Here is a 230,686-nt window from a genome sequence, read left to right as displayed (position 1 = left end):
ATCATCGACTGTGATAAACGGGGCGGATAATAGTCCGGCATACAGGACGGCAGCTTCTTCTTCGTCGCAGATCACGATCGTCGGCAGTGAGTATTATTGTTTTTATTACATTTTTATCACTATTAGGTATTTATATATCCATTAGCTTCTGCATCATGGACTATAAATCTGCCTTAATTCAGCTGGACGAGCTTTGCGCGCTCCGATTTCCGTCTCCCGTAGACACAATGCGTTCCGCGGTCGTCCATCGGCCCCATATATGCCCATTTCTTGCATTTGCTCGACGTTAGAGCATTGCTTTTACTGGGTTTTCTGGAGTCCCCTGCCCTCTTGGCTCTGTCCTGGCGCCCGCGTATTCGCCGGTGTTTTCCTCTTTGTCGGCGTATATAACTGTTCTTTTGTTATAACTTGCTTCTCTGTATTTTTTGCAAATTTGGGCTACATTCACAAACATGACTGTATCATCCAAACCCGCCTTGATTGGCTACGCCCGCGTCTCGACTGAAGATCAGGCCAACGATGCCCAGCTTCTGGAACTCAAGGCTGCAGGCTGCGGCACCATTTTCGAGGAACACGGTTCGGGTGCGTCGCGCGCCCGCCCCGTCCTGGCCCGCCTCCTGCGTGAGATCAGGAGTGGTGATGTCCTGGTGGTTGTCCGCCTCGACCGGCTCGCGCGGTCCGTCAGCCATCTCCTGACTGTCATCGAGCAGTTGGAGGAAAAGGGTGCGCATTTCCGCTCGCTGCATGATCCCATCGACACCTCCACACCCCAAGGCATGTTCTCCCTGCAGGTTCTCGGCGCCGTGGCTCAGCTGGAGCGCGCCCTGATTTCCGAACGCACCAAGGCGGGGATCAATGCCGCCCGCGCGCGGGGCAAGCTTCCGGGCAATCCTGGCCTGCGCGAAAAGAACCCCGAGGCGTTGGCAAAGCTCTCCGAGGCCCGCAGGCGCGGCCACCTGGCGGATCTGACAGCCGCGATGTCCTCCTGGCTGCCCATCGTGCAGCGTATGCGTCCCGAGCACCCCTGGGACGAGGTGGCCCGCAGCCTGCGCCACCAGACCGGGCAAATCTGGAACGCCGACCGCCTGCGCCGTTCGGTGCGATTGCTGGTCAATGAGGGGCTTGCGGATGCGCAGCTGATAGCCCCCTCCCCTCGCCGGACCCCGGAGGACCGGCTCATGATGCTGATAACCGGCATTGCCAATGCCAATCCGGATTTGACCCTGCGCGAGATCGCCGGCCAGCTTGAGGCCATGCACGAACGGACGCCGCGCGGTGCCGCCCGTTGGGCTGCCTCATCGGTCAAAAACCTCATGGACAGAGCCCGCAGGCTCGGGCTTATCCGGGCTTGAACTCCAGACAGGCGGGATAAAGCTATCGCGATGGCGCAGATCGAATGCGCACAGCCGTGCCTGATAGAAAAACGGGCCGGAGACGATGGGTCCCAGCCCGTTATTCTGTTCTGCAATGATCCGTACGGGGTTTCCCCTACCCCACCACAACCGTGGCTTTGCCAGGGACGCGACTGTAGAGATCGATAATATCCTGATTGATGAGACGCACGCAGCCGGATGACATGGACTGCCCGATCGACCACCACTCCGGCGAGCCATGGATGCGATAGCCAGTATCGACACCATCCTTGTAGATGTAAAGCGCGCGTGCTCCCAGCGGGTTCTGCGGTCCAGGCTCCATGCCGTTTTCGAATTTCACCAATTCGGGCTTGCGCTGGATCATTTCGCGCGGCGGCGTCCAGCGCGGCCATTCCTTCTTGTACTGGATGTTGGCACGGCCGCTCCACAGGAAGCCCGCCTTGCCGATACCGACACCGTAGCGGATAGCATCACCGCCCGGCTGCACCAGATAGAGGAAACGCTCCTGCAACCGAACGACGATTGTTCCCGGCTGCTCGCCGGTGGGATCAACGACGATCTGTCGACGGAACTGGGCAGGAACTTTCTGATAGGGGATCGCCGGGAGCGAATAGGGGCCTTCCTGCACCGCCGCGTACATGACGTCGGGAACCGTGACAGATTTATCCACGCTGATCTGCGGGCGGATGCTGCCGGTCGACATGGTGTCAACGCTCATATCGGGAAGCTCGAATGTCTGCGAGCATCCGGACACGCCGAGAACAGCGAGGGAGCCTGCGCCCAGCAGGAGATGACGCCGGGAGATGGCGGGGGTGTGCAGACTATGGTCGACTGCCTGATTACGCTTGGACAACTTGGTACTCGCTTACAACTGTGGCAATTGCGTAAAACTCTATGGAAGTGTGGTTTACAAAGAGTGAACCCGCCGCGAGGTATTTTAACCATAAGGGGGCCTACGGGCGGATTCGATGGGTTGACAGCTGTCAACTGATTCCAGAATCACCTTACAGCCTGCATTGCCGAGGGCGCATCTACAGCCATGCGCCGCCCAAGCACGGACCTCCGAATCGGCAGGCAGTTGACAGCTGTCAACGCAAAAAAGAAAGCGCGGCAGCGCTGCCGCGCTTTATCAACAACAGATGTTCTCAGGCAGCCGAAGCCACAGCAGCCGGGTCGATCACGTCAATCGTTGTCGTGCTGTCATAGCGGTCCTGATCCAGAATTCCCTGCCGCTTGGCAACGATGGTTGGAATCAGCGCCTGCCCCGCAACATTCACCGCCGTGCGGCCCATATCCAAAATCGGATCGACCGCCAGCAAAAGCCCGACACCCTGCAATGGCAGGCCCAGCGTGGAAAGCGTCAATGTCAGCATGACAATCGCGCCGGTCAGCCCAGCCGTCGCCGCGGAACCGATGACCGACACAAAGGCAATCAGAAGATATTCCTGAACACCCAGAGGCACATTGTAGAACTGCGCGACGAAGATTGCGGCGATGGCCGGATAGATCGCGGCGCAGCCGTCCATCTTCGTGGTCGCACCCAGCGGGACGGCAAAGGCCGCATATTCCCGCGGCACTCCGAGATTGCCTTCCGTCACGGCTTCGGTGACTGGCAGGGTTCCAATGGACGAACGGGAAACAAAGCCAAGCTGGATCGCTGGCCAGGCTCCCGCGAAAAACCGGGCCGGATTGAGGCCGTTGGCCAGAAGTACGATCGGATAGACCACAAAGAGCACCAATCCAAGACCGATATAGACGGCGGCGGAAAACCAGCCCAATTGTGCCAGCGTTTCCCAGCCATACTGTGCCACCGCAGTGCCAAGGAGCCCGATCGTTCCGATTGGCGTCAAGCGGATCACCCACCAGAGAATCTTCCGCACAACGGCCAGGAGCGCGCGATTGAAATCCAGGAACGGCTCGGCCACGGATCCGACGCGCAGCGCCGCAATGCCAACCACGATGGAAATGATGACAATCTGCAGCACGTTGAAAGACAAAGCGGTGCTGGCTGAACCACCGGTGATTTTGGTCGACGCCTGCAAGCCCAGCATGTTCGAGGGAACGAGCCCTTTCAGGAAATCGAGCCATGAGCCCGTCGACGATGGAACGGAAGCGGCGGAGGCGAGCACACTGGAATTGATTCCGGGCTGAATGACAAGTCCGAGCCCAATGCCGATCACGACAGAGACTAGCGCCGTTATGGCGAACCACAGCAGCGTTTGCCAGACAAGAGCAGCTGCATTGTTCAGGGCGCGCAGATTGCTGATGCTTGCCACGATTGCGGTAAAAATCAGTGCTGGCACCAGTGCCCGCAACAGCTGCACAAAGATCGAACCCACGGTCTGCAGCGTCACGCTCAGCCAGTTCGGATTGCCCGCCGCATCCGGGCCAAGGTTGCGGGCGATGAGGCCGAGCAAAAGCCCGATGATCATCGCGACGATAACCTGAAAACCAAATGAACGGTAAAGGGGTTTTGGGCTGGCCGGTACGGGGCCAGAAGATGGCTTGCTCATGTCAACAATCTCGCTCAGGGAACACACGGGATTGAGCCGCCTCGGCGACTCCTGCAAATGTGGCCAACCTACCATCAATCGAAGAGCCCGCAGAACGATCAATTCCTGAATTCACCTGTTCTTCAACTGTTTCTTTCCAGAAACAGCGCGATTCCAGGCAAACAATTCCCTTGTACTAAAGTTGCATTTACGCGGCAGCGATCTCTGGCTAACAATACAACCTAAAATTACTAGTAAAATATATTCTATTTAAAATTGTATTTTCCGGCGCACTGATTTCAATCACCACTCTTTTTGCAAGGATTGAAGCAATGTTCGATACCATTCGCGATAGCAATCCTGACCGCATGTCTAGTCCTCCGCTACCACCGCCCGCAGCGCCAATACGCACTGGCGAACGGGCCGCCATTTTTCCACATCTGTCTCTCAACGAGATCTACCGTCTCAATGAGACCCAGGTCCTGAAGGGTTCGACGTCCCATCCGATGGACATCGTTTTGGACGGTAAGGCAGACCACGTCGTTTACATCTTTGTGCTCGATGGTGTCATCGAACGCCACAACACCAGATTGCACCTCGCATCGATCATCCCGGACGGCGGGGCCGGAGCTGTCATCAACGGCCCTGCCACCTTGCTCAAACTAAGCAAGGGGTGCCGCTGGCTCGCATTCCAGATTCCACTCTCCGTGCTGCGCAATCACTTCGGTCTGTGGTCCGGACAATTTTGCTTTCATGAGCCCCGGTTTGCGACGGTCGCCGATTTCCGCAGGCACGCCGTATCCAGTCTGTACCGCACGATCAATTTCCTGCTTCTCAGAAAAAGGGAAGGGGAGGGATCACCTTTGGCCAACAGCTACGAGCAGTTGCTGATCGCTCAACTCTACGCATCAGCGCCCCACAATCTCTGCCTTGGCGACCGTTCCGCGCGCCAACCGTGCCCGAAACAGCTACGCCGTGCCGAGGAATTCATCCGCAGCAATCTCTACGCATCCATCACCGTCGATCACATCGCCGGTGCTGCGGGGTGCAGCACGCGAACACTGCAGCGGATATTCCGGCATTTCCGCGATGCAACCCCAACCCAAATTCTGTCGCATTACCGGATCGCAGAAGCGCATGACCTCATCATCGCGGGCAGGGCCAGAACCGTTACTGATCTTGCAAGCAGCCTGCAGTTTTCAAATCCAGCGCGCTTTGCCGCCACCTATCGCGACATTTACGGGCAAAAACCATCCATCGATATACGCGCTCATCTGCGCACAGGAGCGCAAAGAGCCACAACCCTTTGATTTTTATCACCAATTCATTTTCAGAAGGAAACAGCAATATGGCCACAGCACCCGACAAAGGCCCGCCCCCCGAACTACGGGATCTAGGCGATGGCTACTATATCATCGTTGGCGACAACGTTGTTCTGGACAGCAAATCAATCGACCTCGGCGCACTCAACATTGCCAGAATCGACCTTTTCAATGGCGCCCATCTGACGGTGAACCCGGCTGGACTTGACATAGAAGCGCTTGGACACATCACCTATGGAATAGGAAAAGACTGTACGCTCTCACTCAGCGCGCCGGCGCTCGGCGTTAAACTTGCAAATCCAACGATCATCGATTTTGAGTCTTCAGAAGGCACAGGTACGTTCGAATATCAGCCTGGCAATCTCGACATCAAGCTTGCCAGCCCCATCAAGATCATCAACCTGCACGAAGGCGACAAGATCAAGGTCGATGGTGCAACCTCCGCGGACTTAACCCACGGCACACTTCATTTCAAAACGGGAAAAGCCACAGAGCCCCCGCCGCCGGAAAAGCACGGCCTTCTGCACGGTATCGAAAAGGCCCTCACGAAAACCGTCAATGTTGTCGCCGATACGGTCAAAGATGTGCTCGGTACGGGTGCAAAGTTCACGATCGATCCTGCGGCCACTTTCCAATTTGCCAGCGTGGGTAACGGTGGTCAGATCACCATCAGCACGCCCTGCTTTGTCGCGGGCACACTTATCTCCACACCGGCAGGGGAAATTCCCGTTGAGAACCTCAAAAGGGGCGACCCAGTCTACACCATGAAGGGGGACGTCGCGCCCATTCGCTGGATTGGCCGCCGCCGGATCGATCCAAGGACAGTCAGTCCGTTGCGCGAGCATGTACCGGTCCGCATTCGTCCCGGCGCCCTCGATCCAGGCAGCCCGAACCGCGATCTCTACGTGTCGCCCGATCACTGCCTGTTTCACAGCGGATCGTTGATCCCGGCAAAACTTCTCATCAACGGCAGATCGATAACGCAGGAACCAACGCTCGAGCCTTTCACCTACTATCACATTGAACTCGAAAGCCACGACGTGCTGATCGCGGAGGGCGCCTATGTCGAAAGCTATCTCGACCTTGGCAACCGGGCGATGTTCCTGGAGCCGGGAACACTTATGTTCTCTTCCCCAGCCGGTCCGAAACAGGTTGCCGCCTGTTACCCGCCCATATATTCCGGTCCCATCCTCGACGCGGTCAGAAAAACGCTCGAGCACCGCGCTATTGAACTTGGCTATAGGGGCGGCGAACGCACTGTGCCTGGAAAGAACACCGGCAATGTCTTTCCATTTAGTCAACAAAAACAATAAGATAATACACAATTCCCTGCCAGGGGGACGCGGGCCGCCCTAACGCGGCTTACCTGCCGCCTGCCTGCTAGCGGTAGGCAGCAGTCCGATCGAGAAAATCATGAAAATGGGCAATCACCGTATCCCGGTCGATGAACACGACGGCATAGACCGGCGGCTCAAGCGTCGTCATGATCCTGTCAGGCGAAAAATCCAGCGCCGTCTGATGGTTGGTGCCGCGTATGACGCTCACGGGAATACCGCGCCAGCTGCCGGCCACCGGCCTGTGCGCATGGCCGACAAAAATATGCCTGACATTGCCATGCTCGCGCAGCAAACCATGAAGCGCTTCCGCTTCCACAAGTCCAAGGCCGTCGAGGAGCGGCAGGAAAATAGGGAAGGGGGGATGATGCAGGAAGAGAAACACCGGCCGGCCGGCCGCCTCGTCCAAGCGCTGCTTCAGCCAGGCTTGCCGGGCTTCATCCAGACGCCCTTCGACAAAGCCCTCCGATAAGGTGTCGAGCAGTATCAGCCGCCCTTCCGCCGTATCCACCACGCTTTGGACGAAACCGTCCTCCGGCACCACCCGATTGAAAACCCGCAGAAACGCGCCGCGATTGTCGTGATTGCCGAGAAGCAGCCTATAGGGCGGAACGAGCTTTTCCAGCTCGCTTGCCAAAGCCCGATAGCTGTCTTCGTGGCCCGTATCGCTGAGATCGCCGGTGAAAATCACCAGTTCCGCGTCCGCATGGTTCGCGTTGATATCGGCAATGCAGGCGCGAAGGTTCTGCAGCGGATCACGCTCGCACAGAATATCGCCCGGCGTGACAAGATGCAGATCGGTAACCTGGATGATTTTCATGGAATGTCTCGGGTGTATCAGAGTTTGAACGAAGCCGGAATGCGGGCACTGCCACGCACAACAATGTGTGTGTTCAGCCGGTCATGCATGGGCGGCCGATCCGGCTCGGCCTGCCGCTGGTCCAGCAGGGCCACGGCATGGGCAGCCATGACAGCAGGATCCTGGCGGAAGGTCGTGAGATTGTAGGTTTCCCACGCCGCTTCCGGTATGTCGTCAAATCCGATGACGGACAGGTCCTCCGGAATCCTCAGACTTGTGTGCCGCCGCACATGATCGATAAGTCCAAAGGCAACCAGATCATTGACGCAGAATACGGCCTGCGGGTGATCGCTGCCGGCAAAAAGCTGGCGCGCCGCCTCCTGTCCGCCCGCATAGTCGGAATTGCCGCCGTGCCCCATGATGACGTTCGCGCCACGCGCAGCAGCTTCCTGGCAGAACCCGTTCTCGCGTTCGATGGTCGTCGGCGTGCGCGAAATGGTTCCGGCGAAGCCCAATGCCGTGAACCCATTGGCAAGGAAAACCCGGGCGGCCTCACGGCCAGCGCCTTCATTGTCGATATTGACATCATCGGCCCCGGTTTCGGATCGCCCGAGCACGATGAGCGGCTGGCCATTGCGCCGCGCCAGCTCGACGAAAGAGGAGGGGGGAGAACCAGACAGAATGATCGTCGCCTCGGCGCGGTAGCCGAACAGCGTTTTTTGCGCCGCGACAAGCTCCTCTTCCGTGCGCCCCGTATTGATGACGATGGGTACGCTGCCACGATGAATCAGCGCCTTGGTCAAAGCCGCGACGAGATGCGAGCGATAGCCCAGTTCCGGATTGGTAACGACAAGGCCGACCAACCGGCTTGTTCTTGCAAGGAGACCGCGCGCCAGATCGTTGACCTGATAGCCAAGCTCCTCGGCGGCAGCCATGATCTTTTCACGTTTCTTGGCCGAAACACTGGCACCGGGTGTGAACGCCCGCGAGACGGCAGAGCGGGACACGCCAGCCTTTCTTGCCACCTCGACGGCACTGACATAGTGCTGGGTCTTCTTCGGTAGATCGTCGCCGTTCGAATCCATGCTTTTTCCTCTAGTGTCCGACCTTGGACAGCACGTCGGCGCGCAAGAATCGCTCCACCACCAGCATAAAGCCGATAGATGGGATGAGTAGCAGCAGCGCGGTGATCGATGCAATCTGATAGTTGCCGCCGGACCCTGCCGTATAAAGCAATAGCGGCAGCGTGTTCACATCGGGCGCACCGACGAAATAGCTGCCGGTAAACTCGTCCAACGACTCCAGGAAGACGAAAATAGCACTGGCGAGAAGCCCGGGCGCCGCAAGAGGCAGGGTCACATCGCGAAAGGCGCGCAGGGGACCGGCACCGATGGAGCGTGCTGCTTCCTCCAGATCGATCTGTACGGCCGAGAATGCTGCCGTGGCAATCCACACCGCATAGACGAGACCGTGGGTGACGTGCACCAGCACCACGCCCATGATCGTGCCGTTCAAGCCAATCTGGTAGAAGAACCGCGCGATGTTCACATAGACAGGCAGATTGGGGAAAGCCTGCGGAATGAGGAAGGCGAGCAGGATCAGGCTGCGGAACGGCAGTTTCAGCCGCGACAGGGCATAACCGGCGGGAACCGCCAGGGCGAGGGCCACCACCACGGTCAGGCTGGCCACGACAATGCTTGTCACCAGCGATTCCATGGCATTGCCGCGCGGCGAGAACACCCGCTGCCAGAAGCTGAAACCATATTCGAGCGGCAGCATATGCGGAAAGTACCATTTCTCCGCAACGGTCCACAGCAGGAGGTTGGTCAGCGGGCCAAAAATCACGAAGGCAAGCAGGCCGAGGACGAGCGCGCGGGGAACCCACCAAAGATCGATACGGGTCATCACGAACGCTCCTTAACCGACTGGCGCAGATAGACCAGGGCGACGCCGGCCGTCAGCAGCAGCGATATCATGCCAAGCGCATTGGCAACGCCATAGTCGCCATGGGCATTGATGCGGAACGCAATATCGGCAGTCAGCATGGTGGGGGATTGTGCATTGATCATCAACGGGACCGAAAGCACCGACATCATCGTGACGAAGGAAAGGATAAGGCCGACCAGCAGGGTTCCCGCGATTTGCGGGACAATGATTTCGATGAGGATACGCAGCCGTGAGGCGCCCAGGTTGCGCGCCGCTTCGATGGTGCTGCGGTCGAGCGAGGCCATGGCGCCCGCGACCAGCAGCGTCACAAATGGTGTCTGTTTCCAGACGAAGGCAATGACGATGCCGCGCCAGTCAAGAAAGCCAACCGTTTGAAGCGGTGTCAGCACGCCCAGGCTGACAAGGATATTGTTCATCAGGCCGTTCTTGGCCAGGAATGTGCGCAGGATCTGACCCACGACGATAAACGGAATGAACATGGGCCAGCGGTAGAACCAGCGCAGCACGGCAACAGCGCGCGGATTCTCGCCCAGCGTGAGATAGCCCCCGATGGCAATCGAGAAAAAGCCGATCAGCAAAGTGGAAACGCCGACGATCAGCAGCGTGAAGATCATGTCGCTGGAATAAAGCTCGAAGGATTTGGAAAAATTCCCGATGCCGTAGCTATCCCCGACGACAAAGGCACCGACAATCGACGCGCCAAGCGGCACGATGAAAAACAGCACGATCATGACCAGTGCCGGGATCACGAGAAGAATGGCGAGAAGGCGTTTCTGCATCGGCATATTCCAGAAAAGGGGAGGGGACCACCGGCATGGGCCGGTGGTCCGAAGGGCACGCGCTCTTAGTTGGCTACATTGCGCTCATATGCTTCGAGAATTGCCGAATTATACTTGGCAATCGGGAAGGGCTTTGCCTTGGTGGCAAGATCGTCCGGGGAAATGTCAACAAAGAGCTTGTCCCAGCTGGCCTTGTCGAGTTCCGGCTGCACATATTTCGCATCGATGCCAGGGTACCAATTGAAGCGCTTGACGATGCCTTCAGCCTGAACCTTCGGGCTGGTGGCAAGGGCAACGAACTTCTCGGCCAGCGCCGTGTTCGGGCTCTTGGCAGGAATGACATAATGCATCGGCTGACCAGGCATGCCGGGAGCAGGCAGGAACAACTTCATTTCCGGCGGCAGCTTGCCGTCAGCCTTCCAGGAATAGAACATATCAACCCAGACCGGACCCATGGCGATTTCGCCGCGGCTCAGCATGTCGAGTGTTCCAGCATTGCCCGGCGTCAGGGTGGCATTGGTGGTGAAATCTTTCAGACCGGCAAATGCCTTGTCCCATTTCTTGGTTTCCGCTTCTTCGAACGGGCCATTCATCAGCTTCTTGGCATCGCCATCGCCGAAGGCATAAATCCAGCCCATGACGAAGCTGACGCCCGAGGCACCGCCCTTGATGCCGTTGTAACCGAACTGCTTCGGGTTCTTCTTGGCCCAGGCAACCAGCTCTTCATAGCTCTTCGGCGGATTGGGAATCAGCGCAGGGTTGTAGGCGATAGCCGTCTGGCTGGAATACATCGGCATGACATAGCCATCGACATTTGCACCGAGGGCAATTTTAGCCTTCTCCGTTGTGACCATTTTGTCAGATGGAATCTTGGAGCGATAGGACTCAAGATAACCCTCCTTAACCATCGGACCTGCGAACTTTTCATGGACAACAGCCACATCAACGTCCCACTTATCTGAATTGGCCTTAGACTGGGCATCGAACCGTTCAAGAATCTTCTGCGAACCGGCATCGCCGGGGCCCGTGCCGACAACACGCACCTTGGTGCCGGGATTTTCCTTTTCGAAGATCGGGGCGAGGTAATCATTGACGTAATCGACCATGTTCTGGTCGCCCGCCGTCAATACGGTAAGGTCACCGGCAGCAGCAGGTGTTGCCGCCAGTCCAAGGATAAGAGAAGCCTGTAGTAACGTTTTCATCGTGAACTCCCGTTGAGCATGGATGTTTTGTTTTGGCAGTCTATGGGGCAGAGACCGGCGGACCGGCATCTGTCCTCAATGGGCAGGCGCTGCCGCAGCAAGCTGCGGCGCGTTGAAAATGAAAAGCGAATGCGCGGGGATATGCACCTTGACGGTTTCTCCCTCGGCAAAGGCCGAATCCGCATCGACAAGGATTTCATCATTGCCCAGCCGCACGGCATGGCGCCAATGACCGCCGGGATAGCTGACGCTGGCAATCCGGCCGCGCAATTCGAGTGCACCCGGCTCGGCGGCAACCGCATCGCGGCTGCCGGCAAGGCGCGCGGCTTCCGCCCGAAAGCGCAGCTGCACCGGCCCGCTTGCCAGCGCGCGGCCCGACAATGCCGTGACCGTCGAGGGATTGAAGGCGCCTTCCGCCAACTCGATTTGCTCGCCACTGACGCGCGCCTGCATGGACAGAACATTTTCCGCACCCATGAACGCGGCAACGAACAGCGATGCGGGCTTGTTGTAGACGTCCTCCGGCGTTCCCTGCTGCTCGATGCGTCCGGCATTCATGATGACGATACGGTCGGCCATCACCATGGCTTCCTCGCGATCATGGGTGACATGAATGGCCGTGATGCCAAGCCGCTTTTGCAGCGAGCGGATTTCATGGCGTACTGTCAGGCGGATACGGGCGTCGAGATTGGAAAGCGGCTCGTCCAGCAGCAGGATTTCTGGATCGATGGCCAGCGCCCGGCCGAGCGCCACGCGCTGGCGCTGCCCGCCGGAAAGCTGAGCCGGCTTGCGCGCGCCGAGACCGCCAAGGCCCAGCAGGCTCTGCATCTCGTTGACGCGCGCCTCGATGACATCCTTGGAGCGCTTCTGCAGCTTCAGCCCATAGCCGATATTCTGCGCAACGGTCATGTGCGGCCACAGCGCATAGGACTGGAACACCAGCGCCATGCCGCGCTTATCCGGAGGCATCTGCGTCACATCACGGCTTGCAACCTGGATGGAGCCGCTGAATGGTTTGGAAAAACCGGCAATCGTCCGCAGAAGTGTGGTCTTGCCGCAACCGGACGAGCCGAGAAGCGCCACGAATTCACCCTTGTGAATGTCGAGGTCTAGATTGTCGAGTACTGTCGTCGGGCCATAGCCCACGCTCATTCTCTCGACTTTGAGGAAAGCAGGTTCAGTCATTTTCCATCCCATTGCGCAGCTGTGCAATTTTTTTCGTTGTACTGTCTGTTTATAACAGCGGGATGACAAGTAAAAAATTTTGACGGGTTTTTCCGGGCCAATTCGCCCGATGAAAACCTTACAACTTTTGTATAGATGTCATAGAACCGTTATCCGGCTTGTATAGGGGTGACCGATCATTATGAGCCTGCAAAAATCAAAGCGGGTTCGTCTCGTCCAGACAAAAAGGGGTTATCATGCGCCGCATTCTCATCGCTTCCGCTTTGCTTGCCGCCGGTCTTCAGCCGGTGTTTGCCGCAGACGGCAAACTTGTCCTTTATACCAGCCAGCCCAACACCGATGCACAGCAAACTGCCGACGCATTCATGGCGAAGAACCCTGGTATCAAGGTTGAATGGGTACGCGACGGAACGCCCAAGATCATGGCCAAGCTGCGCGCCGAAATCGAAGCCGGCCAGCCGCAGCCCGACGTGTTGCTGATTGCCGATGTGGTGACGATGGAAGGCTTGAAGAAGGAAGGCCGCCTGCTGCCCTTCAAGGACGCAAAGACTTCGGGTATCGACGCCGCGCTCGTTGACAAGGACGGCACCTATTTCTCCACCAAGCTGATCACGACAGGCATTGTCTACAACACCAAGGCACCCTTTGTGCCGGCAAGCTGGGCCGATCTCACCAAGCCGGAAGCAAAAGGTCTTGTCACCATGCCAAGCCCGCTGACATCGGGCGCAGCGCTCATCCACACCGTTACACTCACCGAAAATCTCAAGCAGGGTTGGGACTACTACGCGCAGCTCGCCAAGAATGGCGCGCAAGCTGCGGGCGGCAATGGCGATATCCTCAAAGCCGTCAGCGGCGGTGACAAGCTCTATGGCATGATCGTCGACTACATGCCGATTCGCGAGAAGGCCAAGGGCGCCCCGGTCGAATTCGTCTTCCCGAAGGAAGGCGTCTCGGCTGTCACCGAACCGGCCGGCATCCTGTCGACGGCGAAAAATCCGGAAGCGGCAAAAGCCTTCATCAACTTCCTCCTGTCGAAGGACGGTCAGGAACTCGCAGCCAAGATGGGCTATATTCCGGCGAGCGCCGATGTCGCTCTTCCCGCAGGTTACCCCGACCGCGCTTCGATCAAGGTCATGACGTTCGACGCTGCCGGAGCGCTCGCAAACGAGACCAAGAACAAGGAAAAATTCAGCGAAGTAATGGGGCAGTAAACGCCTTTGGCCGTTGTGCATTCCATAGACAACACCGGACCCGCATCCATGCATGCGGGTTCCCCGGCATATAGAGTGTGGCGTTATTTCCGGCGGGACGGCGGATTGTCCGCTGTGCTGGTTCTCGCCATCATCTTTGCCTTAAGCTTTTTGCCGATGCTGCGGCTGCTGGTGACAGCCGTCGCACCGGGTGGCGAGATCGATCTCACCGCCATGGCGGGGCGGCTTTCCAGCGCCTCGGTCATGCGGGCCACGCTCAACACGCTGGATACGGCCTTCTTCGGCGCGCTGCTCGCCCTCGTCATTGGCGCACCCTTCGCCATCGCTATCGCCATGACCGACCTGCCGGGGCGCAAGACACTCGGCTTCCTGCTGCTGCTGCCCTTGATGATTGCACCGCAGGTGATGGCTCTGTCGTGGCTGCATCTGTTCGGACCATCCAGCACCCTGCTTGGTGCTTTCGGCATGGCGCCTCCGCCAGGCACATCCAATCCGCTGCTCGGCCGCAACGGCATCATCCTGCTCTACGCCATCCAGCATGCGCCCATTGTTTTCATCACATTGCGGGCAGGGCTCACCCGCGTTCCCCGCGATCTGGTCGAGGCGGCGCGTTCTTCGGGGTCATCGCCGCTGCGCGTGCTCGCGACGATCATCCTGCCGATGGTACGGCCTTATCTCGTAGCGGCCACGGCGCTTGCCTTCGTGTCCGGCGTCGGCAATTTCGGCATTCCCGCCCTGCTTGGCATGCCGGTCAACTACCTCACCCTGACAACGATGATCTACCAGCGCATCGCCAGCTTTGGCCCGAGCGTGCTGCCGCAGGTTGCAGCGCTCTCCGTCCTCATTGCCGTGCTTGCCCTGCTCGGCGTCCTATTGCAGGCCTTGGCGCTCAAGAAGGTCAGCCACCGCTTCACGGCGGGAACACCCGCACGCTTTGCTCTTGGCCGCTATCGCTGGCTGTTCGCCGCCCTTGGCTGGGTCGCCATCCTGTTCATGCTGATCCTGCCGGTGCTTGCCCTGATCACCACGGCTTTGATCCCGTCTTTCGGCGTTCCGCTCAGCTGGACCACCCTGACATTCGCCAATTTCGAGGAGGTCCTGTTGCGGCAGGCTTCGACCAGCCGCGCTTTCTGGAACTCGGCGACCCTTGCTGGCGGCGCCGCACTCATTCTCGCCATCGGCTCCATTCCAGTCGCCGTGGGTCTGGAGCGCTTCTCGCGCCTGTCGCAACGCATCCTGCATGGCGCAATCGAACTGCCCTATGCCTTGCCGGGTATCGTGCTCGCCATCGCCTGCATCCTGTTGTTCCTGCGGCCGCTGCCATTGATCGGCAGCCTCTACGGCACGGCCTGGATCATCCTTGTTGCCTATCTCATGCGGTTTTTCGCCCTGGCCATGAAACCGGTCACAACGGCAATCGGGCAGCTGTCGCGCGATCTCAATGAAGCAGCCGCCGTGTCCGGTGCAGGTCCGCTGCGCCGTCTCATGACCATCACCGGTCCATTGACGGCACCCGCGGCGGTTGCAGGCGCTTTGCTTGTCTTCATGAGCGCATTCAACGAATTGACGGTCTCGGCACTGCTTTGGTCAAGCGGGCATGAAACACTCGGCGTCGTGCTGTTCAGTCTGGAAGAGGCCGGACTTGGCACGCATGCGGCAGCCATTGCCGTGACGACGATTGTCATCGTCGTCGTGCTTCTGGCCATTCTCGACCGTCTCGGCAGAAAGCTCCCGCCGGGCGTTCTGCCCTGGCGATAGATCAGCCGGGAATAATCCAGGCGTCGGCAACGGCGAGATGCACGGTTTCCCCAATGCGCAGCGCCAAAGGACTGTCGAGCGTCAGGCGCTCGCCGTTGGCCAATTCAAGCCGGGTCTCATAGACGGCGCCGCGATAGGTGCTTTCCTGTACTGTGGCAGCAAGCCCGTCATCGGCGAGACGGAGAGCTTCGGGGCGCAGCAGCAGTTTGATGGTATCGGAGCCGTTGACAACACCCCGCGCAGCCATGCGATAGCCTGCCACCTCAACCAGCGCCGATGATGCCTGCCTTTCGACAACCGTGCCGGAAACCGGTGTGCCGCGGCCGATAAACCCGGCCACGCGCTGATCTGCCGGGGAATGATACACCTCCGCCGGGGCAGCGATCTGCAGGATGTTCCCGGCATTCATCACCGCGATACGGTCGGAGAGCGCCAGCGCTTCCGACTGATCATGCGTGACATAAACGATCGTCGCGCGGGTGCGCCGGTGAATATCCCGAAAAGCCTCGATCATCGACGCACGCAAATGCATGTCGAGATTGGCAAGTGGTTCATCGAAAAGGATGATTTTCGCATCGGCAACCAGACAGCGGGCGAGGGCGACGCGCTGCCGTTGGCCGCCCGAAAGCTCCTCGATCCGCCGATCGGCGAAAGCGCCGAGGCTGACGCTTTCCAGCACCGCTTTGACACGCTGCACGATCTCGGCCTTGGCCACCTTCCTGGTCTTCAGCGGATAGGCGACATTCTCGGCCACATTCATATGCGGCCACAGGGCATAGGACTGGAAGACAACACCGACGCCGCGTTCTTCCGGCGTTTTCTGGCGGCGCGCATCGGCGATCCGCTCTTCGCCAAAATCGATGATGCCATCGTCGGGTGCCTCGAACCCGGCAATCAGACGCAGGAGAGTGGTCTTGCCGCAACCGGAGGGTCCCAGCAGCGAGGTAAATGACCCTGCGGGGAAATCGATGGAGATATCTCTGAGAGCAACCGCCTCGCCGAAGCGCTTCGTCAGATTCTGGATGTGAATGTCGGTCATGCGCCGCTTTTACAATGCTTTTCGATCTTTGGCACCGCCTATGCGCCAATCGCGTTACAATCATGTGACGGCCAGAGATGCCCAAGGTTGCCGCAGGCTCCTGCCATTGACACATGTATCGGGGCGGATTAAAGCAAAATGCCTGCCAATTATTGGCCGTAAGCGTTCAACGTTAACCAACGCACTCAACGATCCCTGTCGGTCGGAGTGCGTTTTTTGTTGCGCTCCGCCGATCGGGAAATGCCGGAGAATAGTATGGCTTCCCAATCGACACGCGATCCGCAGCAGGGCCGCTTATTGCTGCTGACCGCAATTCTTTTCATTTCCTATCTCTGCATTGGCATGTCTCTGCCAGTCATACCGATCTACATCTCCAAGGACCTGGGGCTGAGCAACGTATGGGCCGGGCTGGGCGTCGGCAGTGCATTTCTGGCCACGATCGTCACGCGCGGCCACGCCGGCAGCTTGTCCGATCGCCTGGGGGTAAAGTTCGCTGTGGCACGAGGGCTTATGTTCTACGTCGCGGGAGCGGTCACATCTCTCCTTGCTGGCTTGACATTCCATACGCCCTTCATCGCATTTCTCGTCCTGCTTGCAGGCCGTCTTCTCCTCGGGCTCGGCGAGAGCCTTGTCGCCGTCGGCGTGATTGGCTGGGGAATCGGTCTCGTCGGCCCCGCCCGTTCGGGCAAGGTGCTGGCCCTCGTCGGCGCGGCGATTTACGGGGCGCTGGCCATCGGTGGTCCGATCGGCCTGGCATTGCTGGATAATGTCGGCTTTACAGCCGTGATGGCAATCGGCGGGATTCTGCCCTGCCTCGGGCTGCTGGCAATCTGGCTCATTCCCGGGGTGGCGCCGCACCCCGATGCCGAGCGTCCGCCATTCCTGAGCGTGATGGGCCGCATCTGGTGGCACGGACTGATTGTCTGCCTGCAGGGGATCGGTTTTGCCGGGATAGGCGCATTCTTCACGCTCTACTTCCGTGACCTGAGCTGGAGCTATTCGGCGCTTGGCCTGACGGCTTTCGGCAGCGGATTCGTTCTTGTGCGCGTGCTGTTCTCGCACCTTCCGGACCGTGTCGGCGGGCTGACGGTCGCCGCTGGCTCGCTTGCTCTTGAAACAATCGGCCAGTTCCTGATCTGGGGCGCCGGGGATCCGCTCCTTGCGCTTGCCGGGGCCTTTCTGACAGGCCTCGGATGCTCGCTGATTTTTCCAGCCATGGGCCGCGAGGTCGTGCATCTTGTCGATCCGCATCTGCGCGGTACGGCTTTGGGCGGCTTCTCGGCATTTCAGGATCTGGCTTACGGCCTGACGGGACCTTTGGCAGGCCTCCTCGCGGACAGGGCCGGGTATGGCAGCGTCTTCCTGATCGGCGGCATCGCGGCCGGGGCCGGTTTCCTCATTGCGCTCTTGCTGCGGCGTGCAGAAAGAACCGCATTCCAATGACAGCAAACGGTTCTCCGCCCGGGCGGAGAACCGAGCCATCCATAGGCCGCATCATTCCATGCCTCAAAATTCCCATCAAAACCCGTCAAAAAGAGTTGCACACCTCATTTCTCCAATCTAGTATATCAGGTGGAGGAGATTTCTCGTGGTAAAGATGACGCTTGAAGACGTCGCCCGAGAAGCCGGTGTCAGTCTTGCAACGGTTGATCGAGTTGTGAACGGGCGGAATGGTGTGCATGCGCGCACCATCGAACGCGTCAATGCGGCTATCAAGCTGCTTGGATTTCACCCGGATCAGCATGCATCGCGGCTTGCACGCGGACGCGACTATGATTTCCGGATTATCCTGCCGACCGGCGAAAACGAATTCATGCAGGCGCTGGATGCGGAGTTTCGCGTAACCCGCGAACGTCAGCTGCAGGAACGCGTGCGCCTCTCCATTCAGTATGTCGATACTTTCGACGGCGAGGCCCTTGCGGCCGCGCTTGAACGGCTGCCCTCCAGCATCGACGGCGTCGCTGTCGTCGCGCTTGATCATCCTGCCGTGACGGAAGCCATCAACGCGCTGGCCGACAGGGGGGTGGTTGTCCTGACGCTGGTTTCCGATGTGCCGAATTCGCGCCGTGCCCATTTTGTCGGCATCGACAATTATGCCGCCGGGCGCACCGCCGCATCGCTGATTGGCCGGTTCGTCGGAGCGCGCAAGGGCAAGGTCGGTATGATTGCCGGCTCGCTGGCCCTGCGTGACCACGTGGAGCGGCAATTCGGTTTCGAACAGGTCATATCCCGCGAATACGCCAATCTTGAAGTACTGCCCGTGCGGGAAGCACGGGACGAGAATGCGCGGGTTGAGACGGTCGCCCGCTCGCTGCTGCGCGATCACCCCGATCTGGTCGCCATCTATAATGCCGGCGGCGGTCAGGCGGGCGTTGTCGCCGCGCTCGAAGCAACCGGCCGTGTATCCGACGTGATTTTCGTGGCGCATGAACTCACCGCTTCGACCCGCCGCCATCTGGTGCGCGGCACCGTGGACGCGCTCATCAACCAGGATGTCGGGCATATGGCGCGCAGCACCGCGCGCATTCTCACCGCCCTGCGCGAAGGCCGTCCCATTGTGCCGGGGCAGGAACATATCCGCATCGATATTTTTCTCAGGGACAACATGCCCTGAACAGAGACTGGACGGGGTGCCTGCCCGAGGCGCCCCGCATGAATTGGAGGAGACGAGACATGAAGACGATCAAGGGACCAGCCATTTTCCTCGCGCAGTTTGCGGGCGATGCAGCACCGTTCAACTCTTTCGACGCGATCTGCCAGTGGGCAGCATCCCTCGGCTACAAGGGCATCCAGATTCCCACCTGGGATGCACGCCTGTTCGATCTCAAGAAGGCCTCGGACTCAAAGACCTATTGCGATGAAGTGGCGGGCATTGCCCATGCGCACGGCCTCACCATTACGGAGCTTTCAACCCATCTGCAGGGCCAGCTCGTCGCGGTTCACCCGGTCTATGACGAATTGATGGACGGTTTTGCCGTGCCCGAGGTGCATGGCAATCCCAAGGCGCGGCAGGAATGGGCCGTGGATCAGGTCAAGCGCGCCGCGCGCGCCTCCAACCATCTTGGCCTGACAGTCATGCCGACATTCTCCGGCGCCTTGGCCTGGCCATTCCTCTATCCCTTTCCGCAGCGGCCTGCCGGTCTCGTCGAAGCGGCATTCGACGAACTGGCCAAGCGCTGGACGCCGATCCTCAACTACCTCGACGAACAGGGTGTCGATGCCGCCTATGAAATCCATCCGGGGGAAGACCTGCATGACGGCATCACTTACGAAATGTTCCTGGAGCGCGTGAACAATCACCCGCGCGCCAACCTGCTCTACGATCCCTCGCACTTCGTGCTGCAGCAGCTCGACTATCTCGACTACATCGACATCTATCACGAGCGCATCAAGGCTTTTCACGTCAAGGACGCCGAATTCAATCCGACCGGCCGTCAGGGCGTTTATGGCGGTTTCCAGTCCTGGGTGAACCGTGCCGGCCGCTTCCGCTCGCTCGGCGACGGGCAGGTGGATTTTGGCGCCGTCTTTTCAAAGCTGACGGCCTGTGATTTCGACGGCTGGGCCGTGCTGGAATGGGAATGCGCCCTCAAGCATCCGGAAGATGGTGCACGTGAAGGCGCGGAATTCATCAACGCACATCTGATCCGTGTGACCGAAAGGGCATTCGATGACTTCGCTGGCGCAGGAACCGACGACGCGGCCAATCGCCGTATCCTTGGTCTGGTATAGGAACGGAAGGAAGCGGCAATGGCTATTGAAGCAAGCAAACAAAAGGCGGCAACCCGGCGCATCCGCATCGGCATGGTCGGCGGCGGGCAGGGGGCCTTCATCGGTGCCGTTCATCGCATCGCCATGCGCATCGACGACCAGTACGAACTCGTCGCCGGAGCGCTCTCCTCCGATCCGGCACGCGCCAAGGCTTCGGCGAAGGAGCTCGGGATCGCGGAAGACCGTGCCTACGGCTCTTTCGAAGACATGGCGAAAGCAGAAGCCAAGCGTCCGGATGGGATTGAGGCGGTGGCTATTGTCACGCCAAACCATATGCATGCACCTGCCGCGAAGGCTTTTCTGAAAGCCGGTATCCATGTGATCTGCGACAAGCCGCTCACCACCACTGTCAAGGATGCCAAGGAACTCGTGGCACTGGTGAAGAAGACCGGTAAGATTTTTGCCGTGACTCACAATTACACCGGATACCCCATGATCCGGCAGGCGCGCGCCATGGTCGGAAAGGGCGTGCTCGGCACGATCCGGCTGGTGCAGGCCGAATACCCGCAGGACTGGCTGACTGAAAAAGCCGAGGACAGCGGGTCAAAGCAGGCGGAATGGCGCACCGATCCGGCGCGTTCCGGCGCGGGCGGTGCCATCGGCGATATCGGCACCCATGCCTATAACCTTGCCTGTTTTGTTTCCGGTCTGACCCTGAAGCAGCTCTGCGCCGAACTCACCAGCTTCGTCGAAGGCCGCAAGCTCGATGACGACGTGCAGATCCTGATGCGCTTCGATGGCGGCGCCAAGGGCATGCTCTGGGCAAGCCAGGTGGCGCCCGGACACGAGAACGGCCTGAAACTGCGCGTCTACGGCACCAAGGGCGGACTGGAATGGACCCAGGCCGATCCGAACTATCTCTGGTACACGCCGTTCGGCAAGCCCAAGCAATTGCTGACCCGCGGCGGGGCTGGCGCGTCGCCGGAAGCCGCCCGTGTCACCCGTATCCCTGGCGGTCATCCGGAAGGCTATCTCGAAGGCTTTGCCAATATCTATACCGAAGCCGCACAGGCGATCATCGCTGCGCGGACAGGCAAGAAGACACCAAAGGATGTGATTTATCCCACGGTCGAGGATGGTCTTGCCGGCATGGAGTTTATTGAGGCTGCGGTCAAATCATCCAAGGCTGGCGGTGTCTGGACGAAGGTGTGATGGAAAAGCGGATATCATCCCCCTCTGGCTTGCCAGCCATCTCCCCCACAAGGGGGGAGATCACATTGGCATTGATACCTCTATCCATGGGGCAACGCCGTAAAATGGTTGGCACGATAATGGAGGCTGATCTCCCCCCTTGTGGGGGAGATGCCCGGCAGGGCAGAGGTGGGTACCAGGAAAGATGAGTTCAGACCCCGCCACACAATCAACTCTGCTGCCCGTGCTTGAAGCCCGGGGCATCGCCAAGGCGTTCGGGCCGGTGGAAGTGCTGACCGATATCAGCCTCACCATCCAGCCCGGCGAGGTGCACGCGATCATCGGCGAGAACGGCGCGGGCAAGTCGACGCTGATGAAACTGCTGAGCGGCCATCTGCAACCGACCCGCGGCTCGGTTGCGATGGACGGGAAAGACGTGACCCTCGCCGGTCCCGTCGATGCGGAGCATCGCGGTCTTGTGCTTGTGCACCAGGAAATCCTGCTTGCGCCGCATTTGACGGTCGCTCAGAACATTTTCATGGGGCGCGAACTGAAACGCGGTCTCATGGTCAACGACCGGGAGATGAACCGGCTGGCTGCCGAAGCCGTGCGCAAGCTTGGTGCCGACATCGATCCGGCAACGCCCGTGTCGCGCCTTTCCATTGCCCGGCGCCAGCTCGTCCAGATTGCCCGCGCGCTGCAGGTACCGCACCGGGTGGTGATCTTTGATGAACCCACGGCATCCCTCACGCCCTATGAGACGGAAGCGCTGCTCAAGGTGATCCGCAACCTGCGCGATCAGAACGTGGCGGTTCTCTATATTTCCCATCGCCTGCCGGAGGTTGCCGCCATCGCCGACCGCATCACCGTGCTGCGCGACGGCAAGCTCATCGCGACCCGCAATGCCTCGGACTTGCAGCCTGTCGACATGGCCAAGCTGATGGTCGGGCGGGACATGTCGAAACTCTATCCCGAAAGGGAAGAGACCGCGACGCGCGAGACGATCCTTGATGTGAGCAATTTCGACGTTCCGGGCTATGCCCGCGGCGCGTCGTTCGTCCTGCGCAAGGGTGAAATTCTCGGCTTTGCCGGGCTGATCGGCGCGGGACGCACCGAGCTGTTTGAAGGCATTGTGGGGCTGCGTGCCGGGCACGGGCAGGTCAAGCTGAACGGCAAGCCGGTGCGGTTTCACAGCGTGCGCGACAGCATGGCCGCCGGGATCGTCTACCTCAGCGAAGACCGCAAGGGCAAGGGACTGCTTCTGGCGCAAAACCTGCGGACGAACCTCACGCTGGCCTCGCTGGAAAAATTCACCAGGGGACCGCTCATCGAGCGCAAACAGGAAGAACAGGGGCTGGACAAGGCAATTGCTGAATTCGACATCCGGGCCCGGCGGCGCGATCTGCTCGCGGGCCAGCTGTCCGGCGGCAATCAGCAAAAACTCCTGCTCGCCAAGATGATGCTGCTCGATCCAAGCATCGTCATCATTGATGAGCCGACCCGCGGCATTGATATCGGCACCAAGGAACAAATCTACAAATTCATCGCCGATCTCGCCAAGTCAGGAAAATCGGTCATCGTCATTTCCTCCGAGATGCAGGAACTGATCGGCATCTGTCACCGCATCCTTGTCATGCGCTCTTCGCGCATTGTCGGCGAGGTTTCGGGAGACGCGATGACGGAAGATGAGATCGTCGTCTACGCCACCGGCGTCAAAACAAACGAAGCAGAACTTTACGCAACGGGGTCCGCATGAGCGACACGCAAGCAAATACCGATACGCGCGGCCTGGGCCGCAAGCTGGCGGATATCGACAAGACGGCGGTTGCGCCGTTTCTGGCGCTTGCCGCGCTTTTCGTTCTGGGCGCCCTGGTCAATCCGAGCTTCATCGGCATCGACAATATATTGAACGTGCTGACCCGCTCCTCCTTCATTGCCATCATCGCCGTTGGTGCGACCTTCGTGATTTCGGCCGGCGGGCTTGATCTGTCGGTGGGATCGATGGCCGCGCTTGTCGCCGGCATCATGATCCTGTTCCTGAACTCGGCGGCCATCGATGGCAATTTCGCCATGCTGGCCGCCGGTGTCGTCATCGCCATCGGCGTCGGGGCAGGCGCAGGGCTGGTGAACGGCGCCGTTACGACGCTCGGACGGATCGAACCGTTTATCGTGACGCTTGGAACAATGGCCATCTACCGCTCCGTCACGGTCTGGCTGGCCAATGGCGGATCGATTGCGATGAAATCCAGCGAGATGCGCAATCTGTTCCGGCCGGTCTATACGGGCACGTTTCTCGGCTTGCCGATACCGGTCTGGATCATTCTTGCGGTCGGTCTGCTCGGTGCCTTCATCCTCTACAAGACCTCCTTCGGCCGTCACGTCATCGCGGTCGGCTCCAACGAAGACGTCGCGCGCTATTCCGGCATCCACGTCAACCGTGTCCGCGCCATGACCTATGTCATTCAGGGCATCTGTGTCGCCATTGCTGTTGTGGTTTACGTCCCGAGGCTGGGTGCGGCCACCACCACGACCGGCATGCTGTGGGAGTTGCAGGCCATTACGGCGGTTGTCATCGGCGGCACGGCACTCAAAGGCGGGGTCGGGCGCATCTGGGGCACGATCTGCGGTGCCTTCATGCTGGAGATCGTCGGCAACATCATGGTCCTGTCCAACTTCGTCAGTGAATATCTGATCGGTGCGGTTCAGGGCGTCATCATCATCATCGCCATGCTGGTGCAGCGGACACTGCAGCGGAAGGGATAAACGGCGATTGAAGTTTGGGAGGGGGAGAATGGGCCACCCGCCGACCTCGACACAAAGGCCCGTAGAATATTTGGGAGAGAGATATGCGTAAACTCATCGTGGGACTTGCCGGCGCGCTGCTCGCGTCAAGCATGGTCCTGGCTCACGCCGCGGACAAGAAAGTCAACATTGCCGTTTCCATTCCGGCTGCCGATCATGGCTGGACCGGCGGCGTCGTCTATCACGCCGAACGGGCAGCCAAGATTCTTGAGGCCAACCATCCCGGCCTCAAGATCACCATCAAGACATCACCCGATGGCGCGTCCCAGGCCAATGCACTGGAAGACCTAACGACGCAGGGGATCGATGCCCTCGTCACCCTGCCGCACAACTCCGACGAGCTGACCGACCCGATCCGTCAGGTCAAGGCAAAGGGCGTGTTCGTCACGGTTGTCGACCGTGCGCTGTCCGATCCGACGATCCAGGATCTCTATGTCGCGGGCAACAACCCGGAGCTCGGCCGTGTCGCCGGCAAATATCTGAAGGACAAGCTTGGCACCGGTGACGTCGTGGTCATTCGCGGCCTGCCGATCGTCATTGACGAAGAACGCCAGAAGGGTTTTGACGAAGCCATCGCCGGAAGCGGTATCAAGGTGCTCGACAAGCAGTTCGGCAACTGGTCACGCGATGACGCCTTCAAGGTCATGCAGGACTATCTGACCAAGTTCCCGAAGATCGATGCCGTCTGGTGCCAGGATGACGACATGGCAGTCGGCGTGCTCGAGGCGATCAGCCAGGCCAAGCGCACCGATATCAAGATGGTTATCGGCGGTGCCGGCATGAAGGACATGATCAAGCGCGTCAGCGATGGCGATGCCATGACACCGATCAACGTCCTTTATCCGCCATCCATGATCGCAACGGCGCTTGAACTGACGGTTGCCAATTTCTACGATCAGGTTCCGGTGCGCGGCAAATACATCCTGGATGCGACTTTGGTCACCAAGGACAATGCCAAGGAATTCTACTTCCCGGATTCGCCGTTCTAATTTGCGGACCCGAACACAATCAATCCGTCCATGGAAAAGGCCCGCAAGGGCCTTTTTCTTTGTCAGGGTTGGCGCCGGGGAGGACTCATGCCCCGACGCCCCCCTGTTGCCGCAGGCTTCATCGTGGCTGGAGCAGCGGTCATGCTCAAACCAGCTCCTGCAGCAAATTGCGCATCGCGCCCTGAAATTTCCGGCCGGTGCTTGCGGAGGGATAGCCGGAATTCCGGGATATTTTGCGGGCTAGCGGTCAGCTTGATTGCAATTTTGTGATGTTTTTCAAGCACCAACTAACTTGACTCGTTGACTCCTCTTTATGTTGAGTAATAAATATGATCATACGAGTCAAGTTTGAACTATCCGTTGCCGAAGCATTCCGGCAGCGACAGCACGAAAAGGCTGGCCGCAATGTCACGACGCCAAATCATCGATCTTCAAGTCCGGCTTCCGAGGCTGGCACCGCTCGCACGCGAAATCATGCCGGTCCGGCAAACGGATATGCGCGTCTATGGCAGCGAGATCCTGTTCGACGGTTCCAACGAAGTAGGGATCGAACATGCCGGCTCGCTCTACCGTCTCAAAATCACCCGACAGGGCAAACTCATTCTCAACAAGTAACGCATCGATAGGCACCCGAAGACAATGACTGATACGCACAAGCCAGCCCCCCAGGACATCCGGCAAGCTCGGGAAGACAATCCCAAAATGCGCGAGCGTGACCTCGCCCAGCAGCTTGGCATTACCGAGGCCGATCTGGTTGCAGCCTTTTGCGGCCTCAATGTTGTTCGCATTACACCGCGCATCGAAACCTTCCTGACCGAGATACAGACCCTCGGCGAGGTGATGGCGCTGACGCGCAACGAAAGCGCCGTGCACGAAAAGATCGGCGTCTACGACAAGCCCATCGTCGGCAAGCACGCCTCCATGCTGCTGGGCGAACAGATTGATCTGCGGCTGTTTCCCGACAGCTGGGCGCACGGCTTTGCGGTGGAAAAGCAGGACGGCGAATTCACCCGCCGCAGTCTCCAGTTCTTCGATGCCGCCGGTGAGGCAATCCACAAAATCCATCTGCGGCCCGCTTCGGATCTCGACGCCTACCATGCCCTTGTCACCAAGCTGCGTCTCGACGACCAGTCGCAAAGCATTGAATTGACCGCGCTGCCGAAGCCCGAGGAGAAGACCGCGGAAATTCATGAACTTGATGCGGACGGCCTGCGCGATCGCTGGACGCAGATGAAGGATGTGCATGAATTCTTCGGCATTCTGCGCTCGCTAAAGATGACGCGCCATCAGGCGGTGCAGGTGATCGGGCAGGATTATGCCTGGGCATTGGATCGTGACGCCTTGAGCGCCATGATGCAGCATGCGGTGCAGGAACAGATACCGATCATGTGCTTTGTCGGCAATCGCGGCTGCATCCAGATTCATTCGGGTCCGATTTCGAATATCAAGACGATGGGGCCATGGCTCAATATCCTTGATGAAACGTTTCATATGCATCTGCGTCTCGACCACATTGCCGAGTTGTGGGCCGTGCGCAAGCCGACCAAGGATGGGCATGTGACATCGCTCGAAGCCTACGGCGCCGACGGCGAGATGATCATCCAGTTCTTCGGCAAACGCCACGAGGGTTCGGGCGAACGGGGCGACTGGCGCCAGCTTGTTGAAAACCTGCCCCGCATCCTGCGTTCGGCCGCGTAAGGAAATGACCATGTTCGCTAAACGCCAGAGCAAGCCGGCAAGGCTGTATCTCGCCGTTTCACTCGCCGGGCTGATGGCATTGCTGACCCCGAACGGCATGGCATCCGCCGAAGAAGTCACCGGCCGTCTTCCCGATGCCAGCCGGGTGGTGTCCATCGGCGACTCCATCACGGAGATCATCTATGCGCTGGGAGAGGAGGGGCACCTTGTCGGCCGCGACCAGACGAGCACCTATCCGCAGGCGGCGCAAAAGCTGCCCGATGTCGGCTACATGCGTGCGCTGTCGCCGGAAGGTGTTCTTTCGATCAACCCGACAGCCATCATTGCCGTGGAAGGCAGCGGTCCGAAGGAGACGATTGATGTCCTGAAGAAGGCCAGCATCCCCTTTGTCTTCGTACCGGAGGACTATACGGGGAAAAGCATCCCGGCAAAAATACGGGCCGTGGGCACAGCCCTCGGTGTTGATGAAAAAGCCGAAAAGCTGGCATCGCAAATCGAGAAGGATTTGCAGGCGGCCGAGGACGCGACGAAAAACATCAAGAACCGCAAGCGCGTCCTATTCGTCCTCAGCGCTCAGGGCGGCAAGATCATGGCCTCCGGCACCAGGACAGCCGCCAATGGCATCATTGCGCTGGCCGGTGCCGACAATGCGATCACGGAATATCCCGGATACAAGCCATTGACGGACGAGGCGATCATCACGGCCAAACCCGACGTCATTCTGGTCATGGACCGCGGCGGTGACCATTCGTCCAACAATGCCGATCTTCTTGCCAATGCGGCGATCGCCGCAACGCCCGCAGGCAAGGACAAGAAGATCATCCGCATGGGCGGCCAGTATCTGCTGGGCTTCGGGCCGCGCGCGCCGAAGGCAATTCACGAACTGGCACAGGCCATGTACGGCAACGAACTCGGCAAATGAGTGAGACCGTCTTGAGAAAGCCTGCCGTCCTTGCTTCCGCACGGGGCGGCAGAAGGCTGCGCCCGGAGGGCGACCGGTCGGCATTGGCGCGCATGGTCATTGCCTGCCTGTGCTTGGTGCTTGCCGCCACCATCGTCTTCAGCCTTGCCTTTGGTGCATCCGATGCGTCGGTCCTCTCCGTCGTCAAGACATTGATTGCCGGAACCGATGCGGCGGACAATGGGCTTTCCGTCCGCGACCGCATCATCATCTACGATATCCGCCTGCCGCGCGTCATTCTCGGCGCGCTGATCGGCGCGTCCCTTGCCGTATCGGGTGCGGTCATGCAGGGATTGTTCCGCAATCCGCTGGCCGACCCCGGCATCGTCGGCGTCTCGGCGGGCGCCGGGCTTGGCGCTGTCAGCATCATCGTTCTCGGCGGAACCTTCCTCGCCCCGATGATCGCCCTGTTCAGTCTCTACGCCTTGCCGCTTGCCGCTTTTTTCGGCGCACTCATCTTCACGCTCGTCCTCTACCGGGTCGCAACCCGGCGCGGACAGACATCCATCGCCACCATGCTGCTTGCCGGCATAGCGCTTGGCGCCATGGCCGCCGCCTATATCGGGGTCCTGGTCTATATCGCCGACGACAAACAGTTGCGCGACCTGACATTCTGGGGACTGGGATCGCTGGCGGGAGCCAACTGGGTCAAGATCGCAGCGTCCGGCCCGCTCATTGCGCTGGCCCTTGTCATTTCGCCATTCCTCGCGCGCGGCCTCAACGGGCTCGCCCTCGGGGAAGCATCGGCCAGTCATCTCGGCATCCCGGTGCAGCGCTTCAAACGCATCGCCATTGTCACGGTTGCAGCAGCGACCGGCGCATCGGTTGCGGTCAGCGGCGGCATCGGCTTTGTCGGCGTGGTTGTTCCGCATCTTCTGCGCCTCGTGATCGGTCCCGATCACCGCTATCTCCTGCCGGCCGCCGCTCTCCTTGGCGCCAGCCTGCTGCTGATTGCCGATGCGGTCAGCCGGACCATCGTTGCGCCGTCCGAACTGCCCATCGGCATCGTCACGGCGGCCGTCGGCGCACCGTTCTTCCTGTGGATATTGCTGCGCCGCCGCGGCATTCTGGACCTCTGATCATGATCCGTGTTTCCAATGTCTCTGTCTCTCTCGGTCGAAGCAGGATTGTCGAGCATGTATCCTTCGATGCGGAGGCGGGCGCATTCTGCGTCATCGTCGGCCCCAACGGATCAGGCAAGACAACGCTGATGCGCGCACTCTCCGGCGACCTGCCGCATGAGGGTGTCATCAGCATCAACGGTGTGCCGATCAACCGGCTGAAGCTCTGGCAGATGGCAAGCATGCGGGCGATCCTGCCGCAATCCACCTCGCTGTCCTTTCCGTTTACCGTGCGCGAGATTGTCAAGCTGGGCATGACCAGCGGCCGCTCCGGCGCCGCGCGGCACAACGTGGAAACGTTGCCGGACGAAGCGCTCGAACGGGTCGACCTCGCGGGTTTTGGCGGGCGGTTCTATCAGGAACTTTCCGGCGGCGAGCAGCAGCGGGTGCAACTGGCGCGCGTCCTCTGCCAGGTCTGGCAGCCGGTGCTGGACGGCCAGCCCCGCTTTCTTTTTCTCGATGAGCCGGTGTCGAGCCTCGATATCAAGCATCAGTTGATCATCATGCAGATTGCCCGCGACTTCGCCGATCGCGGTGGCGGGGTTATCGCGATCCTGCACGATCTCAACCTGACCTCCATGTTTGCCGACCGCGTCGTGGTTATGCACAAGGGAAGGGCCGATTCTGTGGGTACGCCCATGGAGGTCTTGACGGATGACCGCATTCTGCGTGTTTATGAATGTGCGCTCAAGGTCGGCGGTCTGCCCGGAAAATCCGTGCCGTTCGTGTTGCCGCAATCCGCAACGTTCTGAGCAAGCGAAGATGTCGCTATCTACCTATTGACTGTAGATGGCAATTTGATACTAAATATAGATGTTATGGTTCTCCCCGAGTCGCAAGACCGGGAGCTAAGAGGGAAGCCGGTGAGATGTCCTGGACATTGATGCCGGCGCTGCCCCCGCAACTGTAAACAGCGAGTTGTTGTCGACAATGCCACTGGAGCCCCGCTTCGGGAAGGCCGACACCAGCGCCGACCTGTGAGCCAGGAGACCTGCCATGACATGATGAACGTCCACGGGCGGGGTGTCCCGGTGTGTCGCTTGCAATGGTCGGCCGCAAGCTGACCGGATTCTTGCACGCGTGCGCTCGACCTTTGCCCCCAACATTTGGGGTATAAGCACATGTCTCTTTCTCTTGAAACCACTCGCACCGATGGACTTGCACCCATTCGTCACGGCGAAACACAATCTACGTCCGCCGAGCCCGGCTATCGCGTCATTCGCCGCAATGGTTCGGTTACCCTCTTCGACCCGTTGAAAATCACCGTTGCCCTGACCAAAGCCTTCCTCGCCGTTGAAGGCAATGTCGCCGCCGGTTCACGCCGCGTGCATGATGTCGTCGAAGGCCTGACCACCGACATCGTGACAACGTTGAAGCGCCGCAGCAGCGAAGGGCGTCTGTTTCACATTGAAGACGTGCAGGACCAGGTTGAACTTGCCCTCATGCGCGGCGAAAACCACAAGGTTGCGCGCGCCTATGTTCTCTACCGGGAAGAACGCGCGCGAGAACGGGCGAAGCTGGTTGAACCGGTGGCTGAAACCGGCCCGTCGCTGAGCGTGACCCTGCCGGGTGGCACCAGGGCACCGCTCGATACGGTGCGTCTTGCCCGCATCATCGATGAAGCCTGCGAAGGACTTGAGGGGGTCAGCGCCGCGCCAATCCTCAGCGAAACCCAGCGCAATCTCTACGATGGCATTACCCTTGACGAGTTATCGCTTGCACCCATTCTGGCGGCGCGCACGCTGGTTGAAACCGAACCGAACTACGCCTTTGTCACCGCGCGGCTGCTTCTCGACAAGCTGCGCCGCGAAGCCTTGAGCTTTGTCTTCGGCCGCCCCGAACAGGCAACCCAGCATGAAATGGCGGAACGCTATGCCGATTACTTCCCGGCCTATGTGAAGGCTGGTATTGAAGCCGAACTGCTCGATCCGGAACTCGCCCGCTTCGACCTGCGTAAAATCGCAGCTGCCCTGAAGCCGGAACGCGACCTGCAGTTCCAGTATCTCGGCCTGCAGACGCTGTATGACCGCTATCTCCAGCAGACGCGCGGCATCCGCTTCGAGCTGCCGCAGGCTTTCCTGATGCGCGTCGCTATGGGCCTTGCCACCCGCGAGATCGACCGGGAAGCGCGCGCCATCGAATTCTACAACCTTCTGTCATCCTTTGATTTCATGGCATCCACCCCGACGCTGTTCAATTCCGGCACATTGCGGCCGCAGCTGTCGTCCTGCTTCCTGACCACCGTTGCCGACGATCTCGACGGCATCTTCAAGGCGGTGAAGGACAATGCGCTCCTGGCGAAATATTCCGGCGGCCTCGGCAATGACTGGACGCCGGTGCGCGGTCTTGGCGCCCATATCAAGGGAACCAACGGCGAAAGCCAGGGTGTCGTACCGTTTCTGAAAGTGGCCAATGATACGGCCATCGCGGTCAACCAGGGCGGCAAGCGCAAAGGCGCGGTCTGCGCCTATCTCGAGACCTGGCATGTCGACATCGAGGAATTCCTTGATCTGCGCAAGAATACCGGTGACGACCGCCGCCGCACCCATGACATGAACACGGCCAACTGGGTGCCCGATCTGTTCATGAGCCGCGTGGAAAAGGACGAGCCATGGACCCTGTTCTCACCCGACGAGACGCCGGATCTGCACGACCTCTATGGCGCAGCATTCAAATCCGCCTACGAGGCTTATGAAGCCAAGGCTGCGCGTGGTGAAATCCGCGTCTTCCGCACCGTTCGCGCCCTGGACCTCTGGCGCCGGATTCTCACCATGCTGTTCGAGACCGGCCATCCCTGGGTCACATTCAAGGACCCCTGCAATATCCGCTCGCCGCAGGGTCACGCCGGCGTCGTGCATTCCTCGAACCTGTGCACCGAGATTACCCTCAACACATCGAAGGATGAAGTTGCGGTGTGCAATCTTGGCTCGATCAATCTTGCCAATCACATTGCAGCCGAGGGCCTCGACCTTGAGCGTCTCGGCCGCACTGTGGCGACGGCCATGCGCATGCTCGACAATGTCATCGACATCAACTTCTACACCATCCCCGAAGCGCGCTCTTCCAACCTGCGTCACCGTCCGGTCGGCCTCGGGCTGATGGGGTTCCAGGATGCATTGCAGGCTCTGCGCATTCCCTACGCGTCCGATGAGGCCGTGGCTTTTGCCGATCTCAGCATGGAAGCCATTTCCTACCATGCCATTTCGGCATCGGTTGACCTCGCCAGCGAACGCGGCAGCTATCCAAGCTTCAACGGCTCGCTCTGGTCGAAGGGCATTCTCCCCATCGATTCCATCGAACTGCTCGATCAGGCCCGCACGGCGGCCGGCGCCAGTCTTTCGATGGACCGCAGCACCACCCTTGACTGGGAAGCCCTGCGCAAGCGGGTGACGATAACCGGAATGCGCAATTCCAACACCATGGCGATTGCCCCCACCGCAACGATTTCCAACATTTGCGGCGTCGCCCAGTCTATCGAGCCCGCCTATCAGAACCTCTTCGTCAAATCCAACATGTCGGGCGACTTCACCGTCGTGAATGCCGCGCTGGTGCATGACCTGAAGCAGCGCGGGCTGTGGGACGAAGTGATGATTTCGGACCTGAAATATTTCGATGGCTCGGTGGGTGAAATCGGCCGTATTCCCGCCGACCTCAAAGCCCTCTATGCCACGGCATTCGAAATCGACAGCGCATGGCTGATTGCAGCGGCTTCGCGCCGGCAGAAATGGATCGATCAGGCCCAGTCGCTCAATCTCTATATTGCCAACCCGAGCGGCAAGAAGCTCGATGAGCTCTATCGCCTCGCCTGGAACAGCGGCCTGAAGACGACCTATTACCTGCGCTCGCGCTCGGCCTCGCACGTGGAAAAGTCCACGCTGAAAGGCACGGACGGCAAGCTCAATGCCGTCGCCGCCAAGCCGGTTGCCGAACCGATCATCCTGTCGGAGCCGGCCGGCAATGCCTGCTCGATCAACGATCCGGACTGCGAAGCCTGCCAGTAAGCGCGCAACCACGCCTGCCCCCACGCTTTGCAATGAATTGAAGGAAAAGACCATGCTTGACTGGACCAACACCGAAGCTGCCGCCAATGCGGCGCGCGCCATCCATCCCGCCCTCGCACCGGATCAGGCACCCGCCGCCGATGCGACAGGCCTTGGCGATATCGTGCGCGGCGGCGGCCGTGTGCGCGTCGATGACAAGGCGATGATCAATTCACGTGCCGACGTCAATCAGTTGCTGCCGCTCAAATATCACTGGGCTTGGGAAAAATATCTCAATGGCTGCAACAATCACTGGATGCCGACAGAGGTGTCGATGCAGGCGGATATTGCCCTGTGGAAATCCAGGGACGGGCTGACCGACGACGAACGGCGCATGATCAAGCGCAATCTCGGTTTCTTCGCGGCATCCGAGTCACTGGTCGCCAACAACATCGTGCTCGCCATCTACCGGCACCTGACCAATCCGGAATGCCGCCAGTATCTCTTGCGTCAGGCCTTCGAGGAAGCCGTTCATACCCACACGTTCCAGTATATTGTCGAAAGCCTTGGGCTGGACGAGGGCGAACTCTTCAACATGTACCGCGAAGTGCCGTCGATCACCGACAAGGCGGCATGGGCACTCAAGCACACGCAAAATCTCGACAACCCCGATTTCAAGACCGGCACACCGGAGATGGACCAGGCTTTCCTGCGCGATCTCGTCGCCTTCTATGTCATTTTCGAGGGCATGTGGTTCTATACCGGCTTTGCCCAGATCCTGTCGCTCGGCCGCCGCAACAAGATGGTCGGCATTGCCGAGCAATATCAGTACATCCTGCGCGACGAGAGCATTCACATGAATTTCGGTATCGACGTGATCAACCAGATCCGTCACGAGAACCCGCATCTGTGGACGAAAGCCTTTACCGAAGAACTGCGCGGGATGATCAGGGATGCGGCGGAACTCGAGGCGTCCTATGGCCGCGATACGATGCCGCGCGGTTTCCTCGGATTGAACGCGGCCCTGTGCGAAAGCTATATGCACTTCATCGCCAACCGCCGCTGCGCCCAGCTCGGCCTTGCCCAGGTCTTCCCCGATACCGACAATCCGTTCCCGTGGATGTCGGAAGCGATGGACCTGAAGAAGGAAAAGAATTTTTTCGAAACCCGCGTCATCGAATATCAGAACGGCGGAGCGCTGGCATGGGATTGATCAACAGGATGCCTGCTCCCGAGGATGTATTCGTTGCCTGGCTGATGCGGCAACCCAGGAATGGCGATCTCGTCGCTGCGGCCAGTGCCGAAGTGGCACGGCTGCGCCGCTATGCAAGCCATCCGGGCGCCAAACGGCTGCATGATCTCTTCTGCGCCCTGATCAGCGAGAAGAGAGCAGCGATACGGCCGCAGAGTGTGCGGACGGCACAATGAAACGCAAGGTTCTCATCATCGGCATCGGGGCTGGAAACCCCGATTACGTCACCATTCAGGCGGTGAACGCGCTCAATCAGGTCGATGTCTTCTTCATCCCCGACAAGGGTGCCGAGAAGGAACAGCTTGCGCGCATCCGCCGCGAAATCTGCGAGCGCTTCATCACCGGCCACGACTACCGCATGGTCGATTTTGAAACGCCCGTCCGTCACAAGCCCTCTTCAACCTACCGCGCCAGTGTCGAGGAATGGCACGACAGGGTCGAAGCGGCCTATGAGCATCTGCTGCTCGAGGAGCTTGGTGACGACGAGTGCGGGGCGTTTCTCGTCTGGGGCGACCCCTCGCTTTATGACAGCACGCTGCGGATTCTCGATCGCCTTAATGCCAAGGGTGGCTTCGAGCTGGAATATGACGTGATACCGGGCATCACCGCCATTCAGGCGCTCACCGCGAAACACAAGGTGGTCCTCAATCGCATCGGCGAATCGATCACCATCACCACCGGCCGCAAGCTGGAGGAGGGGTTTCCCAACAATTCGGAAAGCATCGTCGTGATGCTTGACGGCGAGGGCGCATTCAAGACCGTCAAGGAAGATGTCGATATCTATTGGGGCGCCTATGTCGGCACGCAGGACGAAATTCTTCTGTCCGGGCGGCTGCGCGATGTTGTCGATGAGATCGAACGCCTGCGCATGGTCGCGCGGCAGCAAAAAGGCTGGATCATGGATACCTATCTTCTGAAACGAACGGGAGAAAAATAGCGTTTTGCGGCCGTCACGGCAGCGGCCGGACAGGACGCCGCAGCTGCGACAGAATTTGCCGTCAATGGAATTGATTTGTTGACATAAAGATATCTTTATGTGAGTTTACGTCTCCCATCCCAAGATGGCCAAGAGGCGTTTGAGTCATGAATATTGCAGTCGATAATCTGTTCGGTCCCCTGGGTGCTCCACGGGATGGCTCGGAGGTGTTTGAAGCGCTGACCAAGGCGGCGCGCGAACGCATCCTGATTCTCGACGGGGCCATGGGCACGCAGATTCAGGGTCTCAGCCTGAACGAGGACGATTTCCGCGGCGAACGCTTTGCCGACTGCTCCTGTCACCTGCAGGGCAACAACGATCTCCTGATTCTGACGCAGCCCCAGGCCATCGAGGATATCCACTACGCCTATGCCATGGCCGGCGCGGATATTCTTGAAACCAACACCTTTTCATCCACGACCATCGCCCAGGCTGACTACAGCATGGAAGAGGTTGTGTATGAGCTGAACCGCGATGGCGCGCGCCTTGCCCGCCGGGCGGCGATCAAGGCCGAACAGAAGGACGGCAAGCGCCGTTTCGTGGCCGGGGCGCTCGGACCGACGAACCGGACTGCGTCCATTTCCCCTGATGTGAACAATCCCGGCTATCGTGCTGTTACCTTTGACGATCTGCGCACCGCCTATGCGGATCAGGTGCGCGGCCTGATGGATGGCGGCGCCGATATTATTCTCATCGAGACGATCTTCGACACGCTGAACGCCAAGGCAGCGGTGTTCGCCACGCAGGAAGTCTTTGAGGAAAAGGGCATTACCCTGCCCATCATGATTTCAGGCACGATCACCGATCTGTCAGGCCGCACATTGTCCGGGCAGACGCCGACTGCATTCTGGCATTCCGTGCGTCATGCGGAGCCCTTCACCATCGGGCTGAACTGCGCGCTTGGCGCCAATGCGATGCGCGCCCATCTCGCTGAAATCTCCAGTGTTGCCGACACGTTTGTCTGTGCCTATCCCAATGCCGGTCTGCCCAACGAATTCGGCCAGTATGACGAAAGCCCCGAGGCGATGGCCGAGCAGCTGGAAGGCTTCGCCAAAGAAGGCCTGCTGAACATCGTCGGCGGCTGCTGTGGTTCGACGCCCGATCACATCCGGGCGATTGCCGAGGCGGTTGGCAAATATCCGCCGCGGCAGATTCCAGAGATTTCCACCCACATGCGCCTGTCCGGCCTTGAGCCGTTCACGCTGACCAAGGACATTCCTTTCGTCAATGTCGGCGAGCGCACCAACATCACCGGCTCGGCCAAGTTCCGCAAGCTGATCACCGCCGGTGACTTTGCAACGGCGCTCGACGTGGCGCGCGATCAGGTCGCCAATGGCGCGCAGATCATCGACATCAATATGGATGAAGGTCTGATCGACAGCGAGAAGGCGATGGTCGAGTTCCTGAACCTGATTGCCGCCGAGCCGGATATTGCCCGCGTGCCCGTCATGATCGACAGTTCCAAGTGGGATGTCATCGAGGCCGGTCTGAAATGCGTGCAGGGCAAGCCGCTCGTCAACTCCATCTCGATGAAGGAGGGGGAGGAGGCTTTCCTTCACCATGCCAAGCGCGTGCGTGCCTATGGTGCGGCTGTCGTCGTCATGGCCTTCGATACGGAAGGCCAGGCCGATACGCTGGAGCGCAAGGTGGAAATTTGCACCCGCGCCTATGAACTCCTGACCAGGGAAGCCGGGTTCCCGCCCGAAGACATTATCTTCGACCCGAACGTGTTTGCGGTTGCCACCGGCATCGAAGAGCACAATGGCTATGGCGTTGCCTTTATCGAAGCGACGCGCCAGATCGTCGAAACGCTGCCGCACGTCCACATCTCGGGCGGCATCTCAAACCTGTCCTTCTCCTTCCGCGGCAATGAGCCCGTGCGCGAGGCCATGCACGCCGTGTTCCTCTATCATGCGATCCAGGTCGGCATGGACATGGGCATCGTCAATGCCGGACAGCTGGCCGTCTATGAATCCATCGATCCGGAACTGCGCGAGGCCTGCGAGGATGTCGTGCTCAACCGCCGCGACGATGCGACGGAACGGCTGCTGGATCTGGCCGAGCGTTACAAGGGATCGGCCGGCAAGGAAGCGCGCGAGCGCGATCTCGCCTGGCGCGAATGGAGCGTGGCGGAGCGCATTTCCCATGCGCTCGTCAATGGCATTACCGAATTCATCGATGTCGACACGGAAGAGGCACGGCTTGCGGCCGAGCGGCCGCTGCATGTGATCGAGGGTCCGCTGATGGCGGGCATGAACGTTGTTGGCGATCTCTTCGGTGCAGGAAAAATGTTCCTGCCGCAGGTGGTGAAATCCGCCCGCGTGATGAAACAGGCCGTGGCCTTGCTGCTGCCGCACATGGAAGCGGAAAAACTCGCCAATGGCGGTACGGGCGAACGCGAAAGCGCCGGCAAGGTGCTGATGGCGACAGTCAAGGGCGACGTGCACGACATCGGCAAGAATATTGTCGGCGTTGTTCTCGCCTGCAACAATTACGAGATCATCGATCTCGGCGTCATGGTGCCTGCGACCAAGATACTGCAGACGGCGAAGGAGTTGAACGTCGATATCATCGGCCTCTCCGGCCTGATCACGCCGTCGCTCGATGAAATGGTGCATGTGGCGTCTGAAATGGAGCGGGAAGGGTTCAATATTCCGCTGCTGATCGGCGGCGCCACCACCAGCCGCGTGCACACGGCTGTCAAAATCAATCCGCGCTATCACAAGGGCCAGACCGTCTATGTGACCGACGCGAGCCGTGCGGTTGGCGTCGTCTCCCAACTTCTGTCGCCGGACACGAAGGCAAGCTTTGCCGATAATATCCGCAGCGAATATACGAAAGTTGCCGAGACCCATGCCCGCAACGAAGCGGACAAGCAGCGGCTGTCGCTTGAAAAGGCGCGCGCCAATGCCCACAAGGTCGACTGGTCAGGCTATACACCGCCAAAGCCGTCGTTCCTGGGAACGCGGGTGTTTGAAAACTATGATCTCGCCGAACTGTCGCGGTACATCGACTGGACGCCATTCTTCCAGACATGGGAGCTGAAGGGCCGCTATCCCGCCATTCTCGACGACGAACATCAGGGCGCAGCAGCCCGGCAATTGTTTGCCGACGCGCAGGCCATGCTGGCCAAGATCATCGATGAAAAGTGGTTCAATCCGAAAGCCGTCATCGGCTTCTGGCCGGCGGGAACTGCCGGCGATGATATCCGCCTGTTCACCGACGAGGGGCGCCAGAACGAGCTGGCCACACTCTATACGCTGCGCCAGCAACTGTCGAAGCGCGATGGCAGGCCGAATGTCGCCCTGTCGGATTTCGTCGCGCCGGTTACCAGCGGCAAGCAGGACTACATCGGCGGTTTCGTCGTTACGGCCGGGTTCGAGGAAATCGCCATTGCCGAACGGTTCGAGCGGGCGAATGACGACTATTCATCCATTCTCGTGAAGGCCCTTGCCGACCGGTTTGCCGAAGCCTTTGCCGAGTTGATGCACGAGAAGGTGCGCAAGGAATATTGGGGCTATGCTCCTGATGAGGCGTTGCAACCGGATGAGTTGATCGGCGAGCCCTATCGCGGCATCCGCCCGGCGCCCGGCTATCCCGCACAGCCCGATCACACGGAAAAGGACACGCTGTTCAGACTGCTCGATGCGGAAAGGCAGATCGGCGTGCGGCTGACCGAGAGCTATGCCATGTGGCCGGGCTCATCGGTTTCGGGCGTTTATCTCGCGCATCCTGAATCCTACTATTTCGGCGTCGCCAAGGTGGAGCGCGACCAGGTCGAGGATTATTCAGAACGCAAGGCCATGCCGGTCGAAGAGGTGGAACGCTGGCTCGGTCCGATCCTCAATTACGTTCCGGCACCGCGGGCTCAGGCGGCAGAGTAACTCTACGACGCCCTCTCACCACGATCATTGTGGTCTTATACGGCTGTTCGCCATCGTCCCCGAACGGCGTGTTCTACGACATTGGTATATGTTGCAAAATTACATTTCTGAGCTAGTTTTCCTGTGTTCTTGAAAATTAGCGACACCCATCGACCATTGCTATCGATTTCATGATTTCATTTTCGCGCGCCAAACGATCTTCACTCGAGCTTATTGCATCTGATCCAATTGAAGAACGGAAATATAATGAAAGACATTTCGCTTTGCGTGTTGCCACTTTTGCTTTGCGCAGGTTTATCCGGATGCAACAATGATTCACCGCAAGTGACATCGGACAGCACGTTTGCACCGGATGTGGCCCGACCGGAACCTGCGACTATAGAACCAGCAGTAGCGATAGATCCCGTGAAGACGCAGCCGGATATGCCTGTTGTGGAGAAATTCGGCGCAAGGCCACCGATGGGCTTTACAACGTGGTCCCGTTTTGAGTGCCACGCCCAGGATCCGTTCAAGAATTGGCCGAAACTGGAAACAATCAATGGCATCAATGCTCCGTTGAATGACGATGGCAGCAGAGATCAATATTCATTCCAGCACTTCACGCTGGATCAAGCACGCGCGATGAAGGATTCCGGCCTGCTGGATGCAGGGTATAATTATCTGAATGCCGATGATTGCTGGATGAATACAGCACGTGACAAAAATGGCGCCCTGCAAGGCGCGGAAAGCTGGAATTATGCTGCTAGCGGCCCCAACTCCCATAAAGGTTTCGACGCGGATCTAACAAACTATGTGAGCTATGTTCACGCCTTGGGCCTTAAAGCGGGCCTCTACAGCAGTTCCGGTTTACGGACTTGTCAATATTTCCCGGCTTCGGCAACTCGTGAAACGCAGGACGCGACCGCTTTTGCCAAGTGGGGTATTGATCTTCTCAAGTACGATAACTGTGATTACGAGTCTAAGGATAAACCAAAAGATTATGGCTATTGGCCGGAAAAGGAACGGCCCGCTACCGTAATCAGGTCGTCAAAAAAACAACTATTCGAGACGATGGCGGCGGCTTTGGCGACTGCTACAAAGGACAGCAAGCGAAAAATACTCTTTCTGGAATCTGCGCCAGCAGCAAACAGCAGTGACTCCAGCGACAAATATACAAAGATGGAATGGGTGCGTCCCCTTGGTCAGGCATGGCGGGTCGGGGGAGACATTAAGAATTACAAATATGACGCAGTCTCCAAGAAGCTCAGCAATCCTTGGTCATCCCGCGCTGGAGAGGATGACAACGACAAGGGTGTCTACTCCAGCTTCTATATTGCTGCTGCACTTTCCCGGTATGTCGCGCCGGGCAGCTGGAACGACCCAGATCAACTGCTTATTGGTGACAACGGCATGAACACGGATGAGGAAAAGAGCCAGTTTGCATTATGGTCGATCATGGGAGCTCCCCTACTCCTTAGTACCGATATACGGCGATTGACCGATTATTATCAGCAGAAAGGAAGGGATGACTCTGGCGTGACACTAGTGCACCTTCAGGATTCGTTAAAAATTTTGACAAACAAGGATATCATCGCTGTCGATCAGGACGAGCTCGGCATCGGCGGCTATATCGCATATCAAACGAATCCCGCAGCAGACAAGGGGATGGACGTTGTCGTGAAACCGCTCAGTCACGACCAGCTTGCTGTTGTCATTTTGAATAAAAGCAATACGGAACTTCAGCCGCAGAAGATAAATCTGCAATATATTGGCCTTTTCCTCTCTGGATCCAGTTGCACGGTTTCTGCAAAAGATCTCTGGGATAATAAACCGGAAGGCCCCCTTCCCAATAATGAGCTGTGGACGGCACCCATTCCTGCACACGGTAACGCCATGCTCCGGCTTGAGGCAAAATGCGATGGTAAAGCGGTCAAAGTCATACCCACCGGCCAGATCTATTCTGTGGCCGGTGGCGGCAAACCAGGATTGTGTCTAACGGCGTCTTCCATTGATATCACCACTGCCAAATTTACGGTCAGCGCATGCAATGGATCCGATCAGCAAATCTGGTCGCGTGATATTGCCACCCACCGCGTCAAACTAGCGGCACATCCGAATCTATGTTTATTCATGGCAGCTGATGAGAATCTTGGCCTTGCAGAATGTAAGCTTAGTGAAGAGGACAACATTTACTATCATACCGACATACAGGACTTCTCATACTATTTGAACGGTTCCATTGCCAACGAGGTGTTGGAGCCGTCTCGAGCACCTGTGCATAACCCAGATACTACAAAAAGATGTTTGGACATTCACGGCGGTGGGAAGGAGTTCGCCAACAATACTGCCGTCGCTACGTATGGGTGTGCGGGATCGGAAAATCGCGTCAACCAAATCTGGTCAGCGCCGGGCGCTCCAGGATAGTCTATTTCGCCTTAGTCGTTATTGGAAAAGTGAAGACCAAGAAATTCTGATCAGCACATCAGGCGGCAGAATGAAGATAATTGCGGGGCGGGGCGCCCAGCATGCGTTTGAACATGGTGGTAAAGGCGGGAACGCTGTTGTAGCCAAGATCAAGCGCAACGCTCGTCACCGCTTCGCCTTCCGTCAGCCGCGGCAGCGCGGATAGCAGGCATGCCTGCTGGCGCCAGGTCGACAGGCTCAAACCCGTCTCGCGCCGGAAGAACCGCGTAAACGTGCGGCGGCTCATGCCGAGGCGATCGGCCCAGTTATCGATATTGGTGCGCGGGGAGGGATCTTTCAGAAAGCCCCGGCAAAGCGTTGCCAGCCTGGTATCGTCGGGAAAGGGCAGACCGAGCGGACGCTCTTCCAGATTGGGAATCTCGTGCAGCAGCAGCCCCATCATGAATGTCGTGCGCGGGCTTGCCTGCTCGGCGGCAGGCGAAGCCACAACCTCCCGGATCAGCGTGTCCATCAGCGGCGTCAGCGCCACCACATGCAAATGGCTTTTCAATCCGGCAACCGCAGCGGGGCGCACATAGATGGAGTGCATCGCGACATCACCCAGCATGTCAACCGCATGCCCGATTCCGGCAGGAAGCCACAAGGCATGATGCGGCGGCACCATCCAACGGCCGAATTTGGTCGTGACCATGACAACACCCGTCATCGCATGCAGCAGTTGCGACAGGCTGTGACGATGCTCTGGAACATGGCATCCCGTGGGATAATGCGCCAATCCGGCAACCACATCGCCTTTCGACTGTTCAAGCCACTCCAGCCGCTGCAGGTGCACACGCCCCAGATCAGTGCCGTGAAAACTCATCTCGGGAAATTTCAAATACAGCATGGTTTGGCCCACTTGCGAAAGAAATAGACCAAACCACGAAGGCAGGTTTTGTGCAACAGGTATATCAGAGGGAAGAAGGGTGACGCGACACGCGCAATCAACGCCCTCATTCTCCGATGGAACGCCCGATATGACCGATACTTCCTTGCCTGCACAGCGCTCTTCCGCTGAAATGACCGCCTTCGGCATCATCTTTGCCGTGAGCTTCTGCCATCTGCTCAATGACATGATGCAGTCCATGCTCTCGGCTATCTATCCCATGCTCAAGACCAACTACGGCCTCGACTTCAAGCAGATCGGCCTGCTGACGCTCACCTTTCAGGTCACAGCGTCCCTGCTGCAGCCCGTGGTCGGCACCTATACCGACAAACGCCCGATGCCCTATTCCCTGCCTGTCGGCATGGGCTTTTCGCTCGTCGGCCTCGGCCTCTTGTCGATCGCCACACACTATTCGATGCTGCTGATCGGTGCTGCCTTCATCGGCATCGGCTCGTCCATCTTCCATCCGGAGTCGTCGCGCGTCGCGCGTCTGGCATCCGGCGGACGCCATGGCCTTGCCCAATCCCTGTTCCAGGTCGGCGGCAATTTCGGTACGGCGCTCGGGCCCCTGCTTGCAGCATTCATCATCCTGCCGCATGGCCAGCAGAGCATCGCCTGGTTCTCGGCAGCCGCACTGATCGGCATGATCGTGCTCTATCAGGTCGGCAACTGGTACCAGCGCTACCGCGCCGCCAATGCGAAAAAGCCGCCGGTCAGCCGCACGTTGAAGCTGCCCCGCCGCAAGGTGACGATGTCGCTGATCATTCTCACGCTGCTGGTGTTCAGCAAGAACATCTATCTCGCCAGCATCTCCAGCTACTACACCTTCTACGTGATCCACAAATTCGGCATCACGGTGCAGCAGTCGCAGCTGATGCTCTTCCTGTTCCTCGGCGCTGCCGCTGTCGGCATCATCGGCGGCGGACTGGTCGGCGACAAGATCGGCGTCAAGACCGTCATCTGGTTCTCGATCCTTGGCGTCCTGCCGTTCACCCTGCTGATGCCCTATGCGAACCTGTTCTGGACCGGCGTGCTGACCGTGTTCATCGGCCTCATCCTGTCCTCGGCATTCCCGGCCATCGTGGTGTTCGCGCAGGAGCTGGTGCCGGGACGGGTCGGAATGATCGCCGGCATCTTCTTCGGCTTCGCCTTCGGCATGGCCGGAATTGCAGCCGCGGTTCTGGGGGTCGTTGCTGATAACAAGGGGATCGACTTTGTCTATATGGTCTGTTCCTACCTGCCGTTCCTTGGCCTGTTGACCATCTTCCTGCCAAGCATGCGTGAGGTGAAGGGCGAGCCAGTGGCAGCCCCCGCATAACAGGCAACGCCAATGTTGCCATCCGGCGACAGTGGCTGAAATAACAGACCTCCGTCGCAACGGGTCCGGAACGCGCGCGTTCCGGACCCGGTTTCAATTGGCCCAACAATTCCAATAGTTAAAGATGATTTCTTTACTCATATTATATGCGCTGATCCAAAATCTTCTGGAAGCGTTCCAAATCATTGGTGTTGCCTGATATTCCCAATGGTTCTATGCGAATTGAATGACGTTTCAACCGCAGATGAATACCAAGATCAACGGCTTTTCCGTCGTCGGGGGCTTGCAGCAGCGCGCCTGGGACGGGGTGGTTGCCGATCTTTTCAGCGTGAATTGCGCTTCCGATGCCAGCGGACAATATGAGGCGAGGGATCCCCGGCTTTTCATCGTTCTCGACGGTCTGAACACCGGCACATTCAACGTGCGGCTGGATCCGCAGAGCAAGGATCTCGGCAGCGACGGCGTTGCCAATCCGATGTGCTATGTCCCGGCGGGAATGCCGCTTTGGTCCCGCCTGCGCGAGGTCAAACATATCCGCCACATCGATCTGCACTTCAATGTCAAAACATTGGTCAAACGCTTTGGCGGCGAGGTTGATCTTGGCGCGATCACACGGCCGCGGCTGATGTTTTCCGATCCGCGCATTCTGGCGCTGGCCAATCTCATGGCCGGGGAGTGCACCAATCCCGATCCATTGCATCCGCTTTACGGTGAGAGCCTGGCAATCTCGGTTTTCGCGCTGCTGTTTGATATCAAGGCGAAAACAGAGCGCAAGCGCAGCAAGCTCGCCCCCTGGCAGTTGCGCCGTGTCACCGGCTATCTCAATGACAACTGGATGCACGCGGTCCGCCTGCAGGAACTGGCTGATCTGACCGGATTGTCGCAATCGCATTTCAGCCATGCCTTCAAGGCTTCGACCGGCATGCCGCCGCACCAGTGGCAGATGAGCCTGCGCATCCGCCGCATCGAAGAGATGCTGCTGCGGACCGGTCACAGTCTCAACCATATCGCGGAACTTGCGGGATTTGCCGACCAGGCGCATTTCACCCGCGTGTTCCGCCAGCACACCGGCCTCACGCCGGCCGCTTGGCAACGCAGCCGCAAATAAGCCGGCAGCCCCGCCGGCGGCAATTTTGGCCCAAAAACATTCAAAGGCCGTGTTATCGGACAAGACCCGTGCTTATAGTTGAGTTAAATAGTCATAATATTTTAAGCACATGATGATACCGGCGCGGGTGCAGCGGCGTACGGTGTCATTATCCTTGGGGTCTTTTGGGGCGACACATGACAAGACATAACCGGACGCGCTGGGCAAGGCTTCTGCTTGCCGGGACAACCCTCAGCATTGCGCTTCTGCCAATCACAGCCACGGCGGAAGAATCCATCGTCCTGAAGGAAATCGTCATCGATGGCGGCAACGGCACGGCAACCGGACCTGTCAACGGCTACGTTGCCAAGAAGACAACCGCCGGGTCGAAATCCGCCCTGCCAATCACCGCCATTCCGCAGTCCGTTTCCGTGATCGGCCAGCAGGAATTGCAGGATCGCGGCGTCAGGAAAGTCGATGAGGCATTGCGGTATACCCCAGGCATTACCGCAGCGCCCTTCGGCGAAGATCCCGACACGGACTGGATTTTCATTCGCGGTTTCCAGGCCACCCAGACCGGTATTTTTCTCGATGGCCTGCCGCTCTTCGGCTATGGCTTTGGCGGGTTCCAGATCGATCCCTTCATGCTCGAGCGGGTAGAGGTCCTCAAGGGCCCCGCTTCGGTTCTCTATGGCGGCGCCAATCCCGGCGGCATCGTCAACATGGTGAGCAAACGGCCGGAAAAGGATCGTTTCGGCCGCATCGAGACCGGAATCAACCAGTACGGCAATGCCTATCTCGGCGTCGATGTCGGCGACAGGATCGACGAAAACGGCGTCTGGACCTACCGCTTTACCGGACGGGTTGCCGGCGGCGACCAGCAGACGGACTTTGCCGAGGACCTGCGCGGCATCATTGCGCCGCAGCTGACCTATGAACCGTCGGCGGATACCAAGATCACCCTGCATGGCTATTTCTCCGCCCTTGACCAGACCCATGCGGGCGGGGCGTTCCTTCCCTATGTGGGCACGGTGGTCGACGCGCCATTCGGCAAGATCAGCCGGGATGCGAATTTCACCGAGCCCGGCACCGACAATGGAAAATACAAGCAGGCAATGATCGGCTACAGCGTCGAGCACAGCTTCGACAGCGGCTGGAAGCTCAGTCAGAATGTCCGCTACGGCCACTTGACCAAGCAGGAAACCAACCCCTACCCCTATGGCTATGTCGATCCGGCCTATCCCTATGGCGGCGGCCCGAACCCGACAACGCCGGATAATCTCCTGTACCGCATCGGCTTCAACCACGATACGAAGGTCGATACGTTCCTGATGGACAACCGGGCCGAAAAACAATTCACCACCGGCGCGCTTGAGCACAATTTCCTGTTTGGCGTCGACTACAAATATTACAAGATCGATCAGGTGCAGGCATCCGGCGGCGCAACGCCGATCAGCGCCAGCAATCCGGTCTACGGCGTCCCGCAGGGTGCAACCAGCGTCTACCTCGATCAGGTTCTGAAGATGAACCAGATCGGTGTCTACACGCAGGATCAGGTGCGGTTCGGCGATGGCTGGCTGGTAACCCTCAACGGCCGCTATGACTACGTCAACATCAAATCGGAGTCTGCCAACGGCCCGTTCTTCCCGCTTGGTCCCACCTATGACGACAACAAGAGCGCCGTCAGCGGCCGCGTCGGGCTCGGCTATGAATTCTCCAACGGCGTGACGCCCTATGTCAGCGCGGCAACCTTCTTCAATCCGGTGATTGGCGTCACCCTTGGCGAACCGCTGAAGCCGGAAGAGGGCTATCAGATCGAGGCGGGTGTCAAATATGCGCCCGATTTCATCGACGGATTGCTGACTGCGTCCGTGTTCCAGATCACCAAGCAGAACGCGCTGTCGCGCATTCCAGGTACCTTCATCGACACGCAGCTGGGCGAGGTCAAATCGACCGGGCTGGAACTGGAAGGCAAAGTCAACATCGACCAGAACTGGAAGGCCCTGGCATCGCTGACCGTGCTCGATATGGAGATCACTAGGGATGAGGACCCGGCATTGATCGGCAACTGGCCGACAATCGTCCCGAAAGTGTCGGCATCGTTCTGGTTGGACTACACGGTCGGCCAGGGGCCGCTGCAAGGGGTCAATCTCGGGGCGGGGGTCCGCTATCAGGGCGAGTCCTATGCCAACAAGTCCAACACGCTGAAGGTTCCCGGCGCCACCCTGTTCGACGCGGCCATCCGCTACGAGAAGGATAGCTGGGGCGTTGCCCTCAATGTCACCAACCTTTTCGACAAGGCCTACGTCAAGGGCTGCGACGGCGAGGCGGTCTGCGGCTATGGCGATGGCCGGACAATCACGCTCTCGGCCCACACCAAGTGGTGACGGCGCGACGCGCATAAAATACCGCCAAACCGGACACCCGCCATGCCCCCGCATGGCGGGTGTTCGCTTTAAGAGGCCTCCTGACTTGTTTTGTCAGGAGGTGGTTTGAAAACCCGTTTGGATCACCATATAAGGAAAACCATTCTTCCAACGACGGTTCATGCCTCCTCATTTATTCTTTCGGAGGCGTCGCAACCGAAAATTCCGTCCGGATAGACCTCATGTCCTCAGCCATATCGGTTTCCAATCTACATAAAACCTATGATTCCGGGTTTGAAGCACTCAAGAACATCAATCTCGACATTCATCATGGCGAGATCTTTGCCCTGCTCGGCCCCAACGGTGCCGGCAAGACAACGCTGATCAGCACCATCTGCGGCATCGTCAATCCAACATCCGGGACGATCCTTGCCGATGGGCACGACATCCAGAAGGATTATCGTGCAGCGCGCACCAAGATCGGCCTCGTCCCGCAGGAATTGACGACGGATGCCTTCGAAACGGTGTGGAACACGGTGAGTTTCAGCCGCGGCCTGTTCGGCAAACCGTCCAAACCCAGCCACATCGAGAAGATTCTGAAAGATCTCTCGCTCTGGGATAAAAAAGACAACAGGATCATCACCTTGTCCGGCGGCATGAAACGCCGCGTCATGATTGCCAAGGCTCTGTCGCATGAACCTGAAATCCTGTTCCTCGACGAGCCGACAGCCGGTGTCGATGTCGAGCTGCGCCGGGACATGTGGAATGTGGTCCGCGCGCTGCGCGAGTCCGGCGTGACCATCATCCTGACAACCCATTACATCGAGGAAGCCGAACAGATGGCGGACCGCATCGGCGTCATCAGCAAGGGCGAGATCATTCTGGTCGAAGAAAAGCACGAACTGATGCGCTCGCTGGGCAAGAAACAGCTTCGCCTGCATTTGCAGGAGGAGCATTCAGCCGTACCGGACACTCTGGCCAAGTACGGGCTCGAACTGGCCGCCAGCGGCAGCGAGCTGATCTACAGCTACGATGCACATGAAGACAAGACCGGCATTGCCTCGCTGCTCAAGGATCTGGACAAGGCAGGCATCGGGTTCAACGACATTCAGACGAAGCAAAGTTCTCTCGAGGAAATCTTCGTCAATCTGGTGAGGGAACGCAAATGAACCTTTACGCGATCCGCGCGATCTATCTCTTTGAAATGCATCGCACTTGGCGCACGATCATGCAGAGCATCATCTCGCCGGTCATTTCCACCAGCCTGTACTTTGTCGTCTTCGGTTCGGCCATTGGCGGGCGTATTCCCGAAATCAACGGCGTCAGCTACGGGGCGTTCATCGTGCCGGGGCTGGTCATGCTGTCGCTGCTGACCCAGAGCATTTCCAACGCCTCCTTCGGCATTTATTTTCCGAAATTTACCGGGACGATCTACGAATTGCTGTCGGCGCCGGTGTCCTATTTTGAAATCGTCATCGCCTATGTCGGCGCGGCGGCGTCGAAATCGATCATTCTCGGCGTGATCATTCTGGCGACGGCGGCCCTGTTCGTGCCGATGCGGATCGAGCATCCCTTTGTCATGGTGCTGTTTCTCGTGCTCACCGCGGTAACCTTCAGCCTGTTCGGCTTCATCATCGGCATCTGGGCCGACGGTTTTGAAAAGCTGCAGCTGGTGCCGCTGATGATCGTCACGCCGCTGACGTTCCTGGGCGGCAGCTTCTATTCCATCGACATGCTGCCGCCGTTCTGGCGCACGGTCACCTTGTTCAATCCGGTCGTTTATCTCATCAGTGGCTTTCGCTGGAGTTTTTACGGCTTGTCCGACGTGCACATCGGAACCAGTCTTGCCATGACATCGGTGTTCCTCATCGTCTGCATCCTGATTGTGCGCTGGATGTTCAAGACGGGGTACAGGCTGAAAAGCTAGGCCTATTCTTCCCAGCGCTGGAAGGGATCGCGATCGTCAGTGGTATGATTGCGCTCCAAGGCACAGAGGAAGCCAGCCGGGATTTCCTCCGTTGTCAGCACGGCAAGGCCGGCCGGATCCGGCTCGACGAGAGGGGCCGGGCCACTTGCCGGCGCTGGCCGCTCGAACAACACTTTGACAGTCGGCCCCATACGCATTTCCCGTGTCCCGCACGCACAAGTTCTGGCGAAGGCCTGCATGATGCAGGAAAGACCGGCCGGGAGTCGAGTCCCATCAGTGGCCCCAGAATCCGTAGACAATGAGTGCCACGAACAGGGTGACGAAGGCGGCAAAGGCGATATGCAGTTTCACCAGGACGCTCTTGGTCCCCGATATTCTGGCGCGCAGCGGCCGGGTCTTTTCGGGACGGGACCGCAGCCGCATCCGCGCCAGCATATCGTCGAGGGCCTTGCACCCGTCAAGCTCATCCTCATGCGAGGCGATGAAACGAAACAGTGCGGCATCAAACAGGAGGTAGCCGGTCAGCGCGAGGGTAATCAGGCCGCCCATCATCATCAGGGGCCACAATCCGGCAAGCACCGCGCCGCCCTTGTCGGCGACGAGTGATGTTGCCACCATCAGGACGCAGGTCAGAACGCCATAGGTCACCGCGCGATGCCTCAGACGATGGGCAAATTCAGCAGCGTCTTCCTCCATGGCGGTCCCTTCCGTCAGCCCCGAATGCACCGCATTCTATGGCTATTCCCGACCGGCCACAATCGGCGCCTTGATCTCACAGCTGAAAGCGGCGGAAGACGTTCCGCAGGAAAAGCGCATTACCGATTGCAACCATCCCTGCAATCGCCACCGGCATAGCGGCGGCCTGCCATCCGCCCGCATCGACCAGGCTGCCCACAACCACCGGCCCGATCATCTGGCCAAGGTTGCTGCCCTGCATCACGAGACCAACGGACATGGCGCCAAGCTGCGGCTCCGGCACGGCCCGCGGTGCGGCCCCCATCATCGCCGAAGGCAGACAGCCGCCAACGCCGGAAAAGACAACGCAAAGACCAAAGAGCAGTCCCGCGGGCAGGGGCAGGAGGAACACGGCGATCCCGGTGACGGTCATGACCGCACTTGCCGCGGCAAGAAGCAGCCATCGCGGCATTCCGCGCCGCAAGGCGATGCCTGCGCCGATATTGCCGGCAATATTGGCGGCAACGGCAAGCGCCGTCATCACGCCAGCTGCCGTATGCGGCACCCCGATGCGTTCAACCAGCAGGACCGGCAGAAAGCTGAACAGGGCAAAGAACTGCAGGCCGTACATGGCGAACATCAGCGCGAGCAGCAGCGGGCCCGCCGACGTGATTGTCCGGCCCGCATTGTTCATGAGGGTTCCGGGGGACAGTCGTGCCCTGTCCGGTGCCTCGCCCGGAACCAAAAACTGCAGCAGAATGGCAAAGAGGCATGCCACCGCCGCATTGGCAAACCAGAACAGGCGCCAGCCGTCAACGGCAAGACCGAGCAGAATTGCCAAGGCGATCCCGGCAGGCATGTAGCAGCTCCAGAAAGCAAAGATCAGATCGCGGTCCTCTCGTGCGGCAACGCGATTGAGAATCGCCGATCCGGCAATCACCACGAAGAGAAGGCCCGTTCCCTCGAGGACCCGGGCCGCCAGCAGGACATGGAAAGTGTCCGTCGACGCTCCGGTCGCGCTTCCCGCCGCGATGGCGACGAGACCGGCAACAATGAGATTTCTGTCGCCAAAACGCGTGATGGCCGCCCCGACAGGAATGCCGCCGATCACCGCCAGCAGGGCAAAGATCGACATCACCCATCCCGCCTGCTCCAGATTGAGGTGAAAATCACTGCGCAGAGCAGGAATGGCAATGGCCGCCTTGCCCACCTGCAGCGCTGCCACCACGCCGCTGGCAATAACGAGACTGGCGGAGATATAATCGGTTCTGGTCACGGGCAAGGTATTGATTTCAGTCATCTCGGATATCCGGCGGGTTGGCAGGACCCCAGGATGACACGGCAGTGTCATCGATGATATTGACAAAATATGCCTCAACATGATCGATTGAGTAGATCATGTTGGATGCGCTGACCCTTGACCAGATGCGGATGTTTGTTGCCGTTACCGAAGCCGGCAGCTTTCGCGCCGCATCCGTGCAGCTGGCGCGGGTGCAATCGGCGGTCAGTCACTCCATCGGCAGCATGGAAGCGCAACTCGGTGTCACGCTGTTTGACCGCTCCGGCCATCGCCCGGTTCTGACCTCGGAAGGCCAGGCCCTTCTTGCCGATATCAGGGCCATCCTGTTGAAGGTCGACACGATGCGGGCCAGGGCACGCGGATTGGGTGAAGGGCTCGAACTCGGTATTTCAATTGCGCTTGACCCGCAATTTCCCATTGAAATCGCCGCGCAGGCGCTGAAAACAATGCAGGATGCCTATCCCTCGGTCGGTGTGCGGCTGACAATCGCGCCCATGGGAGCACCCATCGCGGCCTTGCGCGAACGCCGTTGCACCATGGCGATCATGGCCCTCGACATGCCCGACCCGATGATCGAACTGGAAGAACTCGCCTTTCTCTGGCGGGTCGCTGTCGTTGCACGGCATCATCCCCTGGCGAGCCGGGCTGTAGAGGGCCCGGCCGTGACAGCGGTGGAGCTTGCCGATCACGTCCAGATCGTCGGCGAAGACCCCTCGCGCCTGACCGAAGGGCGTGACTTCCATGTGCTTTCCCCCCGAACCTGGCGGGTCAGCGACAATGACACCAAGCGTGTGCTGATCTTGAGCGGAATCGGCTGGGGCAACCTGCCGATCTGGCTGGTTGAGCGGGATCTGCAGGAGGAGCGGCTGGTGCGTGTGCCTACGGCTGAATATGGCGAGCATGGTGAAACAGTGCTGCGCGCCTACATAGCGCATCGTTCCGACGAACCGCTCGGGCCAGCGTCAAGACTGTTCCGCCGCGCGCTGATCGATCAGGTCCAGCACGGCAAGATGGCGCGGCCCTAGCCTTTCGTGCATTCCATAGCTTCTGGAAAACATCGGCTGTGACAACCACTGCGGTTGTACGCGCCGTCTTTCTCCACTAGGTCCTACCCAGCGATACGATCAATTTTAAGGGAAATGACATTCTTCCCATGCTGGTGCCCAATTTTTACAGCACCACGGGACCCAACAAGGCCGACAGGCCTTATCGCTCAGGCTGCTCGCCTGAGCAGACTTTAAGAAGAAGAAAAGGAAAATTACAAAATGCTAGGATTCCGTTTTGCCATTGCGGCTGCGATGACCATGTTCATGGCCCTCTCGATCTCGGCCTGTTCGGACAACGAGGCCACCCAGCGCAAGGCATTCATCGACTTTCTGCAGACGCGCATTGTCGACAAGAAGGGCGTGAGCGTCCCGCAATTGACCACGGAAGAAACCAAGTCTCTTGGCAGCTATGCAGCACAGTACAAGATCATCACCGATTTTCACGCGGCGATGAACGAAAAGATCAGCAAACCCATGGAAGCCCTTGCCGCCAAAGGCGCAATCACCTCCATCGATGATGCCATGAACCGCAAGGATGACATCAAGGCCGCCTATGCCGGGCTCAGCACGCTGCGCACGACCATGGATGAAGAACAGGGCGTCGCCGACAAGGCTCATGCGGCGCTGAAGCAGCCGGAAGATCTCAAGCCCGTCTTTGACAAGGCCTATGAAAAGACCGTGAGTAATCTTGCCAACACCTACAAGGAAATCTTTCCCGCCACGAGCGAAACCTTCGACATCCTCCTGAAAGTTGTCGATTTCGTCGATCAGCACAAGGACAAGATCACCATCTCCGGCTCGATGTTCGAGGTGTCGGATCCTACGGTGCAGGCGCAATTGAACACCCTGCTCGAGCAGGTCAATGCCAAGGGACAGGCGATGTCCGACGCGCAGCGGAAAATGCGCACGGCCATCTACGGCAATTAACCGACCCGGCCACGCGCGGCGACGGGGGCAATATCGACAACCTCGTCGCCTGATATCAGCACCACGCTGTCGAACAGGTTGGAGACCACGCAGGCATGATTGGGAATGATGCGGACCCGGTCGCCGATCTGCGGCTTCAATGTGCAGGCCGACAGGTCGATCGTCCCGTGCTCCTCGCTGAGCGAGGTGATCACCGCATCGGGAAATTCGACAATCCGCCCGAACCCCTCCATGCCGAACGTATCGCTCGACAGCGATTTTGACCCGGCATCGATGACCGCACGATTGTCGGTGGGGCGGCTGACCACCGTTGCCAGAACGGTGAGGGCGCAATCATCCCACGTGCCCGCATTCTTTGCCACCTGAAACCGGTCCATGTAGATGTAGGTGCCCGGCCGGTGTTCGGTGGCCGCCGTCACCTCGTGAGCGCGCCACATATCGGGCGAACCGCCATTGGAGATGATGCGCGGATCAAGTCCCGCGTCGGCGGCTTTCTGCTTTGCCGCTGCCAGCCACGCCTGATTCTGCGGCACGCCACCCGCCTTCGGATAGGTCATGAAGCCCGCAAAGCGGAGATCTCCGGCGGCATCGATCACCTTTGCCAGCGCAACCGCCGCGTCGGGTGTCTGCACGCCGCAGCGGCCCATCCCCGTATCGCATTCCACCAGAACGTCAAGCGGCTTTGCCGAGCCGGCAAAAGCTGCGGCAAGACCGCTGACGGTTGCAGCGCTGTCCGCCGTCACCGCAATCTTGATACGGTTGTGCAGGGCAACGAGCCGGTCAAGCTTGGCTTTGCCGATAATATTGTAGGGAATGAAAATGTCGGTCAAACCGGCATCGGCCATGACTTCGGCCTCGCCCAGTTTCTGGCAGGTGATACCGACGGCGCCAAGTTCCACCTGCCGTTTGGCAAAGCGCGGCAGCTTGTGCGTCTTGATATGCGGTCGCACGCGCAGCCCATGCGCGTCGGCATAGGCCTGAAAGCGCTGCAGGTTGGCATCGGCCCGGTCCACATCGATAAGGACGGCAGGCGTATCAAGATCGGACAGTTTCAATTTTCAGTCTCCAAGCGGAAGGTTGGGTGCATCGCTCTTTTGCATGCCCTGAAGGTTCTTGATGCGGCGCATGCGCTCCACCGCCGGCGCACCGATTTTCTCCGCCACGCTCATGGCCAGCATGTCGGTGAGGGCAAGCAGGGCATAACGGGCGGGCGAGGGCCGGTAGACATTCGTGCCCTCCTCGATGTGAAAAGGCAAGACCAGTTGCGCGGCCGCCGCCAGGGAGGAATTGGCCGCCGTGAAGGCAATTGTTTTCGCGCCGTAGCGCCCGGCAATGGTCACGGCATCGATGACCGGCCTGACCTCGCCGGACAGGGAATAGGCGACGATGACCGTATCCTTGCTGCTGGTTGCCGCAGTCATCTGCTGCATTTCGCCATCAATATGCGAGGAGGCCGGAAGACCCAGCCGGAACAGCCGGTTTTCAAGCTCGGTCGCGGCCATTGACGAGGCGCCGCCTGATCCGTAGGCACGGACCATGCCGGCTGCCGCAACGATAGCGGCGGCGCGGTCAAGACTGGCCCGGTCGATGAGATTGGTCACCGTCTCAATCGCGCTGACAGCGCTGCTGGCTATGATGGAGGGAACACCATTGCTAGCCGAACCGTCGGCGGTGCTGACCGAAATGAACCGCCCGGCAATCGCCAGGGATTGGGCAAGCCCCACCTTGAAATCACGGGTGCCTTCGAAACCGAGCGTGCGGCAGAAACGGGTGATCGTCGGTTCGCTGACCCCGGCCTTTTCCGCCAGTTTTTCGATGGAAGCATGGGTGGCAAAATCCGCATCCGCCAGAACTGCAGCCGCCACCTTTTGATCGGAACGCTGGCCGTTCTCGGCGATGTCACGCAAGCGGGCAACGATGTCAAAAAGCGGTGAAGCCATGTCAGATCCGGTTTCCGGTTTTCCCGTCAAAGACGTGAACCTTGCCGGAATCGACCGTCAGCATCATCTGGCTGCCCGGTTCCGGCGCAATGCGATCACGGAAAACGGCATGCACATCCACGCCGGCAATCGTGCCGAAAAGATGCGTTTCCGAGCCCGTCGGCTCCACCACGGCCACCTTGTAGGGGAAACCCTGACCGCTTGCGGCCAGGCGGTAATGTTCCGGGCGAATGCCCACTTCAACCGGCTGACCGGAGGCGGCCGTCGTATCGCCAACCGGAATCGTAAAGCCATCCGATGTCCGCATGCGTACCACCCCGTCACCGCGCTCCAGCGTTCCTGGAATAAAGCTCATGGCGGGCGAGCCAAGGAAACCGGCAACGAATTTGTTGGCAGGCCGGTCATACAGTTCCAGCGGCGAGCCGATCTGTTCGATGCGCCCGCCATTCATCACCACGATCCGGTCCGCCATGGTCATGGCCTCGATCTGGTCATGGGTCACATAGACGATGGTTGTCTTCAGCTGCTGGTGCAGCGCCTTGATTTCCGTGCGCATCTGCACGCGCAGCTTGGCATCCAGATTGGACAGCGGCTCGTCGAACAGGAAAAGGTCGGGTTCCCGCACGATGGTCCGGCCCATGGCAACCCGCTGGCGCTGACCGCCAGAAAGCTGGCGCGGCAGGCGGTCGAGATAGTTATGCAGGTTGAGCGTTTCCGCTGCCTTGTTCACCTTGGCATCGATAACGCTTCCCGCCTCGCGCCGGATTTTCGGGCCAAAACCGATATTCTTGCGCGTCGTCATATGCGGGAACAGCGCATAGCTCTGGAAGACCATCGAAATATTGCGCTGCTGCGGCGCGAGGCCATTGGTCAGGCGATCGCCGATCCACAATTCTCCCGAGGAAATATCGTCGAGACCGGCAATCATGCGCAAAAGCGTGGACTTGCCGCAGCCGGAAGGACCGATGAGAACGAGGAACTCACCGTCCCGCACCTCAAGATCGATGCCATGCAGAACGCTCATGGCTCCATAGGATTTGACGAGCTGTTTGATCTGAAGTCCGGCCATGTCAGTCTTCTCCCGCAAGAACGTCGTTGATGAAGCGCAGATTGCCTGACGTCAACCCGGCATCCACGGCCAGTGCCGTGCCTGTTATTCCAGATGCTGCCGAGGACGCCAGAAACAGGGCAGCATGTGCCACTTCTTCCGGCGTCACCATGCGCCCGAGCGGATAATGCGGCAAGACTTTCGCCAGGAGTTCCGGCTGACTGGCCAGGCGATGATCCCATGCGGGCGTGCGCACCGAGCCGGGGCAGACGGCATTGGCGCGGATGCCATGCCGTCCGCGCTCGACGGCCAGCGCCTTCACATAGGAGATCAACCCGGCCTTGGCAGCCGAATAGGCCGGGTTGCCGAAATGCGAGAGGCCGTTGACCGAGGATATGAACACGATATTGCCGCTGCCGCGTTTTGCCATGGCATCGACGACCGGCGCCGTCACATGAAAGGCTCCATTCAGGTTGATCGCAATCTCGCGATCCCAGACATCGCCGTCCACCTGATTGAGTGTTTCGCCGCGGGTGAAGCCGGCATTGTTGACCAGTACGTCAGGCGCACCGTTTTCGCCGATGAAATCACCGACGGCCTTTGCGATGCCGGCGCGGTCCGTGAGTTCAAAAACAAGACGATGGGCGAGGGGCAGGTTTTCCAATGCCGCGTCCGTCCTGTCGGCACCCGAGACGACGGCCCCCGCGGCGGTGAAGGCTGCAATCAATGCCTGGCCGATGCCGCCTCCGGCACCGGTGATCAGCACCTGCCTGCCTTTTAGTCCATAGAAATCATGCAAATTGGGTGAGGTCATTGCGCGTTCATCTGTTCCCGTATCATTGGCCCGCTTCTGCGGACAATCTCCAGCGGATTCTGCCCGCCTTTCGCCCAGCTAATGGCGATGCGTGAAAAAAAGCAACATAAAAATACGCGAAACCGATGCAAAATTCGCTTGCATGAAATTAAATTACATTTGAAGATAGAGAGGCTGGTTGGAAGAAGCGGCTTGCGGGAGGCGAAGGAGCCTACCCGCCGAAGACGGTTCGCGGACACAAACAAACGCCGTGTGACTGCGGCGATAACAAGGGGAATGACAATGACGTTCAAACAGAAACTATGCCTTCTTGCCGGAGCAAGCATTGTTGCCTTCAGCAGCAGCGCCTTTGCCGCAAGCACGGTGCGCGTCACCATCGCCGAATACAGCAAGGGCACGGGCCCGTATTTCCAGGAAGCGGCCAAGGCGTTTGAAGCCGCCAATCCCGATGTCAAAATCCAGATCGAAGTCGTGCCATGGGACAGCCTGCAGCAGAAGCTGACCACCGATATTTCGGCCGGTGCCAATGCCGATCTTTCCATCATCGGCACCCGCTGGCTGCTCGACTATGTGTCGGAAGGCATCGTTGCACCACTCGATGAGCACATCAAACCGGAATTCAAGGCCCGCTTCATCGACACGTTCCTGACACCGTCGGTCATGAACGGCAAGGTCTACGGTCTGCCGGTCGCCGCTTCGGCCCGCGCGATGTACTACAACAAGGACATTTTCGCCAAGGCCGGCATCAGCGCGCCGCCAGCGACATGGGCTGACTTCAAGACCGATGCGGAGAAGATCAAGAAGCTCGGCGGAGAAACCTATGGTTTCGGCCTGCAGGGCAAGGAAATCGAGACAGACGTCTATTTCTACTACGGCATGTGGTCGAACGGCGGCGAGATCGTCAAGGACGGTAAATCCGGCCTGGATTCAAAAGCGGCCATCGATACCGCCAAGCTTTACAAGAGCTTCATCGACGAGGGCCTGACCCAGCCGGGCGTGACCTCCTATTCGCGTGAAGACGTGCAGAACCTGTTCAAGCAGGGCAAGGTGGCAACGGTCATCACCGCACCGTTCCTGTCCGGCCAGATCAAGACCGAAGCGCCGAAGCTCAATTATGGCGTGGCGCCCATTCCCGCCGGTCCGGGCGGCGACAAGGGCACCTATGGCGTGACCGATTCCATTGTTCTGTTCGAGAATTCCAAGAACAAGGAAGCGGCCTGGAAGTTCCTCGACTTCATCTTCACCACGGAACAGCGCACCAAGTTCGACAAAGTCGAACACTTCCTGCCGGTCAATGCGGAAGAAGCAAAGGATCCCTATTTTGCGGATGATGCCGATCTGAAGGTCTTCACCTCGCTGCTGCCAAACGCCCGATTTGCGCCGGTCATTCCGGGCTGGGAGGACATCGCCAAGACAACCTCCAATGCCGTGCAGAAGATCTATCTCGGCCAGGGCGAGGCCGAGGCGACACTGAAGGAAGCGGCCGCCAAGATCAACGCGACGCTGAAATAAGCCGGGCACGGGAGAGCAGCATCCGCCGCTCTCCCCACCCGTCCTTCAGACGCCATATTCTCCGGTCCCAAATTCTCCGGTCAAGGAACGCACGCTTATGCAACGGGCAACGGCCCCCTATTTCCTCATTCTGCCAAGCTTCATCCTGGCAGCCGCCATCATTCTCTGGCCGCTGAAGGAGATCGTTTCGCTGTCGCTGCATGACGTGAACCGCTTCGGCATGCTGCGCGAATTCGTCGGGCTTGAGCATTTCCGCGTGCTGTTCGCCGATCCGGATTTCATCGCCGCCACCTGGCGCACCCTGATCTGGACCGCCTGCGTCGTGCTCGGCACGCTGATCGTGTCGGTCCCCATCGCGCTGATCCTCAACGAGGATTTCTATGGCCGCGGCATTGCCCGCATCCTCATCATGCTGCCCTGGGCGATCTCGCTGACCATGACCGCCGTGGTCTGGCGCTGGGCGCTCAATGGTGAAAGCGGCATGCTGAACTCGGCGCTGCGTGACCTTGGCCTGATCGGCAGCAATATCCAGTGGCTGGCCGAGGCATCCACGGCCTTTCCGATGCAGATCCTGATTGGCATTCTCGTCTCGGTGCCGTTTACCGTCACCATTTTCCTCGGCGGCCTGTCGTCGGTTCCCGATGATCTCTATGAGGCGGCCGCAACGGAAGGGGCAGGGCGCTGGGATCAGTTCCGCCTGATCACGCTTCCCCTGTTACGGCCCTTCATCAACATCGCGTTCGTGCTCAACACGATCTACGTCTTCAACTCCTTCCCGATCATCTGGGTAACCACGCAGGGCGGGCCTGCCAATTCGACCCATATTCTCGTGACCTATCTCTACGAGCTCGGCTTCCGCCTGGGACGCCTCGGCGAGGCGGCGGCGATCTCGCTGATCATGTTCGCCATCCTTCTGGTCTTCACGCTCATCTATGTGCGGCTGGCCATGCGCGAGGAGAAGCCATGATGAACGCCAAGCTCAAGCGCTCGATCCTGTTCTGGCTGTTCCTGTCGCCCATCGTGGTGGTGATTCTCTTTCCCTATGTCGTCATGACGATCACGTCACTCAAATCGGCAACCGAAGTGCTCAACCCCACCTGGTGGCCGGAAGAGCTGCACTGGCAGAACTTTTCGGAGATGTGGCAGACCTCGGGCATTGCCTCGGCGCTTGCCAATTCGCTCTATGTGTCGACGCTGTCGACCCTGCTGACAATCATCGTCTCCATTCCTGCCGCCTATGCCCTCAGCCGCTACCAGTTTGCCGGCCGCAACGCCTACCGGCAGTTCCTCCTTGTCTCGCAGATGCTGTCGCCCATTGTGCTGGTCATCGGCCTGTTCCGGCTCGTCGCCAATGCCGGGATGATCGACAACTTGAACGTGCTTGTCATCATCTACACCGGCTTCAACATCGCCTTCTGCGTATGGATGCTGCAAAGCTATTTCTCCACCATCCCGCGCGATCTTGAAGAGGCCGCGTGGATGGAAGGGGCAAATCGCTGGCGCACGCTGCGCAGCGTCTTCCTGCCGCTTGCCGTCCCCGCAATGGTCGTCACCGCCATCTTCACCTTCATCAATGCCTGGAACGAGTTCGTCATCGCGCTCACCATGCTGCGCAAGGAGGAGAATTATACCCTGCCGATCCGCGTGCTGTCGCTTGTCGCCGGCCGTTACACGGTCGACTGGCACTACGTCATGGCTGCGGCATTTGTGGCATCCGTCCCGGTCGCCATTCTCTTTGCGTGGTTGCAGCGCTATCTCGTGCGCGGGCTTTCCATCGGCGCCGTCAAATAATCAAGCACAGGAATTGAACATCATGACAAAACAGCATTTCGGATCATCACATGTGCCGCTGTCACCGGCCGTCCGCGCCGGAGATTTCATCTACATTTCCGGCCAGGTCCCGGTCGGCGGCGATGGCACGGTCATCACAGGCGGCATCGAGGCGCAGACAAGGCAGGTGATGGAGAACATCAAGGCAGCGTTGGCACTGGCCGGCGCGGATCTGTCCGATGTGGTGAAGACCTTTGTCATTCTCGAAGATGCGCGCGAGTTCGCCGCCTTCAACAAGACCTACGCGGCCTATTTTCCGCAGAACCCGCCAGCACGCACAACGATTGAATCGCGTCTGATGATCGATATCAAGATCGAAATCGAAGCCATTGCCTACAAGCCCCTCTGATATATAAAGAACAGGCATTTTCATGCGCATCTTCACCGCATCCCTTGCGACGGAAACCAATACGTTTTCGCCTGTACCAACCGACCGTGCCAGTTTTGAAATGGCCTTCTATGCGGCCCCCGGCGAACATCCGGAAACACCGACGCTGTGCTCGGCCCCCATGGTGGTTCTGCGCCGCCGCGCGCGCGAAGAGGGTTTTGAACTCATCGAGGGCACCGCGACCTGGGCCGAACCCGGCGGGCTTTTGCAGCAGCGGGCTTACGAGGAACTGCGCGACGAAATTCTCGGCCAGCTGCAGGCGGCCATGCCTGTCGACGCCGTCATTCTTGGCCTGCACGGGGCGATGGTCGCCCAGGGCTATGATGATTGCGAAGGCGATCTGCTCGAGCGCATCCGCGCGATTGTCGGCCCTGACGTGCTCATTGCGTCGGAGCTTGATCCGCACAGCCATCTGACACGCAAACGCGTCGAAAATTCGAATATTCTCGCTGCCTTCCTTGAATTCCCGCATACGGATTTTTACGAGCGCGGCGAACACGTCGTCGATCTCGCGCTGCGCACGCTGCGGGGTGAAATCAAGCCGGTCATCTCTACCTTCGATTGCCGCATGATCGGGGTTTTCCCGACCAGCCGCGAACCGATGCGTTCCTTCGTCGACCGGATTCATTCCATGCAGGGCAAGAACAACATTCTCTCCATCTCGCTGATCCACGGTTTCATGGCGGGCGATGTGCCGGAACTCGGCACGCAGGTCATGGTCGTCACCGACAATGATGCAGCGCGCGGCGCGGCGCTGGCCGAATCCCTCGGCATGGAAATCTTTGGCATGCGCGGGCGCACCGCCATGCCGATGCTGGGGACCGAGACAGGCCTCGACAAGGCCGCCGCCCTCGCCGCAAAGAAGACGGGAAAGCCGGTGGTTGTCGCCGATGTCTGGGATAATCCGGGCGGCGGCGTTGCCGGTGACGGCACGCTGATCCTGCGCCGCATCATCGAGCGCGGCATCGATAATGTAGCCGTGGCAACGATCTGGGATCCGGTTGCCGTCACCTTCTGTCTCGCAGCCGGTGAGGGCGCACGAATCCAGCTGCGCTTCGGCGGCAAGGCAGGTCCCGATGGCGGCGCACCGATCGATGCCCGGGTGGACGTCGTGAGGGCCGTGCAGGAAGGCTGGCAGAGTTTCGGCAAGAGCCGGGTCACACTCGGACCGGCTGCGGTCATCCGCCTTGAAGGCACGGATATCGAGGTCATCCTCAATACAAACCGGACCCAGACGTTCGAGCCCGACATTTTTTCCAATCTCGGCATCGAACCCGCGTCCAAGAACATCCTGCTGGTCAAGTCGACCAACCATTTTCATGCAGGCTTCGAGCCGGTCGCGGCAGAGATCATCTATATCGATGCCGGCGCGCCCTATCCGTCCAACCCGAAGAAAACCGACTACCGGAAATTGTCGCGCGAAATCTGGCCACGGGTCGAAATGCCGTTCTGACCAGCACGCAACCTGCCGCTACCGGCCCTGCCGGTAGTAGGCTTCCAGCGCCGACAACCCCGCCTTCAGCTCTGCAGCGCCGCGTTCGCCGAGCCGGGCAAACAGTTCCGTCTCATAGCCATGCGCCATCGTCGCCAGATGCTGATACGCCTTGCGCCCGGCCGGTGTCAGTTCCAGATGTTCGGTCCGCCGGTCGGCTTCGTCGCGCTTGCGCTTGAGCCAATGGCGCTGCTCCAGTGAAAACACCGCCCGGCTGACCTTCGTCTTGTGCATGGATGAATGCGCGCCGATGGCCGTCGCCGACAGCGCACCGAACTGGCCAAGCGTTGCCAGCGTGCGCCATTCCGGCCGCGTCAGGCCATATTCATCGCGATATTGGCTGGCAAAGCGCTGACTGATCGCCTCCGCCGCCTTGTTCAGCCGGTAGGGAATGAAATCCTCCAGCACCAGCGGCGGCATTGCCGCCTCGCTCTGTTTCCCGGTCATTTGATCTCCTTTGCCGTTGATAGTTACAAAAAAGATCGTCACAAATGCAACTAAATAGATCGGCGGCGTTCTCCGCCGGTATGTTCGAATGATCGGGAGGATTGATCATGACCCTTCACTACATGCCGGGCTTCGGCAATGATTTCGAAACAGAATCGCTTCCCGGCGCGCTGCCGCAGGGTCAGAATTCGCCGCAGCGCTGCGCCTATGGGCTTTATGCGGAGCAACTGTCCGGCTCCCCCTTCACCGCACCGCGCGGGATCAACGAACGGTCCTGGCTTTACCGCATCCGGCCGTCGGTCAAACATTCCGGACGTTTCACGCCCGCGTCGCGCAAGGATTGGAAGACCGCGCCCAATCTCGACGATCATCAGCTCCCCATCGGTCAGCTGCGCTGGAACCCGACACCCATGCCGAAGGAACCGGTGAATTTCATCGACGGCATCCGCACCATGACCACGGCCGGCGATGTGCACGGCCAGGCCGGTATGGCCGCCCATGTCTATGCGTTCAACCGCGACATGGAGGACGACTATTTCTTCAACGCCGACGGTGAAATGCTGCTGGTGCCGGAAAAGGGCCGTCTGCGGGTATTCACCGAGATGGGCATCATCGAGATCGAGCCCTCGGAAATCTGCATCATCCCGCGCGGTATGGTGTTCAAGGTTGCAACGCTTGACGGTGAGGCCCGCGGCTATATCTGCGAAAATTATGGCGCGAAATTCGCGCTGCCGGATCGCGGACCAATCGGCGCCAATTGCCTCGCCAACCCGCGCGATTTCAAGACGCCGGTCGCCGCCTATGAGGACAAGGAAACCCCGTGCCGCCTGCATGTGAAATGGTGCGGCAAGTTCTATCGGACGGATCTCGGCCATTCCCCGCTTGATGTGGTGGCATGGCATGGCAATTACGCGCCGTATAAGTACGACCTGCGCACCTTTTCGCCGGTAGGCGCCATCCTCTTCGACCATCCCGATCCGTCGATCTTCACGGTACTGACCGCGCCATCGGGCGAGGAGGGCACCGCCAACGTCGATTTCGTCATCTTCCCGCCGCGCTGGCTCGTGGCCGAGCACAGTTTCCGCCCGCCCTGGTACCATCGCAACATCATGTCGGAATTCATGGGATTGGTTTATGGTCAGTACGACGCCAAGGAGGAGGGCTTTGTTCCAGGCGGCATGAGCCTGCACAACATGATGCTGCCGCACGGACCGGATACAATGGGCTTCAACAAGGCATCGACCGTGGAACTGAAACCGCACAAGCTGGAGAATACCCTGGCCTTCATGTTCGAAACCCGTTTCCCGCAGCATCTCACCCGGTTTGCAGCGGAACTCGACTCGCTGCAGGACAATTATGCCGATTGCTGGACGGACCTGAAGAAGCGGTTCAACGGCACACCCGAAGGAGACTGGTCCGAATGAAGCTTGCATCTTTGAACAACGGAACGCGGGACGGCAAGCTCGTCATCGTGTCCAGGGATTTGACCCGTTTCACCGATGCGTCGTTTCTCACGCCCACCCTGCAATCCGCGCTCGACAACTGGGCGCGCATTGCCCCGCATCTGGAAGCGCTGGCCGAAAGTCTCGACCATGGAGCTGTCCCCTCCGAGCGCTTTCACGAACATGAGGCGTTGTCGCCATTGCCGCGCGCCTTTCAGTGGGCCGATGGATCGGCCTACGTCAACCATGTCGAACTGGTGCGCAAGGCCCGCGGAGCGGAGATGCCGGAGAGCTTCTGGACCGATCCGCTGATGTATCAGGGCGGCTCCGACAGTTTTCTCAGCCCCCGCGCGCCGATCGTCATGGCGGACGAAGCCTATGGCATCGACATGGAAGGCGAAGTGGCCGTCGTCGTCGGCGATGTGCCCATGGGCGCAACAACCGATCAGGCACGCAGCGCCATCCGTCTCGTCATGCTGGTCAACGATGTCAGCCTGCGCGGTCTGATCCCGGCGGAACTCGCCAAGGGTTTCGGTTTCTTCCAGTCGAAACCGTCTTCGGCTTTCTCGCCGGTTGCAGTCACGCCGGATGAACTGGGCGAGGCCTGGGACGGCGGCAAGGTGCATCTGCCGCTGAGTGTCGACTATAACGGCAAGCCATTCGGCCGCGCCAATGCCGGCGTCGACATGACCTTTGATTTCCCCGTTCTCATCGCCCATGCCGCCAAAACCCGCCCGCTGTCGGCGGGAACGATCATTGGCTCCGGCACCGTCTCCAACAAACTGGATGGCGGACCGGGCAAACCTGTCGCGGAGGGAGGAGCGGGTTATTCCTGCATTGCGGAAATCCGCATGATCGAAACAATCAATCACGGCGCCCCAAAGACGGCATTCATGCAGTTTGGCGATACCGTGCGCATTGAAATGAAAGACAAGGACGGTCATTCCGTCTTCGGTGCGATCGAGCAGCAGGTGACGCGTTATCAAACGGACACTGCGTGATGAGCGGGCTCATCCTCTTCGATTATTGGCGCTCGTCGGCAAGCTACCGGGTGCGGATAGCGCTGCAAAGCCTCAAGCTGGAATACGCCACCGTTCCCGTCAATCTGCTGAAGGGCGAGCACAAACAGCCGGATAATCTGAGCCGCAACCCGCAAGGCCTCGTTCCGACATTGGCCATGGACGGCCGGATGATGACTCAATCCCTGGCCATTATCGAATATCTCGACGAGATTTACCCGGATGCGGGATTTCTGCCTCCTGATCCTGCAGGCAGGCAGCGTGTGCGGGCGCTGTCCTATGCCATCGCGATGGATATTCACCCGGTCTGCAACATGAATGTTGTTGCGCATGTCATGGATATCACCGGAGATGGCGATGCAGCGCGCAACACCTGGATGCAGAAGTTCATCGCAGAAGGACTGGGGGCCTTCGAACGGCTCCTCGACTCTCCCGATACCGGCAAGTTCTGCCATGGCGACAAGCCGGGCATGGCCGATTTCTGCCTGGTTCCGCAGGTTTACAATGCACACCGCTGGGGGGCCGATATCGCAGGGCTGAAACGGGTGAATGCCATCTCCAGGCGCTGCGAAAAACTCAAGGCTTTTGCAGCGGCCCATCCGGATAAGGCAAGGCCTGACGTATAGACATTGTTGACACATCGAACTGCACAAACTACTGTATCAACAATGATGATACATGGAGTTGATCATGCGTGTAACCGTGAAGAAATGGGGGAACAGCGCTTCGGTGCGTATCCCGGCCGCTGTCATGACCGCGGCCCGGCTGCAACTCGATACGGTGGTTGATGTGCGTGAGGAAGACGGCCTGATCATCATCGAGCCAGTCCGCCAAACCGAGTATGACCTGGATCAGCTGATCGAGGGCGTCACATCCGAAAACATGCACTCCGAGGCCGACTTTGGCGCTGCTGTCGGCAAGGAATCCTTCTGATGCCGGCCTATGTACCTGATGCCGGTGACATCGTGTGGCTGCACTTCAATCCTCAGGCCGGCCATCGTCCCGCCGTTGTACTCAGCCCCGCCAGTTATAATGGCAAGACCGGTCTGATGCTCTGCTGCCCCATGACCACACAGATCAAGGGGTATCCGTTCGAAGTGCTGATCGCAGGTGACCGGCCGGGCGCCGTTCTTGCCGATCAGGTCAAGAGCCTCGATTGGCGCGTTCGCCGCGCATCGCAAAAGGGCAAGGTTTCGGCAACAGAGCTTGCCGAAATCCGCAGCAAGGCCGCCGCGCTCATCGGCAAGCGCTGATTTTATTCCGCGGCAGCGACCTTGATCACGCCGCGGCGGATCTGATCTTCTTCGATCGACTCGAACAGGGCGCGGAAATTGCCTTCACCAAAGCCTTCATCGCCCTTGCGCTGGATGAACTCGAAGAAGATCGGGCCGATAACGGTCTTGGAGAAAATCTGCAGCAGGATTTTTGTCATGCCGCCGTCGATCACGCCTTCGCCATCGATGAGAATGCCGTGCTTCTTCATCCGCTCGATCGGCTCGTCATGACCATGCACGCGCTCATGCGACATGTCGTAATAGGTCTCGGGCGGGCCGGGCATGAATTTGAGGCCATTGTCCGCGAGTTTGTCCGTTGCGTCGTAAATGGCTTCCGTCCCAACGGCGATGTGCTGGATGCCTTCGCCCTTGTACTTGCGCAGATATTCCTCGATCTGGCTCTTGTTGTCCGTTGATTCATTCAGCGGAATGCGGATCTTTCCGCAAGGGGAGGTGATGGCGCGCGACACCAGGCCCGTCAGCTTGCCGGCAATGTCGAAGAAGTGAATCTGCTTGAAGCCGAAGAGTTCCCGGTAGAATGCCCACCACTTGTCCATATTGCCGCGATAGACATTATGGGTGAGGTGGTCGAGATAATAGAACCCGACACCTTCCGGCTTCGGGTCGCGTTCGCCCAACCACTCAAATTCGTCGTCGTAGACCGAGCCCTTCTCACCATATTTTTCGATGAAATACAGCATCGACCCACCGATACCGACGATGGCGGGAACATCGATTGTCTTGTCATCGCCGGTGTAGGGTGTCGCGCCCTTGGCAACCGCATGCTCGAAGGCATGCTTGGCATCGACTACGCGCCAGGCCATGGACGGCGCACACGGACCATGCTCGCCGACAAATTTCGTTGCATGGGAATTGGGTTCGGCGTTGAGGATGTAGTTGATGTCGCCCTGACGCCAAAGCGTCACATTCTTGGAGCGGTGCCGCGCAACGGGCATGTAGCCCATCCGGGTGAAGAGTTCTTCCAGCTTTTCCGGCTCCGGATGCGAGAACTCGACAAACTCAAAACCATCCGTTCCGGCAGGATTGTCCTTGCTGATCGTGGCGACCGGTGCGTCGTGCGGAAATGGGCCCATGGCATCCTCCTCTGGCTTTGCGCATTATCGCGCAAACACCATGCAAAGTGTTTGCATTTCAACGCTCCCCAGAGGCATAATATGCATGTTTCGTGCACATCATTATCAAGGAAAGCATGAATGGAGCAACTTGACGCGTTTGACCGCAAAATACTGTCTTCCCTGCAGGAGGACGGGCGACTCACGAACAATGAACTTTCCGAGCGGATCAATCTGTCCGCCTCGCAATGCTCGCGCCGCCGGTCGCGGCTGGAGGAGGAGGGATTCATTCGCGGCTACAGGGCGGAAATCGATCGCGAAAAGCTGGGGCTTGGCATCGTCAACATCATCTCGGTCACGCTTGCGACCCATAACAGGGACAATGCCCGCCGCTTTTCCGATCTCATTTCCAAGCTGCCGGAAGTGATGGAAGCCCATGCGCTGACCGGGGAGATGGATTATTTCATCAAGGTGGTCACACCCGATCTGCGGGCGCTCTCGGCTTTCGTCAACGACGTGCTGCTGCCGCATGAGTCCGTGCAGAACGTCAAGACCGCCATTGTGCTGGACACATTGAAGGAAGATGGCAGGCTGCCGATTTGAATGCAGAACTGACAGAATTGCTATTTGCTCAGGATGGAGGCAACCACACGCCTGACATCATTCAGTGTTTCCATTGCAACCTGTCCCAGCTTGTCCGCATGAGCCGCTTCTATGGTCGCAATCTTAAGCGGCCGGATGACGGAGGCAACGGGAAGACCACTTTCCGCATGATGGGGGATGAAAACATCTCCCACCCAGGATTTGTTTTCAGCACTGGTAATCATCAGCACCCAAAGAAGGTTGGCATCTTCACCGATGGCGCCATCCGAGATGACAAGCGCAGGCCGGTGCTGGCGCGTGTTGCGGTCCGTGTATGGAAACGGTACGCGGACGATATCGCCGGATTTAAAGGTCTGCATAGGCTTTTCTGTCCGCAGGGCTGTCCCACTCCACGAATGTTGCAAAGGGATCATCGCCTTGAGCACTGGCTTCCACTCGCATGAGAATGACCCGCCCCTCTTCAATCCGATAGGCAATTTCATCGCCTGGATTCAATTTCAGCGCCACACGTACCGCCTGCGGTATGGTCGTCTGAGCTTTGCTCGTCATTTTGCTGGTGATCATGGGTCACTCCTTTGCAGCTCATATGTAAGGAATTTCCTTACCAACTGCAAGAGCAGCCAGCGGATGCCTCAAGGATACAGCGTCTTGCGCAGCATGGGGTAAACCCTGGCGTGGCCCAGCATATAGGCCTTGAGGCTATTGCTGTCGAACAGGCCATGAAAGGCCCGGCCGAGGATATTGAGCCCGCCGGTATAGGCGCCGAAGGCCGGCATGATCATGCGGGTGTGGTCGGTGACGAAGCAGCGCCGCTGCACGGACTGGCCGCGCCGCACCACCTTGGCCGCCGGATGCAGATGCCCGGCGATTTCGCCCCGCGATGCGGTTTTTGACGGTTCGTGGCGGAACACCAGCGCGCCGAAAGCCAGTTCGGTATAGGTTTGGCCGGGAAGATCGGCCGGATGCTCCGGATCGTGATTGCCCGTGATCCAGATCCAGTCGCGGCCATGCATCAAGCTAGCCAGCTGTTCTGCATAGATGGCGGGCAGCCGGGCAGCGGCGTCACCATCGTGAAAACTGTCGCCGAGACTGATGACACAGGCAGGGTGATAGCGGGCGATGCTTGCCGCCAGCGCCTTCAACGTCGACGCGGTATCATAGGGCGGCAGCATCATGCCGCGCCGGGCGAAAGACGAGCCTTTTTCGAAATGCAGATCCGAGACGATCAGGATGCGATCGGCCTCCAGATAAAGCGCACCGGATGGATCGCATAGGACGGTGTGACCGGCGATATCGGTCTCGACCGCGCCGTGCAGCATTGTCCGTGTCATATGAACCGCCAGATTCATGTCCGTTCCATCATCTCGCGGGTCAGTTCGTCGGCGATCTCTTCGAGCAGCGTTTCATGAGCCTCTCCCGGAACACGCTCCTTGCCGATTTCCATCATCACGGGAACGGCGAGCGGCGATATCCGGTCAAGATCCCTGTGAATGATATGACCCTTGATTCGTGCCAGCATATCGGCAAGGCGGCGAATGTCGAGGAGCCCGGTGGCCGCATCGGCGCGTGTGGCCTGAATGAGAATGTGATCGGGCTCATGCATGCGCAGGACGTCATAGATGAGATCGGTCGAGACGGTCACCTGCCGCCCGGTTTTTTCCTGGCCCGGATGGCGTTTCTCGACAAGGCCGGAGATCAGGGCACAATTGCGGAACGTGCGCTTCAGCATCCAGCTTTCCGACAGCCACGCCTCAAGATCATCGCCCAGCATGTCCTCGTCGAAAAATTCGGAAAGCGGCAGCTCGCCGTTCCCAAACATGCGGCCCATGTCGCGCAGGCCCCAGATCGACAGTGCATAGTCCGTGGCGACGAAGCCGAGAGGCCGGGCCTTGGCCCGCTCCATCCGCCGGGTCAGCAGCATGCCGAGGGTCTGGTGCGCCAGCCGCCCCTCAAAGGGATAGATCACCATGTAATAGCGCTCACCCCGCGGGAAGGTCTCGACCAGCAGGCTGCCGGGATCGGGCAGCACGGATTTTTCCTTCTGGATTCTCAGCCAGTCGCTGACCTGATCGGGCAGGGCGCCCCAGCGATCCGGATCGGCCAGCATGGCGCGCACCTGATCGGCGAGATAGGTGGTCAGCGGGAATTTTCCGCCGGCATAGGCGGGGATTTTGGCGTCAAAACCTTCGGCGTTGGAAACAAGGCATTCGTTCTCGCGAATGCCTTCAAAACGCAGCACCCGCCCGGAGAAGAAGAACGTATCGCCCGGCGACAGGGCTTCGAGAAACGACTCTTCCACCTTGCCGAGCACCGGGCCGCCGCGCGCATTGCCACCCTTGCCGCGCTGGCGGGTGAGCCGCACATTCAGACTGGGCGCCTCGATAATGGTGCCGACATTCAGCCGGTATTGCTGGGCAATGCGCGGGTGCGTTACACGCCATGTCCCATCGGCGGTCTGGCGGATTTTGGCGAAGCGTTCATAGCTTTTCAGGGCATAACCGCCGGTGGCGACGAAATCGACAATCCGGTGAAACGTTTCACGCGGCAAGCCCGCATAGGGCAGGGCCGTGGTTATCTCCTCAAAAAGCGCATCCGCATGAAACGGTTCAGCGCAGGCCATGCCGAGAATATGCTGGGCCAGCACATCCAGCGAACCCTCGCCGAGCGGCGGCGTATCCTGGGCACCGAGATAATTGGCATCGAGCGCCGCCTGGCATTCCATCACCTCGAACCGGTTGGCCGGAACCAGGATGGCGCGCGAGGGTTCGTCCATCCGGTGGTTGGAACGGCCGATGCGCTGCGCCAGCCGGCTCGCCCCCTTCGGCGCGCCCACATGGATGACGAGATCGACATCCCCCCAGTCGATGCCCAGATCAAGCGTCGAGGTGGCGACGACTGCACGCAGCGCATTGCTGGCCATGGCCTGCTCGACCTTGCGCCGCTTGCTGACATCGAGCGAGCCGTGATGCAGCGCGATTGGCAGATTATCGTCATTGGCCATCCACAGATCGTGGAACAGGCGCTCCGCCTGGCTGCGGGTATTGACGAAAATGAGCGTGGTCTGGTGGCGTTTGATCGCCTCGTAAATGCCCGGCAGCGCATAAACGGCTGAATGGCCGGCCCACGGAATGCGGTCGGATGTTTCAAGAATGGTGATATGGGGTTTCGCACCGCCTTCGACCTTGACAAGGCTGGCCATGGGCCTGCCTTCCAATTGCGGCAACAGCCAGCGCCGCAGCGCGTCCGGGTCGGCAACGGTTGCGGAAAGCCCGATGGTCTGCACACCGGGCTGCAATTTGCGCAGCCGTGCCAGTCCCAGTGACAGGAGGTGCCCGCGTTTGGAGGTTACCAGCGAATGCAGTTCGTCAAAGATGACGTAACGCAAATCCGCGAAGAACCGCCCGGCATCCTTATTGGCAATCAAAAGGGCAAGCTGCTCCGGCGTGGTCAGGAGGATATCCGGCGGAACAAGCTTCTGTCGCTGCCGCTTATAGGCGGGGGTATCGCCGGTGCGGGTTTCGATGGTGATATCAAGGCCGATCTCCTCGATGGGCCGGGCCAGATTGCGCTCGATATCGACGGCCAGCGCCTTGAGCGGCGAGATGTAGAGCGTGTGAATGCCACGGCTGGCATTGTTGCTCTTGCCGCGTGTCGCCAGATCAACCAGCGCCGGCAGGAAACCCGCCAACGTCTTGCCTGCGCCCGTCGGTGCGATGAGCAGGGTCGAACGGCCGGCCTGCGCCTCCTCCAGCAATTCCAGCTGATGCGCGCGCGGCGACCATCCCTTGGCCTGAAACCAGTCCAGGAAAGGTTTTGGCAGGAGAGAACTGCCTTCGATAAAAAGGGGCTTTGTCTTGGTGCTCACAGGAGCGAATGTAATGGCGCGCAAGGAAAGCGCCAAGTTTTCTTTCGCGGTTTTCAGCATTTGCGTGGAGCCAAATGCTGCCTATCTTCGTTGGTGCAGAAAGGTGGAAAAGGAATGCTGACCCGTCCGGAAGAGCTTTTGCGATCAACGCCAACGGGTCTCTATTCCCCGGCGGGAGATTTCCATATCGATCCGGTCAGTCCCGTGGAGCGGGCGCTGATCACCCATGGCCATGCCGACCATGCACGGCCCGGCCACCGGCATGTCATGGCGACACGCCAGACACTCGACATCATGGGGATACGCTATGGCGACAATTTTGCCGGAACGACCCAGGCGGCAGAGCTTGGAACTGTCAGCGAGATCAATGGCGTAAAGGTCAGCTTTCATCCGGCCGGTCACGTTCTGGGGTCAGCACAGATCGCGGTCGAAAAGGATGGCATGCGCATCGTCTGCTCGGGTGACTACAAGCGGGCGGCGGATCCCACCTGCATCGGGTTCGAACCGGTGCCGTGCGACGTGTTCATAACCGAAGCGACCTTTGCCCTGCCGGTGTTCCGGCATCCCGATGCCAGGGACGAAATCGCCAAGCTGGTGAAATCCATCGCGCAATTTCCCGAGCGCTCGCACCTTGTCGGCGCCTATGCGCTCGGCAAGGCGCAGCGGGTCATCCGCATGCTGCGCGATGCAGGCTATGACAGGACGATCTATATCCATGGTGCCCTGACAAAGCTGTGCGAATATTACCAGTCGCAGGGCATCGATCTTGGACCCTTGTCCCCGGCGACACTGGAAACCGGTACACCGCAGGATTTTGCCGGCAGTGTCGTCGTCGGGCCGCCTTCCTCGTTTCAGGACCGCTGGGCCCGTCGCTTTCCCGATCCTGTCTCGTGCTTTGCCTCGGGCTGGATGCGTATCCGCCAGCGCGCGCGCCAGCAGGGGGTGGAACTGCCGATCATCCTGTCCGATCATTGCGACTGGGACGAACTGACCGGTACGATCAGGGAACTGGCGCCATCGCAGATCTGGGTGACCCACGGCCGCGAGGAGGCGCTCGTCCGATGGTGCGATCTCAATGGCTTTGCCGCACGGCCGCTGCATCTTGTCGGCTATGAAGACGAGGGGGACTGATGCGCGAATTCGCCGCCCTTCTCGACAGGCTGGTGCTCACACCGCAGCGCAACGGTAAGATCAGGCTGCTCGTCGACTATTTCAGGCAAACGCCGGACCCGGACCGCGGCCTGGCTCTTGCCGCCATCACGCGGGATCTCGACATCGCCAATGTCAAACCGGCCATGCTGCGCGCGCTCGTCGCCGAGCGCATGGACGAGCAGCTTTTTGCCTATTCTTATGACTATGTCGGCGATCTCGCTGAAACGATTTCCCTGGTCTGGTCAGCCAGGGAGCCATCGCGCGCCAACGCCATTCCCACCCTTGGCGACGTGGTTGCCTCGCTCGCGCGCGCCTCGCGCAGCGATGCCATCAAACTCGTGGAGAAATGGCTCGACCAGCTGGATGCATCGGCGCGCTATGCCCTGCTGAAACTGGTGACCGGCGGCCTGCGCATCGGCGTTTCGGCACGGCTGGCCAAACAGGCACTTGCGGATTTCGGCAGTGTCGACGTGAGTGAGATCGAAGAGCTCTGGCATGGGCTGAAGCCGCCCTATCAATCCCTGTTCGCCTGGCTGGAAGGCAAGGCGGAAAAGCCCGCGAGCCTCGCCGCGGCGCCGTTTCGGCCGGTCATGCTTTCGACACCACTGGAGGAGCCGGATTACACGAAGATTGTCGCGGAAGATTATGCTGCGGAGTGGAAGTGGGACGGCATCCGCGTGCAATTGACGGCTGAAACCGGTCAGCGGCGCATCTATTCGCGGACGGGTGATGATATCTCCCACGCCTTTCCCGACATTGCCGATGCCATGAATTTCGCGGGAACGCTGGACGGTGAACTGCTCGTTGCCCGCAGCACCGACGAAAGCGTCGAAATCGGCGCCTTCGGCGACCTGCAGCAGCGGCTTAACCGGAAAGCCGTCTCGGCCAGGCAGATGGAAAGCCATCCGGCATTCGTGCGGCTGTATGATCTCCTGATTGACGGAGATGAAGACATCCGGACTTTGTCTTTTGCTGAGAGGAGGCAAAGGCTGGAGCGCTTTGCGGCGGCGCTCGATCCATCCCGTTTCGATCTGTCGCCGCTTGTTGCCTACACCACGTTCGAAGACCTTGCCGCGTTGCGCAGGGACCCGCCCCATCCCGTCATTGAGGGATTGATGCTGAAGCGGTGGGATTCAACCTATGTGCCGGGACGCCCAAAAGGGCCTTGGTTCAAATGGAAGCGCGATCCCTTTACCATCGACGCGGTTCTGGTCTATGCGCAGCGCGGGCACGGCAAGCGGTCGAGCTTCTATTCGGATTATACATTTGCCGTCTGGACCGGCCCGGAAGACGATCCGCATCTGGTACCGGTGGGAAAGGCCTATTTCGGCTTTACCGATGAAGAGCTGAAACAGCTCGATGCCTATGTGCGCAACAACACCACCGAACGCTTCGGGCCGGTACGCTCGGTACGGGCGGAACCAGCCCATGGCCTCGTTCTGGAGGTGGCGTTTGAAGGATTGAACCGGTCAAAGCGGCACAAGTCAGGCGTTGCCATGCGCTTTCCCCGCATCGCCCGCCTGCGCTGGGACAAGCCGCCGATCGAGGCGGACAGGCTGGAAACACTGGAAGCGCTTCTGCGCGATTCCGATGCCACCGATTGACGCGATGGATATTAACGACACTTCAATAGGTTAATACCTATTTTCTTACCTTATTCTTTAGGAGGCTTGGGAAAGAAGATGCTCGTACGCCGTTGATAGTCTTGGAAAGCCTGTCCACGCGAGGCAAGCATATGTTCCTCCAGCGGCGGGACACCGGAGACATGGCGCAGCAGCACATACATCAGAACCGGGGCGGCGAGCGTAAGCCAGCCATGCACATAGTCGCCGTCGAAATCGGCAGCGATCAGCACATAGGACACCCAGCCCAGCCACTCGAAGAAGTAATTGGGGTGACGCGACCAGCGCCAGAACCCCGTATCGCAGATCTTGCCGCGATTGGCCGGGTTGCGGGAAAACCGTTTGAGCTGCCAGTCCGCAATCGCTTCACCGGCAAGGGCGACAAGCATCACGGTGAGCCCGAGATAATCGGGAAATTCCAGCTCGATATCCGGCCGGGCCGCAGCGATATAGACGCTGATGACCAGGAGAATGCCCGCAAATGCCTGGGTTTGCAGAAAGAAGAACATCTGCGAATGGGCGGACGCACCCCATTGCCGGCGCAACCGGGCGTAGCGCGGATCATCCTCGCCGTTGAGCGTGCGCAGCAGGATATGTCCGCCCAGCCGCAGCGACCATAGGGCAAGCAGGGCAATCACCAGCCATTTCCTTGCCGGCGATACCATATCGCTGGAGAACAGGATGGAGAGAATGCCGATGGCTCCGACACCGAAGGACCAGAAGGCATCAGCCCAGCCGCTGTTCCCGGTCCGGCGCTGCACAAGGAAAGCACAGGCCATCACGCCGCTGAGCGCGACAGCTGCGATAATAAGTATGACGAGAGCTGTCATGCACATTTACCTGTTGTTCACCGGGGGGATGTCGGACTGATGTTCAAAGGGCGGGGCACTGCAGCATACAGGATTTTTCCGATCAGCAAATCACTCCCGCTTAAGACTTATTTTTGTCCAGCTGTCCAAGGACAAAATTGGCGGTATCGCGCCGTGGGGAAAGGCAAGGGCGACAATCATCCGCATCGCTTGGCCGGTCACCGGGCAATGCGTGCCGATCTCACCGAAAAGTGCCGCAAACGCTTTGCTAACCAAATTTCCATTTCGGGGAAAATTATCGAAACTGACGCCGTGAAACGCGCCGGAGCGGCGATTTTGGATCAAAAAATGGCGAGAATCGGCCCGATGGTCCACATCGTGCACAATTTTTTTGACGTTTTCGTAAAATTCGCTTGCAGGGCAAATAGCCCGAAAATGCTGCTCTATCCTGAGTTTAACCCGATTTAAGCCGTTTCGTCGACTCGCATATTTCGCATAAATCGGAAAATCGACGGCTTGCGTTTGGCAAAATTTTGGCTTTTATTCATGCCTTCATAATTCTTCAAAGGGGAAGGACTAAAAAATGTCATTTATGAAACTCAATTTCCGTGCGGCGCTGCTGCTTGGATCGCTGATGATAGGCGCAAGCCCGGCACTGGCAGAAGCCGTGCTGCATCGCGGCAACAGCGGTGAACCGCAGACCCTTGACCAGTCGCAAACCTCCATCGATATCGAGGCATTCATCGTCAAGGACCTCTACGAAGGCCTGACGATCTATGACGCGAACGGCAAGATTGTTCCGGGTACCGCGGAAAGCTGGAAAGTTTCCGATGACGGCACCGTCTACACGTTCAAGCTGCGCGACAATGCCAACTGGTCCGATGGCACGCCAGTAACGGCGGAAGATTTTGTTTTCTCGATGCGCCGCGTCGAAGACCCGAAGACAGCGGCCGGCTACGCCAATATCCTTTATCCGATCAAAAATGCCGAAGCGGTCAACAAGAGCAAGGCCAAGATTGAGGAACTCGGCGTAAAGGCCATTGATGCCAAGACGCTGGAAATCACGCTCGAACGCCCGACCCCGTTCTTCATCGAGCTGCTGTCGCACCAGACTGCACTGCCGATCAACAAGGCCAGCTTCGAAAAGAACGGCGCTGATTTCGTCAAGCCGGGCAAGCTGGTGGGCAATGGCGCATTCAAGCTGCTTGAGCACGTGCCGAACGATCATCTGACCGTTGCCAAGAACGAGCATTACTGGGACGCCGCAAACGTCAAGCTCGACAAGGTCATCTTCTATCCGCTCGAAGACCAGGCGGCAGCCGTCCGGCGTTACGAAGCGGGTGAACTGGACCTCGTCTACAACTTCTCGTCTGACCAGATCGAGCGCATGCGCGCCGCCAATGCCAAGCAGGTCCACGTGACCCCGGCCATGGCAACCTACTACTACCCCTTCGACACGCGCACCGAACCCTTCAACGATGTACGCGTGCGCCGCGCCCTCTCGATGGCCGTCGACCGTGATTTCCTTGCCAAAGACATCTATAACGGCACCAAACTGCCGGTTTACTCTCTGGTGCCTGCGGGCATGGAAAACTACGGCGAACCGTCCAAGGCCGATTTTGCCGACAAATCCCAGCTGGATCGCGAAGATGAAGCGCTCAAGCTGATGAAGGAAGCGGGCTATGGCGAAGGCGGCAAACCGCTGAGCATTGAAATCCGCTACAACACCAACCCGAACCACGAGCGCGTGGCGACGGCTGTTGCCGATATGTGGAAAAAGACCTTCGGCGCCAAGGTCACGCTGATGAACCTCGATATTTCATCGCACTATGCCTATCTGCAGGAAGGCGGCAAATTCAACGTTGCCCGCGCTGGCTGGACGGCGGACTATGCCGATCCGGAAAACTTCCTCAACCTCAATGTCAGCAGCAACAAGACCTTCAACTACGGGCATTACTCAAATCCAGAATTTGATGCCCTGATGAAGAAGTCCTATGAAGAGCGCAATCCTGCGGAACGCGCCAAGATCCTGCATCAGGCAGAAGCATTGATCATGCGCGACCAGCCGATCGCGCCGCTGATGAATGACGCGAACCTCTGGCTCGTGGCCGACAAGGTCAAGGGCTGGGGCGACAACGCCAACAACGAGCATCTGAGCAAATATCTCAGCGTTGAATAGCTGAAGTCTGACGCGCAATCCGCACCCGCGGGTTGCGCGTCACTCTTTTGCCCGGCTCGTTATGTGCCACTTACCGACCGCAAATCGACAAACAGACATGACCCGGCACCGTCCTTTCGACAGGACCGTGAACGGGCCGGCATTGCCATTTCATGACGAACATTGACCCGTAAACGGCGAGGGAACAGCCAGATGACGTTTGCAAAACTGAACATAACTGCCGCCCTTCTTGCCGGTTCGCTGTTGCTGGCGGCAAGCCCGGCGCTTGCTGAAGCGGTTCTGCATCGCGGCAATAGCGGCGAACCGCAAACACTCGATCCCTCCCAGACCTCGCTTGAGATCGAGGCCTTCATCCTGAAGGACCTCTATGAGGGGCTGACCAGCTATGATCCTGCCGGCAAGATCGTGCCGGGCGCCGCAGAAAGCTGGACTGTCTCCGATGACGGCACGGTCTATACTTTCAAGATCCGCGCCAATGCCAACTGGTCTGACGGCTCGCCCGTCACCGCGGATGATTTCATCTTCTCCTTCAAGCGCGTTGAAGAGCCGAAGACGGCGGCCGGCTACGCCAACATGCTCTATCCCATCAAGAATGCTGAGAAGATCAACAAGGGCGAACTGCCCGTCGACCAGATCGGCATGAAGGCGATTGATGCCAAGACGCTCGAAATCACCCTGGAGCGCGCAACACCCTTCTTCGTGGAATTGCTGGCGCACCAGACCGCCCTGCCGGTCAACAGGGCAAGCCTGGAAAAGAACGGCGCCGACTTCATCAAGCCGGGCAAACTCATCTCCAACGGCGCCTTCGAGCTTGTCGAACACGTGCAGAACGATCATCTGACCGCCGCCAGGAACCCGGACTACTGGGGCGCCGCCGACGTGAAACTGGACAAGGTCATCTTCTACCCGACCGAGGATCAGGCGGCGGCCGTGCGCCGCTTCGAAGCCAGGGAAATGGACCTCGTCTACAATTTCTCCGCCGACCAGATCGAGCGCCTGCGCGCCTCCATGGGCGATCAGGTGCGCATCACCCCGGCGCTGTCGACCTATTTCTATTCCTTCGACACTCGCGTCGAACCGTTCAGCGACGTGCGCGTGCGCCGGGCGCTGTCCATGGCGATCGACCGCGACTTCCTGTCGAATGAAATCTACAAGGGCGCACAGCTGCCCGCCTATTCGCTGGTCCCCGAAGGCATTACCAATTACGGCACGCCGGCCAAACCCGATTTTGCCGACATGTCGCAGCTCGACCGTGACGACAAGGCGCTCGCCTTGATGAAGGAGGCGGGCTATGGCACCGGCGGCAAGCCGCTCAACATCGAGATCCGCTACAACACCAATCCCAATCACGAACGGGTCGCCATCGCCGTTGCCGATATGTGGAAAAAGGCCTTCGGCGCTAATGTCACCCTGCTGCAGAACGATATCAGCGCGCACTACGCCTACCTGAAAGAGGGCGGCAAATTCAACGTGGCGCGGGCGGGCTGGACGGCGGACTATGCCGATGCCGAGAACTTCATGGTCATCAACCTAAGCACCAACACCACCTTCAACTATGGCCGCTGGAACAATCCGGACTTCGATGCCCTGGTCAAGAAGTCCTATGACGAGAAAGATCCGGCCGCCCGCTCCAAGATCCTGCATGAAGCCGAAGCCCTGGTGCTGCAGGAGCAGCCCGTCGCGCCCATGATGAATTTCGGCCAGCTCTGGCTCGTCTCCAACCGCGTCAAGGGCTGGAAGGACAACGGCACCAACGACCACTTAAGCAAATATCTGAGCCTTGAACAGTAATCGCGTGCGCACCGCCGCCTGCGCGATGCGCCTGAATCAATGAGGGAAAGGACGGTAAATGATGTCTGTTAAGTTCAATCTGCGCACCGCAATCCTGCTTGGCACGCTGACGCTTGCCGCAAGTCCCGCCCTCGCCGAAGCGGTCCTGCACCGGGGCAATGCGGGCGAACCCAATACGCTCGACCAATCCCAGACATCCATCGATATCGAGGCCTTTGTCGTCAAGGACCTCTACGAAGGGTTGACCGTCTACGATGCCAAGGGCGCCATCATACCGGGTGCGGCGGAAAGCTGGACGGTATCGGATGACGGCACGGTCTATACATTCAAGCTTCGCGCCAATGCCAACTGGTCGGACGGCACGCCGGTCACAGCGGAAGACTTTGTCTTCTCCTATCGCCGCATCGAGGATCCGAAGACGGCGGCCAAATACGCCAACATTCTTTATCCCATCAAGAATGCGGAAAAGATCAACAAGGGTGAATTGCCGCTCGATCAGCTTGGCGTGAAGGCCGTTGATGCCAAGACCGTCGAAATTACGCTCGAGCGGGCGACGCCCTTCTTCATCCAGCTGATGGCGCACCAGACGGCGTTGCCCATCAACAAGGCCAGTTTTGAGAAGAATGGCCCGGATTTCGTCAAACCCGGCAAGATGGTGTCGAACGGCGCCTTCCAGCTTGTCGACCATGTGCTCAACGATCACCTGACCGTCGGCAAGAACCCCAATTACTGGGATGCGGCCAATGTCAAACTGGACAAGGTCATCTTCTATCCGCTGGAAGATGATGCAGCGGCGGTCCGGCGCTTTGAAGCCGGGGAACTCGACACGGTCTACAATTTCTCGGCGGACCAGATCGAGCGCCTGCGCAAATCCTGGGGCGATCAGGTGCATGTGACCCCGGCGCTGGCCACCTATTATTATGCCTTCGACACGCGTACCGAGCCCTTCAACGATGTGCGCGTGCGCAACGCACTGTCCATGTCGGTTGATCGCGACTTCCTCGCCAAGGAAATCTACAGCGGCGCGCAACTGCCGACCTATTCGCTCGTGCCGCCCGGTCTTGCCACCTATGGCGAACCGTCCAAGGCGGCCTTTGCCGACATGTCGCAGCTGGATCGCGACGACAAGGCTGTCGCGCTGATGAAAGAGGCGGGCTACGGTCCGGGCGGCAAACCGCTCAACATCGAGATCCGCTACAACACCAACGCCAACCATGAACGGGTGGCAACAGCTGTCGCCGACATGTGGAAGAAGGCGTTCGGCGCCAACGTGACCCTGATGAACCTCGATGTGTCGTCGCACTATGCCTACCTGCAGGAGGGCGGCAAGTTCAACGTTGCCCGCGCTGGCTGGACGGCGGACTATGCCGATGCGGAAAATTTCCTGGCCCTGAATGTCAGCAGCAACAAGACATTCAACTACGGGCACTACAACAACCCGGAATATGACGCGCTGATGAAGCAATCCTATGACGAGCGCGATCCCGCAGCCCGGTCGAAGATCCTGCATGCGGCGGAAGCCCTTCTGACGCGGGACGAGCCCATCGCATCGCTGATGAACAGCGCCAACATCTGGCTCATCTCCAAGCGGATCAAAGGCTGGGGCGACAATCCAACCAACGAACACCTGAGCAAATATCTGAGCCTTGCGGAATGATGTCTGTCCTGAACGCAACGGTCTAATTGAGTGAGTAGGTGCAGCTGCTGCGGAAGCTGCACAGAAGAGAGAGTATATCTCCATGTTTCATTTCGTTCTTCGCCGGCTGGCGAGTGCAGTGCCGACATTGTTCATTGTCGTCACCATTTCGTTCTTCCTGATGCGGTTTGCACCGGGCGGCCCCTTCAACCTTGAAAGACCGCTGCCGCCGGCGACGATGGAAAACCTGATGAAGGCCTACCATCTCGATCAGCCGCTCTGGAACCAGTATCTGCAATATCTCAAGAATGCAGTGACCGGCGATTTCGGCCCGAGTTATATCTACAAGGACAATACGATTGCCGAGCTGATCGGCAAGGGCCTGCCTTACTCGGTGGAACTCGGGTTCTATGCCTTGCTGCTTGCGCTTTTCGGCGGGGTGATTGTCGGAACGATCGCAGCTTTACGGCAGAACAGTTTTCTTGATTTCCTGATCATGTCGGTCGCGACAATCGGTGTGACTGTGCCCAATTTCGTCGTGGGCCCGGTGCTCACCCTGATTTTCGCGGTATTGCTGTCACTGCTTCCCGCGGGCGGCTGGGGCGACGGATCCTGGCGCTTCCTGATATTGCCGATGATTGCCCTGGCGCTGCCGCAGCTGGCCGTATTTGCCCGTCTTACGCGCGGCTCGATGATCGAAGGCCTGCATACGGACCATATCCGCACGGCGCGGGCCTACGGTTTGCCGCCGAGGACCGTCGTCATCACCCACGCCATGCGCGGGGCGCTTCTGCCGGTTGTCTCCTATCTCGCCCCCTGCGCCGCCGCTCTTCTGACCGGTTCCGCGGTGGTCGAAACCATCTTCACCATCCCCGGCGTCGGCCGCTACTTCGTGCTGGGTGCCATCAATCGCGATTACACGCTCGTGATGGGAACGGTCGTTCTCGTGGCGATTTTCGTTATCGTTTTCAATCTTGTGGTCGATATTCTGTACGGCCTTCTTGATCCGAGGGTTCGCCATGACTGATATATCCGCGACAAACATTCCAGAGAAGGAAACCCAGGGGCGAAGCCTGTTTCAGCTGGCGGCGCTGCGCTTCCGCCGCAACCGTGCGGCGATGGCAGGCTGCGTTGTGCTGTTCTTCATCACCCTGTTTTCCTTCTTCGGGCCCTATTTCCTCAGCCACACCTACGATCAGGTGTTCCCGTCCTACGTTACCATCCCGCCAAGCCTTGAAGCCTTGCCGAAGGCCAATACCCTTGGCGACGTGATGGCAGGCGTAGCCAGCCGGGCCCGCGTACAGCTGAAGGAATTTGCCGTCGACGGCAATACTTTCACTGCAACCATTCACTCCGATCAGCCGATCGATCCGCGTACGACCCGCTATTTCGACCGGGCGAACGAGTTTCAGGACACCAAGGTCGCGGCAACGGAAGACGACGGCAAAACCCTTAAACTGGCGGGCAATGTCAACCGCGAATACTTCTTCTTCGGCACCGATGCCAATGGCCGCGACATGCTGGCCCGCATCATGCTGGGCGGGCAGATTTCACTGGCGGTCGGTTTCCTTGCCAGCCTCGTCTCGCTGGCGGTCGGTGTGACCTACGGCGCAATCTCCGGTTATATTGGCGGGCGCGTCGACAATGTGATGATGCGACTGGTGGAAATTCTCTATTCGCTGCCTTTCGTGTTTCTGGTGGTGGTTCTCGTCGTTTTCTTCGGCCGGAGTTTCATCCTGATCTTCCTGGTGATCGGTGCCGTGGAATGGCTTGATATGGCACGCATTGTGCGCGGCCAGACCCTTGCCCTGAAACGCCGCGAATTCATCGGCGCAGCGCAGGCCCTGGGCTTGACCGACTGGCAGATCATCCGCCGTCACATCATCCCCAATACCATCGGCCCGGTCATCGTCTTCGTTACGGTCGTCGTTCCGAAAGTCATTCTTCTGGAAAGCTTCCTGTCCTTCCTCGGCCTCGGTGTTCAGGCGCCGCTGACCAGTTGGGGGGCGCTGATTTCCGAAGGCGCCAACAAAATGCAATCTGCACCCTGGCTGCTGATTTTCCCTGCCATTTTCTTCGTCGTCACCCTGTTCTCCCTGAACTTCATCGGTGATGGCCTGCGTGACGCACTCGACCCGAAGGACCGCTGAAATGACGGACAACAAAGATACCGTATTGTCCGTACGCGGACTGAAAGTCGACTTCACCACGCCGGACGGCGACGTCAAGGCCGTCAAGGGCATCGATCTCGATGTGCTTCCGGGCGAGACACTGGCTGTCGTCGGTGAATCCGGCTCCGGCAAGAGCCAGACCATGATGGGCATCATGGGACTGCTTGCCCAGAACGGGCGTGTCACCGGCTCGGCCAAGTATCGCGGCAAGGAGCTGGTCGGCCTGCCGACCAAGGCCCTCAACGAGGTGCGCGGTTCGAAGATCACCATGATTTTCCAGGAACCGATGACCTCGCTCGATCCGCTTTACACGATCGGCCGGCAGATTGCCGAACCCATCGTCCACCACAAGGGTATCAGCTTCAAACAGGCGAAGGTGCGCGTGCTCGAACTGTTGAAGCTTGTCGGTATTCCCGAGCCGGAACGGCGCATCAACAGCTATCCGCATGAGATGTCGGGCGGTCAGCGCCAGCGCGTCATGATCGCCATGGCATTGGCCAACGAACCGGATCTGCTGATTGCCGACGAGCCGACCACGGCGCTTGACGTGACGATCCAGGCCCAGATTCTCGATCTCCTGCGCGATCTGCAGAAGCGGTTCGGCATGGCCATAGTGCTGATCACCCATGATCTTGGCGTGGTCAAACATTTTGCCGAGCGCGTGGTCGTCATGCGGCGCGGCGAGGTCGTGGAAAAGGGCACGATCGAGGACATTTTTGAACGCCCCAAGGAAGACTACACCAAGATGCTTCTGGCGGCAGAGCCCAGCGGCAGCAAATCGGCACCGGACGACAAGGCGCCGATCATGCTGGAAGGACGCAATGTCACGGTCGATTTCGCCATTGGCGGCGGCTTCTTCTCCAGTGCGCACACGCGTTTTCGCGCCGTCGACGGCGTCACGGTCCGGCTCAAGCAGCAGCAAACCATCGGCATTGTCGGTGAATCCGGCTCCGGCAAGTCAACGCTCGGGCGGGCGCTCTTGCGCCTTTTGCCGAGCAGTGGGCAGTATCATTTTGAAAACAAAAACATTTCCAGCTTTGATCGCGCTGCCATGCGGCCGCTGCGCCGGGAATTGCAGCTGGTGTTCCAGGACCCCTACGGCTCGCTTTCGCCACGCCAGACAGTGGGCGAAATCATCACCGAGGGCCTGCTTATCCACGAGCCGCAGCTGTCGCGCACTGACCGCGACAAGCGGGCGATTGCAGCGCTCAAGGAAGTGGGGCTCGATCCCGGCGCACGCAACCGCTATCCGCACGAGTTTTCCGGGGGACAGCGGCAACGCATCGCCATCGCGCGCGCCATGATCCTCAAGCCGAAGGTCGTCATTCTCGATGAACCGACCTCGGCGCTCGACCGGTCGGTGCAGGGGCAGGTCATCGAACTGCTGCGCGACCTGCAGGCCAAACATGACCTGTCCTATATCTTCATCAGTCACGATCTCGCAGTCATCAAGGCGATGTCCGACTATGTGATCGTGATGAAGAGCGGCAAGATCGTCGAGGAAGGTCAGACCGATGATATTTTCGATGCGCCCCAGCACGATTATACCAAGACGCTGATCGGCGCTGCGTTCGATTTGGACTAAGGTCTCGCTTTTTTAATGAAACGCCATTCTGTAAACTGTCACAGAATGGCGTTCTGCAGAGCGCGAAACAATTACAGTTCAGACCGCCATGGCGGGTTGGCGCCAGCGCGCGATACGGTGACGGCGGAAGCCTTGACACCGAGCAGCAGCGCATTGCGAATTTGCTCTTCGTCAAGTGACGCCAGCGCAGCCTTGTCCAGAAGGCCGGCCTCCTGCAGCGAGGTCAGGACACCCGCCGTGAACGTATCGCCGGCGCCCACCGTGTCGACAACCGCAACCTTCTGTGCGGCCACGTGCACGGCCAGTTCGGATGTATAGCCGGTCACGCCATCCGCACCATGGGTGACGAGAATGAGTTTCGGACCATGCTGGGATGCCGGAACAATCCAGCGCCGCGCAATCTCTTCCATCGTGCCGCTTTCACCGAACCAGCGCATATCCTCATCGGAAATCTTGACGATATCGCTCATGGCGATCATGCGGCGCATGCGCGCCAGATGCTTCTCCTTGTCGGGGATAAAGCCCGGCCGGATATTGGGATCGAGAACGATGACCCGCGTTTCATGCTCGCGCGCCATCAGCGCTTCATAGGTCGAGCCGCAGGGTTCCGGAATAAGGCTGATCGCACCGAACTGCAGCGTCGTGACATTGTCATCCAGCGCGGGCAGGTCGCCGAGGGCGAGCGAACGCCCGGCGCTGTTCTCGTCGTAGAAGGTGTAGCTGGCCTGGCCGTCAGTCAGGCGCACAAACGCCAGCGTCGTGGGCTGGGGCGAAATGTGGGCATAGCGCGTGCCGACATGGTTGGCCGCCAGACTGTCGCGCAGCATCTGACCGAAGAAATCCGAGGAGACGCCGGAATAGAATTCGGTCGGCACGCCGAGACGGCCCAGGGCAATGGCCGTATTGAAAACCGCGCCGCCGACATAGGGGGCAAAGGCCGGTTCACCCGCCTCGCTCGTGCGCGGCAGCATATCGATCAGAGCTTCACCACAACATAGGATCATTTGTCAGTTTCTTTCGATGGATGGATGACGCCCTTGCGGACGATGATATTGCCGTACAGTCTGGGTTCGCTTGTCGCGATGATCGTATGGGCAGTTTTCACCCGTGTGTAAAACGCCTCGCCAACCAGCGGCAAGAGGGAAAATCCGGGGGCACGGCGGGCACAGACATCGGCCATCTCCGCATGCACCGGATCAAGGAGATCAGGATTTCCTTTCACCGTGGCGCGGAACAGCGCGTGCGGGACAAAATCATCAACCGGCATTACCTGCAGGATCGCGTCGAGAATGGGAATGAGCGGCAGGCCATCGGCCCGGATCAGCCGCCGGGCATGTTCAAGCGCCGGATAATTGCCGTCGACCAGCGCGATTTCGTCGCCATGTCCCATGGCGCGCAGCGTCGCCAGCAGCTCCGGGCCCAGAATGGGCGGAATACCAATCAGCACGTTCAATCAACCTTTCTGAATATTTTCTGTCCGATGAGGAACCGGTCGGACAGGGCAAGGCTGGCGGCCCCGAGAGCCCTGGCATGAATGCCGACCGAGCCTTCCATGATGACGGGCAGCTCGATCCCTTCCAGATCGAATGTACCGACATGGTCGCGCACGGCATCGACGATCCGCGCGCGCACATGCGCCGGCATCCAGCCATCGATGACAGCCGCCTCGAAATCGACGACCGACGCAGCGGCAATCACCGCCTGCGCAATAGCCTTGCCCGATCGGTCGATCCAGCCATCCAATTCCTCGCCCATCGCCCCCCAATCATCGGGGGAGGTCCATAGCGGGGAGGGGTCGCGGCCAAGGCCGGTGACGATGCGCTCCAGCGCGGTGATCGATGCAATATCGATCAGCTGTTGCGTGGTTCCATCGGGACCGGGCACCGGCATGGAACCGAGCGCACCGGCATTGCCGCTCCGTCCGGCATAGAGGCTGCCATTGATGACGATGCCGCCGCCGATGAACGAGCCGATGTAGAAATAGACGAAATCATTGAGGTCTTTTGTCTCGCCGAAGACCAGCTCCGCGCCGCAGGCCGCCGTGATGTCATTCTGCAGATAGACCGGAAAATCGCAGATGGCGGCAATGGACGCCTTGATATCGGACTGGCGCCACTGATCGAGAATTGCCTGCGGCGCGCCGACGGTATCGGCCCATTTCCACAATTCAAACGGCGCCGCAATGCCAAGACCGGCGACCTTCGAACGCTGCTTCGCGTCAAGGCCATCCAGCATTGTCGCGATGCCGTCCCTGGTGAAAGCGAGGACCGAATCCGGCGTCGGGTAAGCATAGGGCATATGCAGCATGGAGCGGGTGCGCCCGAGAAAATCGATCAGAACGAGGTCGGCGCTGCGCCGCCCGATCTTGAGGCCGAGGAAGAAGGCGCCCTCGGGATTGAGCGACATGGGAATGAGCGGCTGGCCGATGCGGCCGCGCAGCGGCTCTTCGCGCGAAAGCAGCTCGTCGGCTTCCAGCATGCGCATGATGATCGAGATCGTCTGCGCCGAAAGCCCGGTCATCCGCGCAATGGCTGTTTTGGCAAGGCTGCCATGCTGGCGCAACAGCGAAAGCACGACCCGCTCATTGTGGTCGCGCATACCGCTCTGGTTTGTTCCCTGATGGAGCGGCGGCCGTGTTCCTCCCGGACCGTGGCGCTCCGATAGTCTGATGCCCAAAAGGACGTCCTCCCTGATACCGGCGCGACAATGGAACCAACGAGCAAACCTGTCAATAATAAATAAGAGTGATTTATTAATGTTGACAGCTTGGCGAGGCTGGTATTTCCTAGGGGCAGCACTTGGCCGGGAGGATAACTGTCCGAGGTGTTCATGCGAAAGTAGGGCTGCCCACCGGCGGCACGTCGCGTTACGATCAAACTCTGGGAGGTAATGACATGCGCAAAAGCATTTATCTGAAATCAACCATTCTTGGTGCCGCCGTTGTGGCTATCGCCGCCTTTGCCGCTCCGGCACAGGCTGCAGGCGTTGGTGCCTGCCTCATCACCAAGACGGACACCAATCCGTTCTTCGTCAAGATGAAGGAGGGCGCCGTTGCCAAGGCAAAGGAACTCGGCGTCAACCTCAAGACCTATGCCGGCAAGATCGACGGCGACAGCGAAAGCCAGGTGGCCGCAATTGAAACCTGCATCGCCGATGGTGCCAAGGGCATTCTCATCACCGCGTCCGACACGGCCGGCATTGTTTCATCCGTCAAGCAGGCCCGCGATGCTGGCGTTCTCGTCATTGCACTCGACACAACGCTTGATCCGATCGACGCTGCAGATGCGACATTTGCCACGGACAACTTTCTGGCAGGCGAACTCGTCGGTAAGTGGGCTGCCGGAACCTTGGGTGACAAGGCCAAGGATGCAAAAATTGCCTTCCTTGATCTGACGCCTTCGCAGCCATCCGTCGATGTCCAGCGCGACCAGGGTTTTATGAAGGGCTTTGGCATTGACGTGGGCGACGTCAACAAGATCGGCGACGAAAAAGACCCGCGCATTGTCGGCCATGACATCACCAACGGCAACGAGGAAGGCGGCCGCAAGGCCATGGAAAACCTGTTGCAGAAAGATCCCGGCATCAATGTCGTTCATACGATCAATGAACCGGCCGCAGCGGGCGCTTACGAAGCATTGAAGGCATTCGGCAAGGAAAAGGGCGTCCTTCTCGTTTCCATCGATGGCGGCTGCCCCGGTGTGAAGAACGTCGAAGCCGGCATCATCGGCGCGACCTCGCAGCAATATCCGCTGATGATGGCGTCGCTCGGCATCGAGGCAATCAAGAAATTCGCCGATACCGGCGAAAAGCCGAAGCCCACGGCAGGCAAGAGCTTCTTTGATACGGGCGTTTCCCTGGTGACGGACAAGCCGGTCAAGGGTCTCGAGTCCATCGACGTGAAAAGCGGCCTTGCCAAGTGCTGGGGCTGATCACGCCCTGATTTGACAGAAAAACCAGCAAACTGTGAGAGGACGGTGTAAAACCGTCCTCTCCGAGCTGCGCACATTTGGGGGAGCCAACCCATGAACGAAGCCAATCCGGGATCACAACCCAAGCAGGAATTCGAGCGCGTTCTGACACAGAGCGCCACAACCATCGCCAGTTTCGACGGCGAGCAGAAAAGCCTGGTCGAACGCACGCGTCATTTTCTTCATTCGAGCCCGGCAGCGGTACCGCTGATCGTCCTCGTTCTGTCACTGGCGGTTTTCGCCATCATCGTCGGCTCGCGGTTTTTCACGCCCTTTGCCCTGTCGCTGATCCTGCAACAGGTCGCGATCGTCGGCATTGTCGGTGCCGCCCAGACATTGGTGATCCTGACCGCCGGTATCGACCTTTCCGTCGGCGCGATCATGGTCCTCACATCCGTTGTCATGGGCCAGTTCACCTTCCGTTACGGATTGCCGGTCGAACTTTCCATCCTGTGCGGCGTCGCCCTCGGCGGATTGTGCGGTCTCATCAACGGCATTCTCATCGCCTATGTGAAACTGCCTCCGTTCATCGTCACGCTCGGCACATGGCAGATCTTTCTGGCAACGACCTATATCTATTCGGCCAATGAAACCATCCGCGCGCAGGATATCGAAGCCAATGCGCGCATGCTGCAGTTCTTCGGTGAAAAAATCCAGATCGGCAGTGCCACCTTCACCTATGGCGTGTTTGCCATGATCCTTCTGATCGCCATTCTTTGGTACGTGCTGAACCACACCGCCTGGGGCCGCCATCTCTACGCGATCGGTGATGATCCGGAAGCGGCGGAACTGGCGGGTGTCCGGACCAAACGCGTGCTGATTTCCGTCTACGTGCTGGCCGGTTTCATCTGCGCGCTCGCCGGCTGGGCCCAGATCGGCCGCAACGGCTCGGTATCGCCGCAGGTGGGGCAGTTCGCCAATATTGAATCCATCACCGCAGTGGTGATCGGCGGCATGTCGCTCTTTGGCGGACGCGGCTCCATCCTCGGCATGCTCTTCGGCGCGCTGATCGTCGGCGTGTTCTCCTTCGGCATGCGCATGTACGGCACCGATGTCCAATGGACCTATCTGATGATTGGCGTCCTGATCATCACGGCCGTGGCAATCGATCAGTGGATCAGAAAGGTAGCAGGCTGATGACACAGCAACCCATTCTCACCGCCCGCGGTCTGGTCAAGCGGTATGGCCGCGTCACCGCGCTCGATCATGCGGATTTCGATCTTTATGCCGGCGAAGTCCTCGCCGTCATCGGCGACAACGGCGCGGGAAAATCCTCGCTGATCAAGGCGATATCCGGCGCGGTTCATCCCGATGAAGGCGAAATCACGCTGGACGGCAAGCCGATCCATTTCCGCTCTCCCATGGAAGCGCGCGATGCCGGGATCGAAACCGTCTATCAGAACCTTGCCCTGTCGCCGGCACTCTCCATCGCCGACAACATGTTTCTCGGCCGCGAAATCCGCAAGCCGGGCATTCTGGGCAGCTGGCTGCGCATGCTCGACCGCAAGACGATGGAAAAGCAGGCCCGCGACAAGCTGACCGAACTTGGCCTGATGACCATTCAGAACATCAGCCAGGCCGTCGAGACCCTGTCGGGCGGCCAGCGGCAGGGTGTTGCCGTGGCGCGTGCGGCGGCCTTCGGCTCCAAGGTCGTCATCATGGACGAGCCGACGGCGGCGCTTGGCGTCAAGGAGTCACGCCGCGTTCTCGAACTCATCCAGGATGTGAAAAAGCGCGGATTGCCGATTGTGCTGATCTCGCACAATATGCCACATGTTTTCGAAGTGGCGGACCGCATCCACATTCACCGGCTTGGCAAACGCCTTTGTGTCATCGACCCGAAGGAATACAGCATGTCGGATGCCGTGGCATTCATGACCGGCGCCAAGGAACCACCCGCCAGTCTTGCTGCATGAAGGGCAGAATTGAAAAATGAAACGTTCAGAAGTCAACGCGATCATCCGTGAAAGCGACAAGTTCATCCGCTCCTTCGGCTATGTCATGCCGCCTTTCGCCTACTGGTCGCCGGAAGAGCTGAAGGCCCGCACGTCAAGCGATTCCAGGGCCATTCTTGATGCCAGGCTCGGCTGGGATATCACCGACTATGGGCAGGGCAAATTCGATGAACTCGGCCTGTTCCTCTTCACCACCCGCAACGGCAATCAGGCGGACCTGAAAAAGGGCGGCGGCATGCTCTATGCGGAAAAGATCATGATCTCGCGCGAGAAGCAGCTCTCGCCGATGCACCGTCATATCGTCAAGGCCGAGGACATCATCAACCGCGGCGGCGGCACGCTCGTGCTCGAGCTGTTCAATTCGAATGCCGATGGCAGCGTCGACGAGAAGACCGATGTGGACGTGGCAACCGATGGCCGTATCGTCAGGCTGAAAGCCGGGGGCCTCCTGAAGCTGCAGCCGGGCGAAAGCGTCACGCTGCTGCCCGGAAACTGGCATGCATTCTGGGGCGAGGGCGGCGACGTCCTGATCGGCGAGGTTTCCACGGTCAATGACGACCTGACCGACAATATCTTCCGCGAGCCCATCGGCCGCTTCTCTTCCATTGAAGAAGACGAGGCACCGGTGCATCTTCTGGTTTCCGATTATGACAAATGGCTTGCCTGAGCCATCCCGCGGACAGCACAATGATTATAGCGATCGATGACCTGGTGACGGCCATTCTGGCCCGCGCCGCCGAAACCAAACGTTTGATCGTTGCCATTGCCGGCCCTCCCGGGGCCGGCAAATCCACGGTTTCCGCCGCTCTTTCCACGGCAATCAACGCGCGCGAAGCCAATGCGGCCGTCGTGGTTCCCATGGACGGATTCCATCTCGACAATGCCATTCTCGATGCGCGCGACCAGCGCAAGCGCAAGGGATCACCGCCGACATTCGATTGTGCCGGCCTGGAAGTGCTGTTGAAACGCCTCAGGGCAGGGGAAGACAATGTCGTCATTCCCCTCTTTGACCGCAAGCTTGATCTTGCGCGGGCGGGCGCTGCCGTCGTCAGCGGCGATCAGCGGATTCTGCTGGTCGAGGGGAATTATCTCCTTCTGGATCAATCGCCCTGGGACCGGCTGGCGCCGCTTTTCGATCTCACGGTATTCCTGCAGGTGGACCGTGTCGAAATGGAAAACCGTCTGGTGCAGCGCTGGCTTGGCTTTGGCTACAATGTCGGCTCGGCGCAACAGCGTGCCCTGTCGAATGACATTCCCAATGCCGACCTCGTGCTCTCCGCCTCGCGTCCGGCTGATTTCACCGTCATCAACTAGAGAAAGCTGTCATCTTGATGTAACAGGGAAAGGACAATGAGCTGTCCTTCCCCGGCGAGCGCAGATTCGCCACATGCAGGCACGACAATGAACAGCCCCTATCCGGAGATTGAACCTTACGACCACGGCATGCTCGCCGTTGGCGACGGCAACGAAATCCATTGGGAAGCCTGCGGCAATCCACTGGGAGTTCCGGCCCTCGTGCTGCATGGCGGGCCGGGTTCAGGCTCATCCGCAAACGCGCGGCGTTTCTTCGATCCTGGGCGCTACCGCATCATCCTGTTCGATCAGCGGGGCTGCGGACGCAGCATACCGCATGCCAGCGATCCCCAGGCCGATATGTCCGTGAACACGACGGAATATTTGTTGAGGGATATCGAATGTTTGCGCGCGCATCTTGATATCGGGCATTGGCTCCTGTTCGGCATATCATGGGGCTGTACGCTCGGGCTTGCCTATGCCGAGGCGCATCCGGAGCGTGTCCTGGCTTTGGTGGTGGCAGGGGTGACCACGACGCGGCGATCGGAGATCGACTGGCTCTATCGCGGCATCGCTCCGTTGTTTCCCGAGCAATGGGCCCGTTTCCGGCGCGGTGCCGGGCTGGACACCGATGAGCCCGATGCCGATCTTGTCGCTGCCTATTATCGCCTGCTGAACGACGCGGATCCCGCCATCCGGTTGCAGGCGGCGCGCGACTGGCATGCGTGGGAGTCCGCGTCTATCCTGGTTGATCCCGCCGCAAAATTGTCACCGAAATGGTCGGATGACCGCTATATCCTGGCGCGCGCCCGTATCATCACCCATTACTTCCATCACAATGCCTGGCTCGAAGACCGTATTTTATTGAACAAAGCCAGCCTGTTGCAGGGAATTCCTGGCACCATGATTCAGGGCCGTTTCGACCTTGAGGCGCCGCTCGTCACCGCGTGGGAGCTATCGAAGGCCTGGCCGGATGGCGCGCTTGTCATCGTGCCCAATGCGGGTCATTCCCCAACCAGTCCCGGCATGACGGACGCCATTATCGCCGCAACGGACCGGTTCGCCCGCGGGGCGTCAAATGGCGCAGCCGGCATTTGAATACACACGAGTGCTCATGCGCGCGGTGAAAGTTGCGTTGCCATATTTGCCATGATGGCGGCAGCCGCGGCGCGGGTAATGCCGGCCCAGGACCGCAAGATGTCCGGTGTTATGCGGTAGGCGGGGCCGGTGACGGAAATGCCCGCAACAAAATGCCGGTTATGGGAATGGATCGGCGCGGCAACGCAGCAAATATCCGTCTCGTGTTCTTCGCGGTCATAGGCATTGCCCTCCGCCCGGATTTGCGCGATTTCCTGTTGCAACGCCCCGGCATCGGCCAGCGTGCGCGGCGTAAACCGCCGGAACTCGATCTGCGCAATGCGGGCCTGAAGCTCGTCGTCGGGCAGGGCGGACAGGGCAGCCTTGCCGACGCCGGTGCAATAGACCGGGGCGGTATTGCCGATCTGCGAATACATGCGCACGCTCTGGCGGCTTTCGACCTTGTCGAGATAAATCACTTCGATTCCGCGCAACACGCCCAAATGAACCGTTTCACCGGTCTGTTCATGCAGTCTCTGCAGATGGGGTTCGGCAATCGTGCGAAACTCATTGCCCGCCCAGGCCCTGGAAGCGAATTCGAGCAGGCGAAGACCAAGGCCGTAGGAATGATCCCGGTTCAGCTCAAGAAGCCCTTCCTCGACCAGATTGGATATTTGCCGATGCAGCGTACCGCGCGGCTGGTCGGACAGTTTGAGCACATCGGTGAAGCGAAGCGGCACGGGCGATGAGGCGATGATTTGCACAACCTCAAGTGCCTTTCCCAGCGTCCCCGTTGAATTTTCCCGCGTCTTGCCCATTCAATCACAACCACCTCTTGACTTTCGGCACCATAGGATGACTATTCTATATAGTCAAATCAAGTTCCGTATAATGGAACATTGCAGCGAGATTCTTCCATGATGCCCTCGGCGATTTTCCCCGACCTGAAAGATCGTTCTGTTCTGATCACCGGGGGAGGGTCGGGAATTGGCGCTGCCTTGACGGAAGGGTTCGTGCGCCAGGGTTCGCGCGTTGCCTTCATCGACATTGCCGATGAGGCTTCGCAGGCGCTGGCAGAGCGGCTCGGCCGCGAATATGGCAACCGGCCGCTCTATCTCAACACGGACCTGCGCGATATCGAGGCGCTGCGTGCCTCGGTCGGTAAGGCCACCGGGGCCCATGGCCCGGTGACGGTGCTTGTCAACAATGCTGCCTGGGATGACCGGCACGACATCGATGAGGTGACCGCCGAGTACTGGGACAAGAACCAGTCGATCAATCTGCGTCCGCAGTTCTTTGCCGCGCAGGCGGTTGCGCCGGGCATGCGGCAGGCGGGCGGCGGCTCCATTGTCAATTTCACCTCGACATCCTTCATGATCAATCAGGGTAACTTTCCGTCCTATACCGCTGCAAAGGCTGGAATAATCGGCCTGACCAAGGGCCTTGCCGGGCGCCTCGGGCCAGAAAACATCCGCGTCAATGCCATTGCGCCGGGATGGGTCATCACCGAACGCCAACGCGACCTCTGGGTGACGGAAGACGGCCTGAAATCCCACATCGCCAAACAGGTTCTCAAGGAAGAGATCCAGCCTGGCGACATGGTCGGCCCCTGCCTGTTCCTTGCATCCGATGCGGCCCGCATGCTCACCGCCCAGACATTGATTGTCGATGGAGGCTATCTGTGACCACCGCTGCAACTTACGCCGTTGCCGACTGGGGAACGAGCCGCTTCCGCCTATGGCTTCTCGACCATCAGGGCCATGTCGTCGCCGAGCGGCGTTCGGACGATGGTCTGGACACCTCCCGCGCGCGCGGTTTCGCCGAAACGCTTGAGGATCATCTTGCCAGCCTGCGCGCACCGGCGGATTTGCCGGTCATCATCTGCGGCATGGCCGGTTCGCGCCAGGGTTGGGTTGAGGCCAATTACGTCCCGGTTCCGGCGGATCTGACCGCCATTCTCTCGGGGGCGGTGAAGATTGCGGGCATCGCGCGCGATGTGCGCATCATTCCCGGCCTGTCGCAGTCGGGCAGCGCGCCCAATGTGATGCGCGGGGAGGAAACCCAGCTGCTGGGTGCCACGCTGGCGCGCAATCTGCGCAGCGGCCTCGTGGCGATGCCCGGCACGCATTCCAAGTGGGTCGAGCTGGACGAGGGCAAAGCAACCTCATTTTCCACCTTCCTGACCGGCGAGCTTTATGCGCTTCTGGCCGGGCATTCAATCCTGCGGCATTCCATCGGCAACGCCGCGGAAACGGTGACACCGGACCACCCCCAATTCACCGCGGGGCTTGAACTGATGCTTGGCGGCAACCGGCGCATGCTGGGTGAACTTTTTGGCATCCGCGCGGCGATGCTGCTGGACAATCTGCCGCCGGAGGGTGCTGCGTCGCGCCTGTCCGGTCTGCTCATCGGAACGGAAATTGCCGGGGCCAGGGAAAAGTTCGGCATCTCGGCCACCGTCACGCTCGTCGCGTCGGGCACGATGGCAGCGCTTTATGCCAAAGCCATGACCGCTGGCGGCCTGACCTTCGATATCGTCGACGCCGATGAAGCGGTGCGCAAGGGCCTGTTCGTTGCCGCATCACAGCTTTGGCCAGCCCAAAAAGGATAATTTCCATGTCCCAATCGTCCGCTCCCTGGCCGAAACTCAAGCGCGATCTCATCGCCATCCTGCGCGGCGTCAAGCCGGATGAAGTGCTGGCCATCGGCGAAGAACTGGTCAAAGCCGGTATCGATGTCATCGAGGTCCCGCTGAATTCACCCGAACCATTCCAGTCCATCGAGCTTCTGGCGAAGACACTGCCATCCCACGTCCTGATCGGGGCAGGGACCGTGCTTGACCCCGCCGACATTGCGCGGCTCGATGCGGCCGGCGGCCGCCTGATGATCAGCCCCAATGTCGATGCAGCCGTGCTGGCGGCTGCCGCCCGGGCCGGGATGGTCACCATGCCCGGCGTATTCACGCCGACGGAAGCGCTGGCCGCCTTGAAGGCCGGCGCCTCGGGCCTCAAGTTTTTCCCGGCAAGCGTCCTTGGACCGGACGGCATCAAGGCGATCAGTGCCATTCTGCCGAAGGGAACGGTCATTGGCGCTGTGGGCGGTGTCGATGAGAACAGTTTTGCCGCCTACGCCAAAATCGGGGTTCGCACCTTCGGCCTCGGTTCAAGCCTGTACAAGATCGGCGTATCGTCTTCCGATGTCGCCGAACGGGCAAAGGCCACGGTCGAAGCCTATGACCGCATCTTTCCCGTCGGAGCCTGACCATGGATCAGCCGAAGATCAGCATCCTCTACGACGTGCCCTGCGAACTGGGCGAAGGCCCCGGCTACGATCCGCTGACAGGCACGATCTGGTGGTTCGATATCGTCACCGGCCGGCTTTTCGAGAAGCCGCGCGCCGGTGGTCCGGCGACAATCCACCCGCTCGGCCAGATGGCGAGCGCGCTCGCGGTGATCGATGCGGACCGCCAGTTGATCGCGACGGAAACCGGCCTGTTCATCCGCGACCGCAAGACCGGGCACACCGTCATGCACCAGCCCATCGAGGCGGATAATCCGGTGACCCGCTCAAACGATGCCCGCGTCCATCCGGCGGGCGCCTTCTGGATCGGCACCATGGGCAAGAAATCGCAGAAGGGGGCAGGATCGATCTATTGGTACCGGGAAGGGCAGCTGCGCACCCTTTTCACCGGCATTTCGATCACCAATTCGATCTGCTTCTCGCCGGACGGGCGCATCAGCTATTTCGCCGATACCACCCGCAACATCATCTGGCGGGTTGATACGGACCCGCAGACCGGTTTGCCCGTGGGCGAACCTGCGGTCTTTTACCAGCACAAGGACGCCGGCGGTATCGACGGATCCGTCGTCGACCGCGACGGCAATCTTTGGAATGCCTGCTGGGGCCGCTCGCATATCGATGTCTATTCGCCCGATGGCAAAAGGATCCATTCGATCGCAACCCCGGCACGGCAACCATCCTGCCCGGCGTTCATCGACGCCGACTCCGCAACCCTGGTGATCACCACCGCCTATCATGACATGACGGAAGCGGAGCAAAAATCCGATCCCAACGCCGGCAAGACATTTCTGATCGAACTGGCCGGGAAGGGGCGTTTCGATCCGCCCGTGCGGTTGTGACAATCTTGCCCGCCTCAATCTGAAAGATCGCGTGGTAGATATGCTTGCCTGCCGAATAAGACCATGATGACGAAACCGGCTGCTGGAAAGGCAATGGCCAGAAGCACCCAGCCCGGCCAACCCCAACCAACGAGCAGAGCCGTGAGCAGAATGGGGCCGAACATTTCAGCGGCCGCAGAGCTGATGTTGAAGAAACCCTGATATTCGCCTTCCAGTCCCGGCGGCGCCAGCCGGAAGCTCAGATCCCAGGCTCCGGCCATGTGCATCATTTCACCCAACACATGCAGCAAGGCTGCCAGCAGAGCGAGCACCACCGTCAGCCATACCGCCGACGGCATGGCCATTGCCGCAAATAAGAAACAGGCCGCACACAACAGAAGCGTGGCAAAAAAGATGGACCTGCGCGCCTCGCAAGCATTGGTGACCCGGCGTGCCAGCCCCACCTGCATCAACATGACACTGACCGTGTTCAGGCCATAGAGGACTGAAGCGATCCAAAGCGGTGCATGGGTGTGCAGGGCAATCCACAGGGGCAGAGCCATGTTCAGCAGAGGAATATAGAGAAGAATGACCGTGTTGAGCAGCGTCAGAACCACGTAGGGCCGGTCCCTCAGCACAGTGAGCGAGGAGCCTCTTTGAGCGGAGGCAGTCCTAGGCATTACCGATGGCAGCAACCGATAGGCGGTGGCAGCCGCGAGGGAAATGGCCCCGCCAAGGGCAAAGGCCAGCCGATAGGCCGCAATTGCCAAGCGCACGCAGATACGCGCTCGTTTGCGTGCGCTGGCTGGCGTCAATAAAGGTCGCTATCATCGCCATGTGCGCGGTCATGGCGCCACGCAGACATGCGGCAAAGCAGCAGGCGGTTATGATAAAGGCCGTGAACCCGCTAACCAGCAGGAAAATCCAGTCGCTGATGCCGGCTCCAACGGTCAGCCACGCCGCAATGTTGCGCGCGTTCCAGCGATCGGCAAGAATGCCGAAGGGCAACGGCACGAGCAAGCTGACAAGCCCGGCAAGCGTGAAGCCAAGGCCTATTTCGAGGGGCGCCAAACCGGATGCTCTGGAAAAGAACAAGGCAGAACTGGAAAAATACACACCGGCGGCGACGGCACCCATCGTCTGGGCGATCGCAAGCCCGCGAACCGTCCTGTCCGCGGGCAAGATGGGCGACGGGAAAACGCCGTGTTTCAACCGGTTTTCTGGCTATCGCCACATCGTGAGGTCACCCCCGGCTGCCGCGATACCGAAGTGCAACCAACAGCTATGGCTACCGGAGCCTCTCCATCGCCTCTCGCAAGTGCACAGGCAGGGTTTGTCATCATCATCCTCCATTGGATTATCCCCTGCACAAAAGCCTACATCAGATCAAACTGACTGAAAACTAGACCAACGGACTAGAGGCGGCCGGGAAGGGGTGGCTGGACCTCCTGTGGGCCGATATCTGCCGCGCCGATGCGTGTTTCCAGACACATATCAGCGGGAACCGTTGCAATTTGCAGCGAACTCAACTTGAGGTAGTTGACAATGGCTGCAAAGCTGCCAATCAGGCGGGAATATTAACCATATTCCTCCGGCCGGGAGATTGAATTCGATGGACAAGTTGAATTTGCATCAGGACGACATAGACGCATTTGATCTTGCCCCCATTTCCCTCTGGCTGGAAGATTTCAGCGCGGTCCGGACATTCTTCGAGTCGCTCCGGCAAGCCGGTGTCGGCGACATCGCATCCTATTTGCGGGAGGATGAAAACCGGGTGCGCGATTGCGCGCGGCTTATCCGCGTCATCAAGGTCAACAGGAAGACGCTGTCGCTGTTTGAAGCTGCTGATTTTAGCGAGCTTGTCGCCAATCTCGGCGCCATTTTCCGCGACGACATGCTGCAGACCCATGTGCAGGAGCTGGCGCAGCTTTGGCAAGGCAAGGGCGAATTTTCCAGCGACACCGTGAATTATTCACTGTCCGGCAAGCGGCTCGATATCCAGCTGCGCGGCAAGGTCCTGCCCGGATATGAGACAAGCTGGGACAAAGTCCTGATCTCCATCGAGGACGTGACCGACCGGGAAGAGGCCAGACGCCAGCATGCGGCAAGCCAGCGCTATGCCGAAGGGCTCTTTGAGCATTCTCCCGTATCGCTGTGGGTCGAGGATTTCAGTAAGATCAAGAAGCTGCTCGACGGGCTGCGCAACCGCGGCATTGAAGACTTCCGGGTTTTCACCGATGTTCATCCGGAATTCGTCCAGCAATGCGCCAGCGAAATCCGTGTCATTGACGTCAACCGGGAAACGCTCAAGCTGTTTCAGGCGCCGGACGCCATGACCTTGCTGCGCCGTTTGCCCGATGTGTTCAAGGACGAGATGAACGTGCATTTCCGCGAGCAGCTGATCGACCTGTGGAACGGCAAGCTGTTCCATCAACGGGAGACGGTCAATTACGCGCTCGACGGATCCGAACGCCATGTCCTTCTGCAGTTTTCCGTGTTGCCCGGGCATGAAACGGACTGGTCACTCGTTCAGATATCGCTGACAGATATCACCGCGCGCAAGAAAGCCGAGGCCTATCTCGAATATCTGGGCAAGCACGACGTGCTGACGCGCCTGCACAACCGCGCTTTCTACGTCGACGAGTTGAACCGGCTGGAGCGGCGCGAGTTCTTTCCGGTCTCCATCATCATTCTCGATCTCAACGGGTTGAAGACCACCAATGATCAATGGGGACACGGTGTCGGCGACGGGCTCCTGCGCCGGGCCGGCGAAATCCTCAGCGAAGCCGTGAAACCGCCGCACTATGCGGCGCGGATCGGCGGCGATGAATTTGCGGTGCTTCTGCCGGCAGTCGATGAACCCGGTGCGGTGGCGGTCGTCGAGGAAATTGTCAGCCTGATCGAGATCAACAACCAGTATTATTCCAATATTCCGCTGAGTTTTTCGATCGGCTGGGCGACCAGTGCCGCCGGCGAGAAACTGGAAGCCGTGGCAAAGCGCGCCGACCTGCAGATGTACCAGGACAAGCGGCTGCGGTATTCGACCGGTGAAACCGGCTGGCGCAGCGGTGCGCCGGTGCATGAACAGAGCTGATCGCCTTGGCCATTGTCAGGAAATATCTGCATGATGGCAGCAAGAGGTAGTTCCATAACTACTCTTATGCGATTTTTGTAGCGATTTCCCCGGCAAGCCGGCAGACTGGTTTGGCGTCCAGTGGACGATCAATGTTCCGACAGACGTCAAACCGCCCTGACAGTTCTCAAATACCCTCGCCGTGCATATGGCCCTCATGGGTCAGCGTCGCGATGAAGCGTTTGGTGCGTTCCTGCTTCGGCTGGGTGAAGATATCGTGCGACGTGCCGGTCTCCACGATCACGCCGCCATCCAGCACGATGGCCTGATTGGCGATGCGCGAGGCCAGGCGCAGATCATGCGTTGCCATGACCATGGTCGTTCCCTCGCGCGCGAGCTGGGCGAGCACATCGACGACTTCACCCGAGAGTTCGGGATCGAGCGCCGATGTCGGTTCGTCGCAGAGCAGGATTTTCGGCGATGGTGCCAGTGCGCGCGCAATGGCGACGCGCTGCTGTTGCCCGCCGGAAAGCGTTGATGGCCAGACGTCCGCCTTGTGCGCAAGGCCAACCTTGTCGAGCAGGGCCATGGCCCGTTCCCGCGCCCTCTCCTTCGGCCATTTCAGAACGGTCGTCAGACCCTCCGTGACGTTCTCGATCACGGTGCGATGCGGAAACAGCTGAAAGTTCTGGAACACCATGCCCGAATGCCGGCGCACCAGCTGGATGGACTTGGTGGTCACCTTGACGCCGGGCTGGAAATCCAGCCGGTCACCGTCAATCTCCACGGAACCGGCAGTGGGAATTTCCAGGAGATTCATGCAGCGCAGCAAGGTGCTCTTGCCGCCGCCGGAGGGTCCGACCAGCGCCATGACCGAGCCTTCCGCAATGCTCAGCGAAACGTTCTTGAGGACGGTGAGATCGCCGAAACGCTTCTCGATATGCTTCAGTTCAATCATCATGACCGTGCCTCCAGAAATCCGCCATAACGATTGAGACGCTGTTCGAGCCGCGCCTGCAGGGAAGAGAGAACCGAGCTCAAGATCAGATAGATGATCGCTGCCTCCACATAGAGGATCAGCGGCTCATAGGTGGTGGCAACGATGCGCTGCGCCGCCTGAAACATCTCCGGAACGGTGATGGCTGCGGCCAGCGATGTATCCTTAACGAGGGAGATGAAGGTGTTCGACAGCGGCGGCACCGCCACGCGCGCCGCCTGCGGCAGGATGGTGCGGCGCATGGCCTGCGACCAGGTCATGCCGATGGAATAGGCTGCCTCCCACTGCCCGCGCGGCACGGACGAAATCACGGCACGCAGGATTTCCGATGTATAGGCGCCGATGTTTAGGGTGAAGCCGATCAAGGCGGCGGTAAAGGCGTCGAGCACGATGCCGGCACTGGGAAGCCCGTAGAAAATCAGGAACAGCTGCACCAGCAGCGGCGTGCCGCGGATGATCCAGACATAGAACTTGACAATGGCGGCAAATGGCCAGGCGGCGAAGAGCCGGACAAGCGCGGCAATCAGGCCAACCGCCAGCCCGAGGACAAAGGACAAGAGCGTCAGAGGAATGGTGAAAATCAGCCCGGCCCACAGGAGCGGCCCGAGAGATTCAAGCATAAGTTCCAGCCAATGGGGCAAGGCTGTATCTCCCTCAAAGGAAAAGGCAGGGAGTTTGATCCCCCTGCCCTGTTAGAGCGTACTTTTTTCCGGGCGTAAACAGGCTTACTTCGAAACGTCCTGGCCGAAATACTTGTCGGCGATCTGCTTGTATGTCCCGTCAGCCTTGATGGTCTCAAGCGCCTTGTTGATGGCGGCAAGCAGGTCCGGTTCACCCTTGCGGATGATGATGCCGGAGAAATCGGCATTGTCCTGGGTTGCGGCGATCTTCACATTGGCGTCCGGCTTGTGCTTCTTGAAATCGAGGAAGGACAGGCTGTCATTGACCGTCGCATCGGCGCGTCCGCTGAGCAAAAGCTGGATTGACTGGTCAAAACCGTCGGTGCCGACAAGCTCCGCGCCATTGCTCTGGGCGATCTTGCCGAAATTGCTCGACAGCGACTGCGCGGATTTCTTGCCCTTGAGATCAGCGAAGGACTTGATGTCCGTGTTGTCGCCCTTGGTGATCAGCACGGCCTTGGAGGCGATATAGGGTTCGGAGAAATCATACTTCGCCTTGCGGGCTTCGGTGATACCGACCTGATTGATGACCGTGTCATAGCGCTTGGCATCGAGCCCGGCGATCAGGCCATCCCACTTGCCTTCGAGGAACTCAGCCTTGACGCCGAGGTTCTTGGCAATGGCTTCGCCGATTTCCACGTCGAAGCCAACCAGCTTGCCCGTGGTGTCGTGATAGGTGAACGGCGCATAGGTGCCTTCCGTGCCGATCTTGAGCACGCCGGCCGTCTTGATCTGTTCAAGGTTGGATTGCGCCTGCGCCTGGGTTTGCATCGGCACAATTGCCAGAGCCTGCAGAGCGCCAACGACGAGTAGGGATTTGAGCCAGTTCATTTTTTGTTTCCATCCTGAGTTTCCAAGCCTTTCGGCGGATGATTGGAAAATGTCACTTTGTCCTAAGCATGCACAGGCACTATTCGCTGTCATCAAACGCGAATTTGTGAATTTAATACCACAAATAGCGGGTACAGGAAAAAATAATTCCTCGCCTGAAAGACCCGCAGCGCCATGTTTCCCTGTCAGGCCGCCGGATCAATCCTCTGCCCTGTTGCCGGGTTGAAAACATGCACGTCGCCCGCGCGGATTCCGATGCGCATCGCATCTCCCGGCTTGCGGTCGGTCCGGCCCATTGCGTAGATGCAGACCTGCACGTCAGCCAGGGTGGTGTAGAACTGCGTCGACAGCCCCAGAGGCTCGATGACCTGGATCTTGACTTCCAACGCATCCGAACTGCCGACCTCGATGTTCTCCGGACGGATGCCGAGGGTTATCCGCTCGCCGTCTTCAACGGGCAGTTCCGCATTGAGGGCAATTGTCTGGCCATCGCTCAGTTGCGCCTCGACCTTGACATCCCTGCGGTTGACGACTGCAGGCAGGAAGTTCATGCCGGGCGACCCGATAAAGCCCGCCACAAAGAGATTGGCCGGGTGGTCGTACAGTTCGAGTGGCGTGCCGACCTGCTGGATCACCCCGTCATGCATCACCACGATGCGGTCGGCCATGGTCATGGCTTCCACCTGATCATGGGTGACATAGACGGATGTCGTCTTCAGCTGCTGATGCAGCGCCTTGATCTCGGTGCGCATGTGGACGCGCAATTTTGCGTCGAGATTGGACAACGGTTCATCGAAGAGAAACACCTGGGGATCGCGCACGATGGCGCGGCCCATGGCCACGCGCTGGCGCTGGCCGCCGGAAAGCTGGCGCGGCAGGCGCTGCAGGAAGACATCGAGACCGAGCCGCTTGGCGGCCGCCCCGACGCGGTCGAAAACCAAATCCTTGGCGGTTTTGCGCAATAGCAGGCTGAAACCCATGTTGGATGCCACATCCATATGCGGATAGAGCGCATAGGACTGGAACACCATGGCGATATCCCGGTCTTTTGGGGCGACGTCATTGACGACGCGCTCGCCGATACGGATTTCCCCGGCGGAGATTTCCTCCAGCCCGGCGATCATGCGCAGCAATGTCGACTTTCCGCACCCGGACGGGCCGACGAGCACCACGAATTCGCCGTCGGCGATGGAAAGGTCCACGGCGGACAGCACGTTCATCGCGCCATAATTTTTCTGAACATTGGTAATGGTGACGGAAGCCATGAGCTTATCTCTTTCGATTATCCCTTGACGGCACCGGCGGTCAGGCCGGTCACGAGGTAGCGTTGCAAGAAGCCGAAGAACAGGCAGGCCGGAATGAGCGCGAGCACCGAAGCCGCCATCATCTGCCCCCAGTCGACGGCGAACTTGCCGATGAAGGTGAGCAGGCCGACGGCAAAGGTTTTCTGACTGTCGCTGCTGATGAGCATCAGGGCAAAGAGCAGTTCACTCCATGCGGCCGTGAACACGAAGCCGAGCGTCGCACCCATGCCCGGCAGGGTGAGCGGAATGATGACCCGGCGCAGCGCCTGGCTGCGGCTGCAGCCATCGATCATCGCGGCTTCCTCCAGGTCCTTGGGAATGCCGTCGAAGAATGATTGCATGAGGAACGTGGCAAAGGCGATGTTGAACGCCGTGTAGATGATGATCAGCCCTGTCAGGCTGTTGGTCAGCCCGAGCTCACCCATGATGCGGTAAATCGGCGGAATGACCATCACCAGCGGAAACGTCTGTGTGAGCAGCAGGGTCACGGCCACGGTGGTTTTGCCGCGGAACGAGAAGCGCGACATGGCATAGCCAGCTGCTGACGCAATGATGGTGACAAGCACCGCCGTTACGACGGAAACAATCACGCTGTTGAGGAAATAACGGGGAAAGTCGGTCGCCCGCAGCACGGTCTTGTAATTCTCCCAGGTCGCCGACGACGGCCACAGCGTGATGCCTTCCGAATACAGGAGCGATTGCGGGGTGACGGAAATCTTCAGCGTCCAGAACAGCGGAAACAGTGCGAAAATGACATAGGCGGCAACGGCGCCGTAAAGACCGATACTGCCCAGAATACGAGCTTTGTGGGAACGACCGGCAATCATCAGGAATACCTCACAAGCGAGCGGCGGATGCGGATGAGCACAACCGCGTAGAGGATGAGAAGCGCCAGAAGCAACACGGCAACGGCCGAAGCATAGCCCTTGTCCAGGGTCTTGAAGGCGCTGACATAGATATAGGTCGCAACCGTATTGGTCGAACCGGCCGGGCCGCCTTCGGTCATGACGTAGATGAGGTCGGCAAAGGTGGCGATCCAGATCGTCCGCAGCATGACGGTGATGGCGATGGTCGGTGCCAGAAACGGCAGCGTTACCCTGGTGAAACGCTGCCAAGGGTTTGCGCCATCGATGGCCGCTGCTTCATGCAGCTCCGAGGGGATGGATTTCAGCGCCGCCAGCAGGGTAATGGCGAAAAACGGCACGCCGAACCAGACATTGGCAATGATCGGCCCCCACATCGCGGTGGCCGGATCGGAAAGAATATTCGTGGGCTCGGATTTCAGGCCAAGCGCGAAAAGCCAGTGCGGCAGCGGCCCGACAATGGGATTGAACAGCCAGGCCCAGGTCAGGCCGGAGAGGAAAGACGGAACAGCCCATGGCAGGAAAACAATGGCCTGCACGACCTTCTTGCCGAAAAACGGCCGGTCGAGCAGCAGAGCCAGCCCCAGCCCGAGAAAGAACTGCAGGAACAGGCTGGCAACCGTCCACCACAACGTGTTCATCAGGGCCTGTCCGAGAACCGGGTCGGACAAGAGGGCCTTGTACTGGGCCAATCCGACATAGTCCGACTTGAACGCCGAGAACTTGCGGAAGGAGTAGCTGACGCCGAAAATCAGCGGAACCACCAGAACGACAAGCAGCAGGACAAGCGCGGGACTGAGATAGAGCCACGGCTCGAAGGCAGCGCTGAAACGGCGCCTGCTGCTTGCCCTTCTCTCCTGTTGCGGCGTCAGCGCCGCGGTGGATTGCATTGCCATGTTTTTGGCCCCTCTTTTGCAAATAGTTCCCCGTCCCTCACCACCGGATTCCCGGATTGGCGAAAGTCACGAGAAAAATGCCCCGGCGTTGCTGGCGCCAGGGCATTCCGTCGATTTATTTCTTGTTCTTGGCCATCCAGGCTTGCTGCTGCTCGGTCAGGAACGCAGACCAGTCATCCGCAACCTGCTTGGCTGTCTTCTGGCCAAGCAGCACTTCCTGGAAATTCTTCACCGATACGGAATCGTAGAAGTTGCCGAGATTTTCCAGATGGGTCGGCGGTGTCACGAACTCGAACGTCTTCGGATCGCTCAGCTCCTGGAACCAGCCCTTGAAGCTTTCCGAACCGAAATAGGGATCCTTGTCCGCTCCATTGTGGATCGGCAAGACGCCGACATTCTTGGCAAATTCCAGATTGTCTTCCGGTGCCAGCAGCGTGCCCATCAGCTTCCAGGCGTCATCCTTGACCTTGGAATTGGCGAACATGGCCCATCCGGCATAACCGAGTGTCGGATAGGACTTGCCGCTCGGTCCGGTCGGCATCGGCGCGACGCCGAAATCTTCCTTCTTCATCTTCTCGGCAATGCCGATCAGCGCATCCGGGTCCTGGTCGAGCATGGCGCAGGTGCCAGAGTAGAAGCCGGTGACGATTTCATTGAAACCCCAGCTGACACTGTCCTTCGGCGCATAGCCCTTCTTGTAGATCTCCGCGAGCATTTCGAGACCTTTGACCGAGCCTGGCTCGTTCAGGGTCGCCGTGCCGTCGGCATTGAAATAGGCGCCCTTGCCATTGGCAATGTTCATGAACATCTGCACGCCGTTGAAGCCGCCGGGGCCGCCGCGCAGGCAATAGCCATACTTGCCCTTGATCGCGGAAATCTTCTTGTTGGCTTCCATGAATTCGTCGAGTGTCTTCGGCGCTTCCTTGAGCCCCGCTTCGGCAAACAGCTTCTTGTTCCAGAACATGGCGCGGACATAATAGCCGTAGGGGATCATGTACTGCTTGTGGTCGACCACGGAACCGAACTGTTTTGCCCGTTCGCCCAGCGTACCGCCGTCCTTCCATTTCGCGATATAGGCGCCGAGATCCTCCAGCTGGCCGTTGTTGGCATAGAGTCCGAGCCAGCGCTCCGGCATTTCAACAACGTCGGGCGTATCGCCCGCCTGAACCATGGTCAGAAATTTTTCGAACGCCTGCCCCCAGGGCAGCGAGACCAGCTCGACCTTGATCCCCGGATTGGCCTTTTCGAAGCCCGCGATCTGCTTCTTCAGCAGTTCCGTGCGCGGCGGACTGGTGATCACTTCGACCATCTTGATGGTCGTGTCGGCAAAGGCCGACGATACGGTCATGGCCAATGCCGCCATGGCACCGGCGAGAAATGTTCCCATTCTTTTTTGCATTTTATGCTCCCACTTGGTTTTCTGATTAGCGTTTGGCTTTATCCAGGGCATTCACAAGGTCGGCCCAGAGCTCCTCTACATTTTCAAGTCCCACATGCAGACGGATGGTTCGCGGGCTGACACCGAAGCGCCCGATGGAATTGGCGTCCGGCGTCTGCTGCAGCGAGGCCATTGCCGGAACGACAAGGCTTTCATGGCCGCCCCAGCTCACCCCGATGCGAAACAGCTTCAACGCATCGACAAACGCCGGCACGTCGACATCCTCGGTCACCTCAAAGGAAAACAGCCCGGTGTACCCCGTAAGCGTTGCCTTACCAGGATGGTTGGAATAGGCCGGGTGGATGACGCGTTCGACGTCACCCCGCCCCTTCAGCCGTTCCGCGATGGTCAGGCCGCTCTTCATGTGGTGCGGCAGGCGCAATGTCAGCGTGCGCAACCCGCGCAGCAGCAGCCACGCCTCGAAGGGCGAAAGCTTTGCCCCGAGATAGGAATAGGTACGGCCATTGATGCGGTCGATCATTTCACGCGAGCCGGCCACCACGCCCGCCACGGTATCGCTATGGCCGCCGAGATATTTCGAGGCGGAATGCAGAACAAGATCAATGCCATGGCTGATCGGCTTCTGGAACAGCGGAGTGGCATAGGAATTGTCAATCGTCGTGACAACGCCATGCTGCTTGGCGAGCTGCGCGTAATGCGCAATATCCTGCAGCTCGAACATCATGGAGCTGGGACTTTCGAGATAGAGCAGCTTGGCGCCGGGGAGCGCCGCGGCAACCGCATCGGGATCGGAACCATCGACATAATCGACCTTGATGCCGAGATGCGGCAAAAGGCGCTCGAACAGGCGGTAGGCATCACCGTAGCAGTTGCGCACGGCCACGATCCGGTCCCCTGCCCCGACAAAGGCAAGCACGGTGGCGCTGATGGCACCCATACCGCTGGAGAATGCACGGGCTGCCTCAGCGCCTTCCAGTGCCGCGATCTTGCTTTCAAATTCCATGACCGTCGGATTGTCGCCGCGCGAATAGATCGGCTGGCGTTTGCGGCCGGCAAAGGTATCGGCCATATCCGCATAGTTTTCGAAGGTGAACAGCGACGTCTGATAGATGGGCGGAACGACGGACCCGCCGGGAAATGGCGCGTCATGGGCAAGCAGTGTCGCCGCCTCTGCCATCAGGTCCTGATCATAGAAAAAGGGATTGTCGTTCATGTCTTGCTCTGTTTCCTGAGATTTGCAGCACCGCGTCGAAGGTCATCTTCAACCGTGGCGATCAGTTTCAATGCCTCGGCGCGCGCACCGACGGGATCACGGGCCGCGATGCAGTTGAAAAGGGTACGGTGATAGGGAAAGCTCGCATGACCGAAGTCGCGCACGCCAAGCGGATGCTCCCAGAACCGGTGAAACATTTCATACATCGCGGCAATGATCTGTTCGAACAGCGGATTCCCCGATGTCTGGAAGATCGCCAGATGGAAATCCCAGTCTTCCTCCGAAGACATGCCGGCGCGGGCATGAAAGGCTTCTTCCATGACGACCAGCTTTTTCTCGATAAAGGCAATGTCGTCATCGCTTGCCCGCTCGGCGCACAGAACGGCGGCCTCCGCTTCGAGCCCGCGGCGGATTTCCAGCGTGTGCATCAGGCTCTTGAAATCATTGCCGGAGGGAAGTGTCAGCGGCATGTGCAGCATGTTGCGGGTCACGGCCGAGCGCAGATAGGTGCCGCTGCCCTGCCGCCGCTCGACAAGTCCGAGTTCCTGCCAGCGCGTCAGCGCTTCACGCACGGTCGTGCGGCTGACTTTCAGATATTCCGCCAGCACCCGTTCCGTCGGCAGGCGGTCTCCCGGCTTCAACCCTTCGCTGGCAACGAAATCCACCAATGCATTCAGCACCGCGTCGTCGCGGGATGATGTCTGCACCGGTGAAAGAATCGGGTTGATCACGAAATGCCCTGCTCAATTGGTTGGACCATTGTGCCAATTCAGCATGAATGCGGGACCGTGTCAAATAGCCGATCGAATTTTTTGAACGCCATGGCCGCGAGGCGGCAACGGGAAAAGACGCAATGCCTGCAGCGCTGCGTCTTCCCTTGCGAAACGATAATCCGAGCGGCTACACCAACCCCTGGCTGGCCGGATCGACTGGCCCGCGGAAGGACGCGCCGGTGATCTCGTCCGGCAACAGCATGTCATTGTGCGCCCTGCCGGGGCGGATCATCGGGAAACAGCCGGCAAGTCTGGCCACCCGGCAGTCAAACAGCACCGGCCGTTTGACATCGATCATTTCCTGGATCGCATCATCCAGCGCATCGGGTTTGTCGCAGCGCAGGCCGACCGCGCCAAAAGCTTCGGCCACCTTCACGAAGTCGGGCAAAGCCGCCGAATAGGAGTGCGCGAGACGGTTGCCGTGCAAAATCTCCTGCGATTGCCGGACCAGACCCAGATGCTCATTGTTGAGTATGAAGACCTTGACGGGCGCCTCGTATTGGATCGCGGTCGACAGCTCCTTCATGGTCATCTGGATCGATGCATCCCCGGCAATATCGATCACGAGGCTGCCGGGATGAGCGATCTGCACACCGATTGCAGCGGGTAGGCCATAGCCCATCGTGCCGAGCCCGCCCGACGTCATCCAGCGATTTGGGCTTTCCATGCCGTAAAACTGCGCCGCCCACATCTGATGCTGCCCCACTTCCGTGGTGATGTAGGTATCGCGATCCCTGGTCAGCACATGAAGACGTTCAAGCGCGTATTGCGGCATGATGACCGCGTGGTCCATCGTGTAGGTGAAGGAATTGCGGGACCGCCACCGGTTGATCATCTGCCACCAGTCCCGCAGCCGCAGCTGATCCGGCTGAACCGGCAGAGCCCTCCAGAGACGCAGCATTTCGCTGAGAATGCGGCCGACATCGCCTTGAATGGCAATGTCAGCCGCTATGATCTTGTTGAGGGACGCAGGATCGATATCGATGTGGATTTTCTTGGATTGCGGTGAAAAACCGTCGATACGTGCTGTAACCCGGTCATCGAAGCGTGCGCCGATGCACAGCATGACGTCACAGTCGTGCATCGCCATATTGGCCTCATAGGAGCCGTGCAGGCCCGGCATCTTCAGCCAGTTCGGCCCCGACGCCGGATAGGCGCCAAGCCCCATCAGCGTCGAGGTGACGGGAAAGCCGGTCAGCCCGGCAAATTCGCGCAGCAAAGCCGACGCCGCTGGCCCGGAACCGATGACGCCGCCGCCGCTATAAATGACGGGCTTGCGGGCTTTGACCAGAAGCGCGAGGGCTGCCTGTATCTGTGCATCATTACCCGCTGTCGTTGGACGATAGCTCTCCCTCTCCTCAACCGCAGACCGGGCGGTGTAATAGCCGCTGGCAAGCAGGATATCCTTCGGCATATCCACCAGAACCGGCCCGGGACGCCCTGACCGCGCGATGCGGAAGGCCTCGTGGATGGTGGCGGCGAGATCGTTGACGTCGGTGACCAGCCAGTTGTGCTTGGTGCATGGCCGCGTGATGCCGACGGTGTCGCATTCCTGGAATGCGTCGGAGCCGATCAGCGTGGTCGCCACCTGCCCGGACAGGCACACGATGGGAATGGAATCCATCAGCGCATCCTGCAGGGGCGTGACGGAATTGGTAACCCCCGGCCCCGACGTGACCAGCATGACGCCCACCTTGCCGGTCGAACGGGCATAGCCTTCAGCGGCATGGCCGGCGCCCTGCTCATGGCGCACCAGTATGTGCCGGATATCGCTTTGCTGGAAGATCTCGTCATAGATGGGCAGCACCGCTGCCCCCGGATAGCCGAAAATATGTTCAACCGCGTTGTCGCGCAGTGCCTTGAGAACAATCTCTGCCCCGGTCATGGGAACACGCGCGGAATCATGGATACATTTGCCTGTCATGGCAGTTCCTTGTTGCAATGGTTGGAAGGGACGGGTTCGACGGGGCTACCGGTGAAATCCGGGCGTAAAAAAAGGCCCCGTCAGGAGCCTGTTTGCCGCGCATGGGTGCTTAACGCCGGATGGTCAAACCATCCTGCCCATGCGCGATCGCACCACCACGAGAACCATTGCAATTTTCATAACCAATTTCACTAACCGGTAACGGCCGGGCCGTCAACGCCGCTGCTGGCTACAGGCAACCTGAGTGCATGCAGCCAGAGCGCATGCATCCTGGGCATATGCTGTCTGTGTGCATGACACCGCTACGGCGGGCCGCCCTGTGCACAACCATTTTTCGTCGCCTTGCCAAAACTGAAATATTAGAATATTTATATTTCAATTGAGACGACGGCTTGCGGAACACCACGGGAAATCCGTCAATGCGTGCGGAACAATTGCCAGAACGGCGACCGCAGGACGAGAGGACAGGCAGCATGCTCACGGATGACAGAAAAAACAGCGACACCGACAGAAAGCGCGACCGGACGCATCCGCTTTCATCCTCGCAGACCGCCTATGTGCAACAGCGCGCCGCAACACCGCGTGCGGCAACGCATATCTACAAGGAACTGCTCGAGGACATTATTTCACTCCGGCGCAAACCCATGGAGCCCGTCTCCGAGAAGGACATCGCCGCCCATTTCGGCGTCAGCCGCACGCCTGTTCATCAGGCCGTGCTGCGCCTTGCCGATGACGGCCTGATCGACATTTTTCCGCAATCGGGAACCTTCGTGGCGCGCATTCCGCGCCGCGCGCTTTATGAAGCCATTCTCATTCGCAAATCGCTGGAAGAAACCACCGTAAGGCTTGCTGCCGAACAGGCAGACGCCGCCGATATCAAGCGTCTTGAGGCCAGCATCACCGAGCTTACCCTGGCTGAAGCCGTGCCTGACAATGAGCTTTTCCATCAGGCCGACACAAGTTTTCATTTGCAGATCAATGCCATAGCGGGGTTTCCTGGCATCTGGAATGTCATCCAGCAAGTAAAGATGCAGATCGACCGCTACCGGCGTCTGACCCTGCCGCAACGCGGCCGCCTGACCCGCGTCATTGTCGAGCATGAAGCCATTCTCGACGGTATCCGCCGCCACGACACCGCGCATGCGGTCGAAGCCATGGGCTTTCATCTCGGGCAGATGCTCAATGAGGTGAAGGAGATGCGAAACATCAATCCCAGTTACTTCATCGACGACGAATAATGCGCGGACCGGCGCAACAAAGAGAACACACAAAGGTAAGACATGAAAATCGAAGTCAGACAGGTTTCCCATCCCGACGCCGTGCGTGCCTATGGCACGGACGATCTGCGCCGCCACTTTCTCATTGAGAGCATTTTCGAAACCGATGAAATCGTACTGACCTACAGTCACATCGACCGTCTCGTCATTGGCGGTGCCCTGCCTGCCAGCAAACCGCTGACATTGACGGCACCGACGCCGATCGGTCAGGAATTCTTCCTCGCCCAGCGCGAAATGGGTGTCATCAACATCGGCGGCGCAGGCCGTGTGACACTCGACGGCGCCATTCACACCCTCGATCCACGGGACTGCCTCTACATCGGCAAAGGCGTGGCGGAGGTGGTGTTCGAAAGCATTGATCCGGCAAACCCGGCAAAGTTCTATCTGCTCTCGACGCCGGCCCATGCCGCCCATCCAAGCACGCTGATCAAGCCGGAGCGGGCAAAACACATCAGGTTGGGCGACCAGCTGACATCAAACAAGCGCACGATATTCCAGTATATTCATCCCGAGGTCTGCGACAGCTGCCAGCTGGTCATGGGCTTGACCCAGCTTGATCCCGGCAACATGTGGAACACCATGCCGTCGCACACCCACGACCGGCGGTCCGAGGCCTATCTCTATTTCGATCTCGCCAACGATCAGCGCGTGTTCCACATGATGGGTGACCCTTCCGAAACGCGTCATCTCGTCGTTGCCAACGAGCAGGCGATCATCTCGCCAGGCTGGTCCATCCATTCGGGTGTCGGCACCTCGAACTATGCATTCATCTGGGCCATGGGCGGCGACAATAAAAGCTTCACGGATATGGATCATATCCCCATCAGCGCGCTGCGGTGACATCGATGACGCAGCCATTTGATCTATCCGGCAGGATTGCCATCGTCACCGGCGCCAATACGGGCATCGGCCAGGGCATCGCGGTGGCGCTCGCCGAGGCGGGTGCATCCATCGCCGCGGTTGGCCGCTCGTCCATGGACGAAACCCGTTCCTTTGTTGAAAAAGCAGGCGCAGGTTTCCATGAAATAAAAGCCGATCTTGGCACCATCGCGCCGGTCGCGGCCATCGTCGAGGAAACGCGGAAAACCTTCGGCAAGCTGGACATCCTCGTCAACAATGCCGGCATCATCCGCCGCAACGACGCCGTCGACTTCACCGAAGCCGATTGGGACGCCGTCATCGACACCAATCTGAAATCGGCGTTCTTTCTTGCCCAGGCCGCCGGCCGGCACATGATTGCCGCCGGACAGGGCAAGATCATCAATATTGCGTCGCTTCTGTCGTTTCAGGGCGGCATTCGCATTCCGTCCTACACCGCTTCCAAGAGCGGGCTGGCCGGTATCACCCGGCTTCTGGCATGCGAATGGGCTGCAAAGGGCGTCAACGTCAATGCCATCGCTCCCGGCTATTTCGTCACCAACAACACGACGGCACTCAGAGACGATCAGGACCGCAGCGCCCAGATTCTGGCCAGAATCCCGGCTGGCCGCTGGGGAAATCCCGCAGATATTGGTGGCGCAGCAGTGTTTTTAGCTTCCCGTGCCTCCGATTATGTCCACGGAACCGTGCTGCCCGTCGATGGCGGCTGGCTGGCACGATAGAGCGGGAAAAGCGCCATGAATTATCAGTTCGATTTCGAAGCGCTCCTCCCCTACTGGCAAAGCTTTCTTCAGGGCGCGGTAACGACCATCGAGATGACTGTGGTCGCGGTGGCCGTCGGGCTTGTCATCGGAGTGCTCTGCGCCATTGCCCGGCGCAGCGCCTATCTCTGGTTGCGTCTCGCCGTCGGCATCTACATCGAAATCGTCCGCAACACACCGTTCATTGTCCAGATATTCTTCATTTTCTTCGGATTGTCGTCCATCGGCCTGACCATGCCGGTGTTTTTCGCCTCGGTTTTCGCCATGGTGATCAATGTTGGAGCCTATACCGCCGAAATCGTACGGGCGGGCATGGAGGCCGTACACCCCGGCCAGATCGAAGCGGCCGAAGCGCTTGGCCTGTCCCGTTTCCAGATTTATCGCGACATCATCCTCATGCCGTCGATTGAGCGCGTCTATCCCGCTCTCACCAGCCAGTTCATCCTGATGATGCTGTCGACGTCGATCACATCACAAATATCGGCGGAGGATCTGACGGGTGTCGCCAATAATATCCAGTCCTACACCTTCCGCTCGTTTGAAACCTACATCGTCATCGCCGCGATCTATCTCGTCATCACCTATCTGCTGCGCTTCGGATTTCACGCGATAGCGCTCGCCATCTTTCCACGCCGCCGCAAGCTCGGAACGCCCCTGTGAGGATGCAGCCATGACCGACGGTTTCACCATAAATCACCTCGTCTACCTGCTGCACGGGCTGGTCTGGACTGTGGTCCTTTCCGCACTCGCTTTTGCGCTTGGCGGTGTCGCGGGGTTCTTTGTCATGCTCGCCCGCACTTCGACCATGCGCTGGCTGCGGCGGCTGTCTCTCGTCTATGTCCAGATCATTCAGGGAACGCCGCTTCTCATCCTGATGTTCGTCATCTATTTCGGCCTCGGCGTCATCGGCATTGAACTGCCCCCGCTGATGGCTGCCGGTGTCGGCATGATGATCTATTCCAGCGCCTATCTCGGCGAAATCTGGCGCGGATGCGTCGAATCCGTGCCGCGCACCCAGTTTGAAGCCGCCGAATGTCTCGCCCTGACCCGCTGGCAGGTGCTTGTGGACGTGATCCTGCCGCAGGCCATGCGCATCGCCACCCCGCCAACCGTGGGTTTCATGGTGCAGCTCGTCAAGAATACCTCGCTTGCCTCCGTTGTCGGCTTTGTCGAGCTGACCCGCGCCGCGCAAGTCATCAACAATTCGCTTTTCCAGCCCTTTCTTATCTTCGGCATCGCCGCCGCCTTCTATTTCTGCGTCTGCTATCCGCTGTCGGTCTGGAGCCGTTCTCTCGAGAGGAAACTGAATGTCGGCCGCCGTTAAACTCCATGAAGTGATCAAGCGTTTCGGCTCCGTCGACGTTCTCAAAGGTGTGTCCTTCGATGTGGCACCGGGAGAAGTGGTGGCGCTGATCGGCCAATCCGGCTCGGGCAAGAGCACCGCGCTGCGCTGTATCAACCGGCTTGAATCCATTCAGGGCGGAACGATTGAAGTCTGCGGGCACCGGGTGGAATCACCGGAACTGAACATCCGGGCGTTGCGCCAGGACGTCGGCATGGTGTTTCAGAGCTATAACCTGTTTCCGCACATGAATGTGGCGGAAAACATCATGCTTGCGCTGCGCCGCGTCAAGAACATCGGCCGTGCCGAGGCATTCGAGACGGCAAAATCCGTTCTCGCCAAGGTGGGACTGATCGAGAAAATCGAGGCTTACCCCGAGCAATTGTCCGGCGGCCAGCAGCAGCGTGTGGCCATTGCCCGGTCACTCGCCATGCAGCCAAAAGTCATGCTGTTCGACGAAGTGACCTCGGCACTCGATCCGCAACTGACGGGTGAAGTCCTGCGCGTCATGGAAGATTTGGCCAAGGGCGGGATGACCATGATTGTCGTCACTCACGAGATGGCTTTTGCCCGCAAGGTCGCCAACCGCGTCATCTACATGAATACCGGCCGGGTCTGGGAGACCGGCACCGGTGACATGCTCGTGCGGCCGGAGACAAAGGAATTGAAGGAGTTTCTGGCAAACGGCCTGTGACTGCAAATCCGGTTTACACCGGCGAGACTGAATCAACTGGGAGAGAGAACATGAAAACGATACTGAAAGTGGCCGCTTCCGCTGCCGTGGTACTCATGATAGCCGCCACTGCGGCGCAAGCTGATGTCCTTGAAAATATTAAGAAATCCGGAAAGGTGCGCATCGCTGTCGCCATGGGCAGCCCGGAATATTCCTATGTCGATGGCGATCTGAAGGCGACAGGTTCGGACGTCGAGACCGCCCGGCTCATTGCCAAGGACCTTGGCGTCAAACTGGATCTGGTCGAAATTACCAACGCTGCCCGCGTGCCGACTGTCCAGACCGGAAAGGCGGATATGGTCGTCTCCGCACTCGGCATTACCGAGGAGCGCAAGAAGGCCATCGACTACTCCGTTCCCTACGCCACGCTCAGCCTGATTGTCGCTGCGCCCAAAAATGTCGAGATCAAGAATTACGCCGATCTCGCCGGCAAGCGCATCGGTGTTACCCGCGCCACCACAAATGACATGGACATCACCCAGAATGCACCCGGCGCGCAAATCGTACGCTTTGAAGACGACGCAACCCTGATTACTGCAGCCGTATCGGGTCAGGTTGACATTATCTCCAGCCAGTCTGCCGTCCTGGGCGGCCTGAACAAGAAGCGCACGAGCAATCCGCTCGAACTGAAGTTCACCCAGAAGGAAACCAATCTCGGCATTGCTTTGCCGAAGGGTGAAAAGCCGTTGCAGGATTGGCTCAACAACTGGGTAAAGACCAATTTCGCCAATGGAACGCTGCGAACCGTCTTCAAGGAGTTTCACAACCGCGATCTGCCTGACGATCTCACCTCTCGTTGACCTCAGGCAAAAAAAGCTGGATCAGGGGTGCTTGCGCGCCCCTTTTCGCTGTCCACGCCTATAATCTCCCCTCGCCATTGAGCGCCTTTATCACCGGAATGACCGAATACTGGCCAATTTCGGCCCTGTCGGTCAGCGCCCGCAGATATCCTCCGGGTGAGCGGATTTCTCCTGCCCGCTCCAATATCGCTGCAATCGTGATGGAAGCGTTGATATCCCCCATGGTTTCACGCGCCCTTTCCCAGGCATCGGGCGAAATACCGAGCATGGAACGGACCAGACCGGCGGTCTGCATCAGATCACGCCAATCCTCGATGTCATTGCGGGCATAGTCCCGGATTTGCGGACAGGCTTCCAACACGGCACCCAATGGCAGCGCCGCCGCCTTCACCGGCCCGGCGGCCAAATCTCCCGTCCGGATATCGCCGAGCTGCGCCCGCTTCACTTTGGCGTTCAGCAACCGCTGGCGCATTTTTGACATTGCCTGGCTGCGCCCGGCTTCCGCCTTGTGGTTTTGTTCCGCTTCAGCATTTCCATTGTTTGCAGTTTCAGGCGCTGCCGTTCGTTTCTGGCTTTTTTCGGAAGCCCTTTCAAAATGGTGATCTATATTTGAATTCTGAATATGGCGCTCAGAAGAAGAGTCAGTGCCGCTCATTTCTTCATTTGAAAGTGTATCGAGATAGGCTTTTTCGACCCTGCTGCGCAGATCCGCAAGCGCGTCCCGCCTTGTTTTCATGGTCTCCAATGGCAAATGCCGGCTCACGCGCCCCGAGAGGGCTGCCAGTTCATCCGCATAGGCTTCCCACGCGCCCGGACGTTCCTCGCTCAGTCCAGCGTCAATGGTCTTGGAGACATCGCGCAGATGGATGGTAATTTCGCTGCGGACGCGATGAATGGCGCGCTCCATGTCCCGTGCCGCGGCCGCATGGTCCCTGATTTCATCGGCGCGCAGCGCCAGAGGAGAGAGATCGAAACCGAATGCATGCTCGATTTCCCCGCCTTCTCCGCGCCGGGCATAGCGTTTGCCATTCGGACTGTCGCGCCGGATGATCAATCCCGCTTCGACAAGTGCGGCCAGATGCCGCCGGATGGTTGCAGAAGACATGCCCCGCGTGCGCATCGATAGCTCCGCATTGGACGGAAACACCACCAGGGGCGCGCTTCCGTCAAGCAAGGTCTCGGGATAGAAGCTCAGAAGGGCCTCCAGCACGGCAATGGTGCGATCCGACAGGAAGAAAGCCGCGCGCGCCTGCGTCAATTCCCGCAGCAGCGCCCATTTTTCCGGGTGATTGGCGTCTGTACCGGCCAGCTTTTCACGGGCGCGGGCTGTCTTTTCCTGCACCGCGAACATGGCATGCGAAAGCGATCGCCCGCCAAATGGCGTCGTTGCAAAACGATCAGTCATTTTCTCTACCTCAAATTGAGGCAAGGGAAAGGTGTTGCCGGAACGCGTCCAACGCTTGACAAGTCAGGTAGGAAGTGATTCTCTAAAATTGCTACATTGAAGAGGGCTTCCGGAGCGGTAACGTTCTGGGGGCCTTTTTTCTTGCCGTTGTTCCTTCTCTCTATTCTTTCCGTTCAACGCTTACACAAAACCAGAATTACGCCCGTCTCAGACTTTTCGCTCGCTCCTGTAGCGCTGCAAAAGCCCGTTTAACTCGCCAGCCACATATTCCACGAACCCCTCGGGAACCGTGTCGGCAAAACTGATCGACCGTTCCTTTTTGCTGTTCAGGAGCTGGGCGATGAAATCACCATTATCGTCGCGTATATGCCTGGCGGCGGCCGGATCGGCGCTGGCTGCCGCCGCAGCTGGCTTGTTAAGCTCCAGCAGCCGCTCCAGCACCGCTTCAAAGCGGCCATCACTGCCCTGCAGCTTGAAATGGTCCTGCTGCACAATCTCCTGCGCTGCTGTTCGGCCTTCCGGCTTCTTCAACAGATCAGCCAGTTTGACCCAGCGCGGCCGGCCGATTTTAGGTGCAGGGCCGATGGCCTGCAGAATCGGCTTCGGAATGGCGTCCACGACCTGGAGGTAGCGGGTCATCTCGGCTTTGTGCAAAGCAAGGGCATCCTGCACCACTGACCGGCTGAAACCGCGGTCAATCAGGTTGCGGGCAAAGAAAGCCCGTTCGATGAACGAGAGATCGCGGCGTTCGGCATTTTCCTTGCCCTGCGCCACCACAAGCTGGGCATCGCTGAGCTCACGGACGATCGCCTGCACCGGCAGCTTGAGTTCCGCCGCGGCCCGCAGGCGGCGATGGCCGTAGGCGGTCTGGTAGTATCCACGGCGCTCCGGATGCGGCCGGACGAGAATGGGAACCTGCTGGCCATTCAGCTTGATGCTCTCGACCAGTTCCCTGAACGTCTCGTCAAGGCCAAAATTGTGGCTCAGCCGGTCTTCGACAAAAGAATACTCAATAAGCTGGGGATCAATCTCGATGACCCGTTCCGCTCCCTCAAGACTTTCTCTAATCTTGCGGGCATCCTCCAGCTCACGCGAGATACCGCCGAGCGACAGGCCCATAGCCTTGATGGCACCGGACGCCGTGCGCTGCTTCGGTTGCTCAGAAGGAGGAGTATTGTCCATCGGAGCCGTATGAAGCGGCGTCGGCTCCGGCTGGGGGGCCGTATCCACCGTTCCGAAAAGAGCTTTGAGTTGATCCCTGCGGTTCTTGTCAGTCATTGCTTCCCTCACACAGGCCGGTTCCAGGCCTTGAAAATCAGGCCCTGGATTTCAGCATTGACGGAGGACAGCGATTCGATGGCCCGGTCATAGGTTGCCCGGGTGAAACTGTCGCGCGAAACTTCGTAGAGCGTCTGCTTGGTGAGGCCGGCATCGGAAAATGCCGTTGATTTCACCACGGCCGATGTGAGGACGCGGTCGCCGAAGAGCGAGCGCAGGAAGCCGGCAATCTGCTGCTGTGGCGCATCGTTCGGCTCGAAGCGGGTAATGAGATAGCGCATGAAATCGAAATTGAGTTCGCCGCCCGCCTCGCGCACGACAGCCAGAAGATCCGCTGTCATGAACAGGAACTGGCTCATGGATGCCACATCGAGCATCTGCGGATGCACCGTGACGAGAACCGACGTGGCGGCGCAAAGCGCCGACAGCGTCAAAAAGCCGAGCTGCGGCGGGCAATCGATGACAACAACATCATAGTCGTCCGCGATCGTATCCAGCGCCGCCTGCACCCGGGCAAAGAACAGCTGCTGTTCGATGCTTTGCTGCGCGCCATGCTGGCGGTCGGCAAGCATTTGCGGCGTGGTGTGTTCAAATTCCTGCAATTCGAGATTGCCGGGAATAAGATCAAGCCCGTCAAAATAGGTCTTGCGGATGATGTCGCGCATCAGGCGCCGTTCGCCGTCGTAGCGAATAGCCCCGTAGAGCGTGTCATTGCCGGTCAGATCGAGTTCCGGCTGGTAGCCGAACAGCGCCGACATCGACGCCTGGGGGTCAAGATCGACCGCGAGGACGCGGAAACCGGCCATGGCGAGGTGCTGGGCCAGATGCGCACTCGTCGTGGTCTTGCCGGAACCGCCCTTGAAATTGGTGACCGCGATGACCTGCATATGCTCGTTGGCCGAAGGATCGCGGCGCGGCAGATAGGTTTTGGCCTTCGGGCCCCCGGCTTCGGCGAGATGATGGCGCAACGCATTGATTTCGGCGAGCGAGTAAAGGCGGCGCCCATTGGCGCCGGTTTCCGGCTGTGGCCCCTCGCCCGCAATGGAAAGCTGGCGCAGATAGCCGTCGGAAACGCCGATGAGCTTTGCCGCCTCGCCGCTGGTGAATTTGCGCAGGGCCTTCTGGGCAGTGGGCGGAAACAGGCGGTTGCGCATCGCCTGCAACTGCGCCGACAGCATTTCCGCGTCCGCAGCAATGGCCCGGTCTGCGGTCAGGGCAGCGGATGGCTGTGGCACAGCCGCCAATTGCGCGCCATCCGGTTGAGTTGTCTGTACCGCATTCATCATAGTCACGTATCGTTCCTGTGCGCCTGTCCTATAGAATCGCGTCGGCGCAGGCTGAGGATGCGCCGATTCGATAGAAATACCAAAAGGGTAACGCTGGCTGGTAGTTTAACGCCGCTAAACAGCACTAACATTCAGATTTACATGTAACGCTAATATCGCAGGATACCCCTTAAAACCGTAAGTAAACTGCTCAAAGAACCGAGTCGCGTCAAGCACTTTATAGTTAACGCAAATTAACCATTAAGGCAGACTGCGAGCAATAACCGGCCAAAATCATATGGTTCGGCCATCAAAACACCGATAGCCCGGGCATTCTGGACCCAAATGAGCCCAGAACACCCAGCAGTGGCATCATCCCGAAGCGATTGACGTGGCTTAGCTGGTCAGAACCAGATTGTGCCGGACCCAGTCGGCCAGTTCGGGGATCGTCCGCGCCCGCCCGTTCGACGGATCACGCGACACCGTACCGCCGTCCGGCATTTTCAAAGGCGGCAGACGCTCCGGGGCCGACATCGGATATTGCCCGCTTTTCTTGTCGGGTTTGACTTCGTGAACATTCCGGACAAATTCCTTCAGTTTCGTATCGTCACTGGAGCGGCGCAGCGCTTCCGTCAATGCCTCTGGCTGCATATTGAGCTGCTTGGCGAGCGGCACGATGACAGAACCGACGCTGTTTCCGTCATCGTCGTGATCGGCGAGAATTTTGGCAGCGTCCGGTCTGAAATCGGCCTTGATCAGGAACTCTTCGGTGGGCCCTTCATAATAGCTCGCAGCCTGGCTTCTGCGGATATTATTGTAGACCATTTCGCCGACGATCCCGACCACGGCCAGTCCTGCTCCCCATGGGCCAGCCTTGGGTGACTTCATCATGGACAGGAACGTACCCAGAGTGGTGGTTGCGGCGAAGGCTGAATTTGCCCACTTGCCCTTGGCCACATGGTCAAGCGTATAGGCGACCATCAGCAGGCCCCCGGCCCGATCAAAATATTTGGCGAACCAGCTCCATTTCGGCGTACCGCTCACCTCGGCAAAACTGGAGGCCCGGTCAAGAAAGCCGCCTTTCGGAAAGCGCCCGTTTTCAACAACCGAACGGGCCAGTCCCGCTCCCAGCTGGCTGGCCTCATAGGCAACACCGCCCGTCAGCCAGACGGCAAACGACTTCGAAAGCAGATCAGGATTGGCTGCATTCTCAGCCGTGCTGCCGAGGTAAAGCAAGCCCTGTATTGCCGATAGCCCCTTGCCGAAACCGGAAGCCGTCGTGATGCCCGCGCGGGGATCGAACTTGGAGCCGTCAAAGGACTTGCTCAAACTTTCAAGAGCAGCCTTGCGCGCGGCCGGATCGGTTGCCGCATTGGGCCCGTTCAACAGGATCGAAGAACTCTGCGCCAGCTTGCCGTCGACCTGGGCCGGGTTCAGCCGCGATGCAATATCGATGCTTCCCGGTGTTGGTGGCTTGTAGACCTTGTTACCACCGAGCGCCTCATAGGCCGCCAGGGTTTTGTGCATGCCGATGACTGCCCGGCCGGACCAGAACAGACTGGGCGTATTGGGCACCGGAACCTTTTCGGGCGGCGTCGTGCTGGCGATATAGGCCTTGCCCATCTCCTTCCAGGCCTCTTCACTGTTGTTGACGGCAAACTGGGTCTGGTCATCATGTTCAAGCGCGCTGATACCGGCCTGATAGCGATCGAAACCCTGCAGACCCTGCATATCGCCTTCTGCGGCATGAAGAGCGGCAAGGCTGCGGAACACCAGGGCGCCCTGGGCATCCATTTTGTCCTTGCTGCCGGGGTTCTTCGCAATCGACGCATTGATGCCGTCGGTCAGCTGTTTCGTGCTCAGGGCCGACTTCCAGTCATCGGCCACGACAAGATGGTCCTTGGAGAATTCGCCGACAACGTTCCGGCTATTGGCCACAAGATCATGCGTGCCTTTGGTGGCCGCATCGAGAAGAAGGCTTGCGTTGGCGTTGTCGCCTGTCTTCTTGAGCTGCCCGATGACGGCAAGCGTCAACGACGGATCCTTGCCGGCGGCGATTGCATTGCGGAATGGCTCCCCGGCACTGTCGGGGCTGGCCGCCTTGATCTCCGGATAGGGGATGCCCATCTCCTTGCCAATTTTCTTCTTTTCTTCCAGCGTGAAGCCGCGCACCTTCTCAGGAAGCCGGTTCTCCCAGTCTGAAAAGGTCTGATCCTGCGTCGACTTTACGGATTTCGCTATCGACTGCGCCCGCTCGTCGATAAAGGTCTTCCCCTGGGGGGCTTGCGCAAGATGTCCCAGGACACTGGAGTAGCTCGCCACGGTATCGCGCTGGGTCAACTGAAGCGAGAACTTGATCTCTTCGGCAATGTTGGAGTTTTTGCCGCCGAGCCGGTCATCAGGGCTGGCGCCGAAAGCGATCGCTGCCCGCTTGCCGATCGCTTGCTCGATCTCGTCAATGACTTTTGTCTTCGGGTTGCCCTGCGCATTCGTCTCCTTGTTGGCTTCCTTGAGAATAAGGATGGCCGTCTCCGGTGTAACGTTCTTCGTTACCTCATCCAGGGTCTTGGCGGCGCGGCTTGCACCATCTTCTCTTTGTGCTTCTCTCCCGGCATCGCCATCGAGGCCATTGAATTTGTTCTCGCCCTTGGAATACGCGTCCTGAACGCGCCGCGCGGGCTTGGCAACAAGAACGTCGTAACCGCTGGCATCAAGCGCATCGGTGAATTTGCTGTCGGCCGGGCCGTAGAGTTTCAGCGTTTCGCGGGCACTGTTGATGGCAGCTTCTCCGCCATCCGGGGCGTCCTTGGCGAGTGTTTCGAACTGGCGCGTAATTTCGGCCTGGACATCACCCCAGCCGGATGAATTCTGCTGTGCCGCCGTTATGGACGCGCTCAGCGGTTTGAAAACGGCATTGAACCCCTCTTCCACCGCTTTGCGCTCATCTGCGACGATAGTTTTATAACTGTCCGCCTTTGGCCCCAATGCTTCGAGGTCGGCCTGCCGCTGGTCGAGATGGAGTTTCAACGTTTCGGGCGCATAGCCGCCGTTTTTTGCGGCCGAAAGCATATCCGTATTGACGGCAAGCTTGAGTGCCTGGGTTTTCGCATCCTTTTCTGCTGGTGATGCGGCCTTGTCGATGTCGGCTTGCAATGCCTTGATGGTTTCAAGGCTTGTACGCCGTTCCTTGCTCAGGACGAGCAGCGCCGCGCCTTCATTGATTCTGTTGGCATCAGCGATGGACCCGTTGAACGCGAGAATGTCAGGCTGGGCCTGGTTATAAACCCGCGCGATACCGTCCAGAGTTTCATTGCGCCGAATGCGATGATCGACGCGCCCATCTGTTTCCTGTTCCGGATTGCCCTGGGGCATGAACGGTCTTTGTACGATGTTTCCCGTGCCCTTGGATGCGGAAACATCGATTTCCTTTCCCTCGGCATTTGTGATGGTTGCAGACGTGCCGCCGTGCTGGAAATCCTCATAATGAGTGGCAATGACCCCGCCGGTTTTGCGGTCGATGATCCTGATTGTCCTGACATCGCCATTGTCACTCGTCGGATCGGTGGTTTCCAGCCCAAGTCCAGCTGCTTCCATCTGCCTGATAACATCAGGACGGCTGATCCCCCGGTCACCGGCTATCTCGTCGATGCTCTTTCCGGCTTGCACATCTGCAAGGATCGGGGGCGGTGTGGTGTTCCTGCTTGCAGCAACCGCATCGTTGAACTTCACTTGAGAGGCATTCGTGGCCGGGTCGATTTTTGGTATGACAAGCACGGCACCGGCATCCAGAACCTGATCAACCCGCATACTGTTGGCTTTGGCAATGGCCTGACCGCCATCGCTGTAGCCAAGCGCCTTGGCCACGATTTGTGGCGTCTGGCCCTGCTTTGCGGTGTAGCTTGCCGCGGTGAGCGCAGCCTGCCGTGCAAGCTCGATATCGCGTTGAAGTCTGGTAAGCAGGATTCCGCCAAGACCGAATGCCATCTCATCATCTCCGGATTGTTTGAATTCGCGATCACATATTTTCTCACAAAATGTTCATCATAGTTTCACAAAACATTCATGTGAGTCCATAGATGACCGGCAGCATCCGCAATTTATTGCTGTTGCGCGCCCTTTCCGCCTTGTATCCAAATGAGACATGCGCACGGTTCGTCATATGAAACTTTTGTGATCAACAATGCCAGATATGGACGGCGGCAAATCCTGCGGCGGCAAAGGCCTTGCCGTGGCTTTGCCGATTGACTTCCAAAACGTTTTAAAAAACTGTGTCCTGACATGAACGGGAGTTGGCATGTCCAATCTGAAACAACTTGCACAATCGCTTGGATTATCCATTACAACCGTTTCACGGGCGCTGGACGGTTACGCCGACGTATCGGCCAAGACCAAGGCACGGGTTCTCCAGGCGGCGGCCAAGATGGGCTACCAACCGAATGCGTCCGCACGGCGCTTGCGGCGCCAGCGCACCGAAGTCGTTGCCGTCACATTGCCAACCTCACCGGGCCACATAGGGCCGCCGCATTTCCTTCACATCCTGTCCGCCTGCGCCGAGCAGCTTGCCCTCTCGGGGCTCAACCTCCTCATTGCACCGGTGCCACGCGGCCAATGTGAGCTGGAAATGTGCAAACGCTTTGTTGATGGACAGCGCGTCGATGCCATGCTGCTGGTGCGCACGAAACGCCATGACGAGCGGGTTACGCTGCTCCAGTCGCGGGGTGTTCCGTTCGTTACGCTTGGCCGTACGGAATCGGCGCAGCCGCATGCGTTCCTTGATGGTGATGGATTTGCCGGATTTCGCGACGCCACACGCCGGTTCATAGCCGATGGACACAGGCATATCGCGCATATCGCCGGACCGCAGGAGTTTTCATTTGCCTATCACCGCCGGCTGGGATGGGAAGATGCGCTGGCTGGCTCGGGCTTGCCGTCACAACTGCTGGCAGAAGCCGCGCCCTCCGAACACGGAGGCTATGCAGCCGCAAAGATACTCATGGACGGCCCGGTAAAACCGACAGCCATTCTTTGCGCAACCGACGAAATGGCCGTGGGGGCCATGCGCGCGCTTCGGGAAGTCAGGGACGGAAGCACCGTGTGCATTACCGGTCATGACGATCTGCCGGTCAGCGCTTTTACCGATCCGCCCTTGTCGACGATGCGCGTCGCTTGCGATGACATCGGCGCCCGTATCGCTTCACTTTTGCTGCGTGCAATCAATGGAGAGGCGCCCGAATCCCTGCAGGAAATCCACCCCGTGGAATTTTTGCCACGCGCCAGTCATCAGCGGCCGCAACGCCGCGCTGCGAACGATTAGCTCGCCCTGCTCCGTCACATCACCACCACTTTCGCGCCGATTTTGACGCGTTCGTAGAGATCATCGACATGGCTGTTCAGCATGCGGAAGCATCCGGATGACGATGTGGTTCCGATGGTTTCCGGCTCGTTCGTCCCGTGAATGCGATAGAGCGTCTGGCCGAGGTAGATGGCGCGCGAACCCAGCGGATTATCCGCTCCACCCGGCATCGAGGCCGGTAAGTCCGGGCGCCGTTTCAGCATATCGGCGGGGGGTGTCCAGCTTGGCCACTTTGCCTTGCGGCTGACCTGTTCGACGCCGTGCCACGCAAAGCCTTCTCGGCCGACACCGATCGGATAGACAAGCGCACTGCCACCCAGAACGAGCGAAAGCGACATCCTGTGCGTATCGATGACAATCGTTCCCGCAGCTTCATTGCCGGTATACGCGACGTATTTCGGTGCTGCCAATCGGGTGGGGTGATGCGGACGGCGAGCGGTTACAGGCGCAGATTCGCCAAACAGGAAATCTCTGTATTCAGGAGCAATGACATCGGCGTTTTCCGGACTGCCGCCGGCAACCTGACCCGCCTGGGCATGAGACGGCTGACAAACCAAAGGCAGTGCAAGGGTAACAAGAACGGCGAAAGACTTGAATGATGGCAAGGGAATTCTCCGGCTGTGGCTGTATCAGATAACCTTGGCTGCCACGAGATAATTGGCGACGGCGCTGAACTGGCGCTCCGGCACAGGGGTACCGAGGCTGACGGTCTCCAGGTCCAATGCGAGTTCTTCGTCCTCATACATCGGAATGGCCAATGCCTGGGCACGGGCGAGCATCACGAGGTAATTCTCCGGCGTGGAACGGCAGGTCAGAACCGGCACCGGTGTCTCTCCCGCCACATAGCGTATGCCGATGACGAGACGATCGCGGCTTACAATCAGAAGCGAACTGTTCTTGAGCCCGATTTTCACGGCGCTCGTCGCCCGCCGCTCCGCCAGCCGCTCGCGCTGGACGGCCGGATCGCCCTCAATATCCTTGCGTTCGCGCTTGAGTTCACTCCGCGTCATGCGCATTTCGCGCAGGAACAGCCAGCGCTGCAACAGGACGTCGAATGCACCGACAATCAGGAAGGCGAGCACCGTCGTGATGGCCAGCGGACGGACCATTGCCCAAAAGGTTTCCTGGGTGCAGGCACCGCCGCAGGACGGCGACTGAAACAGTGCCTCCAGTCCCGACCAGAACACAATGACAAAGGCGGCGCCCAGGCACACGATCTTCACAATACCCTTGATGAATTCGACAACGCTTTTCAGGGAGAATATCCGCTTGAAACCGGTTGCAGGGTTGATGCGGCTGAAATCCGGTTTCAGCGGATCGGTCGAGAACACAAAGCCTCCGGTGATGGCCGCATTTGTGACTATGATAATGGCAATCGTGATAATGAGGATGGGCAAGACCGAGGTGAGAAATCCGCTCACAGCGATCCGTGTCATCCGGTGCAGCACATCTGCAAAGGGCTGTTCATGAAACCGGGCCGCTTCTTCAAACAGGGATTCAGCGCGAAACTGAAGTGAAGCCAATATGCTGGAAAGAAAGACAATTCCTCCCAGAAGCGTGGCGCCGGACACCATGTCCACACTATGGGCCACCTGCCCCTTTTGCCGCGCGTCATCGATCTTCTTGTCTGATGCCGGCAGGTTTTTTTCTTCACTGGTGTCGGTCAATGCTCACATCCGTGTTTCCGCTGGCCGTTTGTGCCACAAACACAAACACTCACAAAACAAAATATGAAACTTGTGAAATGTAATTCATATGCGATATTGAACATATTATGATTATTCGCGGGGGGAAGAGTCGCATGGCACGACGGTGGGCAAATGCCTTGGCATATGGCGGCGTATTGCTCGCCCTTTGCGGTTGCAACACCGCGCCACAGACACAGACCCCGCAAATGACCGACCAGGCCAGATTGATAAAGCTCGCGGCGGATGTTGAAAAGCGCGGCGACCGCGGAACGGCGCTTGCCCTCTACGAGCGCGCCGCAACCTCTTCGACGGATCCGGCCATTCAACTGCGGCTGGCAAAAGCGCGGGAAGCAGCGGATGATCTTGACGGCGCGGAGGCCGCCTACCGCACCATGCTAGGCGCAAATGCCAACAGCAGCGAAGCCCTTGTTGGATTGGGCTCCATTCAATTGCAGAAGGGCGACGCCCAGGGTGCCATCCGGTCACTCAATGCCGCAGTCGCGCATGCGCCGTCCGGCAAAGTCTACAACAAGCTTGGTACCGCCTATATATTGCTTGGCCAAACTGAAAATGCCGAAACGGCCTTCAGCAAGGCACTGTCGATGGAGCCTGGAAAACTCGATACCCGTACGAACCTTGCCCTGGCGCAGGCCGTTGGCGGCAAGTTCCCGGTTGCCGCTTCGACGATGCAGGACGTGGTCAATTCACCCTTGGTGGAACGGCGCCAGCTTATCAATTACGCGGTCATTCTGCGCATGTCAGGCCGCACCGACGAGGCACGCGCGGTCAATGTTCCCGAGATGACGGCAGCCGGCAAGGAAACCATCCTTCGTCAGGCCGCCAATGCCGTCACCATCAAGGATCCGGCATCGCGTGCCAAGGCGATTGGCGTGCTTGCCTCCGGCTGACAGCCTGACCTCCAATCTGTTTAAATTCCCCCGACATTGGTGGTGGATTCAGGCGCTTTGCCACCTGAACGATGGTCTTCCCCATCAATCACGCGCCTTGCCGCCCGTGCCACAGGCGCGGCCATGGCAGGGCCCATATCCCGGCCGCGCACCAGGTCGCCTTCCTTTTCCGCCATCAATTGCAGATTGAGATTATTGGCGCATCCCGATGGCAGATACAGTGCATCCGGCGTCTTGTCGGGTGTTGTGCAGGCGTCCGGAACAAGCATGCGGCCTTCGGCTGCATATCCCTTGCTGCCCGGCCGGTCATAGCCTTTGCGCACGACTTTACCATTGGCGTCAGGCGTGACAGGGCCAGTCGTTACATAATGATAATTGGGCGAATAGGGCTCGGGCTGGGTCTGGCACCCGCTCGCGCCGACAAGGATGCACAATCCGGCAACGCGCAGAATCCGGCGTGGGCTCACGATCATCGTCTCAATCTCCCACATAGAAACCATATCCTTTTTTCGCGACCTGCCGTTTCTTGGCGACCGGAGCCGACAACGCACCGCTTGGGCTATCAAGCGGTGTCTTCAATGACCTGTCCGAGCGTGGCTGAACCAGATACGGCGTGATAAGAATGACAAGCTCCGTCTCGTTGCGCTGGAATTTCTTCGATTTGAACAGGCTTCCCAGGATGGGAACATCGCCAAGAATAGGGGTTTTCTCCAACTCCCGCGTTTCTTCTCTCTGGAAAAGGCCGGCAATGGCAAATGTCTGACCGCTGCCAATTTCAACCGTCGTGTCTGCCCTGCGCACCTTGAAACCCGGGACGCTGACACCGCCGATGGAGACACCCGTGGCCGCCGAAATGGTGCTGACCTCCGGCTTGACCTGCAGGGAGATGCGATTGTTGGGAAGAAGCGCCGGTGTAAACTGCAGCGAGACACCAAATTGTTTGTACTCGATGCCGATCTGCCGGTCACCGGCTGGGATAGGGATCGGCACTTCACCGCCGGCGAGGAAGCTGGCGGTCTGTCCGGTTACCGCCGTGATGTTCGGCTCTGCGAGAACTGTCAGAATACCGTTGTTCTGGAGCGCGTCGAGCAGAACGTCGACGTTCACATTACCGGTTCCCAGATGCGCATTGATACCGCCCGGCACGGTCTGCAGGGGGTTCCCTTTGACGATGCCGAATGAGAATGAACCTTTTTCGATCAGAGCGCTCCAGTTAAGGCCGTAGCGTTCCAGCGAATTGCGCGACACCTCGGCGAACCGCACGCGGATATTGACCTGGTTGGCGCCCTGTATCGTCGTGTTGTTGATGGGAGGATTGCCAGGCTTGGCGTAAGACTGGATGACGGATTCCGTGTCCACGGCCTCGCCGACCGAGCGCGCTTTACCCGTGGCAACGGTCTTTTCACCAAACAGCTTCACGTCGATGATGGTGTTGGGTTGCAGCGTCTTCATCGACTGCTTTGCCGGATCGGTATTGCCCGAAATAATGAGCTTCATGGTTCCGCGCAAACTCTGGTCAGCGTTGAGCGCTATGAGATTGGTGGTGCCGACCGCCGATCCGAAAACATAGATCGCGCCCGGGGAAACCACACGGACATCAGCGATCTGGGTGTCCGCCACGAACACCGATTCAACCGGCTGATCAAAGCGGATGATGACCCCCTGCCCTTGCGTCAGCTTCAGAGGCTGACCGGTCATGGCATCAACGCTGATCGTCTGCGAGTGGGCAGAATCATTCATAACAATCATCGATATCATGCCCAGAAGCAGCACGCACAGCATCATGCCGGGCGCCCTGCCGGAGGGCCATTTCCTATTGCGCATCAGGTATTTCACTCTTCTGGGTCCCCCGACCTGGCCTGCCGGTCTATCCGGCCGTTTCCGTCTGGTCATTGCGTTCCGCCTTCAGCGAGGAAGGCTTTTCCGGTGCAGGAAGGGCGATTGTCGCCAATGACTGCACATTGAATTCTGAGGCAATTTCCTGATAGGAAAGCACCGGAATATCGACATTCTGGCCGGCAAGGATGCTGTGAATCTGCCGGCGAATATCGATCGACGTCAGCACCGAACGCTTCAACATCGGATCGCCCGAGTTCAACAATGCACTCACCTGATCAATGAGCGGCTTCAACACATCGTCCTGCAGGTAGTTTCCCTGTCTCAAGGCTGTCCTGATGGCTTCTTCAATCTGCCGCGTCAGGATGAACACCGGGATGATGCGGTTTTTCTCCGCGCGGCGATGACTGATCTGGCGGGCCAAACCACTTCGCACCAGTTCTGTCATCTGATGCGCATTCTCGATCTGCGGCGCATTTTCCACGATCGTTTCCAGAATGGCCCGCATATTGGTGATGGGCACATCCTCCTCGACAAGGCGGCGCAGAACTTCAGAAATCTTCTGCACGGAAGAAACCTCAACCGCTTCCTTGACCAGTTCACCGTATTGGCTTTCACAGGCGGCCAGCAGGGCTTTCGTTTCCTGAATGCCGGCAAAATGCGCAGCGTAACGCCGCAATGCATGGAACATGATTTCAAGCAGAACAGCGTCCGGAGCGTGATAAGGAATGCCAGCGTCCATGAGCTTCTGCTCGTGCTGCTTGTGCACCCAATAGGTTGACCTGCGGCCGATCAACGTCCCCGCATCGTCGTAATCGATGCTCATCAGGTCCAGATCGGTCGCTGCATCCAGCACCAGCAGATGCTCTGGCTCGATCGTTCCTTCCACGATCGGCACGCCCTCAAGGTCAAGGCGGAAATCATTCTTCTCGCCATCCTCGGCCCGCCACAGCTGCGCCTGCGGAATATTGATGCCGAGATCGACAAGAATGCGCCGTTTGATCGTCTCGGCACCCGCAGCAAACTTTTCCGCCGAAATGACCTTGCCCAGATCCTCGCCGAGCCAGACGGCAAGCCGGGACATGGTTTCGCGTGATGGCTCCGGTGTCTCGGATTGAAGATCCTTGGCTTCATTCTCCAGCTCAAAGACGGTGTTCTCCACCCTGATCTGGCGCCTGCGGATGAATGCAAGGCCGCCGGCGATGGCCGCGAGCGACAGAAAGACGGTGACGGGCATGCCGGGGACAAACGCAAGCAGGAAAAGGATCACCGCAGCAAGGGAGATCGCGCGCGGATCGGCACCCAGCTGCCCGACGATTTCGGTGCCCAGGTCCTGATTGCCGTGCGAGGCAACGCGGGTCACAACGGCGCCCGAGGCAACCGAGACGAGCAGAGCCGGTATTTGTGCGATCAGGCCGTCTCCGACCGTCAGCAGCGAATAGGTGTGGGCAGCCTCGCCGAATGACAGACCACGTTGCCAGATGCCGATGCTGAGCCCGCCAATCAGATTGATTCCGATGATGATGATACCGGCAATCGCGTCACCCTTGATGAATTTCATTGCGCCGTCCATGGCGCCGTAGAACTGGTTTTCCCGCTCCAGATTCTGCCGTTTGATCTTGGCTTCCGCCGCGTCTATGTCGCCGTTGCGCACTTCATTATCAATACTGATCTGCTTGCCGGGCAGCGCATCCAGGGTGAAGCGTGCAGCCACTTCGGCCACGCGCTCGGCACCCTTGGTGATCACGACGAACTGGGCGACGGTGATCACCAGAAACACGACGAGACCGACAACGATCTCGCCACCCACGACAAAGTTCCCGAACGTATTCACCACATCACCTGCATCGGCCTGAAGCAGAATGAGGCGCGTGGTCGTGATCGTGAGCGACAGGCGGAACAACGTTCCCAACAGGATGACAGACGGCAAAGCCGAGAACTCCACCGGCCTGGAGATATAAAAGGCCACAATCAGCACCAGCAGGCTAAAGGCAAGATTGATGCCGATCAGCACGTCGACCATCACGGTCGGCAGGGGCAGGATCATCATGCTGATTGCCAGCAGCACCATGACCGCAACGACGAGGTCGGTGCGCCGCGCCGCCATTCGTGCCAGTTGGTTCAGCTGCAGGAGCATCTGCATCGTCAGGATCCGGCCGGAGAAATCGTTGCGGATTTTGACTTCCTGGTCATGAAGTCGGAGAAAGCATCACGGGCTTCCTGATATTGCCCCGCGGTCCAGAGGGCGCGGCTTTCCAAGGCCGCAAGCTCCAGCTGAAACTCTTCGCCCAGGTCCGCCATGCGGTCGATGGTCGTCAAAGCGCGCGTGGCCGCTCCCTGTTCGATAAACACCATCACAAGCGTCTTGAGGATGGCGGCATCATCGGGGGCGACACGAGCCGCCAGCAGCAGGAACACCAGGCCGCGATCGAGATTTCCCGCGCGCCAGTACAGCCGGCCCAATGTGTGAAGATAGTCGGCGCTGTCACGCTCGTTGAAGTTCAATGGACTTTACCTCTGCAATTCGGCCATTCACATCCCGGCATTTATCGATTTCCTCCTGCATCAGCTCGACCGCAAGGGCGGCAACGTCCGGCCCCAGTTCCAGGAGAGGCAATACATGCTCGAGAATATGCAAAAGCATTTCTTCGTTATGGAACCCCTTGAGCCGTCCAATCGCCGATGCGTCGACCCGCGAGAACTTGTCCGTGCGCTTGCGGTTGGCATTTTTCCCGCGTTCGTTGAAAAGCCTGGTGCTGCGCAGCGCAGTTTCAAAAGACTGCGCATCCGTGGCGGGGGACGTGCCGCTACGATCGGCGGCGGATGGCAACAGCCGCTCAGCGCGCTCCCGGCTTTCAGTGCGACGCAGATCAAGCGCCATAGGCCCTCCCGCCGGTTAGAATGTCAGCGTGAATTCTTCCGCGTTGCGTTTGACGACAAGTCTGTCCGACCCGATTTCCTTGATGATCCAGCCGTCTTCCAAGGCGGCACCCGTGTAGAGACGCGAACCGTCAGCGGCAATCGCATAGGGCTTTTCTCCGAACCAGACCGCCTGCAGCTTGAATTTCGGCTGAATTCTCTTTGCCTCTTCGTGAACGCTGCTCGACACGACGTTGCGGCTGCCATACTGGCTATCAAATCTGTACTGGACATCAGTCCACTTTTTCATCTGCGCCTGATCGACCGCACCGCCGACATGCACACGCGATCCCTCCCATTGAACATCTAGAGCCTCAAGGCCATTGTCAGCCAGCATCTGGCTGAGCACCTGACGGGGATCTCCTGCCGCTGCGGATACGGGCGCAACCTGCAACGCGGCGGTAGTCTCGAAACCGGCACGGCGACTGTCAAAATTACCGGCAATGCCGGCCTGAACGAGCGCGATCGACACGGCCAGCAAGGCAATGCAGCCGCCAATCAACCCGAATTTACGCCATGGCTGAAGGCGTGATTGCAAATCCGGCTTCATTTTCGCCGGCCCATTGAGAACCATGGAAACGCCGCCTGCGGAAATCCTCACGGGCAGCCTTGTGCGCATGCCCTTGCCGATTTCGAGCGTTGTGCGGTTGTTGATGACAACCTCACCATTATGAGCACCGATAACGACCATTGCCCCCGCGCGGCGAATAGAGAAGTGACGTTCCTCTATCGAACTGTCGCTCAAAAACAGATCGCAGTCGGTGGAAGAGCCGATTTGGCAATCATCACCGGAAATGGGAACCACGACACCGCGATGAACGCCATCGAGGACATTCAACGTCAATTCGCCTGTGCCGCCCGGAATCTGCTTCATCAACATCATGAGAAACCTGTATTAACTGTGGCGCCCGCATCGGCGCCCAATGGCACCTCGAAGAAGACAAGGAGAGGACAGCACGGGCCGCCCTCTCCCGCAGTAAAATCAGCCGATTTTTGCCTTGGCGATGTCAAGCACGCTCTGGCCATCCATTGTTGCAAGCTTTGTCTGCGTTGCTTCTTTCTGGATGCGATCAAATGCTTCCTTCAGAGAAGCAAGATTGCTGTCGAAACTGGTGGATGAGGAGGATGCGTTGACGGAACCTGACTGAGCCATGATGAATCCCTTTTGCGTTTCAGTTAATCACAGGCTCGTGACTCCGAGCCTTTTCAAGCACAAATCAGTGCGAACTCACAACTAACAGCATACTCATAAATTGGCAATGTTACAGGAAAAAGATTGCCGTCATCCGGCCGTGTTTTATCTTACAAATATTACACCTATTTGCCGGAACCACAGGTTATCTAACGCCAGCTAACAAAATAAATGCATGTTTTATATGGGTAATTTCACTCGACAAAATGAATCTCAGAGAACGCCGACCCGCTTCAAGGATGCTCACAAACAGATCACAACGACGTTGACAGTGAATACTCACAATTGTAATCCTTTGAGGGTGATTTTATCATAAACCGGATGTGAAAGCGTGGCAGAAAACATCACCTATGTGGGACATTCCGCTTTCCTGATGGCGCTAGCCGCTGTGATGGTGGCGTGTGGCACATCGGCTGCGACCGCACTGCCGGAATGGGCGAGCAAACCCTACAATTACGTGCTGATCAATCAGGACTTGCCCGGAGCCATGAAGGAGTTCGGCCGTAATCTCGGATTTCCGGTTGTCCTCGACGGTCAGGTGCGCGGCCAGATCCGCGGCCAGGTCAAGGCGCAAACGGCAGGACAATTTCTGGATGAACTTGCACAGGGCAATGGCGTCAACTGGTATTTCGATGGCGCCATTCTTCACATCAGTTCCAGTGATGAGTTCAAAACACAGGTTATCGAGCTGGGGCGGCTCACCGGCGATGCCGTGCTGCAGGAAATGAAGCGCATGGGTCTTTATGACGAGCGTTTTTCGATCACCTACAGCAAGAATGCGGCGGCGCTGCGCGTGTCGGGGCCGCCATCCTACATCGCCGTCACCAGGGAGGTTATTTCAACCATACAGCCCCCGCCCGCAACCGATGACGATCCCAGAGTGCGCGTGTTTCGCGGCCGCGGATCAACCGTCGATGAGACTGTGGAGCTGCAGACCGCACGCAAGCGCACGGACGCACCGGCTGCGCAACCCAAGACTGTTTTGACCAAGACAACAAATTGAGGAGTTTCAATCATGACCGCTGAACGGATTGCACCGGCCGCCGCGCAACAAGCATCTCCCCCTGTCGATGATGCCGCCCAGAAACAGCAGTTCGAAGAGGCGTTGGCATCCTCCATGCTCTCGGGGGCAACCTCGATGTTCACGCAGTTCATCATGGATATTGCCGGCGACCAGATGAGCGAAGCCAATTCATCCGAGTAAGCATCTGCTGCAATCAACCAGTGAGGTACGCACCAATGGTTACCCCCATAGCTCCCGTCAGCAGCGTGTCGCAGCACCAGCCGGTTACGCCGGTTTCTGCCAATCAGCAGAATATCTATGAACATGTCGCGACAACGATCCAATCCATGCCGCACGGCGCAAGTCCCGTCGATATTGGCCGCAGCCTTGGCACCACGTTCAAGTCGGTTGCCGATCGCCTTGAGAGCGGAAGAGTTGAGGTTCAGCGGTTCCTGGCATCCGGTGATGTGGGAGCCACGCCTGCCGGACAGGCAAAGGACCAGCAGTCTCCTCTCAACAAGGACAAGATGAGCAACCTGATACAGGGGCTGACGATGTCATTTGACCTGATGCAGCGTCAGCACATGATTGCCAACGTGCCCATTCAACTGACCACCAGCGTTCGCGAAACGACCCGCGGCGGTGGTTGAGGCAAACAGCAATCCCATGACGCACACGTTCCAACGCATGATTTTGGCGATAGCCGCCGTATGTTTTCTGCAGGCATGCAAATCGGATCTCTATACCAATCTTGACCAGCGCGAGGCCAACCAGATTGTGGCAACGCTGTTGACGCATGGGATTTCGGCAACGCGCAAACCGCAGAAGGACGGGAAGCTGACCGTCCTGGTGGATGAGGATCAGTTTGCCGAGGCGGTGACATTGCTGGCGGAAAACGGGCTGCCGAAGGCGGAATTTGCCACGATAGGCAGCGTTTTCAAGAAGGAGGGGCTGGTGGCCTCGCCTGTTCAGGAACGGGCACAGATGATCTACGCCCTGAGCGAAGAATTGTCCCGCACGGTTTCGGAAATCGACGGGGTTCTTTCCGCTCGTGTTCACGTGGTTCTGGCGGACAATGACCCGCTCAATCGTTTTGCCGCACCAGCTTCGGCTTCGGTGTTTATCAGGCACGAACCCTCGCTGAACATCAATGCATTGATCCCGCAGATCAAGACGCTGGTCGCCAACGGGATTGCCGGACTGAGCTATGAGAAGGTCTCGGTCATTCCTGTCGCAGCGCCGCAGAAAACACGCGAAACGCCGCCCGAGCTGGAAGTGCGGGAGTATATGGGCTTGTGGCTGACCAGGGAAAGCGAAAGCCGGGTGTTCTGGATGGCGGCAATCGCTGGAACGCTTGTTCTCGCGCTGCTTGGAACAATCGGTTTTCTTCTCTGGCAGCGGCGCGTGCCCATGACCTATGCACTTGAGCCCACAGACATTGCCCGGAATGGAAAGACCTCATGACAATGTCCCAGGGCAGCGGCCGGAAATCCTCATCCGCGTGGAGTACTTACGTCAACAATACGGCGCGGTTTATTCATCCGGACCGCCTATCCGCAAGCTTCGCCGGGGTTCTCCTGCCTGAAGGCATCGAGCTTTTGCGCAATGCGCAGCGCATTGGTCACAACACGCGGCGGCTCATGCGCGAGCATTTCCGGCTTTCTGCTCTTCCGGTTGAGCCCAGACTGGAAGCATGCGATCTGCAACTGCTGCTGATGCCCCCGGAAGATGTGGCGGCTTTCGAGTTGCGGTGCGGTGCGATGTTCCTGGCCAATTCGCTTGCGCAGATCGTCCAGTCAGCGGCCGCCCATCGGCTGAAGGACGCGTTGGGCCAGGACCTTTATGCGCTTGCGCTGGCAAACCGCCATTTGGCTATCGCGGGTGAACCGGTCACCGATCCGGATACGCTGCTGGCCGCCATGCAGCGTGACGGGCAGGCGTGCATCTCAACGTGGCGGGAGAGCATGCCGGATTATGTCAACGACTGGTTTGGTCTCAAATATCCGGGTGATGACACAATTGCGCCGGCCCATTCCGGCGACCATGCGAAACGCGCTCTTGTCATCGTGCGGCACCCATCAAACGCGCGCGCGGATATGGCAGCCGCATGATGGATCTGCCCAAAACACCGGCGGCCCGGATCATATCGGCGCGGGATACCGCACTATGGACCGACGCGCAGGCAATGCTGGCCGCAGCGCGGCAGGAGGCGGATGATATCCGCAGTGCGGCGCAGGCAGCTTTCGATGCAAGCAAAGCAGAAGGATACCGGCAGGGGCTGCAGCAGGGCGAACAGGATGCCGCGATCCTCGTCGCCGAGACCGCAACCAAGATTGATCGCGATCTTGAAGCGCTGCAGGAGCAGGTCATTGATCTCAGCCTCTCCGTGGTCGAACAGCTGATCGGCGAAATCGACAATCCGGTTGTGGTCGCCAAACTGGCAAGCAATGCCATCGAGCTTTTACGCTATGAGCGCGCGCTTACCGTTTACGTCGCCCCCGAACTGGAAAAGGAAGTTAAAAACCTTCTGCAGGAGATATCGACCGGCCTCGAAAAAGGCCTGTCTGTCAGAATCACCGGCGATCCCCGGCTGGATAGCAGGAACTGTCTCGTCGTGTCTCCCAGCGCCGTCGTCAATGCCGGGCTTGATGCACAATTGTCCATCATTCGCCAGGCTCTGATCGCTGCGCGCGACGAAGCCGAATTTGGAGCGGTCTGACATCCATGCAAAGCGACCTCAGCCGACTCATGAACCGCTTTCAAAGAGCTGCCGTCAGCGCTCATCCGCTGCAGGTGCATGGGCGTGTGCGCCGCATAACGGGTGTCATCATCCATGCTTCCCTGCCGATGGTCCGGATTGGCGAGTTATGCGAGATTCGCGATCCCGTGTCCGGCCGCACCGTTCCGGCTGAGGTGATCGGATTCGACAATGATGATGCCGTTCTCAGCCCCATTGGCGATATGGCGGGCATGTCCACGCGTGCCGAGGTCATCCCGACCGGCAGCATCATACAGGTTCCTGTGGGGCCGGGATTGCTGGGCTGCGTGGTCAATGCCCTCGGGGACATCGTGAACGACAATGGCCGCGATCCGGATGCGGCCGCCGGGATTGTTGCGCTTTACCCCACCTTGGCCGAGCCTGTAAATGCTTTGCAGCGCGATCTGGTCCGCGATCCCCTGCAACTTGGAATACGCGCCATCGACGGCCTTTTGACCGTCGCTCGCGGCCAGCGCATCGGCATTTTCGGTGCGCCGGGTGCCGGAAAATCCTCGCTGATATCAAGCATCGTGCGCGGGACCCAGGCGGACGTGGTTGTCATCGCCCTGATTGGCGAGCGTGGCCGGGAAGTGCGCGAATTTCTCGATGTCCAGTTGGGCGTCGAAGGCCGGAAGCGCGCGGTAACCGTGGTCGCAACCTCCGATCGCCCGGCGATCGAACGTGTCAAGGCGGCACACTGCGCCACGGCAATCGCGGAATATTTTCGCGACGAAGGCAAGGATGTTCTTCTGTTGATGGACAGTGTTACCCGCTTTGCCAGAGCACAGCGCGAAATCGGTCTGGCGGCGGGCGAACCCGGCACGCGCCGTGCCTATCCTCCATCGCTGTTTGCAGCCCTTCCGCGTCTCCTCGAGCGCTCCGGGCCCGGCGTGGGTGGATCAATTACCGGACTTTATACGGTGCTGACCGAAGGCGACGAAACGCTGGATCCAGTGGCGGAAGAAGTAAAGGCCATCCTTGACGGCCACGTGTCGTTGAGCAGCCAGCTGGCGGAGAAAAACCATTTTCCAGCGATTGATATACTGCGCAGCCGCAGCCGGTTGATGGACGCAGTCGCCAATGAAAGCCATAGGGCAAGCGCCACCGCAATCCGGGAAATGATGGCGCGCTATGAAGAAGTGGAACTGCTGCTTCGCGTCAATGAATACAAGGCAGGTTCAGACGCGGTTACCGACAGGGCTGTCGAAAGGCATCAGGCCATCACCGATTTCCTGCGGCAGGAAAGCCATGAACATTCGACGTTCAATGAAACCTTGGACAGGATGTGGGAGCTTGCAAATTGAAGAACCGGCAGAGATTTGAGAAGCTCCTGGGCTTACGCAAAATGCGCCTGCAGATTGCAGTGAATGCCTTGTCTGTTCAGCAGATGCTCGTCAATGACGCTGAATCGCAGCGATCCAAGGCCTATAATGCCATGCTCGAACTTGCGGCGGAATTGACCGTCCGGGACGATGAAAACAGGCAAAACCTGACGGGAAACACAGTCAGCCAAGCCATGCTCGAGCGCTACCGCCAGGATATTCTGGCGATAGATCAAGAACTCGCCAGGAGTGCCGATTCCCATTCCCGGGCAAGCGAGCACCTCGATCACATGCGCACTGATCTGGCAAAAACACTGGCAGACTATCTCGCCCGGAAGAAATCACTTGAACAGCTGGAGGCTGCCTTCGAAGCGGAACAAAGGACAGCATCGCTTTTGCGCGCTGAGATGGAAGATGATGATCGCGATGATTTTCACAAGACTTCCCTCAGTGCAGGGCGGGCCTGAACATGACGCCCAAGAAGAAAATCAATGCGGGAAAACCTGATGGGGCAGTGGATTTTCAGCCCTTTCCCAGCATGTCCCCTGCCTCACTGATCACCCATAATGCCCTCTATCGCCGCCGGCAGTCCCTGCGCGCGGACGTGCGGGGTAAACCCATAACCATCGGCCTGTCCGCCCGCCCCTGGTCCGCCGGCGACGCATCGCGCAGTTTCAACGTGTCCGCCGGTATCTGGAATTTTCAACTCGCTTTGCCTGGCAGTCTGGTCGAGGCTCTGGTGGGTGGTCTTTGCAAACCCGCTTCATTCCACACGCTGCCAGCGCTTCAACAGGCCGTTCTGATCGAGGCGGCGCTGGAGAACCTGCTCTTCCCGTTTGAAACGGCGATATCGCAGCCATTGCAGTTTGTCACGGATGCGGATGCGAGCACTGCGGACATCAACCTTGATCTCCACGTCGCATTTGCATCCTTCGACGGGGTTGTCCGTCTCGGGCTGAATGCGGAGGCAGGCAGACTTCTCAGCAACGCATGGGATGCATTCCCCATGCAAGCACCGGTTGATGTCGAGGACTTGCCCGTTCCGGTGCAAATTCTGGCCGGCGCGCAAACCCTGACTACGGCCGAAATCTCCGCTTTGAAGCCGGGAGACACGATCATCAGTGAAGGCGCCGCGCCGGGAGAATTATATGCCCTTTGCGCAGGCCAGCTTCAGGCGCGCTGCATCCAATCGGAACCAGGGCTTCTTCTTACCAGCGGCTGGAGTCCGGCGGCAATCTCACAGCCCGACGGCAATGAAATTTTCATGGAAAGGGGAACGGTAATGGATGAAGCAACCATCGACAGTCTTTCTGTTCGCGTCATATTCGAGCTTGCGCGCACGGACATGGCTTTGCGCGACGTGAAGGCGCTTGCCGAAGGCAGCGTCGTACCCGTCGCAGCGCTCAACGAGGGTGCTGTTGCCATTATCGCAAACGGCAGCAAGATCGGCCGCGGCGATATTGTCAGATTGGGTGAAGGTCTCGGCGTTCGCATTTTGCAGCTTGGTGCAAATGACTGAGCTTCAGGGCAATATTCTTCCGATCCTGCTGCTGGTTACATCGGTGGGATTCATTCCGCTCGCCATCGTGACCATGACGGGCTTTTTGAAGATATCCATTGTTCTGTTCCTGGTGCGCAATGCGCTGGGCATCCAGCAATCGCCGCCCAATCTCGTATTGTATGGCATCGCCCTCATCCTGACGGTTTATGTGACGGCGCCGTTGGTCGGCAATATTTACCGGGCAGCGGAAACGCAATCCATCGATCTGAGCAATGTGGAGGGTATAACGCGCGCAGCCAATACCGTGCGCGGCCCGCTGCAGGAACATCTGGCGCGCTATTCCAGTGAGAGCGAACGGCAGTTTTTCCTTCAATCGACGGAAGGCATCTGGTCCGAGGAGGCGCGGGCAAACGTAAAACCCGATGATCTGGTGGTTCTTGTTCCCTCATTCGTAAGCTCGGAATTGTCCCGTGCATTCCAGATCGGCTTCCTGCTCTACATCCCGTTCCTCGTCATCGACCTCATCGTCTCGAACGTCCTGATGGCGATGGGGATGATGATGGTATCCCCTACCCTGATCTCAATCCCGCTCAAAATATTCCTGTTCGTGTCCGTCGACGGCTGGTCGCGGCTCATGCACGGACTCATTCTCAGCTACAGGTGAAAACATGCAGACTGCCTTTCTCGCACAGATGCAAAGTGCGCTGCTCACCGTCCTCATGGTTTCAGCCCCGGCGCTGATCGTGGCCATTGTGATCGGCATCAGTGTCGGTTTGCTTCAGGCTTTGACACAAATTCAGGATCAGACGCTGCCCCAAACCGTAAAGCTCGTCGCGGTCATGCTGGTCCTGATTGTTGCGGGCCCGGCGCTCGGCGTGCAGGTCACCTCCCTTGCCAGCCGCGTTCTTGACGAGTTTCCCGCCATGACGCGCTGAACACGCTGATGGAACAGCAGATGATCACGCTGCCACTTTTCGAAGCGGGCTATGCCATACTCCTGGCGACGTCCATCGCCATGGCGCGCGGTTTTGGTCTCATGACCATATCCCCCATATTCGTGCGGTTGGGGATCACAGGCCCCATACGATCCGGCGTGGCATTGGCGATCAGCATTCCGGTTATTCCGGAAGTCATGCGCACCCTTGCAAGCCGCCCTCCGATGACCATTCCATGGTTGGGCGCCATGATGATCAAGGAATTCATCATCGGCTTTGCCATCGGTTTTCTCTTCAGTATTCCATTCTGGGCGGCCGAAATCGCCGGCGATCTCATCGACCTGCAACGCGGATCCACCGCGGCCCAGCTCCTCGATCCTCAAGCGGTGACGGAGACCAGCATCACCGGAACTTTCTTTGCGCTTGCAGTGATCGTTCTGTTCTTTTCTTCCGGCGGCTTTCTGGTTCTGCTGGACAGCTTTTACAACAGTTACCGCATTTGGCCGGTGACCGACTTCGTGCCAGTGCTCACCGGCGCTACCCTCCCGCTTTTCGTCGGAACAGTGAATGGCATGATGCAAATGGCGCTGGTTCAGATCGGCCCCATCGTTCTCGCCTTGCTGATCGCGGATCTGATGCTGGCCTTCCTGTCGCGCATGGCGCCGCAGCTGCATGTGTTCGACCTGTCAATGGCGGTCAAGAATTTGATATTTGCCCTGCTCATTGCACTTTATGCAATGTTTCTTGTTCCGCAGATGCAAACCGAACTCGGCCGGCTGCGCCAAAACGTCGATGCGTTCTTTGACATCAAACCGGAGAGCAGGCGTCCGCTGGAATGATAGGTCCTAGCCCGCGTTCTGTTGATCCGCCGCGTTCTTCACGACAAAGGGTCTAAAGAAGGAGACCGGCGGCACCGGCACAGCGGCACGCTTCTCGAAAATACGGCATATGGTCGTTGCCTTGGCCATGGGACGTCCATCATCGCTTGTTATGGTTACATCCACGACAGCCTGGCTGGCTGTACGATGCACGATCGTCGTCGCAGCATCGAGGTAACGGCTATCGCCGAGCGCCAGAAATGTGATGTTCAACTGACTGGTTGCACAGCCTGCGATTGAAAGATTGCTTGCTCCGAGCACTGCCGCGGCGGATCCGGCGACTTCAATCAAAGTGGCAATGGCACCGCTGTGCGCATTGCCCGGCAACTGGGTGACATCCCCCTGAACCGGCAGTCTCAACTTTACGGCATCACCTTGGGCAGAAAGGAATATGATACCAAGGCTGCGCGCGAAGGGTGTCCTCAATAGAATTTCGTCTATCCATTCTCGGGCAAGTGATCGCATTGGGTTGGGATCCTGTTTCAGGGCAACTGCAACGGAATACCACCTGACTTACACGGCAGCATCCTTTGGGGAGGGGCAACATGACATCGTGGCTGCTGTTTGGCGAATACCTGCGAAGTTATGTGAAGAGACACTTTCAAGCCAATGGAAATTCCGGACATATTCTCCAAAACGATTTGGCCCTTGAACGATAGTGTTGCGCCAACTCGAGGTCAAAACAATTTCTCTTAACCTTTGTGAGACACAATTGAACATAATCAAACATGAATTCATCACAAAAAGCCATAGCTTCAATTTTTTTGAATATGAATAAATGTGCTTGCAGCGCGGCCGGCTAGCTGCGTATGCCGATTCACCCCACCCATGCCCCCGCACAAGCGCAGGAAACACCATGCAGTCAATCGACGTGCACTCGCAAAGCCAATGTCAAAACCGGAATACTCCCGAACAGGGAGCACTCCGGCGACCATGAGCCCGGTGCAGTGTGTTTTGTTGGATTGAAAGCCTGGCCGAACGGGATCAGGCGGCCTTGATCTGGTTCGATCCCCAGAAATAGGAATATTTCTTGTCGATCTTGCTGCGCTCGATCTCATTGCGGCCGAACATGGTCGACAATGCAGCTCCAACCTGATTGATGCTGTGAGGAAAACCTTGATCGTTCAGTTCCTTAACGATCTCGCCAATGCCATGCGGCTTATCAAAGAAACCATCTTCGCGCAGTTTTTTAACGCGTTCACGGCAGGAACCGCCGGACGCGGCTGTTGCCCGCACACGCTTTCGCGTGCCAACTGGCTTGGCTGGCGCGATTGCCTGCAGATTATCCGACAATCCGGCTTCGCCGTCCGCATGCCCGGCCTCGGCGAGTTTCGAGCGCTCCAGGATAGGCATAAGCTTGTCAAGATAGGTCCTCACGAACTCATCTTCACCTTCCAGCTCTATTGTGAGCGATTGTGTGTTAATCAATACTTTCGCAACCGACATTTCGATCTACCAATTACCCCAACTGTTTGAAGTTAACATAAAACATATTAAGTGATAAGCCAATGCCACCAATGCATGGGTCTGTTCACAAAAAGTCATATCTGGCAAACATAGGGTAAAATAAGGCGTTCCGCCGGCCCTCCGGTGCAAATCCCGGGCCAGACTGTGAGCGGCTGCATCTGAGTGAGCAATTTCCGTGAGGTTGTGATCAGCTCAGACAGAACAGATCTGTATGAGCTGATACACCCGCCATCCCAACTCAGGCAGAAAGAGCCATATCGCTCCTATCGGCATCCACAGCGAGGAGCTTGACCATGTCAACGGCCGAGCTGCGCATGTTCTCCCAAGCGAATACCGAACTGCTTGGGCCTGCCTCCTCGTATTTCGCCCGCTCTTTCGAGCCGGCATAGGCCGGATCAAGCATCACCTCCGCCCTGCGCAAATGAAAACTCAGCTCATCTTCGACGCTGCCGGATCCTGTCGGCATGGTGAAGTTGATCGGCTTCAAGCCCGCGCGCGCAGTCGGCGTGATGACGGTTGGCGTTGAACCGCCCGTTGCAGGCGCCCGCGTGGTTGGCAGGACGGTCGTCGGCGCAGGCGGCAAAGTCGTTCTTGGCACCGGTCCGGGGCTCAAAGGCTGTTTATCGCTGAACGCCCAGGTCGTCAGTTCGACCAGTTTGTCCAGATTTGACTTGTCCTTGCCGTTATCCTTGCTGTCGGAAAGCATGAAATCAACAAGGAGGTAAAGCGGCACGCCAAAACTTGTGGCAATGCCGAGTGCCCGCATGCCTTCATTGACACCGCTGGGCATTTTTGGCCACCATGACGGCGGACGCTGGGCAACATACCAGGTGAGACCGCCAAGGGCCTGCAGGCCATAGAGCCCGGCCTTCAAGCCGCCACCCGGCATCGTCGCGGCAACGGTTCCGAGCAGCGCAAAACCGGGCAGGCTGTATTTCCAGGCCGTCTTGTCGCTCTCAAAATTCATGTCATCTTTCTTGGCATCCAGCTCTTTTACCCTTGCCTCTTTCTCCGGGGTCATGGGCCCCCGTTCCATCTTGATATCCGCAAGGTTCTGTACCGCCTTGAGATAGGCTGTCTGAATCAGAACCGCCGGCAGGGCGCGCAGCAAATTACCCCCATCCTGGCTAACCCACTGGACCCAGTTCATATCACCCGAATGTTTGCTCAGCATGATGGCAGCCAAGGCGTTGACCGGAGCTGCCAAGGCACCAGCCTTGAAGGCGTAGCCCAAATGCGTCTCGGGTGACATCGAACTGCTGACCAGTTTCTCCGCCCGCTTCCAATCGACAGTGCCCTTGCTGTCATTGTCCTGGTGCTCGAATTTGGCCAGGAGATATTCATGCAGATCGCTATAGGCTTTGCGCGCATCCTCCGTGCGGCTGTATCTGGCGTAAGCTGGGCCAAACGCCTCCTGATCCGCCGCATAAAGATCATCAATCCTTTCCCGCGCGCCGGCAATATTATCGGGATCAACCTGCTTATCCACCGCGTATTTGACCCGCTTGTCCATCTTATCGAGGGTCTTTTCCTCAGCAAGGCTCGGAGGCTTCAGGTTGTCAGTGTTGGCCTTGGGCAACAGCGACCGGTCCCCTCGCAGCGCCTCATCACGCGCTTCCTTATAGGCACGTCCCAATTTGGCGACTTCCTTGAGGGTTGCGATCAGCGCGTCTCTTTGGGCTTGCGACGGTTTGGCCGTTCCAGTCAGCCCGCTTTTGTTGAGCAGACTTTCTGCCTTCTTGATCGCACGCGCCTCGTTGCCAAGCATGGCATAGCCAAACGCCCGCTGAACACCATGGTTGTTCGTCCACCAGGCCAGTTTCGAGCCGTTGGAACGAACGGCCAGAATGAAAGCGGAAGATGGTCCGCCAAGCACGCTGGAAACACCGGAGAAGCCGACCGACCGCTTGAGCGTTTCGGCGACCACATTCACCCCGACAACACTCGTCTTGATAAGTCCTGTTTTGAGCTGCGGAGGATTGCGCTCACCCATGACGTCAAGCAGTTCACGCCGCTTCTCATTGGCGCCCCGTCGCCGCTGGGCATAAAGCAGAGCGGATAGCTGCTCGTCCGTTTCCAGCTTATCGGGATTGACCGCTTTTGCCTGCTTGCGGCGCAGGGATTGCAGATCTTCGGGGGTCAGCAGCGCGACCTCTTCATCGGAGAGATTCTTGATCTCCTTGGGCTTGGTGAGAAGCGTAATGACCGGTTTGAAGGGGCCATCCGGGACCGCAACGTTGGTCACGCCGACAGGAGTGCTTTCATTGCTTCCCGCCGCGGGCTGCACCGTCTGCTTGGGAGCAGATGTTCCTTGATCGCGCCGCTTCTTTGCTGTCTCAAGCGCCGCAAGCTGTTCATCATTGAGGCTACCTTTGGCTGCCTTCCTAATGCTCGCCGCCTGTGCTGGCGTGAGGTTCTCAAAATCACTGGGCTCCAATCGCGCAAGCTGCCCGGGGAGCAGAGAACCCACCTGCTCGGGCGTCGTGTGAGCTGTGATCTCCGGTTTGCTGTAGGTGATCGAACCGATGCCATTCTTTGGATCCGTCCCCGTATGCAGCGGGCTGACCACTCCGGGAATATCGAAGAGCCCGGGGGGCGGTCCGGCATCCGGATCTTTTCCCATCTGGCGCTGGAAGGCCTTCCAAATCTCAATCGGGTCCTTCGGCTGCCCCGCCGCAGAGAGGTTACGGGGTTCCGGCAGAGAATTAGCGAATTTCCGGTATTCATCCAATGTCTTGAACACCGGCGTATTGCTGCTCGCCGGCCTGGCGTTTCCAGCATTGACAAGTGGTTGCGAGGCAGGTGACGGATCATCACCTCTGTTTTCAGAATTGCCTTTGCCCGGCCGCGTCATCATCAGTCCGCGCACACCAAACCCGGTCCCGACCGTGCCGGTTGCAACGCCTGTCACAGCATTGAAAAGGTCAAGACCCTTCATGTTGCCCGAAGCGATGTCATGCACCGACACAGCAACCATCGGAACGCCGATGCCAAGGGACGACCAGTCCAATCCGCGCGCTGTACGGTTCAGCTTACCGCCATTGCTCATATATTCCGCGGCTTTCAGTGCCATTGGCGATTCTGCCCTCAGAGCGCCGATACTGCCCCTGGCTGCCTGCAACACCGACATGTCGGAGACCGTGCGGAACATGCCAAGCGTGCGCAATCCGCCCGCCGCCATGGGGATGAACGAGCTGGCAACCGATCCCATATTCATCCAGGATTCCGAATCGCCCCACTCGCCGCCATGCTGGAGATAATTGATCTGCCGGGCAATCGCCCGGCCGCCGAGGTACGCGCCGCCGCCCATGGCTATGGGTGCGGCGACCGGGGCGAATGGCGGGATGAAAGAGGCAACCGTCGCAACGGTGGTGATGGTCCCGACCACGGGATCGATGATTTTCTCCGCAACCGTGAAATTGCGCGCACTGACGACTTCAAGCGGGATGGTTGAATCCGGACTCTGCCGCATGTCGAGACTGCGCGGCACGACCAGCCGGCCACCTTCGCCGAACTGGGTGTTGTTGTCCTGGAAATCCTGCAGGCTTTCAAAGTGCTTGCCTGTCACATCGACATAATAGACCTTGCCGCCGCCGCTCTTGACCGCAATCAATGCCGTCTGTTGGGAACCCTCCTCCTGATTGACATGGAACATGGGTACAATTTTGTACTGGACGTTGTCCCCGGCGATGTCATGCACTTCTCCGGTGATTTTCTTCAGCGTTTCAGCATTCTGCCCCGGCGTCAGTCCGAAGGCCTGCGTAACGGTGGCATCAAGTTCTTTTCCGCCCTTTATGCCTTTGAAATCATTTGTATAACCTGATTTGTAGAGGTCATTGAACTTGAGTTGATATTCACCGAGGGCCTCGTCCCTGCGCTTGTCGAGATAGGCATATTCCGTATTCTTGCCGTAGGAATCGGAGCCTTTATCGACCATGAGCTTGATCGGCTGCGTCAAGGCAAAATTGAGGCGATTGCGGGCGGCATGGGCCTCGTCGCGGGCACGCTCGGCTGCCTGCTTCTGGGCCGATGCCGTATCCAGCGCAAGCTGCGCATTGGCCACCTCCGGATGCACCCACACCCACTGTCCGTCCATCTGGACACGGACGCGCTCGCCGTCCGCCGGGTCATTTCCCGCGTCCTTGCCGGCTGGTTTTGTATAAGCCGCATTGACGGCATTGGAGCCGTTCGGCTTGCTGTCAGCCGGAGCGTCGGGCGTGCCTGCACCATATTTCGCGATGGCGTCGTCGCGGGCTTTTTTCAGTTCCGGAATCGCCTTGTCAAGGTCCTTGATCTGCAGATCAAGGTCGCTGATCTGCACGTCCTTGATTGCTTCCCCGGCCGAGATAACCGCCTGTTGTGCGCCCCTAAGGCCGCCCAGCCCGCAATTGCCCTCCGGGCCGTCGACAAGCGATTGCCACTGCTTGTTGAGCTCGCGATCCTTGAATTCACCGCGTACATTCTTGTCGTTGCGGGCGAATGTCAGCTGGACCCGTTTTGTGCCGCCATGTTCATAGGTTGTCTCGACATAGAGCTGATTGTCCTTGGGGTCCTCGACAACCTTTTGATCCTTTATCTTACCGAGATAATCGCCGCCATAAGTGCTGTTTTTCTTGTTCCAATCGTAACGGTCCGGATTGTTCTTGATGTCTTCCGCGATGATTTTCTGCTTTATACCCTGGCCGGTTACCTGCAGATCGGCCGCTGTCTTGTTGGCATCGTGATAGGTTTGATAGACCTCAGCGGCATGGACATTCTTGCCCGCTTTGTCCTGTTGAGACAGTGCCTGGTCAAGCAGCTGTTTGGCTTCTGTATTTTCCTTCGAACCCGGCTTTGTCGCGGCAAGGTTCTCCTGCCTTATGCCAACGAGATAGTCGGCGAAGGCTTTGTCGCCGTTGGCCGTATGCGTATTCGCCTTGGCAAAAAGATCATTCACTTCGGCATTTTTGGCATTCCATTCAATCGACGCCGTTTCCGGATCGTAATGTGACGATGAAGACGTCACGGTTGGTACATCTTTTCTGACCGGGGGCGGCAGTTGCGCCTGTTTGGCGATCGCTTCCCCGGTAAGCCGCTCGGCCTCGGCATATTCCTTCGCGGTTGTGCTGGCCGTTGTCAGCTGCGTGCCGGCGGTTGCGAGCTGTTGCCGCGCTTCCTCAAGCGTGCCCGTGCCTTCCGGCCGCTCCCAGACGAGATCATGGGGCGCCAAAGATTTGTCGAGAATCTTTCCCGCACCGTTCATCGCCGATTTATAATCCGGATCAAGGGCATAGACGTTCAACTGATCGTTCGCCTGCTTCATCTTTGCGGAAGCTTCAATCAGCTTGGCGCCGGCGGTGTTTTCCGCGGCCATCGCCTTGGCAACCTCGGGATCAACCCAGAGTTCACCGACCTGAACCCAGCTTTTACCCGATGGGGCCTTGGGCTGTGCCGGTGTTCCAGTCTGCCCGGCACCGTATTTATCAATGGCAGCCTTCGTCTCGCCAGCCTTGGCCTGAGCCGCAGCATCAAGATCCTTGTAGTTCTGCCCCAGCAGCATGCCGTCAATGACGGTTTTGACGACAGCCCCCTTCTTTGCCTCTGCCGCATCACTGCTGTTGGGGTTGACATCGAACAGCGCCTTGGCCAGCGACGCTTCAGGCGTTCCGGGCTTCATCGCAAGCTGAATGCCATCCGCTTGCCTTACAAGGACGGAACTGCCGTCCGGCGCGGTTGTCAGCTCGTAGCCATTGAATGAAAGCTTCTCGGTCTTGCGCGTTTCATCACCGTTTTTCTCGGTGATGGTTTGCGTCAGCCGCTTGTCCGCGTCGATCGTGGTCTCGGTAACCTTGCCAGCCTTCGGATCCTCGACGCGGGTGGTGGTCTCACCCTTTTTCGTATCGTTGACCGTGCGGCTGCTCGAGCCGTCGCCAAACTGGGTCTGCGTTACCTCTTTGCCATCTGCATCCGTGACTTGCGATGTGGTCCCACCATGCTGGTAATCGTCGTAAAACGTGGCAACGACCTTGCTGGTTGACTTGTCGATGATCTCGGTGGTTTTGACATCGCCATTGTTGCTGACCGGGTCGGTGGTTTTGACCTGCAGGCCCGCCGCATCAATCGCTGCCGTGACATCCGAAACCTTCAGCTTGCGGTCGGCAGCGATTTGTTCGATCGATTTACCGCCCTTTACATCCGCGGATATCAGTTTCGGATCAACAGGCGGCGGGGTTTCCTTTTGCGTTGCGACGGCCTTTTTGAAATTCGTTTCCGCAGGATCCGCAAGGGGTTCGACTTTCGGAATGACCAGAACCACCCCCGGCTCCACCACCTGATCCACGCGCAGTTTATTGGCCTTGGCAATGGCCTCACCGCCGTCGGTGTGGCCCAATGCCTTGGCAATTATTTGAGGTGTCTGATTTTTGGCGGCGGTATAGGTGGGTTTTGCAGCCGCTGCAGCCGCAGCGGCAATCGCGTTCTGCCGCAATATTTCAATGTCACGGAAGAATTTTGCAAAAAGAATACCATCGGGACCAAACATGAAATCACCTATGTCTCGGGCAAAGCCCAGTTGCTCTGCTTGGCGGCCATCGGCATGCCCGCCCCAGGATACTCATTAACACTCATACATTATGTGATCGTATATTGTGATAGATATGTGAGCTATTCCGGCATTTTTTTGATTACAAAACTTACAGCCCTGCACCCCGTCTTCCCATGACCGGCTTTCACGCAGTCACATTGCAAACCCTGTCCCAAACAAGCGTCCTGCGTACCATTGTACGTGATCGGGTATGGATTCGTTGTCAAAACTGATGCCCTGCTCGCAATAGGTCTGGGTGCAACCCGTAGCGGTATCGGCGAAGGAAATCGTCACTGTGCCGAGATATACAAGCTTGTGACGGCGTTTGATTGTGAGGACATATGTGATGCGTTTCCCTTCAACAATCTCTTCATATCGTTGCCTCGCGCGATACCATCTGCCGTCGGGCGCACCGAAACCAAAGATTGTTTCGCCATCGATACGAAAGTCAAAGCTGACATAGGAAAACAGATTGCCGCTGCGGTCCCGCCGCAGATGAAGATCGATCGGACGCGTCCATGCGTTGAACGCGGCCTGTGCCGGCATATCCAGTCGCCTCTCGAAGACGGCAGTACCGCGCTTTATCGCCCGCACCGGCATATCCTCCGGATTCGCATGATCAAGGCTTGTCCCCGGGCTCGCCATCTCAAACAAGATGCAGTTTCGCAGGGTCGAGAATGATATTGACCTCGGTTCCATCCGGATGCCGGATCGAGGATACGTATTCAATATGGAACAGCCGGCCGATGGGTGTCTTGATACCGTAGAGAACGCGATCCCCCAAAAAGGCGGCTGATGTGATCGTGCCGGGCATGCCCGCGCCGGTACCGGTTGAAAATGAAATGGCGGCCGGCCGGATGACCAGCGTTGCATCGCCTTGCGCTACCGTGCTGGTTGGCACGGCAAACCGGTGGCTGTCATGAACATGCGCTACTCTGCTCCCGTCGGCGTCAACAGCCGCGACACAGGAGATCAGATTAGCCTCGCCGATAAAGCTGGCAATAAAGGCCGACCGGGGATTATGGTAAAGCTCGGCGGGGGAGCCCATTTGCGCAATCCTGCCCTGCTCCATCACAATGATGCGGTCGGATACCGCCATTGCCTCTTCCTGATCATGCGTGACGTAAACGGTCGTAACCCCGATCCTTTGCTGCAGCGTGCGGATTTCCTCACGTACATACCGTCTCAGCTTCGCATCAAGATTGGAGAGCGGTTCGTCGAGCAGCAGAACCTCCGGTTCAAGCACGATGGCGCGGGCAAGAGCAACACGTTGCTGCTGGCCTCCGGACAGCTCGCTCGGAAGACGCGGGCCGAAGCCGGCAAGGCCAACCAGCGACAGTGCATCTTCCGCCATGTCTCGGGCCAAAGGCGTTTTCAAACCGCCCATGCGCAGTCCGTAGGCCACATTGTCCAGCACTGTCAGGTGTGGAAACAGGGCGTAGGACTGAAACACCATGGAAACGTTGCGATATGTCGCCGGAAGCCGGGAAACATCCGTTCCGCCAATGGCAAGGGTTCCCGTGGTCGGCAGTTCCAGCCCGGCGATCATCCGCAATGTCGTGGTCTTACCGCAGCCGCTTGGCCCCAGCAGCGTGACCAGCTCCCCGCTCCTAATTTCGAGATCGATGCCGTCAACCGCGTGAACCACGCCGTATTTTTTCACGACGTTTCTGAAGACAATGCTGCCGCGTCCCTCATTCAGAGGGATACTGACCTGTTCGGCGGCCTGCCAGCGCGTGTCCAACTTCATTTTTCTATCCTCGTTCGGTTCAACTATGCGGCAACAGGACGTGGTGGCTGGTATCCGACCCGGTCTTCCCGCCGCAGACGCCGCTTGCCAAAGGCAAGCTGAAGCACGGTGACGACAATGAGCATGACGACGATCAGCACCGTCGAATAGGCAATCGCCAGGCCATAGCTGCCATTTTCCACCAGCCCGATGATGTAGGCCGTTGCCATGTTGTGATCCGCGCCAACCAGAAAAATGACGGCGCTGACGGATGTGATGGCCCGAATGAAACTGTAGGCGACGGCGGAGACAATCGCCGGGCGCATCAATGGCAGCACGACATGCCTCAGCGTCTTGAAGCTGTTGGCACCCAGTGTCAGAGATGCCTCATCCAGGCTGGCGTCGAGCTGCTTCATGGCAGCAACGCCGCCGCGAACGCCCACCGGCATGTTGCGGAATATGAAGCACAGAACAAGTATCGTCCCAGTGCCCGTCAGCTCGATTGGCGCGCTGTTGAACGCGAGGATATAGCTCACGCCGACAACCGTTCCGGGCACGGCAAAGCTCAACATCGTCAGGAACTCGAAGGTGCTTCGGCCGGCAAATTTCTGCCGCACAAGCAGCCAGGCCGTCAGGAGACCAAGTGCTGCCGTCAGCGGAGCCGCAATGGCTGAGATACTGATGGTCGTCCAGAACGAGTCCCAGGCTGCGCCCTTCCACCAGATGCCGCCATCAGACCAGCCAATGTCGAATGCTTCCCTGTAATGGGCAAATGTCAGCGTGTGATCCTGTCCCCAGAGCCGGACAACGCCGCCATAGAACACCATCACATAGATTGTTGTTGTGAAGACCATCCACGGCAGTGTGAGGCCATAGACAATCGCCTTGTGACCGGTCGACAGCATGCTGTTTGCGCCATTGTCGGCTTTGCCCGTGATGGTGGTGAAATTTGTGCGTCCCAGCCATCGCTTCTGGACAATGAAAACGGTCAGCGTCAGCACCAGAAGAATGAGCGATAAAACCGCGGCGCGCATCATATTGGCCTGCGCGCCGACAATGGCAAAGTAGATCTCCGTCGACAGCACATTGTCGCCGCCGCCAAGCACGACCGGATTGCCGAAATCCGCCAGGCTTTCGATAAAGGCCAATAGGAACGCATTGGCGATGCCCGGCTTCATCAAGGGCAGCGAAACCGTGCGCAACGTCGATGACAGGTCAGCACGCAAGGTCTGCGATGCTTCTTCCAGCGAAGGACTAATACCCTGGACAACACCTGTCAGTACAAGAAACGCGATAGGCGTGAACGCCAGCGTTTGACCGAGCCAGATTCCCCACAGGCCATAGAGCCAGCGGCTGGCTTCCAGCCCCAGGAGACCCGACATGATATCCGTGACAAAGCCTGCACGGCCAAACAACAGGATCAGGGCCAGGCCGATCACGAACGGCGGGGTGATGATCGGCAGAACAGCCAGCGCACGCAGGAGCGGCTTTCCCGGAAAGCGGGTCCGGCTCATGAGAAGGGCAAAGGCAAGCCCCAGTACGGTTGTGCTTGTCGCGGTCAGAAGACCCAGAATAATCGAATTGATTGCAACACCACACCGCGATTTTCCCGCAATGCAACCGACGCTCCAGATATCGCCGCCCATGGCGATATGAAGGGCACCGGGAAGGCTGAACGCACCCTGTCTGTCCACAAATGCCTGGACCAGGATTTGCGCAATCGGATAGAACACAAACAGCACGATCAGCGCACACACGCCGGCAATCGACGAGACGACGAATGCATCGCGATTATCCCTGCCGAGGCGCGACCACAGATGGGTTGCCGACAAGAAAAGCATCGTCATGACGATTGTTGCGCCGTAACCAAGCGACCGGATCACAGTGCCGCCGGCAAACGCATCGATGACAATAGCGGCCAGCGCAAGGATCGTTGCGGCGAGCGAGAACAGGAGCAGCAGGCGCGAGGCCGGTTTGATGAATCCAATCGCAACGAGGAACAGAAGCACGGCCGCCGGAATTGCCATTGCAGCGTCGCGAAACAGAACCAGCCGGAGCAATCCCGATGCGCCGGCTTCCGACAGAAGGCCGCCCGCATCAATCCAGTCCCGTTCGAATATGCCGTATTCAACGCCGTACCAGGGCGCCAGGCAATAGGCCGCCAGACCCAGCATTGCGATGAGTTGAAGTGAGCGATTCATGATGTCTATCTTGAAATCGGATCCCAACAGCGTGGGGATCACAGGTGTCGACAATGCCGGGGGTGAGAAGGCCTATTGCGCGTCGGCCGCCTTTATCTCGGTCGCAAAGCGCGCAAGCAGCCTGTCGCGGGTTTCAGAAGCGCCATAGATGGCAAAGTCATAGTCAATCAGCTTCAACGAAGTGATGTCGGGGGCGCCGTCCGGCACTTCTGACTTTGCATTGGATGGCACCTGGTTTTGTCCCGCCGCCTTGCCCGTGGCCTGCCCTTCGGGACTCAAGGCATAATCGACAAAGGCTTTGGCGCTTTCAATGTTGCGGGCGCCCTTGACGATGCTGACAGCACCAATCTCATAGCCGGTGCCTTCGCAGGGAGCGACGACCTCCAGCGGAAAGCCTGCCTGTTTCAGCGTGACCGCGTCATGCATGAAGGCGATGCCTATCAGCGTTTCGCCGCGTGCGGCCGCCTTTACCGGTGCCGAGCCGGACTTCGTATAACTATTGACGTTGGCATCAAGCGCCTTGAAGTATTTGAAACTTTCATCTTCACCGAACAGCTGCACCAGGGTCGCCAGCGCCGTATAAGCCGTGCCTGATGAGGCCGGGTTGGCGATCTGGATTTCGCCGCGATAGGTCCCGTTCGTCAGGTCTTTCCAGCACGTTGGTGCGGGGAGACCTTTTTTGCGCAGGATATCTGCATTGTAAGCAAAACCAAGCGCCCCGGCATAGATGCCCGATGCCTGTCCCTTGGATATTTCTTCAAAATTGTTTGCCCATCCCAGAAGATCGGCTTTGTTCGGCGACACGTATTTTTCCAGAAGGCCTTCGGATGCCGCCTGCAACTGCAGATCGCCGGTGCCGCCCCACCACACGTCAACCTTCGGATTGTCCTTCTCTGCGCGCAGCTGAGCCAGGATTTCACCGGTGCTTTTTCTGACCATGGAGACACGCGTGCCGGATTTTTGTTCGAAGCTGGTCTTCATTTCCGCGCACCAGCGTTCATCCGCACCGCACAGGACACTCAACCGCTCGGCCGACAATGCACCGCCCGTTGCGACAAAAAAAACGGCGGCCGTCAAAAGAAGCTTTTTCATCCCAATCCTCCCCGGAAACCGGTCAACGCCAAGGCGCTCACATCTGATCACATAAGAGAGTAATGAACGGGACTGCAATCGGCATTTCATTGCGTAGATGACATCCAGCCGCATTTTTCCTTTCAATTATTACAATCAGGCAGTGGTTGTACACATCACGGCTTGCTGACAATCCCTGTTACTCATATTAAAATAAAACCTGTGAGAATACTGTGAGGGATTCCGTCTTGAATAGTTCGCCGGTTCGAATTCTGATTGTTGAAGACGATCCAGATATGTCCGAAGTCATTGCGGATCTGGTGGAATCGGAGGGTTGGGAAGCCATTCGTGTCTTCTCGGCCGAAGAGGCGCTGGAAAAGATCGACGATACGTCCATCTCCCTCCTCCTGGTCGACCACAACCTGCCGGGTATTTCCGGCCGTTCGCTGGCGCAGCGGTTCCGGCGTGATACCGACAAGGGTATTATCATGGTGACGGCTGCGGGCAGCTCGATTGACCGCGTGCTGGGGCTGGAAACGGCAGCCGACGATTACGTGGTCAAGCCATTCGAGCCGATTGAACTGGCTGCGCGGATCAAGGCTGTCCTGCGCCGGTCAACAGTGCCAAGCCGCCCAGCGGAACAACCTGACAGGCGCGAGAGCACCAGAACGATACGGATAGGCGACTGGCTGATCGATCTTGAAGCGCGCCTGGCCTATTCCACCAGCAATCCGCTCGCCACGCTCACAAACTCCGAATTCTCCCTGCTGGAAATCCTGGCGGCGAAACCCGGAATACCGATTGACCGGGTCGAAATCCTCCAGCGTCTGGGTTCAGATGGCCGGCTCTATATAGACCGCAACATCGACGTTCTTGTCCTCAGACTCAGGCGCAAGATCGAACGCAATCCCTCCATGCCAAAGCACATCAAGACCAATCGCGGCAAAGGCTACATGCTTGTTCTTGATCCAGCAGAGCAGGCTGTCCAGTGATTGCGGACCGGTTCTTCAATTCCATCGCTTTTCGCATCCCCCTTGCCATCGGCTTCATCTGTGCGCTCGTGCTGCTGTTGTCGCTCATGGCGGTCAAAAGCCTGACCGATGCGAAGACGCAAATGACATCCTATGGTGTACAGACCTATGCGGATCTCGCCGTAGCATCCAACATTTCGCGCCAGGCATCAGCCCTTCTTTCCTCCGCCCCCTTCATACTCAACACCACATCGCCGTACCGCCTGTCCGACGAAAGTCTGTCCATCGCGGAACAGATCGATTCCTTGAACGGGTATATTGCGCGCAATGGCGGATCATCCGGATCAACCGATACGCCGGGCACAGCCGAGCTGGTTGACGCCCTGGGATCGGTCCGTGCAACCACCCTGAAGCTGGCTGCCGCGGCAGAGGAAGCGCAGCTCTACAAGGACAGGATTACCCGGAGCCTTGAGGCGATCCGGCACGGCACAGGCCCCGAACCGGACCTGCAACTGAAACAGTTCGCGCTGAACGCTGCTTCTGCCGACAGCCTTTTCAGCCTCGGCGAAATACGCCGTTCGTATCTTCGCCGCTCCGCCGTGGCCCTCACCCCGGCATCTGCGGGGCAGCGCTCGGTACAGTACAGCATCTACGAGCAAATCTTTCAGATGCGCGAGATTTACCTGCGCCGGTTCATCGAGATGCGCAGCATCCTGAGCGAAATGCGCAATGCATCGCAAAAACTCACATCCGGGCTCGAACAACAGAGTCAGTTGCTCCGCAATGATTTCAATACCGGTGTTGCGGCCATATCCAACAATCTCGACAGCATGCGGACCTTCGTTCTCGCAACTGTGCTGCTTGTGATCATACTCTGCACCGTGACCATCTATTACTCGATCATTCGGGTATCGGCGGGAATCGCCCAGATTTCCGATGCATTGAACCGGCTGGCCAGAGGCGAAAGAGATGTCCGCCTGCCCGCCGTGGGCACGAACGAGACGGAGCTGCAGGATCTTATCCGGGCGTTCAATGCGTTCAAAAACAGTGTCGAGCGCTTCAATCACCTCCATATCCGGGCAACACGGGCGGCCCGCACGATCCGCTGGACGTTTCGCAGCATGAATGAAGGCATCGCCCTGTTTGATGCGAACGGAAAGGCCATGGCCATGAACCGGCGTATTGTCGAGTTCGCCGGCGTTGGAGCCGCGGCCCGGACCTGGAGCTTGCCGCAACTGGCTTCGGCCTTCACCATCTCCAGCGCTGGGCCCGTGCCGGATGGCGTGCCCAGTGTTACCCGTATCAGCAAAAACAACAGGATCCTTGAAGTTTCCCGTACGGATCAGCCGGGAGACCGCTCCATTGTCGTGGTGCGCGACATCACTGAACAGGAAAACCAGGAACAGGAGGTCCAGCGTGCCAAAAAGCTCGATGGCCTGGTGCGCCTCAGCCATCAGCTCAGCCACGAGCTTGGTAACATGATCGGAATTGTCGTTGGCAGCGTGGGAATGCTGGAGAAGATGGGCACCCTCACTGATCCGCAGAAACGCAACGTCGCCCGCATTCGCAAAGCCTCGGAACGCGGCAAGGAACTCGTTGAAGGCATGCTTTCCTTTGCCAGCAAACAGCACAATATTCCCGTTCGCTGCGACCTGCGGAAGACATTGCGCGGGGTCGAGGATGTTTTGCATGTCATACTGGGTCCGCGCATCAGTCTGACAATAGACGCGCCCGCAAACCTGCCTGATGTGTCGCTCGATCCGGCGCTGTTCGAGCAAGCCATCGTCAATATCTGCCGCAATTCCGCTGCCGCCATGCCTGACGGCGGTGACATCATCATTGCGCTCGAACACACCGCAGATCGCGTGCGTGTTGTCGTGACCGATACGGGCAAGGGTATCCCGCCTGAACTCATTGATCGTGTGTTCGAGCCTTATTTCACCACGCGCAGATCATCGGGTGGCACGGGGCTGGGGCTGGCAATCGTCTACGGCTTCGTGCGTCAGGCCAATGGTGACATAACCCTGACGTCGACCGTCAATGTCGGGACCACGATAACCATGTCATTCCTTGAAACTGCCTGACTTTACCTCGTTCCTGCAGGCCCGCCACAAGACACAAAAGCGCGCCATCCGGCTGCTGGTTCATACCGCTCCCATCCCACTCTTCGAACAGACTGTTCAACGGACTTACAACCACTGGTATCCGGCCCCATATTGAGCGCTCCCGAGCAAATGGGTTTGCTCCTTTTCAGGTGTGATATGATGAAAAAAATCGGTTTCCTTTCGTTTGGCCACTGGGCGCCTTCCCTGCAATCGCAAACCCGTTCGGCCGGAGACGCACTGCTTCAGTCGCTCGACCTGGCGGTCGCCGCCGAGGAGCTTGGCATCGACGGCGCCTATTTCCGTGTTCATCATTTCGCCCGGCAACTGGCCTCGCCCTTCCCGCTTTTGGCGGCCATTGGCGCGAAAACCAAGAATATCGAAATCGGCACGGCGGTCATCGATATGCGCTACGAGAACCCGTTCTACATGGCGGAGGATGCCGGTGCCGCGGACCTGATCTCCAACGGCCGGCTGCAGCTGGGGCTTAGCCGCGGCTCGCCGGAACAGGTCATCGACGGCTGGCGCTATTTCGGCTACCAGCCCGACGATGGTGCCACGGACGCCGATATGGGACGCCAGCACGCAGAGGTTTTCCTGGGTCTGCTCAGCGGCAAGGGCTTTGCCGAACCGAACCCCAGGCCGATGTTTCCGAACCCGCCCGGTCTGCTGCGCCTCGAACCGCATTCCGAAGGCCTGCGCAAGCGTATCTGGTGGGGCGCAAGCTCGAACGCGACGGCTGTGTGGGCGGCCAAGCTGGGTGTAAACCTGCAAAGCTCCACGCTGAAGAATGATGAGACCGGCGAGCCGTTCCATGTCCAGCAGGCCGCGCAGATACGGGCCTATCGCGACGCCTGGAAGGAAGCGGGCCACGATTGGACCCCGCGTGTTTCCGTCAGCCGGAGCATCTTTGCCTTGGTGAACGACCGCGATCGCGCCTATTTCGGCAACGGCAACAAGGAACAGGACTCCGTTGGTTACATCGATGAAAACACCAGAGCCATTTTCGGCCGCAGTTATGCCGCCGAGCCCGAAGCGCTCATCAAGGAGCTTGCACAGGATGAGGCCATCAAGGAAGCCGATACCCTGCTGCTGACAGTGCCCAACCAGCTGGGCGTCGACTACAATGCACACGTGCTTGAAGCGATCCTGAAGCACGTTGCGCCTGCCCTCGGATGGAAGTGAGGGCAGGTCAGAACAGGCGCCGCATCCTATTTTACGAAAGCTTTCGTCAGCCCCATGGTCCGGTCCACGATCATGACCACGGCGATTGTCATCAGGATCAGGAGAACCGAAACGCTTGCGACCAGCGGGTCCGCCTGGCTCTCGACGTGATGGAACAGCTCCACCGGCAGGGTCGTCATGCGCGGACCGGTGAGGAACAGCGTAATGACCACTTCGTCAAACGAAACGAGAAAACAGAGCGCCGTGGCGGCGACGATGCCCGGCGCCATCATCGGAAGCGTCACCTTTCTGAACACAATCAAAGGCTTGGCGCCGAGTGAGGAAGCAGCTTCTTCACAGGCAAGACTAAGATTCCCCAGAGATACCGACAGGACGCGCAGCGCATAGGGAAGCGTGATCACCAAATGACCGATGACGAGCCCGGTGAATGTCGCAAGCAATCCCGCCGACGCGAAAATCATCAGGATGGCCAATCCCAGAACGATCGTCGGCAGCAGCAATGGTGCGGTAAACAGGTTGAACAGGAATTCCGATCCGCGCACTTTCAATCGAACAATCGCATAGGACGCAGGTATCGCGATGATCAGCGACAGCACCGTCACCACGGCTGCAAGTCCGAGGCTGGTCAGGAAGGCACGCATCATCACGCTGTTTCCAAGCAGGGCCTCATACCATCGCAGCGACCAGGAACTCGGCGGAAAGGCAAGCACCCGATCACCGCTGAAGGAAATCGGAAACACGAGCAGCACCGGCGCAAGCAGGAAAAGAAACAAAAGGCCGACGGTCACGCGCATGAACCACGAGGTTGGGTTGTCTTCCATCGTCATTATCCTTGATCGATCATGCGCAGGACGCGCGAGTAAACCGCCAATGCTGCACCGAAGATGATCAGCACCAGCATGGAGAGCGTGGCGGCCAGCGGCCAGTTCAATGTTACGATTGCCTGATCATAAATCTCCGTCGCCAGCAGGAACACGCGGCCACCGCCCATCAGTTTCGGGGTGATGAACGATGAGATGGCAAGGACAAAGCAAAGAAGACAGCCAAGAGCGATACCGGGCAGTGTCAGGGGCAGGATAACGCGCCAGAATGTCCTGAACGGCGTCGCGCCCAATGTTCGGGCCGCCTCCTCGACCTTTGGATCCAGGCGGCCAAACCCCGCCATGAGCGACAGGATCATATAGGGCATGAGAATTTCGGTAAGGCCGATGACGACACCCGTCGTGTTGAACATCATCCGCGGCGGCTGAAATCCCATCGCGGCGATGACATTGGCAACCGGTCCCTGTTCCGCCAGAAGTGCTATCCAGCCGTAAGTCCGGACCACGGCCGAAGTCAGAAGCGGCGATATGACCAGGACTGTCAGAAACGTCCGCCAGGCACCTGAGGCCCGGTGGAGATAGAGCGCGATGGGATAGCTGGCCAGCAGCGTGGCAAGCGTGATCCCGAGACTGACCGCAACAGAATTGACGATCAGGTCCAGATAGAACCGATCCTGCAGCAATCCGGTCCAGTTGGCGGCGGTCAAGGTTTCGGCAATCCCGCCGCCGGGCAAGGCCTCGTTGAAGGACATTCTTGCCAGGTTGAGGACGGGAAGAATGAAACCGATGGCGTTCACCAGCGCAATGGGCAACAGCAGGACAACTGCAATCCCGGCTGCACTGGATCGTTTTGGGACATCGGCAGCCAGATCAAACGTTGCTGTGGTCATTGATCCGCTCCGAAAACGAACGTGTCTTCGACGGCCCAGGATAATACAGCCTGTTTACCCGGATGGTGACCGGCCTGAGACTTTATCGTCGACTCCTCGACAATGAACTCCGAGCCGTCGACATCGAAATGATACTGGATGACGTCGCCGACAAACGTGATCCGCGACAGCGACGCGGCAATACGGTTTGCTGTTTCGCCTTGCCGTTCGGTCCCGCTCCAATCAATGCGGATGCGATGCGGACGCACCATCACCATCACATCGCCCGGTTTTACGGAAGAAGCGGACCGGATCAGCGATGATCCAATGCCTATGCTGCCATCCGCGTTCCTGACACCCTTGATGCGATTGGTGCGCCCGACAAAGGAAGCCACGAAGGGTGTGGCGGGATGTTCGTAGATTTCATGCGGCGTTCCCACTTGTTCGATCAGTCCGCCCTTCATGACAACGATGCGGTCGCACATGCTCAGGGCTTCCACCTGGTCATGCGTCACAAAAACCGTGGTGATGCCGAGCTGCTGCTGGATATCCCTGATTTGCGTCCGCATCTCGTCGCGCAGTTTCGCATCGAGGTTCGAAAGCGGCTCATCGAGCAGCAGGATCGAGGGTTCGATCACGAGGGCGCGCGCCAATGCAACGCGTTGCTGCTGTCCGCCCGAAAGTTCCCGCGGCTTGCGTCCGGCAAGATGTTCAAGCTGAACCATCCCGAGAGCCCTGGTAACCTTCGCACCAATCTCAGCGCGGGACAGACCCCGCATTTCAAGGCCAAAGGCCACGTTCCTGGCCACCGTCATGTGGGGAAAAAGGGCGTAGCTCTGGAAGACCAGCCCCATGTCGCGGCCATGCGGGGCAATGCGGGTGACGTCGCGGCCGCCGACGGCGATCCTGCCGGCGGTCGGCGTGATAAGGCCGGCGATCATGCGCAGGGTCGTGGTCTTGCCGCAGCCGGAGGGACCAAGCAGGGCAATCAGCTCGCCCTTGCGAACCTCAAGATTCAGATTGGAAATGACTTCAATCAGGCCGTACTTCTTGTTGATGCCTTCGAGACAAAGATAAGGGTCTTTGACCGCTGCAACGCCGCTGCCTTTGATGGTTTGATGCATCATTCTAGCCTCCAAATTTTCTCTGCTGACAAGGTCTAGCGGCTGAGCGGAATGATGCGGCGGCGCCACTGCTCGGTGATGTTATCCCGGATTTTCGCCACGGCCAGCCAATCGATATCGATCATCTTGTCCATATCGCCCGCTGCAGTGCGCTCGATTGCATCCTTGGCGACAACTGTCTTTGAGTTTGTCGGCGCATAGAACATTTCGCTGGTGAATGCGGCCTGGGCCTCCGGGCTGAGCGCGTAATCGATAAACTTTTTCGCGGCATCTCCAGCCGGAGCATTTTTCACAAGATTGATCGTATTGATCTGAAACCCGCTGCCCTCCTCTGGCAATGAAACACCGAGTTTTCCGCCTGATGTCTGCGCATAAATCTGTGCGCGGGCATTCCAGCCGATGCCGAGCGCGGCCTGTCCATTGGCAATCGGCGCATAAACATCGGGCTTGGGCTCCCAGGTCTGCACGCCCGGAGCAAGTTCGCCAATCTTGGCGATCCCCGCCGTGAGGTCGGTCTTGTAGTCAGTACCGCCCGCGAGCTTGTTTGAAATGATGGTAAAGGTCGTGCCCTGAATATCGGGGACCGAAGGAATGATCAGTTTGCCTTGATAAGCCTTGTCCCATAGCACGTTCCAGGACTTCGGTGCCTGTTTGACCTGATCCGTGTTGTAGATGAGAACGAGATTGTCAAAGGTGACGCCGACCCCCGCAACACCCTCCACGCGTGCATTGGGATAGAGATCCCCGACGTTCGGCGAGACGCTCTCATCGATCTTGTCAAAAATACCCTCATCCGCTCCCGCCTTGGCCACGCTCACATCGAGAATGGCCACGTCGATTTGCGGACTGCTCTTTTGCGCACGCAATGTGCCAAGCATCTGGGCCGAATTCGGCATACCGTAAAACTGCACGGTGATATCGGGATATTTCTTCATGAAAGGCTCGATGACAGCCTTGGTATAATGTTCCTGAAATATCCCGCTATAAGCCGTCAGTGTCACAGTCTCCGCCCAGGCACTGGACATTGCGGCGATTGTGAATGCAGAAGCAGCAATTGAAAGTCTTGCGAACATCATCTCGTTCCCCTTTTTTTGAGTTGATTGTTTTCGATCAGGCAACCTGGCGCTTTTGACCCTCCACGATTTTCGTTGCACCTGAAATATCGGGAAGAAACTCACCGTTGCGCAGGCGCTCAAGCAGTGTGATTTCATTTTCCTGCATGCCAAGTGCTTTTTCCGTCGCAGCGCGGGCCTGAGAGGGTGAGAGAACAACGATGCCGCTCTCATCGGCAATGATGGCATCACCTGGCCTGACAACCTGACCGCCGACTGTGACCGGGACGTTAATTGCGCCCTCCAATCCCAAAATTTTTGTTGTTATCGGTGACGGTCCGCGGCACCACATCGGCATTTCAACCTTGCGGATTTCAGAAAAATCCGTCGCAGGCCCATCGATCACGGCTCCGACGATACCCGCCAGTTTCATGGCGTGGGTAACGACACCGCCCCAGCAGGCATGGCGGTCATCGCCGCACCGCTCGATAGCGACGAAATCACCCGGCCGTACCAGCTTGGTCAGGTAATGCAGGATTGTCGAGTCGGCGTGGGGGATGCGAACCGTAACGGCCGTTCCCGCCACACGTTTTTCCGGCAGGACCGCGCGGATTTCCCGGTCGATAAAACCCGAATGCAGGAAGTGTCCGATCGTCGCCGTTTCGACCTGTTCCATCAGCTTGATCAGATCGGCATTGATCTGACGCGGCATTTCATTGACTTCAAACATGATTTTACCTCTTAGAGAACGTGATGGCGGGCGACGGGCACATCACCGCGCACCTTGGCGACGTAGCTCAGGTCGAGCTTGGAACTGGTGGTTCCGACACCATCGGAGCACTGCGCCACGACATGCCCCCACGGATCGATGACCATCGAATGCCCCCAGCACCATTTGCGCCCCTCTGAATTGGAAAGCGTCTGGCCGACGGCGAGGAAATAGGTCTGTGTTTCGATCGCGCGGGCGCGGGCCAGAACCTCCCAATGATCCTTGCCGGTCATCAGGGTGAAGGCGGCCGGGAGGACGATGACCTCGGCACCCTCGTCACGCAGCTTGCGGAAGAGTTCGGGGAAGCGGACGTCATAGCAGATGGCACAACCAACTTTGGTGTCACCCACCTGGTAGGTGACAATGTCCTCACCACGGCTGATCGTATCGGATTCGCGATAGATCGCGCCGCCTGGTGTATCCACGTCGAAAAGGTGAATCTTCCGGTACTTTGCCAGTTCCCTGCCGTCCGGACCGAATACAATGGTGGTATTGTAATATTTGTTGCCGTCCTGTTCGACGATGCTGCCGGCGTGGATGGTTACCTTGTGCCGGGCGGCAAGACCCGCCATCAGGCGATAACCATCGCCATCGGGGAAGGTTTCGCCATTGGCGTAGATGTTCTCCCGCCCTTCGCCGAGAAAGGCGTAATATTCCGGCAGAACGACAAGATCTGGTGACTCATTCTCGACAGCTTCATTGATCAGCCGCGCGGCCGTTTCGAGATTGGCGGACTTGCTATCCTGCGAGTTCATTTGGATCAGACTTACTTTCACGCTCATTCCTCCATTGTTGATGAAGGGATCGTGCGGAAAATATCGGCTCCAGACAAACTCGAAATAATTGAGCAATCCTATAGAATTTTCTTATGGGCCAGACCGGAACTATCAGGCGTCGGCCATGCAAAGGGATACTTCAGCCGCCATCTGCGCAATGATCGAGGGCAACAGGCTGTCCGGATGATCCGCATAGACCGCATGAAATGTCAGCGGGTGGAACACGGGCGTAACGTCGAGGATCTCCAGCGCGCCAGTATCGACATAGTCCCCGAGAATAACCCGCGGCAAAGGTGCTATTCCGAGGCCGTCCTTGGCGAGGCGCATGATTGTTGCCAGCGAATTCGAATTTGAGATTGTTGGCGCCTCAAGGCCAGCTTCGCGAAACTGCTGCAGCAGGCCGTGATGGGGCACACTGCCCTTGGAAAAGGCCAACAGGGGATAACTTGCAATATCCGCAAGCGTCAGCGGCTTTCCCGCCAGGCCGTATTTCGGGCTTGCCACCCAGACGCAGCGATAGGTGCCCAGATCGATATTGACCAGGCCGTGATCGAGCGCCGGCCCCATGATCAGCGCCAGATCAATTTTCCGCTCGATGATTTCCCGCGCCACGTTGAGACTCGTATCGACATTCAGGTCGATGGCGATACCCGGATAGCGCTCCTGAACCCGCTCGACGAGACGCGGCAAAAACGAGTGCACGATGGAATCGATGGTTCCGATGCTGACCGAACCCTTGAGGCTCGTCGGATCGGCGATCGCTTCACGGAACTCGCTGACGGCTTTCACGATGTCCTCGGCCTTCGCGACAGCCTGCTGGCCAACGGGCGTGAGTTTGACCGTGCGCGTATCGCGATCGAACAATTGCACGCCCAGTTCACGTTCCAACGTTGCGATACGGTTGGAAATCGAGGCCTGGGTTGTGTTCAATTTTTCCGCCGCGGCACTAAAACTGCCGAGGCGGACGATCCAGAGAAATGTTTCGACAAAGCGCAAGTTCATGAGGGACCCCTTTTTCTCCCATCTTCCCGCAAAGGAATAATGATGCCAATGGATAATGCGCATCGCCTATGAAATCGCACGTTACCGGAGCAGTGCAGCGAAAAGAGGCTCCAGAGAATCATTCACACCGGCCATCTGAGGGAGACCGTGCAAATCCAAGCTCACTTCGGAATGTCTAATTACCCGCCATTCAGACAGGTGCCATTTCAAAACTTTCCCTGATCTGACGCCTCATCCAAAGACTGGCCGGATCCTTGCCGGCATAATGTGACCACACCATAGTAACTGGCGGGAACTTGAGATCCAGTGGAACGGGACTAACCCGCAGACCCAGGACGGGCCCGTATTTGAGAGCCACGCGAGCAGCCACAGTTGCAATAACAGGCGCTTTCATTGCGGTTGAAAGGACCGACAAAAAGTCTGGCGCCGCAGCCACAACATCCAGATCAACACCCGCGTGTTCAAGTGCCTCTTTCACACAACCGTGCAGGCTTTCTGTCTGCGAGACAACCGCATGCCTTTGGGACAGGTAGGTTTGCCTGTCTACCGGCACGTCCAAATCCAGAAGCAGCGGATTAAAACAACACATGACATGCGCGTCGAACATCACCTCGCTGTTGTAGCGCGGTCCATTGTGGTGCGAGCATCCCACCGCCAGATCAATGGCCTGCATATCGATCATCGCCTCGACCTGATCAGGATGCGCAACGCGGGAAAGCACCTTGATACCGGGTGCTTGCGCTTGCAGCCGTGCCGTCAGATCAGGCAGAAGCAGAAGCTCTATTTCGCTGGAAAGACCAAGGCGGAATGTTCTCTCTTCTGTTTCCGGGGAAAAAGCAACACGGGCATTCAGGGCCGATTGCGCCTGATTCAATGCAAGGCGGATCGGTACCGACAGCGCCTGGGCTTTCGCCGTCGGCTGCATGATCTGTCCCATACGTATGAACAGGTCGTCTTGCAGCAGCAAACGCAGCGTTGCGAGATTGTGACTCATGGCGGGCTGCTGGATTTTCAAACGTGCCGCGGCCTTCGTAACGCTGCGATCCTGCATCATGGCGTCAAACGCAACAAGCAGATTGAGATCGAACGAGCGTAGATTGAAATGATCGATGGAGTTCATTCTTCATATCGATTTGATTGCTGGACTGATCACCAATACCTGTTTTGCATGAAGCTGCAATTCAAAAGAGTTGCTACAGGCAATTGGAGACGGCCATGACGACAACACGCAGATCGATGCTCAAGGGAACAGCGCTATTGATGCTTGGAGCAACGGCTCTTTCAGCATTGACACCGCTCGAAGCTTTCGCTCGTGCGGCTCAAATCAAGAGCATAGCGCCAGCCTATCACCGGCTGATGCTCGGCGCCTATGAAATAGTGGCGCTCTCCGACGGCACCGTCAAAATACCTCTCAATACGCTGTACAACCATACAACGCCCGACCATATCGACAAGGTATTGTCCGGTGTGTTTCAGTCATCTCCCTCCGAAGCCTCGGTCAACGCCTATCTTGTCAATACGGGTGACCGGCTGGTTCTGATAGACGCAGGCACCGGTACGTATCTCGGGCCGACCCTTGGTAAGCTCATCGGGAATATTCAGGCGGCGGGCTATCAACCCGAGCAGATCGACGATGTGCTCCTGACCCATATTCACACGGATCATTCGGGTGGCTTGATTGCGGATGGCAAGCGCGCTTTCCCCAATGCCCTGCTGCACGTCAATAAACGGGATGTCGATTACTGGCTGAATCCTCTGCACGCAAAGGCCGCTCCGGATACAAAGAAGGGGCTTTATAGGGAAGCAATCGAGGCGATCAACCCTTACATCGACGCCGGAAAGCTCAGGACCTTCGCCGACAATGCCGAACCCATACCGGGCTTCAAGACAATCCTTCGCACGGGCCACACGCCGGGTCATTCCTCAGTTGTGCTTGAAAGCCAGGGACGGAAACTGGTGATCTGGGGCGACATCACCCACGGCGATATCGTCCAATTTGACGAGCCTGGTATTGCAATCGCATTCGACGAAGACTCGGAGAAGGCCATCATCTCCAGACAAGCAGCGTTCAGCGAGGCTGCCAATGAGGGTTACCTTGTCGCAGGCGCGCACATCTCCTTCCCCGGCATTGGACATGTGCGCCGTGACAGCTCCAACTACGATTGGGTGCCTCTCAACTACAGTTCGATTCTCTAGGGTTCCAGATATAAGCCGTTGAATTCATTCTCTCAATTGTCTGTTGCAATGGAGCGGCGGCGCGAATCTCATCCTTGGCCTGTAGATAGCCCCTTGAAAATTAAGGCAACCGGTGCATACCGGTGTGCTGCGAGCGCATTGGCGGCTTTGCATCAAATCCAAGGAACATGTCTATGGAAAATTGGGATCCGGCCGTTGTCAGAATTCTCAGCATCTTCATGCCGAGTACCTTCAAAAGCCGTGCGGCCATCACGCCGGAATCCCGGTTCGTCCATTACACCACGTCGAAGAATCTGCTCGACATTCTCGACAGCGGAGAGATCGAGTTCCAGAACACCCGCGATATGAACGATCACCACGACCTTGAGATCGGCGTGGAGAGACTGCAGGACTGGATCGGCCGTTCCGGCGGCACGGCGCTCGCCGACGCGCTTGACCGGTGCGCACCGGGTGTTTGGAGTGAAGGCGTCAGGAAATTTCAGGACCGGCTGCCGGATGTGCGAAACGAGACCTATGTCCTGTCCGTCGCCGAACACGATCCTGCCGAGAGCAATACCGGGCGCCTGTCTTTGTGGCGGGCCTTTGAACGGGATGTCACCGGTGTCGCGGTCGTTGTCGATACCTTGCCGTTCATGCAGGTAGCGCAGGCACTGAAAGCCTATTCGAGCCCGGTTGCATATTGGACAAGACAACAGTTTATCGGCGAGTTTGAAACGGTTGCCGCCACTCTGTTGGAGAATGAGCAGTTCATCGCCCGGACCAACCGGGCCCTGCTGCGTGAAGTCATCTTCCTGATGCTGCTCTTTGCCGCCACATGTTCCAAGCACCCTGGGCTTGGCGACGAGCGGGAATGGCGTGTCTTGACCAACCCGCTTCTGTGGCCGTCGACACTGCTCACCAAGCATAATTCCGGCGTCGAAGGCAGCAACCGGACGATGTACACACTCCCCCTCAAGAACCGGCCGATGGAGAACATCACCGGACTGGAATTTCCCCAGCTGATCTCGCGGGTCATTATCGGCCCTTCCATGCATGCCGAGGCGGTCCGGGAAGAAATCGTGTCAAAACTGGCCGAAAAAAATGTGCAGCAACCCGCTGCGAAAGTCATCATGTCGAAGTTGCCGGTTCGCACCAAAGCCATGGGGTAGAGCGTTTGAACACCCGGCAATGCGCGGTGCGGCCAAGGCGCTTATCGATCTTGCGGCCGCAGCACTTGTTTAGAGGGCTAAACAACCAGCAAATAGTTGGTGTACATCCAAACAGTCCGACCATAGAACGGTGACTTCTTCGCCGGCAGTACCGTGTATTATTTGACACTAAAATTGCGCCCGCTCTATCTATACAACAAATGGCGCGCTAGATTGTTGGCAATTGTTCGGAGGAAAACATGAGGCCCAATGTTTCGCGCAGAACCTTTATCAAAGGCAGCGTCGCGGCAGGCATTGCCATCAAGGTATCTTTTCTCTCGGCACCGGCTCAGGCTGCACTCGTTCAAACACCTCCCCTGCCCGGGCCGGACTGGCTCAAGGCCGATGGCAAGCCGAAATACCGGCTCGACGCCATTGCCAAGGTTACCGGTGGAAAGACCTTCGCGCGCGACTACCGCGCCCGCGATCTTGAAAACTGGCCGAAGGAGCAGGCGCACGCCTTCATGCTGCATGCGACCAAAGCAGATCGCATATTCGAAGGCATCGACCTGAGCCTTCTCGGCGACGACTTGAAACCCGATCGCGTCGTTCTTCACGAAGATCTCGTTGCCGACGATATCACCATCCCGGGCGAAGGCTTTTATGGTGATGTATTCTTCGTGCCGAAAGGGCAGACAGCCCGGCTGCTCGGGCAGCCGGTCGCACTCCTCGTCTATCATGACTTCGCCCGTTACGACGCGGCAAAGCGGCTGATACGCTTCGACGATACGGTGGTCCGCTATGGCGGCAAGGCGCCTTACAGCCATCCGGCCCACTATGGCGCGGCGCGTTATGTGCGTATCGACGGCGGCACGCCTGACGCGGATGACCGCTACTCGCCGCTGAAGGATGCTGTGATCTATGGCGGTTTTGCCGGCGACGAACCGGCATGGCCGGCGGCGGGCGAAGGCAATGCCATGGCGCGCGGCATGGCTGCCGCCGCGCAGATCGAGAAGGAAATCAGCGACGCCGGCAACGACCTGCTGGTTTTCAAACACAAATACTTCTCGCAGTCGGTCGATGCGTCCGCCATGGAGGCAGACAACGGCAATGTCTGGTATGATGCCTCAACCGGTGTCCTTCACATCATGATGGCGACGCAGTCGCCCTATGAAGTGGCCGAGGTTTCGGCGAGCCTCGTCTCCAAATCGAAATTCCATCTCAAGGAAGTCGACCTCAAGGTCGGTTATACCGTGGGCTACGGCACCAAGGATCATTCCATCTTTCCATTCTTCTGCGTCCTGGCGGGTCTCTATGGCAATGGCCGTCCGGTACGGCTTGCCAATGATCGCTACGAGCAGTTCCAGATGGGACTGAAGCGGCATGCCTTCTGGATGGACAACACGCTGGTCGTTGACCGTCAAACAGGCCAGTTTCGCGCCATGACCGGCCATTTCAAGAACGACGGCGGCGGGCGCCCCAACTTCTCGTTTTCAGTGGGCTTCGTCGGGGCAACGGCGGCGCAATCGATCTACTATCTGCCGAAAAGCGATTTTTCGGCCGCGGCCATTGCCTCACGTGCTGTCGACGCGGGCTCAACGCGAGGCTATGGCACCCTCCAGTCCATGTCGGCGACCGAAATGATGGTCGACGAGGTGGCCGAAATCCTCAAAATGGATGCGATCGACCTCCGGTTGAAGAATGTTTTCAAGTCCGGAATGAAGAACACGCAAGGGGCCATCCCCGCAGGCGCGCTGCGCAACGAGGAAATCCTGCTCAAGGCGCGCGACCATCCGCTGTGGACAAACCGCGCCGGGAAGAAGGCCGCGTTCGATGCCGCCAATCCCGGCAAGCGCTACGGCGTCGGCTACGGTCACGTGCAGAAGGACTATGGCACGGGAGCGGAATCGGCACTTGCAGCGCTTGAGTTCGATGCATCGGGCCGGATCAGGTTCGCGCATGTGGCACATGAGATCGGGACAGGCACGACCACGTCGCAGGCGATCATGGTTGGCGACATTCTCGGCCGCGTTCCCGACGAGACAGAGTTCGGCAAGGTGCGCTGGCCGCAGATGCCGCTTGAAACCTCCGATGAGCCATACACCATGTCTCAGGAAGACGAGGACAAGCACAGCAAAAACCCACGCTGGACACCGAGTTTCACCTCGCCGATGAGCGCAACCAACAGCGTCTATTATCTCGGCCACGCCACCCGGCAAGCGGCGCATGCGCTTGTCGACCTTGCCATTTGGCCGGCGGCGAAGTCGCTGTGGTCGCGCGGCATCGGCGGCGGTTCAATGACCCCCTACTCCGTGCGGCGCGAGGACATCCGGCTTGAAAACGGCGAGGTGAATGCAGGCGGGCTGCCGCCGTTGCGCTTCGAGGCGGTTGCAGCCGAAGCGCACCGGCTCGGTCTCGTCACCGGCGTGACGGTCCATACCTTCAACCGGTGGCAATGGACGGAAGCCGAGTTCGACATCCCGAATGCGGGACGGGTGCGGCTTCCAGTCGATGCGCTTGCATTGAAATATGGCGACGGCGCCTCCGCCGAAACCAGAACGCTCATGACACTTGACGGCTGGCAGTTCGTCGACCGGGCGGCGGTGCATTATCCGCCCACCCAGCGCAACAATGCCGGCGTCACCTATTACGCGCCGATGGCGACACTGGCCGAAATCAGCGTCGACACGGCGACAGGCGAGGTCACCCTGCTTTCGCATCACTCGATCATGGAGTGCGGAACCCAGGTGGTTCCCGAACTGGTTTCCGGGCAAATCCAGGGAGGCATCGCCATGGGTATCGGCCATGCGCTGAAGGAGTATCTGCCGCTGTATGAAGATGGTCCCGGCGATGGCACCTGGAACTGGAACCGCTACGAGCTGCCTCGTTCGAAAGACGTGGCAGTCTGGACCCAGACCGTCGAAATCCTCGCGCCGCTTTCGGAAACCGACCCGCCCAAGGGTATCGCCGAGGTCGTGATGATTGCGGTGGTGCCGGCTCTTGCCAATGCCGTGTCGCACGCCATCGGCAAGCGCTTCTACGATTTGCCGATTACGCCGGAAAAGATACGGGGAGCGCTGGCATGACCCTGGCTACAAAAAAGCTGTCGCTGACCGTCAACGACAAGGCAATCGATCCCGTTGACGTGCCCGAGGGCATGATGATGCAGGATTTCCTCTATGAGTATCTCAATCTGACGGGTTCGCGCATGGGCTGCGGGCAAGGCATCTGCCATGCCTGCACGGTGATCGTGGAAAAGAATGACGGTACGCTCGATGAGGTGCGCACCTGCATCACGGGTGCGCACTGGTTCCAGGACAAAAAGGTGCGCACGGTGGAAGGGCACGCCAAGCGCGATGCCTCCGGCGCCATTGTGGAACTTTCACCAATTCAGCAGGCCTTCATCGAGAATTTTTCGTTCCAATGCGGTTACTGCACGCCGGGCTTTGTCACCGGAGCAACCGTTTTCATCGACCAGTTGAAACGAAAACCGATCGCCAGGGCCGATCTGGAACAGGCCATCACTGAAGCGCTGGACAATCATATCTGCCGCTGTACCGGCTATGTCCGTTATCACCAGGCCGTGCGCGACCTGGTGCTGAAGACACCCGGCCTCGTCAAAACCTGAGGGAGTAAGTAGTCCATGACGTTGCACAGGCTACTCTGGATCCTGGCGATACTGATCGTGTGCGGCGGGCTGGCCGCAGGCAGCGTTTTTGCCGGCCTGTTCGAAAAAAGCGTCGTGGCCAAGGACGTCGAGCAACCCCTGACTGCTGACCAGATGAAAGCATTGGCGCAACGGGGTGCCTATATCGCGGTTGCTGCGGATTGCTATGCCTGTCACACGGCAAAGGGCGGGGCTGCGTGGGCCGGCGGGCTGCCGATGCAAACGCCGTTCGGCACGATCTACTCCAGCAATATTTCGTCTGACAAGGAGAATGGCATCGGCAACTGGACCCGGTACGAGTTCCAGCGTGCCGTTCGCGATGGTATCGGCAAGGGTGGGAAACATCTCTATCCGGCAATGCCCTATGCCTCCTACCGGCAGATGACCACGGAAGATGTTGATGCGGTCTATAGCTATCTGATGACCCGCGAACCCATGCCGGTGAAGAATCAAGCCAACGGCCTGGCGTTTCCCTTCAATATCCGCCGCACACTTACCTTCTGGAATCTTGTCAATCTGCCCGGCGCAGTGCCAGCAGATGATCCGGCACGATCCGCATTGTGGAACAGGGGCCGCTACCTCACCGATGCCCTCGCCCATTGCGGCGAGTGCCACACGCCACGCAACCTGATGCAAGGCATGGAGCAGACGCGGTATCTGCAGGGAACGGTCATTGAAGGCGTCGCGGCGCCTGATATCACGAAGGATGGGCTGACACGCATGGGATTTGACGTCCCCTTGCTGGCTGGCTTCATGAAATCCGGCATTTTTGCCGGGGGTGCGATGACCAGCCAGATGTTCGAGGTTGTTCATTTCTCGACACAGTACATGACCGACGACGATATGAAGGCGCTCTCGGTCTATCTGTTCAACCTCGACGCCGCGCCGGACCAATCCACGCCGCCGCCAGCGCCCAAGCCGGTCAATGTGGCTCCCGAACTGACGGCATCGGTACGGGGAACCTATCTCAATCTTTGCTCGGGCTGCCATGGCGCCCAGGGCGAAGGTATTCCGCACGTCGCGGTGCCGCTGGCCACCAACACGTCACTGCGCATCAATGACGCGCGCAATTTCATCCGCACCGTCCTCCATGGCATTCCCGCGCAACGTTTTCCGGGTCTTGAGCGCATGCAGCCGATGCCCGCGTTCAAGGACAAGCTCACCGATCAGCAGGTTGCCGACCTTGCCAACTGGGCACGGGCGACATGGGGCGGCCGGGAGCCTGATGTCAAGACAGCCGATGTCGCATCGGCGCGCCACGCGGACTAGGTTGCCTTGCCAGTGGCCGCACAAGCCTTAGCGCTTGTGCGGATTGAAACTTTCCCGGACCTTTTCCAGCCAGCCGAGGACGCTGCCGAGCGCCTGATTGCCCTTGCCGAGCAGCCCCGTCAGTTCGCCTTCGGCAGCCTCGCGCTTGGCCGAATCGGGTTCGGGGAGTGGCGGCAGGATATGGGCATAATAGGTCTTGTCCAGCAGCCGGTGCAGCAGGCGTTCGCCCGGAAACGGCTCGCCATTGTTCAGTGCGCGGGCGGCTTTCAGCAGCGAGCGGATATCATACTGGGTCGGGCTGATGTCAGGCACCTGTTTCTTCAGGTTGAGAAGCCTATACACCGCGACCCGCGCGGTGCGGATTGAACTGTCCATGGTGAAGATGATGTCGTTCGACGTCTCGACGAATTGACCCATCAAGCCAAGATTCGTGCAGCCGGCAGGCACGACATGCGGCCGGTCGCCCGCCGCGCGCGGCATGAATTGCGCCGTGATATAGGGCATCAGCGCGATGCGCGCCTTGGTGTTTGCCGCCACGTCGTCCAATTGATCCTCAATGCCCAGATGATAGCAAAGCTCGGCCAGGATTTCTCGCCCGGTGCAGGCCGGCATGGCCTTTTTGACGTAATTTCCTTCCTTATCCATCAGCAGTGCGTAGACCCAGACCACCAGGACATCCTTCGGCTGCGTGGGGAAGTGCGGCTGGCGGTTGCAGGTAAAGCTGAGCACCCAATTAGAGTCTGTAAAGGTGATGATCCCGCCGGTCACCGTCTTGCCCGAATAGGGATCGTTGACCGAAAGCTCCTTCAGCTTTTCGACAAAGGCAGATGGTTTGCAGGTGAGTGTAACGGATTCCCACATCGAACCGTCGACATTGCCGTAGAACTTCTCGGGCTTGCCGAAGATGGGCGATTTCCTGGCGAGATTCTTCCACAGTGCCCAGTCGCTGGCGTCGCCCGGATCATGCCTGCCGCGGTCGAGCACCGGAGCATTGTCCATGTCGCCATAAGCGGTGCCCTCGGTCATCGACCCGGTGAGCGCAAAAACCAGATCCTTCGGGCCAACCGCAATGGCCGTATCAGCACCGCCCACCTTGGCGCGGATGGCCGTCACCGTGCGCGTCTCGCCTGCAACGGCCATGTCGAGATCATAGGCGCGCGTATCGAACTGCACCTTCACACCGCGTTCCCGCAAATGCTTCACCAAAGGACGAACAAAACTGTCGAACTGATTGTATTTCGGGAAGATTAGCGCCGACATGTCGGTGAGCCCGTCGATGGCATCGAGGAACCGGTGCATATAGAGCTTCATCTCAAGCAGGCTCTGCCAGTTCTCGAATGCAAACATGGAACGCCAGAGATACCAGAAATTGGTCTTGAGGAAGCCCGCGCTGAAATATTGCTCGATGGTGATGTCGTCGAGATCCTCCTTGCGCTTCAGCAGCAGACGGATCAGCTCCCACTGCTGCGGCTTGGAGAGACCCAGTGTCGAAAAATCACGGATCTGGCCGCGTTTGTGCATCAGCCGGGCTTTTGAGAAATTCGGGTCATTATCGTTGACCAGCCGATACTCGTCGAGAACGCTGTAGCCCGCGGGCAGTTCCAGCGCCTGCACGTCCTGGAACATGTCCCACAGATTGTCGTAGTTCCAGTTCATCTCGCGGCCGCCGCGGACGATATAGCCGTCCTCGGCATTGCCTGCGCCGTCAAGCGAGCCTCCTTCGATCTGCATCGTATCCAGTATGGTGATGTCTTCGCCCGCCATGCCCCCGTCGCGGATCATGTAGAAGGCGGCGGCAAGGCCTGCGATGCCGCTGCCGATGATCCACGCCTTGCGGCGTTCGGCCGATCCGGCCGGAACCGGGCGGTTGCGCATGTAAGCTCCCATCATGTCGGGAGGCGGCAGGCTATTGCCGGCGCTGTTGTGCCAATAGGCGGCAGTCGTGTCGTTCTCGACCGTAAACGTCTTGCCGGATGCAGCAGTGGTTTCGTCTGCGTTGGTCATGACACCTCTCTCCGAACCATGTTGAATTCCGGCCACATGGCATGCGGCCCGCGCAAAACCATACGTCATGAAAGACCGGGAAGACAGACTTGAAAGGTATTTCTTACTCTGTTGCTGACTTCAGCTTCACCCGTTGCTCAAGAGCTGCGGAACTTTCCTTTCTTTCGCTGTATCTGTCGGTGAGGTAGCCGGATATATCGCGCGTCAGCAGCGTGAATTTGACCAGTTCCTCCATCACATCGACGACGCGGTCATAATAGGCTGACGGCTGCATCCGGCCGTTTTGGTCAAACTCCTGATACGCCTTGGCAACCGACGACTGGTTCGGGATCGTGATCATGCGCATCCAGCGGCCGAGCACCCGCATCTGGTTGACCGCATTGAATGATTGCGATCCGCCGGACACCTGCATGACCGCCAGCGTCCGCCCCTGCGTGGGGCGGATCGCGCCCATGGCCAGGGGTATCCAGTCGATCTGCGATTTCATCACCCCGGTCATTGCGCCATGCCGCTCGGGGCTGGTCCAGACTTGCCCTTCCGACCACAGCGAGAGTTCGCGCAGCTCCTGGACTTTCGGATGGTCAACCGGCGCATCGTCAGGCAAAGGCAGCCCCGCCGGATTGAAAATCCGGGTTTCGGCGCCGAAATGTTCCAGCAGGCGCGCCGCCTCCTGGGTCAGAAAGCGGCTGTAGGACACGTTCCGGATGGAGCCGTAGAGCAGAAGGATGCGCGGGCGGTGCGCCGAAAATGGTGCAGACAGCTTTTCACTATCCGGAACGTGCAGAATGCCGGATACGGTATTGGGCAAATCAGACAATGCGCTTCCCCTCACCGTCGATAACAACCTCGCCGTCTTCCTTGGTGAACGCTCCTTGCTGCGGGCTTGGCAGAATGTCGAGAACCGCTTCGGACGGCCGGGCCAGGCGCACGCCCTTTTCCGTAACCACAAAGGGACGGTTGATCAGGATCGGATGTGCTTCCATGGCATCCAACAGCTGCTCGTCATTCAGCGACAGGTCATCGAGCCCCAGTTCCGTATAAGGCGTTCCCTTTTCACGGATAGCCGCGCGCACGGTCAGCCCTGCCCTGCGGATCAGATCCTTCAGTTCCTGCCGGGCGGGCGGCGTCTTGAGATACTCGATAATCGCCGGCTCGATGCCCGCATTGCGGATGAGCGCGAGAACGTTGCGGGACGTGCCGCAGGATGGATTGTGATAAATGGTGACGGTCATCGGGGATTCCTTTCTGCTTTGACCTTGATCGCATCCGTGCAGAGGCTATCAGCCAGTGAATGTCTGCGCGGGCGGACAGCACGGAACAATGTCAGCGATGAGCGGTGCACAAATATCAGGATGACCCGCGCAGCAATCCTTCAAGAGATAATTGATCGCCGCGCGAAGGTTCTCGAATTTGGCCTTGTAGATGATGGAGCGGCTCTGGCGTTCCGAAGCAATCAGCCCGGCCCGCGACAGGATCGCGAGGTGCGTCGACATGGTGTTCTGGGGAATATCGAGCATGCGCGCTATTTCCCCGGCGGCGATTCCCTCCGGTTCATGCATCACAATCAGCTTGAAAGCGTCCATGCGCGAGGCTTGAGCAAGAGCCGAAAAGGCCTCAATGGTGTTTTCTTTTCCCATATATCTGGATTTATCGATATATTATCCAGATGTCAAGAGCGGCGCTTCGCCTCTTCGAGAAGGCGCGGGCTTCCATAATTTTGTCAATATTGCGATCAAATCATTATTTGAATAATTATAATATATTAATGTCGAATTCCGCATGCTTTGTCATACCATGCATGAAGTGCCTGGTTTTGCGTCCGATGTTCACCGGCTGGCCTGATACGACGTTGTAACTTATGCTTGGCTCCGCACATATTCCGTTTGCGCGCAGTCTGAAATCGAAAACAGGAACCTCTCTACTTCTCGCAACCAACCCGTACTCAATCGGAAAATGAAGGTCTGTCAGTGATGCTTGACCGGTCCGCGTTGTTTGAGAATTGCCGGTTTGAACGCCCCCGGTTTCAGCCGCGGCGGCACCGGTCTTGCGACAGCAGAGGTGCACGGGCATTTTCCACGCGACCTGCCGGACCTGGCACCGATACGTGCTGCACCGGCTTGTCCTTAACGTGAGAGTCTGAAGCCATGATAAAACGCATGGTGATCATGCTGATCGTGATAGGTCTGATCCTGGGCGGAATCTTCGGCTTTCAGGCATTCAAGAACCGCATGATCGCAGCCTATCTGGCCAACCTCAAGGCGCCGCCGCAAACGGTCTCGACAATCACGGCTGCGATGAGCCCATGGCAGACGACATTGCAATCCGTGGGTGGTTTCAATGCCGTCGAAGGGGCCAGCCTTTCGGCGCAGGTCCAGGGCATTGTGCAGAAGATCGGCTTTCAGGATGGTCAGGACGTCAAGAAGGGCGATCTGATCGTGCAGCTGCTTGCCGATCAGCAGATCGCCACGCTGCAGCAGTATCAGGCCACCGTGGTGAATGCGCAGATCACCTATGATCGCGATTCCAAGCTGATCAAGACGAACACCATTCCGCAGTCACAGGTCGATGGCGATCTGGCAACCTTGAAGGCTGCACAGGCGCAAGTCGTGGCACAGCAGGCACTGATCGATCAGTATTCGATCCGCGCGCCCTTCGACGGAAGGCTCGGCATCAAACTGGTCAGCCTCGGTCAGTATCTGGCTGCGGGAACTGCGGTTGTCACCTTGCAGTCGCTTGATCCCATTCAACTCGACTTCTCGATGCCGCAGCAGGCCCTGTCGCAGATCAAGGTCGGCCAGACAGTGACTGCAACGCTGGACGCCTACGGCAATCAGGCCTTTGACGGCAAGATCACGGCGATCAGCCCGCTGGTGGACAGCCAGAGCCGCAACCTCACGATCCGCGCCAGTCTCGCCAATCCCGATCACAAGCTTTTACCCGGCATGTTTGGCAATGTGTCCGTGGTGGTGGGCGAGCCGCAAAGCTATATCACGCTGCCGCAGACCGCCGTTACCATCAATCCCTACGGCAATGTCGTCTATATCGTGACCGAAAAGGACAAGGGCCCCGATGGCAAGCCGCAATTCGCAGCCAGCCAGAAATTCGTCACCACCGGTCAGGCACGCGGCGATCAGATCGCCGTGACGAAGGGATTGAATGCCGGAGAGGTCGTCGTCACGTCAGGCCAGCTGAAACTGAGCAACGGCTCGCCGGTGATCGTCAACAATACGGTGCAGCCTGCGAACGATCCAAATGCTGAACCACCAAACCCCAACTGAGGCGCGGCGATGAACATCACCGACATTTTCATCCGGCGCCCCGTCCTTGCCCTGGTGGTGAGTGCGTTGATCGTCGTCATCGGCTATCAATCCTTCCGCACATTGACGGTGCGCCAATTCCCGCGCACGCAGAATGCCGTCGTCACGGTCACCACCGTCTATCCCGGCGCGGCGCCCGATGTGATTGCAGGCTTCATCACCACGCCGCTTGAAAACGCCATCGCCCAGGCCAACGGCATCGACTACATGACCTCATCGAGCACGAGCGGCACCTCCACCATCACGGTCAATCTGCGTCTCAACTATGATGCCGATGCGGCGATGACCGAAATCAACGCCAAGATGTCCTCGGTGCTCAACCAGCTCCCGACCGGAACGCAGCAGCCGACCATGTCGGTTTCCATCGGCCAGACCATCGACGCCATGTATATCGGCTTTCGCAGCGATATTCTGGCCAGCAACCAGATCACCGACTATCTGGCGCGTGTGGTTCAACCCAAACTGCAGACGGTCAATGGCGTCCAGACAGCGGAAATTCTCGGCGGCAGAACCTTCGCACTGCGTGCCTGGCTGAAGCCGGACAAGCTGTCGGCCTATGGATTGACGGCAGGCGACGTGTGGACTGCTCTCGCGGCCAACAATTACATCTCCGGCATCGGCACGACGCGCGGCCAGATGACCCAGACCGTGCTGACGGCACGGACCGATCTGCATTCGGCCGACGAATTCAAGGAAATGGTGGTCAAGCAGATCGGCGGAGCGATCGTGCGCCTGAAGGATGTCGCCACCGTTGCACTCGGATCGCAGAACACCGACGTCCAGGTGGGCTTCGATGCGCAGACCGGCGTGTTCATCGGCATCCAGATCGCGCCGACGGCAAACCTGCTCGACGTGATCGCTGGCGTCCGCGCGGTGTTTCCGGACATTCAGGCACAATTGCCGCAGGGGCTGGAAGGCTACATCGTCTATGATTCCAGCACTTTCGTGACGAAATCGATCGATGAGGTGGTGAAAAGCCTGGTCGAAGCCCTGATCATCGTCATTTTCGTGGTGTTCGCATTTCTCGGTTCGCCGCGTTCTGTCGCAATTCCCATTGTCGCCATACCCCTGTCGCTGATCGGCACCTTCGCGCTGATGCTGATCATGGGCTTTTCCATCAATCTTCTGACATTGCTCGCCCTGGTGCTGGCCATCGGCCTCGTGGTCGATGACGCCATCATTGTCGTCGAAAACGTCAACCGGCATATCGAAGAAGGGGCGCCCCCCATGCAGGCGGCGCTGGCTGCCGCGCACGAATTGGTCGGCCCGATCCTGGCCATGACCGTTGTCCTGATCGCCGTCTACATCCCCATCGGTTTCCAGGGCGGCCTGACCGGCGCGCTGTTCACAGAATTCGCCTTCACGCTGGTGGCCTCCGTCAGTGTTTCCATGATCATCGCCCTGACGCTGACGCCCATGATGTGCTCGCGCATCCTGAAACCGCACCTCACCGACCGCAGCGGCTGGGAGGAGCGCATCTCGGATTTCATCGATCGTCGTTTCTCGGAGATTCACCGGCCCTATATGCGGCTGCTTCACGGCAGCCTGAACACGACTGTGGTGACGCTAGTGTTCGCTGCAATCGTCCTCGGCAGCATCTATTTCCTCTATGCCAGCGCCAAGAATGAACTGGCGCCCAATGAGGATCAGGGTTTTCTTGGCGCGCAGGTAACCAACGCGCCCAACGCGACGCTGCAGCAGAAGCTGCTCAATTCTGACCAGGTCACCAAGATCTTCCGCAGCTTCCCGGAAACGGACAAGACCCTGCAGGTCGAGGCGCCGGGCACATCGTTCGAGGGCATGGTGCTGAAACCGTGGGACGAACGCAAGCGAACTGCAAACGATCTGCAGCCATTGGTGCAGGCCCAGATGGCCGGCATCGCCGGCGGTCAGGCCGTGGTGTTCCAGATACCGCCGCTGCCCGGCGCCAGCGGCTTGCCAGTGCAATTCGCCATCGGCAGCACCGGCAGTTTCGACCAGCTCAATGACGTGTCCAATGCCTTTCTGCAGGAAGCGCAGAAATCCGGCATGTTCATCTTCCTGATGAAGGATCTCAATATCGACAATCCGCAATATTCGATCCAGATCGACCGCAGCAAGGCGTCGGCGCTCGGCCTGTCGATGAACAATGTGGGGGCGGCACTGGCCTCCATGCTGGGCGGCGGCTACGTCAATTATTTCAGCATTGACAACCGCTCCTATCAGGTCATCCCGCAGGTGGAACAGCGGTCCCGCCAAACCATTGACCAGATCATGAGCTATCCCGTCGCGAGCGTGAACGGCACCAAGATCCCGCTTTCGGCAATCGCGACGGTCACACTCCAGGCAACGCCGCGCTCCGTCGCGCATTTCCAGCAATTGAACTCAGCCACCATTTCCGGCGTCCCGGCACCGGGCGTTGCCGTCGGCGATGCGCTGAATACCCTCAAATCGATCGCGGCGCGCACACTGCCGCAAGGCTACACCGTCGACTATGGCGGCCAGTCCCGGCAGTTCGTGCAGGAGTCGAGCGGGATGGCCACGACCTTCGCCCTCGCACTGATCATCGTTTTCCTGGCCCTGTCGGCACAGTTCAACAGTTTCCGCGACCCGCTGATCATCCTTGTATCGGTGCCCATGTCGATTGCGGGTGCGCTCGCTTTCATCACCCTTGGTATCGGCGGCGCAACCATGAATATCTATACTCAGGTCGGGCTGGTCACGCTGATGGGGCTGATCAGCAAGCATGGCATTCTGATCGTCGAGGTGGCGAACACGCTGCAGGCCGGGGGAAAATCAAAGCGCGAGGCCATTGAAGGCGCCTGCGGCATCCGGCTGCGGCCGATCCTGATGACAACAGGCGCCATGGTTCTCGGCGTGGTGCCGCTCATCCTGGCCACCGGTGCCGGTGCGGCCGCCCGTTTCAGCATCGGATTGGTGATCGCCGCGGGGCTGGCCATCGGCACGTTGTTCACGCTCTTCGTGGTGCCTGCGGTGTACATGCTTCTGGCCGCGGACCATCAGGCCAAGCCGGTTGCGTCCGCGGAGACCTCGCCCTCCACGCACTGAAGAGGGCAGTTGAGCCGTTGATGATACTGACGGCGCGGAGAACCCAAAACGGCTATTCAGGCTCCAGCTCGAACGGTATCGATGAAGGCGCGCAGCGCTGGCGCCATATGGCGCTGTTTGGGATAGCACAGGAACAATCCGGGGAATGCAACACACCATGGATCGAGAAGGCTGATAAGCCTGCCCTCGGCAATGTGCTCTTCCACCGTGTCTTCGATGGGAAAGCCGATCCCGATCCCTTTGAGGGTCGCACCGAGCGCCATTTCCTTGTCACTGAAGATCAGCGGGCCTTCAACCGAAACACTGAACCAGGCGCCGTTCTCGAAGAATTCCCAGGCGTATGGCGTCGTCCGGCCCGGCCAGCGCCAACGGATGCAGCGATGACCGACGAGATCGCGCGGGTGCTCCGGACGTCCATGGCGCGCGAGGTAATCCGGTGTCGCCACCACCACCTGCCGCAGCTCCGATCCCAAACGAACGGCGATCATGTCGCGCTCGATCACCTCGCCTATGCGCAGCCCCACATCGAAACCTCCGGCGACGATATCAGTGACCTCGTCATCGACCGTGATATCGAGCAGCACGTCGGGGTAGCGTTCGGTAAAGCCGGCAAGAATGGGTTCGATATGTTTTCGCGCCGCTGACCGGAACGAATGCACCTTCACTGTTCCGGCGGGATTCTCCCCCGTACGGCGGGCCTGCGCGACGGCATGTCCCAACTCGAATGCCGCGGGCCTGACCCGCTGAAGCAGATTTTCACCGGCTTCCGTCAGGGACACGTTCCGCGTCGTCCGGTGAAGGAGGCGCGTCTCCACCCGTTCCTCGAAATTCCGCACCATTTGGCTGAGTGCCGAAGGCGAGACGCCGAGGCTGTCGGCAGCCCGGCTGAAGCTCAGAAATTCGGCAACGGCAATGAAGGCGCGAAGCTGATTGTAATCATGTCCGGCGAGCAAAATATCCATTTTTGCAGCATACATTACTTAGCCCACCTAACAAGCCATGTAATTTTTTGGTGTATTATAAAGAGGAAGCCCTCATGGCATTGTCTCTCCAGTTCATTAAAGAGGTTAGAAAATGACAGTTTGGTTCATCACCGGAATTTCACGCGGCCTTGGCAAAGCTCTTGCGGCGGCGGCATTGGCAGAAGGGGATACCGTGATCGGGACGGTCCGGACGGGGCCGTTCGACCTTGAGCATGATCGCGGCACTTTGCATGTCCTGACTGTCGACCTCGCCGACGGTCAGGCGGCGGCTGCCAGCATAACCAAGGCCTTTGCAATGGCGGGTCCGATCGACGTCATCGTCAACAATGCCGGATACGGGCTGCTGGGTGCGCTGGAAAAAGCATCGGATGCGGATGTGGAGAGACTGTTTTCTGTCGATGTCTTTGCGCCATTCCGGATCATCCGGGCCGCATTGCCTCACCTTCGCGCGCAGGGCCACGGTCACATCATCAACATCACGTCGATCGCCGGTCGCGCGCCAACCACCGGATCAGCGGTCTATGCTGCCGCCAAATATGCGCTTGAGGGCCTCTCCTCAGCCTTGGCACTGGAGGTCGCGCCGCTGGGGATCAAGGTAACGGCGGTTGCGCCCGGTGCATTCCGGACGGATTTCCTCTCGTCTCACTCGATCCGCAAAAGCGATACTGAAGATGCCGCCTACGCCGAGACGGTTGGACGGAGTTCCGCCGCCTTCGATTCCGCCGCGGGCCGGCAGCAGGGCAATCCGGATTTCGCGGCACAAGCGATCATCGCTCTCACCCGCTCCGGCAACCCGCCGCTTCATTTGCTTCTGGGCAGCGATGCGCTGCGCCGCGCCCGGAGCAAGCTGGATGAGATCGCCGATGAGATCGATGCCTGGGAAGATATCACCCGGAGCACCGATTTCGCGACAGATGAACGGCATGGGTTGGGATGAGACCGCTAGGCGCGTAAAGCGGCGGCGGGGCTGGAACGCAAGGCGGCAAGAGCGGGAACAATGGAAACCGCTGCCGCGACGGCGAGAAAACCGGCCGCCAGCCACAGATCGTCCGGCGCGAACTCGACAGGCAGCCGGACGGCCGTCGACGCGGTCAGCCGCGCGGAGATCGCTGACGCTGCAGCGTAGCCGAAGGTTATTCCCGATGCGATCCCCGCGACGAACAGCAGGAAAAGCTCTCCCCACACGAGCACGATGATCGAGCGAACCGGCGTGCCGAGCGCGCGCAAGGCGCCGATCTGACGCCACCTCGTCCCGACATGCATGATCGTCACCAATGCGATCGCGGCGATGACGATGGCCTGCGTGCCCAGGGCGATGGCCAGAAGCAGGCTGCGCGCGTCGCCCAACGTCGCGTAGAGCCGCGTCAGCACCTCTGCCGGGAAAACGCCGAGCGTTGCGCCCGTGCGGTATTCCTGCCGCAGGCGGTAGGCGTCGGCAACCGTCTTCGGCTTGACGAGAATGGCCGGAACGCCCGGCGACTGCGCGTCGAAATGCTCGTCCAGCGGCGCATCCGCATCGACATGGCCGTGCTCGTGCTCATGGCCATGATCTTTTTTCCCGGCATCGTGCGACCCGGCTTCCTCGTTTTCATGGTCATGATGCTCTTCACCATGCATGCCGTGAAGCTGCCATACGGCCCGGATCGGCACCAGGATGGCGCGATCCCAGGCGGTTCCGGTCGGCGTCATGCGGCCGGTTACCGTGTAGGCAATGGCCGTATGGGTTTCACCGCCCGTTTCCGCCGTGCCGTGCATCGGCTTGATTTGCGCGCCCGGCGACAGCGCCACGTCAGAGCCAACCACCGCCTCGCCAAGGCGCGAAAAATGTGCCCCTTGCGACAGGTTCGGAGATAACGCCGAAATCAGGCTTGTCGTGGTGCCGACGATCGGAAAGCCGTCTGCCGAGTCGCCAAAGCCGACGGGCGCCGCCAATGCGACGCGCGGATCGTTGGCGAGGCGGCCGAGAACGGCGCCATCCATCAGCGGCAGCGGTGCCGGCTGCAGGAAAACAGCGGAAAGCGCCAGCTGGGTTTCGCTGCCTGCGGCTCCGACCAGCAGGTCAAACTTCTCGGCCGCACGCGCGCTGCCGAGCCGGACAGCCCGCTCCTGCAGCGTCACGGTCACGCTTAACGCTACCGACAACGCAATGAGCACCACTACGGCGAGCGCCCCGCTCCAGAAACGCCGCAGGTCGGCAAAAATGAATGTCATCATTGCGCGGCACTCTCTCCACTATCCTCGTCGACACGCCCGCTCGCCAGGCAGATGCGGCGGCCAAGACGCTCCGCCAGGAAGGCATCGTGCGTAACCACCACCAGCGTCGTGCCCTGCTCCGCGGAAAGCCGCAGCAGCAGCTCGGCAACCTCGTTGCCCGCATTGCGGTCAAGACTGGCCGTCGGTTCATCCGCGACGATAACGCCGGGGCGCTGCAGCAGCGCGCGGGCGACGGCGACACGCTGCATTTCACCGCGCGACAATGTCTCGATCTTCTGACTGACCCGGTCGATCCCGGTGGCCGCAAGCAGCGTCAGAGCGCGCTCGCGTTCCCCGGCGGTCAGCCGGCGGGCGAGCCTGACCGGCAGCACCACGTTATCGAAAGCGGAAAGACCGGGAAAAAGATGAAAATCCTGCATGACAAGGCCGATATTGCGCGCACGAAAAGCATCGCGCTGGCCGGAGGAAAGACGGGTGATATCCGTGCCGTTCCAGGAAACCTTGCCGTGCGTGACGTTTTCCAGGCCGGTAATGGCATTCACGAATGTGCTCTTGCCCGAGCCGGAAGCCCCGGTGATCGCCAGCTGGCCACCGGCCGGCAAATGAAATCGTTCGATGGCAAGGACCGGCGCCGCCAGGCCCGGAAAGTGCATTTGTAGATCGGAAACATCGAGCGTGAGCATGGCGTCAGACGGTCCTGAAGGCGGCGTTCCGGAGACGCAACTGGCTGATGAAGCCGGTTTCCGGATCGGTCCAGGAGCCGAATTCCAGGACGCCGCGCGCGACGATCGGCGCATTGAACTGGACGAAGGTCTGCTTGGCCGAGAGATAGACGACCATGATGTTGTCCGGCCAGTCGGCATCGGAGGAGCAGAACGGGCAGAGCGACATCGGGATTTCCGTCAGGACGAAAAATGCCGCCTCCGCCTTGAGCGGCGGCGCCATGAAGCCGCTGATGGCAACCTCCTGGCCGCTCAATTGCTTCACCTTGTCGGAAAATTCGAGACCGAGCGGACCAAAGCTTTTGTAGAGCTCGCCGAAGCCCAGCCTTTCGGCGGCGCTTGCGCGTGCGGCAATGCCCATGAAAGGCAAGACCGCAGCCGCCGTGAGCAGCGCCCGGCGACCGATGGCAAAGGTCTTCTTTTCCGTCATTGCAATCTCCTTAAACGGGAAGACAGGCGGCTTTCGGCCGCCTGTCCTGTTCGTCAGTCCGGCAGATTTACATCTTTGGTGCGCCGAGTGCGAAGGCGTCGGCCAGGACGCGATAGACGTCGCTCTGTTCCATGTAGCCGCGGAAACCTTCCGCGCCCGGGCCGACGGCCTGCAGCACGACATCGTCCACCGCATGAACGCCGCTATCCTCATCGCGCGGAATGTTGCCCTGAACGAAGACGGCGCCGGGCACGTCCTTGTAAGCTTCATTGGCAACATATTCCTTCTTCTCGTTCTGGATGGCCGGAACGAAAGGACCATCGAGCTTCGGACGGAAGGTCTCGTAATGGTCAGGACCGTTGTTGGCTGCGATGAACAGACGGCGGGAGACATCGACGCGGTCCGGATAGCCGTCGCCGTCCTTGTCTTCATAGTTCGGGAAGCCTGCTGCGGCATAGGTGCCGACCTTGTCGCGCATTTCCGTGCCCGGCTTGTCATCATCGACGGTGCCGATGATCGAGACGCCATGCGTGTGGTCGCCGGTGACGACGATCAGCGTATCCGGGTTCTTCGCCTGAAAGTCGCGTGCAGCCGCGATGGCCTTGTCGAATTCAATCGTGTCGACAAGAGCACGATCCCAATCGAGGGGATGGCTCATCTTGTCGATGGACGCAGCCTCCACCATCAGGAAAAAGCCATCGGGATTCTTCGACAGCCTGTCGAGCGCCACCTTGGTCATATCAACCAGGCCCGGCTGGTTGGGGAACTTGTCGACAGTGCCCTTCTTGAGGAATTCGCGATCGAGCGTGACGTCGAGATTGCCGGTGTGGAAGAGACCAAGCAGCTTGTCCTGATTCGAGCCGGCCGCGGCGGCCAGTTCGTTCTTGTCGGTGGCGAGGGCGTAACCGGCCTCCTTGAAGAGCGCGATATAGTCCTTGTCGTCCTTGCGCTTCGAACCGGGCACGTCCTTGGCCAGGAAGTAGGCCGAGCCGCCGCCGAGCAGCACGTCCGGCTTGACGTTGTACATCATGCCGACGATGTCGGCCTTGTCGGCACGCTTGCGCGTATGGGAAACGAGGGCCGCAGGGGTCGCGTCCTGCACTTCGGATGTTGTCACGATGCCGAGCGACTTCTTGCCGGTGCGGCGCAGAGCCTCGCCGATCGTTTCAACCTTCGGGTCGTCCTGGCTGGCCGGTGTGCGGTCAGCATAGACGCCGAGCGCATTGACCGCGGACTTGTGGCCGGTCATGTAGGCCGACATGGTGTTGGCGCTGTCGGTGGCGATGGCCGAGGTCGAGGACGTGCCGATGAAGGCGACGGGCGGAATGTCATCCATGGCAAGGCGGCCATTGGCTTTCCCCTCGGTCATGCCCTTGGACATGAGGCGGGCGCCGGTGCGGTGCGCGACGGACAGGCCGTCGCCCAGCAGGAAGATGATATTCTTGGCTTTTGGCGTGTCAGATGTCGTGTAGACATCCCAGCCGACGGACTTCTTCTCGTCGCCAGCCGATACCTCGACCTTGTACTGGCCGGGCTTTGCGAGCTTGATGTCGCGCAGGATGAGCGCGGATCCGAGCACTTTGTCTTCGGCACCCTTCTCCTCGGCGACGAATTGGGCAGCCTTGCCGAAAACGGCGTCGTAGCTCTCGCCGTTGATCGTGACCTTCACGTCTTCCGGCTTCACGACCTTGCTGAATTCAACCTTGAAATCGAATGGCGAGCCGGCAAGGACCGTGGCCCGGTCCAGCGGATAGATCGTTGTCGCATGGGCCGCCCCGGACAAGAGTGCCGCCGACGTCACCGCAAGGAAAAGTTTACGCATTTCATACCCCCAAACTTGGTTAACTTCCCCCTCCCTTTATAAATCCCCGATGACAGCCAGATGAAATCGCGCCAGTTTTTGCAGCTATCGGCCTTGAGGACACGATCGTCACCGTGCGCGCTCGCCATGGCGCGTCCTTTTGCCGGGCCGGATAGTTACCTGAAACGAGCGCGCGGCCCCTATTCCCGTGTCATTGACATGGCTTGAAATAGGTGCCCGGCTGATACCTATTCTTCCATCCATGCGCCTGCTAGAAAGGCACAAATGGCCCAAGCCTCGCTTCAAAACATCGAGCGAGCGTGCCGCAAGGGGCTTGCGCCTGGCCGGGAAGCGGTACACAGCCGATTGTCAGCTGGCAACAGTGACGTACTCGAACAGGGGATCGACGCACATCATGCATGCAGGCCGGTTGCCAGCCCTTCTGACCAGGCTCACTCTGCTAGGCGGAATCACCGCCTCTCATGCCATCAGTTCGGATCCCGGCGTTTTGGTTGTCGAACGGGTGCGCGGCACACCGCTTGCGTCCTATCGTGAAGCCGATCTTGCGCAAATATTCACCTACCTTGACATCACGACCCAGACGCCTTGGACCAACGGTGAAAAGCGGACATACAGGGGCTTTTCGCTGCTGGAAATCCTTAAGAAGAACGGCCTTGCCGATGCCAAGGTGGTTATCGGCATTGCCCCCAATGATTTCGCTGCCAGAATCGACATGCGGGAAATACAGAAGTACCGCCCGATCGTTGCATCACAGATCGCGTGCAACGCAACCGAAGCGCAATCGGGGGCCTGTACACAAGGCAAGATGCGATCGCTTGAAACGGAGGATTTTGGACCGTTCTTCATTGTATGGCCATACGAGGAACTGCCGCAATCGTTCGATCCAAGCGATCATTCCAGATGGGTCTGGTTCCTGTCCGAATTGCAGCTCGATCAATGAACGGCAGCGTTTCGATAGTCTTGCAGATGCGTGCGGAAAGGCTTCATTCAAACTGCTGGCAGATTATCTGATGCACCTTTTTCGGACTTACGGAGCCTACGTACTTGGATTGATTTTTGGCATTTGCGTGCTGTTCGGTCTTGTTTCCTTCATTGAAACCAACAGCGCGCGCAACAAGTCCAATGGGGTTATTGCCGAAGTCAACGAAATCCAATGGCGCTCCAGTCAGGCGCGTGAAAAAATGGTGAGCATCATGGGGTGGGCGAGACTGGCCGCCCTCACCAATGCTCCGGATTACCGCGCGAAAATCCTCACCGACAGCACATATCTTATCATCAACACCAAAACGCTTGTCGGCCTGACCTATACCAGCAAAATAATGCCTCAAGCGGATATAGATCAGATGAGAGCTCTCCTCGATTTCGCCAACAAGAGCATCAAACCCCAGCTCCAGCTTGCAAATCCGGACTACCAGATGATCGTATCGGGGCTGGAGGAACTGTGGCCGCACATTGTCCTGACAACCACGGGAAACCTGGGAAACACGCAAAAAAGGACCGCTGATCTCGAACAGAAAGCGCTGTACGACAATCTCTTCCTGGCCTTTACCTTCGCATTTGCCCTGGTGATAATGGCGATGTTCATGGCCTTCGTCACCTACCGCAGCAAATCGCTCTACAACAATCAGGTCCGGCAGTTCGCGCTGCTCTTTTCCCACATGACCTTTACACGGATAAGCGGATTGTCGATGTGGATGCACGAGACACTGACGCCGGACGACAAACCTGATCCGATGCTCCTCGACATGGCCCGTAAACGCATCACCGATCTTTCGGTCGTGACCGATTGGCTGGCGCGCATTGCATATCCAAAATTTGATCAGGACAATACGCCTATCGTCACCTTGGGCACGATCCTTGATCAAATAGATCGCTCGGACGCCGCCGTTGTGCCGACACTGCGCGCCAATATCAAGGCAACCCAGCTGCTGGTACCCCAAGGGCAGTTTCACCTAATGCTTCAGGAGCTTTTGCGTAATGCCAAGGACGCGGTCGATGGTGTTGCCAATGCCGAGATCATCATCAGTGTCGACATCCGGCAGCGATGGACGATTGGCGGAAATCTGATCATCGTGATTGAAGATACCGGGGTTGGAATGACCGCCGAGCAAATAAGAAAAGCCACGACGCCCTTTTTCTCGACCAAGGGCGAAGCGCGCGGTCACAGCGGCCTGGGTTTAACCGGGTGCGCGCGGCTGATTCAGACAATGGGCGGCTCTCTTTCCATTCAATCCGCCAAGGGCAAGGGGACCCGGGTAACCCTCTCCTGTCCGCTCTCCAATCTTCCCGCGATAAGATGGAAAGTCACCTGAACAAAATTCCGGAATTTGGCAGAAGACAGGACACAGCGCAGATGGCAGGACGATCGCCAAATTTCTCTGTCTGGCGGTATGGTGCTCGTTCGGCTTTAAGGGCATAATTGTTCTATAGTGCCGCAGAGCACATGGGAGAATTTATGGCAGAATTGGACAATGATCCGGAGTTATCGAAACTAGCCAGATACCTGATACACCAGTCACTACCCTTGGCCATTACCACGTCTGGCTACAACCCAACCACGCGCGATCTCGAAATGATCGAACAGGCTCTGATGGCACGCTATGGACCGGACTTGGCCAGTGTATCCGTACGGGAAATTGATGGTTTTTTGCATCAGCGCTTCAAGAAGATGGGGGAGAGCCCGAACAAGCGGGCAATCCGCCGTCTCATCCGCATTGTGACCAGCAAGATTAAAAGCCGCTCTTGAGCAGACAGATCGACCATCCGATGAACGAATATGCCACGGGCGCCGGTCAGTGCCGGTCTGAATGGGCAAAGGCCTCTCCCGGTGCTGTCAGCCAGCCCGATAAAGCACGCGCTGCGGCCCTGCCCGCAACGAACCGATCCATCCCCCATGTTTCAATCTGTCCTGGCCGTGCCACCCGGCTCATCTGGCGCATGATATGCCCGGCAGATGACAAGATAGCCATCGACGGCGAAGCAATGGCGAAGTAAACAAGAAGATGTAAGCCAAGCTCTTAAAAGGACGGCTTTCTACCCAACGGAGTTTGAAGATGGCGTATCCCGTCGTACATGGTGTGACAATCCCGATCGACAGCCAGGAAGTTTCACCGACTATTTGGGCGGCACTGACCAAAGGCGACTATGAAGCCAGGGAAGTGCACCTTGTTACCCATGCGGTTCAGCCCAATGACAGGGTGCTGGAATTGGGGACCGGTCTGGGTGTCGTCACGTCGATCATGGCACGGGTGGAAGGCACATACATCTGGTCCTTTGATGCCAACCCGTCCACGGCGCATCTGGCGGCGCGAGTCATCGAAGCCAACGGCCATGAGAATGTTGAGTTAACGACCGGGGTACTGACAGCCGGCACACCCAAACGCTTCAAGTTCTATATCCGGCGTGATCTCTGGATGTCGTCGGTTTATGAACACCAGGGACCCTATGAGCGTACGCTCGATGTGATTTCCGGCGACATTGATCAATTCGTCGCAAAGCATGCGATCAATGTCGTGGTCATGGACATCGAAGGTGCTGAACATGGCCTGCTTATCGATGCGGCTCTTCCCGGCGTCGAGCGGGTTTTCGTCGAGCTTCACGATCACCTGTATGGATTGATTGGCGTGAGGGAAATCATGGCGGCACTTGCTGCCAAGGGCTTTGCCTATGACCCGCGCGCCTCCAGCGGCGCATGTCTGGTTTTCACCCGCAGCGAAGTCACGCGCGAATATCAGTTGGAGCAGGTCAATGCGCGTTAGCCTTCTGGCGGCATTGATGGCTGGTTTGCTTGGAGTGGCAAGTCCGGCATGGGCCTCGGATCCGACCGTACTGACTGTCAAGCCGGACGGATCCGGTCCTGCCACGAGCTATACCGCCGATCAATTGCAATCGAGCTATTCCATTGTGACATTGAAGACGGAAACGCCGTGGACGGCCAAAGCCGAGACCATCACATATCGCGGCCCGCTCCTGATGGATGTGCTCAAGCAGCACAAGCTGGACGGCGACGTTTCGATTGAAGCCTCCGCTTACAACGAATTTCGTTCAAAGATCAAAATGGACGAGGTGAGGCAATACCATCCGGTCCTGGCCTATGAGCGCGCCTGCACGAAACCGGATCGGGACAATGGCCGGTGTACGCCGGGACAGGAATTCACCCGGCTCACGCTCGATGACTCAGGTCCATTTTTCATCGTTTGGCCGCAGGATAAGCTTCCGCCATCCTATGTTCCCGCGCGCAATGCCATCTGGGTCTGGTTTGTTGTCAATATCCGCGGTGTGAAATGAAAAAGAGGCTCCTCAAATCCGCGTGGTTTCTACCTTATGTAGCCCTAGTCGCCGCGATGATCTTGAGCAGTTGGACGTTTCTGAGAACTGATACCTATCGCGCCCAGACCGATACGCTTCTCAACCGGACCTTCGAAATCCAATGGCGCGCGGCGCAAATTCGCGAACAACTGGCGATCGCAATCGGCAATCTCAGATTGGCCATGGCCACCGGCAAGCTCGATCCCGAATTTCCCAACAATATTAAAATCATCGACCTGAATATCAGATACCTGCGCGCTCAACCGGGCGTGGAGGACTGGTTTGAAGCGGAAGGCATGAGAAAGCTGGGCCGCGCGCAAGACCTGCTGCAGACCGGCGTGAAACCATTCATCGACCGTACGGACCAGTATTCCAGCGTTCTGTCGAGTTTGCTGCATATCAAGGAAGACATGATCGACATTTCAGGCGCTGCGGTTGATCAGAGCACGACATTGAGCGCAACATCACAAATCCGGGCCAACGCGCAACGCAACACCTTTTTGTTCGCAATGGCCGTTCTGGCAGTCATTCTGGCCGGTCTGTTCATGCATCAAAGAGCGCTCTACGAGCGCCGGAAGGACCACCATATCCGTTCCTTCTCCACCTTGTTTGCGCATATGACGCGGACACGCATCGCCGCCTTGATGTTATTCCTCGAGTTTCTCAAGGAGGATCAGCCGCCCGATATGAACATGGTGGGAGCGGCTCGGAAAACCGCGTCGGAATTGGACACTATCAACGCCGGGCTTTTGAGAATTGCCTACTCAACCAAGCCAACCGTTCACGAAACCCTCGGATCGGTGATTCACTCCGTCATATCGGACCGCAAGGCGACGACCTTGCTGGATATCGACGACGACGCAGCCAGGACCCATGTGCCGAATTCACAGTTTCACCTCATCATCGATGAACTGATCGCAAATGCCGAAGTTGCCGTGAAAGACAATCCTCATGCCTCCATCGGCGTCTACGCACGCGTGAAACGACCCTTCCTGTTCCGGCCGCAGCTGATCCTGAGGATCAAAGACAATGGAATTGGCATGAACGAAAACCAATTGAAACTTGCCGTCACACCGTTCTACTCGACGCGGGATGGCGGCCATGTCGGATTGGGTCTGTCCGGCTGTGTTGAAATGGTCCGGACCATGGCCGGCAAACTCAAGATAAGTTCCGCTCCCGGAGCCGGGACAGAAGTAACAATTCGCTATCCGTTGCGCCCGGCAAATCAAAAGCCGGGGGTGCAGCCGGCACGCGCCTGATCGGACCTGCCCTCAAAAGTGGTCATTGGCTGTTCACACGAGGGACCACACCGCGCGGATGTCCGAGCATCGCCGCCCTTTCATCATCGGTCAAGGAATAGACGAAGTTCTCGCAGGCGTGACGAAGTGCGGCCCAAAGCGGGTCGAGCAGCGATATCATTTCGCCGGTTTTGGGAAAATCGCTCTCGCACACGTAATGCGACTGGACCACATGCCGGGCACCCATGGATTGAAACACCGGCCGAAGACCGTAATCAAGCGCCAGGACATGGGCGAGGCTGCCGCCCGTGCCGAGCGGCAAGACGACCTTCCCAGCCAGCGCAAACTGCGGGAGGACGTCCAGACCCGCTTTCAACAGGCCGGAAAACGATGCCTTGTAAATCGGCGTGGCGATGATCAGACCATGGGCGGCGGCAACCTTTTCCAGGAACGACGCCACCGACGGGGCCTGCGCGTCGGCTGACAGCAGGGCACCGGGATCGAGATGCCGCAGAACGACGTGCTCCGTGTCGATTTTTTGTCCGCGCAATTCTTCCAGGACCGCTTCGACCATCCTTGCGGTCTTCGATGTCGCGGAAAGGCTTGCGGATATGGCGAGAACTTTCCGGTTGCTCATGGCCGAATCCCGGCTTTTCCGGCCCGGACGCGATCCGGCGCTTCGCGACGGGCAGCAAATGCATTCTGGGGGCGCGCCAGCCCCAGACGGTCGCGCAATGTGCCGGGCTCGTACTCGGTTCTGAACAAACCGCGCCTTTGCAATTCCGGCACCACGGTCTGCATGAAATTCAACCAATCCTCCGGCAGCAGCGGAAACATCAGGTTGTACCCGTCAGCCACCCCCGAAACGAACCAGGCCTCCAGCTGATCAGCGACTTGCGACGCGGTCCCGGCAACCAGCGGAACCGAGCCGGTATTGGCGATCTTGCGGGCGAGCTGGCGTATGGAAAGACCCTTGTTGGCATCGTCCTTGACAAGCGCCAGCCAGGTGCGCCAGCCGTTGAACGTGCCCTCGTCAGGCAGGTCCGGTACTGGTCCATCGAGCGGATAGCGGGACAAATCCACCCCCGCCCAACTGGAAAGGAGGTCGACGGCAACCGCATCCAGCATCAAAGTCTCGAGATAGTCCTGTTTTTCCTGCGCTTCGGATGCGGAGGCAGCGACGATCGGCAGAATACCCGGCAGGAGCTTGAGGCTTTCCGGCGCGCGGCCATATTTCGCCAGGCGGCTGTTGATATCCGCGCGATAGCTCAGCCCTTCCGCCTCGCTGCGAATGACGGCAAAATGCACATCCGCATGTGCCGCAGCAAGATTTCTGCCCGCATCGGACGACCCGGCCTGGACGATCACCGGATGGCCCTGCGGCGGCCGCGGTACGTTGAGCGGCCCCTTTACCTTGAAGTGCTTTCCCCGATGGTCGAGATAATGCACGTGTTCGCGATGGGCGAAAAGGCCCGTGGCCTTGTCGATGACAAGCGCATCGTCCTCCCAGCTGTCCCACAGGGCTTTGGCCACATCGAGGAACTCGGCGGCACGCTCGTAGCGGACCGCATGCTCGATATTGGCATCGCGGCCGAAGTTGGCGGCCTCTTCTTCCAGAGCCGATGTCACGACGTTCCATGCGACCCGGCCTCTGCTGATGTGATCCATCGAAGCAAACATGCGGGCAGTGTTGAATGGTTCGTTGTAGGAACTCGACGCCGTCACCATGAAGCCGATGTCCTTGGTGACTGCAGATAGAGCCGATACGAGCGATAAAGGTTCCAGCCTGGGATTGGCATAATGCGCCAGCCCGCTGCCATAGGTATCCCAGATGCCGAGATGATCGGCGATGAAGATCGTATCGAGCTTGGCGCGCTCCGCAGCCTCTGCCAATCGGCGATAGTAATCCAGATCGAGAAATTCACGGCCGGGTGCACGCGGATGCCGCCATGACAGGCGATGATCTCCCTGGGGGTTGAAGAAAAAGCCAGCTAAAATCATCTGACGGCGCGGCATGGCAGACCTTCCCTTGGCCGGTGTTTCGTTGATCACGCTTGCTCCGGAATGGCCATGTCCTGCGCTGCCAGCTAAATTAGGCGAGGCTTTCCCTTTGCAAAAGCGATGATTTCTGCAAGAAAGATAAGTTCAACTTATCTATTCCGGAGTGATGGGATGACGGGTATCCCCTCTTTACGCGGCTTGCAGGCGGTCGAGGCCGCCGCCCGCTGTGGAAGCTTTGTCGCTGCGTCCGAAGAATTGGCGATTTCGGCCGCTGCGGTCAGTCAGCTCATTCGCGCACTTGAGGATCAGGTGGGACGCAAGCTGTTTCATCGCATCAACCGGCGTGTCGTGCTGACCGAGGCTGGATTGGAGATTTTTCCACGGCTTGCCAATGCCTTCAATGAACTCAGGAGCGTGTCGCGCGAGCTTGGCAGCGGCAATCAGCGGTCCTCGCTGGTGGTGTCGGTGGCACCATCCGTTGCCATGGGCTGGCTCTCCTCGCGTCTGCCGCGATTCGTCGATATCCACGGCCCGGTCGACATCTCCCTCAGGGGTGAAGATGATCCAGTGCCATTCGACCGTGATCTCATCGACATGCGTCTTTCCTACGGTGTCTTTCATTATCCGGAACATGTCACCGAAGCGATTGGCACCGATGCGGTCTATCCGGTGTGTTCTCCGCAGTTCCTGGCCGGGCATGAGCCGATGGCCTCTCCGGAAAGGTTGCTGTCCGCCCCCTTGATCCACACCGACTGGGGGCCTGCGGGAGCCTCCTTTCCATCATGGCGAAACTGGTTCGCCTCCGCCGGTGTGACGCCCGGCCGCCATATCCAGCATGGGATGACCGCCAACTCGTCCATGGCTGCGCTCGACCTGGCGCGCGGCGGATTGGGCATAACGCTCGCGCAGGGATTGTTCTGTGCCCGCCAAGTGGAAGCGGGAGAGCTGGTCGTTGCCTGCAATCACGTGCTCGACCTTGCCAATCCCTATTGCATCACCACGCCGCGCAGAAGCACACAACGGTCCGTTGTTGCGGCTTTCAAATCATGGTTCATCGATGAATGCCTGCGCTGTGTGAACGCGCCCGCACTGTTGGCGTCCAAGCTTCAGAAGTAGCCCGGCGGCCAACAGCTTCAGCTCCGTCACGCGCCGGTATCCCGCAGACGCTCCGCAAGGCGGGATACCTCATGTCCAAGCGGACGGTCTTCGATGAGAGGTCCGGCAACGGAGCGCACCAGATCATGGGTCTGCTGCGTACCGCGGCCGCAACGGTGACCCGCGCGCAGATCGACGGCCTGCGCTCCAGCCAGCATTTCGCAGGCAATGAGATGGCGCCAGAGGCCGAGCATATCGGCGCATTTTGCAACCGCGAGGAGCGTCTGGGTGGCGTGATCCTCAACCCCTTCGGAAACGGGCAGGAAATCCAGCATGACCGGATTGGCCTTGTGCCGGATCGCACCGGCGAGCGCCGTAACCGTCTTCTGCAGCGGGACAAAACCGGCGGATGCGCCGCCGACCGATGAAAGGTAGCGCGGCAGGCCATTGCGGCCGGAGCCGGTCAGTTGAATGAACCGGGCCGCACAGGCAAGCGCCGTCTGCGCAATGGCAAGTCCCAGGGTTTCAAACGCCAGCGCCAAAGACGGTGTGTGAAAATTCCCCGTTGAAAGCACCCTGTTCTCATCGACAAGCACCAGCGGATTGTCCGCCGCCGCATTCAGCTCAATCTCCACGGCTTCTCTTGCCGCATCCAGCGCATGCGCCAGCGCCCCGTGGATCGAGGCGACGCAGCGCAGGCTGAGCGGGTCCTGAATGGCTGCACGCGCGTCATACAGCGACGAACCGTCGAGACGGGCAAGGAGCCCTTCGGCTTCCCGCATTTGCCCGGCTGCCGGGCGCGCGCGCTGAATTGCTGGGGTGAGGATAAGCGGGTTGCCGCCAAGCCCCTCAAAGCTGAGCGCAGCGGCCTGCCGCTGATAGTCGAGCAAAACACGGGCGTCGGCAACGGCCAGCGCACCCTTCCCCGCCGAGACCGCCGACGCATTGAGAAGCGACAACCCATCCTTCGGACCAAGCACCGAGGGTCGAAGACCAGCTTTTGACAGAGCTTCGGCTGAGGCGAGCACCACGCCGTCATATTCGGCTTGCCCCTCGCCGATCATGGTCTGGGCAATGGCGGAGAGCAGGACAAGGTCGCCCGCACCGATCGACCCGATGGATGGGACCAGCGGATGCACCTTGTGATTGATAAGCGCGAGCAGATCGGCAAAAACATCCGGCGACAGGCCGGAACCGCCGGTTGCCAGCATGGAGAGACGCGCCGCCATGACGGCCCGGGTCTCGTCGCGCGGCAGTGCGGGGCCGACACCGGCACCGCGTCCGCGCACCAGCTGCGGCTGAAACTCACCCGTTTCATCGGCAACCGCCGTCTTGAGATTGGCTCCAAGCCCCGTGTTCAGGCCGTAAATCTGCTGCCCTGAAGCCGCTGCCGCATCAAGCACGGCCCTCGCCTCGGCCAGCCTCGCCCATACACCGGGCGTCGCGGTGACGATAGTATCCTGGCGCGCGACGGCAGCAATATCGGCGATGGTGACGCCTGATCCCGAGAGAACGAGCGTGTTCATGCGAACCGCAACCTTTGGCCGATATTGTTTGCCCTCGCCTTCTCGAGCATGGCATAGCCGAGCGCGATATCGCTGAGCGACAGGCCCCTGTGCCAGAACAGGATGGTTTCGCCGTCGTTCTCGCGTCCCGTCCTGTGGCCGGCGACGATCTGGCCAAGTTCCGCATGCAGCGTCTGTTCGGACAGTTTTCCTGCCTCGACGTGGGCGCGCAGCGAGCCGAATTTGCCGCCCTTGCACTGGCCCCAGTCATCAACCACCAGCTTGTCCATGATATCGGTGAGCGACAGTTCCACCGCGCTCATCGTGCCGTAGGGCACGACGAAGGCGCCGGGCTTGATCCATTCGGTCTTCAGCATGGGCTGCGGTTCCGGCAGGCGCGATGCCTCGACCACGATATCGGCACCCTCGACACAGGCCTGCCAATTGTCGGTGACGGTTATCGGTTTGCCGAGATCATCGGCGAGTTTTTTGGCAAAGGCATCGCGGCTTTCCGGACGGCGCGAATGCACGCGGATTTCATCGAAATCAAAGAGATGGTCGAGCAGCCGCACATTCCAGTAGGCCGTGCCGCGCGCGCCGATATGGCCAAGCACCTTGGAATTCCTGCGCGCCAGATGTTTTGCGCCGAGCGCGGTGATCGCGCCGGTGCGCATGTCGGTGATGACAGTGGCATCCAGAATGGCTTTTGGCGCACCCGTGCGCGGATCGAACAGATTGAGCACGCCGAATTCGGAAGGGTAGTTCAGCTTATAATTATCAACGAAATCGCCAACGATCTTGACGCCCGCCAGATTGAGCGGCGCCACATAGCCGCGCAGCACGTTGAAATGGCCATGAAACGTTTCATCAGGCTCCAGGTGCACCCGCGGCTCGATCACGGTCTGACCATTGCCCTGTGCAGCGAGCGAGGTTTCGATGGCGGCCAGAATCTCCGCATCGGTCAGTTGCAGCGCCTCGATGTCGAGGGCATTCAGATAGTCGATATAGATCGGTTTCATGCTGTTCTCTCTGCTCATGACGAACGGGCCGGTGTTCTGACACCCAGATTTTCCCGCAGCGTGCGCCCTTCATATTCCCGGCGGAAGAGGCCGCGGCGGCGCAGTTCCGGCACGACCAGTCTCACAAAATCATCAAGCCCCGTGGGAAAGAGCGGCGGCATGACATTAAACCCGTCGGCTGCCTTGCCGCGGAACCGTTCTTCCAGCGCATCGGCGATCTGGACGGGTGTGCCGATCAGCTGCCAATGGCCGCGCGCTCCGGCGAAATGCCGTGCCAGTTGCCGGATGGACAGGTTTTCCCTGCGGCCGAGATCGATGATGAGCTGCTGCCTGCTCTGGATGCCATCGGTCTGCGGCATATCCGGCAGAGGACCGTCGAGCGGATGGTTCGACAGGTCCTTGAGGCTGAGATAGCTCGCCAGCAGCGCCACGCCGACCTGATCCGGGATCAGCTCCTGCAGCGCTTCATACTTTGCCCGCGCTTCGCTTTCGGTTTCGCCGACGATGGGCGAAACGCCGGGCATGATCTTGAGATCGTCCGTCTGACGGCCAAATTTAGCCAGCCGGGCTTTCACATCGGTATAGAAGGCCTGCGCTTCGCCCATGGTCTGGGCGGCGGAAAAGACCACATCGGCGGTCCGCGCGGCAAGGTCCTTGCCAACGTCGGAGGCACCGGCCTGCACCATCAGCGGCCTGCCCTGCGGCGATCTCTGGCTGTCCAGTACGCCCGTGACGGTGAAATGCGTGCCACGGTGATCGACCGGATGAAGTTTTGCCGGATCGGCATAGACACCCCGTTCCGCGTCGAGGACATAGGCCCCCTCGTCCACGCTATCCCAGACAGCGGCGGCAGCCTCGGCAAATTCCTCTGCCCGTTCATAGCGCTGGCCATGCGGCCGCAAGCCGCTCGAGACAAAGTTCTCCGCTTCAAGGTCACTGGCGGACGTTACCAGATTCCATCCGGCCCGCCCGCCGCTGAGCTGATCAAGCGCGGCGAATGTGCGGGCAAGGCCATAGGGCTCGTTATAGGTGGTGGATGCCGTGGCAACGAGACCGATGCGGGAGGTATTTACCGCCAGCGCCGCCAGCAGACTAAGCGGCTCGAAACTGGTTGAGCGCGCCGCCTGGCTGGCAATCTCCGGGTTACGCTCGCGAATGGCCGCGGCGTCTTCGATAAAGACCATGTCGAACTTGGCCCGTTCGGCCGTCTGGGCCAGCTGGATGAAATGGCCGATATCGGCCCCGGCATTGGCATGGGCGTCGGGATGGCGCCAAGCGGCGATGTGATGGCCGCCAGCCATCAGAAAGGCACCGAGTTTCATCTGGTCCGTACTCATGATGCACGCTCCTGCCGGACCGGATGCGCAAGGCCGAGATGGCCGCGCAATGTCACGGCATCATAGGCAGGACGGAAGGCGCCGCGCCGCCGCAATTCCGGAATGACCTCATCGACGAAGCTGGCAATATTTTCGGGCGCACGGGGCGGCAGAAGGACAAATCCGTCGAGACCGGCCGCCACTGCCTGCTTCTGCATCTGGTCGGCAATGCTGGCAGCCGTGCCGATGGGGGGAACGATGTTTGCCAGCAGCCGGATATCGCCGCGCTGGCGCCCATACGCGCCAAGGCGTTCAACCAGTTTGATGGCAAGTGCTCCCAATGTATCCGGCAGGAAAACCACATCCGCCGAACGGGCGGCAATCTCAACAGTGTCCGGCGTCAGGACATGGCTGATCACCGGCCTGCCCTGCGGTGACGGATTGACATTGAGTGGGCCGCGCACGGTGAAATGCGCGCCCTTGTGGTTGAGGACATGCATTTTATCAGGTTCGAAAAACCGGCCCCGGGCCTTGTCATGGACAAAGGCATCATCGTCCCAGCTGTTCCAGAGCCCGGATACCACGGCAAGATATTCCTGATCGCGATCGGGATCGCCGGAACCGATGACGTTCCAGCCGGTACGCCCGTCGCCGATCAGATCGAGGGAGGCAAAACGCCGGGCGAGATTATAGGGTTCGTGCTGATGCGTTGCTGCGGCGGCAATCAAGCCGATGCTGCGTGTGGCCGTCGCCAGCGCCGAGACCAGCATGGTTGGCTCGAACGGCACGGCAAGCGGCGACAGATCATCATGAGGCCGCTGACCAAGGCTATCGGCCAGCAGGACGAAATCCAGCCCGCCAGCCTCGGCCTGTTTCCCCTGCGCCGCCATGTGATTGAAATCGAGCGCGTCCAGCTGGCCGCTTTTTGCGCGCCAGGCGGCCGGATGATGGCCGAACGGCGTCAGCGACAGGCCGATATGCATCATTCCGCATCTCCGGCGCTGACACGGATTTCGTCGACCTTTTCATTGTAGAACGAGATCAATCCCTTGATCCGTCCGCTTTCGTGGAGCGGCTCTGGATAATACCAGACGATATTCTCGTGGCGGTTTCCATTGAGATCGAAGTGATAGTAGGACGCCCTGCCCTTATAGGGGCAGTAGGTGTGCAGCGCGCTATCCGCCAGCGTCCCGGCGATCAGATCCTCCACGGGAAAGTAGTAACGCGGGATCAGGCTGGTCTCGAACAGGAATACCGCGCGGTTCGTGCGCGCCACCAGTGTGCCATCGACAACGACCTCGACACGGCGCTTGCTGTCGATCGCGTCGACCCGCCAGTGAACATTGCGTGGATGGCCGAAGATTTCCTCGTCTTCCTCAAACCAGCGTACCGCACTCCATGCGACAGTCGCATAACCGGCAAGATCCGGCACGCCCTCCGGCACATGCTCATAGCTCCAGGCGCTGTCCCCGGCACCGTCAAGCGACCAGTAGCGCCTTGCGCCGAGTACCGGCGATGCCCCCGACTTTTCCGATGGCTGGAGAACACCATCGTGAAAATCCGTTTTCGGCAGGTAGTAAACGGGATGGCCGCCATTCTCATAAATGACAATGGCCTGCGTGCTGTCGGCGATCACCTCTTCCCCCCGCTTCAGGCGGATGCGGCGATAGGTTGGTTCAATAAGAACAGCGGGCACTTCCCGGGAACGATAGCTGATGGACATAAACACTCTCCAAAGGTGAGTTTCTATCGGCAGGCCTGATCGGACGTGGTTCGGTCAGACCGAAAAAATGGCGTCGCGGGTCAACCGGCCGGTGACGGTTCCGGCCGTATCCACGACGGCAAGGACATCGCTGTTTGCGGCGACCATCAGCGCCAGCGCATCGCGCAGGTTGCTGGTGGAGGCAACGGGATGCGCTCCGTCCCGCGGCCTGTCCGCCGTCATGGCATCGCTGACAGTAAACAGGCTCAGGCGCTTGATCGCCCGGTCTATGCCGACGAAGTTTTCGACAAATGCGTCAGCGGGGTGCGAAAGGATCGCATCGGGCGTGTCATACTGGACGATCCTGCCGCTCTTCATGATGGCGATGCGGTCACCCAGGCGAATGGCTTCATCCAGATCATGTGTCACCAGCACCACCGTCTTGCGCACCCGCTGCAAAATCTGGCGGAACTCGTCCTGCAGGCGGGTGCGGGCAATCGGATCGATGGCGCCGAACGGCTCGTCCATCAGCAGCACGGGGGGATCGGCCGCAAGCGCCCGCGCCACGCCGATGCGCTGCCGCTGGCCGCCGGAGAGCTGCCGGGGATAGCGCTTGAGCATTTCCGCCGGATCAAGACCAACGAGATGCAGGAGCTCGTCGGTCCGGTTCCGGATCCGCGCCTCATCCCAGCCAAGCAGCCTGGGCACGGCAGCGATGTTCTGGGCGATGGTCATATGCGGAAACAGGCCTACCTGCTGGATCACATAACCGATATGGCGACGCAGGATCACCGGATCAACCTTGGTGACGTCTTCTCCGTTGACAATGATCCTGCCTTCGGTCGGATCGATCAGCCGGTTGATCATGCGCATGGTCGTGGTCTTGCCGCAACCCGACGGCCCGATCAGCGCCACCGTCGAGCCTTCGGGAACGGTCAGGCTGAGATCATCAACCGAAGCAGCGCCGCCTTCTCCGTAGCGCTTGGTGACGTGTTCCATGGTGATCATGCGGATGTTCTTTCTGCGAAGAAGATTTTTTCGGCGAGGCCGAGCGTGAATTCCGTGGCCAGCGCCAGGATGGCAATGGGTATCGCGCCGACCAGAAGGCGCGACATGTCCATCATGCTGATGCCGACGGCGATGAAATCGCCAAGGCCGCCGCCGCCGATGAAGGGAGCGAGCGTTGCACCGGCGAGAACCTGCACCGCAGCGGTGCGCGCACCGGCGAACATGGCGGGCGCAGCCAGCGGGATGCGTATCTTGCGCAGCACCTGGCCGCGGCTCATGCCCATGCCGATGGCAGCCTCCACCGCATCGGGATCGACATCGCGCAGCCCGATGAAGGCATTGAGCAGGATGGGCGGCAGCGCGAGCACGGTTAGCGCGACGATCGATGGCCACAGGCCGATACCGAGCAGCGGCATCATGATGGCGAGAATGGCAAGGCTGGGGATCGTGCGCAGCGCATTGATGGAATTGATGACCGCAAAGGCCAGCCCGCCGCGATTGATGATGAGAACGGCAAGCGGCAGGCCGATAGCCAGCGCAAACACCAGCGAGACACCGGACATGACCAGATGCTGGCCGAGCGCCCGCAGGAACTCAGGCTGGTTGTTGACGATCCAGTTGAAGGCGGTGATCAGCATGTCAGCTCCTCAACGCCAGCGAACCAGGGCTTTTTCCGCCTGGCTCAGAACGAGGTCAAAGAACGTCGCCATCAGCGCCGTCAGGATACCGCCAACGAGGATTTTCTCCGTATAGCTCTGGTCGATGCCCATCAGGATGATGGTTCCAAGACCGCCGCCGTCGATGAAGGCGGCCACGGTGGCGATGCCGATGACCGTCACCAGCGCGATGCGGATGCCGGAAACGATGAGCGGCAGGGCCAGGGGCAATTCGATACGCACCAGCCTTTGCCAGGCGCTGTAGCCCATGCCATCGGCGGCATCCAGCACATCGGCGGGAACGCCGCGCAGGCCGGTCACCACATTGCGCAGCAGAATCAGCAGGCAATAGGAGGAAAGGCCAACCAGCGCCGGCTTGGTGCCGAGGCCAAGCCATGGGATCAGCAGTGCAAACAGCGCAAGGCTGGGGATGACGAAGATGATGCCGGTGATCGTCAGAACAACGGCATAGAACCGCGGGCGCCGGGCGCAGATGATCCCAAGGATCAGCGCGATGACGAGCCCGATCAGAACCGATGAAACCGACAACACAAGATGCTGCCAGGTTGCGGTCAGAATTTCCGGAATGTTTTTGGGAGCCCAGTTCAAATGCGTCGTTCCATATCGGTCAGAATTGAAACAGCGGAGACAATCCTATCTCCGCTGTTTCCGGGATGTCCACGTGGCAGGTAAGCTCAGATGCCCTTTTCCTTCAGGAAGGCTTCCGCCACTTCCTTCGGTTCCTTCTTGTCGCGCTCGACGGCGGCATTCAGCTCCCGCATGTTCTCATTGTTCAAGAGCGGGCTGACCTTGTTCAGGACTTCCGCGATCTTGGGATTTTTGGCCAGGGTGTCCTGGCGCACGACAGGCACGAGGTAATAGGGCGGAAACAGGTTCTTGTCGTCGGCGAGCACAACCAGCTTGTTGTCGGCGATCTGCCAATCCGTGGCAAAGCCATAGGAAACGTCGATATTCTTGCTGGTCAGGGCGCTGTAACGGATACCGAGCTTGGCAAAAATACGGAAATCCTTGAAGACGATGCCATAAGTCTGCTTGAGACCGGGCAAGCCATCCTTGCGTTCGCCAAACCCGCCTTCCGCACCGAAACTCAGGTCCTTCGAAACCGGTCCGAGGTCTGTCAGCGTCTTGAGCTTGTATTTTTCCGCGGTTTCGGGAAGCGTGATGATGGCATAGCCGTTGTTGATATTGGTCGGCTGGAGCAAGGTCAGCTGCAGGGTCTTTTCGTAGTAATCCTTGACTTCGCCGTAGATTTTTTCGGCCGAGCCGGAGAGATCGCCCTTCACCACCGCCGCCAGAGCGGTGCCCGTATATTCCGGGTAAAGATCGATTTCGCCATTCAGCAGTGCCGAATGGGCAATCAGGGTCGCGCCAAGATTGGTGCGCCGCTCAACCTTCACACCGGCCTTTTCCAGCGCCTGCGCATAGATTTCAGCCACCACGAACTGTTCGGTAAAGTTCTTGCTGCCGATCTTCACAACCTGGGCAAAGCCCGGCGTTGCAGCGGCCAATGCCAATATTACCCCCAGCCCCATGGAGGCGACGTTTTTGAAAATCATGATTTACCCTGCGAGCTGACGTAGGACTTCAAGTATCCCACTGGTTTCGTTGTTCATTTCGCATGCTAGCAATCGGCGGGGGCAAGTTCGTAGAACAAACTCCCAATATTTCCCGGATAAGTAGAAATTATTTACCCGAGAATTGCAACCGCCCTGTCACCGGCTTGACCCGGCCAAACACAACGCGGTTGTGGCGGTAATAATTTTCAATTCTTGCGCGACTTGAGGAAACCCATGTCCAGACACCCCGGCTGAAAAGGGTTTCAATAGGCATCCTGATGCATGAACACGGCGACAACAAACCGATGCGTATCGAAGACATTCAAACAATGGCTCCATTGTCCGAATTCGAAATTCGCGAATTGTTCCGGAAGATGTTGAAGCTCACCGAAGATGCGCACGGTGCGACGGCTGCCGGCCGTCATGAACTGGATGTGGTGCAGAACGTCCTGAAATTCTCGATGGCGCGGCTGAAAGAACCGGACAGGCGCGGGATAGCCAACGACAATCCGGCGACATAGGCCGATTGTCTCCCGCAGGGTTCAGAGCCCGACATCATAAAGAATCTGGTTCATCGAACGGGCGGGCTCCCTTTCCTGCACCCCGCCGATAACCTTGGCGGGAACACCCGCCACCGTTTTCCTGTTTTCGACGGATTTCAGGACAACCGAACCGGCCCCGATCTTGGAATTGACGCCGATCTCGATATTGCCAAGGACGGTTGCACTGGCACCGATGAGAACGCCATGGCGCACCTTGGGATGCCTGTCTCCCGTATCTTTTCCCGTGCCGCCCAGCGTCACGCCCTGCAGAATCGAAACATTGTCTTCGATCACGGCCGTCTCGCCGACAACGATACCGGTGGCATGATCAAAGAACACGCCCTTTCCCATGCGCACGGCCGGATGAATATCGACCTGCAGAACGCGCGATGAACGCGATTGCAGGAATGCCGCCATATCCTCCCGGTCCGTATTCCACAAATGATGGGCGAACCGGTGGACCTGGATCGCATGAAAGCCCTTCAGATAGAGCAGCACATGCAGGGCACTCCTGGTGGCGGGATCGCGTTCGAGAACGGCGCTGATATCCCTCTCCATGCCGGACAGCACCGTCCGGTTCTGCTCCAGCACGCCGCTGAACAGACCCCGCAGCTTTTCGCTTGTCACGACCGGGCTGCCAAGAACATCCGCCAGCTGCAGGCAAAGCGCATCCTCAGGATTGTCGAAACGCAATACCGCATGCTGCAGAAAAGCGGAAAGCGTCGGTTCACGCTCGCTCACCGCCGCTGCCTCTGCAAGAATACGCAACCATAGCGCGCGTTTTTTCGAAACTGCCGTTGCATTGGTCATTGTGCACCACACTCAAAATCCGGTGATCGGCGTTATTTTTGAACCGTCACTGAAACGGGAAAACCGGAAAGCCGCCGGGTCCACCACCGGCGCGCGCCCGGTCACGATATCGGCCATCAAACGCCCGGCAGCCGGTCCTATGCCGAACCCGTGCCCGGAAAAGCCCGTGGCGATATGAAAGCCGGGGATTTCATCGACGGCAGAAATGACAGGTATAGCATCAGGCGTGGCGTCGATATAGCCAGCCCAGCGCTGGGCAATCTCCGCCTGATTGAACACGGGAAATGCCGCCTTGAGGCTGTCGAAGAAGCGGTTCGACAGATCCAGCGATGGCTTGGGATCAAGGACCCGGTTGTACTCGAACGGGCTCGCCTCATCCATTTTCCATTTGGCCGGAATGCGCGCTTCATCAAAGAAGCGGCCGCCCAGGCGGAAGGACAATGAATTCCACTCCAGTTTCAGCGCCGGCAGGAACTGCCGCGCATAGCGGAATGATTTGGGCACGATATCGACAATGTTCTCATGGCCGGAGGCAATGGTATACCCGCCATCCTGACGCTTGCGGATGGCAAAATCCTTGGACCACAGCGCCGCCTCCGGGCCGCCCTGCAACGGCTTGGTGCGGATGACGGTGTTCAGCACCTTGAGTTGCGGCAGGTCGATGCCATAGAGGCCGCAAAACAGATTGGACCAGGCGCCGCCCGCCAGCACAACCGCGCTGCATCCGATTGTTCCCCGTTCCGTGACAACACCGGATATCTTGCCGCCGGATGTTTCAATGCCCCGCACGGCGCATTCCGTCAGGATCGCCGCGCCCTTGTCGCGCGCCGCTTCGGCGATGGCGGGCGCTGCCTTCTGCGGTTCAGCCCGGCCATCGACCGGCGTATAAAGCGCGCCCTTCAGCGGCATGTGTCCGCCCGGCAGAAGAGCATCGAGCTCCTTGCCGCTGATCATGCGGCTCTCCAGCTGATAGCCCTCCAAATTCTGCAGCCAGCGCTCATTTTCATCATAGGATTTGTCATCCGGCGCCGTGAACAGAATGCCGGCGCGCGTATACCCGGTATCGCGGCCAAGCCGCTGATCAAAACCGGACCACAGGCGCAGCGCCTCCGCCATCAGCGGCACCTCGCGCGGGTCACGGCGCGATATACGCACCCATCCCCAATTGCGGCTCGATTGCTCCTGGCCGATACCGCCCTTTTCGCACAAGGCCACCTTGAGGCCCCGTTCGGCCAGTTCGAGCGCCGTCGAGGCTCCTATGATACCGCCACCGACAACGACCACGTCCACCTTTTCCGGAAGGTCTTCGTCACCGTGAACGCGCACAACATAGGGGCCAGGCATTGGACAGGTTTCCTCTCACCAACAATCGATCATACAGCTCTACCAGCGTTGCAACGCCGTGTGCAGATGCTTTTGCTGCCATGGCATTGCATCACCGCTGCCGCAAGGTAGAGAAGATCGGTTTCGAAAGGAGGTATTGTTTTGCGAATGACCGCCTATCTGCGCAGGAACATGCTCAAACCGGGGCATTTCGCACACCATGCGCGCGAAATGCCCGTTGGCCGATAGATCCTACAGGAGCTTATCCAGCGTGATCGGCAGGTCCCGGATGCGTTTTCCCGTGGCATGAAAAACCGCATTGGCGATTGCCGGGGCCACGCCAACAATCGGCAATTCTCCAACCGCCTTGCCGCCGAGCACGGAAGCATGGTGATCCGGAACCCCCACGGAGATCACCTGCAAATCAGGGATATCCGCATTGGTCGCCACGAGATAATCGCCGAGATTGTTGTTGATGACGCGGGCGTAGCGCGGATCGACAACGCCTTCCTCCAGCAGCGCCTGGCCGATGCCCATGATGATGCCGCCGCGCCATTGGCTTTCCGCCAGCTTGGGATTGTAAAGGCGGCCCGAATCAAGCGCCGAGACCATGCGCGAGACACGCACGGTGCCGAAATCCTCATCAACCCGCACCTCGACAAAATGTGCGCACCAGCTGTGCAGGGAATAGCCGCCTTCGGTTGGCGGCTTCATCGCCATCATGGTGGTGAAGTTGTTGTAGCGGTCCTGCGTGTTCTTCTTGTCCTCCGGCAGGGTATCGCGCAGGGCTTCAACCTTTTCCTGCCCGATGACGCGCATGAAATCGGCGATGGAAATGGCGGGCTGTTCACTGCGCGGCGTCGAAATCACGCCATCGGCAATGGTCAGGGTATTGGTCTGCTGATCGAGGAAGGGCGAACCGGGATGGTTGAGCGCAAGACCGATCAGTTCATCGCGTGCGGCGTGGGCTGCCTTGTGGACAGCGCCCGTCATCAGGTTGGCAAGCTGCGAGCCACCGGCAACGGGCGCCCGCGGCAAGGCGGAATCGCCGAGTTTGACCCGAACCTGCTCAACCGGAATACCCAGAACCTCGGCGGCAGTCTGGGCAAGGATCGTATAGGTTCCCTGCCCCATATCGATGCTGCTGCTCGCAACCTCCGCCGTGCCATCGGCAAGAATGCGGACCAGCGCTTCGCCGGGTGTGCGCCGCACCGGATAGGTCCCTGCCGCAACACCCCAGCCGATCAGCTGCTTGCCCTCGCGCATCGAACGGGGTGCCGGCGAGCGCTTTGACCAGCCGAAGGCTTCCGCACCCGCAGCGAATGCCTCCCGCAGCCGGCGCGTCGACCAGGGTATTTTTGCCTGCGGGTCTTCCTCGGCATAATTCAGCAGGCGGATCTGCAAGGGATCGATACCCACTTCATAAGCAAGCTCGTCGATCGCCGATTCGATGCCGAAAGCGCTGGGGTTTTCACCCGGCGCCCGCAGGGCACCTGGCGTGACCGTGTTGAGCGGAATGATATTCTGCCGCGAGCTGAAATTGGGCACCGCATACATGATCGCGGTGACGGAACCGAGCGGCTCGACCGCCACGCCAAGCATCGATGTCTCGTTGACGCCGTGCTGGACGATGGAGAGGAGTTTGCCCTCTCTGGTTGCCCCGAGGGCCAATGTCTGGCGCGTGGCTGGACGGCCGCCATAGGCGGTAAAGGTTTGCGGACGCGTGACCACAAGCTTAACCGGTTTGCCAAGCATCCGCGCGGCGATCGCGGCAACGGCGCCATGCGGCAGCGATAGCGCTTTCGAGCCGAAGCCGCCGCCGATATAGGGCGAGATCATGCGGACATTCTCGAACGGTATATCGAACCATTCGGCGTAGGAACGGGCCATGCCGTCGATCCACTGGCTGGGCTCCCATAGCGTCAGGCTGTCTGCCTCCCACCGCGCGATGATGCCGTGCGGTTCGATGGCAACATTGTACTCGCGCGGCGTCCGGTATTCCTGTTCGATCCGCACCGGCGCCTCGGCCAGTGCCTTCACGGCATCGCCTCGGGACATCGTCATGCGGTCGATCGGCACGCCTTCTCCGGCCTTGGGGTCGTCGAGGCCGTAAACATGCGCCTTTTCCTCATAGGTGACCCTGATCAGGGCGGCGGCGGCCGTGGCCTGTTCCAGGGTTTCGGCCACGACGGCAGCGATGTGCTGGCCATTGAAGCTCACAATTCTCGGCAGCGCCAGAAACGGGCCTTCCGGGCCGGGCGTACCGGCCCATGTCGTCGCCGATTTCAGCGGCATGATATTGTCGGGCGTCAACACCAGCAATACGCCCGGCGATGCTTCCGCAGCGCTGGCATCGACGGATGTTACGACACCGGCTGCAATCGTGCTCTGCACCGTTACGGCATAGACCAGCCCGTCGATCTGATGTTCGGCCGCATAGGTCGCACTGCCGGTGATTTTGGCGGGACCATCGAGCCGTGACAGGCGTCCGCCGAGATTGCCGTCGGACGCATCGCCGTGCTTGGCCTTTGGAGTGATAAAAGTCATGCCAGACCTCCCAGTTGCAGGACAGCGCGCGTGATCACACGCGGGGCGAGATCGATCTTGTAATGGTTCGCGCCATGATCAGCCGCGCCTTGCATGGACAGGAGGCTGGCCTGACGGACCAGCTCCGGTTCCAGCACCTTGCCGATCAATGCCGCCTCCACCGCGCGGACCCGCCACGGCTTCGTTGCAACGCCGCCAAGGGCGATGCGCACATCGCGGACCGTCCTTCCATCCTCCTCCAGTTCAAGCCCGACAGCGGCGCTGGCGGCAGCAAACTCATAGGACTGCCGGTCACGGATCTTGAGGTAAACGGAGCGCCGTGCAGCAGCCGATAGCGGTATTGTCACGGAAGTGATGATTTCACCGCGGTCCATGGCATGTTCGCGATCCGGATGATTGCCGGGCAGCAGGAAGAAGTCATCGACCGGTGTGGCGCGGCTTCCCAGATGCACAACCGCATCAAAGGCAACCAGCGCGACAGCCAGGTCACCCGGATAGGTGGCAATGCAGGCGTCGCTTGTTCCCAGAACCGCATGATTGCGGGTCACGCCGCCAAGGGCAGAGCATCCGGAGCCGGGACTGCGCTTGTTGCAGGCGGGAAATACGGCCGCGTCACGGAAATAGGGACAGCGCGTGCGCTGCAGCAGGTTGCCGCCGATGGTCGCCATGTTGCGGATTTGCGCGGAGGCCGCCAGCGCCAGCGACTGCGTGACGGCCGGAAAAGCGTCCTGCATTGCAGGATGATCGGCCACCGCGCTCATGCGGGCTAGCGATCCGATCGATGCCCCGGTCCCGTCGACCTCTATGCGGTCAAGGCCGGCGAGATGCGTGATATCGACGACAGTATCCGGTTCGGCAACCCCGCATTTGGCAAGATCGAGCAGCGTGGTGCCGCCAGCCAGGATCATGCTCCCGGCAAGCGCTGAGGCCGTGCGCGCCTCCTGCGCCGAACCTGCCCTGACATAGGTGAAATTCTTCATGATGCGGCCTCCGCAGCTTCACGGACAGCGGCCACGATATGGGAATAGGCCCCGCACCGGCATAGATTGCCCGACATGTATTCACGAATCTCGTCGTCTGACCCGGCATGTCCTTCGCGAATGCAGGCGACTGCCGACATGATCTGTCCCGGCGTGCAATAACCGCATTGAAAGGCATCATGCTCGAGAAAGGCGGCCTGGACGGGATGCAATGCGCCATCTTCCGCCGCGATGCCTTCAATCGTGGTGATCACGCGGCCCTCGGCCTGGGCGGCGAGCGTCAGGCAGGCGAGCACCCGTTTGCCGTCGATGTGAACGGTGCAGGCGCCGCACTGTCCCTGATCGCAGCCCTTCTTGGTTCCGGTCAGACCGCTATGCTCGCGCAGGGCGTCCAGCAGCGTCACCCGCGGCTCGACGGCAAGCTGCTGCTCCCGGCCATTGATGTTCAGCTTCAAATCGATTGTTCCGGTCATTCTATTGCTCCTGCTGTAGCGGATGCAGATTCGGTCGGCGGCCCGGGATGCGGACACCTGCCGCCTGCCAGAGAATTCAAAACCAGCCCATGTGTATTAGAGACATGACACCGGCACCCATTCTGCGATAAGAAGGCAAACGGACTCCACTTAAACGGAGGGGCCTCCGCTTATCTTAAGACCTTGTTGCCCGTGGTCAAGCCCCCATGAGCATGGAGCAGATTTTGGTTGCCAAGCCGCCAGAAAATTCCGAGCCAACCCCGCCGGCAGCCAAGGGCATGCGCGCCGATGCGCGCCGCAACCGGGAGAAGCTGCTCGAAGTTGCGGCCGCGGTTTTCTCGGAACGCGGCATTGAAGGCTCGCTCGAAGACATCGCGCGCCGCGCCGGTGTTGGCATCGGCACACTCTACCGTCATTTCCCGACGCGCGAACATCTCGTCGAAGTGGTTTACCGCCGCGAAGTCGAGAGCCTCTGTGCGGCAGCCGGCGAATTATCCCTGAACCATGCGCCGGATGTGGCTCTCGAAGAGTGGATGCAGCGGTTTGTCGGCTATATCGCCGCGAAAAGAGGCATGGCAAACAGCCTGCGCATGCTGGTCAACACGAACTCCGAGCTTTTTGCCGAAAGTTCCGGCATGGTCTCCGTCGCCCTGCGCAATCTCGTGGAAGCCGCCGCCGGGCAGGATCTCATCCGGCGCGACATCGACAGCACCGATCTGCTGCATGCCCTCTTCACCATCTATTCCATTCCCGATGCTCCCGACTGGCATGAGCGTTCCCGCCGTCTGGTCAAATTGCTGATGGATGGCCTGCGGTGGGGTGCCGGGGCGAAACACGCGCCCTGAGACGGCAGTTTTTCACCCTTAAATCTGCGCCACGGCAACTGCACCATCATGTTCCCGCAATCCTCGCATGCAACAATGTGCGGATAATTGGATGTGAGAAGCAATGCCTGCAGATACAACACCGAGCGCGATTGGGAAAAACGATCGTTCCCGCGGCTTCCACGACCATGGCTGTGCCCGCAATAGCGGGCGCAGTGGGCAAGGTCGCGTGTGTGAGATTTGATATTGCGCCCTGCCCCATTGCTCGTTCTCCATCGCCATGCCTGCGTCAAGACCATCTGTGCCCTTGCCGCAGCAGCACTGCTGACCGCCTGCCAGAATGATGCGTCGGGCCTGGCCCTTTCGGCGCCCAGCCTGCCGGCAAGCTATGCGGCAGCGGCAAAGCTGCCCTCGGGCAGGCAGCGGGACCTGCGCGACTGGTGGCAGGCCTTTGGCGATCCGGTCCTGAGCGGGCTCGTCCAGCGTTCGCTTGCACAGAACCTTACCATCGCACAGGCGAAGCAGCAGCTTGTTGCGGCACGTGCGATGGCGCGGACATCCAGAACACTTTTCATGCCCACCGCCGACGTATCGGGCACGGCCAATGCCGGAACAGGTTCGACCAAATCGGAGGAGCTGTTGCGCCGCCCGGTTCAGCTCAACCTTGAAGCGGGTTGGGAAATAGGCCTGTTCGGGTTGAGCGAGAACACGCAGCGGGCAGCCAAGGCATCCGCTGACATGGTCGCCGAGGATGTCGAAGCAGCGCGGATCACCGTTGCCGCCGAAATTGCCAGCGCCTATGTGCGCCTGCGCGCGCTGCAGGAGCGCGAGGCGATCGCCCGCGCCTCCCTCGCCCTGATCGAGCGCGATGGAAACCTGGCCGCGGTCAAATACCGTTCCGGCCTTGCCGCCGCATCGGACGCGGAGGAATCCCGGATAAACCTCGGCGAAGCGAAGGCGGAGCAAGCCCGGTTCCAGACGCAGATCGACATCACCCTGCAGCAGATTGCCACCCTTCTCGGGACCGCGCAGATCGACACCTCTTTGCAGCATGCCAAACCTCAACCGGTCGCCCGGCTGGACCCCGTTGCCGGCCGCCCGGCGGACCTTTTGCGCGCGCGCCCGGACGTCAGGCGGGCAGAACTTGCAACCGTGCGCGCCGCGGCCGATATTGGCATCGCCCAGGCCGATCTTTACCCCAAACTCCGCCTGAGCGGCATTGTCGGTGTTGGCGGTCCGTCGAACGGTTCGCCGTTCGGCATCATGGGCGGGCCCTCGGTTCAAATTCCGGTTTTCGATCAGGGACGGCGGCGCGCTGTCGTTGCGGCACGGCAGGCTCTGTTCGACGACGCTGTTGCAGCCTACCGGCAGAGCGTTCTCGTTGCCTACGAGGAAGCGTCGTCCGCGCTGCGGGCGTGGTCGGCCGTTCATGCCACGACCCGGCAACTCAATACGAATCTGGCGTCCGCGCAAAAGATGCGCTCCGCAACCACGGTCCTGGAGCGGGAAGGCCTGAGCGACGGATCCAAGTCGATCGGCGCAGCCATGCGGGTTCTGGCGCAGCGCAAGCAGCTGGCCGATGCGCAGGAAGCTGAAGCGCTTGCCCTGATCACGTTCTACAAGGCCATCGGCGGCGCTTCGCCCCTGACGACCAGCACACATGACGCCGCCCCAGCCCGGCAACGGAAGGGGTAAGCGGATGTCCGTTTCCATCGCACGCAAAACATTGGTCCATGAATGGCGGCGGTTTCTTCCGGCGATTGTGGCGGTGGGCTTTTCCGGCGTTCTCATGATCGTCCAGGGTGCCCTGCTTCTGGGCATCATCGGATCCAATGCGCTTTACGTCACACAGTCCAGCGCGCAATACTGGGTGGGTTTTCCCGGCACGCAAAGCGTGGACCTCGGCCGGCCGATCAGCGCCAGCATTGCCACCAGCCTGTACATGGAACCGAACATTTCCCACGTTGAACGTTTCCTGCTCGGCTCCGGCGACTGGCGCGGCGCCCGTGGTGGTGGCACAAGCATCAATATCGTCGGTATTGACGCGCGCGCCCGCAGCATCGGTCTCTCCTCGGTCGTTCCCGCGGCCATGCGCAGCCTGCTGCTGCAGCCCGGTACGGCGCTGGTCGATGCAACCGACCGGCACAAACTGGCCGTCGATGTCGGAGATACCGCCGAGATCAATGGCCGCCGCATTCATATTGTCGGCCTGATCGAAGGCTTGCGAGGGCTGGGCGGCGTGAACGTCGTCACATCCATCGATACGGCACGGACCCTGGACAATGCGCTCGGGGCGACGGATGACGTGACCTATTTCCTTTATACCGTAACGAAATTCGGACCGGCGGATGCCATTCGCGATCGTTTGAACAGTCCGGCCGGCATCCCGCGTTTTCATGTCTGGTCAGCGCCGGAACTGGCGGGAATGTCGATACGGTACTGGCTTCTCGAATCCGGTGCCGGCATTGCCTTCATCTTCGCAACCATCATCGCCATGCTTGTCGGCGCGCTCGTCACCAGCCAGACGCTGATGGCCGCCGTGGCCGGGTCCATTCCGCAATATGCGACGTTGCGGGCGCTGGGTGTGTCGTTCAAGGGACTGCGCGCCATCGTCATCGAACAGGCGGCCTGGGTCGGCGTTCTCGGCTTGCTTGTCGGCGCGGTCTTCAGCACCGCCGCCGCTCTTATCGCCCGCATCTACAGCGTGCCGTTTGAACTGCGGACAAGCATCATCCTGGCAGCATCCACCGTTGTACTCACAGTGGCATTCGCCGCCGGCCTGTTTGCCCTGCGGCGGCTGCAGCACGCCGATCCCGCAACATTGCTCCGGTGACCGCCATGCAGCCAACGATTTCCGCGACCGGCATCAGCAAGGCATTCACTGTCAAGCAAATCCGCACGATTGCTTTGCAGGACGTCTCCATCGATATTTTTCAGGGCGAACTGACGCTGATCATCGGGCCTTCCGGATGCGGCAAAAGCACCCTGCTGGCGACGTTGAGCGGCCTGACCATTCCCGATACAGGCGCGATCAGGACACTTGGAACCGATCTCGTCGCCGCAAGCGATGCCGAACGGGATTCCTTTCGCCTGCATCATTGCGGCTTCGTCTTCCAGGGCTTCAACCTGTTCCCGGCCCTGACCGCCGTCGAACAGGTCCAGGTGCCGCTGGACTATCTCGGCGTTGCGGCTGACGAGACGGCGGAGCGGGCGGAACGGGCGCTGGAACAGGTTGGTCTCGCCGCCCGGCGTCACCTGCACCCTGCCGAACTGTCCGGCGGCGAAAAGCAGCGCGTGGCCATCGCCCGCGCCATTGTGAAAAATCCTGCCATCCTCTTTGCCGATGAGCCAACCAGTGCGCTCGACAGCGTCAACGGTCAAATCGTCATCGAAATATTGCATACGATTGCACGACGCACCCAGGCCACGGTTCTGTGCGTCTCGCATGACCCCCGCCTCATTGCCCATGCGGACCGTGTCCTGCAGATGGAAGATGGCCGCATTCTTCGTGACTGGCGTCCCGCCGCCGGTACAAAAGCCGCAGGAAATACCAGTCATGATTATGTTTAAGCGTACCACTGTGCAGTATGCGATCGTTCTGGCAGCCCTGGCCGGTGCCGGTCTGGCGCTTTGGAGCATATCGAGCGCGACGGAAGCCAATCAGGCGGAAGTTGCCCAGGCCAGGCCCGGCATCATCGCTGCGGCGCGCGGTGTGGTCGATGTCGAGGGCGGCCTGCTGCGGCTCTCCACCCAGCGCGACGGGATGATTCAGCAAGTGCAGGTCAAGGAAGGACAGCGTGTCAAAGCCGGGGATATCCTCGCTACACTCGACAACCGCCGCGAACTCATCGCCCTTCGCACCGCCGAAGCGGAAGCGCGCCAGACCAAGGGCCAGCTGGACGCATTGCAGACCAAGCTCGGCGCCCAGACCCGTCAGGCGGCAAGGCTTCGCCGGGCAGCGGCAGGCAATGCCGTTTCGGCCCAGGCGCTTGACGAAGCCGAGGCGCAATTATCGGCAACCAAAGCCGAAGTAGTCATCGCCGAAGCCGCCGTGGCGGCGGCGGAAAGCCGGGCGGACAATACCCGTCTCGAAGTGGAAATGCGGCTGGTGCGCGCGCCCATCGCGGCGCGCATCATCCGCCAGTCCGCGCGGGTTGGCGAGGTCGTGTCGACCCAGGCCGTCAGCGAACTTTTCACGCTTCTGCCCGAGGCACCCCGTATCGTCCGCGCCGAAATCCAGGAGCAGTTTGTCAGACTGGTCAAACCCGGCATGGATGTCGACATCATCTCGGAAAACGACGACACCGTTTCCGTTCCGGGGCGCGTCACCAGCATCCAGCATGTCCTTGAACAGCCAAAATCACGCGATGCACCCGGCGATCGTGTCGATATCCGCACGGCTGAGTGCATTATCAGCATTCAGCCCAAGTCATCCTTCCTCATCGGGCAGCGTGTGATCGTCCGCTTCAAAACCTTGCCCGCTGACGGTTCCGGAAAGCCGCCTCGCTGATGACTGCATCATGTTCAGGTAACCCAGACATGAAAAGGTGCCGGCTCAATAGGATGTGAGAAGCAATGCCTGCAAATGCAACGTCACGATCGATGGCGAGGAATGATCGCTTCCTTGCTCTCCATCATGCCAGCTGTTCCCTGAACACTGGCCTTTTCAAACAGGTATATGCGCGCGAGATCTGATGTTGTTCCCCATTCAAATGTTTTCCCCCCTTTGCCGCCAGGGGGCAAAGATCGTCTTTGCCGTTGTTGTTGCAGCAAGTCTTGCCGCCTGCGGCAGGAATACCGCTGCCGAAACCGCGCCGAACGACGCCGCGCCATCGGCCACCGTATCGGTCATGCAGATCAACCCGGCTGCCGTTACAATCGCCGATGAACTGCCCGGCCGTGTCTCGGCATTCCGGACCGCGGAGATTCGTCCCCAGGTCGGCGGCATCATCGAAAAACGCATGTTCGAACAGGGCTCGGAGGTCGTGGCCGGCCAACCATTGTTCCAGATCAATGCGGCGCCCTTCAAGGCGGACGTCGACAGCGCCGATGCCGCTCTGCAGCGCGCTGAAGCAACACTTGTCCGGACTGAAGCGCAGGTCGAACGGGCACGCAGCCTCATCGCGAGCAAGGCGATCAGTCCGCAGAGCTATGAAGACGCCGTTGCCCAGCAGGCCGGTGCCAAGGCGGATGTCGCCGGTGCCCGCGCCGCGCTGGAACGCCGCCGCCTCGACTACAACTTTGCTTCAGTCAAAGCCCCCATTCCCGGCCGCATCGGTCAGGAGCTGGTAACCGAAGGGGCGCTTGTCAGCCCCACGGATGCCAAACCCATGGCAACCATCCAGCAGATCGACCAGGTCTATGTCGATGTCCGCCAGCCTGCGGCACAGCTGGATGTCATTCGCGCGGCCGCAAGGTCAGGCGAACTCGAGGACGCGTCCAAAGTGCCCGTTGTCATCCTTGCCGCGAACGGTACGCCCTATCCGGTCACCGGCCGCGCGCTCTTTTCCGATATCAGCGTTGATCCGGGCACCGGCAACGTCATGGTGCGCGTGCTCGTCGACAATCGCGACCGCGTGCTCCTGCCCGGCATGTATGTCCGCACGCGTTTGCCGCGCGGCAACAAGCCCGCCGCCCTCCTGGTGCCGCAACAGGCCGTGGTGCGGGACGGCTCGGGCCGCCCGCAGCTTCAGGTCATCAATGATGCCAAGCAGGTGCAGGTGCGCCAGGTGCAACTCGGCGACGTCGTGAACGGCCAGTACGTCATCACCAGCGGGCTCAAAGCGGGTGAAACCATCGTCGTCGAAGGACAGGACCGGATTCAGGAAGGCGTCGCGCTCAAGACCGTCGCCTATGAGCTGCCATCCGCGACCGTTCAGCGCTGACTACGGGAAAGTTTGGTCATGGCTCAGTTTTTCATCAATCGCCCGATCTTTGCCTGGGTCATCGCGATTTTCATCATCCTGTTCGGCGTCATCGCCATTCCGCAACTGCCGGTCGCCCGTTTTCCGACGATAGCGCCGCCAAGCGTGAGCATCAGCGCCACTTATACGGGCGCCACACCACAGACCATCAATGACAGCGTCGTCGGACTGATCGAGCGCGAACTGTCGAGCGTGAAAAACCTGCTCTACTTCGAATCGTCAGCCGATACATCAGGCAGCGCCAGCATCACCGCGACGTTTACGGCGGGCACGGATCCGGAGCTTGCCCAGGTCGACGTGCAGAACCGCCTGAAGGCTGTCGAGGCGCGGCTTCCGCAGGCCGTGCGTCAGACGGGCGTGACCGTGGAATCCTCCTCCTCGGGCTTCCTCATGATCGTCAGTCTGAATTCGAAGGACGGCCGGTACAACGAACTCGAGCTTGGCGACTATATGAGCCGCAACATCGTCGAGGAGTTGAAGCGCATTCACGGCGTCGGCCGGGTGCAGGCGTTCAGCACCGAACATGCCATGCGCATATGGGTCGACCCCTCGAAGCTCATTTCCTTCAATCTGACCATGGCCGACATCACCGCGGCAATTCAGACCCAGAACATGCAGATTGCACCGGGCCGCGTCGGCGACGCGCCAACGGTGCCGGGACAGAAGGTAACGGTGCCGCTGACCGTGCAGGGGCAATTGACGACGCCGGAACAGTTTGCCGCCATTGTCCTGCGCTCGGAATCCAACGGCTCCAAGCTGCTGATGCGTGACGTTGCCCGCGTGGAACTGGGGGCCCAGAATCTGTCGTTCTCGACCCGCGCCAACGGCCAGCCCGCTTCTGCCGCCGCCGTTCAGCTCTCGCCCGGCGCCAATGCCGTGCGCACGGCCGATGCCGTCCGTCTTCGCCTGGCCGAACTCGCACCGGTCATGCCGGAGGGAATGACCTACTCCATTCCCTACGACACGGCGCCGTTCGTCAAGATTTCGATCGAGAAAGTGGTGAACACGCTTGTTGAAGCGATGGTTCTGGTTTTCCTGGTCATGTTTCTGTTTCTGCAGAATATTCGCTACACGCTCATCCCGGCCATCGTCGCGCCGATTGCCCTGCTTGGCACCTTCGCCATCATGCTCGTCGCCGGTTTTTCCATCAACGTCCTGACCATGTTCGGCATGGTTCTGGCAATCGGCATCATCGTCGACGACGCCATCGTCGTCGTGGAGAATGTCGAGCGCATCATGGCCAAAGAAGGATTGCCGCCCAAGGAAGCGACGCAGAAGGCGATGCGGGAAATCACCGGCGCCGTGATCGGCATTACCCTGGTCCTGTCGGCGGTCTTTATCCCGATGGGACTGACCAGCGGCTCCGTCGGCGCGATCTACAGGCAGTTCACGCTCTCGATCGCCGTGTCGATCCTGTTCTCGGCTTTCCTGGCTCTGACGCTGACCCCGGCCCTGTGCGCAACGCTGCTGAAGCCGGTCGATCCGGCGCACCACGACAGGAAGGGCTTCTTCGGCTGGTTCAACCGCATGTTTGACCGGCTCACCAACCGCTACCGCGGATCGGTTGCCGGCCTTGTCAAGCGCACCGGCCGCATGATGGTGCTGTACGCGGTCATCCTTGCCGCGCTGGCCTACAGCTTCATGCAGCTGCCCTCGTCATTCCTGCCCGAAGAAGACCAGGGTAATTTCATGGCGTCGTTCTCGCTGCCTGCCGATGCAACGGCCGAGCGCACCCTGGCACTTGTGGAAACCTACGACAGGCATGCCGCATCCCGCCCGGCAATCCGGGACAATCTTTCCATTCTCGGATTCGGATTCAACGGCTCAGGACCGAACGCAGCACTTTCCTTTTCGACCTTGAAGGACTGGTCGGACCGCAACGGCGCGACCATTGACGACGAGGTAAAAGCCGCCACCGAGGCCATGGCGGGAACACGCGAGGGAACGGTCATGGTGGTCAAGCCTCCGGCGATCGAAGAACTTGGCACCACCTCAGGCTTTTCGCTTCGGCTGCAGGACCGCTCGAACCGCAGCCCGGAGGCGCTCAAAGCGGCGCTTGCCAAACTGCTGGCACTCGCCGCCCAGAGCAAACTCGTCGCTGGTGTGTATCCGGAAGGCCTGCCCGATGGCCCAAGCGTGAAATTGAATATCGACCGGCAGAAGGCGGATGCGCTTGGCGTGCCCTTTTCGGCAATCAGCGACACATTGTCGATTGCCATGGGCTCCTCCTATGTCAACGACTTCCCCAACAACGGCCGGCTGCAGCAGGTTATCATCCAGGCGGATGCCCCCACGCGCATGCAGGTCGAGGATGTCCTGAAGCTTTATGTCCGCAACACCGCAGGCGGCATGGTTTCACTGTCGGAAGTCGTCACCCCCGTCTGGACAGCCAGTCCGCTGCAGCTCGTCCGTTACAACGGCTTTCCCGCCGTCCGCATTGCCGGAAATGCCGCGCCCGGCGTTTCCAGCGGCACGGCCATGGCTGAAATGGACCGGCTGGCCGCCCAGCTTCCCCCCGGCTTTGCCGTGGAATGGACAGGTCAATCCCTGGAGGAACGGCAATCCGGGTCCCAGGCGCCGATCCTGCTTGCACTGTCGATGCTGGTGGTCTTCCTGGTGCTGGCGGCGCTCTATGAAAGCTGGTCGATCCCGCTCTCCGTCATGCTGGTCGTTCCGCTCGGTATCATCGGTGCAGTGCTGGCGGTTCAGTTGCGGGGAATGCCCAATGACGTCTTCTTCAAGGTCGGGCTGGTCACCATCATCGGCCTGTCCGCCAAGAACGCCATTCTGATCGTGGAATTTGCAAAAATGCTGCGTGCACAGGGCGCGGGTCTGCGCGAGGCGGTCACCGAAGCGGCCAGCCTCCGGCTGCGGCCAATTCTGATGACGTCGCTTGCCTTTGCGCTTGGCGTTGTCCCGCTGATGGTCGCGCGCGGAGCCAGTGCCGAAACGCAGCACGCTTTGGGAACCGGCGTCTTCGGCGGCATGGTCTCGGCCACGGTTCTTGCCGTCTTCTTTGTGCCTGTTTTCTTTGTGTTCGTCATGAAACTGTTCGAGCGCAAGCCGGCGCAAACAAAGGTGCCCGCGCCGCAGGCCGAATAGGTTTGTCCTGTCCGCTTTCGCCCGGTCCCGATGCGCGTGCCAACTGGTCAACGGGAAAAAGCGGGGAGCAAGGCAAAAATCTATTCACGACTCCGGTGCCAAGAGTTACAGCAGTACATCGCTGGCATGCAAAGATTGGAGCTGAGCCCATGACTGACACCGTTACCGATCGTTTCCTTCGCTACGTCGTCATCGACACCCAATCGGACCCGCAATCCCCGGCGCAACCATCTACCGAGAAGCAGAAGAATCTCGGCCATGTGCTGGTCGCGGAATTGCTCGCCATCGGCCTATCGGATGCGCATATGGACGAGCACGGCTATGTCCACGCAACGATCCCGTCCAATGTCGACAGGCCGGTGCCGGTCATCTGCTTCTGCTCGCACATGGACACGGCGCCCGATTTTACCGGCACAAACGTCAAGCCGCGCATTCTGCAGAACTATGGCGGCGGCGACATACAGCTGACCGGCGACCCGCAGCAGGTCATTCGCGTCAGTGACAATCCGGTCCTGCTCGACCAGATCGGCAATGACATCATCACGACAGACGGAACCACCCTTCTCGGTGCCGACGACAAGGCGGGATTGGCAGAGATCATCACGGCGGCACAGTTCCTTGTCGACAACCCGGATATCCGCCACGGCACGATCAAGCTGCTGCTCACCGTGGACGAGGAAATCGGGCGCGGCGTCGACAAGGTGGATGTGGCCAAGCTTGGCGCGCGGTTCGCCTATACCGTCGACGGCGAAACCGCAGGCCATATCGAGGACGAGAGTTTCTCGGCCGACGGGGTCGACATCACCATTTCAGGTGTCGCAATTCATCCGGGTTTCGCCAAGGACAAGATGGAAAACGCCATCAAGATCGCCGGCGCCATCATCGACCGGCTGCCGCGGGATATTGCGCCCGAGACAACGGAAGGCAAAGAGGGTTTTATTCATCCGACAGGCGTCACCGGTTCGATGGAAAAGGCGGCGCTCAGCTTCATCATCCGCGATTTCACCGAGGATGGCCTTGCTGCCAAGGAAGCCATGCTCGAAGCGCTGGTGAAGGAGGTCATGGCCGGTTATCCCGGATCTTCCCATACGTTCACCGTCAGACAGCAGTACCGCAACATGAAATCCGTCCTCGACCGGCATCCGGAGATCGTCGACAATGCGGTTGAGGCGGTTCGCCGGGCCGGCATGGTGCCGGTGCGCGGCAGCATCCGCGGCGGCACCGATGGCTCGCGGCTGTCGTTCATGGGATTGCCATGCGCCAATATTTTTGCCGGCGGCCACGCCTTCCACTCGCCGCTCGAATGGGTCAGCCGCCAGGATATGGAAAGGGCTGTCAAGACGCTGGTCGAACTTGCGAAGATCTGGGAAGAACGGGCCTAGAGCAGAATTTCTTTAGAGTGCTCGTGCCTTGCGGGCACCATATCTGCATATCAGCCGGTCGATAGTGACGACCAGTGTTCCCAGCCCGAGAAAACCGGCGGTCATCCAGGCCATGTTCACCACGGTTTCCCCGAGACCGATTTCGGGAACATCGATAAACGGGTAGGGATAGAACCCGGAGAAATGACCGTGGATCAGGGTGTAGACCGCATAAGCCGCCGGGAAAAGCAGCCACCACAAAGCATGGCGCCACAAGAGCGCGCCGCGCCGGACCCAGAACAGCCAGTCAATGGCGTAAAGCACCGGAACGGCGTAATGCAGAATCTGGTCGCCGCGCGCCTGCCATCCGGTTGGCCGCCACGCGGTCTGCAGGACAAGGGCATAGATGATGCTGGTCATGACCACGTATGACAACAGCGCCGACCTGACAGGGGGACGCTGCACCCATTGTCCCGGACGGGAAGCTGGTGCTGCCAGTGAAAATATCAGGCCGAGAAAAACAAGCGTATTGGTCTGGATGGTGAAATAGCTGAAAAAGTTGGCCGTCAGCCGGAGCCGGCTGACATGAGTGGCCGGTATGATGGCGAAATAGGCGATGCCAATACCCATCAAAACGGCAAGTGCGAGCAGGATGCGATAGATTCGAACGGCCGCGGCACCCTGTGCTTGAACGATATGTCGTGATTCCACCGCTCCAGTTCCCCCTATGGCCGGAAGTGCTCTAGCCATATCCGGGGGGAAACTGAAGCGGTTTTTACCGAAATCGACCCTGCGCCGGTGCTTTCAGCTATTCCGCCAGATCGACACCGTCAAAACGATGCGAACCCAGGGGATCAAGTACATATCCGGACACTTTTTTCGACATGGGCATGACAACCGTCGAATGATCGAGGGCGGCAATCGGCGCCTCCCTCTTGATGATGACCTGCGCTTCTTCATAGAGCTTGGTGCGTTCGGCCTGATCCGGAATAATCCGTGCCTTTTGCAGAAGTGAATCGAGCGGCTGGAAACACCAGTTCGAGTAGTTGCTGGAACCCACACCGGCACAGCCGAAGAAGAAGCTCAAAAGGTTATCCGGATCGCCATTGTCGCTGGTCCCGCCGAGAATGACGGCTCCGTCCCGGTTCTTGTCGCGCGCCTTCTTGAGGTATTCGCCCCATTCATAGGAAACGATCTCGACCGACACGCCAACCCTGGCGAAATCGGCCTGGATCAATTCGGCGGCCCGGCGGGCATTGGGCATATAGGGGCGGCTGACCGGCATTGCCCAGACCTTCATCGCCAGATTGCCGACGCCGGCAGCCTGAAGCATCGATTTTGCCTTTTCCGGATCGTAGGGATCGTCGTTGACGGCATCATTGTAACCCCAGCCTGCAGGCGGTAGCGGGTTCTTGGCGACCTGACCCATGCCCTGGAATACGGCATCGACAATGGCCTGCTTGTTGATCGCCATGTTCAACGCCCTGCGCACTTCGGCCTTGTCGAACGGCGGGACAAGCGTGTTGTAGGCGAGGTAGGCGACGTTCAGGCCGGGTTGTTCCAGCACCTTCAATTCGCTGTCGGCTTTCAACCCGGCGACATCGGCGGGCGACGGATAGGAGGCAACCTGACACTCCCCTGCCCGCAGCTTCTGTATCCGTGTCGTCTGGTCAAGGGTAATGGAGAAAATCAGGTCGTCGATCTTCTGTCTGCCGTCCCAGTAGTCCGGATTGGCGGCGAAACGGACCACGGAGTCCTGCTGGTAATTGACGAACTGATATGGTCCGGTCCCCACCGGCAATTCGTTGAGCTGTGTCATCTTTCCATCCGCCTGCAAATGATCGGCATATTCCTTGGAAAGGATCGATGCAAAGTCCATGGCAAGGTTGGCAAGCACCGAAGCACTGGGGGCCGACAGAACGATCTTAACGGTCTTGTCGTCGACCTTGCTGATTTCCTTGACCATGTCGGGAAGGCCCATGGCGGTTGTCATTTCCCAGGTGATGCCCGTGATATAGGTGTGCCAGGGACTGGTCTTGTCGAGCTGGCGCTGCAGCGAGAAAACAACATCGTCAGCATTGAGGTCGCGGCTGGGCGTAAAATACTCGGTCGTGTGGAATTTTACGTTGTTTCGAAGCTTGAACGTATAGGTGAGCTTGTCATCGGAAATCGTCCAGCTCTCGGCAAGACCGGGAAGGACATTGGTTGTTCCGTTCTGAAACTCCACAAGCCGATTATACACCGGCTTCGATGAGGCATCCCAGGTGCTGTTGGTGGAATAAAGCGCCGGGTCAAACCCTTCAGGCGAGGCCTCCGAGCAATAGACCAGTGTCTTGGCGCTGGCCGGTGCTGCCAGGACCGGGAAAAGCGTGAGGGACAAAGCGGTGCAGGCAAGAGCGATGGAATGCTGGGCGATACCGAAATTCATCAGATGTTCTCCTCTTTTGTTTTTATGGGCGGGGCTTAGACGCGCCCCGCCTGTCTTCCTTGCAAACCAAACCGGATTACGATGCGGCCCAGACCGCCTGCGGCTTCGACCAGAGTTGCTCCGAGCGGATCAGCGACACAAGCTCGTCCGCCTGAATTTGCAGGAAGCGCTCACCCTTTTCTGCCGATGCCGACCGCGGGTCTCCCATGGTGCCGGTGACGGGGGCCCTTTCCGGGAAGGCGTAGAAGCGCGAAATCCCCGATGGAACCGATATGGCGCCATCATGTTTTTGCGCAGCTTCGGAAAACTTCTGTGTCTTCACCATGTCTCCGGCGATGGCCAGCATCAGCGAGGATTCCCCTTCGCAGGCGTGGGTCGGCCCCGCATCCACCTCAAAGACCGCGGCCAGCTTTTCCGGCGCAAGCATCCACGGCGTCGTGGCAACGATTGGCATGGCGTATTCCACCGCCAGCTCGCGCACGGAAACGGCCAGCGGATCGATGTTGCCGCCATGGCCATTGACGATGAGCAGCCTCTGGAAGCCCAGAACCTTGAGGGAGCGGACGATGCTCGTCAGCACGGCGCGATAGGCCGCATAATCGAGGCTGATCGTGCCGCCGAAGGGAAAATGATGCTCGCTCATGCCAAGCCAGAGGCCGGGCAGAACCGTTACCGGAATCTCCTCAGCAACCAGCCTTGCCGCCTGAAGCGACACGGCAACGGCGCTGGCGGTATCGGTGATGACCGGTAGATGGGGCCCGTGCTGCTCGAGCGAGCCAACCGGCAGGATCACCAGCGCATTTGGCTGCCCTGCCCGCTCCTTCAGTTCCGGGGCCGTCAAGCGGGCCCATTCAACTTCCCTCGTCATTGTTTCCATACTCCCAAAATACGCAGTCATTGCGGGTGACGGCTTGTGCGTGGCTAGAATGTCAGTTGAGAATTGAAGCCGAGAACGAACATGATGAACTTCGACACATCGACCATATCGTCTGCCTGATAACGGATCGTATAGCCGTCGGTTCGCTCGACAAACTTCAGATAGGACAGGAATTCGGCGGGCAACCGGTTGCGGAAGGTGATTTCCAGAACGGGTTTCTCAATCACCAGCGGTTGCATGGAACCGATCTGCGACAGGGCCGTCTTAACGCCCGCCCGCAGTTTTTCATGGGCTGCATTGGGGGTGAGCGAGCGCGCCGAACGGGTGCCATAGGCCCACTTCACGGGAACGGTCACGATGTCCCCCAGATGTTCGCTGATCTCCTGCATCGCCACATCGTCGCCGGACGCCAGGATGACCGGAATGCCGAAATCGCCAGCGGTCGCGGCATTGATGCCGGCCTCGGGCACAACCTTGCCGTTGATGCGGATTTCGTGAAATGCCGTTCCACCGATCGTATGGGAGAGAACGCCGCCCATGTGACTGGCGCCGGCATGATAGCCGATGAGCATGGCTCCGGCGAATGTTCCGACCTCGATTCCCTGCATCATCATCAGCGGCCGCGGCCAGCTGCGGACGATCTGAACATAATCGGGCAGGCGCTCGATCTTGATGCTCTGGCCATTGCCGTGCGAGTCGCTCAGCACGATTTCCTCGACGCCGTTGTCGTGCGCCTCCTCACAGGCGGCGACAACCGTGTCGGTCATCCAATCGCGGGCGCGTTCATACTCGAACCCCTCGGGCGTCAGATGATCGCGGCTGACCACGCCGACGATCCCCTCAATATCGGCAGAAATGTAAAGGCGCATGTTTTCCTCCCAGCTCCAGACTGTATGGCTTAATACCAGATTGACTTTCCGACAAGAAACATAATTTATCTATAGGAAAATTAATTTTCAAAAATTCGGAGGAGCCCCATGAAGCTGTTCATTGCAGGTCTGGATACGGAGACAAACACCTTTTCCCCCATACCAACGGGTTATGAGGCATTCCGTGAGAATCTTATTGCGCATGGCGACGCCACGTCCAGGCCGTTGAATTGCTGCTCGTCCCAGATGCATGTCTGGTTGAATGCCGCAGCGGCCCGCGGCTGGGATGTGGTTGAAAGCCTCTGCGCCGTGGCGGAACCGGGCGGCACCACGACCCGGGCAACCTATGAAGCGTTTCGCGCGGAAATCCTCGCCGACCTTCAGGCGGCAATGCCAGTTGATGGCGTGCTGCTGGCACTGCACGGCGCCTGCGTTGCCGAGGGCTATGACGATGTCGAAGGCGACCTTCTCTCTCATGTCCGCAAGATCGTAGGCCCTGACATACCCGTCGGTGCGGAACTCGATCTGCATTGCCACATGACAAGAACCATGATCGACAATGCCACCATGCTGGTCGCTTACAAGGAATATCCGCATACGGATATAGAAGAGCGCGCGGAACACCTGTTCCAGCTGCTGGTCAAGGTGGTTGAGGACGGCTGCCGCCCGGTGATGGCCGATTTCGACTGCCGCATGATCGGCACGTTCCGCGTGCATCAGCAGCCGCTGCGCGGGCTGGTTGACCGGATGAAAGCCCTCGAGGGACAGGACGGCATCTTGTCTGTCTCCTTCTGCCACGGCTTTCCCTGGGGCGATGTTGCGGATGTCGGCGCAAAGATGCTGGTGGTCGCGGATCGCGATATCGGCAAGGCGCAGGCGCTGGCAACGGCGTTCGGGCAGGAAATATTCTCGCTGCGAAAGGAACTCAAACCGGAACACGCCAGCATCGACGAAGCGCTCGATCAGGCGCTGGAGGTGCCGCACGGTACGGTCGTGCTTGCCGACGTATCGGACAATGCCGGCGGCGGCGCGCCCGGAGATTCGACGTTCGTGCTCAGGCGCGTCATTGAACGGGGCATCAAGGACGTTGTCAGCTGCCTCTATTGGGATCCCATCGCCGTCCGGCTTTGCCACGAAGCCGGGGAAGGTGCTGTGCTTCCCTTGCGGATCGGCGGCAAGATAGGCGAGGCATCGGGCCAGCCGCTTGACCTGACAGTGACCGTACGGCGCCTTGCCTCCGGCATCACCCAGCGTTTCGGCATTGTGCCACTGTCCATTGGCGATGCCGCCTGGGTCAGTTGCGATGGTGTCGACATCATCCTCAACAGCCTGCGTACCCAGACGTTTCATCCGGAATGCATGACAGCGCTCGGGCTTGATCCCTCGACCCGGAAAATCGTCATCGTCAAATCAAGCAATCACTTCCGCGCCGGATTTGAGCCGATTGCCAGCAAAATCCTTTACATCGCCGCACCGGGCGCATTGCAGCCGCATTTTGAAGACCTGCCCTATACAAAACTGAAGAACAGCTATTGGCCCAGGGTGGAAAACCCCTTCGCCGCCGCCATGGCGTAGAGCGCCTGGAAACGCCGCAGGTCAAAACGAACTGCGGCGTTTCCTATCTATGCCGGCATG

At 59.0% G+C, this 230,686-nt stretch carries 207 protein-coding genes, 1 pseudogene and 1 riboswitch (1 of these 209 cut by a window edge); of the genes and pseudogenes, 111 read left to right on the top strand and 97 right to left on the bottom strand.

The genetic code is table 11. The annotated features are described in order from the left end of the window. The first annotated feature begins 452 nt into the window (after window positions 1-452). Window positions 453-1,352, top strand: coding sequence for a recombinase family protein (locus tag C5750_RS10330; protein ID WP_105733764.1), 900 nt, complete (start codon window positions 453-455; stop codon window positions 1,350-1,352). 136 nt (window positions 1,353-1,488) lie between these two features. On the opposite strand, the gene C5750_RS10325 is transcribed toward C5750_RS10330, so the two are convergent. Continuing rightward, the gene (locus C5750_RS10325) at window positions 1,489-2,193 is read right to left on the bottom strand and encodes a L,D-transpeptidase (protein ID WP_199538014.1); all 705 of its coding nucleotides are present in this window, start codon (window positions 2,191-2,193) and stop codon (window positions 1,489-1,491) included. 325 nt (window positions 2,194-2,518) lie between these two features. Then, the gene (locus C5750_RS10320; RefSeq protein ID WP_105733762.1) at window positions 2,519-3,886 is read right to left on the bottom strand and encodes a dicarboxylate/amino acid:cation symporter; all 1,368 of its coding nucleotides are present in this window, start codon (window positions 3,884-3,886) and stop codon (window positions 2,519-2,521) included. 311 nt (window positions 3,887-4,197) lie between these two features. Between C5750_RS10320 and C5750_RS10315 the strand changes: the two genes are divergently transcribed. Then, window positions 4,198-5,175, top strand: coding sequence for a helix-turn-helix transcriptional regulator (locus tag C5750_RS10315; protein ID WP_105733761.1), 978 nt, complete (start codon window positions 4,198-4,200; stop codon window positions 5,173-5,175). Between the two features lie 38 nt (window positions 5,176-5,213). Further along, window positions 5,214-6,500, top strand: coding sequence for a Hint domain-containing protein (locus C5750_RS10310; protein ID WP_130502096.1), 1,287 nt, complete (start codon window positions 5,214-5,216; stop codon window positions 6,498-6,500). A gap of 67 nt (window positions 6,501-6,567) precedes the next feature. On the opposite strand, the gene C5750_RS10305 is transcribed toward C5750_RS10310, so the two are convergent. The 6 genes from C5750_RS10305 to C5750_RS10280 form a co-directional block, all read right to left on the bottom strand. Further along, complete coding sequence (locus C5750_RS10305; RefSeq protein ID WP_105733759.1) at window positions 6,568-7,341, bottom strand: phosphodiesterase; 774 nt, start codon at window positions 7,339-7,341, stop codon at window positions 6,568-6,570. A gap of 17 nt (window positions 7,342-7,358) precedes the next feature. Beyond that, a complete protein-coding gene (locus C5750_RS10300; RefSeq protein ID WP_105733758.1) occupies window positions 7,359-8,405 on the bottom strand; it encodes a LacI family DNA-binding transcriptional regulator in 1,047 nt (348 codons plus the stop codon). Window positions 8,406-8,415: 10 nt separating this feature from the next. Then, window positions 8,416-9,225: an ABC transporter permease gene (locus C5750_RS10295; protein ID WP_105733757.1), complete on the bottom strand. Its 810-nt coding sequence runs from the start codon at window positions 9,223-9,225 to the stop codon at window positions 8,416-8,418. Next, window positions 9,225-10,046: an ABC transporter permease gene (locus C5750_RS10290; RefSeq protein ID WP_105733756.1), complete on the bottom strand. Its 822-nt coding sequence runs from the start codon at window positions 10,044-10,046 to the stop codon at window positions 9,225-9,227. Before C5750_RS10290 ends, C5750_RS10295 begins: the two co-directional genes overlap by 1 nt. Window positions 10,047-10,111: 65 nt before the next feature. Next, complete coding sequence (locus C5750_RS10285; protein WP_105733755.1) at window positions 10,112-11,248, bottom strand: ABC transporter substrate-binding protein; 1,137 nt, start codon at window positions 11,246-11,248, stop codon at window positions 10,112-10,114. A gap of 75 nt (window positions 11,249-11,323) precedes the next feature. Continuing rightward, window positions 11,324-12,433 carry an ABC transporter ATP-binding protein gene (locus C5750_RS10280; protein WP_105733754.1) on the bottom strand — a complete coding sequence of 370 codons (1,110 nt, stop codon included), beginning with the start codon at window positions 12,431-12,433 and terminating at the stop codon, window positions 11,324-11,326. 236 nt (window positions 12,434-12,669) lie between these two features. On the opposite strand from C5750_RS10280, the gene C5750_RS10275 reads away from it, so the two are divergent. Next, a complete protein-coding gene (locus C5750_RS10275) occupies window positions 12,670-13,644 on the top strand; it encodes an ABC transporter substrate-binding protein (protein ID WP_105733753.1) in 975 nt (324 codons plus the stop codon). A 114-nt stretch (window positions 13,645-13,758) separates the two neighbouring features. Further along, complete coding sequence (locus tag C5750_RS10270; protein WP_342588459.1) at window positions 13,759-15,402, top strand: ABC transporter permease; 1,644 nt, start codon at window positions 13,759-13,761, stop codon at window positions 15,400-15,402. A gap of 1 nt (window position 15,403) precedes the next feature. Here C5750_RS10270 and C5750_RS10265 read toward each other — a convergent pair whose 3' ends face one another. Beyond that, on the bottom strand, window positions 15,404-16,441 hold the full coding sequence (locus tag C5750_RS10265; RefSeq protein WP_105733752.1) for an ABC transporter ATP-binding protein: 1,038 nt from the start codon (window positions 16,439-16,441) through the stop codon (window positions 15,404-15,406). Window positions 16,442-16,681: 240 nt separating this feature from the next. Between C5750_RS10265 and C5750_RS10260 the strand changes: the two genes are divergently transcribed. The 18 genes from C5750_RS10260 to C5750_RS10175 all read left to right on the top strand — a co-directional run bounded on the left by C5750_RS10260 (window position 16,682) and on the right by C5750_RS10175 (window position 41,406). Beyond that, complete coding sequence (locus tag C5750_RS10260) at window positions 16,682-17,884, top strand: MFS transporter (protein ID WP_280952405.1); 1,203 nt, start codon at window positions 16,682-16,684, stop codon at window positions 17,882-17,884. Between the two features lie 154 nt (window positions 17,885-18,038). Beyond that, on the top strand, window positions 18,039-19,055 hold the full coding sequence (locus C5750_RS10255; protein WP_105733750.1) for a LacI family DNA-binding transcriptional regulator: 1,017 nt from the start codon (window positions 18,039-18,041) through the stop codon (window positions 19,053-19,055). Between the two features lie 59 nt (window positions 19,056-19,114). Further along, window positions 19,115-20,170, top strand: coding sequence for a sugar phosphate isomerase/epimerase family protein (locus C5750_RS10250; protein WP_105733749.1), 1,056 nt, complete (start codon window positions 19,115-19,117; stop codon window positions 20,168-20,170). Between the two features lie 18 nt (window positions 20,171-20,188). Then, on the top strand, window positions 20,189-21,361 hold the full coding sequence (locus C5750_RS10245; RefSeq protein ID WP_105733748.1) for a Gfo/Idh/MocA family protein: 1,173 nt from the start codon (window positions 20,189-20,191) through the stop codon (window positions 21,359-21,361). A 184-nt stretch (window positions 21,362-21,545) separates the two neighbouring features. Next, a complete protein-coding gene (locus tag C5750_RS10240; protein WP_105733747.1) occupies window positions 21,546-23,096 on the top strand; it encodes a sugar ABC transporter ATP-binding protein in 1,551 nt (516 codons plus the stop codon). Next, on the top strand, window positions 23,093-24,103 hold the full coding sequence (locus C5750_RS10235) for an ABC transporter permease (protein WP_105733746.1): 1,011 nt from the start codon (window positions 23,093-23,095) through the stop codon (window positions 24,101-24,103). The genes C5750_RS10240 and C5750_RS10235 overlap by 4 nt, the downstream gene beginning before the upstream one ends. A gap of 83 nt (window positions 24,104-24,186) precedes the next feature. Beyond that, entirely contained in the window at window positions 24,187-25,131 is a 945-nt protein-coding gene (locus C5750_RS10230; RefSeq protein ID WP_105733745.1) for an ABC transporter substrate-binding protein, read from the top strand. Window positions 25,132-25,605: 474 nt separating this feature from the next. Beyond that, the gene (gene hemP, locus C5750_RS10225; RefSeq protein ID WP_223614931.1) at window positions 25,606-25,746 is read left to right on the top strand and encodes a hemin uptake protein HemP; all 141 of its coding nucleotides are present in this window, start codon (window positions 25,606-25,608) and stop codon (window positions 25,744-25,746) included. A 24-nt stretch (window positions 25,747-25,770) separates the two neighbouring features. Continuing rightward, window positions 25,771-26,829, top strand: coding sequence for a hemin-degrading factor (locus C5750_RS10220; protein ID WP_105733744.1), 1,059 nt, complete (start codon window positions 25,771-25,773; stop codon window positions 26,827-26,829). Between the two features lie 10 nt (window positions 26,830-26,839). Next, window positions 26,840-27,751, top strand: a complete 912-nt coding sequence (locus C5750_RS10215; RefSeq protein WP_483428609.1) for a heme/hemin ABC transporter substrate-binding protein — start codon at window positions 26,840-26,842, stop codon at window positions 27,749-27,751. Next, window positions 27,748-28,869 (top strand): FecCD family ABC transporter permease, encoded by a 1,122-nt coding sequence (locus C5750_RS10210; RefSeq protein ID WP_105733742.1) that lies wholly within the window; start codon window positions 27,748-27,750, stop codon window positions 28,867-28,869. The genes C5750_RS10215 and C5750_RS10210 overlap by 4 nt, the downstream gene beginning before the upstream one ends. A 2-nt stretch (window positions 28,870-28,871) precedes the next feature. Then, the gene (locus C5750_RS10205; RefSeq protein WP_105733741.1) at window positions 28,872-29,663 is read left to right on the top strand and encodes a heme ABC transporter ATP-binding protein; all 792 of its coding nucleotides are present in this window, start codon (window positions 28,872-28,874) and stop codon (window positions 29,661-29,663) included. A gap of 50 nt (window positions 29,664-29,713) precedes the next feature. Further along, window positions 29,714-29,924, top strand: a riboswitch (cobalamin riboswitch). A gap of 108 nt (window positions 29,925-30,032) precedes the next feature. Beyond that, window positions 30,033-32,912 (top strand): ribonucleoside-diphosphate reductase subunit alpha, encoded by a 2,880-nt coding sequence (locus C5750_RS10200; RefSeq protein ID WP_105733740.1) that lies wholly within the window; start codon window positions 30,033-30,035, stop codon window positions 32,910-32,912. Between the two features lie 52 nt (window positions 32,913-32,964). After that, the gene (locus C5750_RS10195) at window positions 32,965-34,104 is read left to right on the top strand and encodes a ribonucleotide-diphosphate reductase subunit beta (protein WP_105733739.1); all 1,140 of its coding nucleotides are present in this window, start codon (window positions 32,965-32,967) and stop codon (window positions 34,102-34,104) included. Next, on the top strand, window positions 34,095-34,319 hold the full coding sequence (locus C5750_RS10190; protein ID WP_105733738.1) for a hypothetical protein: 225 nt from the start codon (window positions 34,095-34,097) through the stop codon (window positions 34,317-34,319). The genes C5750_RS10195 and C5750_RS10190 overlap by 10 nt, the downstream gene beginning before the upstream one ends. Continuing rightward, complete coding sequence (cobF, locus tag C5750_RS10185; RefSeq protein WP_105733737.1) at window positions 34,316-35,080, top strand: precorrin-6A synthase (deacetylating); 765 nt, start codon at window positions 34,316-34,318, stop codon at window positions 35,078-35,080. Before C5750_RS10190 ends, cobF begins: the two co-directional genes overlap by 4 nt. Before the next feature lie 146 nt (window positions 35,081-35,226). Then, window positions 35,227-39,003 (top strand): methionine synthase, encoded by a 3,777-nt coding sequence (gene metH, locus C5750_RS10180; RefSeq protein WP_105733736.1) that lies wholly within the window; start codon window positions 35,227-35,229, stop codon window positions 39,001-39,003. A 246-nt stretch (window positions 39,004-39,249) separates the two neighbouring features. Beyond that, window positions 39,250-41,406 (top strand): alpha-galactosidase, encoded by a 2,157-nt coding sequence (locus C5750_RS10175; protein WP_105733735.1) that lies wholly within the window; start codon window positions 39,250-39,252, stop codon window positions 41,404-41,406. A 58-nt stretch (window positions 41,407-41,464) separates the two neighbouring features. Here the strand turns inward: C5750_RS10175 and C5750_RS10170 are convergent, their stop codons facing one another. Then, a complete protein-coding gene (locus C5750_RS10170; protein ID WP_245421064.1) occupies window positions 41,465-42,292 on the bottom strand; it encodes an AraC family transcriptional regulator in 828 nt (275 codons plus the stop codon). 130 nt (window positions 42,293-42,422) lie between these two features. Here C5750_RS10170 and C5750_RS10165 point away from each other — a divergent pair, with 130 nt between their 5' ends. The 5 genes from C5750_RS10165 (at window position 42,423) to C5750_RS10145 (ending at window position 49,029) form a co-directional block, all read left to right on the top strand. After that, complete coding sequence (locus C5750_RS10165) at window positions 42,423-43,649, top strand: MFS transporter (RefSeq protein ID WP_105733733.1); 1,227 nt, start codon at window positions 42,423-42,425, stop codon at window positions 43,647-43,649. Window positions 43,650-43,875: 226 nt separating this feature from the next. Further along, window positions 43,876-44,757 carry a helix-turn-helix domain-containing protein gene (locus C5750_RS10160; RefSeq protein WP_105733732.1) on the top strand — a complete coding sequence of 294 codons (882 nt, stop codon included), beginning with the start codon at window positions 43,876-43,878 and terminating at the stop codon, window positions 44,755-44,757. Between the two features lie 176 nt (window positions 44,758-44,933). After that, window positions 44,934-47,123 (top strand): TonB-dependent siderophore receptor, encoded by a 2,190-nt coding sequence (locus tag C5750_RS10155; protein WP_105733731.1) that lies wholly within the window; start codon window positions 44,934-44,936, stop codon window positions 47,121-47,123. A 221-nt stretch (window positions 47,124-47,344) separates the two neighbouring features. After that, window positions 47,345-48,271, top strand: coding sequence for an ABC transporter ATP-binding protein (locus C5750_RS10150; RefSeq protein WP_105733730.1), 927 nt, complete (start codon window positions 47,345-47,347; stop codon window positions 48,269-48,271). Then, window positions 48,268-49,029 (top strand): ABC transporter permease, encoded by a 762-nt coding sequence (locus C5750_RS10145; RefSeq protein ID WP_105733729.1) that lies wholly within the window; start codon window positions 48,268-48,270, stop codon window positions 49,027-49,029. Before C5750_RS10150 ends, C5750_RS10145 begins: the two co-directional genes overlap by 4 nt. Before the next feature lie 2 nt (window positions 49,030-49,031). On the opposite strand, the gene C5750_RS10140 is transcribed toward C5750_RS10145, so the two are convergent. The 3 genes from C5750_RS10140 to C5750_RS10130 form a co-directional block, all read right to left on the bottom strand. After that, entirely contained in the window at window positions 49,032-49,220 is a 189-nt protein-coding gene (locus tag C5750_RS10140) for a hypothetical protein (protein WP_105733728.1), read from the bottom strand. 82 nt (window positions 49,221-49,302) lie between these two features. After that, window positions 49,303-49,725, bottom strand: coding sequence for a hypothetical protein (locus tag C5750_RS10135; protein WP_105733727.1), 423 nt, complete (start codon window positions 49,723-49,725; stop codon window positions 49,303-49,305). Window positions 49,726-49,801: 76 nt separating this feature from the next. Next, window positions 49,802-51,004 carry an MFS transporter gene (locus C5750_RS10130; protein ID WP_158531288.1) on the bottom strand — a complete coding sequence of 401 codons (1,203 nt, stop codon included), beginning with the start codon at window positions 51,002-51,004 and terminating at the stop codon, window positions 49,802-49,804. Between the two features lie 98 nt (window positions 51,005-51,102). Here C5750_RS10130 and C5750_RS10125 point away from each other — a divergent pair, with 98 nt between their 5' ends. Together C5750_RS10125 and C5750_RS10120 are read left to right on the top strand one after the other, a co-directional pair. Beyond that, complete coding sequence (locus C5750_RS10125) at window positions 51,103-52,029, top strand: LysR family transcriptional regulator (protein WP_105733725.1); 927 nt, start codon at window positions 51,103-51,105, stop codon at window positions 52,027-52,029. A gap of 240 nt (window positions 52,030-52,269) precedes the next feature. Further along, window positions 52,270-52,977 (top strand): DUF3053 family protein, encoded by a 708-nt coding sequence (locus C5750_RS10120; protein WP_105733724.1) that lies wholly within the window; start codon window positions 52,270-52,272, stop codon window positions 52,975-52,977. Here C5750_RS10120 and C5750_RS10115 read toward each other — a convergent pair. From C5750_RS10115 to C5750_RS10100, 4 genes are read right to left on the bottom strand one after another with little or no spacing between them, the layout of a single operon-like run. Beyond that, on the bottom strand, window positions 52,974-54,032 hold the full coding sequence (locus C5750_RS10115) for a D-TA family PLP-dependent enzyme (RefSeq protein WP_105733723.1): 1,059 nt from the start codon (window positions 54,030-54,032) through the stop codon (window positions 52,974-52,976). The genes C5750_RS10120 and C5750_RS10115 overlap by 4 nt on opposite strands. Window positions 54,033-54,035: 3 nt before the next feature. Next, the gene (locus C5750_RS10110; RefSeq protein WP_105733722.1) at window positions 54,036-54,917 is read right to left on the bottom strand and encodes a MurR/RpiR family transcriptional regulator; all 882 of its coding nucleotides are present in this window, start codon (window positions 54,915-54,917) and stop codon (window positions 54,036-54,038) included. 1 nt (window position 54,918) lies between these two features. Further along, a complete protein-coding gene (locus C5750_RS10105; RefSeq protein WP_105733721.1) occupies window positions 54,919-55,986 on the bottom strand; it encodes an ABC transporter ATP-binding protein in 1,068 nt (355 codons plus the stop codon). 1 nt (window position 55,987) lies between these two features. After that, window positions 55,988-56,779 carry an SDR family oxidoreductase gene (locus C5750_RS10100; RefSeq protein WP_105733720.1) on the bottom strand — a complete coding sequence of 264 codons (792 nt, stop codon included), beginning with the start codon at window positions 56,777-56,779 and terminating at the stop codon, window positions 55,988-55,990. A 282-nt stretch (window positions 56,780-57,061) separates the two neighbouring features. On the opposite strand from C5750_RS10100, the gene C5750_RS10095 reads away from it, so the two are divergent. From C5750_RS10095 to C5750_RS10075, 5 genes are all read left to right on the top strand, one after another. Continuing rightward, on the top strand, window positions 57,062-58,291 hold the full coding sequence (locus C5750_RS10095) for an ABC transporter substrate-binding protein (protein WP_425350439.1): 1,230 nt from the start codon (window positions 57,062-57,064) through the stop codon (window positions 58,289-58,291). Window positions 58,292-58,388: 97 nt separating this feature from the next. Continuing rightward, entirely contained in the window at window positions 58,389-59,258 is an 870-nt protein-coding gene (locus C5750_RS10090; protein ID WP_105733718.1) for a carbohydrate ABC transporter permease, read from the top strand. Then, window positions 59,255-60,082, top strand: a complete 828-nt coding sequence (locus C5750_RS10085; RefSeq protein WP_162800171.1) for a carbohydrate ABC transporter permease — start codon at window positions 59,255-59,257, stop codon at window positions 60,080-60,082. The genes C5750_RS10090 and C5750_RS10085 overlap by 4 nt, the downstream gene beginning before the upstream one ends. A 19-nt stretch (window positions 60,083-60,101) precedes the next feature. Further along, window positions 60,102-60,470 (top strand): RidA family protein, encoded by a 369-nt coding sequence (locus C5750_RS10080; RefSeq protein WP_199538013.1) that lies wholly within the window; start codon window positions 60,102-60,104, stop codon window positions 60,468-60,470. 22 nt (window positions 60,471-60,492) lie between these two features. After that, entirely contained in the window at window positions 60,493-61,962 is a 1,470-nt protein-coding gene (locus C5750_RS10075) for a M81 family metallopeptidase (RefSeq protein ID WP_105733715.1), read from the top strand. Between the two features lie 18 nt (window positions 61,963-61,980). Here C5750_RS10075 and C5750_RS10070 read toward each other — a convergent pair whose 3' ends face one another. After that, on the bottom strand, window positions 61,981-62,448 hold the full coding sequence (locus tag C5750_RS10070) for a MarR family winged helix-turn-helix transcriptional regulator (protein WP_245421063.1): 468 nt from the start codon (window positions 62,446-62,448) through the stop codon (window positions 61,981-61,983). 107 nt (window positions 62,449-62,555) lie between these two features. On the opposite strand from C5750_RS10070, the gene hmgA reads away from it, so the two are divergent. The 5 genes from hmgA to mazF all read left to right on the top strand — a co-directional run bounded on the left by hmgA (window position 62,556) and on the right by mazF (window position 66,162). After that, window positions 62,556-63,872, top strand: coding sequence for a homogentisate 1,2-dioxygenase (gene hmgA, locus C5750_RS10065; RefSeq protein WP_105733714.1), 1,317 nt, complete (start codon window positions 62,556-62,558; stop codon window positions 63,870-63,872). Further along, complete coding sequence (locus C5750_RS10060; RefSeq protein WP_105733713.1) at window positions 63,869-64,891, top strand: fumarylacetoacetate hydrolase family protein; 1,023 nt, start codon at window positions 63,869-63,871, stop codon at window positions 64,889-64,891. The genes hmgA and C5750_RS10060 overlap by 4 nt, the downstream gene beginning before the upstream one ends. After that, window positions 64,891-65,535, top strand: coding sequence for a maleylacetoacetate isomerase (maiA, locus tag C5750_RS10055; RefSeq protein WP_105733712.1), 645 nt, complete (start codon window positions 64,891-64,893; stop codon window positions 65,533-65,535). The genes C5750_RS10060 and maiA overlap by 1 nt, the downstream gene beginning before the upstream one ends. A 64-nt stretch (window positions 65,536-65,599) precedes the next feature. Further along, complete coding sequence (locus C5750_RS10050) at window positions 65,600-65,842, top strand: AbrB/MazE/SpoVT family DNA-binding domain-containing protein (protein WP_199538007.1); 243 nt, start codon at window positions 65,600-65,602, stop codon at window positions 65,840-65,842. Next, window positions 65,842-66,162: an endoribonuclease MazF gene (mazF, locus tag C5750_RS10045; protein ID WP_105733710.1), complete on the top strand. Its 321-nt coding sequence runs from the start codon at window positions 65,842-65,844 to the stop codon at window positions 66,160-66,162. Before C5750_RS10050 ends, mazF begins: the two co-directional genes overlap by 1 nt. Window positions 66,163-66,164: 2 nt before the next feature. Here mazF and hppD read toward each other — a convergent pair whose 3' ends face one another. Then, window positions 66,165-67,277 carry a 4-hydroxyphenylpyruvate dioxygenase gene (gene hppD, locus C5750_RS10040; RefSeq protein ID WP_105733709.1) on the bottom strand — a complete coding sequence of 371 codons (1,113 nt, stop codon included), beginning with the start codon at window positions 67,275-67,277 and terminating at the stop codon, window positions 66,165-66,167. Window positions 67,278-67,397: 120 nt separating this feature from the next. Here hppD and C5750_RS10035 point away from each other — a divergent pair, with 120 nt between their 5' ends. Next, window positions 67,398-67,859: an Lrp/AsnC family transcriptional regulator gene (locus tag C5750_RS10035; protein WP_105733708.1), complete on the top strand. Its 462-nt coding sequence runs from the start codon at window positions 67,398-67,400 to the stop codon at window positions 67,857-67,859. A gap of 20 nt (window positions 67,860-67,879) precedes the next feature. Here the strand turns inward: C5750_RS10035 and C5750_RS10030 are convergent, their stop codons facing one another. The 4 genes from C5750_RS10030 to C5750_RS10015 form a co-directional block, all read right to left on the bottom strand. Further along, window positions 67,880-68,218: a type II toxin-antitoxin system PemK/MazF family toxin gene (locus tag C5750_RS10030; protein ID WP_105733707.1), complete on the bottom strand. Its 339-nt coding sequence runs from the start codon at window positions 68,216-68,218 to the stop codon at window positions 67,880-67,882. Beyond that, window positions 68,205-68,423 carry a type II toxin-antitoxin system PrlF family antitoxin gene (locus C5750_RS10025; protein ID WP_105733706.1) on the bottom strand — a complete coding sequence of 73 codons (219 nt, stop codon included), beginning with the start codon at window positions 68,421-68,423 and terminating at the stop codon, window positions 68,205-68,207. Before C5750_RS10025 ends, C5750_RS10030 begins: the two co-directional genes overlap by 14 nt. Window positions 68,424-68,491: 68 nt before the next feature. Continuing rightward, window positions 68,492-69,190 (bottom strand): ligase-associated DNA damage response endonuclease PdeM, encoded by a 699-nt coding sequence (gene pdeM, locus C5750_RS10020; protein ID WP_245421062.1) that lies wholly within the window; start codon window positions 69,188-69,190, stop codon window positions 68,492-68,494. Between the two features lie 14 nt (window positions 69,191-69,204). Beyond that, window positions 69,205-71,784 carry a ligase-associated DNA damage response DEXH box helicase gene (locus tag C5750_RS10015; protein ID WP_425350438.1) on the bottom strand — a complete coding sequence of 860 codons (2,580 nt, stop codon included), beginning with the start codon at window positions 71,782-71,784 and terminating at the stop codon, window positions 69,205-69,207. 54 nt (window positions 71,785-71,838) lie between these two features. Between C5750_RS10015 and C5750_RS10010 the strand changes: the two genes are divergently transcribed. Next, window positions 71,839-72,855, top strand: a complete 1,017-nt coding sequence (locus tag C5750_RS10010; RefSeq protein ID WP_105733704.1) for a ligase-associated DNA damage response exonuclease — start codon at window positions 71,839-71,841, stop codon at window positions 72,853-72,855. Continuing rightward, window positions 72,855-74,480: a cisplatin damage response ATP-dependent DNA ligase gene (locus C5750_RS10005; RefSeq protein ID WP_105733703.1), complete on the top strand. Its 1,626-nt coding sequence runs from the start codon at window positions 72,855-72,857 to the stop codon at window positions 74,478-74,480. Before C5750_RS10010 ends, C5750_RS10005 begins: the two co-directional genes overlap by 1 nt. A gap of 50 nt (window positions 74,481-74,530) precedes the next feature. On the opposite strand, the gene C5750_RS10000 is transcribed toward C5750_RS10005, so the two are convergent. Further along, entirely contained in the window at window positions 74,531-75,328 is a 798-nt protein-coding gene (locus C5750_RS10000; RefSeq protein WP_105733894.1) for a DUF1295 domain-containing protein, read from the bottom strand. Between the two features lie 39 nt (window positions 75,329-75,367). Between C5750_RS10000 and C5750_RS26345 the strand changes: the two genes are divergently transcribed. The 7 genes from C5750_RS26345 to C5750_RS09965 all read left to right on the top strand — a co-directional run bounded on the left by C5750_RS26345 (window position 75,368) and on the right by C5750_RS09965 (window position 84,669). Then, on the top strand, window positions 75,368-75,775 hold the full coding sequence (locus C5750_RS26345; RefSeq protein ID WP_110003311.1) for a hypothetical protein: 408 nt from the start codon (window positions 75,368-75,370) through the stop codon (window positions 75,773-75,775). A gap of 115 nt (window positions 75,776-75,890) precedes the next feature. Then, window positions 75,891-77,486, top strand: coding sequence for a peptide ABC transporter substrate-binding protein (locus C5750_RS09990; RefSeq protein ID WP_105733701.1), 1,596 nt, complete (start codon window positions 75,891-75,893; stop codon window positions 77,484-77,486). A 192-nt stretch (window positions 77,487-77,678) separates the two neighbouring features. Further along, window positions 77,679-79,277: a peptide ABC transporter substrate-binding protein gene (locus tag C5750_RS09985; RefSeq protein ID WP_105733700.1), complete on the top strand. Its 1,599-nt coding sequence runs from the start codon at window positions 77,679-77,681 to the stop codon at window positions 79,275-79,277. A gap of 58 nt (window positions 79,278-79,335) precedes the next feature. After that, window positions 79,336-80,934: a peptide ABC transporter substrate-binding protein gene (locus C5750_RS09980; protein ID WP_105733699.1), complete on the top strand. Its 1,599-nt coding sequence runs from the start codon at window positions 79,336-79,338 to the stop codon at window positions 80,932-80,934. Between the two features lie 82 nt (window positions 80,935-81,016). Next, window positions 81,017-81,940: an oligopeptide ABC transporter permease OppB gene (oppB, locus tag C5750_RS09975; RefSeq protein ID WP_105733698.1), complete on the top strand. Its 924-nt coding sequence runs from the start codon at window positions 81,017-81,019 to the stop codon at window positions 81,938-81,940. Then, window positions 81,933-83,063, top strand: coding sequence for an ABC transporter permease (locus tag C5750_RS09970; protein WP_105733697.1), 1,131 nt, complete (start codon window positions 81,933-81,935; stop codon window positions 83,061-83,063). The genes oppB and C5750_RS09970 overlap by 8 nt, the downstream gene beginning before the upstream one ends. Window position 83,064: 1 nt before the next feature. Further along, window positions 83,065-84,669, top strand: a complete 1,605-nt coding sequence (locus C5750_RS09965) for an ABC transporter ATP-binding protein (RefSeq protein WP_105733696.1) — start codon at window positions 83,065-83,067, stop codon at window positions 84,667-84,669. Window positions 84,670-84,740: 71 nt separating this feature from the next. Here C5750_RS09965 and C5750_RS09960 read toward each other — a convergent pair whose 3' ends face one another. Genes C5750_RS09960 through C5750_RS09950 form a run of 3 tightly spaced genes read right to left on the bottom strand, consistent with a single transcriptional unit; the run spans window position 84,741 to window position 87,267 of the window. Continuing rightward, window positions 84,741-85,673, bottom strand: coding sequence for a carbohydrate kinase family protein (locus C5750_RS09960; protein ID WP_105733695.1), 933 nt, complete (start codon window positions 85,671-85,673; stop codon window positions 84,741-84,743). After that, a complete protein-coding gene (locus C5750_RS09955) occupies window positions 85,670-86,116 on the bottom strand; it encodes an RbsD/FucU family protein (protein ID WP_105733893.1) in 447 nt (148 codons plus the stop codon). Before C5750_RS09955 ends, C5750_RS09960 begins: the two co-directional genes overlap by 4 nt. Before the next feature lie 2 nt (window positions 86,117-86,118). Continuing rightward, window positions 86,119-87,267: an ROK family transcriptional regulator gene (locus tag C5750_RS09950; RefSeq protein ID WP_105733694.1), complete on the bottom strand. Its 1,149-nt coding sequence runs from the start codon at window positions 87,265-87,267 to the stop codon at window positions 86,119-86,121. Between the two features lie 314 nt (window positions 87,268-87,581). On the opposite strand from C5750_RS09950, the gene C5750_RS09945 reads away from it, so the two are divergent. The 6 genes from C5750_RS09945 (at window position 87,582) to pip (ending at window position 92,983) form a co-directional block, all read left to right on the top strand. After that, window positions 87,582-88,598 carry a sugar ABC transporter substrate-binding protein gene (locus C5750_RS09945; RefSeq protein ID WP_105733892.1) on the top strand — a complete coding sequence of 339 codons (1,017 nt, stop codon included), beginning with the start codon at window positions 87,582-87,584 and terminating at the stop codon, window positions 88,596-88,598. A 93-nt stretch (window positions 88,599-88,691) separates the two neighbouring features. After that, window positions 88,692-89,774 carry an ABC transporter permease gene (locus tag C5750_RS09940; protein ID WP_105733693.1) on the top strand — a complete coding sequence of 361 codons (1,083 nt, stop codon included), beginning with the start codon at window positions 88,692-88,694 and terminating at the stop codon, window positions 89,772-89,774. After that, window positions 89,774-90,553, top strand: coding sequence for an ATP-binding cassette domain-containing protein (locus C5750_RS09935; RefSeq protein WP_105733692.1), 780 nt, complete (start codon window positions 89,774-89,776; stop codon window positions 90,551-90,553). Before C5750_RS09940 ends, C5750_RS09935 begins: the two co-directional genes overlap by 1 nt. 16 nt (window positions 90,554-90,569) lie before the next feature. Next, window positions 90,570-91,259 carry a D-lyxose/D-mannose family sugar isomerase gene (locus tag C5750_RS09930; protein ID WP_105733691.1) on the top strand — a complete coding sequence of 230 codons (690 nt, stop codon included), beginning with the start codon at window positions 90,570-90,572 and terminating at the stop codon, window positions 91,257-91,259. A gap of 20 nt (window positions 91,260-91,279) precedes the next feature. Beyond that, window positions 91,280-91,906: a nucleoside/nucleotide kinase family protein gene (locus tag C5750_RS09925; RefSeq protein ID WP_105733690.1), complete on the top strand. Its 627-nt coding sequence runs from the start codon at window positions 91,280-91,282 to the stop codon at window positions 91,904-91,906. A gap of 87 nt (window positions 91,907-91,993) precedes the next feature. Beyond that, complete coding sequence (pip, locus tag C5750_RS09920; RefSeq protein ID WP_105733689.1) at window positions 91,994-92,983, top strand: prolyl aminopeptidase; 990 nt, start codon at window positions 91,994-91,996, stop codon at window positions 92,981-92,983. A 14-nt stretch (window positions 92,984-92,997) separates the two neighbouring features. On the opposite strand, the gene C5750_RS09915 is transcribed toward pip, so the two are convergent. Then, window positions 92,998-93,780: an IclR family transcriptional regulator gene (locus tag C5750_RS09915; RefSeq protein WP_105733688.1), complete on the bottom strand. Its 783-nt coding sequence runs from the start codon at window positions 93,778-93,780 to the stop codon at window positions 92,998-93,000. A gap of 99 nt (window positions 93,781-93,879) precedes the next feature. Between C5750_RS09915 and C5750_RS09910 the strand changes: the two genes are divergently transcribed. Genes C5750_RS09910 through C5750_RS09895 form a run of 4 tightly spaced genes read left to right on the top strand, consistent with a single transcriptional unit; the run spans window position 93,880 to window position 97,101 of the window. Next, on the top strand, window positions 93,880-94,647 hold the full coding sequence (locus C5750_RS09910; RefSeq protein ID WP_105733687.1) for an SDR family NAD(P)-dependent oxidoreductase: 768 nt from the start codon (window positions 93,880-93,882) through the stop codon (window positions 94,645-94,647). Next, window positions 94,644-95,573 carry a 2-dehydro-3-deoxygalactonokinase gene (locus C5750_RS09905; RefSeq protein ID WP_105733686.1) on the top strand — a complete coding sequence of 310 codons (930 nt, stop codon included), beginning with the start codon at window positions 94,644-94,646 and terminating at the stop codon, window positions 95,571-95,573. Before C5750_RS09910 ends, C5750_RS09905 begins: the two co-directional genes overlap by 4 nt. A 5-nt stretch (window positions 95,574-95,578) precedes the next feature. Continuing rightward, window positions 95,579-96,223: a 2-dehydro-3-deoxy-6-phosphogalactonate aldolase gene (locus C5750_RS09900; RefSeq protein ID WP_105733685.1), complete on the top strand. Its 645-nt coding sequence runs from the start codon at window positions 95,579-95,581 to the stop codon at window positions 96,221-96,223. Window positions 96,224-96,225: 2 nt separating this feature from the next. After that, complete coding sequence (locus tag C5750_RS09895) at window positions 96,226-97,101, top strand: SMP-30/gluconolactonase/LRE family protein (RefSeq protein ID WP_105733684.1); 876 nt, start codon at window positions 96,226-96,228, stop codon at window positions 97,099-97,101. 14 nt (window positions 97,102-97,115) lie between these two features. Here the strand turns inward: C5750_RS09895 and C5750_RS09890 are convergent. Continuing rightward, a pseudogene (locus tag C5750_RS09890) lies at window positions 97,116-98,217 on the bottom strand (MFS transporter). A 475-nt stretch (window positions 98,218-98,692) separates the two neighbouring features. Here C5750_RS09890 and C5750_RS09880 point away from each other — a divergent pair. Next, on the top strand, window positions 98,693-100,174 hold the full coding sequence (locus tag C5750_RS09880) for a sensor domain-containing diguanylate cyclase (RefSeq protein ID WP_105733681.1): 1,482 nt from the start codon (window positions 98,693-98,695) through the stop codon (window positions 100,172-100,174). Window positions 100,175-100,340: 166 nt separating this feature from the next. On the opposite strand, the gene C5750_RS09875 is transcribed toward C5750_RS09880, so the two are convergent. The 10 genes from C5750_RS09875 to C5750_RS09830 all read right to left on the bottom strand — a co-directional run bounded on the left by C5750_RS09875 (window position 100,341) and on the right by C5750_RS09830 (window position 110,994). Beyond that, on the bottom strand, window positions 100,341-101,111 hold the full coding sequence (locus C5750_RS09875) for an amino acid ABC transporter ATP-binding protein (RefSeq protein WP_105733891.1): 771 nt from the start codon (window positions 101,109-101,111) through the stop codon (window positions 100,341-100,343). Further along, on the bottom strand, window positions 101,111-101,791 hold the full coding sequence (locus tag C5750_RS09870; RefSeq protein WP_105733680.1) for an amino acid ABC transporter permease: 681 nt from the start codon (window positions 101,789-101,791) through the stop codon (window positions 101,111-101,113). Before C5750_RS09870 ends, C5750_RS09875 begins: the two co-directional genes overlap by 1 nt. 84 nt (window positions 101,792-101,875) lie before the next feature. Further along, window positions 101,876-102,661 (bottom strand): amino acid ABC transporter substrate-binding protein, encoded by a 786-nt coding sequence (locus C5750_RS09865; protein ID WP_105733679.1) that lies wholly within the window; start codon window positions 102,659-102,661, stop codon window positions 101,876-101,878. A gap of 185 nt (window positions 102,662-102,846) precedes the next feature. Further along, entirely contained in the window at window positions 102,847-103,926 is a 1,080-nt protein-coding gene (locus C5750_RS09860) for an ABC transporter ATP-binding protein (protein ID WP_105733678.1), read from the bottom strand. 17 nt (window positions 103,927-103,943) lie between these two features. After that, window positions 103,944-104,792: a carbohydrate ABC transporter permease gene (locus C5750_RS09855; RefSeq protein WP_105733677.1), complete on the bottom strand. Its 849-nt coding sequence runs from the start codon at window positions 104,790-104,792 to the stop codon at window positions 103,944-103,946. Beyond that, complete coding sequence (locus C5750_RS09850) at window positions 104,792-105,724, bottom strand: carbohydrate ABC transporter permease (RefSeq protein WP_162800173.1); 933 nt, start codon at window positions 105,722-105,724, stop codon at window positions 104,792-104,794. The genes C5750_RS09855 and C5750_RS09850 overlap by 1 nt, the downstream gene beginning before the upstream one ends. A 115-nt stretch (window positions 105,725-105,839) precedes the next feature. Next, window positions 105,840-107,123, bottom strand: coding sequence for an ABC transporter substrate-binding protein (locus C5750_RS09845; protein ID WP_105733676.1), 1,284 nt, complete (start codon window positions 107,121-107,123; stop codon window positions 105,840-105,842). A gap of 25 nt (window positions 107,124-107,148) precedes the next feature. Beyond that, a complete protein-coding gene (locus C5750_RS09840) occupies window positions 107,149-108,336 on the bottom strand; it encodes a PLP-dependent transferase (RefSeq protein ID WP_105733675.1) in 1,188 nt (395 codons plus the stop codon). After that, complete coding sequence (locus C5750_RS09835) at window positions 108,333-109,067, bottom strand: FadR/GntR family transcriptional regulator (protein WP_425350437.1); 735 nt, start codon at window positions 109,065-109,067, stop codon at window positions 108,333-108,335. Before C5750_RS09835 ends, C5750_RS09840 begins: the two co-directional genes overlap by 4 nt. 169 nt (window positions 109,068-109,236) lie before the next feature. Next, the gene (locus C5750_RS09830; protein ID WP_105733888.1) at window positions 109,237-110,994 is read right to left on the bottom strand and encodes an acetolactate synthase 3 large subunit; all 1,758 of its coding nucleotides are present in this window, start codon (window positions 110,992-110,994) and stop codon (window positions 109,237-109,239) included. A gap of 512 nt (window positions 110,995-111,506) precedes the next feature. Here C5750_RS09830 and C5750_RS09825 point away from each other — a divergent pair. The 7 genes from C5750_RS09825 to C5750_RS09795 are packed head-to-tail and all read left to right on the top strand — an operon-like array spanning window position 111,507 to window position 116,825. After that, on the top strand, window positions 111,507-112,271 hold the full coding sequence (locus tag C5750_RS09825; RefSeq protein WP_105733674.1) for a GntR family transcriptional regulator: 765 nt from the start codon (window positions 111,507-111,509) through the stop codon (window positions 112,269-112,271). 42 nt (window positions 112,272-112,313) lie between these two features. Then, a complete protein-coding gene (gene kduI, locus C5750_RS09820) occupies window positions 112,314-113,150 on the top strand; it encodes a 5-dehydro-4-deoxy-D-glucuronate isomerase (RefSeq protein ID WP_105733673.1) in 837 nt (278 codons plus the stop codon). A 5-nt stretch (window positions 113,151-113,155) separates the two neighbouring features. Then, window positions 113,156-113,911: a 2-dehydro-3-deoxy-D-gluconate 5-dehydrogenase KduD gene (gene kduD, locus C5750_RS09815; protein ID WP_105733672.1), complete on the top strand. Its 756-nt coding sequence runs from the start codon at window positions 113,156-113,158 to the stop codon at window positions 113,909-113,911. 15 nt (window positions 113,912-113,926) lie between these two features. After that, on the top strand, window positions 113,927-114,610 hold the full coding sequence (locus C5750_RS09810; protein WP_105733671.1) for an amino acid ABC transporter permease: 684 nt from the start codon (window positions 113,927-113,929) through the stop codon (window positions 114,608-114,610). Between the two features lie 10 nt (window positions 114,611-114,620). Next, a complete protein-coding gene (locus C5750_RS09805) occupies window positions 114,621-115,274 on the top strand; it encodes an amino acid ABC transporter permease (protein WP_105733670.1) in 654 nt (217 codons plus the stop codon). Beyond that, on the top strand, window positions 115,258-115,986 hold the full coding sequence (locus C5750_RS09800; RefSeq protein WP_105733669.1) for an amino acid ABC transporter ATP-binding protein: 729 nt from the start codon (window positions 115,258-115,260) through the stop codon (window positions 115,984-115,986). Before C5750_RS09805 ends, C5750_RS09800 begins: the two co-directional genes overlap by 17 nt. A 50-nt stretch (window positions 115,987-116,036) precedes the next feature. Continuing rightward, on the top strand, window positions 116,037-116,825 hold the full coding sequence (locus C5750_RS09795) for a transporter substrate-binding domain-containing protein (protein WP_105733668.1): 789 nt from the start codon (window positions 116,037-116,039) through the stop codon (window positions 116,823-116,825). Window positions 116,826-116,883: 58 nt separating this feature from the next. On the opposite strand, the gene repC is transcribed toward C5750_RS09795, so the two are convergent. The 4 genes from repC to C5750_RS09775 form a co-directional block, all read right to left on the bottom strand. Then, a complete protein-coding gene (gene repC / locus C5750_RS09790) occupies window positions 116,884-118,230 on the bottom strand; it encodes a plasmid replication protein RepC (RefSeq protein ID WP_105733667.1) in 1,347 nt (448 codons plus the stop codon). 207 nt (window positions 118,231-118,437) lie between these two features. After that, on the bottom strand, window positions 118,438-119,508 hold the full coding sequence (repB, locus tag C5750_RS09785; RefSeq protein ID WP_105733666.1) for a plasmid partitioning protein RepB: 1,071 nt from the start codon (window positions 119,506-119,508) through the stop codon (window positions 118,438-118,440). An 8-nt stretch (window positions 119,509-119,516) separates the two neighbouring features. Continuing rightward, the gene (repA, locus tag C5750_RS09780) at window positions 119,517-120,800 is read right to left on the bottom strand and encodes a plasmid partitioning protein RepA (protein WP_425350436.1); all 1,284 of its coding nucleotides are present in this window, start codon (window positions 120,798-120,800) and stop codon (window positions 119,517-119,519) included. A 369-nt stretch (window positions 120,801-121,169) separates the two neighbouring features. Next, on the bottom strand, window positions 121,170-124,757 hold the full coding sequence (locus tag C5750_RS09775; protein ID WP_105733665.1) for a LysM peptidoglycan-binding domain-containing protein: 3,588 nt from the start codon (window positions 124,755-124,757) through the stop codon (window positions 121,170-121,172). A 310-nt stretch (window positions 124,758-125,067) separates the two neighbouring features. On the opposite strand from C5750_RS09775, the gene C5750_RS09770 reads away from it, so the two are divergent. After that, window positions 125,068-126,087 carry a LacI family DNA-binding transcriptional regulator gene (locus C5750_RS09770; protein WP_105733664.1) on the top strand — a complete coding sequence of 340 codons (1,020 nt, stop codon included), beginning with the start codon at window positions 125,068-125,070 and terminating at the stop codon, window positions 126,085-126,087. 14 nt (window positions 126,088-126,101) lie between these two features. On the opposite strand, the gene C5750_RS09765 is transcribed toward C5750_RS09770, so the two are convergent. After that, window positions 126,102-126,731, bottom strand: coding sequence for a L,D-transpeptidase (locus C5750_RS09765; RefSeq protein WP_105733663.1), 630 nt, complete (start codon window positions 126,729-126,731; stop codon window positions 126,102-126,104). A 24-nt stretch (window positions 126,732-126,755) separates the two neighbouring features. Continuing rightward, the gene (locus C5750_RS09760) at window positions 126,756-127,793 is read right to left on the bottom strand and encodes an EscU/YscU/HrcU family type III secretion system export apparatus switch protein (RefSeq protein ID WP_105733662.1); all 1,038 of its coding nucleotides are present in this window, start codon (window positions 127,791-127,793) and stop codon (window positions 126,756-126,758) included. 134 nt (window positions 127,794-127,927) lie between these two features. Here C5750_RS09760 and C5750_RS09755 point away from each other — a divergent pair, with 134 nt between their 5' ends. Then, entirely contained in the window at window positions 127,928-128,722 is a 795-nt protein-coding gene (locus C5750_RS09755; protein WP_158531287.1) for a tetratricopeptide repeat protein, read from the top strand. Window positions 128,723-128,742: 20 nt separating this feature from the next. On the opposite strand, the gene C5750_RS09750 is transcribed toward C5750_RS09755, so the two are convergent. The 7 genes from C5750_RS09750 to C5750_RS26535 form a co-directional block, all read right to left on the bottom strand. Continuing rightward, window positions 128,743-129,195: a hypothetical protein gene (locus C5750_RS09750; RefSeq protein ID WP_105733886.1), complete on the bottom strand. Its 453-nt coding sequence runs from the start codon at window positions 129,193-129,195 to the stop codon at window positions 128,743-128,745. 4 nt (window positions 129,196-129,199) lie between these two features. Further along, the gene (locus C5750_RS09745) at window positions 129,200-130,546 is read right to left on the bottom strand and encodes a type II and III secretion system protein family protein (protein ID WP_105733660.1); all 1,347 of its coding nucleotides are present in this window, start codon (window positions 130,544-130,546) and stop codon (window positions 129,200-129,202) included. Window positions 130,547-130,589: 43 nt separating this feature from the next. Further along, the gene (gene sctV / locus C5750_RS09740; protein WP_105733659.1) at window positions 130,590-132,701 is read right to left on the bottom strand and encodes a type III secretion system export apparatus subunit SctV; all 2,112 of its coding nucleotides are present in this window, start codon (window positions 132,699-132,701) and stop codon (window positions 130,590-130,592) included. A 2-nt stretch (window positions 132,702-132,703) separates the two neighbouring features. Beyond that, the gene (locus C5750_RS09735) at window positions 132,704-133,063 is read right to left on the bottom strand and encodes a tetratricopeptide repeat protein (RefSeq protein WP_105733658.1); all 360 of its coding nucleotides are present in this window, start codon (window positions 133,061-133,063) and stop codon (window positions 132,704-132,706) included. After that, window positions 133,044-133,439, bottom strand: coding sequence for a hypothetical protein (locus C5750_RS09730; RefSeq protein WP_105733657.1), 396 nt, complete (start codon window positions 133,437-133,439; stop codon window positions 133,044-133,046). The genes C5750_RS09735 and C5750_RS09730 overlap by 20 nt, the downstream gene beginning before the upstream one ends. A gap of 15 nt (window positions 133,440-133,454) precedes the next feature. Beyond that, window positions 133,455-134,351, bottom strand: coding sequence for a SctD/MshK family protein (locus tag C5750_RS09725; RefSeq protein WP_170111936.1), 897 nt, complete (start codon window positions 134,349-134,351; stop codon window positions 133,455-133,457). A 108-nt stretch (window positions 134,352-134,459) separates the two neighbouring features. Next, window positions 134,460-134,630, bottom strand: a complete 171-nt coding sequence (locus tag C5750_RS26535; RefSeq protein WP_158531285.1) for a hypothetical protein — start codon at window positions 134,628-134,630, stop codon at window positions 134,460-134,462. A gap of 370 nt (window positions 134,631-135,000) precedes the next feature. On the opposite strand from C5750_RS26535, the gene C5750_RS09720 reads away from it, so the two are divergent. The 12 genes from C5750_RS09720 to sctT are packed head-to-tail and all read left to right on the top strand — an operon-like array spanning window position 135,001 to window position 143,027. Beyond that, complete coding sequence (locus C5750_RS09720) at window positions 135,001-135,672, top strand: type III secretion protein (RefSeq protein WP_105733655.1); 672 nt, start codon at window positions 135,001-135,003, stop codon at window positions 135,670-135,672. 12 nt (window positions 135,673-135,684) lie between these two features. Further along, window positions 135,685-135,873 (top strand): hypothetical protein, encoded by a 189-nt coding sequence (locus C5750_RS09715; protein ID WP_105733654.1) that lies wholly within the window; start codon window positions 135,685-135,687, stop codon window positions 135,871-135,873. A gap of 35 nt (window positions 135,874-135,908) precedes the next feature. Beyond that, window positions 135,909-136,322 (top strand): hypothetical protein, encoded by a 414-nt coding sequence (locus C5750_RS09710; RefSeq protein WP_105733653.1) that lies wholly within the window; start codon window positions 135,909-135,911, stop codon window positions 136,320-136,322. A gap of 16 nt (window positions 136,323-136,338) precedes the next feature. After that, on the top strand, window positions 136,339-137,136 hold the full coding sequence (sctJ, locus tag C5750_RS09705; protein WP_105733652.1) for a type III secretion system inner membrane ring lipoprotein SctJ: 798 nt from the start codon (window positions 136,339-136,341) through the stop codon (window positions 137,134-137,136). Further along, entirely contained in the window at window positions 137,133-137,783 is a 651-nt protein-coding gene (locus C5750_RS09700; protein WP_105733651.1) for a hypothetical protein, read from the top strand. The genes sctJ and C5750_RS09700 overlap by 4 nt, the downstream gene beginning before the upstream one ends. Further along, entirely contained in the window at window positions 137,780-138,391 is a 612-nt protein-coding gene (gene sctL, locus C5750_RS09695; RefSeq protein WP_105733650.1) for a type III secretion system stator protein SctL, read from the top strand. The genes C5750_RS09700 and sctL overlap by 4 nt, the downstream gene beginning before the upstream one ends. A 29-nt stretch (window positions 138,392-138,420) precedes the next feature. After that, a complete protein-coding gene (locus C5750_RS09690) occupies window positions 138,421-139,734 on the top strand; it encodes a FliI/YscN family ATPase (protein ID WP_245421060.1) in 1,314 nt (437 codons plus the stop codon). Further along, entirely contained in the window at window positions 139,731-140,219 is a 489-nt protein-coding gene (locus C5750_RS09685; RefSeq protein ID WP_130272708.1) for a hypothetical protein, read from the top strand. Before C5750_RS09690 ends, C5750_RS09685 begins: the two co-directional genes overlap by 4 nt. 2 nt (window positions 140,220-140,221) lie before the next feature. Next, window positions 140,222-141,271 carry a FliM/FliN family flagellar motor switch protein gene (locus C5750_RS09680; RefSeq protein WP_105733647.1) on the top strand — a complete coding sequence of 350 codons (1,050 nt, stop codon included), beginning with the start codon at window positions 140,222-140,224 and terminating at the stop codon, window positions 141,269-141,271. After that, window positions 141,264-141,917, top strand: coding sequence for a type III secretion system export apparatus subunit SctR (gene sctR / locus C5750_RS09675; RefSeq protein WP_105733646.1), 654 nt, complete (start codon window positions 141,264-141,266; stop codon window positions 141,915-141,917). Before C5750_RS09680 ends, sctR begins: the two co-directional genes overlap by 8 nt. Window positions 141,918-141,921: 4 nt before the next feature. Next, window positions 141,922-142,188, top strand: a complete 267-nt coding sequence (sctS, locus tag C5750_RS09670) for a type III secretion system export apparatus subunit SctS (protein WP_105733645.1) — start codon at window positions 141,922-141,924, stop codon at window positions 142,186-142,188. Between the two features lie 20 nt (window positions 142,189-142,208). Beyond that, window positions 142,209-143,027 (top strand): type III secretion system export apparatus subunit SctT, encoded by an 819-nt coding sequence (gene sctT, locus C5750_RS09665; RefSeq protein WP_245421059.1) that lies wholly within the window; start codon window positions 142,209-142,211, stop codon window positions 143,025-143,027. 6 nt (window positions 143,028-143,033) lie between these two features. On the opposite strand, the gene C5750_RS09660 is transcribed toward sctT, so the two are convergent. The 7 genes from C5750_RS09660 to C5750_RS09630 all read right to left on the bottom strand — a co-directional run bounded on the left by C5750_RS09660 (window position 143,034) and on the right by C5750_RS09630 (window position 156,117). Further along, complete coding sequence (locus tag C5750_RS09660) at window positions 143,034-143,531, bottom strand: PaaI family thioesterase (RefSeq protein ID WP_105733643.1); 498 nt, start codon at window positions 143,529-143,531, stop codon at window positions 143,034-143,036. A 519-nt stretch (window positions 143,532-144,050) separates the two neighbouring features. Further along, window positions 144,051-144,443 (bottom strand): hypothetical protein, encoded by a 393-nt coding sequence (locus tag C5750_RS09655; RefSeq protein ID WP_105733642.1) that lies wholly within the window; start codon window positions 144,441-144,443, stop codon window positions 144,051-144,053. A 328-nt stretch (window positions 144,444-144,771) separates the two neighbouring features. Continuing rightward, window positions 144,772-151,053 (bottom strand): DUF4781 domain-containing protein, encoded by a 6,282-nt coding sequence (locus tag C5750_RS09650; RefSeq protein WP_105733641.1) that lies wholly within the window; start codon window positions 151,051-151,053, stop codon window positions 144,772-144,774. A 195-nt stretch (window positions 151,054-151,248) separates the two neighbouring features. Further along, window positions 151,249-151,740, bottom strand: a complete 492-nt coding sequence (locus tag C5750_RS09645; RefSeq protein WP_245421078.1) for an SRPBCC family protein — start codon at window positions 151,738-151,740, stop codon at window positions 151,249-151,251. Between the two features lies 1 nt (window position 151,741). Next, window positions 151,742-152,845: an ABC transporter ATP-binding protein gene (locus tag C5750_RS09640; protein ID WP_105733639.1), complete on the bottom strand. Its 1,104-nt coding sequence runs from the start codon at window positions 152,843-152,845 to the stop codon at window positions 151,742-151,744. Between the two features lie 23 nt (window positions 152,846-152,868). Next, the gene (locus tag C5750_RS09635; protein WP_105733885.1) at window positions 152,869-155,025 is read right to left on the bottom strand and encodes an ABC transporter permease; all 2,157 of its coding nucleotides are present in this window, start codon (window positions 155,023-155,025) and stop codon (window positions 152,869-152,871) included. Window positions 155,026-155,097: 72 nt separating this feature from the next. Continuing rightward, the gene (locus C5750_RS09630; protein WP_105733638.1) at window positions 155,098-156,117 is read right to left on the bottom strand and encodes an ABC transporter substrate-binding protein; all 1,020 of its coding nucleotides are present in this window, start codon (window positions 156,115-156,117) and stop codon (window positions 155,098-155,100) included. A gap of 227 nt (window positions 156,118-156,344) precedes the next feature. Between C5750_RS09630 and C5750_RS09625 the strand changes: the two genes are divergently transcribed. The 3 genes from C5750_RS09625 (at window position 156,345) to C5750_RS09615 (ending at window position 160,354) form a co-directional block, all read left to right on the top strand. Then, the gene (locus C5750_RS09625; RefSeq protein WP_280952404.1) at window positions 156,345-157,088 is read left to right on the top strand and encodes a response regulator transcription factor; all 744 of its coding nucleotides are present in this window, start codon (window positions 156,345-156,347) and stop codon (window positions 157,086-157,088) included. Then, entirely contained in the window at window positions 157,085-159,151 is a 2,067-nt protein-coding gene (locus tag C5750_RS09620; protein WP_105733636.1) for a sensor histidine kinase, read from the top strand. The genes C5750_RS09625 and C5750_RS09620 overlap by 4 nt, the downstream gene beginning before the upstream one ends. Window positions 159,152-159,331: 180 nt before the next feature. After that, entirely contained in the window at window positions 159,332-160,354 is a 1,023-nt protein-coding gene (locus C5750_RS09615; protein WP_105733884.1) for an LLM class flavin-dependent oxidoreductase, read from the top strand. A gap of 26 nt (window positions 160,355-160,380) precedes the next feature. Here the strand turns inward: C5750_RS09615 and C5750_RS09610 are convergent, their stop codons facing one another. The 8 genes from C5750_RS09610 to C5750_RS09575 form a co-directional block, all read right to left on the bottom strand. Continuing rightward, on the bottom strand, window positions 160,381-161,175 hold the full coding sequence (locus C5750_RS09610) for an ABC transporter permease (RefSeq protein WP_105733635.1): 795 nt from the start codon (window positions 161,173-161,175) through the stop codon (window positions 160,381-160,383). A gap of 5 nt (window positions 161,176-161,180) precedes the next feature. Continuing rightward, window positions 161,181-162,065 (bottom strand): ABC transporter permease, encoded by an 885-nt coding sequence (locus tag C5750_RS09605; RefSeq protein WP_105733634.1) that lies wholly within the window; start codon window positions 162,063-162,065, stop codon window positions 161,181-161,183. Next, window positions 162,062-163,171 (bottom strand): ABC transporter ATP-binding protein, encoded by a 1,110-nt coding sequence (locus tag C5750_RS09600; protein WP_105733633.1) that lies wholly within the window; start codon window positions 163,169-163,171, stop codon window positions 162,062-162,064. Before C5750_RS09600 ends, C5750_RS09605 begins: the two co-directional genes overlap by 4 nt. Before the next feature lie 32 nt (window positions 163,172-163,203). Beyond that, on the bottom strand, window positions 163,204-164,244 hold the full coding sequence (locus C5750_RS09595) for an ABC transporter substrate-binding protein (protein WP_105733632.1): 1,041 nt from the start codon (window positions 164,242-164,244) through the stop codon (window positions 163,204-163,206). Window positions 164,245-164,278: 34 nt separating this feature from the next. Continuing rightward, the gene (locus tag C5750_RS09590) at window positions 164,279-164,950 is read right to left on the bottom strand and encodes an RraA family protein (protein ID WP_105733631.1); all 672 of its coding nucleotides are present in this window, start codon (window positions 164,948-164,950) and stop codon (window positions 164,279-164,281) included. Between the two features lie 11 nt (window positions 164,951-164,961). Beyond that, on the bottom strand, window positions 164,962-165,765 hold the full coding sequence (locus tag C5750_RS09585; RefSeq protein WP_105733883.1) for a carbon-nitrogen hydrolase family protein: 804 nt from the start codon (window positions 165,763-165,765) through the stop codon (window positions 164,962-164,964). Between the two features lie 111 nt (window positions 165,766-165,876). Beyond that, window positions 165,877-166,767, bottom strand: coding sequence for a LysR family transcriptional regulator (locus tag C5750_RS09580; protein ID WP_105733630.1), 891 nt, complete (start codon window positions 166,765-166,767; stop codon window positions 165,877-165,879). Between the two features lie 190 nt (window positions 166,768-166,957). Further along, a complete protein-coding gene (locus C5750_RS09575; protein ID WP_105733629.1) occupies window positions 166,958-167,887 on the bottom strand; it encodes a LysR family transcriptional regulator in 930 nt (309 codons plus the stop codon). A gap of 95 nt (window positions 167,888-167,982) precedes the next feature. Here C5750_RS09575 and C5750_RS09570 point away from each other — a divergent pair, with 95 nt between their 5' ends. From C5750_RS09570 to C5750_RS09550, 5 genes are all read left to right on the top strand, one after another. Then, window positions 167,983-168,963: an MBL fold metallo-hydrolase gene (locus C5750_RS09570; protein ID WP_245421056.1), complete on the top strand. Its 981-nt coding sequence runs from the start codon at window positions 167,983-167,985 to the stop codon at window positions 168,961-168,963. A gap of 173 nt (window positions 168,964-169,136) precedes the next feature. Next, complete coding sequence (locus C5750_RS09565) at window positions 169,137-170,111, top strand: DUF2971 domain-containing protein (RefSeq protein WP_105733627.1); 975 nt, start codon at window positions 169,137-169,139, stop codon at window positions 170,109-170,111. Window positions 170,112-170,350: 239 nt separating this feature from the next. Continuing rightward, on the top strand, window positions 170,351-173,176 hold the full coding sequence (locus tag C5750_RS09560) for a xanthine dehydrogenase family protein molybdopterin-binding subunit (RefSeq protein WP_105733626.1): 2,826 nt from the start codon (window positions 170,351-170,353) through the stop codon (window positions 173,174-173,176). Beyond that, the gene (locus C5750_RS09555) at window positions 173,173-173,718 is read left to right on the top strand and encodes a (2Fe-2S)-binding protein (RefSeq protein WP_105733625.1); all 546 of its coding nucleotides are present in this window, start codon (window positions 173,173-173,175) and stop codon (window positions 173,716-173,718) included. The genes C5750_RS09560 and C5750_RS09555 overlap by 4 nt, the downstream gene beginning before the upstream one ends. 15 nt (window positions 173,719-173,733) lie before the next feature. Further along, window positions 173,734-175,026, top strand: a complete 1,293-nt coding sequence (locus C5750_RS09550; RefSeq protein ID WP_105733624.1) for a c-type cytochrome — start codon at window positions 173,734-173,736, stop codon at window positions 175,024-175,026. A 27-nt stretch (window positions 175,027-175,053) separates the two neighbouring features. Here the strand turns inward: C5750_RS09550 and C5750_RS09545 are convergent, their stop codons facing one another. The 4 genes from C5750_RS09545 to C5750_RS09530 all read right to left on the bottom strand — a co-directional run bounded on the left by C5750_RS09545 (window position 175,054) and on the right by C5750_RS09530 (window position 178,667). Further along, a complete protein-coding gene (locus C5750_RS09545; RefSeq protein ID WP_105733623.1) occupies window positions 175,054-177,030 on the bottom strand; it encodes an oleate hydratase in 1,977 nt (658 codons plus the stop codon). 103 nt (window positions 177,031-177,133) lie between these two features. Continuing rightward, window positions 177,134-177,847, bottom strand: coding sequence for an arsenical resistance protein ArsH (arsH, locus tag C5750_RS09540; RefSeq protein ID WP_280952403.1), 714 nt, complete (start codon window positions 177,845-177,847; stop codon window positions 177,134-177,136). Further along, window positions 177,840-178,262 carry an arsenate reductase (glutaredoxin) gene (arsC, locus tag C5750_RS09535; protein WP_105733621.1) on the bottom strand — a complete coding sequence of 141 codons (423 nt, stop codon included), beginning with the start codon at window positions 178,260-178,262 and terminating at the stop codon, window positions 177,840-177,842. The genes arsH and arsC overlap by 8 nt, the downstream gene beginning before the upstream one ends. A 48-nt stretch (window positions 178,263-178,310) precedes the next feature. Beyond that, window positions 178,311-178,667 (bottom strand): ArsR/SmtB family transcription factor, encoded by a 357-nt coding sequence (locus C5750_RS09530; RefSeq protein ID WP_105733620.1) that lies wholly within the window; start codon window positions 178,665-178,667, stop codon window positions 178,311-178,313. Between the two features lie 507 nt (window positions 178,668-179,174). On the opposite strand from C5750_RS09530, the gene C5750_RS09525 reads away from it, so the two are divergent. Then, window positions 179,175-180,308 carry an efflux RND transporter periplasmic adaptor subunit gene (locus C5750_RS09525; protein WP_105733619.1) on the top strand — a complete coding sequence of 378 codons (1,134 nt, stop codon included), beginning with the start codon at window positions 179,175-179,177 and terminating at the stop codon, window positions 180,306-180,308. A 9-nt stretch (window positions 180,309-180,317) separates the two neighbouring features. Then, on the top strand, window positions 180,318-183,395 hold the full coding sequence (locus tag C5750_RS09520) for an efflux RND transporter permease subunit (RefSeq protein WP_105733618.1): 3,078 nt from the start codon (window positions 180,318-180,320) through the stop codon (window positions 183,393-183,395). 56 nt (window positions 183,396-183,451) lie between these two features. Here the strand turns inward: C5750_RS09520 and C5750_RS09515 are convergent, their stop codons facing one another. Next, window positions 183,452-184,357, bottom strand: a complete 906-nt coding sequence (locus C5750_RS09515; protein ID WP_105733882.1) for a LysR family transcriptional regulator — start codon at window positions 184,355-184,357, stop codon at window positions 183,452-183,454. Window positions 184,358-184,469: 112 nt separating this feature from the next. Between C5750_RS09515 and C5750_RS09510 the strand changes: the two genes are divergently transcribed. After that, a complete protein-coding gene (locus C5750_RS09510; protein ID WP_105733617.1) occupies window positions 184,470-185,315 on the top strand; it encodes an SDR family NAD(P)-dependent oxidoreductase in 846 nt (281 codons plus the stop codon). 5 nt (window positions 185,316-185,320) lie between these two features. Here the strand turns inward: C5750_RS09510 and C5750_RS09505 are convergent, their stop codons facing one another. The 4 genes from C5750_RS09505 to C5750_RS09490 all read right to left on the bottom strand — a co-directional run bounded on the left by C5750_RS09505 (window position 185,321) and on the right by C5750_RS09490 (window position 189,566). Then, entirely contained in the window at window positions 185,321-186,592 is a 1,272-nt protein-coding gene (locus C5750_RS09505; protein ID WP_105733616.1) for an FtsX-like permease family protein, read from the bottom strand. Continuing rightward, the gene (locus C5750_RS09500; protein ID WP_105733615.1) at window positions 186,589-187,275 is read right to left on the bottom strand and encodes an ABC transporter ATP-binding protein; all 687 of its coding nucleotides are present in this window, start codon (window positions 187,273-187,275) and stop codon (window positions 186,589-186,591) included. Before C5750_RS09500 ends, C5750_RS09505 begins: the two co-directional genes overlap by 4 nt. Before the next feature lie 4 nt (window positions 187,276-187,279). Further along, on the bottom strand, window positions 187,280-187,744 hold the full coding sequence (locus tag C5750_RS09495; RefSeq protein WP_105733614.1) for a hypothetical protein: 465 nt from the start codon (window positions 187,742-187,744) through the stop codon (window positions 187,280-187,282). Between the two features lie 67 nt (window positions 187,745-187,811). Continuing rightward, a complete protein-coding gene (locus tag C5750_RS09490) occupies window positions 187,812-189,566 on the bottom strand; it encodes an alkaline phosphatase (protein ID WP_105733613.1) in 1,755 nt (584 codons plus the stop codon). A 487-nt stretch (window positions 189,567-190,053) separates the two neighbouring features. Between C5750_RS09490 and C5750_RS26530 the strand changes: the two genes are divergently transcribed. From C5750_RS26530 to C5750_RS09460, 7 genes are all read left to right on the top strand, one after another. Next, window positions 190,054-190,506, top strand: a complete 453-nt coding sequence (locus C5750_RS26530) for a hypothetical protein (RefSeq protein ID WP_158531283.1) — start codon at window positions 190,054-190,056, stop codon at window positions 190,504-190,506. A gap of 70 nt (window positions 190,507-190,576) precedes the next feature. Continuing rightward, window positions 190,577-191,878, top strand: a complete 1,302-nt coding sequence (locus C5750_RS09485) for an ATP-binding protein (RefSeq protein WP_158531282.1) — start codon at window positions 190,577-190,579, stop codon at window positions 191,876-191,878. Between the two features lie 143 nt (window positions 191,879-192,021). Next, window positions 192,022-192,312 carry a hypothetical protein gene (locus tag C5750_RS09480; RefSeq protein WP_105733611.1) on the top strand — a complete coding sequence of 97 codons (291 nt, stop codon included), beginning with the start codon at window positions 192,022-192,024 and terminating at the stop codon, window positions 192,310-192,312. Continuing rightward, on the top strand, window positions 192,309-192,560 hold the full coding sequence (locus C5750_RS09475) for a hypothetical protein (RefSeq protein WP_105733610.1): 252 nt from the start codon (window positions 192,309-192,311) through the stop codon (window positions 192,558-192,560). The genes C5750_RS09480 and C5750_RS09475 overlap by 4 nt, the downstream gene beginning before the upstream one ends. A gap of 59 nt (window positions 192,561-192,619) precedes the next feature. Further along, window positions 192,620-193,324, top strand: coding sequence for an FkbM family methyltransferase (locus C5750_RS09470; RefSeq protein WP_105733609.1), 705 nt, complete (start codon window positions 192,620-192,622; stop codon window positions 193,322-193,324). After that, window positions 193,314-193,853, top strand: a complete 540-nt coding sequence (locus C5750_RS09465; protein WP_105733608.1) for a putative pterin-binding protein — start codon at window positions 193,314-193,316, stop codon at window positions 193,851-193,853. Before C5750_RS09470 ends, C5750_RS09465 begins: the two co-directional genes overlap by 11 nt. Window positions 193,854-193,915: 62 nt before the next feature. After that, a complete protein-coding gene (locus C5750_RS09460; protein WP_162800175.1) occupies window positions 193,916-195,133 on the top strand; it encodes a sensor histidine kinase in 1,218 nt (405 codons plus the stop codon). Between the two features lie 22 nt (window positions 195,134-195,155). Here C5750_RS09460 and ssuE read toward each other — a convergent pair whose 3' ends face one another. Beyond that, on the bottom strand, window positions 195,156-195,749 hold the full coding sequence (gene ssuE, locus C5750_RS09455; protein WP_105733606.1) for an NADPH-dependent FMN reductase: 594 nt from the start codon (window positions 195,747-195,749) through the stop codon (window positions 195,156-195,158). Next, window positions 195,746-197,164 carry an LLM class flavin-dependent oxidoreductase gene (locus tag C5750_RS09450; RefSeq protein ID WP_245421055.1) on the bottom strand — a complete coding sequence of 473 codons (1,419 nt, stop codon included), beginning with the start codon at window positions 197,162-197,164 and terminating at the stop codon, window positions 195,746-195,748. Before C5750_RS09450 ends, ssuE begins: the two co-directional genes overlap by 4 nt. A 120-nt stretch (window positions 197,165-197,284) precedes the next feature. Here C5750_RS09450 and C5750_RS09445 point away from each other — a divergent pair, with 120 nt between their 5' ends. Then, window positions 197,285-198,229 carry a LysR substrate-binding domain-containing protein gene (locus C5750_RS09445; protein WP_105733604.1) on the top strand — a complete coding sequence of 315 codons (945 nt, stop codon included), beginning with the start codon at window positions 197,285-197,287 and terminating at the stop codon, window positions 198,227-198,229. Between the two features lie 26 nt (window positions 198,230-198,255). Here C5750_RS09445 and C5750_RS09440 read toward each other — a convergent pair whose 3' ends face one another. The 9 genes from C5750_RS09440 to C5750_RS09400 all read right to left on the bottom strand — a co-directional run bounded on the left by C5750_RS09440 (window position 198,256) and on the right by C5750_RS09400 (window position 206,991). Beyond that, window positions 198,256-199,734: an HAL/PAL/TAL family ammonia-lyase gene (locus C5750_RS09440; protein ID WP_105733603.1), complete on the bottom strand. Its 1,479-nt coding sequence runs from the start codon at window positions 199,732-199,734 to the stop codon at window positions 198,256-198,258. Continuing rightward, a complete protein-coding gene (locus tag C5750_RS09435; RefSeq protein WP_105733881.1) occupies window positions 199,731-200,732 on the bottom strand; it encodes an ornithine cyclodeaminase family protein in 1,002 nt (333 codons plus the stop codon). Before C5750_RS09435 ends, C5750_RS09440 begins: the two co-directional genes overlap by 4 nt. 14 nt (window positions 200,733-200,746) lie before the next feature. After that, window positions 200,747-202,069, bottom strand: a complete 1,323-nt coding sequence (locus C5750_RS09430; protein ID WP_105733602.1) for an LLM class flavin-dependent oxidoreductase — start codon at window positions 202,067-202,069, stop codon at window positions 200,747-200,749. Beyond that, a complete protein-coding gene (locus C5750_RS09425) occupies window positions 202,066-203,034 on the bottom strand; it encodes an LLM class flavin-dependent oxidoreductase (RefSeq protein WP_245421054.1) in 969 nt (322 codons plus the stop codon). Before C5750_RS09425 ends, C5750_RS09430 begins: the two co-directional genes overlap by 4 nt. After that, on the bottom strand, window positions 203,031-203,771 hold the full coding sequence (locus C5750_RS09420) for a DUF427 domain-containing protein (RefSeq protein WP_105733601.1): 741 nt from the start codon (window positions 203,769-203,771) through the stop codon (window positions 203,031-203,033). The genes C5750_RS09425 and C5750_RS09420 overlap by 4 nt, the downstream gene beginning before the upstream one ends. Window positions 203,772-203,825: 54 nt before the next feature. Beyond that, window positions 203,826-204,758, bottom strand: a complete 933-nt coding sequence (locus C5750_RS09415) for an ABC transporter ATP-binding protein (protein ID WP_105733600.1) — start codon at window positions 204,756-204,758, stop codon at window positions 203,826-203,828. Continuing rightward, on the bottom strand, window positions 204,755-205,396 hold the full coding sequence (locus C5750_RS09410) for an ABC transporter permease (RefSeq protein ID WP_105733599.1): 642 nt from the start codon (window positions 205,394-205,396) through the stop codon (window positions 204,755-204,757). The genes C5750_RS09415 and C5750_RS09410 overlap by 4 nt, the downstream gene beginning before the upstream one ends. Window positions 205,397-205,405: 9 nt before the next feature. After that, window positions 205,406-206,023: an ABC transporter permease gene (locus C5750_RS09405; protein ID WP_105733598.1), complete on the bottom strand. Its 618-nt coding sequence runs from the start codon at window positions 206,021-206,023 to the stop codon at window positions 205,406-205,408. A gap of 86 nt (window positions 206,024-206,109) precedes the next feature. Next, on the bottom strand, window positions 206,110-206,991 hold the full coding sequence (locus tag C5750_RS09400) for a glycine betaine ABC transporter substrate-binding protein (RefSeq protein WP_105733597.1): 882 nt from the start codon (window positions 206,989-206,991) through the stop codon (window positions 206,110-206,112). Between the two features lie 329 nt (window positions 206,992-207,320). On the opposite strand from C5750_RS09400, the gene C5750_RS09395 reads away from it, so the two are divergent. Beyond that, window positions 207,321-207,512: a hypothetical protein gene (locus C5750_RS09395; protein ID WP_130272751.1), complete on the top strand. Its 192-nt coding sequence runs from the start codon at window positions 207,321-207,323 to the stop codon at window positions 207,510-207,512. Window positions 207,513-207,533: 21 nt separating this feature from the next. Here C5750_RS09395 and cysE read toward each other — a convergent pair whose 3' ends face one another. From cysE to C5750_RS09370, 5 genes are all read right to left on the bottom strand, one after another. Beyond that, window positions 207,534-208,343 (bottom strand): serine O-acetyltransferase, encoded by an 810-nt coding sequence (gene cysE / locus C5750_RS09390; RefSeq protein WP_105733595.1) that lies wholly within the window; start codon window positions 208,341-208,343, stop codon window positions 207,534-207,536. Window positions 208,344-208,355: 12 nt separating this feature from the next. Beyond that, on the bottom strand, window positions 208,356-209,687 hold the full coding sequence (locus C5750_RS09385) for an NAD(P)/FAD-dependent oxidoreductase (RefSeq protein ID WP_105733594.1): 1,332 nt from the start codon (window positions 209,685-209,687) through the stop codon (window positions 208,356-208,358). A 231-nt stretch (window positions 209,688-209,918) separates the two neighbouring features. Further along, window positions 209,919-212,213, bottom strand: a complete 2,295-nt coding sequence (locus C5750_RS09380; RefSeq protein ID WP_105733593.1) for a xanthine dehydrogenase family protein molybdopterin-binding subunit — start codon at window positions 212,211-212,213, stop codon at window positions 209,919-209,921. Next, the gene (locus C5750_RS09375) at window positions 212,210-213,193 is read right to left on the bottom strand and encodes an FAD binding domain-containing protein (protein WP_105733592.1); all 984 of its coding nucleotides are present in this window, start codon (window positions 213,191-213,193) and stop codon (window positions 212,210-212,212) included. The genes C5750_RS09380 and C5750_RS09375 overlap by 4 nt, the downstream gene beginning before the upstream one ends. Next, a complete protein-coding gene (locus C5750_RS09370; protein ID WP_105733591.1) occupies window positions 213,190-213,666 on the bottom strand; it encodes a (2Fe-2S)-binding protein in 477 nt (158 codons plus the stop codon). The genes C5750_RS09375 and C5750_RS09370 overlap by 4 nt, the downstream gene beginning before the upstream one ends. 212 nt (window positions 213,667-213,878) lie before the next feature. On the opposite strand from C5750_RS09370, the gene C5750_RS09365 reads away from it, so the two are divergent. The 8 genes from C5750_RS09365 (at window position 213,879) to pepT (ending at window position 224,898) form a co-directional block, all read left to right on the top strand. Then, window positions 213,879-214,511 carry a TetR/AcrR family transcriptional regulator gene (locus C5750_RS09365; RefSeq protein WP_105733879.1) on the top strand — a complete coding sequence of 211 codons (633 nt, stop codon included), beginning with the start codon at window positions 213,879-213,881 and terminating at the stop codon, window positions 214,509-214,511. Between the two features lie 225 nt (window positions 214,512-214,736). After that, a complete protein-coding gene (locus C5750_RS09360) occupies window positions 214,737-216,185 on the top strand; it encodes an efflux transporter outer membrane subunit (RefSeq protein ID WP_158531280.1) in 1,449 nt (482 codons plus the stop codon). A gap of 4 nt (window positions 216,186-216,189) precedes the next feature. Next, window positions 216,190-217,323, top strand: coding sequence for an ABC transporter permease (locus tag C5750_RS09355; protein WP_105733589.1), 1,134 nt, complete (start codon window positions 216,190-216,192; stop codon window positions 217,321-217,323). 5 nt (window positions 217,324-217,328) lie between these two features. After that, window positions 217,329-218,060: an ABC transporter ATP-binding protein gene (locus C5750_RS09350; RefSeq protein ID WP_105733878.1), complete on the top strand. Its 732-nt coding sequence runs from the start codon at window positions 217,329-217,331 to the stop codon at window positions 218,058-218,060. Next, on the top strand, window positions 218,047-219,000 hold the full coding sequence (locus C5750_RS09345) for an HlyD family secretion protein (RefSeq protein ID WP_158531279.1): 954 nt from the start codon (window positions 218,047-218,049) through the stop codon (window positions 218,998-219,000). The genes C5750_RS09350 and C5750_RS09345 overlap by 14 nt, the downstream gene beginning before the upstream one ends. A 184-nt stretch (window positions 219,001-219,184) precedes the next feature. Then, window positions 219,185-220,375 carry an efflux RND transporter periplasmic adaptor subunit gene (locus C5750_RS09340; protein ID WP_245421053.1) on the top strand — a complete coding sequence of 397 codons (1,191 nt, stop codon included), beginning with the start codon at window positions 219,185-219,187 and terminating at the stop codon, window positions 220,373-220,375. Window positions 220,376-220,393: 18 nt separating this feature from the next. Next, window positions 220,394-223,516 carry an efflux RND transporter permease subunit gene (locus C5750_RS09335; protein ID WP_105733587.1) on the top strand — a complete coding sequence of 1,041 codons (3,123 nt, stop codon included), beginning with the start codon at window positions 220,394-220,396 and terminating at the stop codon, window positions 223,514-223,516. 149 nt (window positions 223,517-223,665) lie between these two features. Continuing rightward, window positions 223,666-224,898 carry a peptidase T gene (gene pepT / locus C5750_RS09330; protein ID WP_105733586.1) on the top strand — a complete coding sequence of 411 codons (1,233 nt, stop codon included), beginning with the start codon at window positions 223,666-223,668 and terminating at the stop codon, window positions 224,896-224,898. A 12-nt stretch (window positions 224,899-224,910) separates the two neighbouring features. Here pepT and C5750_RS09325 read toward each other — a convergent pair whose 3' ends face one another. The 4 genes from C5750_RS09325 to C5750_RS09310 form a co-directional block, all read right to left on the bottom strand. Further along, window positions 224,911-225,588 carry a Pr6Pr family membrane protein gene (locus tag C5750_RS09325; protein WP_245421052.1) on the bottom strand — a complete coding sequence of 226 codons (678 nt, stop codon included), beginning with the start codon at window positions 225,586-225,588 and terminating at the stop codon, window positions 224,911-224,913. A gap of 97 nt (window positions 225,589-225,685) precedes the next feature. Continuing rightward, window positions 225,686-227,305: an ABC transporter substrate-binding protein gene (locus C5750_RS09320; RefSeq protein WP_105733585.1), complete on the bottom strand. Its 1,620-nt coding sequence runs from the start codon at window positions 227,303-227,305 to the stop codon at window positions 225,686-225,688. Window positions 227,306-227,381: 76 nt separating this feature from the next. Continuing rightward, window positions 227,382-228,173 (bottom strand): creatininase family protein, encoded by a 792-nt coding sequence (locus tag C5750_RS09315; RefSeq protein ID WP_105733584.1) that lies wholly within the window; start codon window positions 228,171-228,173, stop codon window positions 227,382-227,384. A gap of 53 nt (window positions 228,174-228,226) precedes the next feature. Next, a complete protein-coding gene (locus C5750_RS09310) occupies window positions 228,227-229,051 on the bottom strand; it encodes a M55 family metallopeptidase (RefSeq protein WP_105733583.1) in 825 nt (274 codons plus the stop codon). Window positions 229,052-229,159: 108 nt separating this feature from the next. Here C5750_RS09310 and C5750_RS09305 point away from each other — a divergent pair, with 108 nt between their 5' ends. Then, window positions 229,160-230,626, top strand: coding sequence for a M81 family metallopeptidase (locus C5750_RS09305; protein ID WP_105733582.1), 1,467 nt, complete (start codon window positions 229,160-229,162; stop codon window positions 230,624-230,626). A gap of 47 nt (window positions 230,627-230,673) precedes the next feature. Here C5750_RS09305 and C5750_RS09300 read toward each other — a convergent pair whose 3' ends face one another. Beyond that, on the bottom strand, window positions 230,674-230,686 hold the 3' portion of the coding sequence (locus C5750_RS09300; protein ID WP_105733581.1) for an oligopeptide/dipeptide ABC transporter ATP-binding protein. Its footprint extends 1,085 nt past the window's final position; 13 of the gene's 1,098 nt are visible here — the last part of the coding sequence; its start codon lies beyond the right edge, outside the window — the gene reads right to left on this strand; the stop codon is at window positions 230,674-230,676.

The sequence above is a fragment of the Phyllobacterium myrsinacearum genome (assembly GCF_002980555.1).
Taxonomy (GTDB): Bacteria; Pseudomonadota; Alphaproteobacteria; order Rhizobiales; family Rhizobiaceae; genus Phyllobacterium; species Phyllobacterium myrsinacearum.
Note: the sequence above shows the minus strand (reverse complement) of the source record. Positions and strands in the feature narration are given on the sequence as shown.

Bases quoted from the DNA above. Each gene is read 5' to 3' on its own strand.
- C5750_RS10330 (WP_105733764.1), top strand. From the start codon at position 453: ATGACTGTATCATCCAAACCCGCCTTGATTGGCTACGCCCGCGTCTCG.
- C5750_RS10320 (WP_105733762.1), bottom strand. From the start codon at position 3,886: ATGAGCAAGCCATCTTCTGGCCCCGTACCGGCCAGCCCAAAACCCCTT.
- C5750_RS10315 (WP_105733761.1), top strand. From the start codon at position 4,198: ATGTTCGATACCATTCGCGATAGCAATCCTGACCGCATGTCTAGTCCT.
- C5750_RS10310 (WP_130502096.1), top strand. From the start codon at position 5,214: ATGGCCACAGCACCCGACAAAGGCCCGCCCCCCGAACTACGGGATCTA.
- C5750_RS10305 (WP_105733759.1), bottom strand. From the start codon at position 7,341: ATGAAAATCATCCAGGTTACCGATCTGCATCTTGTCACGCCGGGCGAT.
- C5750_RS10300 (WP_105733758.1), bottom strand. From the start codon at position 8,405: ATGGATTCGAACGGCGACGATCTACCGAAGAAGACCCAGCACTATGTC.
- C5750_RS10295 (WP_105733757.1), bottom strand. From the start codon at position 9,225: ATGACCCGTATCGATCTTTGGTGGGTTCCCCGCGCGCTCGTCCTCGGC.
- C5750_RS10290 (WP_105733756.1), bottom strand. From the start codon at position 10,046: ATGCAGAAACGCCTTCTCGCCATTCTTCTCGTGATCCCGGCACTGGTC.
- C5750_RS10285 (WP_105733755.1), bottom strand. From the start codon at position 11,248: ATGAAAACGTTACTACAGGCTTCTCTTATCCTTGGACTGGCGGCAACA.
- C5750_RS10280 (WP_105733754.1), bottom strand. From the start codon at position 12,433: ATGACTGAACCTGCTTTCCTCAAAGTCGAGAGAATGAGCGTGGGCTAT.
- C5750_RS10275 (WP_105733753.1), top strand. From the start codon at position 12,670: ATGCGCCGCATTCTCATCGCTTCCGCTTTGCTTGCCGCCGGTCTTCAG.
- C5750_RS10265 (WP_105733752.1), bottom strand. From the start codon at position 16,441: ATGACCGACATTCACATCCAGAATCTGACGAAGCGCTTCGGCGAGGCG.
- C5750_RS10260 (WP_280952405.1), top strand. From the start codon at position 16,682: ATGCCGGAGAATAGTATGGCTTCCCAATCGACACGCGATCCGCAGCAG.
- C5750_RS10255 (WP_105733750.1), top strand. From the start codon at position 18,039: ATGACGCTTGAAGACGTCGCCCGAGAAGCCGGTGTCAGTCTTGCAACG.
- C5750_RS10250 (WP_105733749.1), top strand. From the start codon at position 19,115: ATGAAGACGATCAAGGGACCAGCCATTTTCCTCGCGCAGTTTGCGGGC.
- C5750_RS10245 (WP_105733748.1), top strand. From the start codon at position 20,189: ATGGCTATTGAAGCAAGCAAACAAAAGGCGGCAACCCGGCGCATCCGC.
- C5750_RS10240 (WP_105733747.1), top strand. From the start codon at position 21,546: ATGAGTTCAGACCCCGCCACACAATCAACTCTGCTGCCCGTGCTTGAA.
- C5750_RS10235 (WP_105733746.1), top strand. From the start codon at position 23,093: ATGAGCGACACGCAAGCAAATACCGATACGCGCGGCCTGGGCCGCAAG.
- C5750_RS10230 (WP_105733745.1), top strand. From the start codon at position 24,187: ATGCGTAAACTCATCGTGGGACTTGCCGGCGCGCTGCTCGCGTCAAGC.
- hemP (WP_223614931.1), top strand. From the start codon at position 25,606: ATGCCGGTCCGGCAAACGGATATGCGCGTCTATGGCAGCGAGATCCTG.
- C5750_RS10220 (WP_105733744.1), top strand. From the start codon at position 25,771: ATGACTGATACGCACAAGCCAGCCCCCCAGGACATCCGGCAAGCTCGG.
- C5750_RS10215 (WP_483428609.1), top strand. From the start codon at position 26,840: ATGTTCGCTAAACGCCAGAGCAAGCCGGCAAGGCTGTATCTCGCCGTT.
- C5750_RS10210 (WP_105733742.1), top strand. From the start codon at position 27,748: ATGAGTGAGACCGTCTTGAGAAAGCCTGCCGTCCTTGCTTCCGCACGG.
- C5750_RS10205 (WP_105733741.1), top strand. From the start codon at position 28,872: ATGATCCGTGTTTCCAATGTCTCTGTCTCTCTCGGTCGAAGCAGGATT.
- C5750_RS10200 (WP_105733740.1), top strand. From the start codon at position 30,033: ATGTCTCTTTCTCTTGAAACCACTCGCACCGATGGACTTGCACCCATT.
- C5750_RS10195 (WP_105733739.1), top strand. From the start codon at position 32,965: ATGCTTGACTGGACCAACACCGAAGCTGCCGCCAATGCGGCGCGCGCC.
- C5750_RS10190 (WP_105733738.1), top strand. From the start codon at position 34,095: ATGGGATTGATCAACAGGATGCCTGCTCCCGAGGATGTATTCGTTGCC.
- cobF (WP_105733737.1), top strand. From the start codon at position 34,316: ATGAAACGCAAGGTTCTCATCATCGGCATCGGGGCTGGAAACCCCGAT.
- metH (WP_105733736.1), top strand. From the start codon at position 35,227: ATGAATATTGCAGTCGATAATCTGTTCGGTCCCCTGGGTGCTCCACGG.
- C5750_RS10175 (WP_105733735.1), top strand. From the start codon at position 39,250: ATGAAAGACATTTCGCTTTGCGTGTTGCCACTTTTGCTTTGCGCAGGT.
- C5750_RS10170 (WP_245421064.1), bottom strand. From the start codon at position 42,292: ATGCTGTATTTGAAATTTCCCGAGATGAGTTTTCACGGCACTGATCTG.
- C5750_RS10165 (WP_105733733.1), top strand. From the start codon at position 42,423: ATGACCGATACTTCCTTGCCTGCACAGCGCTCTTCCGCTGAAATGACC.
- C5750_RS10160 (WP_105733732.1), top strand. From the start codon at position 43,876: ATGACGTTTCAACCGCAGATGAATACCAAGATCAACGGCTTTTCCGTC.
- C5750_RS10155 (WP_105733731.1), top strand. From the start codon at position 44,934: ATGACAAGACATAACCGGACGCGCTGGGCAAGGCTTCTGCTTGCCGGG.
- C5750_RS10150 (WP_105733730.1), top strand. From the start codon at position 47,345: ATGTCCTCAGCCATATCGGTTTCCAATCTACATAAAACCTATGATTCC.
- C5750_RS10145 (WP_105733729.1), top strand. From the start codon at position 48,268: ATGAACCTTTACGCGATCCGCGCGATCTATCTCTTTGAAATGCATCGC.
- C5750_RS10140 (WP_105733728.1), bottom strand. From the start codon at position 49,220: ATGGGGCCGACTGTCAAAGTGTTGTTCGAGCGGCCAGCGCCGGCAAGT.
- C5750_RS10135 (WP_105733727.1), bottom strand. From the start codon at position 49,725: ATGGAGGAAGACGCTGCTGAATTTGCCCATCGTCTGAGGCATCGCGCG.
- C5750_RS10130 (WP_158531288.1), bottom strand. From the start codon at position 51,004: ATGACTGAAATCAATACCTTGCCCGTGACCAGAACCGATTATATCTCC.
- C5750_RS10125 (WP_105733725.1), top strand. From the start codon at position 51,103: ATGTTGGATGCGCTGACCCTTGACCAGATGCGGATGTTTGTTGCCGTT.
- C5750_RS10120 (WP_105733724.1), top strand. From the start codon at position 52,270: ATGCTAGGATTCCGTTTTGCCATTGCGGCTGCGATGACCATGTTCATG.
- C5750_RS10110 (WP_105733722.1), bottom strand. From the start codon at position 54,917: ATGGCTTCACCGCTTTTTGACATCGTTGCCCGCTTGCGTGACATCGCC.
- C5750_RS10105 (WP_105733721.1), bottom strand. From the start codon at position 55,986: ATGGCCGGACTTCAGATCAAACAGCTCGTCAAATCCTATGGAGCCATG.
- C5750_RS10100 (WP_105733720.1), bottom strand. From the start codon at position 56,779: ATGACCTCACCCAATTTGCATGATTTCTATGGACTAAAAGGCAGGCAG.
- C5750_RS10095 (WP_425350439.1), top strand. From the start codon at position 57,062: ATGACGTTCAAACAGAAACTATGCCTTCTTGCCGGAGCAAGCATTGTT.
- C5750_RS10090 (WP_105733718.1), top strand. From the start codon at position 58,389: ATGCAACGGGCAACGGCCCCCTATTTCCTCATTCTGCCAAGCTTCATC.
- C5750_RS10085 (WP_162800171.1), top strand. From the start codon at position 59,255: ATGATGAACGCCAAGCTCAAGCGCTCGATCCTGTTCTGGCTGTTCCTG.
- C5750_RS10075 (WP_105733715.1), top strand. From the start codon at position 60,493: ATGCGCATCTTCACCGCATCCCTTGCGACGGAAACCAATACGTTTTCG.
- C5750_RS10070 (WP_245421063.1), bottom strand. From the start codon at position 62,448: ATGACCGGGAAACAGAGCGAGGCGGCAATGCCGCCGCTGGTGCTGGAG.
- hmgA (WP_105733714.1), top strand. From the start codon at position 62,556: ATGACCCTTCACTACATGCCGGGCTTCGGCAATGATTTCGAAACAGAA.
- C5750_RS10060 (WP_105733713.1), top strand. From the start codon at position 63,869: ATGAAGCTTGCATCTTTGAACAACGGAACGCGGGACGGCAAGCTCGTC.
- maiA (WP_105733712.1), top strand. From the start codon at position 64,891: ATGAGCGGGCTCATCCTCTTCGATTATTGGCGCTCGTCGGCAAGCTAC.
- C5750_RS10050 (WP_199538007.1), top strand. From the start codon at position 65,600: ATGCGTGTAACCGTGAAGAAATGGGGGAACAGCGCTTCGGTGCGTATC.
- mazF (WP_105733710.1), top strand. From the start codon at position 65,842: ATGCCGGCCTATGTACCTGATGCCGGTGACATCGTGTGGCTGCACTTC.
- hppD (WP_105733709.1), bottom strand. From the start codon at position 67,277: ATGGGCCCATTTCCGCACGACGCACCGGTCGCCACGATCAGCAAGGAC.
- C5750_RS10035 (WP_105733708.1), top strand. From the start codon at position 67,398: ATGGAGCAACTTGACGCGTTTGACCGCAAAATACTGTCTTCCCTGCAG.
- C5750_RS10030 (WP_105733707.1), bottom strand. From the start codon at position 68,218: ATGCAGACCTTTAAATCCGGCGATATCGTCCGCGTACCGTTTCCATAC.
- C5750_RS10025 (WP_105733706.1), bottom strand. From the start codon at position 68,423: ATGATCACCAGCAAAATGACGAGCAAAGCTCAGACGACCATACCGCAG.
- pdeM (WP_245421062.1), bottom strand. From the start codon at position 69,190: ATGACACGGACAATGCTGCACGGCGCGGTCGAGACCGATATCGCCGGT.
- C5750_RS10015 (WP_425350438.1), bottom strand. From the start codon at position 71,784: ATGCTGAAAACCGCGAAAGAAAACTTGGCGCTTTCCTTGCGCGCCATT.
- C5750_RS10010 (WP_105733704.1), top strand. From the start codon at position 71,839: ATGCTGACCCGTCCGGAAGAGCTTTTGCGATCAACGCCAACGGGTCTC.
- C5750_RS10005 (WP_105733703.1), top strand. From the start codon at position 72,855: ATGCGCGAATTCGCCGCCCTTCTCGACAGGCTGGTGCTCACACCGCAG.
- C5750_RS10000 (WP_105733894.1), bottom strand. From the start codon at position 75,328: ATGACAGCTCTCGTCATACTTATTATCGCAGCTGTCGCGCTCAGCGGC.
- C5750_RS26345 (WP_110003311.1), top strand. From the start codon at position 75,368: ATGTTCAAAGGGCGGGGCACTGCAGCATACAGGATTTTTCCGATCAGC.
- C5750_RS09990 (WP_105733701.1), top strand. From the start codon at position 75,891: ATGTCATTTATGAAACTCAATTTCCGTGCGGCGCTGCTGCTTGGATCG.
- C5750_RS09985 (WP_105733700.1), top strand. From the start codon at position 77,679: ATGACGTTTGCAAAACTGAACATAACTGCCGCCCTTCTTGCCGGTTCG.
- C5750_RS09980 (WP_105733699.1), top strand. From the start codon at position 79,336: ATGATGTCTGTTAAGTTCAATCTGCGCACCGCAATCCTGCTTGGCACG.
- oppB (WP_105733698.1), top strand. From the start codon at position 81,017: ATGTTTCATTTCGTTCTTCGCCGGCTGGCGAGTGCAGTGCCGACATTG.
- C5750_RS09970 (WP_105733697.1), top strand. From the start codon at position 81,933: ATGACTGATATATCCGCGACAAACATTCCAGAGAAGGAAACCCAGGGG.
- C5750_RS09965 (WP_105733696.1), top strand. From the start codon at position 83,065: ATGACGGACAACAAAGATACCGTATTGTCCGTACGCGGACTGAAAGTC.
- C5750_RS09960 (WP_105733695.1), bottom strand. From the start codon at position 85,673: ATGATCCTATGTTGTGGTGAAGCTCTGATCGATATGCTGCCGCGCACG.
- C5750_RS09950 (WP_105733694.1), bottom strand. From the start codon at position 87,267: ATGCGCGACCACAATGAGCGGGTCGTGCTTTCGCTGTTGCGCCAGCAT.
- C5750_RS09940 (WP_105733693.1), top strand. From the start codon at position 88,692: ATGAACGAAGCCAATCCGGGATCACAACCCAAGCAGGAATTCGAGCGC.
- C5750_RS09935 (WP_105733692.1), top strand. From the start codon at position 89,774: ATGACACAGCAACCCATTCTCACCGCCCGCGGTCTGGTCAAGCGGTAT.
- C5750_RS09930 (WP_105733691.1), top strand. From the start codon at position 90,570: ATGAAACGTTCAGAAGTCAACGCGATCATCCGTGAAAGCGACAAGTTC.
- C5750_RS09925 (WP_105733690.1), top strand. From the start codon at position 91,280: ATGATTATAGCGATCGATGACCTGGTGACGGCCATTCTGGCCCGCGCC.
- pip (WP_105733689.1), top strand. From the start codon at position 91,994: ATGAACAGCCCCTATCCGGAGATTGAACCTTACGACCACGGCATGCTC.
- C5750_RS09915 (WP_105733688.1), bottom strand. From the start codon at position 93,780: ATGGGCAAGACGCGGGAAAATTCAACGGGGACGCTGGGAAAGGCACTT.
- C5750_RS09910 (WP_105733687.1), top strand. From the start codon at position 93,880: ATGATGCCCTCGGCGATTTTCCCCGACCTGAAAGATCGTTCTGTTCTG.
- C5750_RS09900 (WP_105733685.1), top strand. From the start codon at position 95,579: ATGTCCCAATCGTCCGCTCCCTGGCCGAAACTCAAGCGCGATCTCATC.
- C5750_RS09895 (WP_105733684.1), top strand. From the start codon at position 96,226: ATGGATCAGCCGAAGATCAGCATCCTCTACGACGTGCCCTGCGAACTG.
- C5750_RS09880 (WP_105733681.1), top strand. From the start codon at position 98,693: ATGGACAAGTTGAATTTGCATCAGGACGACATAGACGCATTTGATCTT.
- C5750_RS09875 (WP_105733891.1), bottom strand. From the start codon at position 101,111: ATGATTGAACTGAAGCATATCGAGAAGCGTTTCGGCGATCTCACCGTC.
- C5750_RS09865 (WP_105733679.1), bottom strand. From the start codon at position 102,661: ATGAACTGGCTCAAATCCCTACTCGTCGTTGGCGCTCTGCAGGCTCTG.
- C5750_RS09860 (WP_105733678.1), bottom strand. From the start codon at position 103,926: ATGGCTTCCGTCACCATTACCAATGTTCAGAAAAATTATGGCGCGATG.
- C5750_RS09855 (WP_105733677.1), bottom strand. From the start codon at position 104,792: ATGATTGCCGGTCGTTCCCACAAAGCTCGTATTCTGGGCAGTATCGGT.
- C5750_RS09850 (WP_162800173.1), bottom strand. From the start codon at position 105,724: ATGGCAATGCAATCCACCGCGGCGCTGACGCCGCAACAGGAGAGAAGG.
- C5750_RS09845 (WP_105733676.1), bottom strand. From the start codon at position 107,123: ATGCAAAAAAGAATGGGAACATTTCTCGCCGGTGCCATGGCGGCATTG.
- C5750_RS09840 (WP_105733675.1), bottom strand. From the start codon at position 108,336: ATGAACGACAATCCCTTTTTCTATGATCAGGACCTGATGGCAGAGGCG.
- C5750_RS09830 (WP_105733888.1), bottom strand. From the start codon at position 110,994: ATGACCGGGGCAGAGATTGTTCTCAAGGCACTGCGCGACAACGCGGTT.
- C5750_RS09825 (WP_105733674.1), top strand. From the start codon at position 111,507: ATGCTCACGGATGACAGAAAAAACAGCGACACCGACAGAAAGCGCGAC.
- kduI (WP_105733673.1), top strand. From the start codon at position 112,314: ATGAAAATCGAAGTCAGACAGGTTTCCCATCCCGACGCCGTGCGTGCC.
- kduD (WP_105733672.1), top strand. From the start codon at position 113,156: ATGACGCAGCCATTTGATCTATCCGGCAGGATTGCCATCGTCACCGGC.
- C5750_RS09810 (WP_105733671.1), top strand. From the start codon at position 113,927: ATGAATTATCAGTTCGATTTCGAAGCGCTCCTCCCCTACTGGCAAAGC.
- C5750_RS09805 (WP_105733670.1), top strand. From the start codon at position 114,621: ATGACCGACGGTTTCACCATAAATCACCTCGTCTACCTGCTGCACGGG.
- C5750_RS09800 (WP_105733669.1), top strand. From the start codon at position 115,258: ATGTCGGCCGCCGTTAAACTCCATGAAGTGATCAAGCGTTTCGGCTCC.
- C5750_RS09795 (WP_105733668.1), top strand. From the start codon at position 116,037: ATGAAAACGATACTGAAAGTGGCCGCTTCCGCTGCCGTGGTACTCATG.
- repC (WP_105733667.1), bottom strand. From the start codon at position 118,230: ATGACTGATCGTTTTGCAACGACGCCATTTGGCGGGCGATCGCTTTCG.
- repB (WP_105733666.1), bottom strand. From the start codon at position 119,508: ATGACTGACAAGAACCGCAGGGATCAACTCAAAGCTCTTTTCGGAACG.
- C5750_RS09775 (WP_105733665.1), bottom strand. From the start codon at position 124,757: ATGGCATTCGGTCTTGGCGGAATCCTGCTTACCAGACTTCAACGCGAT.
- C5750_RS09770 (WP_105733664.1), top strand. From the start codon at position 125,068: ATGTCCAATCTGAAACAACTTGCACAATCGCTTGGATTATCCATTACA.
- C5750_RS09755 (WP_158531287.1), top strand. From the start codon at position 127,928: ATGGCACGACGGTGGGCAAATGCCTTGGCATATGGCGGCGTATTGCTC.
- C5750_RS09750 (WP_105733886.1), bottom strand. From the start codon at position 129,195: ATGATCGTGAGCCCACGCCGGATTCTGCGCGTTGCCGGATTGTGCATC.
- C5750_RS09745 (WP_105733660.1), bottom strand. From the start codon at position 130,546: ATGCGCAATAGGAAATGGCCCTCCGGCAGGGCGCCCGGCATGATGCTG.
- sctV (WP_105733659.1), bottom strand. From the start codon at position 132,701: ATGCAGATGCTCCTGCAGCTGAACCAACTGGCACGAATGGCGGCGCGG.
- C5750_RS09730 (WP_105733657.1), bottom strand. From the start codon at position 133,439: ATGGCGCTTGATCTGCGTCGCACTGAAAGCCGGGAGCGCGCTGAGCGG.
- C5750_RS09725 (WP_170111936.1), bottom strand. From the start codon at position 134,351: ATGAAGCAGATTCCGGGCGGCACAGGCGAATTGACGTTGAATGTCCTC.
- C5750_RS26535 (WP_158531285.1), bottom strand. From the start codon at position 134,630: ATGGCTCAGTCAGGTTCCGTCAACGCATCCTCCTCATCCACCAGTTTC.
- C5750_RS09715 (WP_105733654.1), top strand. From the start codon at position 135,685: ATGACCGCTGAACGGATTGCACCGGCCGCCGCGCAACAAGCATCTCCC.
- C5750_RS09710 (WP_105733653.1), top strand. From the start codon at position 135,909: ATGGTTACCCCCATAGCTCCCGTCAGCAGCGTGTCGCAGCACCAGCCG.
- sctJ (WP_105733652.1), top strand. From the start codon at position 136,339: ATGACGCACACGTTCCAACGCATGATTTTGGCGATAGCCGCCGTATGT.
- C5750_RS09700 (WP_105733651.1), top strand. From the start codon at position 137,133: ATGACAATGTCCCAGGGCAGCGGCCGGAAATCCTCATCCGCGTGGAGT.
- sctL (WP_105733650.1), top strand. From the start codon at position 137,780: ATGATGGATCTGCCCAAAACACCGGCGGCCCGGATCATATCGGCGCGG.
- C5750_RS09690 (WP_245421060.1), top strand. From the start codon at position 138,421: ATGAACCGCTTTCAAAGAGCTGCCGTCAGCGCTCATCCGCTGCAGGTG.
- C5750_RS09680 (WP_105733647.1), top strand. From the start codon at position 140,222: ATGACGCCCAAGAAGAAAATCAATGCGGGAAAACCTGATGGGGCAGTG.
- sctR (WP_105733646.1), top strand. From the start codon at position 141,264: ATGACTGAGCTTCAGGGCAATATTCTTCCGATCCTGCTGCTGGTTACA.
- sctS (WP_105733645.1), top strand. From the start codon at position 141,922: ATGCAGACTGCCTTTCTCGCACAGATGCAAAGTGCGCTGCTCACCGTC.
- sctT (WP_245421059.1), top strand. From the start codon at position 142,209: ATGATCACGCTGCCACTTTTCGAAGCGGGCTATGCCATACTCCTGGCG.
- C5750_RS09660 (WP_105733643.1), bottom strand. From the start codon at position 143,531: ATGCGATCACTTGCCCGAGAATGGATAGACGAAATTCTATTGAGGACA.
- C5750_RS09650 (WP_105733641.1), bottom strand. From the start codon at position 151,053: ATGTTTGGTCCCGATGGTATTCTTTTTGCAAAATTCTTCCGTGACATT.
- C5750_RS09645 (WP_245421078.1), bottom strand. From the start codon at position 151,740: ATGGCGAGCCCGGGGACAAGCCTTGATCATGCGAATCCGGAGGATATG.
- C5750_RS09640 (WP_105733639.1), bottom strand. From the start codon at position 152,845: ATGAAGTTGGACACGCGCTGGCAGGCCGCCGAACAGGTCAGTATCCCT.
- C5750_RS09635 (WP_105733885.1), bottom strand. From the start codon at position 155,025: ATGAATCGCTCACTTCAACTCATCGCAATGCTGGGTCTGGCGGCCTAT.
- C5750_RS09630 (WP_105733638.1), bottom strand. From the start codon at position 156,117: ATGAAAAAGCTTCTTTTGACGGCCGCCGTTTTTTTTGTCGCAACGGGC.
- C5750_RS09615 (WP_105733884.1), top strand. From the start codon at position 159,332: ATGAAAAAAATCGGTTTCCTTTCGTTTGGCCACTGGGCGCCTTCCCTG.
- C5750_RS09610 (WP_105733635.1), bottom strand. From the start codon at position 161,175: ATGGAAGACAACCCAACCTCGTGGTTCATGCGCGTGACCGTCGGCCTT.
- C5750_RS09605 (WP_105733634.1), bottom strand. From the start codon at position 162,065: ATGACCACAGCAACGTTTGATCTGGCTGCCGATGTCCCAAAACGATCC.
- C5750_RS09600 (WP_105733633.1), bottom strand. From the start codon at position 163,171: ATGATGCATCAAACCATCAAAGGCAGCGGCGTTGCAGCGGTCAAAGAC.
- C5750_RS09595 (WP_105733632.1), bottom strand. From the start codon at position 164,244: ATGATGTTCGCAAGACTTTCAATTGCTGCTTCTGCATTCACAATCGCC.
- C5750_RS09590 (WP_105733631.1), bottom strand. From the start codon at position 164,950: ATGTTTGAAGTCAATGAAATGCCGCGTCAGATCAATGCCGATCTGATC.
- C5750_RS09580 (WP_105733630.1), bottom strand. From the start codon at position 166,767: ATGAACTTGCGCTTTGTCGAAACATTTCTCTGGATCGTCCGCCTCGGC.
- C5750_RS09575 (WP_105733629.1), bottom strand. From the start codon at position 167,887: ATGAACTCCATCGATCATTTCAATCTACGCTCGTTCGATCTCAATCTG.
- C5750_RS09570 (WP_245421056.1), top strand. From the start codon at position 167,983: ATGACGACAACACGCAGATCGATGCTCAAGGGAACAGCGCTATTGATG.
- C5750_RS09565 (WP_105733627.1), top strand. From the start codon at position 169,137: ATGGAAAATTGGGATCCGGCCGTTGTCAGAATTCTCAGCATCTTCATG.
- C5750_RS09560 (WP_105733626.1), top strand. From the start codon at position 170,351: ATGAGGCCCAATGTTTCGCGCAGAACCTTTATCAAAGGCAGCGTCGCG.
- C5750_RS09555 (WP_105733625.1), top strand. From the start codon at position 173,173: ATGACCCTGGCTACAAAAAAGCTGTCGCTGACCGTCAACGACAAGGCA.
- C5750_RS09550 (WP_105733624.1), top strand. From the start codon at position 173,734: ATGACGTTGCACAGGCTACTCTGGATCCTGGCGATACTGATCGTGTGC.
- C5750_RS09545 (WP_105733623.1), bottom strand. From the start codon at position 177,030: ATGACCAACGCAGACGAAACCACTGCTGCATCCGGCAAGACGTTTACG.
- arsC (WP_105733621.1), bottom strand. From the start codon at position 178,262: ATGACCGTCACCATTTATCACAATCCATCCTGCGGCACGTCCCGCAAC.
- C5750_RS09530 (WP_105733620.1), bottom strand. From the start codon at position 178,667: ATGGGAAAAGAAAACACCATTGAGGCCTTTTCGGCTCTTGCTCAAGCC.
- C5750_RS09525 (WP_105733619.1), top strand. From the start codon at position 179,175: ATGATAAAACGCATGGTGATCATGCTGATCGTGATAGGTCTGATCCTG.
- C5750_RS09520 (WP_105733618.1), top strand. From the start codon at position 180,318: ATGAACATCACCGACATTTTCATCCGGCGCCCCGTCCTTGCCCTGGTG.
- C5750_RS09515 (WP_105733882.1), bottom strand. From the start codon at position 184,357: ATGGATATTTTGCTCGCCGGACATGATTACAATCAGCTTCGCGCCTTC.
- C5750_RS09510 (WP_105733617.1), top strand. From the start codon at position 184,470: ATGACAGTTTGGTTCATCACCGGAATTTCACGCGGCCTTGGCAAAGCT.
- C5750_RS09505 (WP_105733616.1), bottom strand. From the start codon at position 186,592: ATGATGACATTCATTTTTGCCGACCTGCGGCGTTTCTGGAGCGGGGCG.
- C5750_RS09500 (WP_105733615.1), bottom strand. From the start codon at position 187,275: ATGCTCACGCTCGATGTTTCCGATCTACAAATGCACTTTCCGGGCCTG.
- C5750_RS09495 (WP_105733614.1), bottom strand. From the start codon at position 187,744: ATGACGGAAAAGAAGACCTTTGCCATCGGTCGCCGGGCGCTGCTCACG.
- C5750_RS09490 (WP_105733613.1), bottom strand. From the start codon at position 189,566: ATGCGTAAACTTTTCCTTGCGGTGACGTCGGCGGCACTCTTGTCCGGG.
- C5750_RS09485 (WP_158531282.1), top strand. From the start codon at position 190,577: ATGCACCTTTTTCGGACTTACGGAGCCTACGTACTTGGATTGATTTTT.
- C5750_RS09480 (WP_105733611.1), top strand. From the start codon at position 192,022: ATGGCAGAATTGGACAATGATCCGGAGTTATCGAAACTAGCCAGATAC.
- C5750_RS09470 (WP_105733609.1), top strand. From the start codon at position 192,620: ATGGCGTATCCCGTCGTACATGGTGTGACAATCCCGATCGACAGCCAG.
- C5750_RS09465 (WP_105733608.1), top strand. From the start codon at position 193,314: ATGCGCGTTAGCCTTCTGGCGGCATTGATGGCTGGTTTGCTTGGAGTG.
- ssuE (WP_105733606.1), bottom strand. From the start codon at position 195,749: ATGAGCAACCGGAAAGTTCTCGCCATATCCGCAAGCCTTTCCGCGACA.
- C5750_RS09445 (WP_105733604.1), top strand. From the start codon at position 197,285: ATGACGGGTATCCCCTCTTTACGCGGCTTGCAGGCGGTCGAGGCCGCC.
- C5750_RS09440 (WP_105733603.1), bottom strand. From the start codon at position 199,734: ATGAACACGCTCGTTCTCTCGGGATCAGGCGTCACCATCGCCGATATT.
- C5750_RS09435 (WP_105733881.1), bottom strand. From the start codon at position 200,732: ATGAAACCGATCTATATCGACTATCTGAATGCCCTCGACATCGAGGCG.
- C5750_RS09430 (WP_105733602.1), bottom strand. From the start codon at position 202,069: ATGAGTACGGACCAGATGAAACTCGGTGCCTTTCTGATGGCTGGCGGC.
- C5750_RS09425 (WP_245421054.1), bottom strand. From the start codon at position 203,034: ATGATGCATATCGGCCTGTCGCTGACGCCGTTCGGCCATCATCCGGCC.
- C5750_RS09420 (WP_105733601.1), bottom strand. From the start codon at position 203,771: ATGTCCATCAGCTATCGTTCCCGGGAAGTGCCCGCTGTTCTTATTGAA.
- C5750_RS09415 (WP_105733600.1), bottom strand. From the start codon at position 204,758: ATGATCACCATGGAACACGTCACCAAGCGCTACGGAGAAGGCGGCGCT.
- C5750_RS09410 (WP_105733599.1), bottom strand. From the start codon at position 205,396: ATGCTGATCACCGCCTTCAACTGGATCGTCAACAACCAGCCTGAGTTC.
- C5750_RS09400 (WP_105733597.1), bottom strand. From the start codon at position 206,991: ATGATTTTCAAAAACGTCGCCTCCATGGGGCTGGGGGTAATATTGGCA.
- C5750_RS09395 (WP_130272751.1), top strand. From the start codon at position 207,321: ATGGCTCCATTGTCCGAATTCGAAATTCGCGAATTGTTCCGGAAGATG.
- cysE (WP_105733595.1), bottom strand. From the start codon at position 208,343: ATGACCAATGCAACGGCAGTTTCGAAAAAACGCGCGCTATGGTTGCGT.
- C5750_RS09385 (WP_105733594.1), bottom strand. From the start codon at position 209,687: ATGCCTGGCCCCTATGTTGTGCGCGTTCACGGTGACGAAGACCTTCCG.
- C5750_RS09380 (WP_105733593.1), bottom strand. From the start codon at position 212,213: ATGACTTTTATCACTCCAAAGGCCAAGCACGGCGATGCGTCCGACGGC.
- C5750_RS09375 (WP_105733592.1), bottom strand. From the start codon at position 213,193: ATGAAGAATTTCACCTATGTCAGGGCAGGTTCGGCGCAGGAGGCGCGC.
- C5750_RS09370 (WP_105733591.1), bottom strand. From the start codon at position 213,666: ATGACCGGAACAATCGATTTGAAGCTGAACATCAATGGCCGGGAGCAG.
- C5750_RS09365 (WP_105733879.1), top strand. From the start codon at position 213,879: ATGGAGCAGATTTTGGTTGCCAAGCCGCCAGAAAATTCCGAGCCAACC.
- C5750_RS09355 (WP_105733589.1), top strand. From the start codon at position 216,190: ATGTCCGTTTCCATCGCACGCAAAACATTGGTCCATGAATGGCGGCGG.
- C5750_RS09350 (WP_105733878.1), top strand. From the start codon at position 217,329: ATGCAGCCAACGATTTCCGCGACCGGCATCAGCAAGGCATTCACTGTC.
- C5750_RS09345 (WP_158531279.1), top strand. From the start codon at position 218,047: ATGATTATGTTTAAGCGTACCACTGTGCAGTATGCGATCGTTCTGGCA.
- C5750_RS09340 (WP_245421053.1), top strand. From the start codon at position 219,185: ATGTTGTTCCCCATTCAAATGTTTTCCCCCCTTTGCCGCCAGGGGGCA.
- C5750_RS09335 (WP_105733587.1), top strand. From the start codon at position 220,394: ATGGCTCAGTTTTTCATCAATCGCCCGATCTTTGCCTGGGTCATCGCG.
- pepT (WP_105733586.1), top strand. From the start codon at position 223,666: ATGACTGACACCGTTACCGATCGTTTCCTTCGCTACGTCGTCATCGAC.
- C5750_RS09320 (WP_105733585.1), bottom strand. From the start codon at position 227,305: ATGAATTTCGGTATCGCCCAGCATTCCATCGCTCTTGCCTGCACCGCT.
- C5750_RS09315 (WP_105733584.1), bottom strand. From the start codon at position 228,173: ATGACGAGGGAAGTTGAATGGGCCCGCTTGACGGCCCCGGAACTGAAG.
- C5750_RS09310 (WP_105733583.1), bottom strand. From the start codon at position 229,051: ATGCGCCTTTACATTTCTGCCGATATTGAGGGGATCGTCGGCGTGGTC.
- C5750_RS09305 (WP_105733582.1), top strand. From the start codon at position 229,160: ATGAAGCTGTTCATTGCAGGTCTGGATACGGAGACAAACACCTTTTCC.